We start from the raw sequence: 230,686 nt of genomic DNA on the forward strand, positions 1-230,686 counted from the left end.
GCTCCCACAGGGGCAGGCGCCGGTCAGACTTTTTGTAGGCGCTGGCTTGCCAGCGATTCAGGCAGCGCGGTCAGGGGTGTGGACCGGGTCGATGCCATCGCGGGCAAGCCCGCTCCCACAGGGGCAGGCGCCGGTCAGATTTTTTGTAGGCGCTGGCTTGCCAGCGATTCAGGCAGCGCGGTCAGGGGTGTGGACCGGGTCGATGCCATCGCGGGCAAGCCCGCTCCCACAGGGGCAGGCGCCGGTCAGACTCTTTGTAGGCGCTGGCTTGCCAGCGATTCAGGCAGTGTGGTCAGGGGTGTGGACCTGGGCGATGCCATCGCGGGCAAGCCCGCTCCCACAGGGGCAGGCGCCGGTAAGACATTTTGTGGGAGCTGGCTTGCCAGCGATTCAGGCAGTGTGGTCAGGCATGTGGACCGGTTCGATGCCATTGCGGGCAAGCCCGCTCCCGCAGGGGCAGGCGCCGGTCAGACTTTTTGTAGGAGCTGGCTTGCCAGCGATTCAGGCGGCGTGGTCAGGGGTGTGGACCGGTTCGATGCCATTGCGGGCAAGCCCGCTCCCACAGGGGCAGGCGCCGGTCAGACTTTTTGTGGGTTCGGGTGATCAGGCTTGTGCCCGCCAGGCCACCGGCGGTACGAAACTTTCGAGTTCGTCTTCCACCGCCTGGATGATGTGGCTCACCTGACTGGGGGTCATGGTGGCTGCGCAGGGGATGCCGGCGATGGCGATGAAGGTTTCGCCACTGGCGCGGTCAAACAAGCGCGCGACCATGCTTCCCGGCGCATCCATGGTCGCCTCGAAGCCCATTGGATGAAAATGCCAGCGCATCAGCTGGCAGGCGTTGGGGAAGGTAACCTTGTGTATGTTGCTTGTCTGGTTCATGGAGCACTTCCTTTTGCTCTGGACTGGAACGGCCGGAGGGCATCCTGCGGCCAGGTGTTTTTGCGAGTGTTTCGTGTTTAAACCTATCACCCATATCCCATGCTGCTAAGCAATTTGTTACATACCGATAGACTGTTTAGTCGTGTTTTGATGCAAATCATGCACTGAAGCGTTTTTTCACACCGCTGGTCCCTCACGCCTGGCCATTGATGCCGGCGCGCAAACTCGGCACTCTTTGTTTTTTGCCTTCGAGCGTTCCATGTCAGACCCCGTTGACGGCCCCGAACAGACCCGCGCTACCGGCCAGACTGTGATGCGCTACCACTTGTGCTGGAAGCATCGTGACCTGGACGGGGTGATGGCGCTTTATCACCCGGATGTGTGTTATCACGATTTTTTCCAGAATCGGGTCATGGCCCTCGCCGAACTGCGCGAGTACGTGCAGCAGTCCATGCCAAGAGAGGCGGATGAAGCACTGGAACATAGCGACCGCATTCGTCTGGATGGCGATACCGCGTTCATTCAATACCGCATGACCCTGCGCGGCAGTCAGGGGCTGGTGTCGTTCCGTGCCAGTGAAGCGATCACGGTGCGCGACGGCCTGATCTGGCGGGTCAATGAGTACGCATCGCTGGTCCACGAAACAGCCGTGAACCCTGCGCTACAGCCTTCATTAAGGCCGGCGGTGAGCCGTCTCGGGCTCTCTGCACGGCAATTGAGTTTTATGGCCCGTGACCTGCAAAGCTACTTCGAACGCCAGCAACCCTATCTCGACCCCCACCTCGACCTGCAACAAGTGGCAAAAGCCTGTGGCTATACGCGCAACCAGATGTCGTACTTGCTCAATCAGGTGCTCGGGCAAAGCTTTTATCGATATGTGAATCAGGCCCGGCTGCGGCATGTGCTGGCCGCCATGGATGCTGCGGTTACGCCGGTTAAAGTCGATGAAGTGGCGTTCGCGGCCGGCTTCAATTCGATCTCGGCGTTCTACAGCTGTTTTCGCCAGCACACTGGCCAGTCACCCAAGGCTTACGCCAGGCAAATTTCTTTGCGGGTACGCGCGCAAGACTTTCCCTGACGCCAGAAGGTAGTGTCGACCGATTCTTTGAAGCAGTGTGGAGTCGGTGATGCCAGCATGGCGCTCAATCAGTTTATGGATGGACCAGCTTGGAGACGAGCTTGCTCCGCGGCCGACGCTCGAGCACGACCTGGATGTCGATGTGGCCATCATCGGCGCCGGCTATACGGGGCTGTGGACTGCGTACTACCTCAAGCGCCATGCGCCTGAACTGAGCATTGCCATTGTTGAAGCGCAAACACCCGGCTTTGGCGCGTCCGGTCGCAATGGTGGCTGGCTGATGGGTAACTTGCTCGGTGAGGACCGGATGCTTGCGGGTCTTTCACCCGGGCAGCGTCGAGAGTCCTTCGATTTGCTGCATGGCATCCCCGATGAAGTGAAGAACGTCATTGATCGTGAAGGCATCGACTGCGATTACCGCAAAGGTGGCGCTTTGTATTGCGCGGCCCGTTACCCCGAGCAAGAAGCCAGTTTGCGCAGCTACCTGGCCAGCCTCTACGCCGAAGGTTTGAACGAATCCGACTATCACTGGCTGAGCCCGGATGAACTGGCGCAACAGATCCGTGTTGCCAGGCCTTATGGCGGCATTTTTACGCCGCATGTTGCGACCATTCACCCGGCCAGACTGGTACGCGGCCTGGCCCGCGCCGTTGAGCGCATGGGCGTGCGGATCTTCGAACAAAGCCCGGTCACGCAATGGCAGCCGGGCCAGGTGTCCACCGCCAGGGCCCGGGTGCGCAGCCGTTGGGTGGTGCCTGCGGTCGAAGGCTACGCCAATACCCTGCCAGCCCTGGGGCGCTATCAATTGCCGGTGCAGAGCCTGCTGGTCGCCACTGAGCCTTTGTCGCAATCGGTGTGGGACGAGATCGGGCTCTCCCGGGGGCAGGCTTTCAGCGAGAGCAGCCGCCAGGTCACTTATGGCCAGCGCACAGTCGATGACCGGCTGGTGTTCGGCGCGCGCGGGGGCTATCAGTTCGGCGGGCGCCTGCGAGAGAACTTCGACCTCAGCGAGAGCGAAATAGAACTGCGCCGTTACCTGTTTGGTGAACTGTTCCCGCAGCTTGAAAACGTACGTATCAGCCATGCCTGGGGCGGCAATCTGGGGATGTCGCGGCGGTTTCACCCGCACATGCTCTGTGACCGCCGGCAAGGGATTGCACTGTCCGGCGGATATGGCGGCGAAGGGGTAGGCGCCAGCCATCTGGGGGGACGCACCCTGGCTGACCTGATTTTGCAGCGCGACACCCTTGAGGTTAAACAGCCCTGGGTGTTGACCGAAGGCGGGCTGGGCGCACTCCGGGCCTGGGAACCGGAACCCTGCCGCTGGCTGGGTTACAACGCGATTATCCGCAGCTTCGTCCATGAAGACAAAACCCTGGCCAATCCCCACAGCCCGCCCTGGCGGCGCAAGCTTGCCACGCGGGTGGCCGGGTTTATGGAAGGTTTCATGCAGTAACTCAACCCTTCAACAGGGCTTTGATCAGGAAGCATCCGATGCGTATCACTCAATTCAAAAACACCGCCCGGGTACCGTTGCAAGAGTCCTTCCCGGTGGCCATGCCCGTGGATGCGCCGGACGAAAAGGCCGCTTACAGCTTTATGAACTACTTGCTGCGCCCGGACGTGATGGCCGGCATCAGCAACTACGTGCATTACGCCAATGGCAATGAGCAGGCCGATGCCCTGGTCAGCCCTGAGATCAAGGCTGACACCAAGGTCTATCCAACGGCGGCGATGATGGACAAGCTGTTTGCCCTTCAGGCCATGCCGCTGAATATCGACCGTATCCGTACGCGGCTATGGACCAAAATCAAGGCCGGTGACTGATCAGCGCAGCGCCTGCGGGTTGACCAGATTGGCCGGGCGCTCGCCCGCCAGTGCCGCCAGCAGGTTGTCGACGGCACAGCGGGCCATGGCTTCGCGGGTTTCAACGGTGGCCGAGCCGATGTGCGGGGTGGCCACCACGTTATCCAGTTGCAGGAGTGGCGAGGTCAGCTCCAGCGGTTCGCGCTCGAACACATCCAGCCCGGCCGCGCGAATCTGGCCCTGTTGCAAGGCGTGAATCAGCGCTGCTTCGTCCACCACCTTGCCCCGGGAGATATTGATAAAGATGCTCTCGGGGCGCATCAGGGCAAATTGTTCGGCGCCAATCAAGCCTTCGGTTTGCGCGGTCAGGGGCAAGGTCAGGCAGATAAAGTCGGCTTGTTGCAACAGTTCATCGAGGCTGCGGTACTGCGCATTGAAGCGCTCCTCAACCGCCGGTTTTGGCGAGTTGCTGTGGTAAATCACTGGCATACCGAAGCCAAAGTGGCCGCGCTGGGCCAGGGCTTCGCCGATACGGCCCATGCCGATGATGCCCAGGGTCTTGCCATGCACATCGGTGCCGAAATGTTCGGGGCCGACGTTTTTTTTCCATTGCCCGTTGCGTACCAGATTAGCCAGCTCCACCACGCGTCGGGCGCTGGCCAGAATCAGGGCGAAACCGGTGTCGGCGGTGGTTTCGGTAAGCACGTCCGGCGTATTGGTGAGCAGGACTTTGCGCTCGGTCAGGTAGTTGATGTCGTAGTTATCGACCCCCACCGAAACGCTGGCCACGGCCTCCAGTGCGGGGGCCAGGTCCAGCAGTTGCGCATCCAGCTTGAGGCTGGCGCCCAACAACCCCTGGGCCAGGGGCAGGGCGGCCCGCAGTTGATCCAGGCCCTGGGCATCAAGGCGCTTGATCAGCGTGACGTTGGCCTGCTCTTCAAGGCGTTGCATCAGGGGCGCGGACAGTTCTTTGTACAGCACGACATTCTTTTTCAAGGTAATCACCGGCGTTGAATTCAAGAGTGGGCCATACGCTGCGTAGCCAATTGCTTGGGCGCAGGCGTGTCATTGACCGTAGGTTTGAGCATCAGGGTCAGCAGCACGGAAATCATCAGCGCGCCGCTCATCAGCAGGAATGAGGCGCCCGGTGAACCGGTCTCGCTGTTCAGGTAGCCGACCAGGTACGAGCCGGCAAATGAGCCCAGCGCCCCCATGCTGTTAATCAGCGCCATGGCGCCACCTGCCACGTTGGACGGCAGAATTTCCGGGATGATGGCGAAAAACGGACCATAGGGTGCGTACATGCAGGCGCCGGCAATCACCAACAGGGTGTAGGACCACCAGAAATGCTCTGCGCCCAGGGTGTAGGAGCCGTAAAAGGCGATGGAGGCGATCAGCAGTGGCGGCCAGACGAAGCGTTTACGCTTTTGCAGTTTGTCCGAACCCCACGACACGGCGAGCATCGCAATCACGGCGGCCAGATAAGGCAGGGCCGAGAGCCAGCCGGCCTCGATCATGTCCATCTTCGCACCGTGCTTGAGAATCGACGGCAACCACAGGACAAAGCCGTAAACCCCGATGCTCCAGCAGAAGAATTGCAGCGACAGCAGGATCACTTTCGGAGAGCGGAAGGCTGCGGCGTAATTTTTTACCGGCTTCATCCCCACCTGTTCGGCATCCAGTGCGCTTTGCAGGTCCTGTTTCTCCTGGCTGTTGAGCCACTTGGCTTCGCTTGGACGGTCATCGGCCAGACGCCACCAGATAAATGCCCAGAGAACGGCTGGCAGGCCTTCGACGATAAACATCCAGCGCCAGCTGTAATGCTGCACCAGATAGCCTGACACCACCGACATCCAGAGCATGGTCACCGGGTTGCCGAGAATCAGAAAGGTATTGGCTCGCGAGCGTTCGGCACGGGTGAACCAATGGCACAGGTACACCAGCATGGCGGGCATCACGGCGGCTTCTACCACCCCGAGCATGAACCGGATGGCAATCAGGCTGTAGGCGTTGGACACCACGCCGGTCAGCGTCGCCAGGCCGCCCCAGAGGATCAGACTGACAAATATCAGTTTTTTAACGCTGTTTTTCTGCGCGTAAATCGCCCCGGGTACCTGGAAGAAGAAATACCCGAGGAAGAACAGGGCCCCGAGCAGCGACGACAGCCCCGGAGTGATGTTGAGGTCTTCGGCCATGCCGGAGGCCGCGGCGAACCCGTAGTTCGCGCGGTCCAGATAGGCCAGGCTGTAGGTGATAAATACAATCGGCATGATGTACCACCAACGGCGGGCGGCAAGTTTTAGCGTGTTCATAGCGGTGCTCCTGAGCTTGTTTTTTTTGTCGCAGCAGGTAACGGGTACAACAGGGTTTCAGTGTTTAAGCGCTAGCGGTCAGCGCGCTGTGTTGATTCAGTTCGGCGCGGGTCGGCAGGCCTTCCATGTCGCCACGGCTTTGCACGGCACGGCTGCCAATCCAGTTGCCACGCTGCACGGCTTCGATAAAGCCGAGGTTTTCCAGCAGGGCACTGATGACTCCCACGGCAAAGCCATCACCGGCGCCGACGGTGTCGATCACCTGGGTGACCGCTACGGCGGGTACAAATTGTTCAAGCTCGGCGGTGCGCAAGTAGGCGCCTTTGGCCCCAAGCTTGATGACGACAGCTTCAGCCCCTTGATCGAGATAGAACGCCGCGATGTCGCCCGGATCGTTGTAGCCGGTCAGCAGCCGGCCCTCGCTCAGCCCCGGCAGTACCCAGTCGGCGTGGGAGGCGAGGGCGTTGATGTCACGGATCATTTGCTGTTCGCTGGCCCACAGCGATGGCCGCAGGTTGGGATCGAACGACACGCTGTTGCCGGCTGTGCGCATGGACTTCATCAGCTCGAAAGACAATTCATTGCAGCTGGCCGAAAGGGCAGGCGGGATGCCGGTGGCGTGCAAATGGCGGGCGCTGAGCAATGGTGCGGTGATGGCATCGAGGCCCAGATGACTGGCGGCTGAACCACGACGGAAATACTCCACCTGCGGATCACTGCCGTCATCTACCCGTGACTTGAGTTGAAAACCGGTCGGATGCTGCGGGTCGATGGCCACGTGCTGGCAGTCCAGGCCTTCGGCTTGCAAGGTATTGCGTACGAAACGTCCGAGGGAATCGTCACCTACACGGCTTAGCCACTTCACATTGAAACCCAGGCGTGCCAGACCGATGGCCACGTTGCTGTCGGCCCCGGCAATGCGTTTGTGAAACAGTTCGACCTGAGCCAGATCGCCGGTGTGTTCGGCCACCCACATGGCCATGGTTTCGCCAAATGACAGCACATCAACCTTAGACATGGCTCAGCTCCTGTTGCTGTTGATTCAGTTTGGCCAGCACCGCCACATGTTCGTTGGTCAGCCAGCCGAGGTCGCTGCCCTGCAGTGGATATTCGATGGCCCGGGTCAGCCCGTGGGGCATGTGAGTCATCAGTTGCTGCCACATTTGCAGGTCAGTGTCGGTTGGCGGTATGGCAATCAACTTGCCATCCGGGCGCCGGGCCACGCCTTTGCAATGCAGGTAGGTGACGTACCGGCCCAGCAGGCGCGCAGCAGTGCCCGCTGACTGGTCCTGCCACTGCCAGTTACCAATGTCGAAGGTCATGCTGATCGGTGCCTGCTGTTGCTCGACCTTGTCGAAGAAACGCTGCATCGGCTCGATGCGCCCGCCCTGGGAGGTCTGGTCGTTTTCTACCAGTAACTGCACGGGCTGCTGGTTGAGGCAGGCGGCCAGGTTTGGCAGATCGCAGTGTTCGGTGAAATAACCCAGTGAAACCTTCAGCCATTTCGCACCGAATGCATGGGCCCGTTGCAGGGTGGCGATCAATTGTGGATTGGGTCGCGACTGCCCGGCTTCCCACAGCTCCATCGGGGAAGAGAACACGCATTCCAGACCATGCTGTTGCACGGCCTGGCTGAAGGCGGCCGGGTCTTCACCGGTCAACAGCTCCTCGCGCAGTTCGATGCGTGTTGCTCCGGCGTTGGCCAGTAACTCGATGAAGCTGTGTTGTCCGCGTTGGCGAACCAGGTCGGCGCCGTAGCTCGACAGGCTGATGGATACGGGGAATGTGGTCATGGTGATTAATCTCTGAAACCGGTTTCATTTTATTGTTGGGGAAAGTGCCGCAGATCGGATCAAACAACCAGCGGCCAAAGAACGTCAGGTAGCAGGCCGTTGAGTGGAACCGCGCACGATTAACCGGGCGGCGAAATCCAGGTGCCGGGCGGGAGCCTTGTCGCCCTTCAGGCGTTTGAGCAGGCAGTCAAAGGCACTGGCGCCAATCTGTTGGGTGGGCTGGGCGAGGGCAGTGATGCCGCTGCCGACCAGGGGGAACCATTCCAGATCATCCAGGGCTATCAGGCCGACATCCTCAAACAAATGGCAATTGAGCTCGCGCAAGACGTGGGTACAGGCCAGCGCAGCAACGCCGTTGGCGCAGAACAGTGCCTTGGGGCCGTTACCGGGTGTCTGCAGGAAGGACTGGATGTCGGCGCGCAGTTGCGTGCCGGTTTGCACCACTGTGCCGTGCAGGGCCGGGTGTGTGCTCAGCTGCGAGGTAAAACTGTGAATGCGCTCGACCCGTGAACTGGTGCCATCGACAGGCTCGCTGACCAGCAATAGATCGCGGTAACCCTGCTGTTCAAGGTGTTCTAGGGCCATGCGTACGGCATGCGGGTTATCAAGGCCGACCAGATCGGTGTGCAGTTGCTCGACCTTGCGGTCGATCAGAACGATGGGCATTTCCTGATGCAGCTCTTGCAGGGCATCAGGATCGTGGCCCAGGGTGTTAAGAATCAGGCCTTCGATATTGTAGGAGCGCAGAGCGGCGAGGTGCTGGCGCTCTTGTTCATTGTTGCGGTCGGTGTTGCACACCACCAGGTTGTAACCGTGCTGCCGGCAGGCGGTTTCTACGCCGTGCATCACTGCAATCGAGTAGGGGTTGCGGATATCAGCCACCAGCATGCCGATCAGCCGGGTACGGCCGCGCTTGAGGCCGCGGGCCATTTGATTGGGCCGATAGCCCAGCTCGTTGATTGCCTGCTCGATGCGCTGGCTGATGGCATCGGATAGCAGGGCGCGGTCTTCGCCGATAAAGCGCGACACGCTGGCCTTGGATACACCGGCAAGTCGGGCAACATCAAGCATGGTCACGCGGGTGCGCTGGGCGGCAGAAAAGCTGTTCACGGCCTGAAACCTTTTATTTGAGTTATCGCAGGCGATTTCGCGTTAGGGCGCTGAAACCGGTTTCAGGAAAACTCAAATCACCGGTTCGAGTCAAGTGCCGTTTGTAATTTCAGTGCTCCGGGGGAGGGGGGTAGGAGCGAGCTTGCCTCGCGATACGGCGACGCACGGTACCTGGAGGATCGCGCAGGTGAGTGTGGGGTGCCTGCTGTAGGAGCGAGCTTGCTCGCGAGCTTTTCAACGCAGCAATGAAGAGCTCGCGAGCAAGCTCGCTCCTACAGAGGGCGGCCTAATTTTAGTTAATTAAAAACGATATATAAAGACGAGTGGGCGACACGTTTATTTAAACAAAAAAGGTGTGACCGCTCAGTCATATTGCAAAAGGCCATTATCCGTAAAATCGGTGTTGTTATTGCTGAGTTTAATATGATGACTTTAATGGTTAACGGTTGAAAAAAAGAGTGACCGGCGCCTTCAATGTTTGCTGTTGTTTATGCGGATTTAAGAGTTTGACGCCAAAATAATGCTGGACTAAATATTTAGCTTTGTGGCAGTTTCGGCCGGCCATAAACGGCGAGTGACAGGACGATCTCGCCATGGGGTCGTCGTGGTCTGTCAAAATTTTCTACTGTTAAACAAGGAAGTGTTTACATGTCGAAACTTAAAGAGAAAGCAGTGCTGTCTGTCGGCCAGAACCTGGCTGCAACCAGCAGCAGTTCCGCTTTTACCCAGATTGATAATTTCAGTCACTTTTATGATCGCGGCGATCATCTGGTCAATGGCAAGCCTTCGTTGACCACCGATCAGGTGGCGGATCAACTGACGCGTTCGGGTGCCAGCTGGCATGACCTTAACGGCGACGGTGTGATCAACCTCACCTACACCTTCCTCACAGCGGCGCCCGTGGGCTATGCCACCCGTGGTCTGGGCACCTTCAGCCAGTTCTCGTCGCTGCAAAAGGAGCAGGCCAAGTTGTCCCTGGAGTCCTGGGCCGACGTGGCCAAAGTGACCTTCACAGAAGGGCCGGCGGCCCGTGGCGATGACGGTCATATGACCTTTGCCAATTTCAGTGCCAGCAATGGCGGCGCGGCCTTTGCCTACCTGCCAAACAGCGCCCGCAAAGGTGAGTCGTGGTATCTGATCAACAAGGACTATGCGGTCAACAAGACCCCGGGCGAGGGCAACTACGGCCGTCAGACCCTGACCCATGAAATCGGGCACACCCTGGGCCTGTCGCACCCGGGTGACTACAACGCGGGTAATGGCAACCCCACCTATCGCGATGCGGTCTATGGCGAAGACACCCGTGCCTACAGCGTGATGAGCTACTGGAGTGAAAGCAACACCGGTCAACACTTCACCAACAGCGGTGAAGGTGCTTACGCATCAGCTCCGCAACTCGATGATATTGCGGCCATCCAGAAGCTTTACGGCGCCAATATGCAAACCCGTGCCGAGGATACCGTTTACGGTTTCAACTCCACGGCAGACCGTGATTTCTACAGCGCCACCTCGGCCAGTTCCAAGGTGATTTTCTCGGTGTGGGACGGCGGCGGCAATGACACCCTGGACTTCTCGGGCTTCAACCAGAACCAGAAGATCAACCTGACAGCCGGGTCGTTTTCCGATGTAGGAGGCATGACCGGTAACGTTTCGATTGCCCAGGGCGTAACCATCGAAAACGCGATCGGCGGCGCGGGCAACGACCTGTTGATCGGCAACAGCGCCGATAACGTGCTCAAGGGCGGTGCTGGTAATGACATCATCTACGGCGCCGGTGGTGCTGATACGTTGTGGGGCGGGACAGGAGCCGATGTGTTTGTGTTCGGTGCGGTGTCAGATTCCGCGCCGCAGGCAGCCGATACCATCATGGACTTCCAGTCCGGCATCGACAAAATAGACGTTTCGGCCATCAGCAGTCTTGCCGGCCTGAACTTTGTCGATGCCTTCACCGGCCATGCCGGGGAGGCGATCGTCAGCTACGACCAGGCCAGCAATATGGGGCACTTTGCCGTCGACTTCAGCGGTCACGCTGTGGCCGATTTCCTGGTGAACACCGTGGGCCAAATGGCAACTTACGACATCGTCGCTTAAGTCTGCTGCTGGACGGGCAGCGCGCAAGCGCTGCCTTTTGCCTGGAGTCGCAGCGCTATGAACAAAACGCGTAGAGCATTCGGATTTTTCAGTGCGATGGGCTGTGTTGCCGCATTGCTGACCTTCACCATAGAGAACGCCATGGCCAATTCCTTATTGTTACTGAGCCCCGCGCAACTGGCAGGTGGCTGGACGTTTTACCCTCAGGAAGACACCACCCGCAGCTGCCGGGTTGAGCTGGTTGCCGACAAAACCTTCAGCCCTGAAGTGAAATGCCTTGAGGCCTGGCTCGGGGAGGCGCCCGTGAGCTGGTCGCCGACTCCGGACGGGATGTTTCTGATGGGCAAGGACGGCACGGACCTTGTGCATATGAACCGTATTGAGCCCGGTCTTTATGAAGCGCGACTGGGGGGTGACAAAGTCCTGGTGATGGAACGGCTGCATAAATAGTCATGAAATAAAAGTTTACTTGAAACCGTAAAGTGCTACGCGGACATATCAGTTGCCTGATTAATCTGCGTATCAGCTTGCGTGTTTGCGTAACCCTGATTTATTCATCAAGGAAGATGCATGAAGCGGCTGAAAAACACGCCTGTCGCGCCGTTAATAAATGCGCTGGGTGATTATAAAAGTATTTTGATCAGCGTCGGCTGTTTCACCGCCTTGATCAATATATTGATGCTGGTGCCATCCATTTACATGCTGCAAGTGTATGACCGGGTTTTGTCGTCGCAAAACACCACGACGCTGGCCATGTTGTCATTAATGGTTGTCGGTTTTTTCATCTTTATCGGGATGCTTGAAACGGTCCGCAGTTTTATTGTTATCCGCATTGGCAGCCAACTGGAACGCCGTTTCAACCAGCAGGTGTACCGGGCGGCATTCGAGCGCAACCTGTTCAGCGGTCAGGCCCATGCCGGACAGGCGTTAGGGGATCTGACCCTGATCCGTCAATTTGTCACCGGCCCCGCGCTGTTCGCGTTCTTCGATGCGCCGTGGTTTCCGATTTATCTGTGTGTGATCTATGCGTTCAACATCTGGCTTGGTGTGCTGGCCACGGCCGGTGCCGTGCTGTTGATCGGCCTGGCCTGCGTCAACGAACTCATGACCCGCCAATCCCTGGCTCAAGCCAGTGTCTACTCGCAACAGTCCAGCCAATTGGCCAGCAGCCACCTGCACAACGCCGAGACCATTCAGGCCATGGGCATGCTCAGTGTGCTGCGCAAGCGCTGGTTCAACCTGCATTCGCGGTTTTTGGCCGAGCAGAACAAGGCCAGCGACACCGGCGCCGTGATCGGCTCGGTCAGCAAAACCTTGCGTTTATGCCTGCAATCGCTGGTGCTTGGCCTTGGCGCCTTGCTGGTGATTCAGGGGCAGATGAGCGCTGGCATGATGATCGCCGGTTCCATCTTGATGGGGCGGGTCTTGAGCCCTATCGATCAGTTGATCGGTGTGTGGAAGCAATGGAGTTCAGCCAGGCTGGCCTACCAGCGCCTGGACAGCTTGCTTGGCGAACATCCGGCAGTGCAAGACAGCATGGCATTGCCTGCGCCCAAGGGGCTGGTGAGCTTCGAGCAGGTCAGTGCCGCGCCGCCGGGCAAGCGGCTGGCGACCTTGCACCAGGTCAGTTTCAGCCTCAACCCCGGCGAGGTACTGGGCGTGCTGGGCGCTTCGGGCTCCGGCAAGTCGACGCTGGCCCGTGTGCTGGTGGGGGTATGGCCGACATTGGCCGGCACCGTACGACTGGACGGTGCCGATATCCACCAGTGGAATCGCGACCAGCTCGGGCCCCATCTCGGCTACTTGCCCCAGGACATCGAGCTGTTCAGCGGCAGCATTGCCGAGAACATCGCCCGTTTCCGCGAGGCCGATCCGCAGCAAGTGGTTGAAGCGGCACGTCAGGCCGGGGTTCACGAGATGATTCTGCGTCTGCCTCAAGGTTACGACACGGTACTGGGGGATGAAGGCAGTGGTTTGTCCGGCGGCCAGAAACAGCGCGTGGCGCTGGCCCGGGCCTTGTATGGCAGCCCCTGCCTGGTGGTGCTGGACGAGCCCAACTCCAATCTCGATACGGTCGGCGATGCCGCACTGAGCAGTGCCATTGCCCAACTCAAGGCGCACGGCTGCACGGTGGTGCTGGTTACCCATCGTTCATCATCACTGGCCCAGACCGACAAATTGCTGGTCCTCAATGAGGGCCGGACCCAGGCGTTCGGGCCGACTGCCGAGGTGCTCAAGGCACTGTCCGGCGCCCAGAAACCCACCAGCATTAACCGCCAGAGTGCAGGCGCATGAGCAAGGACGCTCCGATCATGAGTGATAACCGTCAGCCAGCACGGGGTGCAGGCTTTTACGTACGTGTGGGCTGGGTACTGACCATCGTCGGTGCGGGCAGCTTCTTTTTGTGGGCCAGCCTCGCGCCGCTGGATGAGGGCATACCCGTGCAAGGCACGGTGGTGGTGTCGGGCAAGCGCAAAGCCGTGCAGTCATTGGGGGCAGGGGTGGTCAACCAGATCCTGGTCCGTGAAGGGCAAGCGGTGCAGCAGGGGCAGGTGTTGTTCCGGCTGGACCCCACCCAGGTGGAGGCTGATGTGCAGTCGCTGCGTGCGCAATACCGCATGGCCCTGGCCAGCATGGCCCGCTGGCAAAGCGAGCGTGACAACTTGCAGCGGGTGAGCTTCGCCCCCGAGTTGAGTAGCGACCCCGACCCGCGGCTGGCCTTGGTGCTTGAGGGGCAACAACAGTTGTTCAGCAGCCGCCGTGAGGCGTTTGCCCGGGAGCAGGCCGGGCTCAAGGCCAGCATTGAAGGCGCTACACAGCAGCTGTCGGGCATGCGCCGGGCACGGGGAGATCAATTGGCCCAGGCCGACTCTTTGCGTCAGCAGTTAAGCAATCTGCGACCGCTGGCTGAAAACGGCTACATCCCGCGCAACCGCTTGATGGAATACGAACGCCAGCTGTCGCAGATTCAGCAGGATCTGGCGCAGAACACGGGTGAAAGCGGGCGCATCGAGCAGGGCATTCTGGAGTCGCGTCTCAAGCTGGCACAGCACATTGATGAATATCAGAAAGAGGTTCGCAGCCAGTTGGCCGATGCCCGGCTCAAAAGCCTGACCCTGGAACAGCAACTGGCGTCGGCCAGTTTTGATCTGCAACACACTGACATCAGTGCACCGGCAGAGGGCATCGCAGTCAACCTGGGGGTGCACACCGAGGGCGCGGTGGTGCGCGCAGGGGAAACCCTGCTGGAGCTTGTGCCCCAGGACGCCAGGCTCGAGGTGGAAGGGCGGCTGCCGGTCAATCTGGTGGACCGGGTGGGCAGCGCGCTGACGGTGGACATTTTGTTTACGGCCTTCAATCAGAGCAGTACGCCGCGGGTATCGGGCGAAGTGAGTCTGGTGTCAGCCGACCAGATGCTCGATGAGAAAACCGGCATGCCGTACTACGTGCTGCGCAGTACGGTCAGTGAGCAGGCGCTGGAAAAACTCAACGGGCTGGTGATCAAGCCCGGGATGCCGGCCGAGATGTTTGTGCGTACCGGCGAACGCTCGCTGCTCAACTACCTGTTTAAACCGCTGTTGGATCGCGCAGGTTCTGCGTTGACTGAGCGCTAGGATGCTGCGACCTATGAAAACCGTTTTTAAATCGGGCCTGGTGGCTGCGCTGTGGTTAGGCCTGTGTGCCAGTGCACAGGCGATGGGGCCGTTTCAGGTGTACGAAGAGGCACTGCGCAATGATCCGACCTTTCTCGGGGCCATGAAGGAGCGCGACGCGGGGCTGGAAAGCCGCATCATTGGCCGCGCCGGCCTGCTACCCAAGTTGTCGTATAGCTACAACAAGGGGCGTAACAACTCCCAGGCCACCTATTTGAACGACCGTGGCAACAGTCATGAAGACCGTAATTACAACAGCTATGGCTCGACCTTTATGGTGCAGCAGCCGCTGATCGACTACGAGGCGTATGCCAATTACCGCAAAGGCGTGGCTCAGGCACTGTTTGCCGATGAGACTTTTCGCAGCAAGAGTCAGGAGTTGCTGGTGCGTGTGTTGACTCACTACACCCAGGCTCTGTTCGCTCAGGATCAGATCGATATCGCCCGGGCCAAGAAAAAAGCCTACGAACAGCAGTTCCGGCAGAACGAGCATCTGTTTCGTCAGGGCGAGGGCACTCGCACCGACATCCTGGAAGCCGAGTCGCGCTACGAATTGGCTACCGCCGAAGAGATCCAGGCCATCGATGAGCAAGATGCCGCCTTGCGCGAGCTGGGGGCGTTGACGGGAAATGCGTCGGTGAGCATTGAGCAGTTGCAACCGTTGGCTGCGGACTTCAACTCGTTACCGCTGGAACCGGCCAACTTTTCCACCTGGCATGCCATGGCCCTGGCCAATAACCCGGAACTGGCGTCGCAACGCGAGGCACTGGAGGTGGCGCGCTATGAGGTCGAGCGCAACCGCGCTGGCCATCTGCCCAAGCTCAATGCCTATGCCAGCGTGCGCAAGATGGAGTCCGACAGCGGCAACACCTACAACCAGCGCTATGACACCAACACCATCGGCATTGAAGTCAGCCTGGCGCTGTACGCCGGGGGCGGGGTGTCGGCTTCGGTGCGTCAGGCGGGGAGCAATCTGGCCCGGGTCGAATACGAACTCGAAGGTAAAACCCGGGAAACCCTGATCGAGCTGAGGCGCCAGTTCAACGCCTGTCTGTCGGGGGTGAACAAGTTGCGTGCCTATCAAAAAGCCCTGATCTCGGCGCAAGCGCTGGTGGTCTCGACCCGGCAAAGCATTTTGGGGGGCGAACGGGTCAATCTCGATGCCTTGAACGCCGAGCAACAGCTTTACACCACGCGCCGCGATCTGGCGCGAACCCGCTACGACTATTTGTTGGCGTGGACCCGGTTGCACTTTTACGCCGGCACCCTGGGTGAGCAGGATCTGGCACGGGTCGATGAGGCCTTTGTGCGCCCGTTTCATTAACGAGGAGAGTAAAACCATGGCGGTTTTTGACTACAAGGAAGTAGGGTCAAACGTTTCTGCGGCACTGTTTAAAGATGCTTTGGCCATCACGCTTTATAGCTACCACAACCTGGATAACGGCTTTGCCGTTGGCTACCAGAAAAATGGCATGGGCACCGGTTTGCCCGCCACTCTGGTCAAGGCCGTGCTTGGAGGCGTCGACTCTCAGGGGGTGGTGCCGGGCATCCCGTGGAACCCGGACTCGGAAAAACTGGCCCGGGAAGCGGTGGAAAAAGCCGGCTGGAGCCCCATCAGCGCGCAGCAGCTGGGTTATGCAGGCAAGGTCGATCAGCGCGGAACATTTTTCGGCGAAAAACCGGGCTATGAGAGCGCCCAAGTAGAGATCCTCGGCAAATACAACCCGGATGGCCAACTGACCGCCATCGGCATCGGCTTTCGTGGCACCAGCGGGCCACGGGAGTCCTTGATCACTGACTCCATCGGCGATGCCATCAGTGATTTGCTGGCCGCCATCGGGCCTGCCGATTACGCCAAAAATTACACCGGCAATGCCTTTGATGTGCTGTTGGGCAAAGTCGCGGCGTTTGCCGCCGGCCAGGGCCTGGCAGGCAAGGATGTGCTGGTCAGCGGCCATAGTCTGGGCGGGCTCGCCGTCAATAGTCTGGCTGACTTGAGCGGTGATCACTGGTCAGGGTTTTATCGTGACGCCCGCTACATCGCGTTTGCATCGCCGACGCAAAGTGAAACCACCGCCAATGTGCTGAATATCGGCTATGAGAACGATCCGGTGTTCCGGGCCCTCAACGGCTCGGACTTCAGCCTGTCGTCCTTGGGTGTGCATGACGCCCATCAACCGTCTGCCACCAACAATATTGTGAGCTTCAACGATCACTACGCCTCCACGGCGTGGAACCTGATGCCCTTTTCGATTGCCAATGTCTCGACCTGGGTCACCCACCTGCCCAGCGGCTACGAAAGCGGGATGAACCGGATTGTTGATTCGGCCTTCTATGACCTGACGCACAAGGACTCGACCATCGTGGTGGCCAACTTGTCGAACCCGGCGCGGGAAAATACCTGGGTCCAGGACTTGAATCGCAACGCAGAAAAACATACCGGCAGCACCTTGATCATCGGCAGTGACGGTAACGACTTGATCCAGGGCGGGCGCGGCAATGACTTCCTTGAAGGTCGCGACGGCAATGACACTTTTCGCGACAGCGGTGGCTACAACATCATCCTGGGGGGCAAGGGGGTCAATACGCTGGACCTGCAGCAGTCCCTGAACCGGGTGGATGTCGTCAATGACGGGCAGGGCACTTTGTATCTGCGCGACAGCCATGGCGGCATCACCATGGCCCGGGATATCAGCCTGTTGGTCAGTGATGAGCCGGGCTGGCTGGGGCTGAGCAAGTCGGTCAGTCATCGGGTTGCCGATGACGGTCTGTGGGCCGGCACCAGCCGCATTGACTACACCCATTCGGTGAACGCCGGGCCGGGCGACAGCACCCTCAAGGCCGGTGAGCAGGGTCACTGGCTGCTCGGCCAGGGCGGTAACGATCATTTGATCGGGTCGGCGGGTAATGATGTGTTTATCGGGGGCGCCGGTAATGACCTGCTGGAGTCGGTGGGTGGCACCAATACCTTTATCTTCAGCGGACATTTCGGCCATGACACAGTGCTGGGCTACCAGCCCGCCGACAGCCTGGTTTTCCTGGGTGTGGAGGGCGGTCACGAGGCCGATTACCGGGCCCATGCCACTGCATCAGGGCAAGACACCGTGCTGAGCTTTGGCAGTGACTCGGTCACCCTGGTCGGGGTGGGACTGGCCTCGCTGGCGGGGGCCGACATCGTAATTGCTTAGGGCTTTACCTATAGAAACAGGCTCAGCCAGGCTGACATCAACAGCAACAGGGCCATGCAGCGGTTGAAGCGTTGCATGGCCCTTGCGGTTTTGAGCAACCTGGCCGAGCCCGCCCCCAGCAGCGCCCACATCCCCAGGCAAGGCAATGACACCAGGAAAAACACCAGGGCCAGTACCTGAGCCCGGCTTTGTTGTTCGGCGCCCTGACCGGCAAATACGCTGACCACGGCCAGCGCCATCATCCAGCTCTTGGGGTTGACCCATTGCAGGCTGGCGGCGCCCCACAGGCCCAGTCGCGGTTGCTGGCTGTTGGCTTGCAGTGGGGCGGTGACCGGTGCACTGAATATTTTCCAGGCCAGGCAGGTCAGCCATGCGATGCCTGCCCATTGCAGCGTGTGCTTGAACAGTGGCATGGCGCTGATGGACTGGCCCAAGCTGCTTGCGACCACGAGTACCAGGGTGGCGGCACTGGCGCTGGCGCCGAAGATGATCGGCAATGCCGCTTTGATGCCGAAGCGGGTGCTGTTGCTGAGCACCAGTAGGTTGGTGGGGCCGGGTGTGATGGATGCGACGAAGGCAAAGAGTAGAAACGGCAGCAAGGATGAGAACGGCATACACAGGATTCCGCAGGATGATGGACATGGCCCCATCATCGGCAACGGTGCGTCAGGCGTCTGGAACGTTTGAGCAGCGTTTTCGGTACAGCGCCGGAGTGAGCCCGTAGGCGCGGACAAACCAGCGGCCCAAATGGCTCTGGTCGGCAAAACCCAGGGTCATGGCCACCTCGGCGCATGGCTCGCCCCGCGCTAGCAGGCGTCGGGCGCTGGCCAGACGCAGCTGCACCAGATAGGCGTGGGGCGCCAGGCCATAGGCGGCCTTGAAGGCCCGATTGAGCCGGAAGCGGTCAACTCCGGTGACGCTGGCCAGATCATCAACCCCGACGTTGTGATGCATGCGCTCATGCAGGTATTCCCGTGCCAGCCGGGCGACGCCAGGCAGCCGTGGATCGTGCGGGTATTGCTTGCGCCAGTGCAGTTGCGTGGTGAGGGCCTGGAGCAGGGTGTCCAGTGCATGCTGGCGGACGATGCGCAGCTCGGGCTGATGCATGACCTCGAACGCACGTGCCGTGGCCATGGCCAGTCGCGGGTCAGTGGACAGGGTGCTGGCGAAGCTCAGGCAGGTGCTGGCGGGGGCCTCTTCAAACACGGCACTGAGTTCACGTTCGAGCCAGTGTGGATCGAGATAGAGCATGCGGTAAGTAAAGCCGTCGTCTGTCGGAGCATCGCCGTCATGGATCTCGCCCGGCTCCAGCAAAAACACGCTGCCGGGAGTGCTGCGGTGCTGAACGCGTCGGCAATTGAACTGCTGAACCCCTTGCTCGGTGACCCCCACCAGATAGCTGTCGTGCCAGTGCGGGTCATAGGCATGGCCCTGAAAATGGGCACGCAAGGTTTCGATGCCGGTTTCATCGTCCTGAGCCAGATCGATCCAGTTGTGAGCAGTCATGGTGGGTACCCGTACCAATACAGCCCGAGTTTTATCACGTGTGGGGCAGGGCGGGTCTAGAAGGTTTGTGCGCAGACGGGCGAGCCCCGAAAATGTGGCAGCCATTACCCGGGGCTCGTCAGCGACTACGTTCACACCTTGAATTGGCGCAACAACCCATTGAGCTGCACGCTCAGTTCTCTGAGGTGAACGCTGGCCAGGCTCGATTGCTCGGCCGCCTGTGCAGTGCTCTGCGACAGCCCGGCCGCCAGGGTCACGTTGTGGTTGATGTCTTCGACGACGTGCGCCTGTTGCAGGGTCGCGCTGGCAATGGACGCATTGAGGTCATTGAGCTTGCTCAGGGCCTGGCCAATATTGGTCAGGCTGAGCCCGGCCCCGGTGGCCTGTTCGATGGTCTGCGCCGAGGCGCGACTGCTGCTGGCGATGACATTGACTGCCGCTTCGGAGTGTTTGTGCAGGCTTTCAATCATGGTCTGGATCTCAGCCGTTGATTTTTGCGTGCGCTGGGCCAGCAATCGGACCTCGTCCGCCACCACCGCAAATCCACGGCCCTGTTCCCCGGCGCGGGCGGCTTCAATCGCGGCGTTCAGCGCCAGCAGGTTGGTCTGTTCGGCAATCGAGCGGATTACTTCAAGCACACTGCCGATCTCGCTGCTTTGCGTGGCCAATGCCTGTATCACTTCGACCGCCTGATTGATGGTGCCGGACAGCTGCCCGATCTGTTGCAGGCTGCTATCGATGTTCTGCTGGCCAAGCCCGGCCTGCGTCTGGGCACCCCGCATTTCGCCGGCGGCGTGTTCGGCGTTTTTCGCCACCTCTTGTACGGCGTAGGTGACTTCGTTGATGGCAGTCGCCACCTGGTCCATTTGCAGGGCTTGTTGCTGGCTGCGTTGCTGGGCGTTCGTGGCGTCGCTGCCCATTTCAGTGGATGACTTCTCCAGTGCCGTGGCGGTTGCCTGCAGGTGACTGATGACGTTGCGCAGCTTGGCGGTAAAGGCATTGAAGTGCTGTGCCAGTAGCGTGACTTCATCCCGGCCGTGGGTGTCCAGGCTACGGGTCAGGTCGCTTTCACCGCTGGCGATATTGGCCATGGCCTGTACCGCATCCTGCAGCGGGCGCACGATACTGCGGGCAATAAGGGTCACCAGTGCGGCCATGATCAGTGCGATAGCAAGCCCGGCCGAGCCGGCTTTCAAGGCCTGGGTGCGGAATTCGGCCTGCATGTCATCGATATAGACGCCGGAGCCGATCACCCAGCCCCATGGCTCGAACAGTTGCACATAGGACGTTTTTTGCACTGGCGCTTCGGCCCCCGGCTTTGGCCAGCGATAGTTGAGCATGCCCGCGCCTTTGGCTTTGGCGAGGGCGGCCATCTCATTGAAAATCGCAAAACCGTCAGGGTCCTTGATGGTCGACAGATCTTTGCCATCCAGTTTGGGATTGGTGGGATGCATGATCATGAAAGGGCGCAGGTCATTGATCCAGAAATAGTCGTCATGGTCGTAGCGCAACTGGCTGATGGCGCTCAGGGCCTGCTGCTGGGCGGCTTCACGGCTCAGGCTGCCGGCGGTTTCGAGGCCGTGGTAGTAGTTCAGGACACCGCTGGCTGCTTGCACCACATGCCGGGTTTTCTCGGCTTTGCCTTCATACAGATCGTCATGTATCTGCTTTAGCATCAATAAACCCAACGCCAGCAGCATGGCCACGGCCACGATCAAAATCAGCCACAAGCGTCTGCTGATGGACAACCCGCGTAAGGTATTCATGAATGGTTACTCCTGTTTATTCTTGTTTTTTCATCGTTGGACGATATCCGGGCAGGCGCTTTGATGCGCAAGTCACGGGTTCACCCTGGATGTCTTAGCAGCGAAAGTGGGACGTGTCTGATAGGATCTCGGCCGGAATTCGCAAAGCTGAATGTTTATTGATTTCCGACAGTTATTTCACATCACCTTGGTGAAAATGACACACCTGTAACCCACCTCCGCGGCAGCGGTTGCAAACACATCTCAATTTTTGACTAATCCGCCCTGCATGACGCAGGGCTTTATGGGGGAACGATGGATCTTTGGACTGCCGCACAGGCGTTGATACTTGGTGTAGTAGAAGGCCTTACGGAATTCTTGCCGATCTCAAGTACCGGCCACCAAATCATTGTGGCGGACTTGCTGAACTTCGGCGGCGAGCGCGCCATGGCGTTCAACATCATTATTCAGCTGGGTGCGATCCTGGCCGTGGTCTGGGAGTTTCGCCGCAAGATCATCGACGTTGTCGTCGGCTTGCCGACTCAGCCCCAGGCTCGCCGTTTTACCGTCAACCTGATCATTGCGGTGATGCCGGCAGTGGTGCTGGGGGTGATTTTCGCCGACGTGATTCACGAGTACCTGTTCAACCCTATTACTGTTGCCACGGCATTGGTGATCGGTGGTGTGATCATGCTGTGGGCCGAGCGCCGCCAGCATGTGATCCGCGCTGAAACCGTGGACGACATGACCTGGAAAGACGCGGTAAAAATCGGTTTCGCACAATGCCTGGCCATGATCCCCGGGACTTCGCGTTCAGGCTCAACCATTATTGGTGGCCTGTTGTTCGGCTTGTCGCGCAAGGCGGCTACCGAGTTCTCGTTCTTCCTGGCGATGCCGACCATGGTCGGCGCTGCGGTGTACTCGGGTTACAAATACCGTCACTTGTTCCAGCCGGACGATTTGCCGGTGTTCGCGATTGGTTTTGTGACTTCGTTCATCTTCGCCATGATCGCGGTTCGCGCCTTGCTCAAGTTCATTTCGAACCATAGTTATGCCGCGTTCGCGTGGTACCGGATTGCATTCGGTTTGCTGATTCTGGCGACCTGGCAGTTTGGCTGGATCAACTGGTCGGCTGCCGCTGCGTGAGAAAAACGCTAAAAAATCGCCCTGAGCCTGAGAAAAACAGCGCCCCGATTCGTGGTCTGAAGGTCAAGCTGCTGGTGTTTGCACTGCTGTGCGCGCTGCCTCTGGGCGGTTCGGTGAGCCTGTTGCTCACCGGCATCAGCCGCGTACCGTTATTGATCTATGCAGTGGCAAGCGCTCTGGCGTTTGGCCTGTACTGGTACGACAAGCAACAGGCCAAAAGCGGTCAGTGGCGTACTCCGGAGAAGGTCTTGCACGGGGTCGAACTACTGGGCGGCTGGCCCGGCGCACTGGTGGCGCAACAGATGTTTCGCCACAAAACCCGCAAGTTGTCCTATCAGCTGTGGTTCTGGCTGATCGTGGCTGCACATCAGGCGGTGTGGATTGATGTGCTGTTCCTGAAGGTCACTTTTCTGGACCTGTAAGCCATCAGAGGAGCAAGCCGATCTGCCGTATTTTCGGCAGCTTGCCGACCACCAGTTGGTGGGAACGGCGCAGCAGGTCTTGTAACTCTTGTGCGCCCATCGGGTAGGGGGCCTGCATATTGATCCAGTACGCCCGCGCCAGATACGGCGACGGGCGTATTCCCGGGCGATCGACGTAGCCCAGGAACAACTCTTTCTCGACCTTGAACGACAGGCCGTTGCTGTTGAGGTTGAACAGGGCAAACATCTTGCTCTGGTCGATGTAGAACACTTCGACCCCGCCCCATTTCACATCCTCTTTCACTCCGGGCAAGCTGCGGCAGAATTCGGCTACCTGTTGTTTGGTCATTGCTGCGTTCATAGCAGTTTGTCTCCACAGCGGTTGAATGATTCGGCCAGGTGTTCGATCCAGGCCCGTACGGCCGGCATCACCCCGCGTCGATGCGGGTACACGGCATGCAGCCAGCCCCCGGGCAGTGACCACTTGGGCAGCAGCTGTACCAGCTGGCCACTTTGCAGTTCCTGTTCGCAATACATCATGGGCAGCACGGTAAAGCCCAGGCCGGACAGTGCACAGGCTTTGCGTACTACAAAATCATCTATGCCAAGCCGTGCTTCCAGTACCAGGTCGCAGGCTTTGCTCTGTTCATCGAGCATGCGCAGATGCACCATGCGGTCCGCTTCAAGTGCGCCCAGCAGCGGTACGTGTTTCAGGTCGTCAGGGCTGTTGATCGGCCACTGGCGCGCAAACGCCGGGCTGGCAACCATTGCCGTTTGCGCCTGGCGTAAGCGGCGCGTGACCAGCAGCGGGTCTTCATCCCCCAGTTCACGCACACGCAAGGCCACGTCAATGCCTTCGGTGATCAAGTCGACGCGCCGGTTGAGCAGGATTACTTCCAGCTGTACGTGGGGGTAGGCACTCAGAAAGGAGCTGATGACCTCGGGCATGAATTCATGGGCCAGCCCGACCGGGCAGGACACGCGCAAGCGCCCTCGCGGCTCGCTGGACATGCTGGCGACAGCCTCATCGGCCATCTCGGCCTGCAGCAACATGGCCTGGCAATGGCTCAAGTATCGTTCGCCGACGGCGGTCAGCTTCAACTGGCGCGTGGTGCGCTGCAGCAGGCGGGCCCCGAGACGTTCTTCGAGTTCGGCGACACGTCGCGACAGGCGAGATTTCGGGATGCCGAGCAAGCGGCCGGCGGCGGCGAAGCCACCGGCTTCGACAACCTTGGCGAAGTAATACAGGTCGTTAAGATCTTGCATGGCTAGGCTCACTGTCCTGTAGATGGGACAAACTATCGCACAAAGGCTGACTTATCGTCGATTGCTTTCATTGGTAGCATCTACCTCACTTGATCGCCCAGTGGCGGTCCTCACTTGGAGATCACCATGAAACTTTTGCATATCGATTCGAGCATTTTGGGCGACAACTCGGCTTCGCGTCAGTTGAGCCGTGAAGTGGTTAAAGCCTGGCAGGCAGCAGAGCCAGGCGTTGAAGTGAGCTATCGGGACCTGGCCAGTGAAGCCATTGATCATTTCTCGGCAGCAACACTGGTGGCCGCCGGTACACCGGCCGAATTGCGCGATGCTGCGCAAAAACACGAAGCCGAATTGAGCGCTGCCACCCTGGCACAATTTCTGGAAGCGGACGCAGTGGTCATTGCCGCGCCGATGTACAACTTCACCATTCCAACTCAACTCAAGGCCTGGATCGACCGTATCGCGGTAGCCGGCCAGACGTTTCGTTACACCGAAGCCGGTCCGCAGGGCCTGTGCGGCAACAAGAAAGTCATCATTGTTTCGACTTCCGGCGGCATGCACGCCGGGCAAGCGACTGGCGCAGCCCACGAAGACTATCTGAAGGTAATGCTGGGTTTCCTGGGGATCACCGATATTGAATTTGTGCGTGCCCATGGCCTTGCATATGGTGATGAAGTACGCAGCAAAGCCATGAACGATGCCCAGGCCCAAATTAAGCAGGATCTGTTCAGCGCGGCGTAAGTTATCTAAATCGATACACCTACTAAACTCTGTATTCTGGGGCGTTTGAGTTGGCCAGAGTACGGAGTTTTTTGCGTCTGGCCTTATCGATGTGGCTTGGGTTATGCAAAGCGGTCAGTTCTTGGCAGCGCTGGCTATAACCGGGCGCCATTCAAGGTGAGCCTCCATGATGCGTCTATGGGCAGTACTGATTTTTTTGTTGGCAGCTTGCCCCATCCTGGTGCGGGCCGAGCCTGTCAATCACTGGAGTGTGGGTTTTCATCGCCTGAGTTTCCTCGACCCGCTGGATGAGCAGCCGATGGGTGCCATTGCCTTTTATCCGTCCAGTGATGCCGAGGGGATAAGCAAAATCGGCGGTTATGAGATCGAGGCGACCGAAGAGGCAAAAATCGCCATAGGGCATTACCCGCTGTTGCTGTTGTCCCATGGCAACACGGGGACGCCGCTGGCCTTGCACGATCTGGCTACATCGCTGGCGCGCAAGGGGTTTGTGGTGGTGGCGGTATTGCACCCCGGAGACAACTACAAGGACCACAGCCGTTTGGGCACCTTGAGTAATCTTTACGGCCGGCCCATGCAGATTTCGGCGGCAATCAGCGCGACGCTGGCCGATCCTGAACTCTCGGTGTATGTGCATGATGATGAAGTGGGGGTCATCGGCTATTCGGCAGGCGGTGAAACAGCCTTGATTCTGGCCGGTGCCCAGCCCGATCTGGACCGTCTGCGACGTTACTGCCAGGAACGACCGGATGATCATGATGCGTGCACCACGAAGGGCGAGTTGATCGCGGACCGCGATGATCTGGAGCCCGTCGCCGATCCACGGGTGCGTGCATTGTTATTGATGGCACCGTTGAGCCTGATGTTCGGCCGTGAAACCCTGGCGGATGTCCATGTGCCCGTACTGCTCTACAGCGGCCAGGACGACAAACTGGTGTACCCCGATAAAAATGCGGATGCATTGGCGCGCAAGCTGCCGGTAGAACCTGAGTTCAAAGTTATTCCCGGTGCCGGGCATTTCGTGTTTATGGCGCCGTGTACTGATGCACAAAAAGCGGTAATGCCCGGGTTGTGCACGGACCCGCAAGGGGTTGACCGTGAGGACATCCATCGCGATCTGATTTACGAAGCGGGCCGGTTTTTCAGCAAGACCCTGGAGTCTTCGCCGGTGACAAGAACCGCCTCGACAGCTCAGTAACTGTGTCTGACTTTGCGCCGGGATAATCCTAGCGTCAGCATCAAGCCAAGAACACTCAGTACGGCGGCACTGAAAAAGATCCAGGGGTAGCCCATGTTCAAGGCAATGGCCCCCATGATTGGCCCGGCAATGGCCAGGGCCAGATCGAAAAATACGGCATAAGCGCTTAACCCCGCGCCCCGGTTGGACAGCGGGACCTGCTTGACCGCCTCAACCCCAAGGGCCGGGTACACCAGTGACAGACCAAAGCCCGTCAGGCCCGCACCCGCCATGGCGTATCCGGTTGAGGGGGCCAGCCACAGCAACACAAGCCCCACCGTTTCGATAGTCATGCAGGCGATCGCCACGCTGTAGCCGCCGAAACGATTGATGCTGTTGGTGAATAGCAGACGCGCAAGGATAAAGCACACGCCGAACACCGACAGGCAATAGGCTGCACCGAGCCAGCCGCGGTCGATATAAAACAGGGTAATAAAGGTGGTGAGCGTGCCGTAGCCAATGGAGGCCAGTGTCAGGCCGAGGCCATAGGGGGCAATCAGGCCGAACACTGACCAAAAGGGCATGCGTACGCCACGAACCACCGCAATTGAAGGTTTGTTGCGTATCAGCAGCAGCGCCAGCAACGCCAGAAGCAACAAGGCGGCGCCCAGGCTAAGGAAACCCAGTTTTTCGATCATCACCACGCCCAGCGGCGCGCCAATGGCGATAGCGCCGTAGGATGCGATGCCGTTCCAGCCAATGGCCCGGGCGGTGTGTTCGGAGCCGACCCGGGTAATGCTCCACATAATGGTGCCGACACCTATCAGCCCCTGGGCGATCCCCAGGAAGATCCGCCCGATGATCAAGATCCCCAAGCTTAACAATGGCCACTCCTGAAGCATGACTGCCAGGAATGTAAGGGCGCCGCTGATGGAGATTCCAGTCAAGCCTAGAACAATGGCCGGCTTGGTTCCGAGGCTATCGACCAGCCGCCCTGCGCCAGGACGGCTGAGCAGGGTTGCCAGGTATTGCGACGCGATCGTCAGGCCAGCGACGACCGCGCTGAAGCCCAGTTGGTCATGCACATAGCCCGGCAATACGGCAATCGGCAAACCGATGCAGATGAAAGCAACGAAGGTATAAAACACGATGGACAGTATTTGCAGCGTGACCGACAGCGAGCTCGCAGAGGAGGGGTGTTGCGCAGGCATAAGCAGAGTGTCCGGCTTTCAGTCGTAGATCGGCATAATGGCTCGGCTCCGGGACAAAGGAAAGCAGGCTAACGATATTGTTGACCGGTCAGAAACGAAAAACCCCGTCACCAGGACGGGGTTTTCGTTACGACGCTTTACTTAGCGAGGCGCGGTGTCCGATATATCAGAACACAACGCCCTGGCTGCGCAGGTAGTCATCGTAAGTACCGCTGAAGTCGATCACGCCGCTTGGGCTCAGCTCGATAATACGAGTGGCCAGCGAGGATACGAACTCACGGTCATGGCTGACGAAGACCAGAGTGCCGGGGTAGTTCTCGAGCGCCAGGTTCAGTGCTTCGATGGATTCCATGTCCAAGTGGTTGGTCGGTTCGTCCATGATCAGCACGTTCGGCTTTTGCAGGATCAGCTTGCCGAACAGCATGCGACCTTGCTCACCACCGGAGATGACTTTCACCGACTTGAGGATGTCATCGTTGGAGAACAGCATGCGGCCCAGAGTGCCACGTACCATTTGCTCGCCCTGGGTCCACTGGCCCATCCAGTCGAACAGGGTGTAGTCATCTTCGAAGTCGTGAGCGTGATCCTGGGCGTAGTAGCCCAGCTCAGCGGCTTCAGTCCACTTGACCGTACCCGCGTCCGGTGTCAGTTCATTGACCAGGGTGCGCAACAGTGTGGTTTTGCCGATACCGTTCGGGCCAATGATCGCTACGCGCTCGCCGGCTTCAATGGTAAAGCTGAAGTCCTTGAACAGGGTCTTGCCGTCAAAACCCTTGGCCATGTGCTCGACGATGACCGCCTGGCGATGCAGCTTCTTGTTCTGTTCGAAACGAATGAACGGGCTGACACGGCTCGAAGGCTTGACCTCGGCCAGGGTGATCTTGTCGATCTGCTTGGCACGGGAGCTGGCTTGCTTGGATTTCGAGGCGTTGGCCGAGAAGCGGCTGACGAACGATTGCAGCTCGTTGATCTGGGCTTTTTTCTTGGCGTTTTCCGACAGCAGTTGCTCGCGCGACTGGGTCGCAACGGTCATGTACTCGTCATAGTTGCCCGGGAACAGGCGCAGCTCGCCGTAGTCAAGGTCAGCCATGTGCGTACAGACACTGTTCAGGAAGTGCCGGTCGTGGGAGATGATGATCATCAGGCTGTTGCGCTGGGTCAGAATGTTTTCCAGCCAGCGGATAGTGTTGATGTCCAGGTGGTTGGTCGGTTCGTCGAGCAGCAGAACTTCAGGATCGGAAAACAGCGCCTGAGCCAGCAATACGCGCAATTTCCAGCCTGGCGATACTTCGCTCATCGGGCCGTTGTGTTGCTCGATACCGATACCCAGACCCAGCAGCAATTCGCCGGCACGGGATTCAGCGGTGTAGCCGTCCATTTCGGCGAACTCGGTTTCGAGTTCGGCCACGGCCATACCGTCTTCTTCGGTCATTTCCGGCAGCGAATAGATGCGGTCGCGCTCAGCCTTGACCTTCCACAGCTCTTCGTGGCCCATGATCACGGTATCGATCACGGTAAATTCTTCGTAGGCGAACTGGTCCTGACGCAATTTACCCAGACGTACGTTCGGCTCCAGCATGACCTGACCGCCGGACGACTCAAGGTCTCCGCCGAGGATTTTCATGAAGGTGGACTTGCCGCAACCGTTGGCACCGATCAAACCATAACGGTTACCGGCGCTGAATTTTACGGATACGTTCTCGAATAGCGGCTTTGCGCCGAACTGCATCGTGATGTTAGCTGTGGAGATCAATTACTTTACCTATCAATGGGTTGCGGGCCGCGCATTTGGCGCTTTGGCCATTCCTGGGGCATTTTGGAGCTTATCCATCTCTCCCCAGTCGCCGCTTGGTTCAACCAGCGGGCATAAGTCGAGAGCAGCATCTGGACGCTGTGTCCAAGCTGTTGGGCAATAAAGGCGGGATTCATGCCAGACATTGTGCGTATTGTCGCATAAGTATGACGGCAGTTGTACGGCGGGCGATAACGGGTCTTCAGCTTCTCTAGCGCCGGACACCATTGTGCGTGCAGTTAAGAGGTCTGGCGGACAAATCTGCAGGATTCTTGCCGGTGAGTTCTTCGTCCAAAGCGTCATCAGCAATTGTGCTGCGTCTGACCATGGCGTAACGCCTGATACCCGGTGAAGACATGCAGAACACCCGGGCTGGCCGCAGTGCCTGAGCCGTATCTCGCGGGCATGTAGATTGTGCTGCCTGACCTGCTAGAGGCGAGTCATGATCAGGGGGCTGGAGTTGAGCGTTACGCGTAACGTGCTTTGTAAATTTGGGCTGCGCCCTGTGAGGTTTTTTCATAAGGGCAGTGTATGTCGATCACCCGCAAATAATTACTCAGCGCAACCGATTTGCAGAAAGTGAAGAGGGAAAGACTCTGGATTTAGTCGCTCATGTCATTTTTCTAACTGAATAAATAGGGTTTACCAATCTGGGTTTATAGTTGAACGGTGGAGGCTCAAGTTCAGAAAAACAAACGGTGCGGTTACGCCCATGTGCTTTGGCTTGATAAAGCGCAGTATCTGCCTGTGCGAGCAACTGCTCGAGAAAGGTTTCGGTTTCTTTTTCATTTAGCGCCCGGCTTGAAATACCAATACTTACAGTGATGTGTTGGCCGGCCACCTGAACCCGTGAAATATGATCATGCACTCGTTTGGCCGTAAGTTTCGCACCTTCTTTGTCTGAGTTGGGTAACCACACCGCAAACTCCTCGCCGCCATGGCGAATGACGGTGTCTTGAGTGCGAACGCTGTCTAATAGCTGTTGAGCCAACTTACGCAGAGTCTTGTCGCCCTCTGCATGTCCGAAGCGGTCGTTGACCTGTTTAAAAAAATCAATGTCTATAAGCAGCAAGCTCCCTGTTGACTCACCGCTTGCGCAGTGCACCCACTGTTCGATATTTAGCGAAAGTGCACGCCGGTTTCCCAAACTTGTTAACGGATCAGTAAGGCTCAGATGTGCGAACTGGTCTGCTTCTGTTCTTGCCTCTGTCGCATATTGGGAGAGTTGAGCATTGGCATGCTTTAGCTCAGTGTTCACTTCGGCCAGTTTGATTGCTGTCTCTTGAGCATCATGCCGTGCTTTTAACAGTACGGCCTCGAAGCGTTGCCGTTCTTTGGCCACGAAAAAAAGCCAGATCACTATACGTTTGCCCTCGACGTCACTTATCCGCGCGTTAGTCATCACCGGTATCAGTTGCCCGTCGGCGGCCAATAGTTGCATGTAGAGCTCATTAAACTCTCCATTTTTTAGCAGCAAAGGCCAGGCATGGGTCTGAAGAAATATACGGCAGGCGGGAGGAAAGTAGTGGTCCATGTTGTCGCCGTCTTCAGGCTTCACCAGCCGTTTGAAGTCTTGATTGGTGTGCTGCACGTGACCATTACAGGTTGTGATCAGTACGGGGCAGGGCAAGCGTTCAAGGTAGAACACAACGGTTGCTCCTTGACAGGTATTGATAAACGTTCGCGGCCACTAGTTGTGGGTGGCTCATGTGAGCGCAATGTCCCGTGACGTCCATAATCTCCAGGCGACTGTTATTCAGATGACTCTTCAGGTACTCCCCGACATGCAAAGGCACCAGAGCATCTCTGCGATGCTGCAGAATGAGGCTCGGTATTGTGCAACGGCCCAGGTCTTCACGAATGTCGGAGAAGAACGTTGCCTGGGCAAAGCGCCGCGCCATGACCGGGTCAGTTGAACAGAAACTGCCAGTCAGTTGAGAAGTGAGTGGCTGGTCAGAATCTGAACCCGCAACTAGAGGCGCGAAGTAATGCGCCCAGCCAATGTAGTTTTGATCCATTAGTTCCAGCAATGCTTCGAGATCCTCTCGCTCAAAGCCACCACTGTAATTGGGTGGATCATTCAAAAAACAAGGCGAGGGGCCTACCAGAATCATGTGTGAAAAAAGCTCAGGGCGTTGTATTGAAGCCAGGATGCCGATGCTGCAGCTTACTGAATGCCCGACGAAGGTTACGTTATTCGAGAGTTCGAGGGCATCGTAAACTTCGATCAAGTCCTGCGCATATCCCAGGAGTGACCCGTACCGGTCAGGATCAAATGCATGTACATCTGATTTACCGCTACCGACATAGTCGAACACTATTTGCCGGTGACTGGAGGAAAACTCGGGTGTCAGGAGTTGCCACATGTCTTGATTGCAGCCAAACCCATGTGCATACAGCAAGACAGGTGCATGCGGACTCGCGTGCAGTAATTGTTGAACGTTATTGCGCTGGATGACATCCACTTCTACTACACCTCCTGTGAAGAGCTCCGGCGATCAGATATCCAAATTCAGCCACTAAGTCGCGTCGAAACAGGGCGCGAGTATAGCGTTCGTGGCAATTGAAATGGCAGGCACATGGCCAGTATTTGTGGTTTCTAATTGGCAAGCGCCTGCCGGGCTCATCCTGGATGGCCCTGTGGCCCATGAAGGCTATGTTCATGGGAACAGACCAGTGACTACTGCAATCCGTTCCAATTCATAATGGCGTGGTGAGCGAAAACGGAATGCGCAGTTCTTCGACAGGACCTGTATCCCGGCCGCACATTTCGTCGTGCACGCATTGCTGCACCATCACGCAAGGAAAGGCCGGCACGCTCTGCAGCAATTCACGCAGGTGGGAGATCGAACGCAGGTGCATCGGCTTGGCTGCATTATCAAGCAAGGTGAACTGGCCGTGATCCAGACGGATCCGTGCCAGATAAAAACCACCTTCGAGTGACAGCAGCTCCAGCTCGCGTATTTCAGTGTTGGCCGCATGTTCGATGAGGGTATGCAGGTTCATGCTTCACTCCTTGCCTACCAGGGCAGGCGTTCTCCATCGTAGGCAAAGAAATGGCCGCTGTCGGCCGGCGTCAACTGGTCAATCAAGGTCAGTAATTGGGCCGCGGCAATGTCTGCCGGGCGGGCGTTGGTGGCTCCGCGAAAAGGTTGCGACAACCCCGACACAACCGTGCCCGGGTGCAGGCTGAGCAAGCGGCTTTGCGGGCGGGTACGCGCCAGTTCGATGGCGGCGGTCTTGATCAGCATGTTCAGCGCAGCCTTGGAGGCGCGATAGGCGTACCAGCCGCCCAGACGGTTGTCGCCAATGCTCCCGACCTTCGCCGAAAGCATCGCCATCGCTCCCCGAGGTTCGAGCAGCGGCAGAAAGTGGCGTAACACCAATGCCGGCCCCAACGTGTTCACTTGAAACACGGCCTGCAGCGCCTCCGGCTCGATCGCGCTGAAGCTTTTTTCCGGCTTGATCCGGTCGCGATGGAGCAGGCCGGCAGCGTGTACGATCAGTTGATAGGGCGCTTCGGCTGCCAGTTCGGTGGCGGCGTTGGCAATCGTTTCGGGTCGCTCAAGGTCCAGCTCGGGAACGGTATGGCGCCCCAGCGCGCGAACCCCGGCACAGCGCGGATCCTGTTTGAGCAGTTCGCAAAAGGCCGTGCCGAGGGCTCCACTGGCGCCGATCACCAGCGCGCGATAACCGTCGCCGAGCGAGGCCATGGTCAATGTGTGGCTCATTGGTTTGCTCCGACGGCCTGGCGACGGAAGAACAAGGTCACCTGGCCGACCTCTACCCCGAACTTGGACATGCGGGTGCGGTTGATCAGCGTGTCCTCGTCCATCAAGTACATCCAGTCGTCCATGCTCATTTCGTAGCTCGAGTCGCCGACCGGCAGGTTCAGGCGATAACGCCAGTGCAACGTGTTTCCAGCGACTTGGCCCTTGGCGACACCCACCACATCATCCGCGCGACCGCTCCAGCGCCCCTGGCCCTCTGGCGTGAGGGTCCAGACGCGGCGTTGGCGGGTGCCGTCGCTGTACAGGAAGCGCTCGTCGAGAATCAGGTTGTTGCCCTCGCGACGGCTGACGATGTTGACCTCGAAACGCTTGGCAACCTCACCGCTGCGCTTCTGAAACATCCCCCAGGCTTTGACGGGCTGGCTGAAAAAACGCTCCAGGTTCAATGCCGGTTGCTGATCCGCATAACGGGCGACATCCACACTGGAGCAGCTCGCGACGCTGAGTACCAGTGCCACTAACAGCACAAATCGGGTCATTGCCTTACTCCCTGGACTACACCGGTGATGAGGGTCAAGTCTTGAACCATGGGGTTGTACGGTTGGCAGCCCTCTGTACAGGTTTATCGTCGTCCGATGAGCTGCAGGAATTCCTGCCGCGTCGTCGAACTATCGCGGAAGGCGCCCAGCATCACAGAGGAGGTCATGACCGAATTCTGCTTCTCTACCCCGCGCATCATCATGCACATGTGCCTGGCTTCAATGACCACCGCCACACCGGCGGCATCGGTGATCTGCTGGATGGCTTCGGCAATCTGGCGGGTGAGGTTTTCCTGGATCTGCAGGCGACGCGCGAACATGTCAACCACTCGCGCGACCTTTGATAACCCCAGTACCCTGCCGGTAGGGATGTACGCCACATGCGCCTTGCCGATAAAGGGCAGCATGTGGTGCTCGCACAAGGAATAAAGCTCGATGTCGCGCACGATCACCATTTCATCGCTCTGTGACTCGAACAAGGCACCGTTGGTGACGTCTTCCAAGCTCAACGTGTAGCCATTGCACAGGTACTGCATCGCTTTGGCGGCACGCTTGGGCGTGTCTAACAGCCCCTCGCGCTCGGGGTTTTCACCGACGCCGACGAGAATTTCACGGTAATGGCTGGCTAATAGTGGGTTCATTCAAGTTTCTCGCGGCGGTGATAAGCGTGAGTGCCAATCCATAGCCAAAGAGTTGTACGAGGCTAAGTGCTTTGTATAGGTATTGTTCAAGATAGGCTGAAAAAAATCACCTGACAATGAATCGGCAATTTTTTTGTGCAGATGCGAAAACCTCACCTTTCAACCCCGCTGCCGCAGAGCTTGCATCAACTGTTCAACAACGATGGTTTCGACGGCACCTTCACTGGCGCCGGCCGCAAATACAGCGCTACACGCCGATGCATCGCCGTCGCAAACGCGGTAGACAGCAATGACACTGCCGGGCCCGCAACCTGTGTGCCCGCAGAGGGAATATCCGCCGTCAATCGACCCCTGCATCACACCCAGACCATAGCCCGGGGTGATCCATGGGCGCCCGGGAATCGGGCCGCCCAATCTTCGTGCTGTTTGCATTTCCAGGAGCAAGCCCGGGCAGAGCAGGTCTGTGCAGAGGAGTCGATCCAGAAATAGCGCTGCTTGAGATATCGGGCCGATCAACAGACCGTGATAAACCCAGGCGGGGTCATAATTTGAGGAGCTTGCAGAATGGGTCGTTTGTAAGTCTGCTCGCGTTTTGGCAAAGCGAACGTTCGACAGGCCCAGAGGGCAAAGTGCCCGTTGAATCACCGCGTCATCAAGCGTCAGATCAGTTAGCCGTTCAATCAGCCTGGCGATGAACCAGTAGCCCACATTGGAGTAACGCCAACCGGTTCCGGGACTGTATCGAAGTTGAGCACCGTCAAGACGTTGCATCATTTCATTGGCCGGCCAGGCGGGCTCATTGTTCGAAACGGCGGCGTGATACTGCGCAAGCTCGCCGTAATCAGCCAGACCGGCCTCATGGCGCAGTAGCTGGCGTAGCGTGAAGGGCTGATCAAGCACCGGGTCGTCCAACCTGATCAGCCCGTCCCGTACCAACGACAGGGCTGTTGCAGCCAGTACTGTTTTGGTAAAACTCCACCAGGGGACCATCGGCTCTAATCGGTCAGGGGTTTGTAGCAGACCATTTGACACGAGTGAGCTGAGCATTGGCTTCCCTGGCATGTTGAGCGAATCGACAGTTCGACAAGATATCTCATCCACTGTGTGAAATCGTCTGCAGGTGAGCCAGACCCTCGCCGGTACGCCAAGGATAGGTGAACTGCCCAGGTTGTCGGGATGCACTTTTCCAGCTGCTAGAGTGTCCTACCCACAAGCGGCATGATCCCTCCCGCTCGAGCCTTGGAGTCAGTATGCGCTATCTGGATTTCAGTTCCTGGGAGGGCATTCTCTCAACGCTATTGGGGTTAGTCCTGATAACCGTAATCGGTGTCGGTATCCGACTGCTCGCAATGCATACGATCCAGCAACGGCGGGAGCGGGAAAACCGCCAAATCAACGAACGGTTGCGCACGCTCATCGCGGCTTACAAAACCCTGGGTGGTTCATTCACCGGGAACCTTGAAGTCGATCCCACACATCTGCGGGATTTGCGTCGCAGGGCAGATACTGCCGCCGCCAGCCTGGATCCGGCCGCCGACAGCGAGACGTTGCAATCTGTTGTCGGACAAGGCAATGGCGACCGCTCAAGGCGGGTACGCGATGCCGTCGAAGCGGCGCTTTCCGACATTATTTTGCTGGGCACCGAGGAGCAGGTTCGCCTGGCCGCGGTTGCTGCCACTGAGCTTGTGGCTGGCCGCCCCATTCATACAGCCGAACTGGTTACTTCCCTGCGTGACTTCATTCGTGTGGTGCTTAATCTTGACCCTATTCCCGCAGCGCTTTCGATTCCAAGGCAAGGGCCGGTTCGTCCGTCATCTTCGGGTGGCGGCAAAGGCGACAAGGGCGATTCAAAGGGCGGCGCTAAAGGTGGTGGTGGTGGTGGTGGTGCAGGCGGCGACGGTGGCGCAATGGGCACTGCGTCGCAGCTTGAGCCCCGGCAAGACCCGCATCGTTGAAAGCGGGTTGAATCCGGGGCTCGGCGTATTGCATTTTGTGTTCTGCCAGGCCTGAGCGGACATTAATCAGGTGCACCTCAAAGCTGTTACACGCTGATATTTATCAGTATAAAAGCCTGCTGTTTTGGAGTTTTTGACTATTCAAGCGAAAAGGATCCGTCCATGTCCGGCCGTACCGTTTTTTCCCGTCTGCTTGGTGCTTGCGCCCTCAGCCTTGCCATTGGTAATGCCCACGCCAGCCCGTCTGCACCGGCACCTGAATCTCTAAACCTGTTGCTCGCAACCATGAATGAGCGACTGAACATCGCGGACCAGGTCGCCCTCAGCAAATGGGACAGTGGCAAGCCGATCCAGGACAGTGCTCGCGAAGCACAAGTCATCGGCAATGCCCGAATGCTGGCCAAAGCCCGTCAGCTTGACCCGGATGCCGTGGCCGAACTGCTCGCTGCCCAGATCGAGGGCAACAAACTGGTGCAATACGGACTGTTGGCTCAATGGCAGGCCGCCGGCAAAGCTCCGGACGTCCCGCGCTCCGATCTCTCAACGCAGATCCGGGCGCAGCTGGATGAACTGCAAACACGTCTGTTGCAGCAGTACGCGGCTTTTGCCCCGTATCGCAACGACCCGGGCTGTTCACGCTGGGTGGACCAGGCACGCTCAGCCTTGGCCAAGGATCCATTACACAAGCTGGCATTGATCCGTGTGACCGGGGAACTGTGCTCCGGGGGCAAGCCCCGTTAGGACAGGCTGCGTGGCCGGCCCCATGGGTAGCGCCTGGCGCACTGAGGCTTGAGGCCAGACGTAGGGATCAGGGATTTGCCCATTCGCCGAGCGCTCCCGGAAAGCGCGGAAGACTCTCGCTCGGCGCGCAGCGGTTCGAGATTGATAACCGCATCCGGCGATGCAGGCCGCATAAAAAAGCCCGCTCAATCGTAGAGCGGGCCAGTTATGCCTGGGGGCGGCTACGTAAATACGGGGCGCCCGGGTCAATCAGTACTCAGGCGTGCATACATATCGAAGTTGCCTGGTTTTGTGCGCACGATCCTGAATGACCTCAACCTGCCTTCGAACTGAAATCCGCTATTTCTTAGAACCTTGGCCGAGCCAAGGTTGGTTTCAAGCACTGTGCCTTGCACCCGAATGAAGCCGTACTCTAAAAAAGCCCATTGTGTAAATGCCGAGCAAACTGCACTGGCAATGCCTTTGCCCCAAAATTCAGGCGCCAGGTCATAAGCCACTTCCGCACTTTTATTGGCTTCTGATATCGAGTGCAATCCGATGGTTCCAATCATGTTGTCATTGACCCCGTCAATGATTGCCAGCCGTCTTATCGAGGTAAAAAGCGTTGAGTCTATTGCGTCGAACATGGGCAGCAGATCGCGCTCTGAGCTCAAGTTCCAGCTGGTGTGTTGAACCACATGCTGCTTTGAAAGGTACGCGTACCATTGCGGTATATCTGTGCGCTCCAGCTGGCGAAGAGAAATACCCGGATAATCGACTTCTGGTGCTTTTGTAATTCTCATGTGTGCCGGGCCCTGTGCTTGAACACATAATCGCTTCAGTGGGTGAAAGCTAATATCTACAGGATGCGCAGCAATACGGCCACTGCGTCCATGCGGGTGCTTAGGCCTGGACAACACCCGGCGCCTTGGCGGCACCCTCAAAGCCCTTATAAAAATAACTTCAGTATCCAGGTGGGAAGTCATGAATAAAACGTATATGGGATGTCTGATCCTGCTCTCGCTGTCAGTTACCCAGGCCGCGGTCGCCAGAAGCTGGCAGGACATCAAGCAAAGTGCAGAGCTGCGGGTAGGCGTGCCCGGGGATTATGCGCCGCTGGCTTTTCACGACAAGCAAGGCGAACTGGTCGGCTTTGATATTGATATGGCGCGATCATTGGCCAATGAACAGCAACTCAACGTCAGATTCGTGTTGAGTAGCTGGCCAACACTGTCTGCTGACCTGGCAGCAGACAAGTTCGATATCGCAATGGGCGGGATAACTGAGACGCCGGCCAGAAAAAGCCAGTTCGGGCTCTCTGCACCGGTGGTCAAGAATGGCAAGATCGCCATGACCCAATGCGTCAAAACCAGGCAGTTTGAATCATTGGAAGCGATTGATCGCGAGGGCGTGCGGGTCACTGTCAACCCGGGGGGCACTAACCAGGAGTATGTCGATAAGCACATCAGGCAAGCGCAGATTGTCCGTGCTCAGGATAATATTGCCAGCCTGCAGGGGATTCGCAGCGCCAGTGCCGACGTCATGTTCACCGACTTGATTGAAGGCGACTATTACCAGAGCCAAGAGCCGGGTGTTTTCTGTGTGTCGACCCCCAACATCTTGCCCGGAACAGCAAGCGACAAAGTTTATATGATGGACAAGGAGAACCGGTATTTGCTGGAAGCGGTCAATACTTTGTTGTCCGGGGAATCAAAAAGCCGGCTCGCCAGACAATGGAAAATGTCGGAGTAAGCAGTGTGATGCAGGGCAGGCTCAGCAACCTGTCCGCCACATTGTGCAGGTTGCAGATGCCCGCGCAGTGAGCGCTGGCGAAGAGCCCGGCAGCAGTAAAATACCGGGCGAGCCAGCGTGAACCTCTTGAGTGTGTCGCACTCAAAATAACACTGGGTCAGGCTTCGTCTGGCCGGAGGTACTCACATGAAACGAACAACTGTCTGGATCTTTGCATTAACAGCAGCATTGCTACTGGGAGGGTGCTGGCCTTATTGGCACGATGGGCATGATCGTGGACGCGACCATGAAGATCGTGGGCGCGATCACGCAGGCCAGGAATATCACCGTTACTAGCATTGCATTCGCAGCATCATTCCCCTTGCCCTGCCTCTAAGAGGCAGAGTCGGTTTACCACAGAGCCACACCCGCTGCGGCCTGATGCAGGAGAGCATCAGGCCGCATTTTGTGTGAGCCGTAGAAAAATCATTGGCTGACAACCCGGTCACGTTTGAACGCTCTGCAGCCTTCGGATAAATCTGCCGATGTCCGCCTTTCGGGATCTGAGGGCGTGAAGATTATGCTTGTCGCTAGAGGTCGGCTATATAGCGTGCGCCGTGCCATGATGCGCGAGCTCTAGAAAATCTTAAGCGCAAGGAATGTGCTGCAGCCCCGGGCGAACTTTTGTGCTTCGGCGCAAAGCCAGTAAGTGTGTTATCTGCCGATGGGGCGCACCGATTGAAAACTCTACCCGACGCAGACACCGGCTCCTCGCCGCAAACCAATCGCCTAAAGGATTTGCTGGCCGGATTATCCATCGCCGGTTTGCTGCTTCCCGAGGCGGTGGCCTATTCCAGCATTGGCGCGTTGCCTCCCCAGGCGGGTGTCATTGCCTTGTTTGCCGGTTTGGTGTGCTACGGCCTGCTTGGCACCAGTCGTTATGCCATCGTGTCTGCGACATCATCGTCTGCGGCGGTACTGGCAGCCGCTACGGCCAGTCTGGCCGGTGGAGATTCAGCCCTGAGGCTGTCACTGGCGATGGGGCTGGTACTCACCAGTGCAGTGTTTTTCCTGTTGGCCGGGCTATTCAAACTGGGTGGCGTCACCTCTTTTATTGCCAGACCAGTGCTGCGTGGTTTTGCTTTCGGTCTGGCGCTGACGATTATTCTCAAGCAACTGGCCAGCGTGGCCGGGGTGCATCTTGCGGATAACAACCTGATCCGTTTTTTACCCCAGTTACTGGACCAACTGCCCCGGTGGAACTGGCCCGCAATTGCCGTGGCGGGTTGTTCGTTGCTGTTGTTGTGGCTCTGCGCGCGGGTTCGGTCATTGCCGGGCGGGCTGTTGGTGGTGATCTTCGGAATTGGCGCCGGGCAGTGGCTGGATTTGCAGGCCCACGGAGTGGCCTTGATCGGTGTGATCGACCTGCAACTGGAACTGGGCCATTTGCCGCGCTTGCCGTTCGCTGACTGGCTGCGCCTGGGGGAGTTGGCGTTTGCCATGGTCATGATTTTGTACGCAGAGTCGTATGGCTCCATCAGTTCGTTTGCCCTCAAGCATACTGACCATGTGTCCTCCAACCGTGATCTGCTGGCCTTGGGGGCGGCTAATCTGGTGTCCGGGCTGTTGCACGGGATGCCGGTCGGTGCGGGCTATTCGGCGACGTCAGCCAATGAAGCAGCCGGTGCCAGCTCGCGCCTGGCCGGGCTGTTTGCGGCTCTTGTGGTGCTGATTATTGTGCTCACCGTGTTGCCCTTCGTGGCATTGACCCCGGAGCCGGTACTGGCGGCCATTGTCATCTATGCCCTGGGCCGCAGTTTGAGCCTGCAGCCTTTGGCCCGCTACTTCATCTGGAAACGTGACCGGTTACTGGTGGTTGCTGCCGTCACGGCGGTGGTAATACTGGGTGTGCTGGACGGTTTGCTGGTGGCTGTGGCGATCAGTGTGGTGCTGATGCTGCGTCAAATGTCATCTGCGGATACGCAGGTGCTTGGGCGCATGGGGGATGGCCATGACTTTGTCGATCGCCTGCACCATCCCGATGCCCGGGAGATACCGGGCCTGCTGATCATACGACCCGGCCAGGCGCTGTTTTTTGCCAATGCCGAGCGAATTCTCAGGGCCGCTTCAGGCTTGATGCGCAGGGCGACGGTTCCGATACAGACGGTGGTGCTCAGCCTGGAAGAATCACCGGACCTGGATGGCACCAGTATCGAAGCCCTGGCCGGGTTTTTTACTCAGGTGCGGGCTGAGGGCAGGAGGCTGGTGCTGGCCCGTGTGCGGCATGAGGCGCGTGAAGTGTTGCAAGCGTTGCCAGAGGCAGTGTACCCCTATGTGCTGTTAACCGGCTTGAGTGTCGACGACGCGGTGCAACTGGCGCTGCAGGGCGCAGGGGAGCAACGAAACAGCCACAACTAGCGCTATTCAGTTACCCTCGCAGCCACGTGTACGCCTACACGTCGCTCAAGGAAGGTAAAAGGCATTATGGATAGCGGGCATTTTGTACAAGTCATAGCCGTAACCAGCGGTAAGGGGGGCGTTGGCAAGACGGCTGTGGCAGTGAATCTTTCGTTGGCCCTGGCGGAACTCGGCAGGCGGGTAGTGCTGCTTGATGCTGATCTGGGGTTGTCAAATATAGGTGTACTGCTGGGCGTGACCCCGCGGTACACGCTTGCCGATCTGCTGGAAGGTCGCTGCGAGCTGGCCGATGTGATGATGCCAGTGCCCGGTGGGGTTCATATTGTCCCCGCTGCATCGGGTGTCCAGAGCCTGGCACACTTGTCGCCTGCGCAGTACGCAGGCTTGATCCAGGTCTTCAGTGACATCGCTGACACGCTCGATGTGCTGGTGATTGATACCGCGTCGGGGGTGGGCGAATCGGTAGTCAGTTTCGTTCGCGCTGCGCAGCAAGTCTTGTTGGTGGTCTGTGACGAGCCGGCGTCCATTACCGATGCTTACGCCCTGATCAAACTGCTTAATCGTGATTACGGAATAACCCGGTTCCGGATTCTGGCCAACATGCAGCACACCCCAATGGACGGCCAAAGGCTGTTCGCCAAGTTGATCAAGATCACCGACAACTTTCTGGACGTCACGCTGCAGTTTGTGGGCGCGATCCCGTACGACCAGGACATGCGCAAGGCGGTGCTTCAACAGCGAGCCGTGTACCGCAGTTATCCGCGCTCCAAGAGTGCAAAAGCATTCAGGGCCATTGCGCAAAATATCGACACCTGGCCCATGCAGGGCAGCCCGCGCGGGCATATCGAGTTCTTCGTCGAGGGGCTTGTTCAAAATTCGCTAAGGTAATCTCAGCTGGCATCCAGCGCTGCCGGTGGCTGGATGCCCGGCGCTCTACTAGCCTGAAAACGAGCAGCAGGGCGTTGCGCAGTCATGGGCAGCAATGTTTTGCAAGGCGCCCTGGAGTGTAAATAAAACGACAGAAGGTCATCGAATGTTCTCAACATTTGCAGTGCAGAGACTGAGTACCGGCTCGATCTACAAACTGTTTTTTATCGGGCTGGTCACGTCACTCGGGACGGTCGGCCTTGTACTCGGGGTATTGGCCTTTTTCGGTTTCGATACGGTCAGCTGGAATGGACAACAGGTGCATGGGTTTTCGGCGATTCTGGCTGGGATTTTCCTCGGCCTGTTTCTGGCGCTGTTTTTTGGCGTCATTCTGGGCAGCGCTTGCGTAGTGGGTCTTTGGCTGTATTCGAAGTTCCGGCCTCTTTCGTTGACCGGGAAAAACCTCAACCCGTCTTGCAAAGATGTCGCGTCTGCTGCCAGCCCGCCCAACCTTGGATAGTTGTCATTGCCGCCCACCAGTCTGATCAAGGCGCGGCAAAAAACTCTGTCTTCGGCCAGCGCTGTTCCAGGTGGGCAGTCAAGTAATCGAGAAACGCCTTCACCTTGGGGGTCATGGCACTGCGATCCTGGACACAGGCATAGATGTCCAGCGGCTCGGTACTGGACTCTTTTGGCGCATGGCTGTTTTCCAGCAGGGTGACCAGTTGTCCGGACTGGATAAAAGGCGCGGCCACAAATTCTGCCAGTCGGGCAATACCGGCACCATGGGCGGCCATTCGGGCGAGGGCGTCAATATCGTCACTCATGGCGGTCACATTGAGTGGCGCATAGTAATGTTGCCCGTCGCGGATAAAACCCCAGCGCAGGAAGCGCCCATCCAGTGGGTAGCGAAAGCCCAGGCAGGCGTGTTGTTGGAGTTGGTCCGGGGAGTCAGGCCAGCCCGCCCGCTCCAGATAGGAGGGGGCGGCGCAGACGAGGAAGGGGACGGAGACGATCTTGCGCGCGACAATTCCATCTTCCAGTTGCGGCTTGATCCTCAGGCTCAGATCAATCCCTGTTTGAATATGATTGATTTTGCTATCGGTGGTGCATAGTTCGAGTGTCAGGCGCGGGTAGCGTGCGGCAAAGCCTGCAACCAGCGGTGCCAGCACATGGCGCCCGAACGCAGAGGTGGAGGCAATGCACAATCGGCCTTGAAGTTCGGCATCAGGTTCGCTGATGGCAGAGTGGGCCGATTCCAGATCCGCAATGATGTGCTGCACTTTGGCGTAGTAGAGCGCTCCGCTTTCGGTGAGCGCCATGCTGCGCGTGGTGCGTAGCAGAAGGCGGGTGCCCAGGTGTTCCTCGAGGCGATTGAGCGTCTGGCTCACGGCTGCGGCACTGAGCCCCAGGTGTTTCGCCGCTCCCACGATGGAGCCGGTTTCAACCACTTTGATAAAGCTGGCAATGGCCGCGAGTAGATTCATGGCTGATCCTGAAGAAAGGCGATTCGTAAGTTTTCCTTTGTAAAGTAAGCAGAGAGAGCCGTCTAGTTGCTTACTTTTGTTCTTGATAGGGTGTGTCTCTCTCTGGAACTCGAGATTACAAAGGTTGGACATGAACTCAAATACTTCTTCAGGTACCCGTTTTTTCAGTCGGTTAAGGCTCTCTGCACGCATGACCCCCTATGTCTTTGCGTTCTACATGTCGGCCATCATGGCGTTTTTGATGTCGCTGGTGATCACGGCAGCCAACTCGGGAATTGATGCGAATTACCTTAGCAATGCCCTGAGTGCCTATCGCCTGGCAATGCCTGTGGCCTTTCTGTGCATTCTTGTGGTTCGTCCTGTTGTGGTCAGGCTAGTGTCTGTCACTGTCCTGCCGCACCCCTAGGGTCTGCAGATCTTTGGGCTCGCACACAAACAGTGCGTGCGGGTCCAGAACCGGGCAAAAAAGTAACAAGTAACACCCATCAAGGCATGCCCGTGCCCATCGCAACTGTCATAGATCCCTTATAAACCGGCGTTTTCAGTCACTGCGCAGAGTCTGGCACAGGCTTTGCTTTGTCTGATATTCATCTGATATATCAGATGAATATCAGGAGTGAAAATGCCTAAATCCATTGATGTTTCCAGCCATCTCCAGTCCGCGCCGCCGCTGATCAAAAGCGCCGCCCAACTGCGAGAGCTCGCGTATGCGCAAATAAAGCAGCGGATCATCAGCTGCGAGTTTCGTCCTGGGGACGCCATCAACGAGGCACAACTGGCTGCACTGCTGGGGCTTGGCCGAACGCCGATCCACCAGGCGCTGCACCGCCTTGAGGTGGAAGGCATGGTCACGATCATGCCGCGCAAAGGGGTGATGGTGACCGCGCTGTCGCTCAATGATGTGCTGGATATGATCGAAGTCCGTGTTTCCAACGAACAGCTGTGCATCAAGCTGGCCGTGGAACGTGCCCACGACACTGACATTAAAGCGATGCGCGACATTCTTGAGCGCACCCCACAGCTGCTGGCCAACCACGACGTGACCGGGCTCATGTCGCTGGACCTGCAATTCCATATGTCGATTTCAGCCGCCGCGCACAATCGCGTCCTGGCTGAACTGTTGCGCAACCTTCACGAAAAACAGGCGCGTTTCTGGTACCTGACGCTGTCGGAAAACCACCACAGCCAGCGCATTTACGACGAGCACATGCACATTCTCGAGGCGGTGGAGCAGCGTGACGGCGATGCCGCTGTCGCTGCGATCCATCACCACATCGACGATTTCCGTCGCGCCATCATGCGCACCCTTTAACCATCGATCCGGAGCACTCTCTCATGACTCAATTGACTTTTAACGTCGTCGGCCAAGGTGAGCACCACGCCAGCATCAAGCATTTGATCATTGCCGGCTGGGCAGGGCGTAACAGTGAAGCTGTGGAGCACCACATTGCAGAACTGGAAGCGCTGGGTGTGCGCCGCCCTACGCAGATCCCGTGTTTCTACCGGGTATCGGCCAGCCTGCTGAACACCGGGGAGTGCATCCAGGTGCCGGGCAAGGACTCTTCCGGCGAGACCGAGTTTGTGTTGATTCCAAGCGAACAAGGGCTGCTGATCGGTCTGGGCTCGGATCACACGGATCGCAAGGTTGAAAGCTATGACGTCACGGTGTCCAAACAGATGTGCGACAAGCCGATTGCGCAGCAAGTGTGGCGCTATAGCGAAGTTCAGGAACATTGGGACCAACTGGTGATGCGTACCTGGCGTGTTCGTGATGGCGAACGGGCGCTTTATCAGCAAGGTCCGGTAACCAATTTGCTGGCGCCGCAAACCTTGCTGGGCAAACTCAACAGTGCTGCGTCGTTGCCTGCCGACACCGCGATGTTCTGCGGCACGCAATCGGTGATTGGCGAGCTGGGTTATGGCGAAGCCTTTGAAATGGAACTGTTCGATCCCGTACTGAACCGCAGCCTGCGTCACCAGTACGGTGTCGAGTCGCTGCCTGTGGCGGAGTGAACAGACAATGAAAGATATTGCACAGCTCGCCCGGGACCTGGCTGATGGTCGCACCACCAGCGAGGCTCTGGTTACACAGGCATTGGTCCGCATCGAGGAACACCGCGCGGCGGGCGGGGTTGCCTATATAAGCGTCGATGCTCAAGGCGCCTTGCTGGCAGCCCGTGCCAGCGATCTGGCGCGGGCCTCGGGCTATGTGCCGTCGCCCCTGGCCGGGCTGCCGGTCTCGATCAAGGACCTGTTTGATGTGGCCGGGCAGGTCACCGCCAGCGGTTCCAGTTTGCTGGCCGATGCACCGCAGGCCAGCGACGATGCAGTGGTCGTGCAGCGGCTCCGAGCGGCGGGGGCGATTCTGCTGGGCCGTACCAACATGAGTGAGTTTGCGTTTTCCGGCCTGGGGTTGAACCCTCACTACGGTACGCCGCTGACCCCTTGCGCAACCCAGCGCATCGCCGGGGGTTCCAGCTCCGGCGCCGCGGTCAGCGTGGCGCTCGACATGGCAGTCGCAGGGTTGGGGACCGATACCGGTGGCTCGATCAGGATTCCGGCAGCGTTCTGCAACCTGACCGGGTTCAAACCCAGTGCTTCACGGGTACCGCAAACCGGTACTTTCCCCTTGGCTCCTAGCCTGGACTCCATTGGTGCTCTGACGCGCAGTGTCGCCGATAGCATCCTGCTGGACCGGGTTCTATCGGGCGAGCAACTGGATACCCGCAAACCGCCTTTGGCTGGGTTGCGTCTGGCGGTGACCCGCGATTTTGTCCTCGATCAGCTGGATGCGTGCGTGGCAGGTGCTTTCGAGCGCAGCCTGGGCCTGCTCGCCGCGGCGGGTGCCAGCATCCGCTGGTTTGACTTCCCCGAGCTGCACGAGTTGCCCCGGATCAATGCCGCTGGCGGGCTGACGGCCGCCGAAGCCTGGCAGGGGCATCGCCACTGGCTGGAAGGCGACGATGCGCACAAATATGACGCGCGGGTAGCCCAGCGAATTCGTCGTGGTGCGGCCATTGGGGCTGCTGACTATCTGGACACACAAGCCGAACGCCAGCGCCTGATTAGCGTTGCCCGCGAGCGTCTGGGCGATGCAGATGCCTGGCTGATGCCCAGTGTTGCTGTGGTACCGCCAACGCTGGCGGACCTTGCCGATGACGAAAGCTTCTTCGCCACCAATGGCCTCGTGCTACGCAATACCAGCGTGATTAATTTTCTCGACGGTTGCGCCTTGAGTTTGCCGTGCCAGCTCGCCGAAGAGTTGCCTGTGGGGCTATCTATCGCGGGGCTGCACGGGCAAGACGCGCGCGTCCTGCAAGTGTCCCGTGCGGTAGAGGCATTGTTGCGAGGAAACGCCTGATGCGTTGCCTTTAACTAGAGGGCAGGCGCTGCCTGCCTGATTTTTCCTTACTGCTTTCATCCCTGAACGCCACGGCGAACCACCGTGCGCCGGCGCTCGCCTGAAAATCGGCTGGCGGGGTTCACAGCGCAACGTATTGACGAGATGACTTATGAACCGAAGCAACCCAAGTACAACAATGGATTCAGAGCTCGACTTCGACCCCGTAGCGGCCGAAGTCAGTGCCGTCTATCGAAAGATCGCCTGGCGCCTGTTGCCGTTTTTAGTATTTCTTTTCGTACTGGCCTGGATTGACCGGGTGAATGTCGGCTTCGCCAAACTGTCCATGTTGCAGGACTTGGGTTTCAGCGAAGCGGTCTATGGTTTGGGAGCGGGAATATTCTTTATCGGTTACTTCTTTTTCGAAGTGCCAAGCAATTTGCTTCTGGAAAAAATCGGTGCCCGTCGCACCCTGGCGCGCATCACCATCATGTGGGGCCTGACTTCCATCGCCATGGCCTATGTTGAAAGCGCCTGGTCATTTTATGTATTGCGGTTTCTGCTCGGGGCCTTTGAGGCGGGTTTCTTTCCGGGTGTGGTGCTGTATCTCACTTACTGGTTTCCAGCGGCTCAGCGCGCCAAGATCAACGGCATGTTCATGACCTCTTTCGCGATTGCCGGCGTAGTCGGCGGGCCACTGGCCGGTTTCATCATGAGTCGCATGGTGGGGGTCGGCAGTCTGGCCAACTGGCAATGGCTGTTTATCCTTGAAGGTATTCCCTCGGTGATCGCCGGGTTTCTGGTGTTGCGCTATCTGCCGGAGAAACCGGCCAATGCCAAATGGCTGACCGCGGTACAGCGCAAAATGGTTTCCGACACTATTGCCCGTGAAGACAGTGCGCCGGGTAAACACAGCGACCTGCGCACATTGTTGCGTTACCCCAAGTTGTGGCTGTGTGCATTGGTGTACTTCTGCCTGGTGAGCGGCAACGCCACCATCGCGTTCTGGACCCCCTCGGTGATCAAATCCCTGGGCGTGGATGACACCATGCACATCGGGCTGCTGTCCTCTATCCCTTTTATCCTCGGGACCGTGGCGATGCTGTGGAACGGATTTCATTCTGACAAGAGCGCTGAGCGCCGGGTGCATTGCGCCATGGCAGCCATCCTCGCGGGGCTGGGATTAATCTGCACCGGCCTGTTTATCGGTAACGCAGTCCTGGCACTCATCGCCTTGACCGTTGCGGCCATGGGCATTCTTGCGGCCTTCCCGGTGTTCTGGTCAATTCCGGGTGCATTTCTGGCAGGCACTGCGGCAGCAGGGGGCATTGCCCTGATCAACTGCATCGGCAATCTGGCGGGCTTCGTGGCGCCTTATATGATCGGCTGGCTTAAAACCCAGACCGGTAGCCTGGCGGCCGGTCTATATATGGTGGCCGGTTTTGAAATACTGGCGGGGGTATTACTGTTGCTGTTTTTCAAAGGTATAAAAGTCAGTAAAGTTTAACGTTATTTAATGGCAACGCTGGCCATGGAGCATGGCGGTGAATAATTAAAAACGGCCACCGAGTATTAAACCCCTGGTGCCACTGCAGATACTTTTATTTATCGAAGTCGCGGCGCGCCTGAATAATATTATCCGGGCGAGGCACCAATGTTCAGTTAATGGGGCAAGGTGGGTGCCTGATACCGGCGGTGCTCCGATACTGCTAGGCTGCCGGGGTTCAGGCACGGCATGGAGCCGTTTCAAGGAGTGAATATGCAGATCAAGAACACGTGTCACTTTGCACTCATCAGTATCGTTTTCGCCGCCGCTACGCTGACGGGCTGCGCCCATAGTCCACCGTTCAGCGGCCAGTCGGTCACTGACCCCGTTCTGCGCAAGGATGTGCTGGTTAATGTGCAGGGCCTGTTCTCGGCCATGACCAACTGCAGGTCCATCAGCAATGTGGACACCACGATTGCCAGTATTGAGCAATCGCCCACCGGGTCGATCAGCAAAGCGGTTGAAACCTGGCAGGTTTCCGGCTGTGGCACCCGCAAGACTTACAAGGTTGAACTCAAATCCGACGCCAGAGGCGAAACCGACTTTTCGGTGTCATCCAAAGGCTAGGGGCGATAGGCCGGCCGCTGTAACAGTGGACTTTATGACCTGCGGCAAGAGCGTATAGACGAAAGGCTGCTTAACTGCATCGAACGACTTTGGGGTTGGCGCTTGAGTGACATCAGCGCCAACGCTGCTGTTTTTTGATCTGACTAAGGAAAGCCACCATGAAAGCGCTCACCTATCAGGGACCTGGTGCCAAAGCCTGGTCTGACATCGCCAAGCCGGTCATCGACAAGCCCACCGACGCCATTGTCCGTATTTTGCACACCACTATCTGTGGCACCGATTTGCACATCCTCAAGGGCGACGTACCCGAGGTCACCAAAGGCACGGTGCTGGGCCACGAAGGGGTAGGGGTGGTCGAGGCGGTGGGCCCGGCGATTCGCAACTTCAAGCCCGGTGATCATGTCCTGATTTCATGCATTACCTCCTGCGGCAGCTGCCCTAACTGCCGACGCCAGATGTACTCCCATTGCGCTGACGGCGGCTGGATTCTGGGCCATACGATTGACGGCACCCAGGCCGAATATGTGCGTATTCCCCATGCCGATAACAGTCTGTACCCGGTACCCGCCGGCGCGGATGAAGAAGCGCTGGTGATGCTCAGTGACATTTTGCCAACCGGCTTCGAGATCGGCGTACTCGCCGGCAAGGTCAAGCCCGGTGACAGTGTGGTGATAGTCGGGGCGGGCCCTGTGGGTATGGCCGCCTTGCTGACGGCGCAGTTTTACTCGCCCGCCTTGCTGATCATGGTCGATGGCGATACCAACCGTCTGGAAGTCGCGCAGCGTTTTGGCGCTACCCATGTGATTGATATCAACACGCAGAATGCAGTTGAACGCATCTTCGAGCTGACCCAGGGGGTCGGGGTGGATGTGGCGATTGAAGCGGTGGGCATTCCAGCGTCCTTCGATACCTGTCAGTCGGTCGTGGCCCCTGGAGGAAGCATTGCCAACGTGGGGGTGCATGGCAAAAGTGTCGAGTTGCATCTGGAAAAGCTCTGGATCCAGAACGTCACCATTTCGACCGGGCTGGTCAATACCAACACCACGCCCATGCTCATGAAGACCGTGCAGTCCGGGAAGGTTGATGCCAGCAAGCTGATTACCCACCGGTTCGCACTCAACGACATTCTTCAGGCGTATGAGGTGTTCGGCAATGCGGCAAAGGAGAAGGCGATGAAGGTCATTCTTTCTCAATAAACGGCCCGGCATACCCAATGCAGCAGGCATCCTGACCGAGTGTCGGGATCCTGCGAAACTTGGGGCTTAGTTAATAAAGGTGCTGAACGGATAATGTGATTTCTGTTCGGGTTTAGTGTGTCTTTTAAATAAAAACTCATAGTGTTTCAGGCGCTGAAAGAATAAATAAGTTGTAGTGATTTTTTGACAGCTAATGCATTCACTACTATGTTCTTGGCGGCAGGAAGAAATACATCGACTCTTTTTGATAATAGGGAAATATTCATATGAAGAAGCACATTCTGCTGTTGAGCGCTGTCAGTCTTGTAGCACTGTCGGGCTTGGCACAAGCTGATGCCAAGCAGCCTGTTGCGAAATGGACGTGCGCGGATTTTCTGGCAGTTGATGAAAGCTATCAACCCACTGCTATCGGTCTGGGTGAAGCAGTGAACAAGAAAGGCCAGGTTGAGGATGCAGTACTGGACGTGGACGGCATTGCCAAAATCACCCCGCTGGTAATCACTGCCTGCAAGGAAACGCCGACCGAATCCTTCGTGCAAAAAATCAAGTCCGAGTGGGCCAAAGTCAAAAAAGACGTGTAATGCACTAGCCTGTACTTCACGAGAGTACAGGCTAATCCCCCCCTCCCGGCCCTGACCCGTGCGCCGCAAAAAAACCTCATCTGTCCTTGTGAATTTCTCGCCCCGTCTACCCTCTACATCAAGAACAGACCTGCCTTGGCGGTCTGAAGGCCGTAGTAGACTACGTCCGCTTTATGTCTATTTGTCAGAGGGAACCCTATGTTAATCAGGTCATTGGCTGAGCTTGATCGCATTCGTGACGAATGCAAGTCCATGGTCACCAAGCGCTCGGCCGTGTCGGCGGGTGCTGCTGCCATTCCGATCCCGGGCCTGGATATCGGCACCGATGTGGCGCTGCTGGTGGAAATGTTGCCGGCCATCAACAGCAAGTTCGGATTGACCCCGCAGCAAATCGAGAGGCTGGACTCGCGGTCCAGGCGCCTGATTGTGGTTGCGGTTTCCGGCATTGGCAGTGAAGTCATCGGTAAATTCATCAGTCGAACGCTGGTCATGTCGCTGGTACGCAAGATGGGCACCAAGGTGGCGACCAAGTCGGTGATTCGCTTTGTCCCTTTTGTGGGGCAGGCGGTCGCAGCAACAATCAGCTTTGGCGTGATGAAAATGGTCGGCAACGGTCATATCGAAGACTGTTATCAGGTCTGTCGTCAGGCGCTTTTAGAGGAGGCGCGGGAGTCAGTGGTCATAGAGATCGGCCCTGAAGATTGAACCTGTCAGTGAGCGGCCCCTCAAAGGATCAATGGGATGAACAAACCACGGGGGCGATGATGAACATGATCCGGTCCAGCTATTTATGCCTGCTCTTGGGATCTGTACTTGCCACCCAGGCGCTGGCCGATACCTCTTCCCAAGCCGGGTGGGTGGCTCAAAATACCCTGAGCCCCAATTCTGCTCCCGCAGACAATACAATCCGGCGCATCAACCCCAACAGCCGACAGGGCACGATCCCCGCCACCCCGGCGACAAGAGGCCCGTCGACAGCTCCGGTGGTGCGCCAGCCGTCTATCGAAAACGGGCAAATCGGTAATGGTTACCCGCGCAGCCAGACACCGCCGCCGACCATCAAGCCAACTGCTCCATCGCTACAGCCGCGAGACAATCGTTAATCGACCAAGGAAGAGCCGATGTTGAGAAAAACTCTGGCCACGTTATGCGCCACCTCGTTACTCAGTGTGGCTTTCACGGCCCATGCCGATGCGCCGCGCACCTTTGCCTCCGAGACTGGAACAATTACTGCTACGCCTGTTGTGGAAGGCCTTCAACACCCCTGGGCGCTGGCTTTTCTGCCGGACCAGCAAGGTATCCTGATCACCGAGCGCCCCGGTAACCTGCGTGTCGTAAGCCCGGCCGGCAAACTCTCTGCGCCTCTTTCCGGTGTTCCCCAGGTATGGGCCAAAGGGCAGGGCGGCCTGCTGGATGTAGTGCTGTCCCCCAGCTTTGCCGAGGATCGTCTGGTGTACGTGTCCTATGCCGAAGGCGGTGGTGAAGACGGTAAAGCGGGAACCACTGTTGGTCGGGGCCGGTTATCCGATGATTTGACCCGGCTGAGCAACTTTGAGGTGATCTTTGGCCAGGAACCCAAACTCTCCACTGGCAACCACTTCGGTTCACGCCTGGTTTTCGATCGTGACGGCTACCTGTTTATTGCCCTTGGCGAAAATAATCAGCGGCCTACTTCCCAGGATCTCGACAAGCTGCAAGGCAAAGTTGTGCGGATCTACCCTGACGGACGAGTCCCCGCCGACAATCCGTTTGTGGGCCAGGACGGGGTACGCCCGGAAATCTGGTCATATGGGCACCGCAATCAGCAGGGGGCGACCTTGAACCCCTGGACCGGGACGCTTTGGAGCCATGAGCACGGGCCCAAAGGAGGCGACGAAATCAACCTGATCGAGCGTGGCAAGAACTATGGCTGGCCGCTGGCGACCCATGGCATCGATTACTCATCGCAACCCATCTCTGAAGCCCGGGGCAAAACGGCAGAAGGGACAACAGGGCCTCACCATGTGTGGGAGAAGTCTCCCGGCATCAGCGGGATGGCGTTCTACGATGCGCAGCGCTTCAAACCCTGGCAGCACAACCTGTTTATCGGTGCGCTGGCCGATAAAGACCTGATTCGGCTACAGCTTGATGGCGACAAGGTGGTGCATGAAGAGCGCCTGCTGGGCGGTCTGAACGCGCGAATCCGTGACGTGCGCCAGGGCCCGGATGGTTATTTGTATGTATTGACCGATGAAAGCAAAGGCGCGTTGTATCGCATCGGCTTGCAATAGCCACCAGAGCCCGTAGTCGCTGACAAGGAACGAAGGCTGCGATCGAGCCCGCAGGGGGCGCGCCGTTAAAGATGCCTTATCGCAGCCTTCGCTCCTTGTCAGCGACTACGGGTTATTCATGGGTGTTTATTCGCTGACAGCCTGTTTGATCTGCTTGGATGCCGACCAGATCCGGTAGCGCACTTCGATGTCCTTGGGCACATAGACCACAATGGGTAACTTGCTGTTGTAGCGCAGCATGAAGCCATCACCGACCACCGGTACGAACTCAGGATGTGCCTTGCCCTCGGGGCAGGCCATCATTGTGCTCATGGGGCCGCTGACCTTGTTCAGGCGATACATCGGATAGCCCCAGCCCTTGAGGGTTTTTTCTTCCAGCTTGCCGCCCAGACGCTGCTGATTGCAGTCAACCTGCAGGGTCTTGCCCGCAATGATCTGGACTTTGTAATCGTCTTCGTTTTTTTGCTTGGGCAGGTGAATGACTTGTCGGCTGTAGCCCGCTTCGGCTTTTGGCCAGGGTGCCAGGCCCTCCGGTTTGGCTGCGTTGGCGACGCCGCACAGCGTACTCAGCGAAAGTACCAGGGCCGCGCTGATCACGAGTGGTTTCATGCTGCTTCCTTATTTCAGAACATTAAAAATGTGGATCAAGTGAATCTATGGGCTGTATCAGACAACTAAAAGGCTATTTAAGTGCAAAACTGATGCGCTTGCAGGGATAGATTGCTTCGCGCCAATGTCGAACTGCCAGTAAACTGCTTTTTTTCCTCCGAATCATTTATTTCCCGAGGTTTTGCATGACTCTCAGTCCTCTTGCGGGCAAACCGGCTCCAGCTCAATTGCTGGTCGATATTCCGCGACTGGTGACCGCTTATTACACCGGTCAACCTGATGCAGCGATCGCCACCCAGCGTGTCGCCTTTGGTACTTCCGGTCACCGCGGCAGTTCGTTTGAGCTGAGTTTCAATGAGTGGCATGTATTGGCCATCAGCCAGGCCATTTGCCTATACCGGCAGATGAAAGGCATCAACGGTCCGCTGTTTGTCGGCATCGACACCCATGCATTATCGACGCCTGCAGGTGCCAGTGCGCTCGAAGTGTTTGCCGCTAATGGCGTCGAAACCATGATCGCCGCAGGTGACGAATACACCCCGACCCCGGCCATCTCCCACGCAATCATTTGCTACAACCGTGGCCGCACTTCGGGCCTGGCCGATGGCGTAGTCATTACTCCCTCGCACAACCCGCCTGAAAGTGGCGGTTTCAAGTACAACCCGCCTAACGGCGGCCCGGCCGATACCGATGTCACCAAGTGGATCGAGGCCAAGGCCAATGAGTTGCTGGCAGCCAGGCTGGCAGGTGTCAAACGCATCAGCTACGAGCAAGCCCTGAAGGCCGGTACCACCCATCGTCACGACTACCTGAACACCTATGTCGCCGATCTCAAGAACGTGATCGACATGGATACCCTGCGCGGCGCCAATCTGCGCCTGGGCGTGGATCCATTGGGGGGCGCGGGTGTGAACTACTGGTCGGCAATCGGCGAGCATTACGGCCTGAATCTGGAAGTGGTGAATACCTCGGTAGATCCGACCTTCCGCTTCATGTGTGTGGACTGGGACGGGCGCATCCGCATGGACCCGTCCTCCAGCTACGCGATGCAGGGCCTGATTGGCCTTAAGGAGCGTTTCGACGTGGCCTTTGCCTGCGACCCGGACCACGACCGTCACGGGATTGTTACCCCTTCAGGCGGTCTTTTGGCCCCCAACAACTACCTGGCGGTGTCCATCGACTATCTGTTCCAGAATCGCCCGCAATGGCGTGCAGATGCAGCCGTCGGCAAGACTGTCGTCAGCAGCGGCCTGATTGATCGGGTTGCGGCCCGTCTGGGGCGCCGCCTGTACGAAGTGCCGGTGGGGTTCAAGTGGTTTGCTGATGGCCTGTTTGATGGCTCGCTGGGCTTTGGTGGTGAGGAAAGCGCCGGGGCCTCGTTCCTGCGTCTGGACGGCAGTGTCTGGTCGACCGACAAGGATGGCCTGATTCCTTCGCTGCTGGCCGCAGAAATGACGGCCCGTACCGGTCGTGACCCTTCGCAGCTGTACCAGAAAATGACCGAAGATCTGGGCCTGCCGTTCTCGACCCGGGTCGATGCCAAGGCCACGCCGCAGCAGAAGGCCCTGCTTGGCAAGTTGTCGCCGGAGCAAGTCAAATCCACAAGTCTGGCAGGCGAAGCCATTACCCAAATTCTCAGTCATGCGCCGGGTAACGACCAGCCGATTGGCGGGCTTAAGGTGATGACCGAAAACGGCTGGTTTGCGGCACGTCCTTCGGGCACCGAAGACATCTACAAAATCTACGCCGAGAGCTTTATCGGTGACGAACATCTGAACCGTCTGGTAGAGGAAGCTCAGGTGTTGGTGGATACCGCGATCGCCTGATAGCGGAGTCAATAAAAAGCCTGGCCCCCGCAAGAGGGCCAGGCTTTTTTGTAGCCGTTTGATTAACTATGCCGCGGTTTGCAGTTTCACCACTTGCTGCATCTGATCGTTGCAGTTTCTGGCGGCCTTGAGCATCGCGTCGAAAGGGCCGCTCATGATGTCGTCATGGCTCAACCAGCGTTGTTTTTGTGTCAGGCGGTACTGGTAACGGTATTGGCCCTCGACCTGTTTGCCGTTCAGGTCCATGTCGAACCAGGGCGAGCGAACGGTGCAGCTCTTAATGTTCTGTGCAACCTTTAGCCCTGACAGGGTGATCTCGTAGTCCATGGTTTCAGGATCTTCAAGATACAAGTCGGCCTTTTGCCCGGTGCGGCGGTAATTGGCCAGATCATCCCAGCGTTCAGTCATGAAGGCGGGTTGGTACACGCTCTGGCCCGAAAGCGTCTTCAATGGGCGCAGATCTGTGAGTTCGGCCTTGACCTGATACTTGTGCGGTACCACAAAACCGGTTGCCGGGCGTGTGATTGTGCAGTCGGTCTGCTCCTTGCTGAAGCGGTCGCAAAGGTCCTGGTCGGTACCTGAAACACCCGACTGGGTATCGGCCACACTCAATCTCATCAGGCGCATCTGGCTCATTTCGATGTCGGCGCTGGTGCGTGCGGTGCCATCAGGGTTGAAGTGTTCCTGTTTTCGCACCAGGGTGCTGACAACAGGTTGTTCTTGCGGGATATGCTCCTGGCGCACCGTGCCTTGTGGATCAATCACCAGCGCCCAGCGATCTTGAATATCCGGCATGGAGCGCCCCGGCGAGAACACCGGGTTGGTCGGGTCAAGCCACCAGATTTTACCGTTGACCCGGGCACGCACGATGGCGTGGTTGGGCGAAGAGGTGCCTGGCAACAGCAGCCCGAGGCTCATGTTGCCACGGCTGACCCAAGTGGTCTGCGCGTCGATGCCGCTTGCATTGAGCATGGCGGTGAGCAGTACCGCCAGGTCTTTGCAGTCGCCATAGCCACGGTCTTCGATTTCAGCGAGGGTAAAAGGAACGTAGCCCCGATCACTGGCTCGCCAGTCGCCCAGATAACGATAGTTGTCGTGGATATGCTGCATCAGGCCCGAGACCCGCTGCTCCGGTGGCAAACCTTTGAGGCCGGCCACTGCCCTGGCACTGATGGCTGGTAGTCTGGCTCCGGTAATTTCGGTGTAGCGCCGGGCAAAATCGCCGAAGTAATCCTGCAGGCGGGTCGAACTGCCCAGTTCAACCCTTGGCAGGTTGCGACTGTAGGCGTTGCCGGCTTCGTTGACGTAATTCACGAAGCGCGGTGCCTTTTGCTCAATGACCAGGCTTTTGTTGTCGGCCGACGGCGTAAAGCTGAAGTCATCCATTAGTTCGCTGCGCCACACGATTGGTTTTTCGGCGCTGAAACTGCTTTTAAAACGGTCCATACGCACCGCATTGGGTGGGAGCACCCACACATAGTGGAACTCATGATTCAGCGGCTTGGCCGCTGTGTGTTCGCGCAGGGTATAGCTCACCATTGTGCCGATTCGCAGGTTGGGGAAGGCGATCGAGGTTTGCTTTAAGCGTAAAAATCCCTGGTCCGGGTTCGGTGCCATCCGGGTGTCGATTTGTGTGTCAGCCAGTGGCACCGGTTTGGCGCCCGGTTGGGTCGATTCGGCCTTGATGACTTCCAGGCGGTCAGACTCCGGGAAGCTGAAGTCGATACGCGAAAGCATTTCGCGACCGTTATTGGTGAGGATGGTGTAGCGATAGGTCGAGGTGCAGTCGTAACTGGTGTCCGCGTTGAAGTGGCAGGATCTGTCCGATTCACCGGCCAGGGCGGCTTCGGATACGGGTTGAAAGGCCGCTAAAGCGGGCAGGGTGAAAATCCCCAGGGTGGTGCAAATCAAGGATTTGCTGAAAGAAAAGCGGTGCATGGGCGCCTCAAATTAGTCCTTTAAAAAGCACCCGGCCACGCATTTGTTGGTTTATTGAAGTCGAGGCAGGGTGCATGCGAAGTAGATAATGATAATCGATAGCATCCACAATTTCCATATGCACAGCAGTCCTGCACCTCTGTAATGCGCGTAATAGAGCGGTTTATACGGCCTCTGCAGTTTGGCTGGCCTGGCAGACATCGACCCACTGGGCATTGACCAGTTCGGCCATTCGGTCTGGGCTGATACGCACGGCGGTGTGGGTAGCGCCGGCTGCAGGCATCACTTCAGTGAACGCTTTAAGGGATATGTCGCAATACACCGCCAGATCGGTCGCCAGCCCGAACGGGCAAACGCCACCCACCGGGTGACTGGTCAGGGCCACGACAGTATCGGCATCAAGCATCTTGGCTTTGCTGCCCAGGGCATTCTTGATTTTTTTGTTATCGATACGCGCATCGCCACGTGCAACCAGCAGCACATTGCGTTCACCGACACGAAAGGCCAGGGTCTTGGCGATTTGGCCAGGCTCAACGCCATGGGCCTCGGCAGCCAGGGCTACGGTGGCGGTGCTGGTGGCCAGTTCAATGATGTGCAGGTCGGGGGCTTTGGCGAGGAAAAATGCGCGGACAGATTCAAGACTCATCAGGCTTAGCTCTCTGGGTAAATGCCTGAATCTAGAGAAGCCGGTGACGCACTGTCAATGCGCCACCGGTGATGCGGTGTCAGATGTCCAGCACGATCTTGCCAAAATGCTGGTTGGTCTCCTGATACTTGAATGCTTCAACAATATCGCTCAGCGGGAAATGACGATCGATGACCGGTTGCATGCCGCTGGCATTGATCGCCCGAACCATGTCTTGCTGCTGGCTACGGCTGCCCACCAGCACGCCTTGCAGGCGCACTTGCTTGATCAGCGCAGGGACAAAATTCATCTCACCGCTGACGCCGCTCAAAATACCGATAATCGAGATATGCCCGGCCACGCGAATGGCGATCATCGACTGTTCGAGGGTTGCCGGGCCGCCGACTTCGATGATGTGATCAACCCCGCGGCCACCGGTCAGCGCACGGGCTGTCTGGCCCCAGTCAGGGTCTTTGCGGTAGTTGATGACATGATCTGCGCCCAGCGCTTTGAGGCGTTCTAGTTTTTCATCGCTGGAAGAGGTTGCGATCACGGTGGCGCCAGCCATTTTGGCAAATTGCAGGGCAAAGATCGAAACCCCGCCGGTGCCTTGTACCAACACCGTGTCCCCGGGTTTGAGCGAGTCATCGGCCATCAGGGCGCGCCATGCGGTCAGGCCCGCCGTGGTCAGGGTCGAGGCTTGTGCATGGCTGTAGCCGGCCGGTGCGAGGGTGAATGCATTAACGCTGGCAGTCACTTGCTCACGGGCATAACCGTCGATGCCATCACCGGGCACGGTGACAAAGCCTTCAACCTGCGGGGTGCCGCCGATCCACTCAGGGAAGAAGGTGCTGACTACCGAATCACCAACTTTGAACTCGCTGACATCTTTGCCGACGGCAATGACTTCACCCGCGCCATCGGCCATGGGGATACGCTTTTCACTCGGCCCCCACATACCGCTGACCACAGCAAAATCATGATAATTCAGAGAGTTGGCGTGCAAACGTACAGTGATTTCTCCACTGGCAGGGGCGCGTGCTTCGCTGCTTCCGACGACCACATTGTGATAACCGCCGCCGGGTTGAACGAAGATAGTTTTAATACTCACGGGATATCCTCAAGTTAACATTACGTAAAATAACGAAATGATTGGGTAAAATTACAGCTCGATTTTCAGCCTAGACGCAAAGTCGTCAATCGCCTGCTCATTGCGCCGGTAATACGTCCACTTGCCGATGCGGGTGGTCAGGACGAAGCCTGCACGCTGCAGGATCGCCAGGTGCGCCGAAGCAGTAGAGGCAGAAAGTCCGGCTTTGTACTGCAAATGGGTCACGCACACACCGATTGCAGGATCGCCATGATCCTGGGGCGGGAAATTACTGAGCGGGTCTTTGAGCCACTCCATCATTTGCATGCGAGTGTCATTGCCCAGGGCTTTGAGCTGTTCAAGAATCATGGTCGGCGATGTTACGCTTTTTTACGAAATGTTCAACCGAACCCTATGTGCCAAGGTTACCGCCACTTCATGCGACAACAGGCCGCAGGTCGGCCGGATGTTTTGCAATTGCAGGGTCAATCCTGTATTTGTTGCGCCATTGAGCCTTGGCCAAGGCTCGTCTGTTTTACGAACTTGCCCCTCAGGAACCATGATGCCTAACCAGTTCCCCGCTGTCCGTCCCCGCCGTCTGCGCCGCTCCCAAACCCTGCGAGACATGTTTCAGGAAACCGAATTCAGCCTGAAGGACCTGGTGCTGCCCATTTTCGTTGAAGAAGAAATCGACGACTTTGTGCCGATCACCAGCATGCCGGGTGTGATGCGTATTCCCGAGTCGAAGCTGGCCGGTGAAATCGAACGCTATGCCCGCGCAGGGATCACGTCAGTGATGGCGTTTGGCGTGTCGCACCACCTGGATGCCACGGGCAGCGACTCATGGCGCGAAGATGGTCTGGTGTCGCGTATGGCCCGTATCTGCAAGGATACGGCGCCAGAAATGATCGTGATGAGTGACACCTGCTTCTGCGAGTACACCTCCCACGGCCACTGCGGTGTGATGCACGACCATGGCGTGGACAATGACGCGACCCTGATCAATCTGGGCAAGCAGGCGGTTGCTGCGGCTGCTGCAGGCGCAGACTTCATCTCGCCTTCCGCCGCCATGGACGGTCAGGTCCAGGCCATCCGCAGTGCTCTGGATGCGGCCGGGTTCATTGATACTTCGATCATGGCGTACTCCACCAAGTTTGCTTCGGCACTCTACGGTCCTTTCCGCGAGGCGGGAGGCAGCGCGTTGAAGGGCGATCGCAAGTCATACCAGATGAACCCGATGAACCGCCGCGAAGCGATTCGCGAGTCGCTGCTGGACGAGCAAGAGGGCGCAGACGTGTTGATGGTCAAGCCGGCCGGTGCGTATCTGGACATCATTCGTGACGTTCGCGAAGCCTCGCGCCTGCCTCTGGCTGCGTATCAGGTCAGCGGCGAGTACGCGATGATCAAGTTCGGCGCCCTGGCCGGAGCCATCGACGAAGCGCGCGTAGTCCGTGAAAGCCTGGGCTCGATCAAACGTGCCGGTGCGGACATGATTTTGACCTACTTTGCGATGGACCTGGCATTACAGGGCATCTAGGCCTTACGCGACAAGTTACGCGGCTCACTACCTAGCGTTGACTTGTCGCTGTATGCGACTCCCCGAAAAAAGGAATTCAGGCATGGCGGGCGCTCGACTGGAACGTATTCTGATTACCAATGACGACGGGATTGACGCCCCGGGTCTTGAGGCACTTGAAGCGGTGGCCAGGGAACTGGCCGATGAAGTCTGGGTGGTAGCGCCGGACCACGATCAGAGCGGTATTTCAACGGCCATCAGCATCCATCACCCGTTGCGCGTGACTGCCCGCGGCGAGCGGCGTTTTTCTGTGTCCGGCACACCCGCCGATTGTGTTGCGATGGCCTTGCAGCAGTTGATGGCCAGCCCCCCGCAATTGTTGCTGTCCGGCATCAACAAAGGCGCCAACCTGGGGGTCGAAACGCTGTATTCGGGCACGGTGGGGGCCGCGATGACCGGCCTGTTGATGGGCATTCCTTCCATCGCTCTGAGCCAGTATTTCACCCGGCGCGATGCTGTGCGCTGGGACACTGCCCGCACTCTGGCACCCGGAGTGATTCGCCAGTTGCTTGGCAAGGGCTGGGAGCAATCGGCGTGTCTGAACATCAATTTTCCGGACGTTCCGGCCGGGCAGGCCGGGCCGGTACAGATCACTCGCCAGGGCCAGGGGCGCATGGACGGCGTTAACGTCAACGAGCGCACCGACTTTCGCGAGGCCAGCTATTACTGGCTCAATATCACCCGTCACCAGCGGCCTGAAGCGGCTGACACCGAAACCGAGGTTGTTACACAGGGCGGTATATCGGTGACGCCGTTGCAGTTCGATCGCAGCGCACTGGCTTTACGCGAGCAACTGCAGCAAGCCATTGGATCGTTGTGAACCTGTGGCTATGCCCAATGCTCCGGGTCATCAACGATGGCCTGGTGTTTATCAAGCACCTTGGGGATTTCCTGCTTGAGAAATTCAACCCAGGTTTTGACCTTGGCATCCAGAAAGCGGCGTGAGGGGTAAAGCGCGTAGATGCTTTTTTCATGCAGCCGATACTGAGGCAGCAGGCGTACCAAAGCGCCGCGCTGATAAGAGCCGACCGCCACGTAATCCGGTAGCAGACAGACGCCCAGTCCTGCTTCGGCGGCTTGCGCCATGGCCTCGGCCACGTTGACCTGAAACACGCTGCCGGGGCGAATCGACTGTTCACCCTGGCCATCGCGAAAGGTCCAGCTATCGGTGAACAGGGGGTCAACCAGATGCAGGCAGCGGTGCTGGTTCAGGTCTTCGGGGGTTTTTGGCGTGCCGTGACTTTCAAGGTAGGAGGGCGCTGCGCTGATGACGCTGAAGATGCTCCCCAGTTGCTGGCCAATCATTTCCGAGTCGGGCAGGTTGGCCGATAGCGTGATCACCACGTCATGGCCTTCTTCCAGCAGGTCAGGCTGACGCTGGGACAGTGTCAAGTCAACGTCGACCTGCGGGTATAGCTCGGCATAACGGGCCGCCAGAGGTGCCAGCAGCTGGATGCCAATCCCTGTGGTGGACTGCACGCGTAAATGTCCGCGCGGGATCAGGTGAGCGCCTCCGGCCTCGGCATTGGCATCTTCGATCTCACCCAGAATCAATCGGCAGCGCTCCAGATAACGGGCGCCTACTTCAGTCAGTGCCAGCCGCCGAGTGCTGCGCTGCAGCAGCCTGGCCTGCAATGAAGATTCAAGCTCAGACAGCAGTCGCGAGGTTTGCGCGGTGGAATAGCCCAACGCCTGCGCCGCGGCGGTGAAGCTACCGGTCTCGACCACGCGGACAAACACCCGCATCGCCTGATAAATATCCATGCTGATTATTACCTCACACGTAATCGTGCTTTTTTGTGGCGGCAATAATTACACAGACCGCCGAAATATTCCGCCATCAAGTCATCCAGGCAAGACACGCACGCAGGGAGGAATGGATCAGCGACTGGGCCCACTTAGAGCATGATATTAAGGCGTAGGAAAATTCTGAAAGTTAGCGAGATTTTTCTACCAGAAGTGTGAGGCAGTAATTCAATCGAAAAAAAAGCAAAGGCGTTTTTTCGATTAAACTTGATTTCATTCAGGTATGTGATTGATTCTTAACCGGACGGATCTTTTCTCGTAAGTAACGGTCTTATGATACGCAAAGATTACCTAGCGTAGTTAGGCGTGAATAGTCAAGAGGTGAACTCGCCAGGGAGTTCAATTTACAAGGCGTATATTTTGAAAAAAACTGAGCATCAGCAGACCGGTAGTTCAAGCACAGAGATCGACCTGCTTGATCTGTTTCACTCCTTCTGGCAGCAGAAAGCCTTGATCGCAGGAACTGTGGTGGTAGCCGGTGCTATTGCTGTTGGTTACGTTCTGCTTGCACAACCCGTCTATCAAGCCAGCACTGTATTGCGCCCGGCAGCGATTAATGAGCTGGATGCACTTAACCGCTCCGAGGTCTACAAACTCCCTCCCCAGGAGGCCTTGCTTAAAGTCGGCTCGGCGCTTGACTCATACGAGACGCGTCTCAGTTACTTCCGTGACCATCAGGATTTGTTCAAGCCTCTGGAGAAGAAAGGTATTTCTCTGGAGCAAAGTTTCGAGCTTTTTAATCGGGACGCGATCAACCTGGTTCTGCCTGATCCCAAGAGAGCGGATTCATTAAGCCCGTTTATCAAACTTGAGCTGACATACCCCGACACCATCAACGGGGTCGAAATTCTCAACGGTTTTGTTGAATACGCGATTGATAGCCAGCGTGAGCAAATCGGTGCCGACCTTAAGGTCATCATCAATAACCGGTTGCGAGAACTGGATGAAAAGATCACCGCTGCGCGTTCGGCCTATCGTTCTGACAAGCAGGCAAAGATTGCCGGTTTAACGGAAACGGATACGGTACAGGTCGCCAAGTTGAAGGATGAGTTGCAGGCATTGCGCCAGCAGCTCAAAACCGAGCGCGAGTCACGTATTGCTCAGCTTAATGAAGCCATATCGATTGCGACCTCGTTGGGCATTACCAACCCCACCACGCCTTCTGCCATGGCGGATGCGGCTGCGGGTTCTTCCTCTCGGCTCATGCGTACCGAAATCACTTCGCAAACCCTTCCGCTCTACTTTATGGGGACCAAGGCGCTGCAAGCCGAACGCGCAGCATTGCTCAAGCGCACCTCTGACGATTTTACCGACAAGCGAGTTTCGGACATTGGCCGGGAGCTGAATTTGCTTGAGGTCAACCGCCAGGTTGAAATGCTCGGCAAGCGCATGAATGAAGACCTGTTCCTGAAAAACATTGAACCCTTGCGCGCAGAAGTGGCACGTCTGGGTAATTTGAAAACCGACATGAGTCATCTGGGGCTGGTCAGTATTGATCGCAAGGCGCAAACCCCGATGTACCCGATCAAACCCAAGAAAGTGCTGATAGTCGGGTTCGCCCTGGTGTTGGGGCTGCTGTTAGGGCTTGGTCTTGCAACCGCGCGCTATTTCACCACACGACGTCAAAAAGCCCTCTGAGCTCAGGCCAGTACTGCCACCGATTTAACCTGTATCCACAGCGTTTGCCCTGGATGCAGGTTTAACTGGTCACGGGAGTAGCGGGTGATGCGAGCCAGCATTGCGCTGCCATCGACATCCAGCCGGACCAGCACATGGGCCTGATTTTCAGCCCCGGTTTCGCTGATCACCGTGGCCTGCAGGCTGTTGAGAATACTGCTGTGCCCGCTGCGCTCCAGGGTCAGGCTGATGTCCCGAGCCTGCACCTTGATCCGTAACGTATGGCCGATGGCCAGTGGCGCATGGGCAACTCTCAGATGCTGAGTGCTGCGCGGCAGTTGCAGGGTGAGTAACTGGTAGTGCGCGTCGTAATCGGCAACCTTGCCTTCGATCACCACTCCGGCATCGTCATCCCGGGCAAGGGGCAGATCAAGCCTGGCCAGGGTTTCGCCGATCGGGCCGCTGGCAAGCGCCTTGCCCTCACTGAGCAGCACAATATGGTCAGCCAGGCGCGCGACTTCGTCCTGGGAGTGGCTTACATACAGCACCGGGATATCCAGCTCTGCGTGCAGGCGCTCCAGATACGGCAGGATTTCACGCTTGCGCTGGCTGTCCAGCGCTGCCAGTGGTTCGTCCATCAGCAATAGCCTGGGGCTGGTCAGTAGTGCTCGGGCAATACCGACCCGCTGGCGTTCGCCGCCGGACAAATGACCGGGCGCACGCTCAAGCAGGTGAGTGATGCCCAGCAACTCGGTGGCATGGGTCAGATCGACCCGGCGCTCCTGTCGCGCAATGCGTCGCAGGCCGAATTCCAGGTTGGCCCGTACAGTCAGGTGCGGGAACAGGCTGGCTTCCTGAAATATGTAACCCAGTGCGCGTTTATGGACCGGGACAAACAGCTTGTTCTGGCTGTCCTGCCAGACCTCATCATTGATCTGCACAAATGCCTGGCTGGCACGCTCCAGCCCGGCGATGCAGCGCAAGCAAGTGGTTTTCCCCGAGCCGGAATGTCCATACAGCGCGGTCACGCCTTTACCGGGCAATTGCACATCCAGGTCCAGGGAAAAACCGGCGTAATCGAGTTGCAGTCGAACGCTTATCTGCGAAGCCATGTTCAACTCCAGCTGTATCGGGGGTTGCGGCTCGAGTACAACGCCAGTAACACCAGGAACGAAAACACCAGCATTGCGCCGGCCAGCCAGTGCGCCTGTGCATACTCCAGTGCTTCAACGTGATCATAGATCTGCACGGAAACCACGCGTGTTTTTTCGGGAATGTTGCCGCCAATCATCAACACCACCCCAAATTCTCCGACCGTGTGGGCAAAGCCCAGGATCGCGGCGGTGATAAAACCCGGTCGTGCGAGCGGCAAGACCACGGTAAAAAAGGTATCCCATGGACTGGCACGCAAGGTAGCCGCTACCTCCAGTGGCCTGGGGCCGATGGCAGTAAATGCGTTTTGCAGGGGTTGCACCACAAACGGCATGGAATAGATGACTGAGCCGATCACCAGGCCGGCGAAGCTGAAGGTCAATGTACCGAGGCCGATCGCTTGAGTGAACTGGCCCACGTAACCATGGGGCCCCATCGCCAGCAGTAAATAGAAACCGATCACGGTGGGGGGCAATACCAGGGGCAGGGCAACGATTGCCCCGATCGGCCCGCGTAACCGCGATCGGGTATGGGCCAGCCATAGCGCGATGGGAGTGCCGACCAACAGCAATATGAGCGTGGTCAGTGACGCCAGTTTCAGGGTCAGCCAGATGGCGGCGAAGTCAGAACTCGAGAGTGTCATTTACAATTGATAACCGTAGGATTTGATAATGGCAGCCGCTTTTGGTCCCTTGAGGTAGTCAGCCAGGGCCTTGGCGGCGGGGTTGTTCACCCCCTTCTTGAGAATCACCGCGTCCTGCTTGATCGGATCATGCATGGCCTCGGGGATGATCCATGCGGAGCCGCTGCTGACCTTGCCGTCTTTGTAGATTTGCGACAGGGCGACAAAACCCAGTTCGGCATTACCGGTGGAGACAAACTGATAAGCCTGGGTGATGTTCTGGCCTTCAACAATCTTGTCTCTGACCTTGTCGCTAAGGCCCATTTTAGCCAGCACTTGCGTGGCTGCCAGGCCGTAAGGTGCGGCTTTCGGGTTGGCAATGGACAAGTGCTTGAAGGTGTTTTCTTCCAGTACCTTGCCGGCGTCATCGACATAACCGTCTTTGGCCGACCACAGGGCCAGAGTGCCAATGGCATAGGTGAAGCGCGAGCCCGGAACGATTTCGCCTTCTTTCTCGAGTTTCTCGGGGGTGCTGTCATCGGCAGCCAGAAAAACTTCAAAAGGCGCGCCATTTTTGATCTGCGTATAAAACTGTCCGGTGGCGCCATATGCGGCAATCAACTTGTGCCCGGTGTCTTTTTCAAAATCGCTGGCAATCGCCTGAATCGGCGCTGTGAAGTTGGCTGCCACGGCAACTTGTACTTCATCGGCTTGAGCGCCGCTGACGGCGAAACACCCGATCAGTGCAGCGAGCGCGGTGGGGGCAAAGGATCGAACGCGAACATTCATGAAGAAACTCCGTGGGAGGCGAGGGTAGCCCGTCTTTATTGAGTTGTATCGGGCGGTAGGAAGATAAACGGTATATAAAAAAAGATATAGCGTTTTGCTGGCTTGCGCCGTATCTCCTGACTCAGCCTGCCTTGCGCAGGGTGATATTTATTCGCTGCTCACCCAATACCGGATGATGTCCTGGCTGGATTGGCAGCACCCCGTGGTAGCGCAAGCGATCCACGCCTCCCCAGACCACAATGTCGCCATGGAATAAAGAAATACGTTGTGTCGGGTCGCTACGCTCAAAGCCGCCAAACTGAAAAACAGCCGGCAACCCTAACGAGATCGAGACGATGGGCGCTTCAAAGGAGCGCTCATTTTTGTCCTGATGCAGGGCCATTCTGGCGCCCGGGCTGTAGGTGTTGATCAGGCAGGCATCGGGTACAAAATGGTCGAAGCCTGCGGCGCCGGCGGCTGCTTGGGCCAGCGCCAGAAAGGCAGCAGGCATGGCAGGCCAGGGCTGATTGCGCAACGGGTCGACAGGGCTGTAGCGGTAACCGTTGCGGTCGCTGGTCCAGCCCAGTTCGCCACAACTGCTCAAGCGTGCCGACATGGTGAATCCGCCGGGCGTTTGCATGGCTCGAAACGGCGACTGGGTCAAGACTCCGGCCAGGGCCTGCATGAGTGAATCGGCCCATGGCAAGGCAAACCCGCGAAGCACAAAACCCTGCACGCCAATGGTTTCGAGTCGCGAAGGCTGCTGCAAGTCCTCTTCAGCAAACAGGTCAAGAGTCATGCTTAAAGCGGCTTGCTCGCTTTGACATCGGTGATCTTGTCGTCTGAACCGGCATGAATGATTTCAAGGGCTGCGCGGGCTTCTTCATCAGAGCCGGTCGGGAGCTGTGCAAACTCAAAGCGACGCTCGCCGTTGAGTTTGTATTTGATGACGTATTTAGTGGTGCTGCGAATAGTGTCCACAATATTTCCTGTCTTGAAGGCCGGGGGTGTCAGGCTTAGCGGAGTTTGGAGCTGGAGCGGCGCACGATCTTGATCGTAGGCTGGAAGCTAGGCTTGCGGGTCACGCTGATTGCCCGGCTGGTCACGGTATCAATGGTGATGTTCCAGAAGCCGGTGCTGGGTGCAGTGATTCTGGCCGGGAAATCCTTGAACGCGCCACCGTGGTAGGAGTGACGGCCGCCATTTTTGAAACTGCGAAAGTGTGCGTCGCTCATCAGGCGGATATTGCAGGGTTGGGAGCACTCGATGACGACAATGTCGTCTTCGTTCAGGTGCTCGCGCTGGTGAATAAACTTCATGGGGGCTCCAAAAGGGGGGCTTTAGCTGAAAAATCAGCACGATAGCATGTGCTTTAGTCCAAACAGGAAGCTAAAGGCGCTTATTATGCCGCGATGCAGGCAAGTCTGACGTAAAACGCGGATAATTCGCCACAATTGAATATTTATTCCCTGTGACCGGGGAGAAAACTTATAGATCTGCTGTCGTAGGGTCTTTAACGGAGGAATTGTATGAAGCGGGGTGTTTTGCTGGCAATGCTGGTTTTGGGTGGCTGTGCAACAGTCACGGATATAGAGCAGACGCTGCCCACAATGAGTGTGATTTCAGGCAAGAAGCCTGATGCGTACGCTCAGTGCCTGGTGCAACAGCTGTCCAGCACTCGGAGGGCGCCACAAATTGAGCCGCACAAAGAGGGTTTACGCATCATCGTTCCGCAAAAGCTGACGTCGAATCCGACAGCGGTGATTGATATTGAGGAGCGTTCTGGCGGCAGCAGCATCAAGGTCTATGAAAGCATGTCCAACGTACCTGTACGTCCAGGAGATATTCGCAAGGCCGCCACACATTGTATTTCCGGTTGATCGATCGAGATTCGATCCCGTCGCACCCTCTAAAAACCTGACGACTGCAGCAAGCGGTGTCAGGTTTTTTTATGCCTGGTGCTTCACATGCCCCGGCGTTCGAGTTCCCTTGAACGGGACTGCCACCTATGCTCCAGCGGCAGCTCTTCAGGCGGGCAATGCACTCTCATCCCTGATGTCTGCCTGCATGAGGCTATTACTTGCACATCACCACAATGTTTCGGCTGTTGAAATTGCCCACATCAACACCCAGGGTTTTATCGCTTTCCGGCACAACGGGTGAGCCATCGGTTCCTACAATGCTGTAACCCGTCCCGGCGCAGGAAGCGTCAGCCTTTTCGTAGCACTTGGCCCACGACATGGCCTCGCCAGAACAGTCTATGCTCAGACCTTGTTTGCCATTAACCAAATAGGTACTGGAAGCAGTGGCGCAGCCACCAAGAGCCAAAAGTGCAAGAAGTGTCAGGGGCTTATTCATCAGGGTAGTCTTCGAGAAATAAAGAATCAGGATTTACTGTTGCGCCGGCGGGCGGCAGGTGTCGGCTGGTCCTGCAGTACAGAGGCAACCTCTATGGCTGCTTGTTCTGACTCGAACGGGCCGGCCACTTTTTCTTCGGAAGAGTCGCTAATCCACCATTCATTTGGGCTGACATTTTTTATCAGATAACCGTTGATACTGTTTGTGGCGGACATGATGCGCTGGCCTTGTTGGCAGGGGAGTGGGCGCAATAATAACGCCAATTCAGTGCTTATAGTTCGGGTTATGGCTGCTTTATCCAGACAACTCACAAAATCTCGGGGCATAGTCGCAGGTTGCGCCGGGCAGTTGCGGATATGAAAAATAAGCAATAAGTGAACTAACTTGCGCAAATTTTCTCTATGTTGGCATCAGTTTGCTCTCGGGAGGCATTGTAACGTCGATGCCGCCTGATTAGACTGCGCCAAAATTCGAACGTACAGCCCTTTTAAGGACTCATATGATCAAGAAATGCTTGTTCCCAGCAGCCGGTTACGGCACTCGCTTTTTGCCAGCGACCAAAGCCATGCCTAAAGAAATGCTGCCGGTGGTGAACAAGCCACTGATCCAGTACGGGGTTGAAGAAGCACTGGACGCTGGCTTGACCGAAATTTCCATCGTGACAGGACGTGGCAAACGCGCACTGGAAGACCACTTCGATATCAGCTACGAGCTGGAAAACCAGATCAAGGGCACCGATAAAGAGAAGTACCTGGTTGGTATCCGTCGCCTGCTGAGCGAATGTTCGTTCTCTTACACCCGTCAAACCGAAATGAAAGGCCTGGGTCATGCAATTCTGACCGGCCGCCCGTTGATCGGCGACGAACCCTTTGCCGTAGTTCTGGCGGACGACTTGTGCGTCAACCTGGAAGGCGACGGCGTTCTGACGCAAATGGTCAAGCTGTACAACCAGTACCGCTGCACCATCATTGCGATTCAGGAAGTTGATCCACAGGAAACCAACAAGTACGGCGTGATCGCTGGCGAAATGATCGGCGATGATCTGTACCGCGTGCGCAACATGGTTGAAAAACCGGCACCGGAAGATGCACCTTCGAACCTGGCCATTATCGGCCGTTACATCCTGACGCCGGATATCTTCGACCTGATCAAACAGACCGAGCCGGGTAAAGGTGGCGAAATCCAGATCACCGACGCCTTGATGAAACAGGCACAAAACGGTTGCGTAATCGCCTACAAGTTCAAAGGTCAGCGCTTTGACTGCGGTGGTGCTGAAGGCTACATCGAAGCCACCAACTTCTGCTTCGAGAACTTCTACAAAACTGGCAAGGCTTACTAATAGCCCCAGTCTGTAAAGTTTCAAGATAAAGCCACCTGCGGGTGGCTTTTTCGTTTTTTCACATTCGGCTACACCGGTGCTGGTCAATCGCGTTTAACTGATTATGCTGATGGCCTGCCCAGGAGATAGAAATGGCCTACGAATTTGATTTGTTTGTAATTGGTGCGGGATCCGGCGGTGTGCGTGCGGCCCGTTTTGCTGCAGGTTTCGGCGCGAAAGTTGCGGTCGCCGAAAGCCGCTATTTGGGCGGGACGTGCGTTAACGTCGGCTGTGTACCCAAAAAATTGCTGGTCTACGGTGCACATTTTGCCGACGACTTCGAACAGGCCTCAGGGTTTGGCTGGAGTCTGGGGGAAGCGAACTTTGACTGGCCAACCCTGATCGCCAACAAGGACCGTGAAATTCATCGTCTCAATGGCATCTACCGCAACTTGCTGGTCAACAGTGGCGTCACCTTGATGGAAGGTCACGCCAAACTGACCGGTGCCAACGAAGTGGAGGTCAATGGCCAGCGCTACACGGCCAAACACATATTGATCGCTACCGGCGGCTGGCCGCAGATTCCTGAGATCCCGGGCCACGAACACGCGATCAGCTCCAACGAGGCGTTCTTTCTTAAAGAGCTGCCAAAGCGCGTGCTGGTGGTAGGGGGTGGTTACATTGCGGTGGAGTTCGCCGGGATTTTCCACGGGCTTGGCGCCGAGACTTCATTGTTGTATCGCGGTGAGATGTTCTTGCGCGGCTTCGACGGGGCGGTGCGCAAGCACCTGCACGAAGAGTTGCTCAAGCGCGGGATGGACGTGCAATTCAACGCCGATATTGCGCGTATCGACAAGCAGGCCGATGGCAGCTTGAAAGCCACCCTCAAGGATGGGCGCGAGCTGATCACCGATTGCGTGTTCTACGCCACCGGACGTCGTCCGATGCTGGATAACCTGGGGCTGGAGAACACCGCGGTCAAACTCGACACACGCGGCTTCGTTGAGGTCGACGACCTTTATCAAAGCGCCGAACCGTCGATTCTGGCGATTGGCGACGTGATTGGCCGGGTACAACTGACGCCGGTTGCGCTGGCTGAAGGCATGGCCGTTGCCCGTCGCCTGTTCAAGCCTGAGCAGTACCGTGCGGTGGACTACAAGATGATCCCGACGGCGGTATTCAGCTTGCCGAATATCGGCACAGTGGGACTGAGCGAAGAGCAAGCCATCGAAGAAGGGCATAAGGTACAAATCTTCGAGAGCAGCTTCCGGCCGATGAAACTGACCCTCACCGAGTGTCAGGAGCGCACGTTGATGAAGCTTGTGGTAGATGCCGATACTGACAAAGTGCTGGGCTGTCACATGGTCGGACCTGAGGCCGGGGAAATTGTGCAGGGGCTGGCGATTGCCTTGAAAGCGGGAGCGACCAAGCAGCATTTCGACGAAACCATCGGTGTGCACCCGACGGCTGCCGAAGAGTTCGTGACCATGCGTACACCGGTCAAGGGTTAACAGCCGGGTTCAACTCCCAACCTGCAGGAGCGAGCTTGCTCGCGATGATATCGACCCGGTGCTCCAGAATGATCGGGGCCAAAGCATCGCCGGCAAGCCGGCTCCCACAAGGCCAGCATGCCCACCACGACCCCTGTGGGAGCGAGCTTGCTCGCGATGATGTCGACCCGGTGATCCAGAACGACCGGGCGCACAGCATCGCCGGCAAGCCGGCTCCCACAAGGCCAGCATGCCCACCACGCCCCCTGTGGGAGCGAGCTTGCTCGCGATGATATCGACCCGGTACTCCAGAATGACCGGGGCCACAGCATTGCCGGCAAGCCGGCTCCCACAGGATCAGGGCAAAGCCTGCTACGGCTACCTGAAGTCCGCGTACGGAATCAACGGTTGTACCGGCATCGGCAGGTTGCCTTGCCAGGTATCAAACGTATACCGCAGGTAGAGCATCGCCCGGCTTGGCGCGTAGCCTTCACTGTGTTGATAGAGCAAGCCACCGCCCAGCACCAGATTGTCCGTCAGCCTGCGTTCTACCAGCCCTTGCAGGCGAATGCCGATGCCATTGCTGTTGCCCCCCGACGTCTGCCCCAGCCCTTCCGACAGCTCGTAGCCAGCCTGATCGACCGCGTGCAGAATCTTGTCGTTCAGCCCGCTCAGAGGGTAGAGGTCGTTGGACTTGGTTTGTGCGTACGACCAACCCACCGAGCTTTCCAGGGATACCGACCAATTTGGCGTACGAAAGGCGTAGTTGAGTGGTACGCCAATGGAGAAGTATTGCTGGGGACTGTAATACCCGCCCTGGCCCAGGGTGTATTCGCTCAGGTCTTTGTCGTAGCTCCAGTACATTACGGTCAGGCCGGTGCGCATGCGTTCATCGGCGCGCTCGACCAGGCGATAGTAGTAGCCCGCCATGGCGGTGTTCTTGTGGTTGTCCTCGACATTTTTGCCCACCAGCCAGTGCTGCCCAAGACTCGCCCAAACACCGTCCACACCGCCTTCGTCGTGGCTCAGGCTCAGGGTCACGCCGTTGGAGGTCACACCCCCCCAGGTAACGCCCGTATTCGGGTCGGTTGCACCGGAATACGACAGGATCGAGTTGCTCAAAGGCCGACGCGATCCGGTCAGAGTCCAGCCCACTGAGCCGATCTTGCTGCTGTATGCCACGCCGCCCAGCCAGTTAGGCACTTTGAACGTATCTGGCGTGCGGCCGATATCAACGTTCCACGTCTCGTTCTTCCAGCCGGCCGCCATCATCGTGCCGTTGGCCGATTGCGAGCGGTCCTCACAGCCCGAGAAGTCCGGCCCGGTCGTACCCTTGCGTCTTACGGCAACCCCGCAGGTGCCGTAATTCTCACGCACGAGACCGTCCGGATCGGCTTTGAAAGCCCCTGCATCCATGTTGATTTGCTCGGCCCGCATAAAGCCGGTGCCATCGGCGACCGGCAAATCCAGTTGCAGGATGGTGGTCCGGGTATCGGTGTCAGAGGTGCCCTGCGAGGCGTTATCCGAGCGCCAGCCATAATCGGTGTACAGATGCAGCGTCGGGTTTTGCCGCTGGTACAGTTCATCCACATCACTGCGCAGGCTGCGCGCCAGCCATTGGTCATCGTCTTTTTCACGACTGGCCATGGTCATGGCGCGATCGTCCCGCGGGCTGGCCTGTTCTGGTGCCAGCAGCCCGGCCCCGGCCATGCTTTTGGCGTAGTAGTCCAGGGCTTGCTGAGGTTCGGTAGCGGAGATCAAGCGTGCCGCATCGCGGTACATCAGCGGGTCGGCCTGGGGCGTCTTGAGCAGTTCGGCATACATGGCTCTGGCCTTGTCGGGTTCCCCCACGTCGGTCCAGGCATTGGCCACCCGCCGTTGTTGCGCCGGGGTCAGAACCACGCCCGGAGCCGGCTTGAACTGTGCCAACAGCTGGCGTGCCGCTGGCAGTTGCTTGCTGGCAATCAGGGTTTCGATTTGCCCCAACCGGGCGTTGGTGTTGTCAGGCTCTTTTGTCAGCACCTGAGCGTACAGGGTTTGCGCCCTGGCAAAGTCACCGCGCTCCTGGGCCCATCTGGCAACGGTCATCAAGTCATCGCTGTCGGGGTTTTGCATCAGCAAGGCAACTGCCTGGGGCTCTTGTCCGGCCGCACGCAGGCTGTCGGCCCGGGCGACCAGCACGTTGCGTTGCAAGCGTGCATCGAGTTCGCGCATGGCATCAGTCCATTGCGCCCTGGGCAACTGTTCCAGAGTGCTCAGGGCACTGGCATCCCGGTCGGTACTCGAGAGGTAAAGCGCATACGCGTACAGCGCCTCCGGATTTTTGCCCTGGCGTTGCATGAGCTGTTTGAAGCTGTCGTCGGCTGCGCCCGGTTGATTGATTTCGCGCTGGGCATTGGCCAGGCGATAGGTCAGCCAGGGCTCGTCGGGGGTCAAACTGCGAATCTTGCTCAGCAGTGCAACCACCTGTGGCCAGTCCTTGTGCGCGCTGGCGGCATCGGCCTGACGGTTGAGCTCGTCCAGCTCCATGCTTTGGCGCAACCCGGCATATTCCTTTTGACTGGCAGGGGGCAGGCTATTGAGGAAGGCTTTGGCCTTGTCCGGTGATTGCGCGGTGTACAGGCGCACCAGACCGCGCACGGCGCCACCATTGCCCGGCTCCAGCCGGCGGGCCTGCAACAGCAAGGCTTCAGCCTGGATATCGTCGTGCTCACCGCGGGCAACGCCTGCAAGCCCTATCAGCGGGTCGGCGTCCCCGGGTTTGGCTTTGCGTGCTTGCTGGTAGGCATTGCGTGCCACGGCAAAATTGTTTTGCTCCAGCGCCTTGTCGCCCTGGCTGAGCAGCATCCGATAGCGGCTGGCATCCATCAGGTCTTGCCATTTACTGATATTGGAAGTGTCTTGATCCTTGGTCCGGGCGGTGGCGAAATTGGCGCTGGACTCTTGGTAGCGGCCTTGACGAAACAGGGCCATGCCCAGTGCTCCGTAAAGGGTCGGGTCATCGGGGTATTGCTTGAGCGCACGGCGCAACAGACCTTCAGCCGCCACAGGGTTGCGCGACTGATCAATCATCTGCTTGCCCTGGGCGCCGGCCAGCCATGCCGGATCACCGAGCAAGTGCTGTTGGGTCTGCAGATTTTTGTTGGCTTCGCCAAGCAGTGGCGAGGTCGGGTAGCGGCCCACAAAAGCCTGCCAGGCCTGGGCAGTGGAGCGATCAACAGGCAGGGTGTTGAGGTACTGGTATTCGCGTTCGGCCGCTGCGTTGCTGGCCAGCGGGTCTGTTGACAGCTGATGCAGCACCACCAGCGCTTCGGGGGCCCGTTTCTCCCTGAACAGCAAATCAGCCAGGGTCTGGCGCAAGCCGACGTTACCCGGGTACTGGCTGTCCAGCGCCCGCAGTTGCTCGATCACCTTGGGCCGCTGGCCGACGATGTTGCTGCGAATGCGCAGGTATTCAAGAGATGTGTTGAAATCCGGAGGGTCATTGCCGAACAGTTGCTCGAAAATCGCGGCGGCTTCGTCCGGTCTGCCTGCGGCGGCAAACAGGCGGGCCTGCTGCAGGGCCTTCTGGCTTTGCGGGTCTTGCAGTTTCATCAGGCTTTGGGCCTGGCGCAGTGCTGCAGAATCGGGAGCGACGGCTTGTAATTGCGCGAGGCGCTGGTTTGCCAGCCCCGGATTTTTGTCCAGCAACGCCTGGCGGATCGAGGCGACGAGCGCCTGCGGATTGTTCGGAGCGATCAGGCTCAGGCGCGCCAGTGAGTCGCGTACCAGATCTTCGCGGTACAAGGCTTCACCGATACGTACTTGCTCCAGCAACCACTGCTGCTGGTCCTGCACGTTGACCGGTTGGGCCATGGCCACTGTGGACAAGCCGCCGAGCAAAAATGCCAATGTCGTTAATTTTTGCATGTGTTCGCCCACGCTGGACTGAGCCGACCATCCTTGTCAAAGCGATAGCGTTGTTGATCCCAGCCCTGGCCGAACAGCAGCAACGACTGGTTGTAATAAGCATCCGCCGCGGGCGGTTCCTGTTGCACGCGTGCCTGCTGGACCGCCAGCGCCGGGGAGTCGGCGCTGGCGAGCAGCGGCAGCAGGGCGCCAGAGAAGCCCACAGGGCCGGTACCGGTGTAGGTGCCGGTTAGGGCATCTACGCTCTCTGGCGGATAACCCAGGGTTTGGGTCAGATTGACCATGGGTGCAAAGTGCTGTTGCAGGGTTTGGCGATTGGCCGCGTCCTGAGCCAGCATGCCGACCCACAGGTAGACGCGGATCGCATCGTAGTCACCCGCGCTGCCCTCCTTGGTGTCCGCAGCCCAGCCGCCATCGGTTTTCCACAGCAGCCAGTCCGGGGCAAAACCTTTGGGCGAACCTTCGAGCAGCAGGCGTTGCTGATTGCTCGCAAGCTCGGCCCACACCGGTGAGATTTGTGCAAAGCGGGCCAGCAGTTGCGGCGGCATATAACTGGGGTTCAGGCGCCAGCCCTGAGCACTGTCAAACCCGGCATCTCCGGGCAACAGCATCACGCCCAGCCGGGGCAACTTGCGCAGGCTTTGTGCGGCGCTGCGCCAGAGCATGTTTTGCCCTTGCGCGACATAAGCCGGCCACTGCCACAGCCTGCCGGCTTCCAGCAGGCTGTAGGCGATCCACAGGTCAGCATCACTCGCGTTGTTGCTATCGAGTATTTGCCAGTTACCGGCCTTGGAGCGCCCCCACTGCCAGGCGGGCAGGTGCATATCAAGATCACCCCCGGCCAGATTGTTGCGCGTCCAGGCCAGTATCTTCGCAAAGCTGTTCGGGTCATTACCGACCAGGGCAAAAAACAGCCCGTAGCTTTGCCCTTCCGAGGTGGTAATCATCTGCGCCGACGAGCGATCGATAATGCGCCCGTCGGGACTCATCATGGCCTTCTTGTAACTGTCCCAGGCGGGCCAGTTACAGGCTGCAGCGCTCGCTACCTGGGGCAAAGACCCCAGGGTCACGGACAGTGCAAGTGCTGCAACACGTCGCATGGCTTTAGTCATCCTTGTGCAGACGACGGTTGGCCGCCCAGCTCAGGGCACGCCACAGCAAGAAAGCGGTGAGCAGTACGCTGATGACCGCCAGGACCGCCAGCAACACCGGATGCTCCGACAGTTGATACCACAGCAGCAGGAACCACGGCAGGTTGCCTACGTAGTACTGGTCACCCACCAGCTGGCTATAGACCCCACTGCTGCGAATCAGGGCAACAGAGCCTGACACGGCATCCATTTTGCCGCTATCGCTAATGGCTTCACGCAGCAGGTTGTAGTCGGCGTCGTCATTACCCAGCAACGCGACGATGCTGCGCTGGTTATGGTGAGGTGACTGCATGCCCAAAATGGCGGCAATCGGCGCCTGGGCCGTGACCTCGGTGCGGTTTGCCGGCGTGCTGCGCTCATTAGTCGAAGGGCCGCGGCGATTATTGGCATCAAGCGCCGTGTTGCCGTAAGGCTGTACCAGCATGTCGCGCTGGCGTTGCAGCAGAAGACTCAGGTCGGGGTTATCGCGCATGTCCGGAGCCATTTGCCCCAGTAATAGCAAGTCTGCGTCTTCTTTGGAGGCTGCCTGCCAGTCATTCGTCAGGCGTAAACCAAAGGCCGGATAGCCGGAGCGGGCAGAAATCCCGGCTACGGCTTCCAGCAGTGTGCTGATTTGGGTCGGCGAGGTTGTGTCCGGAACCACCACGATCGACTCCGACATGTCGGCCATGCGGCTGAACGGGAAGCCGCTGCGGGCGAAGGCCTTGAGGTCAGGCATGCTGATGTAGTGGTGATAACCGGACAGATCGATGGTTGAGTCTTCATCGATGATGGCCTGGGTATTGGCCGGCAGGATGGTCTGGCAACGATCACGCTGGGCGCTGCCCACGGTACTGGCGAAGTTGAAGTCGAAGCGCAGGCGGTTGCGGTCACCGATTTTAAGCGACGGTACAACCAACTTGTCGTTGGCATTGGCCGTGTCGTTGGACAGCACCGCCAGGCGCAGTTCTTCAAGGCTGCTGGTGTCTTTGCGCAGCAACGGCAAACTGGTGATGAACTGTTCGTTGAGGCTGATGTTCAGGCGCGAATCATCGTTGGCCGAAGGTGCGGTGTAACGGTATTGGGTGCGCAGCGGAATGCCCTGGTTGCGCCACACAAACAGATCGGGCGGCAGGTTCACATCCAGGGTGATCGGGCGCGGTTGCAGCCCGCTGACTTGTAGCTGCTGAGGGTAGGTAATCAGCTCGGCAAAGCGCACCGGGCGGTCCGTACGCATCCAGGCCGGGGCATCGTAGGGTTTGCGTGGCTGCAGTTCTTCGACCTTGTCGATGGTCACGCGCGATCCACGCAGCAGGTTGCCGCCCAGGGCGAGCGCCTTGGCTGCGACGGCCAGGTCTTCTTCGTTTCGACCCATGACCAGCAGGATTTTGCTGTAAGGCGCATCCGGGTGGTCGATCAATTCGACCACAGGGGCCGTCACGGCCGGGAATTTTTCCAGGTCGCTCATGAACGCAGGGCGGTGGTCATTAGTGGCGAACACTACCGAGGGTTGCGTGGCTTCCTTGTTCTGCACGCTTGGCAGGGCATCGTAGAGCACCGGGAAACTCGCCCCGCGCCAGTTGGACTGGCTACCGAAATACGACGCCAGGATAGCGGCGGCTTTTTGTTCGCCCAGGGTCGGGTTGGCAGCGAACACAAACGGCAGTTCGAGTTTGCCGCTGTTGCGCGGATCAAAGAACGGCAGCGGGAAAAACGCCAGGTCGTTGGTCAGGCTCAGCGCCTGCTCTTGCAGAGTGATACTGCTGGAGCGGCTGATATTGACCCACAGGGTATTGTTGGCCGGGTCTTCGCAGATATCGGTGTAGTGGCCGACAAACTCCAGGCGGACCCGGTTGAAGTCCGAAATCAGTCGCGGATCTAGGGCCATCTTCTGAGTGGTTTTGCGCCCCAGCTGATCTTTATCAATGGGCAATACCCCCATCAGCACGTCATTGAGGTACACCCGAATATGCGAAATGGTCGGGATCAGCGATGGCGAAGGCGTGTATTCCAGTTGCAGGCTTGCATCGCTGGCTATCCGGTCGCGGCGCAGGGTGAACTCCACTTGCTCCGAGCTGTTGATGCCCAGCAGCAGAGTGTCGGTGGCACGTCCCAGTTGCTCAAACGTGCGGGTCACCGGCCAGCTTGGCAGTGGCTGGCTGGGGTCCACCACGGGCGGCTTGGGCATTGGCGCAGGCGAGCTGCCCGGTAATGGCAGCGGTGCTGACATCAGCTGTGAAGCAAAGGTCATTAGCGCAAGGCTTGTGAAAAAAGCTTTTTTGGAAAATCGACTCATGATCTGCTCACCGGCCGGGAGATAAGAGGGGTGGACGCTTTGGGCATGCGCGGCAAAAAGCTGCCCAGCCACTGAAGAACTCGCATGAACGGACGCGCAATCGTGCGCACCCAGGCAGGCAGGTATTGGTAAAGGCGGTAATAGCCTTTGGCGCCCAGAGCGAGAATCTCTCTGAGGCTCTGGATCGGCTTGTCGGCTTCGAATCCGCTGTTGTGATCGAGCCAGGCATCGGCCCGGCCGAAGGTGCACTGCACGAACTCGATTTTTTGTTCAGGCGCCAACCGGGCGAAACTCAAGCCCATGAACATGTCGTTGGAGCGCGTCAGGCTGCCGGGGAATACAAACTCGCGTTTGCCGCGCTGCAGAATCAGCGACACCTGGGTGCCGACCGGCAATGGCAGGGGTTGACTGAGTTGCAGCCCGACCCCGCCGTCGGAGTAGTCCACCAGTTCGCAGGGGTAGCTGTGCCCGTCGCTCAGTTTGATCGCCCCCGGCAAGCGGGTCTGTACGCGGTGAGTGTGGCGCACCTGGCGTACTTCTGCGGCCACCGCCACGGCAGCACCGATGATCAGCAGGTTGTAAATCACCCACAGCACACTGACGAAAATAGTGAAGATTTCGTCCTTGGGTCCGTAGAACAGGCGCCATACGGCAAAGCCCAGGCCGACCACGTTGAGCAGCGACAGCACCAGATACGGTTTGGCGGTCTGCCAGTCGAACTGGTTCTCCTCCATCATGCCGCCCTTGGCGGTGACGTTGAACTTGCCGCGGGACGGGCTGAACAGGGCGACGGTAGTAGGCCGCGCGATGTACCAGGCCAGCACGGTCTCGTACACCTCGCCCCAGAATGTCTGGCGATAGGCGCCTTGCATCCGCGAGTTGGTCAGGCTGGCATGGATCATGTGTGGCAATACGTAGAGCAGAATCATCAGCGCCGGGGCGTAAATGATGTAGGCGTGCAGCAATAGAAAGGCCAGCGGCGCCGTGAGGAACACGATCCGCGGTAGCCCAACCAGAAAGTGCATCATGGCGTTGGTGTAGCAAATACGCTGGAAGATCGTCAGGCCTTTACCGAACAGCGGGTTGTCCGTGCGGAAAATCTGCACCATGCCACGTGCCCAGCGGATCCGCTGGCCGATGTGCGCCGACAGGCTTTCTGTGGCCAGGCCCGCCGCTTGCGGGATACTCAAATAGGCCGAGTTCCAGCCGTTGCGATGCAGGCGCAGAGCGGTGTGTGCATCTTCGGTCACGGTTTCGACCGCGAACCCACCGATCGAGTCGATCGCGCTACGCCGGACAATGGCGCAAGAGCCGCAGAAAAACGCGGCGTTCCACATATCGTTACCGTCCTGGATCAAGCCGTAAAACAGCTCGCCTTCGTTGGGGCGGTTGCGGAATGTGCCGAGGTTACGCTCGAACGGGTCCGGCGACAGAAAGTGGTGCGGTGTCTGCACCAGCGCCAGCTTGGGGTCATGCAGGAACCAGCCCACGGTCAATTGCAGGAAGGAGCGGGCGGGCATGTGGTCGCAGTCAAAAATCGCCACCAGTTCACCGTCAATCTGAGTCAGGGCATGGTTCAGGTTGCCGGCCTTGGCGTGGCGGTTGTCGGTTCGGGCGATGTAGTTGATGCCCACTTCTTCGGCGAACGATTTGAAGCTCGGGCGGTTGCCGTCATCGAGCAAATGAATACGCAGTTTGTCCTTGGGCCAGTCGATGCCCAGTGCCGCATACACGGTGCCGCGGGTAACCGAGAGCTCTTCGTTGTAAGTGGGGATCAACAGGTCGACCGTGGGCCATTGGCTGGTATCGCGCGGCAATTGCGCCGGTTTACGATTGAGCGGCCAAGAGGTCTGGACGTAACCCAGGATCAGCACCAGCCAGGAATAAGTTTCTGCCAGCAGCAGAATAAGACCGCACACCAGGTCCAGCGAATCGTTCCAGTTCAGGGTCGAGGTGTAGCGCCACCACAGGTAACGGCACGAAATGATGACTGACAGGGCAATCATCAACAGGGTAGGGAAGCGCCCCGGGATACGCCGCACGAGCATGGCAATGCCCCACAGCAATACAACGAACACCAGTTGTGCCAGATAACCGAAGGGTTCGGTTACGCAGATCACAATCAGCACAGTCGCCAGCAAGCCAATGGCTATGTAAAGGGCCTTGCGCAGGGGCCAGCCCATGGTGTTCCACCAGCGTGAGCTTTTATTCACTTGCGGGCTGATTGTCGTGGGTAACCGCTCAAACGCATTGGACAGCAGGTTCCATGGCTGCTGCACAATGCGCAGCAGAGATTGCAGCACAGAGCCTATACCCTTGCTCAGACTGTTCTGGCGCAGGCTGCGGTTATGCTCGCCGGGACGAACCAGCAGCAACCACAGGCTCTGGATCGCATAACGCAGCGGGTCGCCAATGGTCGCAGGCTTGTCGGCCAGGTGCGGGTACAAACGCCGACGTTGCTCACGCAACGCTTTCCAGCCTGGCGATTCGAGGCGCAGGAAGATCCAGCCGAGTGCTTGAATCATGGCCATGACAAAGGCCGTGATACGGGTGCAGTTCTGTTCGCGGCGCAATCGGGCGTAAGGAAACCAGTGCTCGATCATTCAAGCCTCCGGCCGCGCAACAGGCACCAACTGGCCAGGCTGAGAATATCCTGGGATATCAGGCTGCCCGGCGCATAACGGCCTGCCGGTTCGCGCCGGGCCAGAGCCTCGCCTACGGCCTCATCGGAATGCAGGCTGATGGGCAGCAGGAAGCGCGCATAACGATGTTGCCAGATCAGCACCAGGTCTCGTTGTAACTGACTGGCTGCGTCGTATCGGTTGACCAGAAAGATGGGGCTGTTGTCTAGCTGCGGCTGCAACAGCACATGGCAACCGGCATCGGCATTGAGCACTGTGATCACCACCTCGCAGTGCGGGTTTGCGCTATGCCCCGGCAAGCGTTGGGGCAGATCGAACAGTATCCAGTCGAATGCTTCGGCCAAAGACGCCTGACGCTGCCTCCAGAGCTCGGGGCTTTGCAGCAGCAAGGCATCGAGTTGCGCGCTTTCGCCAGCGTCCAGTTGACCATAGGGCAGTACACATAAGCCGGGTTCGATGGCCCATGCCTGTTCGTGCCAGGGTTGCTGGTCCAGAGTTGCACGAGCCCAGCCCTCGCGATGGCCCAGGTTCAGGTTGAAGTGCAACCCGAGGGTGTTTTCCGGGCACATGTCGACCACCAGGACTTTCTGCCCCAACTGATGCAACGCATAACCCAGGGCCGCCAGGGTCGAACTGGTACCGACTCCGCCGCGCACGCCACGCAGGCTCACACAGATCATGGACGTTGCTCCGTGGACTTGCTCAGGTCCAGAGGTTGCGCTCTTTGCTGTTCTTCCACATGTGCCAGCAGCGGCCACCGTTCAAAGGCTTGCAGCAGCTCCATTTGTGCCGAGACGTCGACATAATTGAGCGACGGCAAGTCGATCATTGATTTAAGACGGGTGATGTCATCAGCCCGCTCTTTGCGCGAAAGGATATCGGCGCTTATTTGAGCTTCTGTGGGTAGGGTAGCCATCCACCGTTCTCCTTGATTCGCACATAAGGCTTGCCGTTGTAGTCGAGTACGACAGTTCCTGAGTTTTCCGATACTTTCGCGGTCTGAGGCAGGTCGGTCAGCAATTTTGACCAGTCCACTGTCTGGCCAGTGCTCAATTCAGGGTCTGCGTACAGGCGGGCAATGATTTCGGCAACCGCCAGATAGCTGCTTGGCTCCGTGACATGGACCGGCACGGTTTGCCCGTTGTCGCCCATATTGATCAGCTTGATGCCGACCGGAACGTGGGTGATGGAGTCACTCGGGATTTCACGCATGCCGGAGATCTGCATCCGGTCGCCATGCAGCGCGGCACCGTGCTCGGGCACGATGGCTACAACCACCCGCCGTCCACTTTTCTGCAGTTCTTTGAGGAACGAGTTCAAGTCGTCCAGCAAGACCTGGGCCCGGCTGCTGTAGTCGGCAGGTTGGGTGCCGCCATCGGACTGCACCTGACGGTTACCGTCGTGCAGGGTGGTGGTGTTATAGAACAGCGCCATATTGGGCTGGTTCTCGCTCAGGCGGTGTTGCCACCACTTGCTCAACACATCACGGTCGCGCCAGATCGGCGAACCATCAAAGCCGACATAGGTACGTGGCAAACCCGCCGGAATAACCCCGAGCGCAGGCGCTGGCAACTCACCTTGCTCGCGGACTTCCTGAAGAAAGCCGTCGAACTCGCCGGTGTGGTTGAGCATCAATTCGTCCGAGAAACCCAGTTTGCGCAAGTCATCAAACAACAGGCACTGATCGGCGGGCGGCTTGTACAGCTGAGCGTGGGATGTCTGGCCGCAACTGGCGCGTAACAAGCGGATTGCTGCCGGGCCACTGTAAGCGGTGGCTGAGTTGAAGTTGTCGAAAATCACATCCATCTGGCTGAACAACGAATTGTCACGCAAGCCCACGGCATCCAGATCGTCCCAGGCCATGGAGCAAATATTGATCACCAGCAGGTCAAACGGCGGCGGTTTGACCGCAGGTTCCTTGAACTCGACCTTGCGGGTTGATTCTGCAAGATAGAACTTGTCCAGATAGCCATTAAGCGTCGCATCGTCGGGTTCACCGCCGCTGCTCGGGGCAGTGCTCTGGCCGGGTTGGGTGTTGGCCATTGGCTGATCTGCGGCAGGTGGCATCAGCAATTGCAGGGTGCCCATGCCTACCCAGGCAAAACCAAGGAGGGTCAGGGTCGTCAGGCGTAGCCACTGGTTGAGAAATAGATAACCGACAACCAACAGCAGCAGCAGGGCGCAGACTTGCCAGTCGATAAAACGACCCAGCAATTCAACGATGTAGTCGAAAGAAAAATCCAGCACCCCGGGTTGCGCCAGCAGGCGGGCGAACGGAGGGAACCAGGTGTCCTGATACAACAGCGCAACAGCCACGGGAATTGCAATCAGGGTTCGGGCGCGGCGCAGCATTGGGTGGCCGATAGGGATCAGCAACACCAAGGCGAAGATCAGATTAGGCAATACCTGGAAGTTCAGGTGACCGGTCCAGGTCAGCAGGAATTTGCCCAGGAAATAAACGTTCCAGGCCCCCAGCCCCCGCCAGGTGCCGGCAATTTTTTGCGCCGGGGTGGCAGGCTTATACAGACTCATCGGGCGCTCTCAAAGAAGGACTGGCGGGCGCACGACGTCGAACGCCGCGCGATTTCAGATAACGGGGTGACAGGTACTGTTCAAAATGACTTTTCAAGAAGGCACGGATGCGCTGCGCGAACAGTGTCAGCAGCACGGTCACCACGCAGGTCAGGACAATGACATCAATCAGCTCAAGGAACGTCATGGTTGTAACTCACGAATAGGCAAAATGGTGCGTTGCGCAGTTAACGGCATACGGCTACCGGCCGCAGGTGTCGCCATTACGGTGTTTTCAAACGGAATGTTCAGATGTGCAGGTATTGATTCGGCCTGCAGGAACGCTTCCCGAGGTAAATCGTCGATCCCGGCCAGCACCTGACGCTGGAGAAACAGATCGCGCCATGGCAGCCGGCAAATATTCCCCAACGCCGGGTCCAGTCCGTCGGCGCGGCAGGCAAACAGAAACAAGTACAGGTCGCCACCCAGCAAACATGCAAAATCCCCGAAGCGGCGCAGGCACATCTGGTTCAGGAACAGTTCGTCATCCAGCCCGGGAACCGGCTGGAACCTGACCAGTTGATGGGTCACTTCACCTGAGTTGTCGTTATAGATCTGCTCGATGGCCTCAAAGAATTTTCGTGGGCTCACCAGGCCGCGAATGTCTGGCGGCCGCTGGCGCTCAAGCAAGGTCGCAAAGTCACTGTTCTGGCTGTACTGCCAGCGCTGGCCCTGAACGCTTTCGATCATGCTCAAGAAACGCGAGAGCAGCGTGCCGTCCGGAACAATCAGGTTGGCCCCGCAGGCCAGCAGCAAGCGTTCGTCGCGGTAACGAACGGCAGGTTCCATTTCGCGCACAACGATCTTCAGGTCCGGGCCGCATTGTTCGCGCAAATCGTGCAGCTGTTGGGCCAGGTCTAGCAATTGATGGCTGTTGTCGATCCCGACGATAACCGTGGCCTGCCTGGCAGTCCGGGCTTCGTTGAGCAATGCCTCACGGGTTTCAAACAAATACCAGTGTTTGGACAGTGATGAGTGCCTTCGAGTACGGCGCGTTCGGCGAGGTATAGGTGCTGGTCGTCAGCGACCCGTGGCTGCAAATCGATAGCGGTGTCCGGGATCAGCGTCAGGGCATTGCCCTGTATCGCGAGTTTGAACTCCTGGCCTGCCGTGACCCCCATGTCATTGTGCCAAAAGTGCAGCTGGTAACGGATCACACCGTTATAGCGGTACAGGCGCCCCAGACCGGACAAAGTCTCGTTGAGTTCTACCAGCTCAGCTTGCAGAAGCGCGGCTTCGCCGTGGGTGATCACCAACAAGGTTGCATTTCGTGCCTGCAACCACTGGTGCAGGCGCTGACACCAGTGCTTCAAATGTTTTGCAGTGGTGGTTTCTGCCCAGCAACTTGCAGGCAGCACTAAAGTGACCTGGCTGTTGGCGGCGATACCTACGCGGCCCATGTCCCGGGTCAACGTGGCGAGCCCTTGCTCGGCTTTGGACTGGGGGATTTCAAACAGCCGCAGTTTGTCCGGGCCCAGATCGGCAGCCATCTCATTGGTGATGCTTTGTACATCGCCTGCACAACAAATCAGGGTCGCAGGTACGAGTTCGGGTATCGCTTCAAGAAATTGTCGGGCCAACAGCCTTGCATCAGCCGGTTGATCCACGGTCACCCAATACACGCCACCTGCACGCACTACAATTTGTTGATCAAGCAATCCACGGATAGCCAAACTGATTTGAACCAAGCGTAACGTCCCCCCAAGGATATCGGGCTTCAATATGTTCCATGTTATGGAGGTATTGTCCCGTTTCTGCAAAGCGATCGAGTGTTGCCCTGCAGTGGTGATTTCTTATTGGTGTCGATTAAATGCGGATCGACATTTTAAAAAGCTGTGCCCGGCCAGATTTTTTCCGTTTTCTGTGTTTGTTCTACAAATCCTTCTGGAGAGTAGTACTACAGCGCGCAATGCGTAGGATTTTGAGCATCCTATCACCGGAAAATCGCCTTAGCCTATGATTTCAGACAACTTTCGTCAAAAAAATACCGCCATAAATACATGCGTCATTTAATTGGCGCTATGTGTTGTCGTATTTAAAACAGTTGTTTTTTGGCCCTGGCTTAAAGTTGTATCGGTTAAAAATCATAAAGCTGTAGGGTGAGGATTAAACCTAAGTGCACGGCTGGCTTTCTCGGTGGTCTGTTGCGTGCTATTGCTTAGGTGAGGTTGTTGGTTTGAATCTTTTGAGTGGGCTCGCTTTCAGAGTCCGCAACCGTCACCGAAACGTCTAAGAGGTGCAGATATGCCAGTCAAACACGATTTGTTGCAAGACTTGGGGCTCACTAAAGAGGCTGTCAGCAAGTGCCGTAGCGAAAACGCTCATCTCAACCAGTTGTTTATCCAATACAACGAGAAGGATGCCGAGGTCGTTGAAGCCGAGGCCCAGGAGGCCATTGGCGTATCGGATGAAGTATTGAAGAAACTCAAGGAGCAAAGGCTCCTGATCAAAGATAAAATCGCGAAGCTACTGAACGTTTAAGTCACCGCAACCTGCAGGAATCGGATATGTCCAAAATTATCAAAATTGTTGCCACCCTTCGTGCCAAGCCAGGTCATGGCTCAACGGTTGAGCAGGCGCTGAGTGCATGTGTGGCCGGATCACGGGCTGAAGCCGGTTGCCTTTTCTATGACCTGCATGTGGATCGCTCCAACCCCGAGTGCTTTGTATTCATCGAAGGCTGGAAGGACATGGCAGCCATTGAGCACCACAAAACCACGCCGCATTACCTGGCGATGGGCAAGGCGGTTGCTGATCTGATCGAGCATCGTGAAGTATTACTGCTCGACGAGCTGAGTATCTGAGTCGCGGCTCAATACAGCTGTACCCTGCGGCGGCCCTGAACAGGCCGCCGTTTTTATGCCTGGCTGGAAGCGTGTAGTGCCCGTCTGCGTCTATAAGGCCTTGGCCATGTCTCGCAGCAGGTACTTCTGGACTTTACCGGTCGAGGTCTTGGGCAGCAGGGTAAACACTACGGTGCGCGGCACCTTGAATCCGGCCAGGTGCTCGCGGCAGAAGGCAATGATTTCAACCTCAAGCACCTGTTGGTGATCTGCCTTCAGGGTGATAAAGGCACAGGGCGTTTCGCCCCACTTTTCATCCGGGCGGGCGACCACTGCCGCTTCCATCACCCCCGGGTGTCGATAGAGCACGCCTTCAACCTCAATGGTCGAGATGTTCTCGCCACCCGAGATGATGATGTCTTTGAGCCGGTCACGAATCTCCACGTAGCCATCCGGGTGGCACACGGCCAAATCCCCGGTATGGAACCAGCCACCCTCAAAGGCCTCGGCTGTGGCGCTCGGGTTCTTCAGGTAACCCTTCATCACCGTGTTGCCACGCATGAATATCTCACCCATGGTCTCGCCGTCACGCGGGGTCGGCACCAGGGTTTTCGGGTCGGCGACCATTACCCCTTCCAGGGTCGGATAACGAACGCCCTGACGGGATTTAATTTGCGCACGCTCGGCCAGCGGCTGCGCATCCCACTTGTCGTGCCAGGCGCAAATGGTCACCGGGCCATAGACTTCGGTCAGGCCGTAGACGTGGGTGACCTTGATGCCCATTTCTTCCACCGCACCAATCACTCTGGCCGGTGGCGCCGCGCCCGCCACCATCGCATTGACCGGGTGGTCGATAGCAGTCCTGGTCGATTGCGGCAGGTTGACCAGCGCATTGAGCACAATGGGCGCGCTGCACATATGCGTGACCTGATGCTCATTGATCAGGCTCAGGATTGTCTGCGGGTCAACCCGGCGCAGGAACACATGCACCCCGGCCAGGGCCGTGATGATCCACGGGTAGCACCAGCCGTTGCAGTGGAACATCGGCAGCGTCCACAGGTACACCGGGTGATTACCGATGGCCCACACCATCTGATTGCCCAGTGAGTTGAGATACGCGCCGCGGTGGTGATAGACCACGCCTTTGGGGTTGCCCGTGGTACCGGAGGTGTAGTTGAGGGTAATTGCCTGCCATTCATCTGCCGGCCATTGCCAGTCGTACTCGGGGTCGCCCTCGGCCAGTAGTGCTTCGTAATCCAGTGCACTGACAGGCTGGCCTGCGCCGTATTCGGGATCATCGAGGTCGATAATCAGCGGCGGGTGGTCAAGCATGGCAATGGCTGCGTGAATCACGTCATGGAATTCACGGTCGGCAATCAATACCTTCGCCTCGCCGTGGGCCAGCATGAAGGCAATGGCTTCGGCGTCGAGGCGTACATTCAGGGCATTGAGCACGGCGCCGATCATGGGTACCGCAAAATGGACTTCGAGCATGGCCGGGATATTGGGCAGCATGACCGCTACGGTATCGCCTGTTCCAATCCCGCGCCCTGCCAGGGCACTCGCCAGACGTCGGCAGCGCTGGTAAGTCTGCAGCCAGGTGCGCCGGATCGAGCCGTGAATCACAGCGGGGTAGTCGGGATAGACACTGGCGGTGCGTTCGATGAAGCTCAGCGGCGACAGGGCTATATGATTGACAGCACGGGGCTCAAGGCCCTGCTCAAAAATCGACATGAGGTTCATTCCGGTGGCTGATTGTTAGCTCTAGGCTGCCCGTTCGCTTTCAGTGAACGGGGCAGTTTTATGTCCGGCCTGACTTATAGCTCACTCTGTGTTTGATAGGGAAGCCGTCGCCCCGCACGGTGTGAGGCCGCAGCACGGGCTAATCCAGCAGCGCTTCAACGGCGGCCATCACTTTGGGGTTGTCGGTGTGGGCCACGTTAAAGCGCATGCAGTGGCGCAGTACGGGGTCGAAACCGAACAGGATGCCCGGCGCAAGCACCAGGTCTTGTGCCAGGCCTTGCCGGGCCAGGGTTTCGGCGTCCAGGGCGGCCGGCAGCGTGGCCCAGATATACAGGCCCCCGGTGTAGGGCGCGCTCAAGGTAAACCCAAGGGTCTGCAGCCAGCGGGCCACTCGCGCGCCACTGGCCAGCAGGCCTTGGGTCACGCGTTTGCGGTGTTTGTGGTAGGTGCCGTCATTGAGCATTGAACAGAGGATCTGTTCGAACATTTCCGAGGTAATACCGCCACACATCAGTTTCAAATGGGTCAGGTTGGCGGCCACTTGCGGCGAAGTCACCACATAGCTCACCCGCAGATTGGCACTCAGGGTTTTGGAAAAGCCGCTGAGGTAGGTCACCTGTTCGACGCCGGCCAAAGCTGCGAGCCGTGGGGGCGGGTCGGGGTGCCAGTCGCCGTAAAGGTCGTCTTCAATGATGTGGCAGTCATAACGCTTGGCCAGCTCCAGCAAACCATAGGCCTGGGCCGCAGAATAGGAATGGCCGGTAGGGTTGTGCAGCAGGCCGGTGGTCAGATACAGGCTCGGCCGGTGCTGCTCAAACAATTCTTGCAGGGCGCTGAGGTCAAGCCCCTGGGGAGTGCGCTCAAGGGTCATGACCCTCGCCCCGTGCAAGGCCAGATTGGCGTGGAAATTGAAGTAACAGGGCATGTCCAGCAGCACTGTATCGCCGGGACGCACCCGCAAGCGCAGCAGCATGTCCAGCGCCTGGACAGTATTGGCAGTGGTGATGATCTGCTCGACGGCGACGTCCTGGCCTTGCCCCAGCAGCTTTTGCTGTAATGCCAGGCGCAGGGGTAAATAGCCCGCCGGATCGCCATACCCGGTAAGGCGCAGGTCTGGCGAACGGCTTAGCTGGCGCAAGTGATTGCGCATGGCGCTGGGCTCCAGCCAGCTTTCAGGCAAATGGCCGCTGCCCGGACGCATGGCACCACTGGCACCGGTCAATGAACGGCGCAAGACGCTGGTCAGATCTTGCGGTAACAGATCAAGCGCGGCTGCTCGCTGCGCAACAGGCCCTCTGGTAGCGACAAAGTAGCCAAGGCCTTGGCTGGACGTGATCCGGTCTTGTCCGCGCAAGCGATCAAGGGCCTCAATCAGGGTGAACTTGCTCACGCCCCATGCCTCGGTCATTTCCCTGGCTGAGGGCAGCTTGGCCCCCGGGCTTAACCGGCCTTGATCAATGGCCTGGTTAAGGGCTTCGACAATCTGCTGGACCTTGGACGTGCCAGTCTGGAACTCAATCGTGGGGATGGGCATCAATCACCTCGTACTTTACCGGTCATGCTACCAGTAAAGTACGGTCAAGTTGGCCCCGGGTTGATCTGCCCCTGCAAGCGCGCGCTACCTAAACTGTGGCACCGCTCGCAGGTGTTCGAGCATTGGTTCGGGGATGTAATAAACGTAATGGCCACACAATTGACGCTCGCTTCCTTCCTCTACTTTCTGCTGTTCTGCGCCACCATGACCTTTAGCCCCGGCCCCATGACGTTACTGTTGATGGGGTTCGGCATGCAGGAGGGCCTAAAGCGTTCAATGCCGGTGCAGCTCGGCGCCAGCGCCGCATACCTGGTGTCGATTCTGGTATTTGCCGTCGGGTTTGCCGAGCTGATGAAGGGCAATCCGCTGCTCAGTCGCGGGATTCAATTTATCGGCGTGGCTTATTTGCTGTATCTGGCGTATCGGCAATGGAACAGCCGCGCACTGTTGCTGGATCGTCCGGGCACTGTCCTGGACAGCAGCTTCAGGGGGCGGTTCGGCAAGGGGCTGCTTACCGGGTTTTCCAACCCCAAAACCATTGTCATGTTCAGTGCGGTGTTTCCGCAGTTTGCCGGGCAGGGCAGTGAAACCCGGGCTATGGATCTGGCCGTGCTGGGGCTGGCGTTTCTGCTGTTGCAGTTCACCAGCGGCTGTCTGTATTGCTACTTCGGCCAGCGTGTTCGGCGGGTGCTGCAAAGCCCGTCGCGACAGGTGCTGTTGCAACGGGCGACAGCCCTCATGTTGTTGGCCGTGGCAATGCTGCTGGCGCGAGGGTTTTAGAGGCTGGCGCGCTGCGCTGAAGCGGCTTAGCTGTCGAGCGTAAGCACATGAATGCCGGCCGCCCTGGCCTGGAGTATCAACTCCCGGGTGTCATCACCACCGGGCAGTGCAATCACCACATCCGGGCGGCTGTCCTTGAGCATGAATTGATTGCGCTGGCGTTCGGCCTGTTTACCGTGTTTTTTCCAGTTCGGCGGGTAGCGCACGACATCAATTTCATGCTCCCGGGCCCAGTCTTCGAGGACGTTGCCCAGAAACTGGCTGGCGCCGTGAATCAGCACCTGCACGCACTTGATTTCCCGGTACGCGTCCAGTACTCGCTCACACATCAGGGTGTCGGCGTAATGGCGTCCCGCGCAGATCAGGAGGCGCATTTGCCAGTGTCCCTGGATTCATGGGCGGCGAAGCCGTTGTGTTCAGCACAGCGTTCCAGCACCGGGTAGCCCAGCGCCGCAATATGGTGATGAACCCGCCGGTAGTCGCGCAGTACACGTTGGAAAATATCCCCGGACTCGGCCCAGGCGGTTTTGTCGTTCTGCAATTTTCGAAAGTGCTCGCGGCTGGCGCTGGCCTCAAGCTTGCGCACGGTTTCCTTGTGGCTGACCAAGGTGTTGGCCGCCAGCAGGTCTTCTCCCATAAACGCGCTGATCGCCAGGTTCAGGCTGTCCAGCAAGGCCCGGTGCATGGCCTGGATATGCCGCAGTTCAAAGCCGGAAAATTGCTCGCCACGCCGGGTTCGGCGAATAGCCAGTTGTGCCAGGTTGTTGAGGATATCGCCGGCATGCTCAAGATTGATCACGAACATCAGTATTTCCTGGGCACGATCAGCGTCGGCATCGCTCAAGCCGTCGTGGCCAATATCGGCCAGATAGGCGCGAATGGCAGCGCTTAACAGGTCCACAGAGTGATCCAGTTGCCGGACCCTGGCGAAAGCGCTTTGATCAGGCTTCTCGAACAGTTGCAGTACCTGGTTGAGCATCAGCGTGGCCATGTCCGCCAGGCGCAAGGCTTCTCGTACGGCGTTGGACAGCCCGATGTTGGCGACTTCCAGCCCGGCCTCATCGAGATACTTGGGCATGCCGGGATCGGCCGGGGCCTCTTGCTCGGGGAATAGCTGGCTCAGCAGGCGGGCCAAAGGCCCGGTCAGGCCGATAAACAGCACTGCCAGCATCAGGCTGAACGCGGTATGCAGGTACACCACGCTGTGTGCCAGGCCGATATCGGCCCGGGCCAGTTGCCCGGAAATCAATGGCAGGCACGGCAGCAATACCAGCGCGCCGAACAAACGAATCAGCAAGTTGCCCACCGGCAAGCGCCGGGCCACGCTGGAGCCGGCGCTCATCACGGAGGGCAAGGCACCGCCAATGTTGGCTCCGAGCATCAAGGCCAGTGCGGTCACCGGGGTCATCATGCCGGCACCTGCCATAGAGGCAATCAGTAACACCACCGCCACGCTGGAGTGGCAGATCCAGGTCAGCAGGACCGCGGCGAGCACCGCAATGATCAGGTCACCTTCAAGGCTTTGCATGACTGCGCGAAACACCTGGGTGGCTTCCATGTGGTCGAGGCTGGCGCTGAGCAGACCCAGGGCCAGGAGCATCAGCCCCAGTCCGATCAGCGCGCAGCCGATGCTTTCAAAGCGTGAGTCATCGCGCAGGCGAAACACGACAACGCCCACCAGCAGCATCACCGGCATGGCCAGTGAAGTGTCGAAGCTCAGCAACTGCACCACCAGGGTCGAGCCGATATTGGCCCCCAGCATCACAGCCAGGGCTGGCGCCAGGCTCAGGGTGCCGGCTGCGGTAAATGAGGTGGCCATCAGGCTGACTGCCGTACTGCTCTGCAGCACGCCAGTAATACCGATTCCGGAAATCAGCGCCATCCAGCGATTATTCAGGTTGCGCCCCATCCAGTTGCGCAATTGGGTACCGAACCCGCGCAGCAGCGCTGTTGAAATCATATGGGTGCCCCACAGCAATAGTGCAATGGCCCCCGCGAGGTTGAGTAACAGAGTGGTTCCCGACATAAGGAATCTCCACAGACAAACATTCATTGTTCTGTGGGCGCCAGGCCGGCGCCCACAGTTTCAGATCAGAACCACTGCTTGAAACGGCGGATGTAGAGCGTCTTCATCAGTTGCGCAACGCAGCAGTAGCTGAACAGGGTGGCCACCAGCCAAGGGAAGTACGACAGGGGCAGCGGCTCAAGGCCCACCATCGTGCCCAGCGGCGAGAACGGCACGTAGATGCCCAGCACAATGACAATCAGGGTCATCATGATCACCGGCCACGCGGCAGTGCTCTGGATGAACGGGATCTTGCGGGTGCGCAACATGTGTACGACCAGGGTTTGCGACAGCAGCCCCTCAATGAACCAGCCGGACTGGAACAGGGTCTGCATCTCTACACTGTTGGCCGAGAACACGTACCACATCAGGGCAAAGGTGGTGATGTCAAAGATCGACGAGGTCGGCCCGATCCAGATCATGAAGCGGCCGATGTTTTTGGCGTCCCACTTGCGCGGCTTTTGCAGGTATTCCTTGTCCATCTTGTCCCACGGCAACGCGAGCTGGGAGATGTCGTACATCAGGTTTTGCAGCAACAGGTGGATCGACAGCATCGGCAGGAAGGGGATGAAGGCGCTGGCCACCAGTACCGAGAACACGTTGCCGAAATTGGAGCTGGCGGTCATGTTCAGGTACTTCATGATATTGCCGAAGGTTTCGCGGCCCTTGAGCACACCTTCTTCCAGCACCATCAGGCTCTTTTCCAGGAGGATGATGTCGGCCGACTCTTTGGCGATATCGGTACCGGTGTCCACTGAGATACCGACGTCCGCATCACGCAGGGCCGGGGCATCGTTAATCCCGTCGCCGAGAAAGCCCACAGTGTGTCCATTGGCTTGCAGCGCCTTGAGCACCCGGGATTTCTGCAGCGGGGTGAGCTTGGCAAATACCGTGCGCTGTTCGACTTCCAAGTGCAGGGCGGCGTCGTCCATAGCCTCAATTTCAGGCCCCAGCAACGGCGTACCCGGGTCCAGCCCGACCTGGCGGCAGACCTTGGCGGTGACTGTGGCGTTGTCGCCCGTCAGGACTTTTACCGCAACCCCGATGTCCTGCAGGGCGGCAATCGCCGGGCCAGCGGTTTCCTTGGGTGGATCAAGGAAGGTAAGCATGCCCCGGATCACCAGATCCCGCTCGTCGCCGGTGGTGTATTGCTTTTGTGACTGCGCCTTGGGTATTTCGCGGGTGGCTACCACCAGCACGCGGAAACCATCCTCGTTGTACTCGGTGGCCAGGGCCAGCAACTGCTGGCGGCGTGCCGGGTCAAGCGCAACGCAGGTGTCGCCTTCCATCACATGGGTGCTGATGGCGAGCATTTCCTCCACGGCGCCCTTGCACACCAGCAGATGGTCGCCACGGTTGTCCTTGACCACAATCGACAGGCGTCGGCGGATAAAGTCGAAAGGCAGTTCGTCGACCTTGCTGTAGGCCAATGGCACCTTGAACTTGTGGTCCTGTTCCGAGAACCGCACCACCGCCTGATCCATCAGGTTGCGTACGCCGCTCTGGTGATGGCTATTGAGCCAGGCCAGCGCGAGGACCGATTCGTCGCGCTGGCCGGTGCAGTCGACATGATGCTCGAGGATGATGTGATCCTGGGTCAGGGTGCCGGTCTTGTCGGTGCACAGTACATCCATCGACCCCAGGTTCTGGATGGCATTCAGGCGCTTGACCACTACTTTGCGCCTGGCCATGGCGGTAGCGCCCTTGGCCAGGTTGGCACTGACAATCATTGGCAGCATTTCAGGAGTCAGGCCTACCGCCACGGCCAGGGCAAACATGAAGGCATCAGCCCAATCACCTTTGGAGAACCCGTTGAGGAAAAACACAATGGGCACCATGACCAGCATGAAGCGGATCAGCAGCCAGCTGACACTGTTGACCCCCCGGTCGAATGCCGTTTGTGAGCGCGAGCCGACGATGGCCTTGGCCAGAGAGCCAAAGTAGGTGCGCGGCCCGGTGGCCACGACTACGGCACGGGCTGTACCGCTGACCACGTTGGTGCCCATGAAGCAGATGTTGGGCAGGTCCAGCAGGTTGCTTTGATCGGCCGCCATGCCGGAAGCGGACTTTTGCGTCACATCACCCAGGGTGTCGTATTTCTCCACGGGCAAGGCTTCACCCGTGAGTACGGCCTGGCTGATAAACAGGTCCCGGGATTCAATCAGGCGAATATCCGCGGGGATCATGTCCCCGGCGGACAGTTGCACGATATCGCCGGCGACCAGTTCACGCATCGGGATCTCAAGCACCCGGGGCAGGGCTGCGGCTTTTTCACGGCGCAGTACGGTCGCTGTAGTGCGGACCATCGCCTTGAGGGCTTCGGCGGACTTGGCCGAGCGATGTTCCTGCCAGAACCGCAGCAAGCTGCTCAGGCCCACCATCAGACCGATGATGATGACTTTGGTCAGGTCGCTTTCTTCGCCGTCGCGCTCAGGGATCCAGTAGTCGGTGAAAAAGCTGATCACGGCCAGGGTCAGCAGCACATAGATAAAGGGGTTATGCAGTGCGAGCATGAACTGCACGATGGCGTGGGGCGGCTTGTCGTGAGCCACTTCGTTGTATCCCTCGCGCTGCAAACGGTGCGAGGCTTCGCCCTCAGTCAGGCCGTCGGTGCTTGAGCGGACATTGGCCAGGGTTGCCGAGAGTCCGTTTTGTGCTTCACGTGCGGCCCGCATGGACAATTTTGCACTGTCGCTGGCGCTATTTTTATCTTGTGTCTTTGGGCTTTTCAGTGCGCTCATGGGAGGGAACTCCTGTCACCTGTTTTCGACCGGACACAGCGGCAGCTTGCCTGTATGAAAGGCGAGCAACAGTTGGCCGGCGCGCAAACTTTGCGATCGGTTTAAATAAGTTTTTAAGTGCGGTTTTATTGTTCGCTACAGCGGCGCCATTAATTAGCGCGCAAAGAGAAACCTCTGGCTTCGTTCATAAAGAACTCCAGTTTTTAACGATAGGGATATAGCCGAAAGTTAATCGATGGCAGAACTTTCAGTAGAGGAAAGTTCTGCGCTCAATTACCCGATGTTTATTCGGCGCGAGCGGTTGCGTAGAGACTCAACAACCGGCTGGCGCGGCTTGAAAAGCCTCGACTCTGAGGGTCTTGGGTTTCGGTGGTGCTCCAGCGCTGCTCCAGTTGACCTGTGGCAGGGCTGACGCGCCAGTGCACCTGGCGGTGCGCAGGTTTTACGTCGGCAACGGGGGTAGAGAAGGGTGCGCGCCCAGCAAAAGCTGGCTCGCGGGACAGCTTGACGCGCATGCTGGAGCTGAAGGCACGAACGCCGGGTAGAACAAAAGTTTTAAAGGTCATAACACACCTCGCGACCGGACTGATGCCGGGGAGGCCGTTACGTTGGAGCGTCAAGCTCTAGCGCAATTGACCCCGCCGTGCAGGCGAGTCCTGTCAATGTCTTGGTTTATTGCCCGGAGCGCCGCATTCACGGTGACCGGACAGCGTCTAGATACTGTGTCCATTGGCTTCTTTTGTGAGGTTTAAAAAAGACCGAAGTATTCGGCCTGCGCAATCTACTCATGGAGCCTGTGTATGTCAAGGTTAAACAGTCTCAAGTTACAGTGGTACAGGCGGCGTTCAGAGAGCGCGAAGTGCGAATGAAGTTATTAAAACTGTCGAATGGTTAAATATGACAATAATAAGACAGGGTGACTCTGGAGTGGGTCACCCTGCGGTGCAGTTTAATCCTGCACATTGCGCCAGGCCTCTAGAGCATCGGCTTGCCACCCGTTACACCGATGCGTGAACCCGAAATAAAGCTGGACTCATCCGAAGCCAGCATCACGTAGACAGGCGCCACTTCCACTGGCTGCCCCGGACGTCCCAAAGGGGTCTGGCCGCCAAAGTCCCTGACTTCGTCATCGGGCATGGTCGAAACGATCAAGGGTGTCCAGATGGGCCCAGGCGCCACGCAATTCACTCGAATGCCTTTGGGCCCGAGCATTTGTGCCAGGCCGCCAGTGAAGTTGGCGATTGCACCTTTGGTGGTGGCATAGGCCAGAAGGGTAGGCTTGGGCATGTCCGAGTTGATCGAGCTGGTATTGATAATCGAACTGCCCCGCTGCAGGTGCGGCAAGGCGGCCTTGCAGATGCGGAAAATCGCGGTGATGTTCAGGTCGAAAGTTTTTACCCATTCTTCATCGCTGATGTCTTCAAGCTCGAAGTGAGTCATTTGAAAGGCGGCGTTATTGACCAGCACATCAATCCGGCCAAACTGCCCGACTGTTTCAGCAACAATATTTTCGCAGTGCTGCTTTTGGGTCAGGTCCCCCGGCAAGAGCAGGCATCGGCTCCCGGCCGCTTCTACCCAGCGCGCTGTTTCCTGGGCGTCTTCATGCTCATCCAGATATGAAATAGCCACATCGGCACCTTCGCGGGCAAAGGCAATGGCGACCGCACGACCGATACCGCTATCGGCTCCGGTGATCAGTGCCACTTTGTTGGTGAGACGGCCGGATCCGGTGTAGCTCTGCTCGCCGCAATCGGGATAAGGCTCCATTTTGCGCTGTGAACCGGGTACCGATTGCGCTTGGGGAGCGAATGGGGGCGTTGGGTAGTGCTTCATGGCGTGGCTCCTGATTAACGTCAGTGGATGCCTAAGCTGTGAAGCCCCGGTGCGGCAAAAAGTTTAAAAAATTTGAGGTAATGACGCCTTGCGCTGTTTCTCGGCTTCATCACGCAAACGCTATAACTGCACGGACAATCTATAGGTTTGGGTTATATTACGAGCTGTTTCAGCCCCGTATCGAGATTGGTTTTGTCCACTATTGACCCCGCAGCAACGCAGGTATCAGCCGTAGAGCTCACTCAGGTTCAAGCGCCAGTCGCGCTTTATCTTGAGCGTCTTGCGCCATCGAGCCGTCAGACCATGCGTTATGTATTGCAGGACGCGGCAGATCGACTTGGGGTTGAGGATGTCGCCATCGATGAGTTCCCGTGGCATCAACTGCAACCGGGGCATATCACGGCTCTGGTGGCAGCATTGCGCGCAGACGGCTATGCACCCAACACGTCCTCGCTGTACGTCAATGCCATTCGCGGAGTGATGAACCAGGCCTGGCAGCAAAGCCTGATCACCCAGGATCATTTGCTGAAGATACGTGCAGTAAAGGCGGGCGGCGGTTCACGCCTGACCAAGGGGCGTAATTTGCGCCGTACCCTGATTCGCGAGTTGATGGATGTGTGTGCGGCAGATCCGAGGCCACAGGGCCTCAGGGATGCGGCGATCATTGCGATTTTGTATGGCTCGGGGATGCGCAAGTCCGAGTCGGTGAACATGGACTTGTGGCAGGTCAATGTTCAGGAGCGCAGCTTGCGGGTATTGGGTAAAGGCAACAAGGAACTGATCAAGTTCGCCCCGGCCTGGGCCTTTGAAAAGCTGGAAGAGTGGCTGGCGTTTAGACGGGCCAACCTGCCGGACGGTGCCGATGACGACGACTTCCTGTTCAACCGGATTCGGCGCGGGAACCACATCACCCGCGAACGGATCACTAAGCATGCGATTTACTACATCGCCAAGCAGCGGGGCAAGCAGGTCGGGGTCGACATCATGCCCCATGACTTTCGCCGTTCATTCATTACCCGTGTGATCGAGGAGTACGACGTTTCCATTGCGCAAAAACTCGCCCACCACGCCAACATTGCAACCACCGTCAGCTATGACGTGCGCGACGACAATGAGCGGCGCAATGTGACCGACCGCTTTATGTTGTAACGGGCATTGTTGCGGTCTGCAGCCCTGAAAAAAGAATGAACCCTCGCGGCATCGCCCGACCTAAAGCTTTACAACCTGGGAGGTGATGCATGCAAATCGAGCAAATCTGGGTCGTACTGGCCATTATCCTGCTGCTGTTTGAGTTCTGGACCATCAGCCGCGTGCTTAAAAGCGCAGCCCCTGCAAGCAGCCGGCTGATGTGGATCGCGATCATTATCTTCGTGCCATTGTTTGGCATGCTGGCGTGGCTGGTTGCCGGGTCCAAAAAACACAGAAGGGACCCGTCTTCGGTCTCGAGGTGAGTCGCAGGATCTTTATGAACGTATGCAACCTGTAGGAGCGAGCTTGCTCGCGAGCTATTTGTATTTAAAAGCTCGCGAGCAAGCTCGCTCCTACAGAGGCTTTGTGCCCCGAAGATATGGGCCAGGCACGGACGTGTGGACTCAGGTATTGGTCTTCAACTTGGTCCACAGGCGCGTGCTGAGGCGCGCAATTTTGGCCGGCAGGTCCTCAACCGTGAACAGCGTATCTACCACCTCTTTTGACGGATAGATGGCCGGGTCCTGCTTCACGTCAGGCGTGAGGTAATCGTGCGCTGCAAGGTTGGGGTTGGCGTAGTGGATGCTGTTGCTGATGTGGGCGATCACCTGAGGCGTCAGCAGGTAGTTCATGTAGGTGTAAGCGTTCTTTTCATGGGGTGCGCTTTTGGGCATGACCACCATGTCCAGCCACAGCGTTGAGCCTTCCTTGGGGATCGAGTAAGCGATGTTGATCCCGTTACCGGCTTCTTTGGCGCTGGCCGCGGCCTGAACCACATCACCGTTAAAGCCAATCACTGCACAGATATTGCCGTTGGCCAGATCGCTGATGTACTTCGATGCGTGAAAGTACTGAACATAAGGTCGGATTTTCAGCAGGGCCTGCTCGGCTTTCTTGTAATCCTCAGGTTCATGGCTGTGGTGTGGCAGGCCCAAATAGTTAAGGGTGATCGGCAGTACCTGGGTCGGATTGTCGATGATCGCGACACCGCACTGGCTCAGTTTCTTGATGTTGTTTTCATCAAAAAACAGGCTCCATGACTGAGTGACATCGGTGGTGCCGAAGATCTGCTTGATCTTGTCCACGTTGTAGCCGATGCCTGCGGTACCCCACATGTAGGGGAAGCCGTACTGATTGCCGGGATCGTTCACCTCAAGCTTTTTCATCAGCACCGGGTCGAGGTTTTTCCAGTTGGGCAACTGGCTGCGATCGAGCTTTTGGATGGCCCCTGCCTTGATCAGCCGCGACAGGAAATGGTTCGACGGGCTGACCACGTCATAACCGGTGTTGCCGGTCATCAACTTGGACTCCAGCACTTCATTGCTGTCATGGATATCGTAAGTCGGCTTGATCCCCGTTTCTTTGGTGAACGTGACCAGGGTGTCATCGGCGATATAGCCGTTCCAGTTGGAGATGTTGACACTCTCTTCTGCATGACTGGTAGCCGAAAACGCCGCAAGCAGGACCGCCAGGGAAACCGTATTGATGTGCATGTTCAATCACCTTTTCGAGGAGCTTTTGTTTTTTTTGCCGCGGTGGGTTCAGATTTCGGTTTTGGCCCTGACCGCTTCGATGCGCATACGAAGTACCGCGCCGATGTCAAAGAATGGGCGCGGTGGCAGCCAGCCCGGTCGGGCCCGGTCCATCACTGACTGCAACAGGGGAGAGTTGGCGCCGCAAGCCATCTCGGCCAGCAAACGGCCCCACAGGGTGCCGCGTGCCACCCCGGAACCATTGCACCCGGCCACGGCATACACGCCGTCCTGGACCTTGGCAAAGTAAGGCTGGCCGCTGCGTGTAGCGCTCAAGTGGCCGGTCCAGGTGTAGTGGATATCGTGCTCGCTCAGCCCCGGGAAGCGGCGTTGCAAACCCAAGGCATGGTGTTTGCGTCGCTGCAGCAGATCGCTGTCCGACAAATCTTTGGTGCGGTATTCAGCGGTGTTGCGGATCATCACCCGGCGATCCGGGGTCAGCCTTACGGTCGCGCCAAGCGGGCGGGTAGACAGGACGCCCCAGGGCTCGACACTGCCGATGGCGGCATATTCCTGATCAGTCAGCGGGCGTGTCAGGCTCGCGCTGAGCTCCATGGGGAAGGTCGCGCTGTTGTCGATCCCAGCGCGAGGAATGAAGGCATTCAGGCACACCAGAACCTGTTTCGCTTCGATGCTGCCCTGCGTGCCATTGGCACGAATGCCGCCACCTTTCACTTGCTCCAGACCGGTGATCTCGGTGTTCTCAAAGACCGTGACATTGGCGGGCAGTGCATCCAGCAGGCCTTTGACATACTTCGCCGGCTGCAGCAGGGCGTTGCCATTGCCGCACCAGATGGCCGCCCGGTAGTGCCGGGTACCGAGCGTGCGGGCGAGTTGCTCGCCTTCCAGAAACTGCGCCGAGGCGCCCACCGCAGTCAGGGTTTTGAGCTTGGCTTCGACATGGTTCAGTTTGGCCGGATCATTGACCGCGAAGTAGTAGCCCGAGTCGCGGTATTCGCACTCAATGCCATGACGGCTAATGCGCTTGCGCACTTCTTCACCGGCGGCGCGACCAATTGCCGAGTCGACTTCAAAACCCGCGAAGCCGCTATGCCCGATCAGTTCGTCATCTCCAGGGTTTTCGTGAGTCACCGCGTAGCCGGAATTGCGTGCAGAGGCGCCCTGGGCGGCGCGCTGGCGGTCAACAATGACAATCCTTGCTTCAGGGTGCATTTCAGCCAGTGAGTGTGCGGCACTCAGCCCGGTGATGCCGGCGCCAATAATCAACCAGTCAGCCTTTTCCGAGGCCTTGAGGTGATCGCGGCCCGGGGAAGTTCCAGCCAGGGCAATCCAGCCACATTGATTTTTCACGCTTCACCTCATTTGACGGTTGCGGCGCCTCAGGTCAATGCATGCGCTAATGGCATGGTTGTTAGCAGCGGGCGCCCTCTATAGCTGGAATTTATGACGAACACGGTGATATAACCAACGTTATAAATTCATTGATCGATTCTGAAAACGCATGGATACAATTAGCCACGTACCTTCTTTACAGGGCCTGCAGGCGTTGGTTGCGGTCGCTGATTCGGGCAGTTTCACGCTCGCGGCGCAGGCACTGTGTCTGACCCAAAGTGCGGTCAGTCGAAAGATCCAGCAACTGGAAGGCCACTTCGGTGTACCGCTGTTTGCCAGAAACAGCCGCAACGTACGCTTGACCGCTGAAGGCGAGCAGGTGCTGGGCAGCGCGCGCACTATCCTTGAGCAATTGCGTGCGCTGCAAGACCGGCTCTCACCTCAAAAGCGTCCGTTCCGCATCCGAATGCACGTCTCGCTCGCCGTGCGCTGGTTGTTGCCCAAGCTCAGTGATTTCTACTTGCAACACCCGGACGTTGCCCTGTCGATCGAAACCGTTGCCACCGAGATAGTGGAGCCGGCCAGCGACAGCGATGCCTTTATCCTTTATCTGCCAGAGCCCTCCAGCGACCCAGCCTGCCTGGTCCTGTTCGATGAAGCGCTGGTACCGGTTTGTGCCCCGGGGGTGGGGCCGTTGACGTCAGTGGAAGACCTTGGCCGTTTTACATTGCTGCACCGTTCCGCCGACAAACAGGCATGGATCTACTGGTTATCAGCCAATGGCGGCAAGCCTCTGGAGACCTATCGTCACATCCCGTTCAACCTTGATGAGCTGGCACTTGATGCTGCGGCCCGCGGGCTGGGGGTTGCAGTGACGGACATGACCCTGGCCGAAGAATCGATCCAGCGCGGGGTGCTGGTCATCCCGTTTGGCGAGGCGTTGAAAACCGGCGGTAATTACTCCTTGTGCCCGCAACCACTGGCTGCGGCACACCCGGCATGTTCGCGGGTCATGCAATGGTTTGCAGAGCAGGCACAACGAGCTATGGCGTCAGGTGCTTGAGCATGATGACGGTGCGTTCGGCGCCGTGGAATTCGTCGCGTACTTTTTGAAAACCAAGGAGGGCGTAAAAACCCTCGGCGGTGATCGAAGAGGGCACCCTTAACTCTTTCAGGCCGTGAGTGGCGGCAACGGACTCGATCCTGGCCATGAGCAGCCTGCCAATTCCCTTGCCCTGCTGCTGCGGTGCGACGAACACACTGCGAATCACCTGCTGGTCCAGGCTTGCAGTGCCGACCACAACCTGATCATGGATTGCCACATAGACTTGACGCTGGCTCATTAACGCCAAAACCTGCGGCGCAGCAAAGTTTTGCGCCACCTGCGCGATGACTTCGGGCGGGTAGTCCAGGGCATTTGACTCGCGAAGTGCCGCGATAATCACCTTGCTGATGGCAGCGGCATCTTCGGCGCGGGCAGCTCGTACCAGGACGTTCATAAGTGGTGTATCCGTTGTGAACCCATTGACGAACTACTCTAGACCTTGCTGGCCAAGTAGGCCGTACCTGATTACTCAGTTAAATTTTGTAATAAGTCTGTTAGTCAGAAACACTGATTGCGCTGTAGGATTGCGTCCCCAATTTGCCAAAGGTTTATATGAACACCCTTATGGAGCCTCCCAGTTGCTGCGTTCTGGCAGCGACCCGTTTTTTTTCAGCCTCTGTTGCTGAGTGTTTGCCCCATCTCTCCAGTGTTTCCAGCCTGACCGGCATAGCCCGTGTCTTGCGTCTGTCTGCCTGCCCGATAATCCCTGTGGCCCCTGTCCGCCAGGTGATTGACGTGCGCGCAGCTTTCCCGTTATCCCCGACCCTTCAAGAGCGCGAGTAAGCATTATGGAATGGATTGCTGATCCTACGGCCTGGCTAGGCCTGCTGACCTTGATTGTGCTGGAGTTGGTGCTGGGCATCGACAACCTGGTGTTCATTGCCATCCTGGCGGACAAACTGCCCCCCGAGCAGCGCGACCGTGCCCGGGTTATCGGTCTGACCCTGGCGCTATTAATGCGACTGGGCCTGCTGGCAAGTATCTCGTGGATGGTGACGCTGACCGAGCCTCTGTTCGAGGTGTTTGAAAAATCCTTTTCGGGCCGCGACCTGATCATGCTGTTTGGTGGTCTGTTCCTGCTGTTCAAGGCCACCATGGAACTGCACGAACGGCTTGAGGGGCATGTGGCAGAACGCGCATCCAACGCGGTCTATGCCATGTTCTGGCCAATCGTTGCGCAAATTGTGGTGTTGGACGCGGTGTTCTCGCTGGATGCGGTGATTACTGCAGTGGGCATGGTCGAGCATTTGTCCGTGATGATGATCGCGGTGGTGATCTCCATTGGCCTGATGATCATTGCCAGCAAGCCGCTGACCCGTTTCGTCAACAGTCACCCCACCGTGATCATGCTGTGCCTGGGCTTTTTGATGATGATCGGTTTCAGCCTTACCGCTGAAGGCCTTGGCTTCCACATTCCAAAAGGCTACCTGTACGCCGCCATCGGTTTCTCGATTTTGATCGAGGTGTTCAACCAGATTGCCCGTGCACGACGCAAACGCAGCCTGCAAGGTCTGCGTCCGATGCGTGAGCGGACCGCCCATGCCGTGATGCGATTGCTGGGTGGGCGCACGTTGAGTGCTGATGAAGTCGGCGAGGAAATCGCTGACATGCTCGAAGGCGGTGCCAGTGAAGAGGTGTTCCATCGTCGCGAACGCATCATGATCAGTGGCGTTCTGCAACTGGCCGAGCGGCCGATTCGTACAGTCATGACCCCGCGCACCGAGATTGACTACATCGATCTCACGGACTCAGCCGAGAGTATTCGCACGAAGCTGATGCACTCGTCGTACTCCCGAATGCCGGTGATCAGGGCAGGGCGTATTGATGAACCGTTGGGCTTTGTGCACAAGAAAGAGCTGTTGAAAGAGTTGCTGGCCGGGCATCAGCCTGACCTTGAGGCCATGGCCCGCAATACCATCAACTTGCTGGACAGTTTTTCGATCCTCAATGCACTGGAACAGATGCGCAAAGAGTCCACCCACATCGCTTTTGTGATCAACGAGTTCGGTGACTTCATGGGGCTTCTGACCATGACCGATATTCTGGAGTCGATTGCGGGTGAGTTACCGGACGCCAGCGAAATCGAAGGCCCGAACATTGTGGCCCAGGAGGACGGTTATCTGGTCAGCGGTGCCTTGAATCTGAGTCAGATAGCTTTGCACACCGGTTTCCCTGCCCGGGCTACGGATGACTATCAGACACTGGCCGGAATGGTCATGAGCCTGCTGGATCGTCTGCCGGTGATTGGCGACAGCCTGACGTGGGAAGGGTGGAACCTGACAGTAGTAGAAGTTGAAGATCGACGGGTGAAAAGAGTGCTGCTTAGCAAGGCTTAATCTGTAGGAGCGAGCTTGCTCGCGAGCTCCTCGCTGCTGCGAAAGGCTCGCGAGCAAGCTCGCTCCTACAGGGCTTTTTTACTCTTTGTCAGGCAGCGCGTAGGCGATTACGTAGTCACCGCGGTCGGCTGACTGGCGAGCACCGCTGGCGGTGATCACGACGTACTGCTTGCCGGTTCTCGGCGAGACGAAAGTCATCGGGCCACCCTGGCTGCCGACTGGCAAGCGGGCTTTCCAGGCTTCTTCACCATTGGCCGAATTGAACGCACGCAGGTAATAGTCCTGAGTGCCGGCGATGAAAATCAGACCGCCTTGGGTGGACAGCGTACCGCCCAGGGTCGGCATGCCAATTGGCAGTGGCAGGTGCATCTTGACACCCAGCGGACCGGTGTCCTGAACCGTACCGACCGGTACTTGCCAGGCTATTTTCTGGGTCTTCATGTCGATGGCAGTCAGGGTGCCGAAAGGCGGAGCCTGGCACGGGATACCGGCTATGGACAGGAAGCGGTTCTTGTTCACGGCATACGGCGTGCCTTTGAGCGGTACTGCGCCCATGCCGGTGTTCAGTGCTTCACCGCCGGCGTTGGCAACCGCTTCTTTTGGCTGGGGCACCATCTGGATCCACAGCCCCAGACGCATGTCGTTGACGAAGATAAAGCCGTGCACCGGGTCAGTCGACAGACCACCCCAGTTCATGCCGCCCAGTGATCCCGGAAAGCTCAGCGATACATCGGTGCCGGGTGCGGTAAACAGGCCGTCGTAGCGCATTTTCTTGAACGAGATACGGCACAGCATCTGATCGAACGGGGTTGCGCCCCACATGTCCGACTCAGTCAGTTTTTGCGCGCCAATCTGTGGCATGCCCACCGATTTTGGCTGGGTCAGCGAATAAGGTTCGTTCGGAATGTTGGAAGCCTTGACCGGCACTTCTTCAACTTTGGTCAGCGGCTGGCCAGTATGGCGGTCCAGGACAAAAATCTGCCCGGCCTTGGTGCCGATCACCAGCGCCGGGACCTTGCTGCCGTCAGGCTTGGCAAAGTCGATCAGGCTTGGCTGCATTGGCAGGTCAAAGTCCCACAGGTCGTTGTGAACGGTCTGGTAGACCCACTTTTCATCGCCAGTAGTAGCGTTCAGAGCCAGCACCGAAGCGCCGTACTTGTGATTCAGTGCCGTACGCTCCACACCATAGATATCGGTGGACGAGCTGCCCATTGGCAAGAAGATGGTGTTCATCAGCGGGTCATAAGACATGGGCGCCCAGCTGTTGGGCGTGCTGCGAACGTAGGTCTGACCGTCTGCCGGAGCTTGTTTGTCTTGCGGGTTGCCGGGGTCGAACGCCCAGCGCATGGCGCCGGTTACCACGTCAAAACCACGGATCACACCGCCAGGCATGTCGGTCTGCACGTTATCGGCTACCCGGCCGCCAACCACGACTGTGGTGCCCGCCATCAATGGCGCCGACGACAGCTGATAAAAGGAGTCGGGCACATTGCCCAGGCCGGCTTTGAGATCAACCTGGCCATTGGTACCGAAGTCTTGGCAGAGCTTGCCGGTGTCAGCATCCACAGCAATCAGGCGCGCATCGATGGTGTTGGTCAGCAGACGACGCTGGCAGGCAGCGCCGGGGGCAACGGTCACGGGCATGGCAGGGGTGCTGCCATCAGTTGGCAGGGCAACCGGGGCGCTGGCATCAAAGTAAGCCAGGCCACGGCAACGCTGCCAGACAGCCGACTTGGCATTGATGTTGTTCTTCCACAGCTCTTTGCCGGTGTCAGCATCCAGAGCGATGAGGTTGTTGTGCGGGGTGCAGATAAACACCTTGTCGCCCACTTGCAGCGGGGTCATCTGGTCTTCTGCGCCATTGCCGTCGCTGATCGCAACGTCGCCAGTGTGGTAAGTCCAGGCAGGCACCAGCTTGGAAACGTTGCTGCGGTTGATCTGATCCAGTGCGGCAAAGCGGCTGCCACCTTCGTCATTCCCGTAGTGTGCCCAGTCTTTCTGCGCGTTGGCCGGATCGACCTTGGTCAGGCCCGGTCCGTCACCGGTTGGGGACACCGAGGCGTGTGGCAGGAACATCCCCCAGAAACCGCCAGCGATGGCCACTGCCAGTACCGCGCCCAGTGCATAACCACCGTTACCGCCAAGGCCGTTGGCTTTGCGCAGTGAAGGATAAGCCAGCGCCACCACCAGGCTCAGCACGGCCAGGGCAAACAGTCGCGAAACCAGTGGCCAGAACACCCATCCTGCATCCAGCAGAGCCCAGACGATCGACGCAACCATCACGGCGGCGAACAGCCATGCACCCCAAAGGCGTTGTTTGAACATTAATACCGACGCGGCAATCATTCCGAGACCGGCCAGCAGGAAGTACAGGCTGCCGCCAAGGGTAGCGAGATAGCCGCCGCCAGCTACAAAAAACAATCCGAAAACCAGCACGCCAAGTGCTGCGACCCAAACGGGCCAGCGGCTTGCGGGAGCCGAAGGTTGAGAGTTAATCATGGTGCATGACCCTACTGATGCATGAACGTGTGTGGGGGAGGGCAAACAGCCTATATAGGTATAGCTGTTTGCGTTACAGAGTGGCGGGGAAGCCTTTGCAGCGCCAAGTGCCTGAAGGACCCGGGCGAGGCAACCGGCAGAAGCCATAAAAATCTATGTACTAAACGGTTAGTTCTGCAACTTTAACAAAAAAGTACGCCCTGCGACAAATTGTCAGTTTGCCAATGGTCGAGATACAGGCTGGGCAAGGGCTGGCAAGCGCGTTGAAGGGCCATTGAGATGGGGATACGGGCGAAGGTGTTTGATCCGGATTCATGGCTGCTTTGCGTGGCGCAGTGTTCTTCGGTCAGTCTCTGATGTGCGCAAAGGTTAGATGTGACTGTTTGCGAAGCGGGGGGTTGAATGACGGATAGGACTCATTAAGGGGATTATTATAACTATACTAAATAGTTCTTTAGTTTAGTTATAATTAAATAGCATATAAATACAGGCGAGGGCGTTCCTTAATTCTTGCCGGTTACTATCTTGAAATTCAGGATGATTGTTGCCGTAATCAGGTCATATTTGCAGTGCCGAGTATGAATAATGCTTTAAGCGTACATAACCAGATCACAGCGTTTCAGGGGTGTCCATGTCACTCACAGCCGCTATAGCGCAGTGTGTCGCTATCGCTCTGGACATCCCGGCCTGCATAGATCAGCACCCTTCAAAATCATGGCTTTGGCTGCGTCCAGGGGTGCCCAGTTCCTGATCTTTCCCGAGTGGTCGCTACCAGCTATGGCTGGAAGCAGCCGTGCATCTGGCCATGAGTCCCGAAGATCCACGGCTGACATGTTTGCAAGAATCAGCCCATGGCACCGGGATGAAAACCATCGCAGATGCGCCACTGAGGCTGGCTGCCAGCGCGGGTTTAATGATTGGTGGATTGGCTTTCAATGCTGATGGTTATCAGTGTTGGAAATGACGGCGAACGTTTAACTATTGAGTCCCGGAAAATAGCTTTGACAATCTGTGCTGACGAAATGCAATCCAGCCATAGAATTTCAGAGACGGGATATACAGCGCTAAGCCGGGAACTTCAGATTACGCGGCGACACATCAGATGATGGTGTTGCTTGCGAACCATGGCGGCAAATCGGGTGGATGGAAATGCGCTGGATGCAGCGCGAACTGGTCCAACAGTTGCGGACTGATTGTTGCCGCTGATGGCCAAGGTCAGTGCCTGGTGATTGCACAACAAAATGCATACGAGCACTGGAATGGAAAATCCATCAATGCGGCTATTGAAATCTGACCTCCACTGACCCTGAATCCCTAATACGTAGATTCGCATAATGTATATTATGTTAAACCAGATGCCATGTTAGAAATGTTCATGAGGTTCATAAGGTACTGATTCGACAAACTCGCTTCTGACGTCCAATCTCTCAACGGGCCATGTACTTTGTGTTCATGGTGAGTCATTGAATGAGGTGGCTGCCAATGAAGCTGATTCAGTGTCGTTTCTCGTCAGGTCAGCGCGTGCCACTGCTTGTGCAGGATGGTCTGGCGGCGCCATTGCCCAAGCTAGTGCCATTCATCTACGTCCAGCTCAAGCTCAGACATCGTGCATACAACACTGCCTCAGCGCACCTGCGTGCGATCCAGGCTTTCTACACCTATGCTAAAAGCCGGGAGCTGGATATCGATGAGGCCATCCTGGCCTGCCACTTTGAAGCGATTCTGGCATTACTGGACGGTTACGCCATCTGGCTCCAAAGCGGCCGTCAGGCCGATAATCTGGTCGCCCGAATCGGCATAGCTAAAATGCTTTTGGTTGCATATCCCGTGCTAGCATCCAATCTGATGCACAGTTCGAAGGCCATAACGATGAATCAACACTCCCAGTCGGCAAGTAGTCTCGCTGAAATTATGGACGGTAAGCAGAAACGCCCCGATGCGTTAATGCTTGCTGTTAGCCTCGCCTCACCGTTCGAACTTGAAGGGCCTGCCCAGCGCCTAAAAGAGGCGCTGCAAAAGCCAGACATTGAACACCACCGTCAACGCATTCCCCCTCCAGCGTTTGCCCGATAATCTATGCTGAGTGCCTCCTGGACGGCCTTTGCCCGTCTGGTTGCTTATCTATGAGCGAGGAAGGCGTCAGCATCGCTCTGGACGGTCCGCCTTGTCTGGGCAAAAAACCGGAACAGGCCCTGCAACAGCTGCACGACCTGCTAGGTCAATTGGGTGCCACGCAGTACTACGCCACGACCATCAAACTGGATGCGCCGCAGGCGTACTTCACCCCTAACTTGCAACTCAAAACCTTGTATATAGGATCAACGCATATGATCCCTAATAATAACTGTTAACACCATTTAGGCGATCGAATAGATCATAGAGCCTCTATGACTTCAACTGGGGATAACACCTTGGTCCGCACCCCTAGAAACTCATAAGCAGCTTTGCATTTCTCGCGAGACTTTTCATCTTCTATCACGTACAAATCAAAGTAAGACGCATAAACCGCATGGCTAATATCGTGCATCTCCGAACGGTATTTTTTTACGGGATCTGGATAATACCTTTCCCGAATCAAACATTTTATAACTGACTCTATCATTGCTTGAACGGCGTCATGATTACTTTTCAAAAGTTCGATACAATCCTTGGGGTCGAAAACATCAACAAATGGTGACTGCTTTAAAACTCCTGTCACTCTTTCTGCATAAGCACGACCATTATGAAATATCCCAGAATACTCAGAGAGGATGCTTCGCTTTACAGTGTCTTGTTGTAAGATTTGTTGGGGGTTGTAACGATTTACGGTACCAGGCACCCGACCATTCGCTTCTTGATTAGCGTTAGTTGAAAATGATTTTTGCCCACTTTCGGCAATGTTATTAAGTAATTCATAATCCTTCGTAACTCTTTTGTAGCACTGCCTAGGATTTTCTTTATATATAAAGACGCCAAACCTACCTTCAGAGTGTATTTCACGTAAACCTTTTCGAGAGTTTGGAAGTATTTCGAAATTTTTCGTAAGTTGAGATAGTGCCCTCATCTCTTCCATAACAATCTTTTCAGGAAGAGCACTCCTTTGCACAGGAACGGCTAACTCTTCAATATGAGCAGGGCTGTATACCGGTTGACGACCAGTGTCCAATAGTCTTTTAATTGCAGCGGTAGCTGTGGGTTTTTTTTCAACCATTCGACTATCAATCCGTGATCGCAGTAAATAAAATTCATCTATTCCCCCTCCAAAAAAATCATTAGCTATCCAAGGTACGATTAAGTCTCTCGAAACCAAAATCAAAAAAAGAGTCGCAAGATAGATCTATTCATTGAGAGCTCAAGAAATTTCAGAGCGATGTGACACGATTACATACGCAAATCTAAATTTCCTTGAATCTAGCTCGAAACCGTATGTTTCTAATCATCTATCTGTATTCATGCCGCTATTTGTCTTCACTTAGCTTAATCGGCCACATTCAGAATAATAGCACAATGCTATCACGCAGCGTCGCCACGTAATACTCTTTTTCCGCGTTACGCGAAAAACCTCTATAAAGCTCCAGAAGCATAAGAGAACTACCATTTACGATGCGCTTCGGGACAATTCCGGTTTCTGCGGTTCGACTGGGCGACCACTCTCCTGCGCAGACGTGGTCGACTACAATTGTTGAATGATAGTATTTCTATTGACTGAATATTATAGCGCTCTTCTTGAAGCTTGCGGCGCGTCGCTGTTTAGTTACTATCAAATTTATCCAAAGATTTATTTTTTTCGACAAAGGCCGCGTACGCAAGCCAGACCTCCCTCCCTGTGAATACGTTCCTTTTCCAGAATTTTAGATCAATCAAGACTTTAGAACTAAAGAACCAATACTTTAGCTGCCCTAATTTCCCTGCCGTGTACGCATAGCGGTTGGCAGCATCCATAGTCGCCTCCTGTTTGACTGTATGAATGAATTCTAAATTGTAGATTTCGCCCCACTTTTCGACGTCACCTTGCGCCCGCCCTATCAAAGGTAACAGATTATCCATCGGGGTAAATTTCTGACCTGTTATGGGAAGTGATGGAAGCGGCGCCCCATCAGCCCTCTCAGCGTGAAGTATTCTTACTTGGTAATTATTATAAGGCCGGCGAACACTACGACCATCATCTGCCCACTTCAAATCTCGAAGAGGAATGCTCGGTAGCGCGGTTTGAACCATGACGTCGCCTACATCATACAGAGTTACAACATCCTGATACCGCGTAGTATTAGCGAACGCTGTTACACACAACACAATTTTGTTGAATTCGGCACCATCATACGAGGATACTCTTAACGCAGGGCTTGTAAGCTTTCGTCTTAAGAAATAGGTTTGCCAAATCACATCGCAATTAATCCCGCATGAGAATTTCTCAGGTTTTTCTACCTTTAGCATTCGATAGATGTGGTGCTCGGTTGAAGCCTTATACGCCTCTTCAAAAAGAATTCTCTCGGCGAGCTCAAGTGCAGGCTTAAAGACCCGAACCACTACGGACTTGACAGCACCTGATAAAATAGAAACTACTTCCATGACACAGCCTGCCTAATAATAAAATAAAAGCTATCGTATCAGCGATACTAATCTACAGTGCAATCAAAAGAGAAAGCGAATAACCTCTAACGTCACCTTATCGCAATGCAGCACGCTCCATAAGGGCTAAGCGATTGCATAAAACGTCATGCATCAGATCCGTCATAGTTCCGCGTAGACCGGCTGATAAATCAGAAGCTACTCTTACGTCCACTTCATTTTCAAGCTCATTCTGAAAGCGACTGAATACACGACCAAGAGAACCTGCGGCGTCGATAAGCACATCATCTATAGTGTTTTCTAGTTTCGTCGCAATGCACTCCATACTGTGTCGGCATCGTTCCATCATGTTAGTTACAAATTCGAGCTCTTTGGCATTCATGTCACGTCCTGATTCTGCGCAAGCTGCCGACATAGCACTGATGGCATCCAGTGCATCATCATAGAGTCTCAAATCATCATCAACTATCGGAGGGTACGGTAAGCTATCTTTCCAATTGTCAGCGAACGTAGCATCAGGAAATAACGAAAGTATGAAGGTCATGCCCATAGGAGATAAGCATCCATTGATTACCGCTCCATAGCTAATCGTTGCGTGGTGCGGCAGTGCAGCTGCCATTGCGGAGAAAGACTCTTCCGTGGTTAACCAATCAAGAAGCGCCTCTACCTTCAAGAGAACAGCAAACTCAGCATCAGGCCATTGAGCTCCACTGCTTTTAGGCTGTCTACGCGAATACACTTCGACGTCAAACCCTTTGTCCGCCATAGCGAGCCGCATCTGTTCTCGGCGAGCGGATGTCAATGAATCAGCCCTTTGAAACGCATCTTCCGCAGCGCGACGTAGAACTGAGTGGCGACGACTCATCGTACGGAAGCGGCTTGCAGAAACAAGGCGCTGATCCGGATTCATAGCAGCGTCGGCAAGTACCGCGCGTATCTGCCGAAGCGTCTCGGCTATTTGAACCAACATTTCTAGGGGAGGCTCGCTGGTCATGCGCCATAACTCTGGGCGAAGTAATAACTCCGCATCGCGCACTAAGCTAGCTGTCCGGGCAGCCATAAGGTTCGGCTTTTCCGAAACTCCGTCAGTGAGTTCGGTCATCAGTCGCTGCAAACCGGTAACAAAGTCATGAAGTTTGTCACTATCACTCGACTTACCTGGTGATAGAGGTCCAGCGATTGATTCACTAACACTCGGAGGTTGAATGAACGTTGTTAGCCAGTCTCGAATCTGCAGAAACATTTTCCACTTCGCTCCCGGGGTTTCCATCCGACAGTAGAAATCCCCCGCCTCCCTCAGCTTGACTCCAAGTTCATTGATAGCAACAGCTAACTCCGTTGTGCGCTGGGTCTCGGTGGGCGCAGCTACCAATCGGTTGATCGCTCGAATTTGAGCCTGGTTCCAGGCAATTCGTTTCGGGGCTATGACTGCATGGCGAGGCATCCGTTTGGTGTTATGAGAGTGCGCACCATACCCTACGGGATGGCCGTCGCAGAAAATCGCGTCTGAAATAAGGAGCTCGGCATCAGGCACCACAGCGCTCATGGCCGTGCATAAACGTACGACCTCCTCATTCAGATCTGACTGAACCTCAGAATGAACGAAACGAACGTACCCAGTCACACTGAGCTTGCCATCAAACTCCCCGATTTCAGGGCAAGTTACCCAAGGTGTCTCACTGTACAAGCGATTTATTAGAGCGGACGTGCCTCCGCACATCTCAATTACAGCTCGTGCAGCATCTAAATCTACTTCTCTTAAAGTGATTAGAAGAGCTAGAAGCTCTTCCAAGGAGGTATTAGTCAAGTCTCCACTTGGAATGCACTTGATAGACGGCGGTGATTTGCAACCGACAATTGGTAATAAAGTCGCTGCCAGCTCGGCTGCCTCGCTAACACTTAATTGGGCAGGCCAAGCGCTTGCTGCCATTTTGATCAAAGTATTACGAAGATCTACGACATCGACTTTCGAGAAGGAGTCATGCGCTATCTTCGGTTTGGCGAACAACGGTTCGTCGCCGAAATCCACGCTCGCGAGAGTGAACATAAAAGTGAACCCGCTTAAGCGGTCATCAATATCTACTGAACGAGAAATTTCCAACCATTTTTCTGCAACTCGATCCGCGGTTGCGAGTCCGAGGCCATGAAGAACTGGCGTCCAGCACCGCCCGTCTTCTGTCTTTAGCCGAGCGACGAGCCCCTCCAAAATGGCTTTTTCCTCTTCAGGCCATCGTCGCAGCACCCGAACGATGAACGCCGCGAAAGTATCGCTCGCAAGGGTTTCAGCTGCCGCTGTGACTGCCCGACTTCTAGCTTCACCGAGAAGCTCACGGATGGCTACGTCAAGATATGTCGAGCGGATCTCGTGCAGCCCCATGAGTGCCCCATCAGGCCTGGCACGCACCGCATGCTCATCGACCAGTCGCTGAAGCAACTTTGCAAAGCGAGGCTCATCCATTCCAGAAAGTATTCGAAGCCGAACTGGGTCTACAGCTGCCCCTTGAGCAGCAGCGAAGGAGATGGTCCTTAGAATCATCAGCTCATCGCCCCGGTCTTCAGCAAGACGACGACGCACCTGCTCACGAATCGTCTCCTCTAGCCGCTCCCCGGCAGTTAGTAAGTGGGTGTACTCGAGAAGCAAACCGTTACTTAGCTCAAATGGCTCTTGCCAGTGACTGAAAACCACTGAGCCGGACGTTTGCAGAGCTTTCCATATTCCGAATGCCAGACTCTCATCCAGCTTGGGCCGGATCGTCGGAGTACGAGCCGCGGATGACAAAAGAAAGATGTCCTCCTCTCTCACCGTTCCAATGGCAAGCAGACCTGCCTGAGCCTCTACCTCCCGAACGAGCGAGTCCCAACCCGACGTCTCCTGCCGGCCCACATCGTCAACAACGAAGCCTACGGGGCGCGCAGGACTCGCTTCTAATAGTTTGGCGAGCTGAATGAGTTTTGCTACGTCGGAAACCTGCAACTCCCGAATGCGGTACCAACGCACTGCATGCCGCGTATGGTGAGCGGACAACCAGGCAAGAGCTGATTTTCCCGCACCAGAAGGTCCCGCGATCAAAGCAAATCGCTTTGCCTCAAGGCCGGTTAAAATGTCTGCCATCAACTCCGGTCTAGCGAATACTAGACCAGCACCAACGTGCCCCGGAACTACGTTGACACCTCGATAGAAGGCACCAGATGGCATCGGTTCGCTGAAGTTTGCAATCTCAGCTAGGCCAGCAGTCAAAGCAACGTAGCCGATAGGATCAATAATCCCTTGAACTCCATCGATACGCATCTGTACATCGCTGCGACCCAACGTATCTGGCTTGTCGCTCGATGCTAAGTAGTTGGAATCAGATGCTTTCCCAGCCTGTTCGCGAAGTTGTTGGAGAACCAGCCGCACACCCGCAGGCGTTAGTGATGTACTGGAGAGAGCAGTGCAGCCACGATCTAGCGGGTCGGGCTCAATCACCAAGTGGGTGCGCGCTAGTAAAGCCTCGACGATACCACTCTCGGGTTGCCCTAATGCCTCTGCCAAAAGCTTTTCGAATTTCGTCAGAACTTGGCCACTTTCCGCAAGCGTTACGATCCAACCTGTAGGTTGAATACCCTCAAGCGGTCGTTCTAGCACCAGTGCTAGTCTCACCCGATTGGATTCACGCCAGTCGAGCGGGAGATCCTTAGCGCTTTTGGCAAGGTGTTTTGCCGTCTCAGATTGGGAGAAGACACCCTGAGGATCATGCCTGGCCTTGAGCTGGGCTCTAAACTCAAGCTCAGGTCCGTGCAAGGTAAGGTCGTCGACACCTTCCGGAATGAGCCGCGTCCAAGAGGCTTCGCCACTCCACGCCAATGAGGCAAGCCAAGCAGTTACTGCGTCTTGATACCGAAAACCTCGACCAGCCCGTGCACCTGATCGAGTCATACTCCAAAGCTCAGGGTCAATTAGCAACTGCCGAGTTAACCCAGGAAATTCCATTTTTTGGCGTCTCTTTCAATTTTGCTGCTGAGCTTAATTGAGTTTGCTTCAAAGGTGAAAAACAGATCTCCGGCTTGATTGGATCGCTCAATGTGTAACAAATTATTTGCAACAGGGTGCGGACTAAGACGAGCAACATCGATTTTTCATTCGAGGCGACGAATTAAACTCACAGGCCTAAGAAAAGCGGGTGTCAAAGGTATGAACTGAAACGCAACACACAGCGAAACGACCTGCTCTGTTAAATCGCGTAATAAGACAGATAGGTTCATAAGCTGTTCATTGCCACTAGTTCGCGGTCGCGCTTCCATAAAAGACCGTTTCCCATGAAATCAGCTCCTTGCTCTCCCATCCTCACACTTTTCTGACCAGCATCAGTGAGCATCAATACGTGGGGCGACTATAGTTCGGCTCAGCGAACGGTCGTTGTCCGCGCATTACTGGAAAAGCTATCAAGAACACAATTGCTTTCAATCACCTTGCAAGCAAATGAAACCACTGCTTGATTCAAAGGAGACAACCTATGACTTTGCCCGATGATGCTGTCGAAGACTCACGCCCCGCAGGCGCCAACGTAAAGATGCGGCGCATTGACGTGCACGCTCACTACCTGCCCGATCGTTATCGCAAGGAAGCTATTGAAGCTGGACACTCGAAGCCTGACGGTATGCCTGCGCTACCTGACTGGAGCGTGTCGAAGGCGCTGGATACAATGGATCGTTGCGGCATTGCCACAGCAATGTTGTCAATCTCATCACCCGGCGTGCATTTTGGCGATGATGCTAAAGCACGTTCGCTGTGCAGAGCCGTCAACGAAGAAGGCGCGCAGGTGGTACGCGATCATCCAGCCAGATTCGGATTGTTCGCCTCGCTGCCGTTACCGGATATCGACGGTGCGCTGCGTGAGCTCGAATACGCCATGGACGTTCTGAACGCAGACGGTATCGTCATCGAGAGCAATCTGCATGGTATATATCCAGGTGACGAACGCCTCGATCCGATCTTCGCCGAACTCAACCGTCGCAAAGCGGTGCTGTTTATCCATCCGACTTCGCCGAACTGCCCCTGCTGTCATAGCCTGACCATGGGTTATCCCGCGCCGATGATCGAATTCATGTTCGAGACCAGCCGAGCGGTCACCAATATGATTCTCAAAGGCACACTGGATAAATTTCCCAACATCCGCCTGATCATCCCGCACGCCGGCGCCACAATGCCGCTGTTGATCGACCGAATCATTGAAGCCTCGCCGGTGATCGGTTTGCCAGAGCCGCTGGATTCCGAGCATGTGTTCGGGCTGCTGCGCAAGCTGCATTTCGACCTGGCAGGTTTCCCTGTACCGCGTCAGTTGGAATTGCTGTTGCAAATCGCCGATCCGGCCAGGTTGCTTTACGGCAGCGATTGGCCCTTTACGCCGGAAGCAGCCGTGTTGAAACTCGCCGAAACACTCGACAACACACCGCTGCTCAAGCCTGCCCTGCGGCAAAGAATCCTGCATGACAATGCGCTCGCACTGTTTCCACGATTGTCCTGACAGAAACTCAGTGGCTGCTTAGCGTTGCCTACCTAAACTGAGAAATGGAGTGATGCGCCCGCTTTACGCCATGAGACCTGCATACGCTCATCGACACATGACTCCTAGGAGGAAGGATGGACGCCCGCAGGGCCGAGATACGGCGAGACATGGGCGCTCGGTTCACGACAACCTGACCGCACACAGCGGCTCCCCTACTTTCTCATGATGTGAGCGACTTCAATATGCCCTCTTCATCGGCAACCATGGAGTCATGCGTATACTGCGCATCTTCTCAATTGCTTAAGCTTTCCAATGAAAAAACTGCTTTGCGTAGTAGCGCTGACCCTCTCAGTAATCACCCCCGCCTTCTCAAGCCCTCCATCGTCCTTTTCCGAAGCTAAGGTCATCGCAAAACAGAAAATCTACCTCGACCAGGCGAACAGCTCCATGGGCGAGCTGTATTGTGGCTGCAAATGGACATGGGTAGGTAAGTCGGGTGGCCGGATTGATGCTGAGTCCTGCGGCTATCAAACCAGGAAACAACAGAGCCGCGCGCAACGGACTGAATGGGAACACATAGTGCCGGCCTGGACATTCGGTAACCAACGTCAATGTTGGCAGAAGGGAGGTCGAGAGCATTGCGTCGATGATGATCCGGTATTCCGAGCCATGGAAGCTGATCTGTTCAACCTATACCCATCAGTTGGTGAGGTGAATGGCGACCGCAGCAATTTCAATTACGGGATGGCTTCCGGGGTAGCGCCGCAGTATGGGCAATGCAAGACGCGTGTCGATTTCACTCAACGCGCCGCGGAGCCGCGTGACGAGGTCAAAGGGCTGGTCGCGAGGACAACCTTTTATATGTTCGACAGATACAAACTGAGCATGTCACGTCAGCAACAACAGTTACTGATGGCTTGGGACAAGCAGTACCCGGTTTCGTCTTGGGAGAAAGAGCGCGATCGACGCATTGCAGCAATCATGGGGCACTCCAATCCATTTGTAACTGGCGAGCGTCGATGGTTGCAAGGGTATAAGGCGGTCGGTGATGGGGTAGTTAGCGCCATTCCTGTTAATCCTCCGCCAGTAGCAACCCTGCCAAACTTGGCAAGCGCGACCGGACTCGGCCCGATCATTGGCAACCGAAAGAGTCAGGTCTATCACCTCTCTATGGGGTGCCCTAGTTATAGTCAGGTGTCCGAAAAGAATCAGGTTTCCTTCACGTCAGAATCTGAAGCGCAGGCGGCGGGATATCGCAAGGCCGGCAACTGTAAATGAAACCCTGTCTGCCCTGCCCCGACCAAAGCTTCATTGCAGCCTTCTTCAGCCAATGGCTGTGCGCTCAAAATCTCGTCAGCTCGTCGTTTCCAGAGCGCCTCGTAGTCGTAGGACGATGTCGTTGCCTAAGGTGAGCTTACCTCTGGTATCAAAATCCCTTATACGGGACAGGTTTGCTGACAGCAGAAAAACACTGACGTTACCCCTCAAACGGGCTAACAATTACCTGTGCAATACTATTTATGTGTATAGGTTTTGTTGCTCGATTTCGAAATCACTGGACTCTGTTGATGAACATGACCCGCCGGCTACTCCTCGTCCTGGGTGACCAGCTATCTTTCAATCTCGCCTCATTGCATGGACTGGATCCCCAAAGCGATACGGTGCTGTTGGCCGAGGTGATGGAGGAAGCCAGCCATGTCCCTCACCATCCGCAAAAAATCACCCTGATTTTTAGCGCAATGCGCCATTTCGCAGAGGCTCTGCAGCAGCGTGGAATTCGTGTGCAATACGTCAGGCTCGATGATCCAGAAAATACTGGATCGTTGCCGAGCGAGTTACGGCGTTGGCAGGCACTCATGCAACCAGATGAAATACACATCACAGAGTGCGGAGACTGGCGCCTGGAGCAGTCACTCAAGGACTGTGGCCTAGCGATCCAGTGGCATTGCGATAGTCGTTTTCTCTGCACACGCACAGAGTTCTCCAGCTGGGCGAAAGGCAAGAAGCAGCTGCGCATGGAGTTCTTTTACCGTGAGATGCGTCGCAAGAGCCGATTACTACTTAATGGTGACGGCAGCCCCGTAGGAGGCGCTTGGAACTTTGATGCGGAAAATCGCAAAGCCCTGCCCAAGGGCGTGAGGCCCCCGGCCCCCGCCCGATTTACGCCAGACGCCATAACCCAGGATGTCCTTGCGTTGGTTGCCAAACACTTCACCAGCCACTATGGCGCCCTCGACACATTCGACTACCCGGTGACCCACTCAGACGCCCGGGCCCTGTGGGAATACTTCCTCGACTGGGGCCTTGCGGCGTTCGGTGACTACCAAGACGCAATGGCCAGCGAAGAGCCTTTTCTGTTTCATGCAAGGATCAGCGCCGCGCTCAATATTGGCCTCCTGGACCTTCGTCAGCTTTGCAGCGATGTGGAGTCAGCCTACTGGTCTGGCAGCGTTGCACTGAACGCGGCCGAAGGCTTCATTCGTCAACTGATCGGCTGGCGAGAATACGTCCGAGGCGTCTACTGGCTGAAGATGCCTGAATATGCCGACGGAAATGAATTCAGCAACACAAGGTCGCTTCCAGAGTTCTACTGGACAGGCGAAACGAAGATGAACTGCATGCGCCAGGCCATCAACCAAAGCCTTAAGCACGCCTACGCCCATCACATCCAACGGCTAATGGTTACCGGCAATTTCGCTCTGCTCGCAGGTATCGCACCGAGTCTAATATGTGAGTGGTACCTGGCCATCTACATGGACGCGTTCGACTGGGTGGAGTTGCCCAACACACTTGGTATGGTCATGCATGCAGACGGCGGCTACATGGGGTCCAAGCCTTACTGTGCGAGCGGCCAGTACATCAAACGCATGTCCGATTATTGTCGTGGCTGCGCGTACAAGGTGAGCGAAAGCACCACAGATGACGCCTGCCCTTTCAACGCTCTGTATTGGCACTTCCTGATACGTCACAGCGAGCGCCTGCGCAGCAATCACCGTATGGGCATGCTGTATAAAAACCTCGACCGAATGCCTGAATCAAAGCAGCAAGCGCTCTGGCAACGTGGTCAATTGTTGCTCGCTAAATTAGATAACGGTGAGTCATTTTGAAAAAGAGTGAACTCCCGGTCAAAACTTGCATGACCTGCGGCCTTCCCTTCCTATGGAGGAAGAAATGGGCGCGCAGCTGGGAGGAAGTCCGTTATTGTTCCGAGCGCTGCCGGCGTAGCAAACCTGCCAAGTGCTGAGCCAGAAAAGGGCTATTTACTTAGTCCGGGCTCGCGATTGGCTTCCTGCAGATAAAGTGGAGAGAACGGCTAATGTACAAGAAAGTGAATTGGCCGCTGACGCTGTATTTTGACGGTGAATGCCCTCTGTGTGCGCGCGAAATCAAGTTCCTGCAAGGGCGGGCCGCAAAGGAACGACTGCTGTTTGTGGACATCAGCAGCGGTGCATTCGACGCCGGGGCACTCGGGTTGACGTTCGAGCAGATGCAGTTCTCGCTGCACGCCCGTTTCGCTGATGGGCGCTGGTTAACCGGCCTGGATGCCACCCTGTGGAGCTGGCGTGCCGCCGGCCTGGGTTTCTGGGCTACGCCATTGACGTGGAGGGTGTTGCGCCCGCCGCTTGAATTCGGTTATCGCCTTTTCTGCCGCTTACGTCCCCATTTGGCGTGGTTACCTCACCCAGAGGGTGCCCGTCGCTGTTTCGATAACCGTTGTGAGGTCCCCGCAGTCCACGTTGAAAAGCTGACAGTGGAAACCGGATCCCCTGCCCCGTTCCTGAAATCGGGCGACACAGCAGTGCTCTTCGACGGCACCTGCAAGCTCTGCAACGGCTGGGCGCGATTCATTATCCACTATGACCATGCTTGTCGAATTCAGCTCGCTGCGGTTCAGTCGCCGGAAGGCCAAGAGCTGTTGAAGTGGAGCGGGCTACCTCTGGACGAGTTCAACACCATTGTTCTTATCTCAAACAATAAGGTGTCCATACGTTCTGAGGCGATGTTCGAGATTTTGAGTCGCCTGGATGCACCCTGGCGCTGGCTGAAAGCTGCTCGAGTCGTCCCGGCAGGAATGCGAGACTGGATGTACAACAAAATTGCCCTGAATCGTTACCGGCTTTTCGGACGATATGACTCCGTCCAGCTTCCGAGCGCCGATCATGACCGCCGCTTTTTGAAAGCAAATCGGTAAACATGGGCTCTGAATACTCCACCAGGCTCAGGTCGTCACACCTCTTTTTTATTGAGATCCTGATCCGTTTGAATATCGAAAACAGGGCAAGTCTCTGCGTCAGGAAAAATTCGCAAGTGGCAGTCGGGACGTATCAGGTCTGGCAAAGAGGTATCCCTGCATAAGATCAACCCCTAAACCGAGCAGTGCATCACGCTCCTCAGAAGTCTCAATGCCTTCGGCCACAATCGTTATATCCAAACGTTTTGCGAGTAACACGATGCCTTCAACAATTGCCGTTCTAACCGGATCTCTATCGATATTTCTGGTAAGTGCCATATCAATTTTCAGTACGTGCGGTTGAAACATTGCCAATAAATTCAGCCCTGAGTAACCCGAGCCGAAATCGTCGATAGAGGTAGTAAACCCTTGGCGCTCATACTCTTCGAAAATCCTCTTTAGATGCATAGGGTCATCGACACGCTCACCTTCGGTCACTTCAAACATTAGTTTCTCTGGAGGAAAGCCAAATAGCCTGGCCGCCTCTAGAGTGGCTCGAATGCAGGTCTCGGCTCGATACACAGCATTTGGCAAAAAATTGATGCTGAGCTTGCAGTCTGCAATGGTCAGTAGACCTAATTGCGTCGCTCTCTCGATGGCCTTGACTCGGCATGCTTGATCAAAGCGGTATCGGTTTTCATCATTGACCTGATCCAGAATGCTTGCCGCCGACTCCCCGTTCACTCCGCGTACAAGGGCTTCGTAGGCAAAGGTAGTGTGCGTTCTTACGTTAACGATTGGCTGGAACGCCATTATGAAATCGAACCCCAGCCCATCCAGATTTCGGCACTCTGCGCAGCCGACTGATACGAACGTTGAGCGTGCGATATTACGGGGCATGGCGGATCCTCCAGTTTTCAAGCAAGCGTAAAACTACAATCTTCGAGATTTCAGTGTGTTATCGGCACGGTTCCAGGTTTGCTGAAGGCACATGTTTATACCGTGCAAGGCAGTACTCAAACGCACCGCGCCCTATGTTTGCTCGCCAAAAGGCGTTTGAACGTACGCGCAAAGATGAATAGCGAGTCAGCTCCATCTGGTGCCTTGCAAGGCACTATAGATCTCGGAAACCACCTGCATCGTTGCGTCTTCGATCGCGCCTTCATTACGGCATAAAACCCAGCCGTGATCTGCAACCGCTTGCTCGAACGCCCGGCTACATGCGTCATGTTCTGCCAGGCTATGGATCACCGTACTGCCCAACCCGCGCGTGCGTGCCGCTGCCCTTGCCCATGAAACCTCAGGATCCGTAACCACCCCAACATGCAGGTCTGGCACTCGCACGTTTCGGTCAAGGTTCCACTGTAAAATCTCTGCAAACGGTACCAGCCGGCGAAACGCGGCATCAGACGGGTACCAGCGGTCGATCAGGATGATGCTGTCCGGTGGCTGTTTAGTCAGCACGTGCCGGGAGATCCAGCTTCGGCTATCCGCAAGGCGCTCACAAATCCGCAACTCCAGATCCCGGCCAGGATCTCTGGCGAACTGGTTAACCAGAGTCATTGTTTCGCCCCTGAAGGGATCGCTTTTTTTCTCGCAAAGCCGGATTACTTTTTTGTTGCCAGCCCTCAGTACTTTGGTAACGGCCTCCAACAATGTGGTCTTGCCGGTACCCTTGGGCCCATCCAGAGAAATAAACAACGGACAACTCACTCTTCAAATTCAGGGGTATAGCCGTTTACGAACGACTGCTCGGGTATCGTCGATGAACGGCAATCGTTTACACACGGCAGGCCATGTACCGACCACGCCCGGCTTTTTTGGCTTGGTACAAAACCCGATCAGCCGCTAAAAGAAGCTCATCCGAAGAGCTGTCCCCGCCGCCGAGGGCAATCCCGATCGAAACGCCCACCACACAAACTTCTCCTGCAATAAAAAAAGGAGCACTTAGTGCGTCAATGCATTTGGCCGCTATTGTGTGTGCGGTATCTTCTGCGTTATCGCCAAGCTCAGTTGCCACCACGATAAATTCATCGCCACCGATCCGCGCCAATGTATCGCTTTGCCGAATGATGCTGGAAAAACGCTTCGTGACCTGGCGCAAAACCTCGTCGCCGGCTTCATGCCCCAAGGTGTCATTTATATATTTAAAGCCGTCCAGATCCATGAATAACAACGCCACAACCGTGTGTTGTCTTTTTGCCAGCGCCAACACTTGTCGCAGCCGTGCAGCAAGATAGGCTCTATTGGGTAAGCCTGTGAGCGGGTCATGAAGAGCAATTCTTTTTAGTTCGGCCTGATTCTCATCCAGTTTGAGCAGCAAGCGATTGAATGCCGCAATCAAATGTCCAATTTCATCATTGTAAACAACAGGTATTGGCGCCAGCGGTATTTCATCCCGTGCCATGCGGTCAGCCTGGGCGACGGCATGAAACAGATGACGAAAGACAATATACAGCCCGGCCGATGACAGGATCGCGAATAAGAAAATTGCCGCCACTGCACCCTTAATCAAAAAGATCTGAACCCGACCTACTAATGAAAACGCTTCTTTGCTTGGTAAACTGGCGACAACAAACCAGCCCGTACTCGGTACAGATGCCATGGCCGATACGACTTCAACGCCTTCTGAGTTAATCGTCAGCCCCGCACCACGAAAGCCCGCGATGGCTCTGTCATACAGGGCGTTGATACCCGGGGCGGGTGTTGATTTAAGTGTCAGGCCAAGCGCTGAAAACGTGACCAGTACTTTATCTTTCGGTAAGACTATTTTTACCCAGCCCACGGGATTATCGACGTTTTTTTTAAGCAACAATTCCATAAAACCAGGCGCAGCCAGCGCGGTAAAGCCGACTAAAACAGCCTGCACTTTACCGGCCTCGTCAAGAATCGGTACCGATATGGGTAACGTCGGTTCCTGGGGGACACCACTCATTTCGGGACGCCCGACAAGCGAATGTCCCGCACGCCCTGCCTGAAAATAATCACGATCAGAATAATCAGCAATTGCCTGTCCCTGGTGGACGGGATAACCCGCGAGCAACTGCCCGTTCGGGCGGATGATGAATAATCCTGCAGAAAACAAGACCTGGTACTCGTAATGCTCTTTGAGCCAAGCATGCAACTTCGAAGGCTGGGCGATGAGATCAATGGGCAACGAAACGCCAAGATGCTGAATTAACGTCTGACGCTGGGTGATTTTTCTATCAACATCATGAGCGACATAAGTGGCAAGCGCTAACTGTTGCTTTTCCACAATTGCGCTCAATTCTTCATGCAGAAACTTGGTCAGCGCATACTCGCGCACGACAGCACCCAATATGACAATACACAACGCCACTAAAAGCAGTCGTGTGACAATGCTATTCAATATTTTTGAAGGTTTTAACGGCAAATAATATTTTTTAGGCATTTTGCCAGTGTAGCCGGGTGAACTGCGCCAGGAGACGTTTCGGGCGCATGCCTGGCGCCTTTATTTTCAGGTGCTGGCTGGCGTATCCATGTGTGGACAAGGCCGTATTCGAGGTTTCGTCGTCTTTCGCTTGCTGGTACATGAAAAGCCCCCTTCAAATGACCAGGACTGTACACCAGACAGATTCGTGTTGATTCGCATGCTAAGTCTTGGGTGGCGTGATTGCCACTGCCCGATTCAAAGACGCGTGGGGTAACTCCACCTGTGCGATGAGTCCACCGCCAATACGGTTTCGTAACAGTAGCTCTCCGCCGTGCTGGCGCGCCATTGCCCGGGCCGAGGACAGACCAAGCCCTACCCCACCGGAGTCTCGATTGCGCGAGGGCTCAAGCCGGAAGAACGGAACGAACACGTTCTCCAACTCAGAATCAGGAATCCCCGGTCCCTCATCGCTCACCTCGATGCAGATCGAACACTTGCCATTGATCAATTCGATGCGTGGATGGCGGGCATACTTCACTGCGTTTTCCAGTAAGTTGGTGGTCATTCGCTTGATGCCCACCGGTCGGCCGAAGTACACCAGGTGGGGAGGCCCTGAAAAATCGACGGCGATTCCCTGATCGCTGTAGTCATCGATCACCGTCTGCAGCAGTTCGCTGAGGTCAAATGTTGTGGCTTGCTCGCGCAGACTTTCGTCGCGAAAAAAGCCCAGGGCGCAGTTGATCATCGATTGCATTTCATCGGTGTCGCGGATCAGTTTTCGTTGCTGGTCAATATCTTCAATGAACTCACACCGCAACCGTATGCGGGTCAAGGGCGCACGCAAGTCGTGGGAGATTGACGCCAGCATGAGCGTGCGTTCGGCAATGAACTGCTGGATCTTGGCCTGCATGGTGTTGTAGGCAATGATCGCCTGGCGTATTTCACGGGGGCCTTCGATTTCAATGGCGGGGGCATTAAGGTCGGTACCGAAGCGTTGCACGGCACTGGTAAATCGTTGCAGCGGATCGGCCAGTTGGCGAGTGGCAAACCGGGCGACCAGCCAGGCTGCAACCAGCCCCAGGGCAACAACAACGGCAAAACGCAATGCCGCGCTCATCCCCCAACTCCGTTGCGACGGGGTAAATGACAACCAGCTACCGTCGTTCAGTTGCATCAACAAGACATAACGCGCTTGCGAGCTTTCGGCAGGCCAATTGGCGGGCTGGAAGACCTCTATCTTGTGTTCGGCCTCGCCCAGCAATTGATGCAGAACCGGCGATTTGTCCAGGTCGATCGAGGTCCCGTTAGTTGGCAGTTCGAAACTGCTCCGGTGTTCGCTCCAGAGCACCCCGAGGGCTGGATTGCTCGCCGCAGCAGACAACTGCTCACGCAGTTGTGGCGGGGCCGCCTGGATGATGCGCGTGGTCGCCGCGATCTGATCCAGCAAGCCGATTTGATCGACTGGCGGTTTGGCCCAGACCCCGGCCACCTGTACAAACAGGGCGTAGAGCACTAGCGAGGCGAGCATCGCCGCGACAATGGTCAAGGCTATCCGGCGTCTGAGCGTGTCAACGTGCGCAATCAGCCCTCTCACGTGCGCGTCACCTTTGCATTGAACAGGTATCCGCCATTACGCACGGTACGAATCAGGTCCGGACGCTTGCTGTCAGGCTCTATTTTTCGTCTCAGGCGGCTCACCTGCACGTCAATGCTGCGGTCAAAGGCTTCGTGATTGCTCCCGCGCGTCAGGTCGATCAATTGTTCGCGCGAGAGGATGCGTTCAGGGTGTTCAAGAAAGACCACCAGTAAATCGAACTCACCGCCCGAGAGAGGAATCATCACATCGGCTGACGAGCGCAGCTCGCGGCGCGTAACGTCCAGGTGCCAGCCTGCAAAGCTGATAACCAGTCGTGTGTCTTCGTTACGCGCTCTTACCGGATCACTGGCGCGACGTAGAACTGCCCGCAGGCGGGCCAGTAACTCGCGAGGATCAAAAGGCTTGGTCAGGTAATCATCGGCACCCAGTTCCAGGCCAACAATACGGTCACTCAACTCGCCCATGGCGGTCAGCATCACAATCGGAATACCGGTGTTAAGGCGTAATTTCTGGCAGAGGCTGAGCCCGCCCTCACCGGGAAGCATCAGATCGAGAATGATGAGATCCGGCCGCTGGCGCCCGATTGCCGCCCACATGGCTTCGCCGTGGGTGGCCAGTTCCACTTCATAAGCATGCAAAAGAAAGAACTTCTCCAGCAGTAATAGGATTTCCACATCGTCGTCGACGATCAGTAACCTGCTCACATTCAGCGATCCATAGGTGAAAAAGGAGGGTATCTAAAACCATTCCTGCGCCAGGGTCATATATTTCAATCGAGAAACATTGCGGCTGAGCCCGCATAAACCAGACATCTCCCGGCAAAACCCCTCAGGCACACTGCGCGCAATTCATTCCAGGATGCCCTCGATGCCGACCTTGAGCAGTAAGGCCCACAGCGCCAACGCTTTGATTCTGAGCCAGCGCACCCGCAAAGTCTGGCGCACCGACCCGGTGCTTTTCCAGGAGTCTCGCCTGGCGCTGTCCAGCGACCAGAAATGTCTCCTCCTGATCCGCTATATCGAGACCTATAGCCCGCAATGCAGCCAGTGGGTGGAGTACTCCCACTCAGTATCTGTCGCCGAGCTTACCCAATGGGTCATGGCTCATGGCGAACTGCATATAAAGGGTTGCGAAAGCGACACAGACGCTTGAGCAACACCACCCATCAAAACATTCGTCTCAGGAACACCGATCAAATGCCTAGACGCATCTCGCTGCCGCTACTGGTAACCCTGTGCCTGTCACTCACCGCATGCGCGGGCAAAACCCTCTCTCCAGGGGAATATTCGGGTTTTTTTACAGGACTACAGTCAGCTGACAGAAAAAAAGCTCCCCGACGGACAACGCGTACTGTCCTGGGTAAACCCGCAGATCACGCATTACACCCGCGTGTATATCGAACCGAGCCAGTTCTATTTACCCCTGCTGCCGAGCGAGCGACGCTCAGAAGCAATGCTGACCGAGGTAAGCCACTACTACGATGCCGCGCTCAAACAGGAGCTGGGCAAGGTCATGACCGTTGTCGCGACTCCGGGCCCGGGCACACTGATCGTCAGGCCTGCCATCACCTCCGTGTCGGCCACAACCCAGGGCTTGCGGTTTTATGAATGGCTACCCGTGACCTTGCTTGCCGCCGGCGTGAGTACAGCGATCGGCATCCGTGACCAGGACACGCAAATCACTACTGAAGTCGCGGTTGTGGATGCCTGCAATCAGGCTGTTGTGGCGCAGGTGATCCGCAAAAGCGCCGGCCTGACCCTGAAAAATGACAAGCAGGCCATGACAGTCGATGATTTCAAACCGGTACTCGACGATTGGGCCTTAGCTATGCGTCAGGCCTATTTATCCGCAGGCAATCAAGCCCACGCCCACGACTTTGCCTCATCGCCTGTAAACCCCTGCGTGTACTGATGAACAGCCAGCAAGATAGCCCCAAGCCGCTCGCGATACTGTCCAATAAAGATTCCCTCTATTGGCGGTTCCCACACTCTTCAATTAACGTTAATTCACCTGATTAACCTCACAACTGCTGTACTCCCCGCGCCCGTTTAAAAGGCCGGCCAGAAGCACCGGCGCTCATTGCTCGACCAAGAAACTATCCTGCTGATTCATCAGAGGGAATATGAAAGTGCAGCCTCGCCAGCGTGCAGCGGGCCCGCAGCCGTTGGCGCATCTCTGCGGTCTTTTACGACACCTCATGGCTGCGCTGAGTCTGCTGTGTATTGCCCTGGCCGGCTGTACGGTAGGCCCCGACTTCGTCCCCCCCGATCTGGCCGCCAATGCCGGATACTCACGGGACAAGCTGACAACCACTGCCCGGGCCGACATCGATGCCGGCGGCGGCCCACAGCGGCTGATCGACGGGATGGATATTCCCGGGCAATGGTGGACGCTGTTTCGTTCCCCGGCACTCAACGCGCTGGTCGAAGAGGCCTTGCACGCCAACCCGGATGTCAGCGCAGCACAGGCAGCGTTGCGCCAGGCCAATGAACTGGTGTTTGCCGACCAGGCGTCACTGTTCCCCTCGGTCAACGGCAACCTGTCGAAAACCCGGGAGAAAGTATCCGGGGCGACGACGGGTGCTGCGTCTTCCCCCATCCTCACGGTGAGTTCGGCGTCGCTGAGTGTGTCCTATGCCCCGGACGTGTTCGGCGGTACTCGCCGGCAAATCGAGTCTTCCACGGCACAAGCCGAGTACGAACGCTTTCAGCTGGAGGCGACGTACCTCACATTGACCTCCAATGTGGTCAATACCGCGGTGAGCCTGGCGTCGGTGCGCGATCAGATTGGCGCCACCGAGCAAATCATCCGGCTGCAGAGCGACCAGCTGGACCTGCTGAACGCTCAGCGGCGGCTGGGCGCCATCGCCGATACGGATGTACTGACCCAGCAAACTGCGCTGGCACAAACCCGTGCCACGTTGCCGCCCCTGCAAAAGCAGCTGGCTCAGACCCGCAATCAGTTGATGGCTTATCTGGGCCGGTTTCCCAATCAGGATCGGGACGAGCGCTTCGACCTCGCCTCCCTGCACCTGCCGCATGAACTGCCGGTCAGCCTGCCCTCGGCCATCGTCGGTCAGCGGCCGGATGTGCGCTCGGCCCAGGCTCAACTGCATGAGGCCAGCGCCAACATTGGCGTGGCCGTGGCCAATCAATTGCCGCAGTTCAGCATTACCGGCTCTTTGGGCTCCACAGTGGCCAGCGGCACCCGGCTGTTTTCGGCGGGCAGCGGGGTCTGGAGTCTGGCCGGGTCTATCGCGCAACCGATATTCGATGCCGGTGCACTCGAACATCGCAAACGTGCAGCCGTGGCTGCCTATGACCAATCAGCGGCGGTTTATCGGGGCACCGTGCTGACCGCGTTCCAGGATGTGGCCAACGCGCTGCGGGCTCTGGAGGCCGATGCCGAGGCGCTCAACCAGCAGGTTGCCGCTGAGCGCTCGGCACAAGCCAGCCTGGACTTGGTGCAGGCTCAGTTCCGGCTCGGGGCGGTGGCATACATCAACCTGCTGACGGCCCAGCAGACCTACCAGAACACCGTGCTGGCACGGGTCAAGGCTCAGGCTGCCCGCTACAGCGATACCACGGCCCTGTTCCAGGCACTGGGCGGTGGCTGGTGGAACCGCAGCGACGTAGACCCCGCCACGGCGGGCAAGCCTGATCGCTTCGGCCTGCCGTCGTGGCAAGAAATCATGCCGACGCACAAAAAGCCTGCGCCCGGCGACACGACGCGGTTCAACTGAATTGCATCATTGAAACAGTGAGAACACCCATGGCTGACGTCAAGACTGCCTCACCCCTGCCATCAGAGCCTGGCGCCCCGCGCAAACGTCGGCTGTGGCGGCCGATGCTCATCATGATCGCGGTGGTGCTGGTGATTGTCGCGATCATCGCCGGGGTCAAATTCGTGCAGATTTCGGCACTGATCGCCCAGTCTAAAGCCCCCTTGCCCGCCTCCGTGGTGACGGCCATGCATGTGCCCTACGCTGAGTGGCAACCCGGCGTCACAGCCGTGGGGTCGATCAAGGCGGTCAGAGGGGTTGATGTGACCACGGAAGTGGGCGGCATCGTCCGCAGCATCGGTTTCAAGCCCGGGCAACAGGTGGCAGACCAGGCGTTGCTGGTGCAGTTGAATGCCGACTCGGACATCGCCCAGTTGCACTCGCTTGAAGCCACGGCGGACCTGGCGGTGATCGTCCTCAAACGCGATAAGGCGCAACTGGCGGTCAACGCCGTGTCGCAAGCACAGGTGGACACAGACAGCGCCGACCTGAAGGCCAAGCTTGCCGCCGCCGAGCAGCAGCGGGCGTTGGTGGCGAAAAAATCCATTCGCGCCCCTTTTGCCGGGCGTATCGGGATTACCGCCGTCAACCCGGGTCAATACCTGAACCCCGGTGACAAAATCGCTACGCTGCAAACTTTCGATCCCATTTACATCGACTTCACCGTTCCGCAGACCCAGCTGGAGCAAATCGCCATTGGCCAGAAAGTCGCGGTGACAGCCGACGGGCTTGCCGATCAGACCTTTTCCGGCCGGGTCAGCACCATCGACACCCAGTTTGACCCGACGACGCGCAACGTCACCGTGGAGGCCACCGTTGCCAACCCTCAACAAAGCCTGGTGCCGGGGATGTTTGCCCGGGCCATCGTTGACTCCGGCAAACCGCAGCGCTACCTCACCGTTGCGCAGTCGTCCGTCACCTACAACCCCTACGGCACCACGGTGTTCATCGCCACATCGAGCAAGAACGACAAGGGTGAAGAGGTACTGACCGCGCAGCAAAGTTTCATCAAGACCGGGCCGACCCGCGGTGATCAGGTGGCCATCCTCGAGGGCGTCAAGGAAGGCGATCTGTTGATCACCAGTGGCCAGATGAAGCTCAAAAACGGTTCGCCGGTGCAGATCGACAACAGCGCCGCGCCGCTGAACGACCCTGCTCCGACTCCCCAAGAACACTAGGTGTCCCATGAAATTTACCGATACCTTTATTCAGCGACCGGTGTGGGCCGTGGTCGTGTCGCTGTTCATCCTGATCCTGGGGCTGCGCTCGATCTTCGAACTGCCGGTGAACCAGTGGCCACGCACCGAGAATACGGTGGTCACCATCACCACCGCTTACTACGGTGCCGATGCCTCCACGGTCGCCGGCTTTATTACCCAGCCGTTAGAGTCGGCGATCGCCCAGGCCCAGGGCATCGACTACCTCTCCTCGTCGAGCATTACCGGTGTCTCGACCATTACCGCAACGCTGCGCCTGAACTACGACGCCAGCAAGGCGCTGACCGAGATCAATACCCAGGTCAACTCGGTCAAGAACCAGCTACCGGCCCAGGCACAGGAACCGGTGCTGTCGGTGGCCGTCGGGCAGACCACGGACGCCATGTACCTGGGCTTCTACAGCGACACACTGCCCACCAATAACATCACCGATTACCTGGTGCGGGTGGTCAAGCCCAAGCTCGATTCGATCCAGGGCGTACAAACCGCAGAAATCCTGGGCGGCCGCCAGTTCGCCCTGCGTGCCTGGCTCGACCCGGACAAACTGGCGGCGCATAACGTCACCGCACAGGACGTGTCCACCGCCCTGGCAAACAACAATTACCTGTCTGCCGTCGGTTCGACCCGAGGGCAAACGGTGACAGTCGATCTGACTGCCGGGACCGATTTGCACACGGTGGACGAATTCAAGCAGTTGGTGATCAAGCAAAAAGGCGATGCTCTGGTGCACCTGGAAGATGTGGCGCTCGTAACCCTGGGCGCAGAAAGCTACGACAGCAGCGTGGCGTTTTCCGGCAAGCGCTCGGTGTTCATCGGCATCAAGGCGGCGCCCACAGCCAACATCCTGACGGTGGCCAGCAGCGTGCGCAGCGCGTTCCCCGAGCTGCAAGGGCAATTGCCCGCAGGCGTGCGCGGCAACATCGTTTATGACTCAACCGAGTTCATCAATACCTCGATTGTTGAGGTGGTGAAGACCCTGGCCGAAGCCATGATCATTGTCTCGGTGGTGATCTACCTGTTTCTCGGCTCGTTCCGGGCGGTGATTGTGCCGTTGGTGGCCATCCCGCTGTCGCTGGTGGGGACGTTCTTCGTCATGTACCTGCTGGGTTACTCCATCAACCTGCTGACCCTGCTCGCCCTGGTACTGGCGATTGGTCTGGTGGTCGATGACGCAATCATCGTGGTGGAAAACGTCGACCGGCATATCAAGGAAGAAGGTCAAGGCGTGCTGCAAGCCGCGCTGATCGCGGCCCGGGAACTGGGTGGCCCGATTGTCGCGATGACCGTGGTGCTGATTGCCGCGTACGTACCCATCGGCCTGCGCAGCGGCCTCACGGGTGCCCTGTTCAAGGAGTTCTGTTTCTCGCTGGCGGGGGCAGTCACGGTGTCGGCCGTGGTGGCGTTGACGCTGTCGCCGATGATGACCTCGCGGCTGTTCAAGTCCGGGCAGCAAGAGGGTCGCTTTGCACGTCGCCTCGATCAGTATTTCGACTGGCTGCGGGGGCGTTACCGCCGGGTACTGGCTGGTGGCCTGAACATCTGGCCGGTGCTGGTGGCGTTTGGTTTCATTCTGTTCGTGCTGGTTGCTGCCAGTGGCATGACCGCCAAAAGTGAGCTCTCGCCCACCGAGGACCAGGGGCTGGTCTTCATGCTGATCAAAGGCCCGCCTACGGCCTCGCCCCAGCAGATGGAGCGCTTTGCCGACCAGGCCTTCCAGATTGCCAGCAAAGAGCCGGAATACGCGCAAATGTTCCAGCTGACCGGGCTGCCCGCACTCAACCAGGGCCTGGGCGGGGTGCTGCTCAAGTCCTGGGGCGACAGGACGCGTTCCCAGGCCGACGTGATCAAAGACCTGCAGCACAAGTGGAACCAGGTGCAGGGGGCAACCATTGCCGCCTTCCCGCTGCCATCGTTGCCGGGCGCCCAGGGCTTGCCGGTGCAATTTGTGATCACCACCACCGACTCGGTGGAAAACCTCAATGAAGTCGCACAAGCGGTGATGACCGAGGCGCAGAAGCAACAGCTGTTCTGGTTCGCCGACATGGATTTGAAACTGGACAAGCCGCAAGCCAGGCTGGTAGTGGACCGGGAAAAAATTGCCGCACTGGGCATGACCCAGGCCGACGTCGGTGCTGCACTTTCAGCCGCACTGGGCGGCAATTACGTGAACTACTTCTCGACTGCCGGGCGCTCGTACAAAGTCATTCCCCAGGTGTTGCAGGTCAACCGGCTCAACCCGGAGCAAATACTCGATTACTACATTCGTACGCCTTCCGGGTCCATGATCCCGGCGCGCACGGTGGCGCATATCGAGACCTCAACCGAGCCGGAATCCATTAACCACTTCCAGCAACTCAACTCGGCGACCCTGTCCGGCGTCAGTGGCGTGGCCCAGGGTGAACTGCTGGCCAAACTGAACACGATTCTGAGTAACGTTGCCCCCTCGGGTTACACCTCTGACTTCTCGGGCGAGTCGCGTCAGTTCATCCAGGAGTCCGGCGGCTTCTTCGGCTTGCTGATGTTCTCGATTCTCATCGTCTACCTGGCCCTGGCCTTTCAGTTCGAGAGCTTCCGCGACCCGGTGGTGATCCTGTTTTCGGTACCCCCTGCCCTGTTCGGCGCGCTGGCATTCATCACCATGGGCTTTGCCTCGATCAACGTGTACACCCAGGTGGGCCTGGTGACGCTGCTGGGGTTGATCACCAAACACGGGATTCTGATCGTGCAGTTTGCCAACCAGTTGCAGCGCGCAGGGCACAGCAAACGCGAGGCGATTGAAGAGGCGGCGGCCGTTCGACTGCGGCCTATCCTGATGACCACCGCGGCCATGGTGCTGGGCGTGGTGCCTCTGGTCTGGGCCAGCGGCGCCGGGGCTGCGGGGCGGCATGACATGGGGCTGGTGATCTTCGCCGGGTTGTCGATCGGCACCCTGCTCACACTGTTCATGGTGCCGGCGATGTACATGTTCATTGGCGCCACGCACCAACAGGACGTGGTACGGCCGCAAGCGCTGCAATAGAAAGATCCTCTGGCGCGAGGCGTGTGGAACTCCTGTGGGAGCTGGCTTGCCTGCGATGGCCGCACCGCGTTTACAGGATACTCCGCGGTGCTTGCATCGCGAGCAAGCTCGCTCCTACAGGGGGGGATGGCCGTGGATCAGTTGCCTAACCCCGGTCGAATCGAAACGACGCGCCATATGCACTGGCCGGCAAGTGACTGGCGCCGTCTGCCCGCAGTCGCGAACGCAAGGTGCCGCGCTGGGGCTCGGTGCGATACAGGCCACGCTTTTGCAATTCGGGAATCACCAGTTCGACAAAGTCTTCAAGGCTGCCGGGGCTGATCAGCGGGTTGAGCATGTAACCCGTGGTCCCGGAAATCCGGGCGTGCTCTTCAATCCGCTCGGCGACCTGTTGCGGGGTGCCCACCAGAATCAAGTCGCTGCCGCGGGTGACGTTGGCAAAACGCTGTTTAACGTCACCCGCGGTTAACGGTTTGCCGCTGCCATCCGCTCGCATCACATAGGACGTCATGCCTTCGGTGTGGGTGGACAGGGCATCACCGTCGGCGTAGCGGCTAATGTCGATACCGGTATCACCGGCGTAACTGACCAGTTGTGCCTGCAAGTGGTAATTGCTTTGCAGCTGGTCATATTTGCGCTGAGCTTCGATTTCTGTTTTGGCCGTGACAATGCGCAGCACGGTCAGTGACTTCACGTCTTCGGCCGGACGACCGAGCGCCCGGGCCTGGGCCCAGATCTCTTCCAGCCCCTGACGGATCTCATGGGGGTTGGACTTGGCGATGAAGATCAGCTCGGCATGCTTGGCCGCGAAGGCCCTGCCCCGCCCTGACCAGCCGGCCTGGATCAGCAGGGGCGTACGCTGCGGCGATGGCGAGGTTAAATGCGGCCCGGCCACCCGATAGTGTTCGCCGGCATGGTTGATCGGGCGCACGCGATCACCCCGGGCATACAGCTGGCGCGCCTTATCGGCCACCACAGCATCATCGGCCCAACTGCCCTCCCAAAGCTTGTAGGCCACGTCCATGAACTCTTCAGCACGCTCATAGCGGTCATCGTGTTTGATCATCTGCTCCAGACCGAAATTGCGCGCGGCACTGGACAGGTAAGAGGTGACGATGTTCCAGCCGATACGGCCGTTGGTCATGTGGTCCAGGGTGCTGAAGCGCCGGGCATGGGTAAAGGGATGCTCGTAACTGGTGGTCACCGTGACCCCGAAAGCCAGGTTTTCGGTGACGGCAGCCAGTGCCGGAATGATCATCAACGGATCATTGGCCGGTGCTTCCACCGCCCATTTCATGGCGGCGTCGGCATTGCCGGCAAACACATCGTAGAAACCCAGAACATCGCCGAAAAACAGCATGTCCAGGTGTGCCTGATCGGCAATCCGTGCCAGTTTCGACCAATAGCCCAGAGAGTTGATGCTCAGTCGCTCGTCAGCCGGGTGCGTCCACAGGCTCGGCGCCCCACCACAGCCGACGCTCGCTTGCTCGTAAAGGGCAAACAACAGAGGTTTTGGATCGGACATCATGATTCTCGAAAAAATGAATTAAAGGCGCTGATTCAGCGCTGGTTTTTGAACCCTTTGCCGTAATGACGCTCGAGACGGTGCTGGACCAGTTCGAGGCCGATCGACATCAGCCAATAGATCACGGCTGCGGTGGTGAGCATTTCGATATAGCGATAGGACGAGCGCCCATAGGACTGCGCCAGGAACATCACTTCCCAGACCCCCATCACCGAAATCAGCGATGAGTCCTTGAGCATGGAAATGAACTGGCTGGTTGTCGGCGGGATGATCGTGCGCATGGCCTGGGGCAGGATGATGTGCACGAATGTCGCGCTCGGCGATAGCCCCAGCGCCATGGCCGCTTCGCGCTGGCCGGGCGCTACGGCCATGATGCCGGCGCGAAAAATCTCGCTCAGGTAGGCGCCGTAATTCAGCGACAGCGCAATGATGCCGGCACTGATGGCACCTGGAACAATGCCTATCTGCGGCAGACCCAGATAGATCAACAGGATCTGGATCAGCAGCGGAGTGCCACGAAAGAACGAGGCGTAAAAACTCGCAATGCCAAAGGCCACGGCGCTGCGTGACAGACGTGCGAGCGCGGTCACAAACCCCAGCAGCAGCGACAGCCAGATCGAACAGAAACACAGAAACAAGGTGAGCGCTGCGCCTTGCAAAAAGCCGTTGGGCCCCAGATGCAGCCCCACCAGGTTGGGCAATTTATCAACGATGATCGAGAACTTCAGGTCGAAGCTCATGAAGAACATGACGCACAAACCGAGCAAAGCCGCCCAGGTCAGGTAGAGCCGCGTTCGAAAGCTAAACACCTGGCTCAGGCGACGCGTTCCGGTTTCGGGTGTGACACGCGTCTTGGCGGGATGTGGGTTGTGGGCTGTCATTGGCTGATATCGGCACCGATCCACTTCTGCGAAATCTTGCTCAGTGTGCCGTCGGCCTTGAGTTGATCAATGACCTCAGTGACCCTGGCACTCCACTGCGGGTCGCCCTTTTCAATCGCTACCACGTTGGGTTCGGCATACAGCGTGTTGCCGGCAATCTTGAAGCGCGGGTCCTGGGCTATGCGTTCACGGGCGGTGATCAGGTTGGTGACCATTGCATCCAGACGCACGCCGCTGCCCAGCGCCAGGTCCTGAAACGCTACCGTTTCATTGTCGTAAGGCGCCACCTGGACGTTGTCGAACGGGTATTTCAAAGGTGCCCCTTCAATCACCAGATCCTTGTTCAAGTAGGCTTCATAGGTGGACGCGCTGATGACCCCGACTTTCTTCCCGGACAAGTCCTTGCCTGAAGCGATAGCCGTATCTTTGGCATTGACCACGATCACTGCGGGCGACTGGTAATACTCGACCGGAAAATCGAACACTTGCGCGCGGGCTTCACTCGGGGTCATTGAACAGACGCAGATGTCATAGCGCCCGCTCCAGCGGCCGGCGGCGATCACATCCCAGGAAGGTGTTTCCAGCTTGAGTTTTACCCCCAGGCGCTGCGCCACTGCTTTGGCGACATCAACGTCAAAGCCGTCCAGCTGGTTCTGTTCGTTGAGAAAGGAGAACGGCGGATAGCTCTCCATCAGAACGCCTGTCATCTGCCCTTTTTCAGTCACGCGATCCAGGGTCTGGCCCGCAAAAGCGGTTGCACAGCTAGCGAGTAATGCGAGGCTCAAGGGTAAGAGCGCCATTGTTTTCAAAGACCAATACTCCAATCTGTTCAGAATTATCTGAATAGATTAAAACGCACTATAAAATCCGTTTGTACGTGTTTTATGGAATAAGGGACTCGTTTCAAGCTATATGCAATGTGGGGTCAAAGTAGACTTTTTCGGGCCTGGCCGTACAGCCATGCCCTTGCTCAAATACTGCGGTCAGTCTCTTCAGCCTCGGGCCTCCCCCCCCTCCAATTGCCCGGCAAGAAAGTGCAAGCGTCACAATCGCCCGTACCGCAGGCTCCTTGTTTAGCGAGTGCCTATGTATAAATAATCATAAGATCAAGCATGTATTTCTAAACGCTTTACAGGTACTTTCGGCGCTGATGAAAATCGCCTACCTATTTGGAATAAGTTAGAATTTCACTGCGGAAACATTTTATCATGCTTGATAACTTGTTCGTTTTTCTTACAGAAAAGTAATATTGCCCCCGACAAATAATTGTCCTGTATTGGCAGCATCTTTCTTGCTGTCAGGCATTTATTTAATATTTGGAAAAGATTATGAACGGCCACAATCTGACTTTTAAGAATGATCCGATATGGTTTATTGCTCAGCGAGCGATTAACAATGTGTCGTGGTTCATGAAAGATCAGGCAAGCAACATAAATCAACAACGAAACCGGATCCTCAACAGCACCAAATCCGGTGCATTTGACCTACAGGGGGAAGGACAGGACAGACAAGTCACGCTGGCACCGACCGGTAACCCGCCGCACAGTGATCCACTGATTACCGCTTACTGGTGCCCCTTCGTGCAAGGCAATGTACTGCCTGGCTTTGTCGATATACCCATGCATAATCCCGAGCATCACTATGTATTTACCGCCGCAATGAATGGCTGTGCACTGGTCACTACCTCTTCGCCGCTTGGCAGCAATATGCTCAGGGTTTACCACCACCAACATCCAGACAGTGCCCATATCAATAACCTTATAAAGGCCCAAGGGCAGACTGTTATTTCGAGTATTAGTGCCAGTGACTATTGCCATAATGATCAGAAGATCCCAGCCCCTAATGCGTTTAACTTTCTATTTTATAAAGAGGGCAAGTGGAAATATGCCGTGCAACCGCAAACCTTCAATATGCTGACCCATGACGTGGCCTTGAACCCAGGCATGCCAGCCAAGGTTGTGAATGTTTGAATATCGGGCTAGACCGATACACTGATTTTTAATCGGGGTACGTACAGCACCAAAAAACGTCTGCCAGCGTTCTGGACGTGCCTGTCGCACGAACTTTTTTGAGTGGGGTTCATGCGACAGGTCTCGCCGGAACACTCTCTGATATCCGCAGTGCTCGGCATGAACCTGTTGGCGGGTAGCACCAGATCATCATACGGCGGCCTGAGCATTGCCTTTCGCTCCCTTGCCAGTGATTACCTGCGCATGATCAAAGCCACCGGCATCAGCCCGGATCTGCTTCACCGGGTTGCCGCAACCAGCATGGCAAGCAGACCGCCCGCACCACAAAGGCACTCTGTAGGAGCGAGCTTGCTCGCGAGCTTTTGCGCGTGGCAACCAAGAGCTCGCGAGCAAGCTCGCTCCTACAGTTTGATGATTAGCGTGCCTTCCAGTCCCGCAACCATTGCAGGCCCGTCGAGGTGTCGCCTTTGGGGCGGTATTCGCAGCCCACCCAGCCGTCGTAACCCAGATGGTCCATCAGTTCGAACAGGTAGGGATAGTTGACTTCCCCCTGGTCCGGCTCATGCCGATCCGGCACGCCGGCAATCTGTATATGGCCGATGCGGTCAAAGTCGCGGCGAAATGTGGTGGCCAGATCCCCCTCAACGATCTGGCAGTGATAACAGTCAAACTGCACTTTCAGGTTAGTGGCGCCAACCTCTTTGCAGATGGCCTGCGCCTGGTCCTGACGGTTGAGGAAAAAACCGGGCATGTCCCGGGTATTGATCGGTTCCAGCAACACCGTGATCCCGGCCTTGCCCGCCTGGTCTGCGGCGTAGGCAAGGTTTTGCAGATATACACCGTGGTGACGGAGGCGGTCACTTTCCGCTGCCAGTAAACCGGCCATGACATGGACACGCGTGTTGCCGAGCACCGCGGCGTATTCCAGGGCGCGGTCGAAGCCTGAGCGAAATTCATCTTCACGCCCTGGCAAGGTCGCAATCCCCCGCTCCCCGGCTGCCCAGTCTCCCGGCGGCGCGTTGAACAGGGCCTGGACCAGGCCGTTGTCGCTCAATCGCTGCTTGAGTTCGGTGGCGCTGTAGTCGTAGGGAAACAGAAATTCCACCGCTTCAAACCCGTCGGCCGCCGCCGCCGCGAATCGATCAAGAAATTCATGTTGCGGGTAAAGCATGCTGAGGTTGGCAGCAAAGCGTGGCATGTTAACTCCTTGGGAAACGGGTCAGACAAAAGGCCAGGTCAACAGCGTGATGCAAAAACCGGGGGTTGCGAGCAAAGTGATCTGCCACGTTCAGTCCCGCAAGCTTGGTGAAGACTTAAACGTCATAATCCTCGGTTTTCTTGCGTGATAGTCTTGTCGGACTATGAACAGGGGCATTGATCGTATTTTGACAATGGCCAGAACCAGGAAAGAACATGTCCAAAATTTCTCACTCAGATCTTCGTCGCAATTTTCGTGAACTGCTTGCCACGCCAATGTGCGTCGAAACGGCTTCTGTTTTCGACCCCATGTCCGCCCGCATCGCTGCCGATCTCGGTTTTGAGGTCGGCATTCTGGGCGGCTCGGTAGCGTCGCTGCAGGTACTGGCAGCACCCGATTTTGCGTTGATCACGCTGAGTGAGTTCGTTGAACAGGCAACCCGGATCGGCCGTGTCGCCCAGTTGCCGTTCATCGCGGATGCTGACCATGGCTATGGCAATGCCCTGAATGTGATGCGCACCGTCGAAGAACTTGAGCGTGCCGGGGTTGCGGCGCTGACCATTGAAGACACCCTGCTGCCCGCTCAATTTGCGCGAAAATCCACCGATCTGATTTCCGTTGAGGAAGGCATTGGCAAGGTCAAGGCTGCCCTTGAAGCCCGTGTTGATCCCGGCCTCTCAATCATTGCCCGGACCAATGCCGGGGTGTTGCCAACCCAGGCCATCATCGAGCGCACCCTGGCTTACGAAAAAGCCGGCGCCGATGGTATCTGCATCGTCGGTATCAAGGATTTCGAGCACCTGGAGCAGATCTCTGAAAAGCTCAGCGTGCCATTGATGCTGGTGACCTACGGCAACCCGCAACTCAGTGACAGCCAGCGTCTGGCAAGTCTGGGCGTACGTGTGGTGGTTGCTGGCCACGCAGCCTACTTTGCCGCGATCAAGGCCACTTACGACAGCCTGCGGGCCCAGCGCAAGCTGACCCAAAGCACTTCCAACCTCAGCGCCACCGAGTTGACCCACACCTACACACTGCCTGAAGAGTACGTGGCCTGGGCCAAAGAGTTCATGGACGTTAAAGAATGATCGCGGCACATTCGCAGCCAGACTGATGCAGTATCCGCAATCGACGCGCCGGTCAGTCCTGAGTGAACCGTGGCATTGCCACCTCAGCCGGATCGACGCCGCACATGGCGGCCAGGGTCTGCACCACCAGGATGTGATCGTCACGCTGCGGCAGCCCGGAAACCGTGACCACACCGATACAGCCCATCCCCGTGACCTTCAGCGGGAAGCTGCCGCCGTGGCTGGCATAATCGCGGGTCGGCAGCCCCATCAATACGTCTCGCGCCACACCCTCTGCCTCGGCTGACAAACCGGCACCGTACGAACTGCGGTCCATCATTTCGACGATGTTGCGCTTGCGTCGTGCCCAGTCGGCATTTTCGGCGGCGGTACCCGGCATGGCATAGAAAAATACGGTTTCGCGGCCAAGCCGGATTTCGATGGCCGTGGCAACACCTGCCTGCTCGCAGGCTGATTTCAAACGCTGCCCCAGTTCCCACGCCGTGCTCTTGTCGAAGGTTGCGAACTGCAGAACCTGCTCCTGGTACGCGATACGTTGAAGGTCTTGTTGGTGTCTGGTGTTCATCTGCCGATCGCCTTTTGAGAGTGACTGATCAAGGTGGCCCATGATCATACGTGACCAGCCCCGGGATTTAGAACAGGTCATTACCCCGCTGCATTGCGGCCCTGTAGCCGCTGACGAGTAATACGAGGCTGCGTCAGGCAAACCGTGCACGCAGCATTACGATCGCTTCGCAATCGGACGTAGCCTTCGGCAACTGCTACGTAAAGGGGGTTAACGAGCAGTGCACCCTGGGTCAACAATCAGTGCACCGGGCGCCAAGCCAGTCGCGGTGTGGTGCGCGTAGTTTTGTGCCGTGGGTTAGACGTTCGTCCTGACCTCCACCTGAATAACAACAAGATTTCTGGTGACCCATGAGCACAGTAGATCCGATCACCCTGGCAGTCGTGCGTGGCGCGCTCGAAACCGCGCAGCGCGAAATGACCATAACCCTCGAAAAAACCGGGCGCTCAAGCGTTTTCAATCTGGCTCACGATTATTCCAATGCGCTCTTTGACCACCTTCCGGAAATGATCCTGCAAGGCCAGGACATCCCTATTCATCTCGGTTCGCTGATTCCGGCGATGAAGTGCGTGGCCGGATTCTTCGGTGATGACATCCAGGAAGGCGATGTGATCTACCACAATGACCCGGCCTATAAAGGCAGCCATATTCTTGACTGCTGTATGTACAAACCGGTGTTCTACCAGGGCGAACTGGTGTTCTGGGCCGTCTGCAAAGGCCACCTGACCGATATCGGCGGCCCGGTACCCGCCGGCTATAACCCCGACGCCAAGGAGATTTACGCCGAAGGTTTGCGTATCCCTCCGGTCAAGCTCTGGTCCCAGGGCAAGCGCCGCGAGGATGTGATCAATCTGCTGCTGACCAACATGCGGGCCCGCGCCTATCAGGAAGGCGATCTGAACGCTCAATACGGCGCCTGCAACGTCGGTGAGCGGCACTTGCTCGAACTGCTGGAGCGCTATGGCGTGGAACAGGTACGCGCGTGCATCGCCGAGTTGAAAGACATGGCTGACCGGCACATGCGTGCCCTGCTGCGTGAGGTGCCCGACGGTTTTTACAGCGGCACTGCGGTGCTTGAAGACTCGGGGCACGGGCTGGGCGAACTGGCGATCACCGCTCAGGTGGAGATTCGCGGTGACGAGGCGCACATTTTGATCGAGAGCCCGCCGCAAGTGCCCTACTTCATCAACTCCTACGCCGGCAACTCGGTGTCCGGGGTGTATCTGGGGCTGATGATGTTTGCCCAGGTACCACCGCCGTACAACGAGGGGCTGTACCGCTGCGTATCCGTCGACCTCGGCCCGCCGGGCACCTTGTGCAACGCCAAAGAACCCGCTCCGCACGTCAACAGCACCACCACGCCGATGGAGACCCTGGCCGATGCCGTGCGCCAGGCACTGGAGCAGGCAGCGCCGGATCGCGTCACGGCCTCGTGGGGCCACGCCAGCGGTATCAATATCGCCGGGCATGACCCGCGCAATGGCAACGACGAGTACGTAACCATGGTGCTCGCATCAATCATCTCCGGGGCCGGGGCGAACAAGGCCATGGACGGCTGGCCGGCCTGCGGTCCGCTGTGTTGCTTCGGGGCGCTGATGTCTGGCGATATCGAACTGCTGGAGCACTCCTACCCGATCCTCATCCACCGCTACAGCCTGATGACCGACAGCGGTGGCGCCGGTGAGTTTCGCGGTGGCTCGGGGACCCGCATTGAAATCGAACCGCTCAATCACGCGATGACCGTGGTCGGCTTTGGTGAGGGCCGGCAACTGCCAACGTCGGGGGCGGCAGGCGCGAACAACGTGATGCTCGAGCCCAAGCTCGGGCGGTTGATTCACCGCCACAGCGACGGGGAAGAAGAGCACTTCATCTACAACGCGCAACTCACGGCCCGGCCCGGCGAACGGGTGATCAACGTGAACCCCGGTGGTGGTGGTTATGGCAACCCTTTGCGCCGCCCCGTGGCCAGTGTGTTGAACGACGTGCGCAATGGCCTGGTGTCCCGTGAAGGCGCCCGCCTGGAATATGGCGTGGTGATTGACAGCGACGGCCAGGTCGATGACGCCGCGACCGACGCCTTGCGTACCGCGCATTGATCGCCCCTGCCCCTTTGAGCAACCTGGAATCCCTGATCATGACCAAACAACAATATCGTCTGGGCATCGACGCCGGCGGCACCTTCACCGATTTCATCCTGGCGGATCACAACGGCAACGTGCAGTTGTTCAAGGCACCGTCGACCCCGCAGGACGGCACCCTGGCCATCCGCAACGGCCTGGCACAAATGGCCGATGCCCTGGGTCGCACCCCTGCGCAGATCATTGGCGACTGCGACCTGTGCATCAACGGCACCACCGTGGCCCTCAACGCACTGATCGAGAAAACCGGGGTCAAGGTCGGCCTGCTGTGTACCGAGGGCCATGAAGACAGCCTGGAAATCCGCCTCGGTCACAAGGAAGACGGGCATCGCTACGATGCCAGTTACCCGCCAGCCTATATGCTGGTACCGCGCCATCTGCGGCGGCCGATCGGTGGGCGGATCATCAGTGACGGCAGCGAATACGCCGCCCTGGACGAACGGGCGATTGCCGAAGCGATCGAGTATTTCCGTGAACAGGAGGTCAAGTCGGTGGCCATTTCGTTCGTCTGGTCGGTGCGTAATCCGGGCCACGAGCAGCGCGCTGCCGAGATGGTGCGGGCGGCCCTGCCGGGGGTGTTCGTTTGCACCGGCAATGAAGTGTTCCCGCAAATCCGTGAGTACACCCGTACCTCAACCACCGTGGTCAACGCCTACCTGAGCCCGGTGATGGGCCGTTACATCGAAAAGATCGACGCCTTGTTCGAAGAACTCGGGGCGCAGCAACCCACCCGCTACTTTCAATCCAACGGCGGGCTGGCACCCGGGGTGGTGATGCGCGAGCGTGCGGTGAATGCCATTAACTCCGGTCCGGCGTCCGCACCACAAGCCGGGTTGTGCGTGGCCCAACCTTTCGGTATCGACAATGTGATCACCGTGGACATGGGCGGCACCTCATTCGATATCACCCTGAGCAAAGCCGGGCGTACCAACTTCAGCAAAGACACCGACTTTCTGCGCTATCGCATCGGTGTGCCGATGATTCAGGTGGAAACCCTGGGTGCCGGGGGCGGGTCGATTGCCTTCCTCGATGACTTCGGCATGCTCCAGGTCGGCCCGCGCAGTGCCGGGGCCAACCCCGGGCCGGTGTGCTATGGCAAGGGCGGTACCGAGCCTACCGTCACCGACGCCAACCTGGCCCTCGGTTACCTGGCCGACGGCGCACTGCTGGGCGGCAGCATCCGCCTGAACCGCACATCAGCCATCGAGGCGATCCGGCGTAAAATCGCCGAGCCCTTGAACATCAGCGTTGAGCGCGCCGCAATTGGCATCATCACCCTGGTTAACCTGAACATGGTCAGCGGTATCCGTCGGGTATCGATCGAGCGCGGCTATGACCCGCGGGACTTCGCCCTGATTGGTGCGGGCGGTGCTGCGGGCATGCATGTCATGCGCCTGGCCGAAGAAATCGGCAGCCAGGTGGTGCTGATCCCCAAAGTGGCTTCCGGGCTGTGTGCCTACGGACAGATCCTTTCGGATATCCGTTACGACCAGTTGACGACCCTGCCCATGCGCCTGGACGATGAGCTGGTCGACCTGACATTGCTCAACCAGACCTTGGGTGACCTGCGCGAACGTGGCATGCATAACTTGCGCGACGACGGTTACGGCGCCGGCAATAACGTCGAATGCCTGTACAACCTGGAGATCCGTTACCTGGGGCAGATTCACGAATGCAGCGTTGAACTGAGCCACGGGCAACTGGATCAGGCGGGGCTGGTGGCCTTGCGCGAGGCGTTCCATACCCGCCACAAGGCTCTGTTTTCCTACAGCGAGCCTGAAAGCCCGGTGGAGTTGGTGAATCTCGAATGCTCGGTGATTGCACGTCTGCAACGCCCGCCCATGCCGGAACTGGCGCAACCTGCCGAGGCTGTCGCGGCGCAAGCCTGCGGTTATCGGCCGATGCTGTTCAGCGTTCAGTCAGACTGGCAACAAACCCCGGTCTACAACGGTGAGCAGCTACAGTGCGGACAAACCGTGCAGGGCCCTTGCGTGATAGAGGAGTCGACCACCAACATCGTCGTGCCTCCTGGCTGGCAGGCAGTGTTAGCCCCGTCTGCCACCTACCGGCTGACACCTTGTGATTGACCGTCCGTAAGCATTGGCAAATGATGGCGAACCAGCGGTGTCGACGCTTCTACGGGTCGGCACCGTCCTCATAATAAAAATCATACGAGGGCAGCCATGGCGCACAAACTATCCACCCGTTCCTGGCCCGACAGTCAACGCCAGCCGCTATGGGCGGACGCGATCGCCAGTGCCTATTTTCCGCTTTCGCTGGAGTTTTCACCCAGCTCAACGTTCAGCGGCAGCCTGCAAATCTGGGAAACCGCCAGCACCGCGCTGACCCTCTCGCGCTTGCGCTCCAGCCAGCTTGGCTATTCGCGCAGCAAGTCCCAGGTCAGTGAAGACCAGGAAGCCTGCTACCTGGTCACCGTACCGCGCCGTAGCGAAGTGCACTTCGAGCAGGACGGCCGTGCACTGCATTGCCGCCCCGGCGGGTTCATTTTCGAGCGTGGCGATGCGCCCTACCGTTTTCACTATGCCTGCGATAACGATCTGTGGGTGTTCAAACTCCCCGAACGCGCACTGCATGGCCAGTTGCGCGGCGCCGAGCGCTATACGCGTTTGTGCTTTGATGCCAAGCGTGGCCTGGGGCGTATCTTTGTCGATCAACTGGCCATGTGTGCCGCACGCTTCGATGAGTGTGAGGAAGCCGTGCGCCACATGCTGCTGGAACAAGCGCTTGCCACGTTATTGATGGCCCTGCGTGATGACGAACGGGTGCTCAGCAGCGAAAGCTCGAATCTGGCGGCCATGCATTTGCAACGCATCGAGCACTACGTCGAACAGCAACTGGGCAATCCCGACCTGGCGCCGCCGATGATCGCCAGTGCCTGCGGACTGTCGGTGCGCTATGTGCACAAGCTGTTCAGCAGTACGCCCTACAGTCTCGGGGAGTGGATTCGCCTGCAGCGTCTTGAGGCGGTCAACAGAGGCCTGAATGACCCCGGTTGCCGGCTGTCGATCGGTGAGCTGGCCATGCGCTGGGGCTTCAGTGACCAGGCGCAATTCACCCGCAGCTTCCGGCAACACTACGGTTGCACGGCCAGCTCGGTGCGTACTACAAACACGGATCGCCCCTGTAGTCGCTGACGAGTGAAACGAGGCTGCGAGGGGGTTACCGGGGGCCGCCAGGCAAGGTCCTGCGGACCTTATCGCAGCCTCGTGCCTCGTCAGCGACTACGAAACGTTTTCGTGAGTTTATCGCTCCAATAAATAAGGCTTTATTCCGTTTGATACAGCCTGCTTATAAATAACGAAGTTCAATAGTTTGACTGGCCTCTATGTTCAGAGTTGAACTCATATCCAGTGTATTGACGGGGGCGATCGTCGGGGTCAGAACAAGTTCGCCGCCATAAGTTTGAAAGGCCGCGGGGATGTTCGGTCCACCCACAACACCATAACCAATCATTCCGGTCTTGAGGATCTGGCCGGTTATTGAGAAATCCCAGCCAATGCCATCGGTACTGGTCAGGGATTTGGCCGATGAGCTGACACCGCCACTTACCGGTATGGTCGGGCCATGGGTGATGCGCAAGTTACCAATAGGGGTTCCAGCTGCATCCTGGCCCAGGCTGAATGTCGCTGCACTGGGCTGGTAGGCCCCTTCAGCCTCATGGTTATCAGTCCAGGAAGTGGCAATGATCGCCGGCCTCAGACAGGTGATATTAAAAGGAACACGTACCGCCGCAAGTCGGGTGGCGGCGTCAGGGTCGGGATTAAGGTCAGCAGCCGATATCGTACGAAGATTGACCGCTGCGCCGCCATTGAGTGTCACTTCACAACCGCCCGGCAAGATTCTGCCGGTCGCTCTCAGGTCGGCAGTTGTCGCGGCAACTGCACTGAACGAAACAGCAAGTAAAGAAGCGAAGAGTAACGTTTTTTTAAGATGCATAATTATATTGCCCGTACCATTGTCACGCCCTGCAAGAGCGCATTTATTTAAATTTCAACATTTGAAAGTTTCATCGAACAAAAAAACAAAGTGCCACTTTTGATCAGGCCGCCTGCCACCAGTTACAGATAAATAATTTCAACAGTGGCACTGCCGTCCAGCTGGATCACCCGCGTACGGTCCAGGCTGTCGAGCGGCGCGATGCGGGTGGTCAACGACAACTGCCCGGAGTAGCTGGCGAATGCCCCGACCAGAGCGGTACCGGGCGCGGCAAATGCCAGCACGAAGCGGTGATCGACGATGCCATCGAGATTGGCTATCCAGTAATCACTCCCCAGTGGCCTGGAGATGGCGGCTACGGTGTGCCCGTCAGCGACCGTAGCATCACCATAGAACAGCTCCATGCTGCCAATCGGCGCTCCCCGGGCATCCTTGCCCATGCTGAAGTAATGGGTGCCGTGGGGGTGGCTGCCATAGGCCTGGTGGTTATCGGTCCATTGCAAGGCGATGGGCACCGCGTACCCGCAATTGATCTGCCAGCCGATGGTCCTGGGCGGTAGCAGCGTTTCACGGCTGCTGTCGGGGTTGAGGTCGCCATGTTGCAAGGTGCCATAGTCCACCTTGCCACCGTTATCCAGGCGGATGTCACAGGCCGCGGGGTGAGTCGTGGCGCTGATGCTCAGGTCAACGCTGGCGGCGCCCAGGGCATTGCCGGCGAGCAGCATCAGGCAGCCCAGGGTCAAGCTTTTCGAGGGATGCATAGAGTCACGTGCTCCAGAATTTTTATGATTGAAAGGCACACCACTTGCGTGGCTCATGACCCGTTGACGTCGATGCGCAATTGCCCCTCGTGAACTTTGGCATCCCGTGAGCGCATATCGCTGAGCGGCAGTTGCGGAACGATTTCAAGGCTGAGCACCAGGGCCTTGCCGCGCGCCGGGCGACCAGCTTCAACGGGCACGATGACGTCACCCGGCGCGGCAGCAAGGCTCTCGACCCCGGCACCCGTAGCGCCAAGGTCACCTGGTTTGGCCAGGCCAACGGGCCGACCATCCAGTTGCGCCCTGCTCAGGCGAATGCTGACCTGCCCTTGATCGCTGAATTTCATCTGGTTGGCATGTAACGCACCGTGCAGAGTCAACTCGATGGCCGAATCGTCCCGGCAACTGGCGTTCAGGCGGATCTCGCGGCTGTCCAGCCGGTGATTGCCCTGTAGCGCTACGGCACCCGAAGGATGCTGTTGCACGCCGTAATCGAGATGGGTGTTGCTCAGCGTGATCTCGCATTCGCTGGCCAGCAACAGCGGGCTGCACACCAGTACGGGGGCCATCAGCAATGTGCGGATGATGTCGTAAAAGGTCATTTACCGGGTGCTCCCGTTGACTGCCATCAGGCTTTCGGCATCTGCGGCACAGTTGGCATTAAGGGTCTCGAAATAGCTTTCCAGGTCCTGTTCATCGGGCACCTCGAAGCTCAATTGGCAGTACTGATCGTCGCTGTGTTGAATGCGCAGCGGCCCTGCATGTTCCAGATTGTTCAGGTAGACCTGGCCGTCATCGATGACACTGGTGATGAACCCGCCATTGGCATCCAGCACACTGGCACCCTTGGCCGGAACCCCGCCGTTGCTGTCAGTGATGTGCAACAGCACGCGGCGGCTCTTGAGCACTTCGAAATCCATCTGATGCACCGAGCCACGGCTCGCAGAGAGCATTTGGTGGCCGTTTTGAATATCGATGTTGCGCGGCAAACCCTTGGTTTCCACTTGCACCCCGGTCGAGCGATAGGGGTTCAGACTGGCCACCACCGCGCGCCCGGCACTATCGGTCCACACCGGACCACTCGGGGTCTGGAGCTTGATTCCCGGCACATCGCCTACCGAGGCAATCGCAAAGCTGTCCTGTACCTGATACGGCGACAGCGTCAGGCCTTGGCCGTGTAACACCATCGCGCCGCTGGCCCGGGCGTTGAAGCTGTTGCTGGTGTCACTGCGCGAAGCCCCGAATGACGTCTGGGCGTAGGGGGTCAGCAGGCTGGCGTTGGCGGACAACTGCTGGCTGGCGTCTTCCACTTCTCGTTCAACCGCCACGTTGTAATTGAGCCGTTCAAAGCTGCTGTCATTGAAACTGGCGCCGTAACGGGTGCGATCCGAGCGCTTATTGGCGTAGGTCCGGGTACTGCGCCCGCCCCCCAAGGGCACGCTGAGTGACAGGTACATGGCGGTTTGCGGCTGGTCTTTGCGCGTGCGCCGGGGCTGGGAGTTGCGATTGAGATTGCGGCTGGTCTTTTCAACACTGGCATTGAGGTTGAAGTGTGTGAACGACTTGCTCCAGCTGGCGCTGAGGTAGTCGGTGGCATGCCCGGCAAACGACCGGGATGTCGAATAGTTGCTATTGAAACTGCCCAGCAGCGGGTCGGACCAGGTTGCCGAAACGCCGTACTGCTCCCGGCTCAGGCCACCGGGGTCGTAATCGGTATGGCGGTTGGTGGTATCCAGCAGGTCACGGTAGTCACGGTTCTGGTGGGTGGTGTTGACACTGAGGCTGATTTTTTCGCTGACCCGGGTACTCAGGCTGGCACTGGCCTGGGTGCCCGTCCCCTTGACCCGGGGAGCCCGGGAAACAACGCTGCGCAGGGTCAGTGCCGTGGCCGGGCTGAGCACCGAGTCCAGTTCCAGCGCAGCGGCCTGATAGTCGTTGTCGGCCAGCATGGCACCGGCTGAGATCTTGTTGCTGGCACCCAGCAGCCAGCCATCGCTGGCGGTGGCGATCAATGGTTTGACCCCTTGGTAACTGTCGAAGGTGCGCAATTTGCCGACGGAGAACGACGCGCCCGGCGTCGACAGGCTGGTGCGTACCAAAGACGCCGCCGCCACCGTGAAGCGCTGTTCCTGGCCATCGGCTTCAATGACCCGGACCTCAAGATCGGTATTGCTGTTGAGCGGCCGGATGTCCGACAGGCTGAAGGGGCCTGCGGGCACCACGGTGTTGTAGATCAATGCACCGGCCTGACGCACTTCGACCCGGGCCTGGGTTTGCGCGATACCGTTAACCGTCGCCCCGCCCTGGCTGCTGCCTTGCAGGGCGGCTTCAGGCACCAGTTGCAAGCCGGTGATCGGTACGCCCGAGAGTACCGAGTCGCTGATATTAATCTCGCCGACCTGCAGGGTCCGGGCCTGGTCGACAAAGGTGGTCTGGCCGTAGGTGTACAGGGTCTGGAAGTCATTGCCGTTGTCATTGGCGGTAAATGACTGGCGACTGCGCACGATCCAGTCGCCGAGATTGAAACCGATCTCGGTGTTGGCCGAATGATAATTGCTCGAGTAACTGCCCGATTTCGAGGTGTAGGTCTGCAACTCGTAATTGATCAGCCCCCCGCTGCCTCCGCCCTGATAGACCCCCCGATCCTCGGCCACCGGGCGCAAGGCATCCTGGCTCACCACCAGCCGCACTTGCTGACTGTTGGGCAGCAACTCGACTTCGGTTTGCGGGTAGGCGCCAGCAAAGTCGTAGCAAATCGCCTGAATTTCGGGGCTTTGCCCGGGATTCTTCTGCCACTGCGCCTTAGGGATTTGCAGCGCGCCCTGATCCAGTAATGCACGGTTGAAGCACAACTGGCCCTGATCATCGAACCGGGCTTCGACCTGGCCCCTGGCATTACCGTTGACCCACAAGTCGACCCGTCGATTACCGGAACCGAAGCGCGGTGCGGCCGCGAAATACTGCGCCACCCCGGGGTCGATGCCCCGGTGTTTGAGCATCTGTATATCGAATTGCGCCAGGCTGTCAGCGGGCTGACCCGTGGAGGCCGTTGCCGTCTGGGCTAAGACCTCGCCACTCAGGGAAAATAACAAACTAGACAGCAGGCTCGAACAGCTCAGGTTGCTAAACAGCGCGGTACAACCACGCGCTGCCCATGGCTTAAGAATCATCCGGGGCATCCTAAATCGACAGTGATAAGAGGGACGATCAGTTCAGCGGTGCGCTAAACGCGTTAACGGCAAAGCCGTAGAGGCTTGCGGGGGTGAACTGCACCGACTCCACCGAGGCCGGTGTGTTGTCGGGAAGTTTCACTGACAGGGATTGCCCGGCCAGGATGTAATTGTTTGGCAACTCGGCCGCCGTCTTGCCCGGAAGCAGGGTCAGTTGCTTGGTCAAACGCACCACGTAAGGGCTGTCGTTGCTCACGTTCAGGGTGTTGCCGGTACGCGTCCATTTGAGCAGCACCCAGGGATCGTTTTTCAACGCCAGGCCCTCGGGATGAATGATCACTGGCAAGTTCTGCCGCACGTTCATGGTGACGGTGGATTTACCGTCGTTGTTTTTTTGCGGGATACCGTCGAAGGTCACCCGTTTCAGACGCTGGGTCGTGATGGGCGTACGCGCCTGAACAATGAAGCGCACCAGCTGCTTTTGTCCGGGCTCGACGCGCATGATGGGTGGCGTAACCACCAGCAGGGTTTCCTTGTCTTCAGTAATGTTGGCCAGAGAGGTATATAACAATGCGGCACTGGGATGAGTATTGGTGATATTGATACTGCCTTCGCCATCCGCCACTTTTACCAGAACAATAGTGGTATCCGGCGTCATGCCGGAGGCGTGTACCGACTGGAATACAAACGCCATTAACAGCAAAACAGCGCCCCGCAAAACCTTTGAGTACTGCTTGTATGTGCAAAGCATAATCAAGACCTTTATTTAACTTGCGATGCCCGACATTATTTATGTCGCGCGCACTACTGCGCCGCCCCAATAGTCATAGGGTGAGGCAGTGACAAACATACGCAGGCGTGATGATATCTGTATAAAAGCAAATACAGCGCCGGATATCCCCGGCACTGTATTAAAGGCGCACTTACAAGTAAGTAAGTTCCATGGTTGCGTTGGCATCAATTGTCAGCGCAGTGTTCAGGTCCAGTGTATTGACCGGAGCGATCTGGGGTTTGAGAACAAAATTGCCGCTATAGGTGGTGTAAGCCGCCGGAGTGGTTTCACCCACTGGAGCAAAGGAGTTCACCCAGGTTTTGCTGGCCTGGCCATAAACTGCGTCACTCCAGTCAACGCCATTGAGGCTCATGATTACATTCGCATGGGTCTCTGCACCATTGCCCGTTACGGCTACGCTTGCGCCACCGCCATGCTGGAACCACAAGTGACCAATGGGTGCGTCAGCAGCATCTTTACCCAGGCTGAAGTGGTTATGACTGCCGGGTAGCGGGTGTGTACCGGCGCCTTCATTATTGTCAACCCAGCTGGTGCTGAGAGCTACCGGGCCGGTGCAGGTAACGTTATAAGCAACAGTCCTGTTACGCAGCGGGGTGGGTTGGTCATGATCCGGGTTGAGATCTGCAACATTGATATCGCCCAAATCCAGAGGTGCACCATTTCCGATAGTCACATCGCAGCCGGCAGGAACGATCTTGCCGGTGACCAGCAAGTCGGCCGTGGTGGCAGCCATAGCACTGCCCGAAACAGCCAGCAGACAGGTCACGAGCAAGGTTTTTTTCAAAGACATACAGTAACTTCCATATAAGTGCTCCGCTCCGGGAGCTTGATTGGTTGAGTGCAGCGGCGGCGATCTTACTCAATCATTTTGTTAAATTAAACAGGCGTTACGTCCAGCCTATTAATCCGTTCAAGATAGATTAATAATCGACGTTGCAACAAATAAGAGCATTCTTATTTATTGTGATGAGCTCCTAAATACCACCCGTCATCAAGTCGCAAGCCGACAGTATTCGCCATGTCCAATTCATTGAGCTTGCGGCCAAAATATTGAACTGCTTAAGTTCGGTTAGGGCCGCAATATAAAACCAGTGCCGCAAGGTGTTTAGGAATGTGTTACTGCAACTAGGAGTGTTTTAAAAGTACAACTAAATATTACGCCGAAGGTATCAGGGGACGCGCCGACCTCATTCACAAAACCGCTCGCCAAGCTGCTCGCCGATCAAGCTGTCAAACATCGCCTGGGCTGCCGCCGACAATTCATGGCCGGGTTTGGTCAGTATGCCCATTGCCCGTTCGACCACCGGTTCATGCAAGGTGATGCAGCGGGCACCGAGTTCGCGCATCTGTTCGGCACACAGCGCCGGAACTGCGCTGACCCCCAGCCCGCTGGCTACCATGCGCCCCACCGTAGCCAGCTGATGGCTTTCAAACTCCACCGGCAATTTCATCTGCCGCGCCTGTAGATGTTCTTCGAGCATCACCCGTACCGCCGAGGGGCGCTGCAAGGTGATAAAGGGCTGCTCAAGCAGGGTTTGCCAGTCGATCAGCAAGCGCCCGGCCCACTCCGAGTCACTGGGCACTACCGCGACAAACCGGTCCATATACAGCGGGGTAAAGGTCAGCGATGACCCCGGGCCCGGTTCGAAAGCCACCCCCAGTTCCACTTGGCGGTCACGGACCATCTCCAGCACTTGTTCGTTGATCACGTCGTTGACCGTGACGTTGACCTTGGGGTGACGGGTGCGAAAATTCTTGAGGATGCGCGGCAGCAAATTGCCGGAGAACGAGGGGATTGCCGCCAGGGTCACGCGCCCGCGCTGCAGGGTGAAACGTTGGCGCATCTCGTCCTCGGCGTTGTCCCACTCTGCAATCAGGCGCCTGGCCAGCGGCAATAGCGATTCGCCCTCGGGGGTCAGCGCCACATTGCGCGTGGTGCGGCTGAACAGCCGTCCGCCGAGCCCCTCCTCCAGCGCCTTGATCGTCAGACTCAACGCCGACTGCGACAGGTGCAGCCTTTCGCAGGCCACCGCAAAGCTCAGGCCCTGGGCTACAGCGAGGAAGGCACGCATCTGTTTCACGGTCATGGGTGGGTCCTTTTGATTGATTGTTTTACTTTACCAATTAATCGACCTTAAAAATCAATTTAACAAATCAATCCCCCGGAGTAACACTCGCTGCCATTGGCACAATCAACAATAAAAGAGGTGCATATGGCAGGTTTCGACAAGCGTGTGGCGTCCTACGAGGAAGCCCTGGCCGGTCTCGAGGACGGCATGACCGTGATTGCCGGCGGCTTCGGTCTGTGCGGAATCCCGGAAAATCTGATCAGCGAGATCAAGCGCAAAGGTACCCGTGACCTGACCGTGGTTTCGAATAACTGCGGGGTCGACGGTTTCGGCCTCGGGGTGCTGCTGGAAGATCGCCAGGTGCGCAAAGTGATTGCCTCCTACGTGGGCGAGAACGCACTGTTTGAGCGGCAATTGCTGAGTGGCGAAATCGAAGTCGAGCTGACCCCCCAGGGCACCCTTGCCGAGAAAATGCGCGCAGGTGGTGCCGGGATCCCAGCCTTCTTCACCGCTACTGGAGTCGGCACCCCAGTGGCCGACGGCAAGGAAATCCGTGAATTCAAGGGCCGGCCCTACCTGATGGAAGAGTCGATCACCGGCGACTTCGCCATAGTCAAAGGGTGGAAGGCTGACCATTTTGGCAACGTGATCTACCGCCACACGGCGCAAAACTTCAATCCGCTGGCCGCCACCGCGGGCAAGATCACCGTGGTCGAGGTTGAAGAAATCGTCGAGCCCGGCGAGCTGGACCCGACCCAGATCCATACCCCTGGCATCTACGTCGACCGGATCATTTGCGGCACGTTCGAGAAACGCATCGAACAGCTCACCGAGCGCTCCTGATCCCTGCCCCCAGCCTTAAGCTCTGGATCACAGAGCACGGAGAACAACAATGGCTCTTACCCGCGAACAAATGGCTCAGCGCGTCGCCCGCGAAATGCAAGACGGCTTCTACGTGAACCTGGGCATCGGCATTCCCACCCTGGTTGCCAACTACATCCCCGAAGGCATGGAAGTGATGCTGCAATCGGAAAACGGCCTGCTGGGCATGGGCGCATTCCCGCAAAAAGGCCAAGCCGACGCCGACATGATCAATGCCGGCAAGCAAACCGTTACCGCCCGCACCGGGGCATCGATCTTCTCCTCGGCTGAATCCTTCGCGATGATTCGCGGCGGCCACATCGACCTGACCGTGCTCGGCGCTTTCGAAGTCGACGTGCAGGGCAACATCGCCTCCTGGATGATCCCCGGCAAAATGGTCAAGGGCATGGGCGGCGCGATGGACCTGGTGGCGGGTGCGGACAATATCATCGTCACCATGACCCATGCGTCCAAGGACGGAGAGTCGAAACTGCTGTCGCGTTGCAGCCTGCCGCTGACCGGCGCCGGGTGCATCAAGCGGGTACTGACTGACCTTGCCTACCTGGAAATCGATAACGGCGCGTTCATCCTCAAGGAGCGTGCTCCCGGGGTCAGCGTCGAGGAAATCGTGCGCAAGACCGCTGGCAAATTGATCGTCCCCGAGCATGTGCCGCAAATGCAGTTCGCCTGATTCGTGCAAAAACTGTAGGAGCGAGCTTGTCTCGCGAGCCTCTTCGCTGAAAGGCTCGCGAGCAAGCTCGCTCCTACAGGGATCTTTACGTTAACGTAAGGGCATCTGGCAGACACTTTTTAAGGACGCATAGGGTATGACTCAGCACACTTGTTCCCTGCAAGACACTGCTGCGCCGGATGGCGTGTGTTACGGCTGCGGCAGCAGTAACCCCCACGGGCTGCACATCAAGAGTTTCTGGCATGAGGACGGCGTGCATGTGATTGCCGAGTACTTGCCGGATGCCAAATATTGCGGCTGGCCCGATCTGGTTTATGGCGGTTTGATTGCGATGCTGGTGGACTGCCATTCGAACTGGACGGCGATGGCCTGTCACTATCGTGCAGAACAGCGTGAGGTCGACAGCCTGCCGCGCATCAATTGCGTCACGGGCAATTTGGGGATCAAGTTCATCAAACCGACCCCGATGGGCGTGCCCCTGACCCTGCGGGCAAAAGTCGAAGGTGAAGTGGGGCGTAAAAGCCGGGTTATCTGCGAGGTGTTTGCGGGCGATGAGCTGACGGCTGTCGGTGACTCGGTGTTTGTGCGCGCAGACACCGGGCAATTGGCTTCTCGGGCACAAGGCCGGGGGTAAAAAACCCGGTAAAACCGTTCCCCGGCGATGCTATCGCTGTCAAACCGCTCCCATCCCTGTAGGAGCGAGCTTGTCTCGCGAGCTTCTTCGTTGAAAAGCTCGCTCCTACAGGGTGAGGGGTTACTTGGACAGTTTCCTGATCATTGCCACGCTCAGGTACAGCCGCGGCGCTACGCTATTCAGTTCGATGTATTCATCTTCGGCATGCAGCCCTGCCCCCACGACCCCCATGGTTTCCAGGACCGCCGGCTTGGCACTGCCCGGCACATAGGCATATCCCGCATCCGTCCCGAAACGCATGGCGATGGGCTCAACCTTCAGGCCGATATCGCCATACAACGCTTGGGCCGTCTTGGCCAGGGATTCGGAGCCGTCATTTTTGGCCAGCGGCGGTCTGCCCTTGTGGAGGGTGATCACGGTTTCGGTCTCAGGGATCAGTTTGTTCTGGGCAATGCGTTTGGCGTCAGCCAGTACCCGGTCGCTCTCGGTCACGTCCGAGTAACGCATGTCGGCTTGGGCGGTCGCCAGATCGGGGATGATGTTGGCCTTCTCGCCAGCCTTGGCCATGGTCCAGTTCACCGTGGTGCCTTTGGCCGGGTCACCCAGGTCTTTGAGTTGCACGATCTGATGCGCCAGTTCAGTCAGGGCATTGCGACCATTTTCCGGGGCGGAGCCCGCATGGGAGGACTTGCCCTTGACCTCCAGGCCGAGCTGGTTGATGCCATTGGTGGCCACGGTCACCGCGTCCTTGTCAGGCGGCTCGTAGGAGAAGACGTAGTCATGCTTGCGCGCCAGGTCGGCAATGATTTTTTTCGACCCGGCCGACCCCATCTCTTCGTCCGGGTTAAACAGCACGGTCAGGGTGCCGTAGTCCTTGAACTGTTGGTCCTGTAGCAGCTTGACCGCATGCAGGATCATCGCCACGCCGCCTTTGGCATCGGCAACACCCGGGCCATAGGCGCGCTCACCCTCGGTGCGAAATGGCCTTTTGGCCACAGTTCCGGGTCCGAATACGGTGTCGTAGTGCACCATCAGCAGGAAGTCCTTATCACCGGTGCCCTTGAAGGTGCCGACGATATTGTCCCCGGCCGAAGGGGTTGCCGGGCGGGTCTCGACGCTAGCGCCAAGGTCCTGCAAGCGCTTGACCAACAGCGCACTGACCTGGTCCAGGCCCGGCTTGGTGCCGGTTCCGGTATCCACCGAGACCAGGGTTTTCAGGGTGTCCAGGTAAGCGGGTTGTTCGGCCCGGGCCTGGGCCAGCAACGCTTGAGGGGTAATGTCGGCGGCGTTGACGGTCGCGCTGACAACCAGCGCCAGAACGGTGGCTGCGGTGAAGGGAAAGCGGGACAACTGCATAGGTGAGACCTCGATCCGTGACGGGTAATTATTGTTAGGGGTTCATTTGTAACCCATGTAGCACTGCAGATGTCAGGTTCCGGCCGTTTAAACATCTCGCCGGCCAATGCCATTGGAGACGCGCAAGATATCGGCCATCACGGCGAGAGCTATTTCAGCCGGGGTCTTGCTCCCCAGACGCAGGCCGATCGGCGCATGAATGCGGGCCAGTGCCCGGGCATCAAGGCCGCCAATGCGCGCCAGGCGCTCGATCCGCTTGTCACTGGTGCGCTGCGAGCCCATGGCGCCAATGTAAAAGGCTTCGGTTCTTACCGCCTCCATCAGTGTCAGGTCATCCAGCCGGGGATCATGGGTCAGGGCCACCACCGCAGTAGCCGCGTGACAGCCACCCTCCTCGATGAAGACCGAGGGCAAGCGCGGGTGGACATGCACGCCCGGCAGTGCAAAGCCTTCAAGCACTTGGGGGCGTGGATCACAGACCACCACTTCGTAACCCAACGCCAGGGCAAAACTGGCGCAAAACTCGGCCACCGGGGACAGGCCGGCCAGTAGAAGACGCACCACGGGCCCCACCCGGATCAATATTTCATGCGCTGCCACTTGCACCCGCGGGCCATTCACCGTGCCCGGTAAAACACGTCGGGACAGGCCGCCCGGCGTAACGCCCCGGGTCGTTACACACTGCCCGGTCAATGCCTGTCTGAGTATTTCCAGATGCTCAAGTGTCTGTGGTTCGGGCGCCAGGTATTCGATCAATACTTCCAGCACGCCGCCGCACGGTAACTCAAGGGTGGGCGCCAGGCCTCCGTCGCCATAACGCACCACCTGATTGACCGGGGCAAACTGCCCGGTGCACAGGCGCTCCATGAAGTCTTCTTCGACGCAGCCTCCTGACAGCGACCCGCGATGTTCACCACTGGCCATGGCCACCAGCATCGCCCCCGGTCCTCGCGGGGCGGAACCGAAGGTTGAGAGTACGGTGCACAGCCACACCGGTTGGCCCGCGGTCACCCAGTGCTGAGCCTGCTGGATGACCTGCAAGTCAAGGGAGTCCATGCATCAACTTTTCCTTGGTGATCGGCAGCCCGCGGATGCGTTTGCCGGTCGCGTGGTACACCGCGTTGGCGATGGCGGCGGCGAGCCCGGTGATACCGATTTCACCAATGCCGCGGGCACCGAACTCGCTCAGGTTGAGGTCCGGGTAATCCAGCAGCGTGATATCGATCACGGGTTGATCGGCGTGCACCGGGACCACGTATTCGGCCAGGTTGTTATTGACCGGCAGCCCGCTGAGCGGATCAAACTCGCCCGCTTCGAACAGCGTCATGCCGATGCCCATCACAATCGCCCCCTCAACCTGATTGCTGGCCGCCAGCGGGTTGACCACCTTGCCCACATCAATGGCGCTGACCACCCTCGCCACCCGCAATCTGGAGATGCCGGGGTCCCAGCGGACTTCGACGAAATGGGCGCCAAAGGAGCGGTATGACCAGGTGCCGGTCTTCGCTGCGCCACTCTTGAAGGCGCCCTCGGCATGTGACAGGCGCTGCGTGTTCAGTACCTCGCAGAACGATACCCGCTGCTTGCCGCTGACCAGTTGCCCCGCCTCCACCTTGAGGGTTTCAGGTTTTTTACCGGCGAACTGACCGGCGCTCAACACCGCATACTCGCGCAGTTTGTCCAACGCCTGGCGCGTCGCGCCCGCGATGGCCGGCATCACACTTGAGGTGGCCCATGAACCACCGGACATGGCGCCCGGCGGGTACGCCGAGCTGCCCAGCTGAACCTCAATGCGATCCAGCGCCAACCCGGTCAACTGGCTGACGGTTTGCGCAACGATGGTATAGGTGCCGGTGCCAATATCCTGCAGGCCGCACTGGGCCAGCGCCGTGCCGTCGGCACGCAGGATCACCCGCGCATCGGTTGGCACCTGGGACGCCTCCCAGTTACAGGCACCCATGCCATAGCCAATGATTTCGTCGCCGTCACGCATCGATCCAATGGCAGGGTTGCGCTGCTGCCAGCCAATTTTTTGCGCGGCGACTTCGATGGCTTCTTGCAAGTGGTTGCTGGACCACGGCAGGCCGACGCTTTCGTCCATGGACGCCATGTTCAGCAGGCGAAAATCCATGGGGTCGATCCCTGCCGCCTCGGCCATTTCATCAATCGCCGATTCCAGGGCAAACAGCCCCGGCGCCGCACCGGGGGCACGCATGGAGGTGGGCGTGCCACGGTTGACCGGCACATTTTTGTGGCTGACCAGTACATTCGGGCAGGAATACAGGCTTTTGCTTACAGAACCGCAAGGCTCGGTGTAGGCGTCGGTGGTGGAGGTGCTGTTGTGCGATTCGTGGCGCAGCGATACCAGTTTGCCGCTGCTGTCGGTGGCCAGCCGCATGCGCTGCGAAGTCTCTGCCCGGTGCCCCGAAGTGGTGAACATCTGCTGGCGTGGCAGCATTAGCTGGACCGGCCGGCCGCTGACTTTCGCCGCGGCGCAGGCGGCGATGGAATGCGGCCATGGCCAGAGTTTGCTGCCGAATCCAGAGCCAATAAACGGCGCCCGCACTTCAACCCGGTCCGGCGGCAAATCGAACACGTTGGCCAGCACATTGCGGTGATTGACCACGCCCTGAGTGCTTTCATACACAAACAGGCGGCCATCCTCCCACCATGCGGTGGTGGCGTGCATCTCCATCGGGTTGTGGTTTTCCACGGGGGTGGTGTAGGTCACGTCAATGGATCTGGCAGCCGAGGCATACGCCGCTTGCGGGTCGCCCCGGGTATGGCCTGCCCCGCCATCCTTGCCCTGATGGGTGGCCATGGCTTCGGCCAGGCTCCTGACCGGTTCGCCAACCTCGTACTCGACAGTGACCCTATAGGCTGCGGCTCTGGCCTGCTCAAAACTCTCGGCCAGCACCAGCGCCACAAACTGGCCCGGATAAGACACCCGGTCATCTTCAAAGGGTGTACGAAACTCATCGACCTTGCTGGCACTGAGGATCTGCGCCATGTCCATGGCCGCCGCAGGCGTACGATAGAGCTTGGGGCAGTTGCCATGATGCAGCACGCTGATCACCCCCGGCATCGCGGCCGCCTGCCGGTCATCGATGTTGCAAATACGGCCGTGGGCAATGGTGCTGTAGACCCCATAGGCATACAGCATGCCTGGCTGGGGGTGCTCGGCTGCGTAGCGTGCCGCGCCGCTGACCTTGAGCCGGCCATCAATCCTGCGTTGAGCAATACCGATAATTGGCTGGTTCATAGTGACTCCTGGGTGGTGAGGTCACGAAGATTGCGCACAATCACCTGTTGCCCGAGCGGGATCTTGAACCCGTTATGTTCATAAGGCCGCGCGTCTTGCATGGCCAGCGCGGCGACCCGGGCAAAGGTATCCGCTGACACCTTTTGCCCGGTCAGACTGTTTTCGGCCTCAACCGCACGCCAGGGTTTGGTGCCTACGCCGCCCAGGGCAATCCGGGCCTGAGTGATCAGCTGTCCTTGCTGCACAACGATGATGGCGCTGGAGGCCAGGGCAAACTGGTAGGAGCTGCGGTCGCGCAGTTTCAGATATGAGGAGCGGCTGCCGGGCAGCGGTGCGTCCAGCGTCACATGGGTAATCAGTTCGTGCTCAGCCATGGCGTGCTCAAGCCACGGGGTTTCGCCGGGCAATAAATGAAACTCGCCGAAATCGACATCCCGGGTACTGCCATCGCGACTTTGCAAGGTGACTTGCGCGCCAATGGCGGTCATGGCCACACACATGTCCGAAGGGTGGGTTGCGATGCAGTGATCACTGGTGCCCAGCACGGCATGCACACTGCGATTCAGACCGCTGATGGCAGCACAACCGGAGCCGGGTTCGCGCTTGTTACAAGCCGAGACGCCATCGCGAAAGTAGTTGCAGCGCACCCGCTGCATTACATTGCCGCCGGTGCTGGCTTTGTTGCGTAACTGCGTGGACGCGCCGGCGAGAATGGCCTGGGCCAGCACCGGGTAACGCTCACGCACCAATGGATGGCACGCCAGTTCGGTGTTGCTGACCAGGGTGCCGATACGCAAGCGACCGTCCGGTAATGCCTCGACTTGCTTGAGCGCCAGCTGCTTGAGGTCGACCAGATGATCAGCCGGCATCACATCCAGCTTCACCAGGTCCAGCAGCGTGGTGCCACCGGCCAGATAAAAACTGTGGGGTTGAGTAGACGCATGCTCGATGGCTTGGTCAGGAGAACCGGGACGTACATAGTCAAAGGTGCGCATCAGACGTCCCTGCCTATTTTGGTCCGCGCCGACTGCACGGCCGCCAGAATATTTTTGTAGGCGCCGCAGCGGCAGATATTGCCGCTCATGGCCTCCCTCACGCTGGCGTCATCGGCCGCAATATTCGGGTCATTGAGAAGGGCGACGGCACTCATGATCTGCCCCGGGGTGCAGTAACCGCACTGAAACGCGTCATGCTCCCAGAAGGCTTCCTGCACCGGGTGCAGCCGGTCCCCTTCGGCCAGGCCTTCGATGGTGGTAATGCTGTCGCCCTCATGCTGCACCGCCAGCGACAGGCAAGAATTGATCGCTTCACCATTGACCAGCACGGTACAGGCACCGCACTGGCCATGATCACAGCCTTTTTTGGTTCCATACAGGTGCAAGCGGTCGCGCAGCACGTCCAGCAAAATCGCGTTGGCCGGTGCCACGAGGGTATGTGATTGACCGTTGACCTGCAGGATGACGGGTTGCTCGCCGCGTGGTGCAAGTGCGTTCGGGTTTGTCATCAGGATCACCTTGAGCGTGGGGGGCTGCGCATGCAGAACCTATTTGGTCAGGACCTTGGCGTCCTTGCTGCGTATCTCCTTGATCACCGAGTTGACCCGGTTGACCAGGACGTAATGCCTGCTGATTTCAACCCATTGCTCGGTATCGGTGGGTTGCGGCAGCCCCTTGGCTTTCCAGTTTTTTATCGCGGCCGTGTCGCGGGTGTATTGATCCGGTGCCTTGTCGCCTTTGCCATAGCAACTGCTCAGGTCCATGGACTCGGCCAGGATCTGGCCCGGTTTGCAGTCACTGGCCTTGTCATCGTCAGCCTGTGCTGCGAAAGGCACTGCACACAAAAGACCGGCCAATATTGATGCAGAAATAATGCTGCGCATGTTCACCTCGTTGTGGTTACCGGCCAGACACCGGTTTGGGGTATAGAAACGGTGGACCCGTGCAGCACGGCTAACGTTCCCTTTACCTGAATCAGGCTTTCCCTGGCGTTTGCTTTGCCGGTCGCGGTTTGAGGGTGCGACCACTGATTACGGATTCCGGCCGCTGGGTGAGCACATCAAAATCGGACTCCGCTCTGGCGGCATCGTCCTGGTGCTTGATCAAAAACCAGAGTTGCTTCTTGCCCTCTTGCTGTGAACGCACCAGGCTCCAGACGCCTTGCAGCTTGTGGCCCTCGAGTTCGAACTGCAGCCTGCCTTTTTTGAACGACTGGACCGGGTCGCCAACGGGCTTCCACACCCCGCGATCCCAGACAATCACATCCCCTGCCCCATAGTGGCCTTCAGGGATATGACCTTCGAACGAGGCGTAATCCAGTGGATGGTCCTCCACTTGCACCGCCAGACGCTTGACCTGAGGGTCCAGGCTTGGTCCTTTAGGCACCGCCCAGCTCTTGAGCGTGCCTTCTAGTTCAAGGCGAAAATCGTAGTGCAGGTGGCTTGCATCATGCTTCTGGATACAGAACCCATGGCGTTGCGAAGCCTTTTCAGCTGCGCCGCCAGGTTGCGGCGTGGCTGAAAAAACGGGTTTTTTTTGGTTTTCATCCCGCGTGTCGTTCATGACGGATCCTCTTTGTTCGCTGCCAAAATCCTGGTCCGTGATTGCCCCTGATTCCTACGCCTGGATCACGATTGCTGCGCAACCGGACGTAGCCTTCGGCAACTGCTACGCATATCAGGTTCGTCCTGGAGCAGGAGTTCCTTCTATTTCTCGACCGGGGCGGCTTCGAGCATCTTTTCGAGGAACATCGCCAGGCCGACTTCTTCTGCCTTGAGACCCTTGCGCACCCTGGGCCGGGGCAATTGGGCCAGGTCTCCCGCTACAAACCCTTCAAGTACGGCCGGGTGGATGTAGCACTTGCGGCAGACGGCCGGTGTGTTACCCAAATGCCTGGCCACGCTTTTGACCATGTCCACTACATGCCGTCTGGCCTCGGCCTGGGGTTGCCATTGCAGTTCGCGCAACACCGATAACGCCATGGCGCTACCGGCCCAGGTGCGGTAGTCCTTGGCCGTGAAGTCAGCGCCGGTGAGGCTGTGCAGGCAGGCATTGATGTCGGAAGAACTGACAGTGTGGCGCTCGCCATTTTCGTCTAGGTACTGAAACAGGTTTTGCCCCGGAAGCTCCAGGCAGCGCTTGATGATCCGCGCCACACGCCGGTCCCTGACTGAAATGTTGTGCTCTACCCCGCTTTTGCCGCGGAAGCGGAACTTGATGGTGCTGCCGCTGACCTCGACATGCCGGCTGCGCAGTGTGGTCAGGCCATAGGATCGGTTGTCCCTGGCGTACTGGCTGTTGCCGACCCGGATCAGCGTCGCATCGAGCAAGGTAATCACCGTGGCCATGACCTTGTCGCGGCTGAAACCGGGGGCCGCCAGCAGGCTGTCCAGCTGCCGGCGCAGCTTGGGCAAGGCCAGGCCAAAATCCCGCAGCCGGGAATATTTATCGGCGTCGCGCACTTCCCGCCAGCGGGCGTGATAGCGGTATTGCTTGCGGTTGCGGGCATCGCGCCCGGTGGCTTGCAAATGGCCGCGCGGGTCAGCGCAGATCCAGACCTCTGTATAGGCCGGAGGAACGGCCAGGGCATTGATCCGTTCAATTTCCACGGGATCGGTAATGCGCTGCCCGGCCGAGTCAAAGTAGGCGAACTTGCCGCGCAGTTTCTTGCGCGTGATACCTAGCTGCGTGTCATCGACATAGTGCAGATCAGGGGGCAACACGTCGGACATGGCGCTCATCCTGTTCAGGAATTAATGGACCCTTAACACCATGGACCACAGCGGCTGGCGGACGTGCCGAGGATTTTGCCGGAGGTTTTTCTACGGTTGCGGCTGACGCACCCGGCCTTACAGGATCTCGTTCAACAGGTTGAACACCGTCAACTTCACCGCGCTGTTCAAGTCCACCCACGCCAGGCCGGTGGTTGCACGATAGCTGCCCAGGTCCAGCGGCCGGGAGATGACATTGGCGGGTAAGGCACGTCCGGCATTGGCCGGGAGCAGGCCAATGCCGAGCCCGGCAGAGACCAGTGCCAGCATGGTGGTGAACTCCCCCAGTTCCGAGGCCAGTTGCAGCTGTACGCCCTGGCTGTTGAGCGATTGCATCAGTTCATCGTAGAAACCCGGTGCGTAGCGCCTGGCCAGAATAAACACCGGCACTTGGGCAAGTGCGCTGGCAGGTACCGAGTCATAGGCGGCCAACGGGTGCTCGCCCGGCAGCGCAAGGATGAAGGTCTCCTGCAGCACTTCGCGGGTTTGAATGCCGGGGATGACGGCAGGCAAGCGCATCAGCCCGAAATCCAGCTGGCCGTTTTTCAGTGCAGTGGCCTGGTCCGGCCCCGGCATGTCCTTGAGTTCCAGCTCAACCCGCGGCAACCGCGTGTGCAATGCCCGCACCAGGGCGGGCAAAAGGTGCGGTAACACTGAGGACACAAAACCAAAGCGCACCCGGCCGATCTCGCCGCGCCCCGAAGCTCTGGCCACATCCGCGGCATGGGCGGCTTGATGCAGGGTGGCCCGGGCTTCAGGCAGAAATACCGCCCCCACTTGCGTGAGCATCACCGAGTGCCGGTTGCGCTCGAACAGGCGTACGCCCAGCTCTTCTTCGAGGAGTTTTATTTGCGTGCTCAGGGCCGGTTGCACGATGGACAGCCGTTGTGCAGCGCGGCCGAAATGAAGCTCTTCGGCCAGGGTCACAAATGATTTCAGATGTTTGATTTCCAACGATTTGCTCCGCTTTGCCAGCCTCTGAATGTGGTGATCAAAGTATTTGATCACCACATCAACAATTACGATTGGACGCTGTTCGCGGCCTGGGGTGAAGTACCGTCCGGGCCTACGAACATAATAAACGGCCCGGGAGAACAGCATGTCATTCAATATCACGAGCTTCCAGCTCAATGGGCGCAGGGCTTTGATCACCGGTTCCGGAAAAGGCATTGGCCTTGAGCTGGCCAGGGGCCTGGGCGCCGCCGGTGCAACGGTGGTGATCAATGATCGCAATATCGACAAAGCCAGCCGGGTGGCCAGCCAATTACGCGACGAAGGTATCAGCGCAGAGTTCGCGGTGTTCGACGTCACCGATCGCGAACAGCTATTTGCCGCCATCAACACCTTTGAGGCCGAGACCGGGGCCATCGATATCCTGATCAACAACGCCGGGATCCAGCGCCGCGCGCCCCTTGAGGAGTACGACGCCAATGACTGGCATGACCTGATGCGGGTCAATCTGGATGGTGTGTTCCATGTGTCCCAGGCGGTTGCCCGGCACATGATTGCCCGTGGCCGCGGCAAGATCATCAACATCTGTTCAGTACAAAGCGAACTGGCCCGGCCAACTATCGCGCCTTATGCCGCGTCCAAGGGCGCGGTGAAAATGCTCACCAAAGGCATGTGTGCCGAATGGGCGCGCCACGGGATTCAGGCCAATGGCCTGGCACCGGGGTACTTTGCCACCGAGATGAACCGCGCCCTGGTGGATAACCAAGAGTTCAGCGAGTGGCTGTGCAAACGCACACCCGCAGGACGTTGGGGCCAGGTCGAGGAGTTGTGCGGCGCGGCGGTATTTCTGGCCTCCCCTGCCTCGGACTTTATTAACGGTCAAACCCTGTTTGTGGATGGCGGCCTGACCAGCGTTGTATGAACCCGCAGCTGAAAAAAACAATAACAGGGGACACCCATGAGCACCTTTGAACAAGCGCCACTGGCGCGCGATGCCATCACCCAGGGCAAGGGTTTTGCACCCAGGCGCTGGCTGTATCTGATTCCGCTGATTTTCATCACCTATAGCCTCGCTTACCTGGACCGGGCCAACTACGGCTTTGCCAGTGCTGCCGGGATCGAGCAGGACCTGGGCATCACCAAGGGCATGTCATCGCTGATCGGCGCCCTGTTCTTCCTCGGGTACTTTTTCTTCCAGGTACCCGGAGCGATCTACGCGCAGAAATACAGTGTGCGCAAACTGGTGTTCTGGAGCCTGATCCTGTGGGGGTTGTGCGCCATGGCCACGGGGCTGGTTACCAATATCCCGATGCTGATGATCATTCGGGTATCGCTGGGCATTGTCGAAGCGGCCGTGATGCCGGCGATGCTGATTTTTATCAGCAACTGGTTTACCCGCAAGGAGCGTTCCCGGGCCAATACCTTTCTGGTACTGGGCAACCCGGTGACCGTGCTGTGGATGTCGGTGGTGTCCGGGTACCTGATCCAGGCCTGGGGCTGGCGCGAGATGTTTGTGATCGAGGGCGCGCCTGCCGTGCTGTGGGCGTTTGTCTGGTGGCGCATGGCCCGGGACAAGCCCGAGCAGGTCAGCTGGCTGACCCGGGACGAAAAGACCCAACTGGCCGCGACCCTTGCAGATGAACAAAAAGGCTTGCAACAGGTGCGTAATTACCGTCAGGCCTTTACCAGCCCGATCGTGATTCAGCTCTGCTGTGTACACGCGCTTTGGAGTATCGGTGTGTACGGCTTCATCATGTGGCTGCCGACCATTATCAAACAGGCTGCGGCAGCCGACATTGTGACGGTGGGCTGGCTGAGCGCAGTGCCTTACGTGGCCGCCGTTGCAACCATGCTGGCCGTGTCTTGGGCCTCGGACAAAACCCAGCAACGCAAACACTTTATCTGGCCGCTACTGGCGCTGGGGGCCCTGGCGTTTTTCTGCTCCTACCTGCTGGGCTCTTCGCACTTCTGGCTGTCGTTTGTTTTGCTGTGCATTGCCGGTGCGGCGCTTTACGCCCCTTACGGGCCGTTCTTTGCACTGATCCCGGAACTGCTGCCGGCCAACGTGTTCGGCGGCGCCATCGGCCTGATCAATGCCTGCGGGGCGCTGGGTGCCTTTGTCGGTTCATGGATCGTGGGCTATCTGATCGGTCTGACCGGCAACCCGGGTGGCGCTTATATCTTCATGACGGCCGGGGTTCTGTCTTCTGCATTGCTGATGGCATGGATCAAAGTACGGCGTTAAGTCTGTAGAGGCTGCCCTGTAGGAGCGAGCTTGCCTCGCGAGCTTTTCCTCGCCGCGCTGAAGAGCTCGCGAGGCAAGCTCGCTCCTACACAGGCAGGCTCGCTCCTGCATAGGTTCGTCGGGGATGACATCCCAGCTAGAAACGTTATAAGGTAACGACAACTTATACATTCATTGTCTGTGACCCCCCTTCATGCCAACCGTACCCCAAGCCCCACCCTCAGCTCAGCGCCTGCCGTCCATTGATGCCCTTCGGGGTCTGGTTATCCTGTTTATGCTGCTGGACCACGTGCGCGAGACTTTCTTCCTGCACCGTCAAGTGGCTGACCCCATGAGCATCGACAGCACCGAGCCGCTGCTGTTTCTCAGCCGTACCCTCGCTCACCTGTGTGCCCCGGTGTTTGTGTTGCTTACCGGACTGTCGGCGTATCTGTACGGCGAAAAATATCAGGGCAAGCGTGACGTCTCGGCATTCCTGTTCAAGCGCGGCCTGTTTCTGGTGGTGCTGGAGTTAACCCTGGTGAATTTCGCCTGGACCTTCCAGCTCCCGCCGTCGGTCATCTATCTGCAGGTGATCTGGGCCATCGGGTTAAGCATGATCGCCCTGGCCGCGCTGGTGTGGCTGCCACGGCCGGTCCTGTTATTGCTCGCCATTGGCATCATCGCCGGGCATAACCTGCTCGACACGCTGCACTTTGCTGCAGGCTCGGCGCTGCATGTGCCTTGGGCGATTTTGCATGACCGGGGCTGGATCGAGTTTTCCGACAGCCTGCGCCTGCGCACTTCCTACCCGGTATTGCCGTGGATCGGCGTGATTGCCCTGGGCTACTGCATCGGGCCCTGGTTCGCCCGTTGTGCTTCGGCGGCCGTGCGTCAGCGTTATCTGTTGCTCGCGGGTGCTGGCGCGCTGCTGGGGTTTGTCGCGCTGCGTTTGCTTAACGGTTACGGCGAGGCGCAGTGGGTGGCGCATGACCATCCGGTGCAGACGCTGATGAGTTTTTTCAACATCACCAAATACCCGCCTTCGCTGCTGTTCCTGACCCTGACCCTGGGTGTCGGCCTGTTGCTGTTACTGGCCTTTGAGCGGGTCCGACAGGGCAAATGGATCGCCGTGCTGGCCGTGTTTGGCGCCGCGCCGATGTTCTTCTATCTGCTGCACTTGTATGTGCTCAAAGTGCTGTATCTGCTGAGCGTGGCGCTGTTTGGTCTGAATCAGGGCAGCTACTTCGGGTTCGAGGGTATGGGGCCGGTGTGGCTGACGGCGGTTTTGCTGGCAGCTGCGCTTTACCTGCCAGTGCGCTGGTTTGCCGGGCTTAAAGCCCGGCGCAGAGATATTTCCTGGTTGAAATATCTCTGATACGAGCAGCGATTTCTGGCGGTTCAACTAACATGCGCCCGTCAATCCCCTTTACTCCGTTACAGGTTCCGTAATGACAGCTGTCCATACTCGCTCGGCGATCCTTCTGGCTCTCGCAAGCCCCCTGGCCCTGGCCGACTCCGCGCAATCACAGTCCGCCGGCTTGATCGGTGACAGCACCTGGAGCCTGGTCAACCGCACGGTTTACGACAGCCGCGAGTATCGCCACGGCGCCCGCAACAGCGGAGCTCGCAATGCCTATAAACCGCGCGCGGAACGCAATGGCTATGCCGAGGAATGGGCCTACGGGTTGATGGGCACGTTGCAATCAGGTTTTACCCAGGGCCTGATCGGGGTCGGGGTGGATGCCCACGCCTACCTTGGCGTCAAACTGGACAGTGGTGGTGGCCGCGCTGGCAAGGCGCGCCTGCTGGGTCTGGATAACGACGGCTACCCCAAGGACAACTTCGGCCGTGGCGGTGCGGCGATAAAACTGCGCATGTCGGACACCGTGCTGTCCTGGGGCGAACAACGGGTCAAAACCCCGGTGTTCAGCTCATCCGACAGCCGCCTGCTGCCGGAAACCGCCACTGGAGTGTTTTTGACCAGCAATGAATTCAATGCCCTGAAGATGGTCGGCGGGCATTTCACCGGGAGCACCGACCGTAACGCCAGCAGTCACGACCAAGGCTTTGTGGTCAATTACTCCAACGGCCCCAAAGGTGATGCCTTCGACCTGGCCGGGGTGGTCTATACGCCGAGTAAAAATCTCAGTGCCAGCCTTTACAGCTCGCGCTACGAGGACACCTGGAACCAGCAGTATCTGGGCGCCCTGTACAGCCAGGCGATTGATGAGAACCGCTCGCTGACGTTCAACTTCAACCTGTATCGCACTACCGATGAAGGCAAGGCGCTGTCAGGCAATATCGACAACACCACCTGGAGCCTGATGAGCACCTACGCTCAGGGCCCCCACAGTTTCAGCCTGGGTTATCAGAAGGTGCATGGCGATACGCCGTTCGACTATGTAACGCGGGGAGCGATTTTTCTCACCAATGCCGTACAGCTGTCTGACTTCAACGCGCCAAACGAACAATCGTGGCAGGCCCGTTACGACCTGGGGATGACGCCGTGGGGCATGCCCGGCCTGGTGTTCAGCGCTGCGTATGTGCGGGGCAGCCAGATCGACGGCAGTCATGTTGACCCCCGTGGCGGCTATGCGTATCTGGGGTATGGCAAGGGCGGGAAACACTGGGAGCGGGACCTGGAAGCACGCTATGTGATTCAGAGCGGTACCGCGAAGGGCACCATCCTGTCACTGCGTCATAACGTGCATCGGGGCAATACAGCCCAGGCCGAACTGGATACCGATCAGATCCGGCTGGCCGTTGAATACCCGCTGACCGGACGTTTTTAACGGCCGGGCGACTGACTCCTGTAGGAGCGAGCTTTTCAACGCAGCATTTAAGAGCTCGCGAGCAAGCTCGCTCCTACGGGGGGATCAGTGATGCATGGCGCCGTGGTCATGCATGTTCATCTGCATGCTGTTCAGGGCGCGGGCCTTGGCCGTGACTTCAATGGCTTCTTTGACCCCTTTGCTGTCTTCGACGATCAGGGTCAGCGGTACGGTGTCACCCTCTTTGATCTGCCCCGTCAGGTCCATCAGCATCACGTGGTAGCCCTCTGGATCAATGGCGACGGTCTTGCCGGCCGGCAATGCCACCGAGGGTACTGCGTGCATGCTCATGACGTCATTTTTCATCGTCGACTCATGGATCTGCACCGTTTTGGCAACCGGGGATTTGACTTCGACCAGCTTGCTGTCGGAACTGGCGGTGATGTGCATGAAGGCACCGCTCGAAGGCTGGCCGGCAACAGTCGCGCGGACCCAGGCATCATCGACCACGGTTTGCGCCGAAACATGCAGGCTCATGCCCAGCAGGGACAGCAACAGATACTTGACGGGTTTCATAGGAATGGCTCATTCAAAGGTGCGTTAAATCAGCAGACTGACATGACGGTGAGCAGGTCTTCGGTGCACTGCTTGGCCGACAGCGAAGGTGACAGGCCCATGCGCAGCACGCCACGGGAATCGAAGACGAAACTGGTGGCGGTGTGCGACAGGGTATAGGAGTCGCCGGTAGGGATTTTCTCGTAAAAAACCTTGAATTCCTTGGCCGTGGCCGCTGTTTCTTCCAGGGTGCCGGACAGCGCGATAAACGTCGGATCGAAGGCTTTTACATAGGCATCGAGCATGGCGGGCTTGTCACGTTCGGGATCGAGGGTGATAAACACCACCTGCAACCGGTCACCGTCGGGGCCCATCATTTTCTTGGCCTGGGCAGCACGGGCCAGCGCAGTCGGGCATACGGCCGGGCACTGGGTAAAGCCGAAGAAAATCATCGGCATCATGCCGCGGAAACTGCCCAGCATCATTTCGTTGCCATCGACGTCCCGCAGCTTGAACTTGCGCCCCAGGATTTCATTGCTCAGGTCTTTTGCGTACTTGTATGACAAACCGCTGCCCATGTCGCAGCCGGCAAGCAAACCGAGACCGAGCACGCCAAGTCCTGCAACCACATGGCGGCGAGTCAGTAATTCATTCATGTATGAGGTTCCTTTAAGCGGCTTTTATTACCAATAAAAGCCTTCACCCGGCGCAGTACGCGGCAGGTGTGTGCGTTGCCCGGGCATTAGGCTCAAGTACGCACGATTGCTGTGGGGTAGACGCGTTTCATGGGCGCCAAATTTAACACTCTCACCTGCGGCCCGCACGGCCGGACTGCCCCGCGGTAGTGCACATGGTCGCTCGCAGCCAGCCAAACCGGGCGATAACGGGGCGACCTGCGACATATCGCCTCAGGTCAGTTTTTTCGGCCCGCAACAGGCTGAATGCCCTGCCCGCCTGGCGAGTCGCGATAAAGAGCAGAGGTCAAGCCTGCCGGGGCTGTCAGTGCACACGAATACGTATCAACTTGTAAGCAAGATCATGATCGGGAACACAAATCCCGGCATATTTTTCACATCTACTTCACCTCGCCGCCACCTGTCGCCCTCTAATGTGCCCGCCATAAATCACGCCCATCAGGGGTTCGCAGGTGCAAGCATGGTAGCTGTCGTTGCTCAACATCCCTCATCCGGTCATCTTCAGCGCTGGGCCGTGCCTGCGCTGCTGCTGGCCTTTTTCCTGTTTTATCTGCTGCCATTAATGACCCACGGGTTATGGACGCCTGACGAAACCCGCTATGCCCAGGTCAGCCAGGGCATGCTCCACAGCGGCAATTGGGTCGCGCCGCATTTTATGGGCCTGCGCTACTTCGAAAAGCCGGTTGCCGGCTACTGGATGATCGCCGTCGGGCAAGCAGTGTTCGGCGAAAACCTGTTTGGCGTGCGGATCGCCTCTGCGCTGGCGAGCGGCCTGAGTGTCTGGCTGGTATGGCTGATGGCCCGGCGACTGTGGAATGACCCGCGCAAAACCTTTGCCAGCGCCCTGCTCTACATGAGTTTCGGCCTGGTTGCCGGTCAGGCCGGTTATGCCGATCTGGACCCGCAATTCACCTTTTGGGTCAACCTCAGCCTCGTGGCGTTATGGTTCGCCCTGGACAGCCACAGCCGCCGTGGGCGCTTGTGTGCCTGGGCCATGCTGGGCATTGCCTGTGGCATGGGCTTTATGACCAAAGGCTTTCTGGCCTTGCTGTTACCGGTTTTGATAGGCATACCCTATGCCCTGTGGCAGCGGCGGTTTAAGGATTTATTGATCTACGGCCCACTGGCGATTTTGCTCGCGGTGGCACTGTGCTTGCCCTGGGCATTGGCAATACAGCATCAGGAACCGGATTTCTGGCAGTTTTTTTTCTGGAACGAACACGTTCGCCGCTTCAGCGCCATCAATGCCCAGCATACGCAGCCCTGGTGGTTCTATCTGCCGCTGCTGTTCGCTGCCTGCCTGCCATGGGCCGCTTTGCTGCCCTCAGCCCTGATCGATGCCTGGAAGCACAAACACCGGCCCGCCTTTGGATTTTTGTTGCTATGGCTGCTGCTGCCTCTGGGTGTGCTCAGTGTGAGCAAGGGCAAATTGCCAACTTACATCCTGCCTTGCCTGCTGCCACTGGCGCTGTTGATGGGCCATGGGCTGATCTCGTGGCTGAACCAGGGCCGCGGGCGGCTGATCCGGATCAACGGCCTGCTCAACGTGCTGCTGGGCGTGGCAGGACTGGGGGGACTGATTTATTTGCAGGCCTACCGCCCGGTTTATGACAGCAGCGAAATGTTCAGCCTGTCACTGGGTTTTATCGTGCTCACTGGCTGGATCCTGGCCAATGCCTTGCAAGCCCTGCGGCCGTTGAAGCTATGGGCCGCTGCGGCGCTGGGCATCGGGCTGCTGGTGGCCTTGTTACCGGCAGCGATGCCGAATGACATCATCAACAGCAAAATGCCGGACCAGTTCATTGCCGAACATCTGCAAGAGCTGGCCGGGGCCGACACCTTGCTCAGTAATGATCTGGGCGCTGCTTCAGCCCTGGCCTGGCGTCTGGGCCGACCCGAGGTAAACCTCTACAACACCACCGGCGAGCTTAAATACGGGCTGGATTATCCTGATTCAGCAGCGCGTCAGGTTGATATCGATAGCATCGCCGGCTGGATGAAAACGGCGCGCCAGCGCGGTTCTGTCGGTGTGGTGATGCGCATCCATTCGGCACTTGAAGTGCACGAAGTCGAACTGCTGCCCCTGGGTGGCAAACGCTACGAGCGCGGCAACCTGGCGATTTACATCTTCCCTAAGGATAAGCCTGAATAATGATGGCGATTAATCGTTGGAGCCCGGAGCGCCGGGCCTTGCTGATGTTGTTGGCGGGCTCGGCATTGATTCTGTTGCTGGGGTTGGGCTCGCGGGAGCTTTGGGGGCCAGAAACCCGCTGGGCCAACATCGCCCTGCAGATGCTGCAGAGCGGTGATTATCTGGACCCGTACCTCAAAGGCTCGCCTTACTACGACAAGCCTTTGCCATCGTACTGGCTGATTACCGCGACTGCAGGACTGATGGGGGGGCTGAATCACTGGTCACTGCGTCTGTCTTCGGTTATTGCGGCGTGGCTGAGTATCTGGCTGGTCTATCTGATCGGCGAGCGCCTGTTTCGCAAAGGTACCGGCCTGATAGCGGGCTGGATGCTGGCCACGACCTTTTACTTTGTGTTTTGGGCACGGGTGGCGACGGCCGACATTTTAACCGTGTGCGGCCTGCTGGCCGCCGTCTGGTGGTATTGGCGCGGCCCGCAGGACACCCGTTTCAGCCGCTATTGCGTGTTTTTCCTGTTGCTGGCCCTGACGTCCCTGCTCAAAGGCTTGATCGGTTTTATCTTGCCTGGCCTGGTGCTGCTCCCCCATCTATTGAGCGAGCAGCGCTGGAAGCGTCATCTCAATCTGCGGCTGGTCATGGCCCTGATCGTTGCGTCAACTGTTTACATGCTGCCCTTTGTTCTGTCGCACTTGTATGGCGCCCAGACCTATGGCGAAAGCGGCCTGAGCCTGGTGCTGCGGGAAAACGTGGTGCGCTTCTTTCAGCCCTTCGACCATATGGGGCCAATTTACACCTACCTGCTGTATCTCCCGGCGTACACCCTGCCCTGGGCGCCGTTCTGGATGATCGGCCTGTGGGTTGCCATTCGCCGCTGGCGTCACATCGAACCCAATACCCGTTGGCTGGTATGGGGGCTGGGGCTGTTGTTTGTATTCTTCACCGCCAGCGGCAGCCGGCGCAGTTACTACGTGTTGCCGCTCGTACCGTTTGCCCAGCTGTTGGCGGCCTGGTGGGTGAGCGAACGTATCGCCCAACGCAAGAGCACGGGCCGGCGCTGGAACATCGGTTTTGGGCTCGGCGCCCTGGTCGTGTTGCTGGTGCTCGGGGTGTTTTACCCCTGGTCCAATGGCGGCGGCGGTGTCATTCAGTTCGGCCAGGACGTCAAGGCCCGTGCCAGTGAACAGGCGCCCTGGGATGAGTGGCGGATGGTGATGATCGATGTCGACAACAAACTGCCCATGTATGTACAGAATCAGGGCCAGCCGTTCTATTTTGTCGACTCGGGCCAGGACTTCCCCAGGGAAGGCGACAGCGCGGGGTTGATGGCATGGCTGGATAAAACCAGCGGCGAGCATTTCAATCCACAGCGCACGTTGATTTTTGCTCAGTACCGCAATGGAGACGCCCTGCCCCTGGGGTATCTGAGCGTCGATCATCAGACGGTTACCAGTCAGCCTGCCAACGGCGAGCGTTTGCTGCATCGACGGGAAGAAGGCAGCGTGGCGTACATTCCGGGTACCCCTTGATCAGTGCTGGCGGGCAGGCCTGCCCGCCAGCAATCAGAGAATCCTGTACAGCAACCGTTCGATCCGTACCCGGCTGACCCGGCGCAGAAATTTGGCCACGGCTGGCGGGTAATCAGGCAGTGTTTCAAGGTTCTTGAAGCTGTCTATGCGCCGGGTGTTGGCAAAAATCGCCGCCAGTTCCTTGCTGCGCGGCTCCAGCAGTTCGCGGCGCGGATCATCGATCAACAAGCCGTTTTCCAGATCCAGACGGAACGCACGCGGGTTCAGATTGTTGCCGGTCAGCAAGGTGTAGCGGTCATCGACCCACATGCCCTTGAGGTGGAAGGTGTTGTCGGCGTCGCGCCACAGGTGCAGGTTCAACAAACCGCTATCGATCATGCGCTGATGGCTTTTGGCAAACCGGCGCAAGCTTAGCTCGTACAGGTAAGGCAATGCCGCGATGACCTTGAACGGCTCGCTCGGCGGGATATAGAAGTCGTTGGCGGTCTTGTCTCCGACCACGATATCGATCTTTACCCCGCGCTCCAGGGCCCGGTTGATTTCGCGGGTCACGGGTAGCGGCAAGTTGAAATACGGTGTGCAAATAGTCAGTTGTTGCTGACTGTTGGCAATCAGTTCGCAAATCACCCGGCTCAGCGCGTTGTTCTTGCCGACCCCCAGCAGCGGGCTGACCGACAGGCCGAAGTGCCCGGTGGTCCCGGCGCTGGTGTCGTAGGCGGCTTTTTTCAGCTGGCTGCGTAAATCGCCAATGGCACTGCGCAAGCTGCGTGTAGAAGGCAATGCCGGCAGATCGAGGCGATGCACGGCCTTGGCCTGGATCAGGTCCTGCTCGATAAAGCGCTGCATGGAATCTGCCAGCGGCTTGTTGTACAGCAGGTGGTAGCGGTCGAAACGGTACTTGTCGAATTTGTGCAAGTAGACGTTGTTCAGGCTGGCACCGCTGTAAATCACGCAATCGTCAACGATAAAACCCTTGAGGTGCAGGACCCCGAACAGTTCCCGGGTTTGTACCGGCACGCCGTAAATCGGTACGTGGCTGCTGTGGGCCGCGGTTTGCGCCTGATACCAGGCGGCATTGCCGGGCTGTTTGCCGGCACCGATCAGCCCCCGCTGGGCGCGCAGCCAATCCACCAGGACCACGATTTCAAGCTCGGGACGGGCGGCTTTGGCTGCGTGCAGGGCGTCGAGGATTTCCTGTCCGGCTTCGTCCTGTTGCAGGTACAAAGCCACCAGCGTGATGCGCTGTCGGGCACCCGCGATCTGCTCCAGCAGGCAGCGACGAAAATCAGCTGCGCCGGGCAATATCCTGAAAGCATCGGCGGACAGGGGGAAGCTGCGTAGTTTAGGCAGCAAGGAGCGTTTGAAGAGCGACGGCATAGGGCTCGCTAAGGGTCGAATGCGAAGAGCCACAAAGCTTACACGATCGGGCTTCGAAGCCATACCGGCCATAGCAAACCGCCAGGCTGCCCGTAGTCGCTGACGAAGCACGAAGGCTGCGAGAAGGTCCCCAGGACCTTGTTTGACGGTGTCACAGAAAACCCGTGGCGGTATCACATCCAAACAGCTCGCAGCCTCGTGCCTCGTCAGCGACTACGGTTCAATCGATACGGGGAGCCGGTTAATACGGGCGCGGTTTCAGGCTCAACAAGCGGGCTATGTCCCGCGCGCGGTCGGTGAGCAAGTGCGCTGCCCCGGTACAGGCGTCTTCCAGGCTCATCGGGCCACTGGTAATGGCAAATGCGGCATTGACCCCGTGCTCGTACATGGTCTGGTAGCCCTCGCCGAGGGTGCCGGCCAGTACAATCACCGGTACATCCTGGGCCCGGGCGATGCGCGCGACACCAAACGGGGTTTTGCCGCGTAAGGTTTGCGCATCGAAACGACCTTCACCGGTTATCACCAGATCCGCACCTTTCACGGCCTCGGCCAGGCCCACCAGTTCGGCCACCACTTCGACACCGGCGCGAAACTGTGCAGCGAAAAATGCCTTGGCCGCAAACCCCAGCCCGCCTGCGGCACCCGAGCCTGGCTCATGGCGAACATCTGCGGGCAAAACCCTGGCGCAGTGATCGGCAAAATGCCCCAGCGCTTTGTCCAGTAACTGGACCTGCTCGGGAGATGCGCCTTTTTGCGGGCCGAAAACGGCGGATGCGCCGTGTTCGCCGCACAGGGGGTTATTGACGTCTGCGGCAATCTCGAAGCGCACCTGCGCCAGGCGCGGATCGAGTCCTGCCAGCTCAACCCGTGCCACCCTGGCCAGGGCCAGCCCGCCACGGGCCAGAGGCTGGTCCTGGTCGTCGAACAGGCCCAGGCCCAATGCCTGCAGCGCACCGGCGCCGGCATCATTGGTGGCGCTGCCGCCAATGGCGAGGATGATGCGCCGGGCTCCTGCATCGAGTGCCGCTCCGATCAATTGCCCTGTGCCGAAGGTGCTGCTGATGCACGCGTCGCGATGGGCCGTGGCAACCAGCTGCAAGCCGCTGGCTTCAGCCATTTCAATGATTGCCGTATGGCTGTCCGGCAGCCAGCCCCAATGGGCATCGACCACTGCGCCCAGCGGGCCTTGAACCTGGTTGCGGCGCAACTGGCCATTGCCTGCGGCCACGATCGCTTCCACCGTGCCCTCGCCGCCATCCGCCATCGGGCACTTGACCAACTGAGCGTGCGGCAATACCTCAGCCAGACCGGCCGCAATGGCATCGGCGACTTTTTCGGCACTCAGGCTGTCTTTGAACGAGTCGGGGGCAATCACGATTTTCATGGGGCGCATCTCCAGTTCTTATGGCATCCATGCTGCCAGCAACTGACGCCAAACACGCCAGTCTGGTGCACAAGCATTCCCGGCCTTTGTTGTTCATTTTGACAAGTAAGTGTCTACAGGCTCTGGGGCAACAGTTGCACGCCCAGATACAGGGCCAGCATGCCATTGAGGCTCAGCGGGTCGACACCGCTCAGTTCGGCGATGCGCTCCATGCGATAGCGCAAGCTGTTGCGGTGAATGCCCAGGGCATCGGCGCAGGCCTGGCTCTGGCCATCGTGATCACACCAACTGCGCAAGGTGGCAATCAGTTGGCCGTTGCTGTCTTTGGCCACCACTTTGTGCAGCGGGCCAAGCAACTCCTCAAGGGCATCATCGTTGCGGTGACGCCACAGCATGACTGGCAAGCGATAGCGATTGAGGCTTAGCAGTCGCGTCTGCGGTAATACATCGCGACCGTAAGCCAGCAAGTCAGCGACCCGCCGGTAGCAACGGCGCAGGCCATTTAGCGCATCGGCCTGCCCTCCCGCGGCAATACGCAGAATGTTCCAGCCCTGGGCGTCGAGCTTTTCCAGCAGGCGCAAATCATCCAGTGCCGCGGTTGCCGGGCGACACCACAGCAATGAACCGGTGGCAGGGGTCACGCACCAGCTGTCCGGGAAGCGCGACTGCAGCCAGGCGCTCAAGGCCTCGGCACTTTGCCCGTTGCCGAGTTCAAACAGATACGGGATCCGCGACAACTGTGGCTTTAGCCCCAGTTGCCGGGCTTCGTCGACCAAACGCGCAGAGTCGCCAGCGTCACTGAGCAGCAAAGCCACCAGGTCATCACAGCGCTGGCGCCGCCACTGTTGTTCCGCTTGCTGAAAGCGCTGAGCCACCAGCATCTCTGCGGTCATGCGCACCAGCTCGGCATAGGTACGCAATAATTGCGGCTCGCCAGTGAGGCCCAGTACCCCGATCAGGCGCTGGTCGAGCAGCAGCGGCAAGTTGATCCCCGGCTGCACGCCCTTGAGGCACTTGGCGGTTTGCTCGTCGATCTCCACCACCCGTCCATTGGCCAGCACCAACTGCGCCCCTTCGTGCCGCGTATTGATACGCTCAGGCTCGCCACTGCCCAGGATCAGGCCCTGGCTGTCCATGACATTTACGTTGTACGGCAAGATGGCCATCGCACGATCCACGATGTCCTGCGCCAAATCATGATCCAGTTCAAACATAGGGTGGCAATCCTTGAAGGCATTTGTTCGCGGGCACAGATGGCTCGGAGAAATCCTGTGCAGGAGCACAAAGACAGCGGCGTTGGGGTGGCCGAGACTCAACGCGCGATCAACGTTAACCTCCGATCGTGAAAAATCATAATAAAGAGAGACATAAGATGTCACAGAGCGCCCCCGCATCGCTGATCAGCGATGACGATAAAAACGCCATTTACAAGCGTATCACCCTGCGTTTGATTCCCTTTATCTTTATTTGCTATCTGTTTAACTACCTGGACCGGGTAAACGTTGGCTTCGCCAAACTACAGATGCTCGATGCGCTGAAATTCAGCGAGACGGTATACGGCCTTGGCGCCGGGATTTTCTTCATCGGCTACGTGCTGTGCGGCGTGCCGAGCAACCTGGCCCTCACCCGCTTTGGTCCGCGACGCTGGATCGCCGTGATGATGATCGGTTGGGGCCTGCTCTCGACCTGCCTGATGTTTGTGACCACCCCGACCGGGTTCTATACCCTGCGCTTTTTCACCGGTGCGGCTGAAGCCGGCTTCTTTCCGGGTGTGGTGCTGTATCTGTCGCAATGGTTCCCGACCTTTCGCCGTGGCCGGATCATGGCGTTGTTCATGTGTGCCATTCCTGTCTCCGGCCTGATTGGCGGTCCTTTTTCCGGCTGGATTCTCAGTCACTTTGCGGCAGGCCAGGGTGGCCTTGCCGGCTGGCAGTGGATGTTCCTGCTGCAAGGGGTGCCGACCGTTGCGCTGGGCGGGCTGGCGATTTTCCTGCTGAGCGACAGTTTTGCCAACGCCAAATGGCTCGGGGCCAAAGAACGTGCGGTGCTGGAAGCTGACCACGCCCTGGATGCACTGAACAAGCCTGCAACCACCTCCGATTCATTGCTTGCGGTGTTTAAAAACCCGGCCATCTGGGCGTTTGGCCTGATTTATTTCTGCATCCAGAGCGGCGTGTACGCGATCAACTTCTGGCTGCCGTCGATTATCAAAAACATGGGCTTCAGCGATACCCTGGTGATCGGCTGGATCAGCGCAATCCCCTACTTGCTGGCGGCCGTGTTCATGTTGCTGGTGGGACGCTCTGCGGACTTGCACAAAGAGCGCCGCTGGCATCTGGTGGTGCCGATGTTGATGGGTGCATTGGGGCTGGTGATTGCAGTGAATTTTGCCGCCCAGCCGGTCATTGCCATTGTGGGCCTGACTCTCGCCACCATGGGCGCCCTGACCGGTTTGCCGATGTTCTGGCCGGTGCCGACCGCCATGCTCAGCGCCGGTGCCGCCGCGGGTGGTCTGGCTCTGATCAACTCGATGGGGCAAATGGCCGGCTTCCTCAGCCCTTATCTGGTGGGTTTTGTTAAAGACGCTACGGGGTCAACCGATATTGCCCTGTATGTGTTGGCCGCCGTGATTGTGGGCGGCAGCCTGTTGGCGCTGCGCATGACGCGCGGGATGACCCACGCTTAAACCGTTTGGCCTCCTGCGCCTGGTATTTGGCATTTTGCATTTGTAGGAGCGAGCTTGCTTGCGAGCCTTAAAAGCTCGCGAGCAAGCTCGCTCCTACAAGGGGTAATGTGAAGTCATGTTGCAAGCAATTTGCCCTTCGGCCCGCTGAGCCTCAAGCTACGCATCTCCTAATAATCAGAATATGCGTTTCAACGAGGCTGTTGTGTCCAAAGGTATTGTCTTATCGGTTCTGGCATCGAGCCTGTTCGGTGTCATGTATTACTTCACATCCCTGCTCTGGCCCTTGAGCGGCGCCGAAATTTTCGGCTGGCGAATGCTTCTTACCCTGCCCTGCATGACCCTGTTCATGTGCTTCTCCGGTGACTGGCGGCTGGTCCCGGTGATTGTCTCGCGGCTGCGTCGCCAACCCCGGCTGTGGGCGGTACTGGTCGCGTCCAGCGCGCTGGTGGGGGTGCAACTGTGGCTGTTTTTGTGGGCGCCGCTCAATGGTCACAGCCTTGACGTCTCACTGGGGTATTTCCTGTTGCCCCTGACCATGCTTCTTACAGGGCGTGTGGTCTATGGCGAGCAGCTCTCGCATTTACAAAAAATCGCTGCGGTTCTGGCCACGCTCGGGGTCGCCAACGAGGTGTACCGGGTTGGCGGATTTTCCTGGACCACCCTGGTGGTTGCTATCGGCTACCCCTTGTATTTTGTACTTCGCAAACGCGCAGCGACTGACAACCTTGGCGGCCTGTGGGTCGACATGCTGTTGTTGCTGCCGATTGCCTGGTGGTTTGTACAAAGCGGTGAGCAAGGGTTTGATGTGGTGAACCAGCGTCAGGCGCTGTACGTGCTGATTCCGCTGCTGGGGGGGATCAGCGCTCTGGCATTGATCAGTTACATTCTGGCCAGTCGGATGCTGGCATTCAGCCTGTTCGGCTTGCTCAGCTATGTGGAGCCGGTATTGCTGGTGATTGTTGCGCTGCTGCTGGGGGAAAGCATCAGTGCCGGTCAATGGCTGACCTATCTGCCTATCTGGCTGGCAGTACTGGTGCTGATGTTTGAAGGTTTTAAACATCTGGTACGCCATCGTCGTTCGGTGTGAGGTCTGGGCGGGGGTGCTGAGAAAGAGCTCGCAGCCTCGTGCCTCGTCAGCGACTACCTGCCTTGTGCTTGCTCAGCGGCAGTTTCTGGGGGGGCGGGCATTTATATCGACCGCTTATCTTTTTTTTCAAAAACACGAACGCTCGTTTAAAACGACTTTGGCCCAGTAATTGCTTGGTGTTTAATCTCTTGAGTGCTTCTAACAAGAATCAGTCCCAAGTATCTGGTTTAAAAGACATTTGCCAATGACACCCAACAGCCTCAATCTACATGCCCACTCAAACGAGTAACGTTGTAGATTCATTGAGGTTGTTGTGTCTAAAGGCATTGTTTTATCGATTTTGGCTTCCTGCTTGTTCGGCGTCCTGTACTACTTCACTTCCCTTCTTTGGCCCCTGGATGGCCAGGAAATCTTCGGCTGGCGAATACTCATATCGCTGCCATTCATGACACTCTTTATCTGTCTGTCCGGCGACTGGAAATGGGTCCCCATCATTTTCAAGCGCTTAAGCGATAAACCTCTACTGATTCCTTGCGTATTGCTCACCAGTTTCCTGGTCGGCCTGCAGCTGTGGATGTTCATGTGGGGTCCGCTCAACGGGCACGGGCTGGATGTGTCACTGGGATATTTCCTGCTGCCCTTGACGATGATTCTCACCGGTCGCATCGTCTACGGCGAACACCTGTCACATCTGCAAAAAATCGCTACGGCCCTGGCCGTAATCGGCGTTGCCAACGAGCTGTACCGCACTGGCGGTTTCTCCTGGACGACACTGGTGGTCGCCATCGGCTACCCGATGTACTTCGTACTGCGCAAGAAAATCGGTATCGATAACCTCGGCGGTCTGTGGCTGGACATGCTGTTGATGGTCCCGGTTGCGCTTTGGTTTGTGATGGCCGGCGCGCACGTTGATCTAGGCGCCCAGCGCCAGGCCTTGTATGCACTCGTACCGCTGATGGGCATCATCAGTGCTGCCGCAGGCTTTGCTTACATCTTGGCCAGTCGCCTGTTGCCCTTCAGCCTGTTTGGCCTGCTCAGCTATGTCGAGCCGGTGTTGCTGGTTGCGGTCGCCCTGTTGCTCGGTGACAGCCTTGAAGACGGTCAATGGCTGACCTATGGTCCGATCTGGCTTGCGGTCGTGGTGCTGATCATCGAAGGCCTCAAGCATGTGAGCCGCCAGCGCCGCTCTATCTGAGCCGCGCCGCACCGCCCCGCTTCAAGTGGGTAACCACAATTTGAAGCGGGCACCGCCCAAGGGTGATTGCTCCACGCTCAAACTGCCGCCCTGGGCTTCCAGGGCGCGTCGACTGATTGCCAGACCCAGTCCAAAGCCTCCCGTTGCACGATCCCGACTGCGATCCAGACGATAGAACGGTTCAAAAATCCGTTCGCGCTCGGGCTCCGGTATGCCGATGCCATCGTCGTCTACCCACAACTCGCAACCCAGCGCACTCACGTTGACCCCCACTTGTATCCGTCGCTCGCAATAACGCATGGCATTGCGCAACAGGTTCTGCAGGGCACGGGCCGTCAGGCGCGGGTCAAGGGCAAAGCGCTGCTGAGCCCCGTGCAAGCGCACATCGAGCACGATGTCGGGGGTTTCCAGCTCTTCATCGAAACTGCCGAGGATGCTGTCGATGAACTCGTCCAGCGAGACTTCTACCCGCTCCGGAGCCAGCCTTGGATTCTGCAGGCGACTGAAGGACAGCAGTTCCAGCACCAGTTCATCCAGCTCCCGAATATGCCCGACCAGTAATTGCAGGCGTTCGCGACTGGCCTCGGGCAAGTCGTCGCACAGCACCAGGGCCAAACCGAAATCCAGTCGCGTCAGGGGGGTGCGCAACTCGTGTGAAACTGCATTGAGCAGGTCGCGCTGTTGATTGAGCAGGGTTTCGACGTCCTGAGCCATGGTGTCGAACACCGTGGCCAGGGCATAAATGTTTGAGCGCGGTGAAATCTGCGTGCGCTCGCTCAGTTGCCCTTGGCCAATGCGCTCAGCTGTGTGTTTGAGGCGTTCCAGGTCGCGCCAGTGCGGGCGCATCCAGAGCAGCAAAGCGCCGAGCAAGGCCGCACCGATCAAGACGTTGATGCTCCAGTACAACAGATTCATTTCGAGCGGATCGGGGGGCATGACCCACTCAATGGCCTGCTCGCGGTTCAACGGCGAGACCACCAGCGTCCGCCAGCCCCAGTCGCCAATGCGCAGCACACCCTGCCCTTGCTGCAACTGGTGTTGCTCCTGAGGCGTGAACTTGGGGTCGTTGACGGGCAGCAGGTTGACCCGCATGGGTTTGAACTGGGCGTCGAGATCCCGGGCAAGGTCCGGCCATTGTTCGGCGGGCAGTTGTTGAAACTGTTTGACCAGCAGGGTCTGCATGCCCCGCGACATGTCGGCGTTGTAATTGACGAAACGCTCATGGAACAGCGTCACCACCAGTTCAGGAACGGCATAGATGGCAGCAGCAAAGGTGACCATCGTCACCAGATACAAACGAAGCAGGAGCTTGAACATGGGTTCAGCATTCCCATTCGGAGCGGCTGAACAAGTAGCCCTTGCCCCATACGGTCTTGATCTTGCGCGCTTCGCCGGCGCAATCGTCGAACTTGCGCCGCAACTTGGAAATGGCTACATCCACCGAGCGGTCGGTGCCATTGAATTCGATACCGCGCAAACGCTGGAGGATTTGATCGCGACTCAACACTTCACCGGCATGACGGGCCAGCACCACCAGCAGGTTGTATTCACCGCTGGACAGTTCAACGACTTGCTCGCGCCATGTAACGGTGCGCTCCGACAGGTCGATGCACAGGTTGCCGATAAGGATCCGGTCACTGGCCACGTGGGGCTCGGTCAGGCTGCTGCGCCGCAACAAAGTGCGAACCCGGGCCAGCAGCACACGGGGATCGCAAGGTTTTGTCACATAATCATCGGCACCCATCTCTAGCCCCAGAACCTGATCGTGGCTATCGTCGCGCGCTGTCAACATCAGGATCGGCAGGCTCGCCGAGTCGGCTCGCAATAAACGGCAGACTTGCAGGCCATCAAGCCCGGGCAACATCAAGTCAAGAATAACCAGGTCCGGCGGGTTGCTTCTTGCGCGCTCACGGACCTGATCACCTCGTGCAATCACGCTGACCTGGTAGCCGTTGCGTTCCAGATAGCTGGCAATCAGCTCCGAAAGGGCAGCGTCGTCTTCAACCAGCAAAATAGTGGGCATAATAAATGCTTACAACCAGGGGGAAACCCGAAGGATATACAACCTCACATGGATAGGAGCATTACCTTCACACTTTTTCACACACCACCTACACAGCTTCACAACGCCCTTTGCGTGCTGCCCTTAGCATGCCAGAGCATTTACAGAAATATCCCGCATATATAAGAAGGCACGATCGTTGAAAAAGCTCTTCGCCCCGCTCTGCCTCTCGGCACTGGCCCTGGCCCTCAGTGCCTGTGATAAAAGCCCGGCAGCCGAGACCAAGGCCCCTTTGGCCAAAGTACGCACCGAAGTCATTGCCACTGTGCCCCTGTCGATCAATAACGAACTCAGTGGCCGGGTGGTCGCCCCGCGCGTGGCGCAAGTCAGTGCCAGGGTCGCGGGCGTGGTGTTGAAACGGGTGTATACCGAAGGCACTGAAGTCAAACAGGGGGACGTGTTGTTCCTGATTGACCCGGCCCCGTTCAAGGCCGATCTGGACAGCGCGCAGGCAGCACTGCGCAAATCCAGGGCACTTTCGATGCAGGCAAAACTTCAGGATCAGCGCTACACCGAGCTGGTTGAAAGCAACGCCATCAGTCGTCAGGACTATGACAATGCCCGCGCCCTGGCTTTGCAGGCCGATGCCGATGTCGCCGCCAATCAGGCCGCCGTGCGGCGCGCCGAGCTGAACCTGGGTTACGCCACGGTTACCGCGCCCATCTCCGGGCGCATCGGTCGGGCGCTGGTGACCGAAGGCGCTTTGGTCGGTCAGGGTGAAGTCACGGCAATGGCCCGTATTCAGCAATTGAACCCGATCCATGTCGATCTGACGCAGTCCACCCGCGACCTCGACAATCTGCGTGAGTCATTCCGTGCCGGCGAGCTGCAACAGGTGGGCAAAAACCAGGCCCGGGCCACGCTGATTCGTGACAACGGCAGCCTTTATCCGCTGCCCGGCAAGCTGCTGTTCACTGACGTGAGTGTTGATCCAAGTACCGGCCAGATCATTCTGCGCAGCGAGTTCCCTAATCCGGACTACGACTTGTTGCCCGGCAGCTTTGTGCGCGTACGTCTGGAGCAGGCGGTCAATAAAGAAGCCATCAGCGTGCCGCAGCGGGCGATCTTGCGTGACGGCGCCGGGGTTGCCCAGGTGTTGTTGCTCGATGGTGAAAACCGCGTCAGGCAGCAGCCCGTGCAACTGGGCAGCGTTCAAAACGATCGCTGGATCGTCAATGCCGGCCTCAAGCCTGGCGACCGCATTGTGATTGAAGGTTTGCAGCACGCCCGAGCGGGTGATCAAGTGCAGATCGACGATCCGAAACTCCCTCTCGCACACTCGACGGATCAGTGAGCATGCCGCAGTTCTTTATCGACCGCCCGGTCTTTGCCTGGGTCGTTGCGTTGTTTATCGTGCTGGCGGGGGCTTTGGCCATACCGCAGTTGCCGGTTGCCAAATACCCGGTGGTAGCCCCGCCGCAGGTGGAAGTGTATGCGGTGTACCCCGGTGCATCGGCACAAACCCTGGACGAAAGTGTCGTCAGCCTGATCGAGCAAGAGCTCAACGGCACTGACGGGCTGCTGTATTTCGAATCCCAGAGCAGTCTTGGCAGCGCCAGTATTACCGCCACCTTCAAGCCCGGGACCGATCCGGAGATGGCACAGGTCAATGTGCAGAACCGTCTCAAGACGGTCGAGTCGCGCCTGCCCCAGGCCGTGATTCAGCAAGGGTTGCAGGTCGAGAAAATCTCCTCGGGCTTTCTGATGCTGGTGACTTTGACGGCAGACAAGGACAGCAACCTCGACGAAGTAGCGCTCAGCGATTACCTGGCGCGCAACGTCATGAACGAAATCAAACGCGTCGAGGGTGTCGGCAAGGCCCAGCTCTACGGCGCCGAGCGGGCGATGCGGATCTGGATCAACCCGCAAAAGCTGATCGGTTTCAATCTCACTACCGCCGACGTTAACGAGGCCATTGCCAGCCAGAATGCCCAGGTTGCCGCAGGCAGCATCGGCGATTTGCCGGGCAGCCCGACCCAGGAGATCACCGCGACGGTGCTGGTCAAAGGTCAGTTATCGACCCCGCAAGAATTTGCTGACATTGTCCTGCGCGCCAATCCGGACGGTTCTACGGTGCGGATCGGCGATGTGGCACGGGTCGAAATCGGTAGCCAGGAGTATCAGTACGGCACCCGCCTCAACGGCAAGTCGGCCAGTGCTTTCAGTGTGAAGCTGGCACCCGAGGCGAACGCCTTGAGTACAGGCAACCTGATCCGCGCCAAGATGGACGAGTTGAGCCGCTACTTCCCGACGGGCGTTGAATACTCCATCCCGTATGACACAACACCCTTTGTAAAAGTCTCGATTACCAAAGTGATCTACACCCTGGTTGAGGCCATGGTCCTGGTGTTTGCGGTGATGTATCTGTTTTTGCAGAACATGCGCTACACCCTGATTCCGACCCTGGTGGTGCCGGTGGCCTTGATGGGCACCTTTGCCACCATGCTGGTGATGGGGTTCTCGATCAACGTACTGACCATGTTCGGCATGGTACTGGCCATCGGGATCCTGGTGGACGATGCGATTGTAGTGGTCGAAAACGTCGAACGGATCATGGTCAGTGAGGGCCTTTCGCCACGCGATGCAACCCGCAAGGCCATGACCCAGATCAGTGGCGCCATTATCGGCATCACCCTGGTGCTGGTAGCGGTGTTTATTCCGATGGCCTTTATGCCGGGTTCGGTGGGCATCATTTACCAGCAGTTCTCGGTGTCGATGGCCACATCGATTCTGTTCTCGGCATTTTTGGCCCTGTCACTGACCCCGGCACTGTGCGCAACCCTGCTCAAGCCGATCGCCAAAGGCGAGCACCATGCCAAGGGCGGTTTTTTTGGCTGGTTCAACCGCAAGTTCGAGCACCTCTCAGACGGCTATGAGCACTGGGTAGTCCATCTGATCAAGCGCAGTGGCCGCTATCTATTGCTGTACGGCGCATTGCTGGTAGTGCTGGTGGTGTTTTTCGCACGCCTGCCCTCCTCTTTTTTACCGGTTGAGGACCAGGGCTACATCATCACTGATATCCAGCTGCCGCCAGGTGCCAGCCAGAACCGCACGATCAAGGTGGCCGAGCAGATCGAGGCGCACAACGCCAGCGAGCCCGGCATAGGCAATACCACGATGATTCTGGGTTTCAGTTTTTCCGGTAACGGGCAGAACGCGGCATTGGCCTTTACCACCCTCAAGGACTGGTCTGAACGCGGCGCCAAGGACACGGCTTCTGCCATCGCCGGGCGTGCCAATGCTGTCTTTGGCGAGCTAAAGGATGCGATAGCCTTCGCCATCCTGCCGCCGCCAGTCAGTGGCCTGGGCACCTCCAGCGGTTTTGAATTTCGCCTGCAGGACCGTGGCAGCGTCGGTTATGACGCGCTGATGCAAGCCCGCACCGAGTTGCTGGAGCTGGCTGAAAAGAGCCCGGTACTGGCCAACGTGCGCGAAAGTGCACTGGCTGAAAGCCCGCAAGTGCAACTTGAGGTCGACCGTAAACGGGCCAATGCCCTGGGGGTTTCATTCGCCGACATTGGTAACGTGCTGTCGACCGCCGTGGGTTCGGCCTACGTCAATGACTTCCCGAACCAGGGGCGCATGCAGCGGGTTGTGGTACAGGCAGAGGGTGATCAGCGCAGCCAGGTTGAGGACTTGCTGAAAATCAATGTGCGCAACAACCTCGGCAAAATGGTTCCGCTCTCGGCCTTTGTCGAGGCCCGCTGGATCCAGGGCCCTGCGCAACTGACGCGATACAACGGCTACCCGGCCATCAGTATCTCTGGCGAGTCTGCCCCCGGGCGCAGTACTGGCGAGGCGATGATCGAAATTCAGCGCCTGGTTGATCAGCTGCCTGCCGGGCTTGGGCTTGAGTGGACTGGCTTGTCCCTGCAAGAGCAATTGTCCGGTGCTCAGGCACCCATTTTGCTGAGCCTGTCGCTGCTGTTCGTGTTTTTGTGCCTGGCGGCACTGTACGAAAGCTGGTCGATCCCGACGGCAGTATTGCTGGTCGTGCCTTTGGGCGTACTCGGGGCCGTACTCGCGGTGACGTTGCGCGGCATGCCCAATGACGTGTTCTTCAAGGTTGGCCTGATCACTATCATCGGCCTGTCCGCGAAAAATGCCATTCTGATTATCGAGTTTGCCAAAACCCTCTATGACGAAGGGCACGACCTGGTGGACGCTACGGTGCAGGCCGCACGCCTGCGTCTGCGCCCGATTGTGATGACGTCACTGGCATTCATTCTTGGGGTGGTGCCTCTGGCGATTGCTACCGGGGCCAGTTCGGCCAGTCAGCAGGCCATCGGTACAGGGGTGATTGGCGGCATGATTGTCGCCACTCTGGCCGTGGTGTTTGTGCCGGTGTTCTTTGTGGTGGTGATGAAACTGGTGCGAAGCAAGCCGCGCCAGCTTTAAGCAAGTACCGCCCGTGGTAAGGTGCAGCATCACTCTGTAACAGGGATTGTACTGTCGATGCCGCACCTTGCCCGCACTCATCCTCGCCTGACCGTTGCCACCTTGCTTGGGGTAGCGGTTGGCATCTTTGCTCCCGCTGCAACGCTGACAACCAAGTTCCTGTTGGGCTGGAATGCCGGGGTCTGGCTGTATCTGGCGCTGACCCTGTGGCTGGTGATTCGCTCTAAAGCCTGCGACGTGAAACGTACGGCTGAAATCGAAGATGAAAATGCCAGCATGGTGTTGTTCACCGTATGCTTCGCCGCAATCGCCAGTCTGGCCGCCATAACCCTTGAACTCTCAGGCAACAGCAAGCTCAGTCAAACCGAGCAACTGATGCATTACGGTTTTACCGGGCTGACGGTGGTGGGCTCGTGGTTGATGATCGGGGTGATTTTCAGCCTGCACTATGCGCGACTGTTTTATAACAACGAGGGGCCGGAACCTGCTTTGCGCTTTCCGGAGGGGGAACTTAATCCCGACTACTGGGATTTTATGTATTTCTCTTTCACCCTTAGTGTGGCGGTACAAACTTCGGATGTTTGCATCGCTACCCGCGAGATGCGCAAGGCGGTGCTGGGGCATTCGCTGTTAGGGTTTTTATTCAATACTGCGGTGCTGGGCTTCTCGATCAATATTGCGGCCGGATTGTTTTAAATTGCCGCAACAGATGCTGGAACAACTGCGGGAGCCGGTTTGCCGGCTCCCGCAAGTTCCATTCAGGTTTAATCAGCGGTCAATACACCACGGCGCACTTGATCGCGTTCGATGGATTCAAACAACGCCTTGAAGTTGCCTTCGCCGAACCCGTCATCCCCCTTGCGCTGGATAAACTCGAAGAACACCGGGCCCATCAGGGTTTGCGAGAAGATTTGCAGCAGCAGGCGCTTGTCACCCGGCTCGGAAGAACCATCCAGCAGAATGCCCCGCGACTGCAGCTGATCCACCGGTTCGCCGTGATCAGGCAGACGGCCTTCGAGCATTTCATAGTAGGTGTCGGGCGGCGCGGTCATGAAGCGCATGCCTATGCCCTTCAGTGCATCCCAGGTCTTGATCAGGTCATCACACAGGAAGGCCACATGCTGGATGCCTTCCCCGTTGAACTGCATCAGGAACTCTTCGATCTGCCCTGCGCCTTTGGAGGACTCTTCGTTCAGCGGAATGCGGATCATGCCATCGGGAGCGGTCATCGCCTTGGAGGTCAGGCCGGTGTATTCACCCTTGATGTCGAAGTAGCGAATTTCACGGAAGTTGAACAGCTTCTCGTAGAAGTTGGCCCAATACGCCATGCGGCCGCGATAGACGTTATGGGTAAGGTGGTCGATGATTTTCAGACCGGCGCCCACCGGGTGGCGGTCAACACCTTCAATGAACACGAAGTCGATGTCGTAGATCGAGCTGCCTTCGCCGTAACGATCAATCAAATACAGCGGAGCGCCGCCGATACCCTTGATCGCAGGCAGGTTCAGTTCCATGGGGCCGGTCGGGATTTCGATCGGCTGTGCACCCAGCTCCAGCGCCCGGGAGTACGCCTGTTGCGCATTACGCACGCGAAAGGCCATGCCGCAGACCGAAGGCCCATGCTCTGCTGCGAAATAAGAAGCTACGCTGTGGGGCTCATTGTTGAGGATCAGATTGATTTCGCCCTGACGATACAGGTGCACATCTTTGGAGCGGTGGCTGGCCACCTTGGTGAAGCCCATGATTTGAAAAATGGGTTCGAGGGTGTTGGGTACCGGGGACGCGAATTCGATGAATTCAAAGCCCATCAGGCCCATTGGGTTTTCGTATAGATCGGCCATTTTGGCGCCTCATCATGGTCATTTTTAGAATTAACAGAAGGTTATTTGCTAAGAATGCTGAGGCAGGCAGGAGGCGCACAGGAGATCCCGCGTACACTGCGCGCCAGGAAATCACCGTAGATCAATTGGAACCCGAATATCTTCATTTCGACCCATCTCTTACGCGGAGGGGCTTCTGCTGGCAGAAGTCATTATTCTTGTATGCGTAAGCCGATTCTACATGGCGTAATCCGGTTTGTCCTACGTCATATTAAATAGCCGTGGGCAATGCTAGGCTTCGCCCCACATCAACCCTCCTGAGCGCAGGATATGGAATGCCACTAACGCTGAAGTCGACCCGCAAATGGACTGATCGCTATGCGTTGGTCATGCTCAGTGGATTACTGCCAGTGGTATTGGGCCTGTTTATTATTTTCTGGCAGGCCAATCGGTCACTGCAGTTTGAAGCGACCCAAACTGCAGCAGAAGCTGTTCGACAATTTGATTTGATGCTCGACAATGCTGCACTGGCAGCGGATGTGGTGTTGCCACTGGCTGGCCAGGATTGCGTTCAGGTAGAACTGCCGTTGCGAGAACAGGTCACACGTCGCCCTTTCGTACGCTCCGTTAACCTGATGTGGAATAACCAGATTTATTGCAGTTCTTTATTTGGCCCCTTCAAGGAGGGCGTAGACCCTGCAGACTATGCCAGCGGTGAACTCCGATTGATGGCCGGCAACCCGGTAACTCCCAATGAGCCGCTACTGGTCTACAGGCGCGCCAAAGGCCAGGCCGGAGTGCTCGTCAGCCTGTATGGCTCTCATCTGGTCAATGTGCTGGGCTTGATCAATCAATACACGCAATTGTTGATACAAGTAGGGGGTAATTCCATCGACAAGTATGGACAGGTGCGCAATACACCGCCTGTACCTTATCCCGTGGCACAAGTAACAGTTTCTTCCAGTCAATACCCCTACCAAGTGGTTGCCGGATTCCGGGCCGGAACGGTATGGCGTTTTATTCGGGCGCAATACCCCGGATTAATGGGGTTGTTTGTTTTTCTGGGGGTAGTTTCGGCGCTCACTGTGCGCTGGCTTAAAAAACGCTCATCATCGCCGACCCACGAACTGCAGCGGGGGCTGGACGCAGCGGAGTTTATTCCTTACTTCCAGGCGGTCGTGCGCAGCGATACCAAACAATGGGCAGGTGCTGAGGTGCTGATGCGCTGGCAGCACCCAAGAGAAGGACTGGTACGCCCTGACCTGTTTATCCCGTTCGCCGAGCACTCGGGCCTGATTGTGCCGATGACGCGTTCCTTGATGCAGCAAACCGCCCGCTTGCTCGCACCCCACGCCAGCAGCATGGAACCCGGCTTCCACTTGGGTTTCAATATCACCGCTCGTCATTGTCAAACCCTTGAACTAATAGATGACTGCCGTGAGTTTCTAAGCGCTTTCCCTGCTGGCCGGATTGCGCTTGTGCTGGAGCTCACCGAACGTGAGTTGATTGTGCCAAGTGCAATAACCCATGAGTTGTTCGCTGCGCTTCACGGTCTGGGCGTGATGATAGCCCTTGATGACTTTGGTACCGGGCATTCAAGCTTGAGCTATTTGCATGAGTTCAACATCGACTACCTGAAAATCGACAAGAGTTTTGTTGCAATGATCGGGGTAGATGCACTGTCCAGGCACATTCTCGACAGCATTATTGAGCTCAGTGTAAAACTCGATCTGGGGATTGTTGCCGAGGGCATTGAAACAGAAGAGCAAAGCGAGTATCTGGCATCTAAAGGCGTCGTTTTTTTACAAGGTTATCTCTTTGCCCGCCCGTTGCCCGCGACGGACTTCATCAAGACTTTAGTGGCGCGCCACACCCCGCCACAATAAATAGTTGAGGGGTGTGCCCCGTTTCATGGGAGGCATACTCTTTTTTTAATTGGATGAGCTAGCGACTTGGCAACATGACAATTAACAACTACAATTTTTTCGATTGTTTAACGTTTTTAAATTAGTTTAAAAGGACATGGCCGTTCGGGGTGCTGACGTTTGAGGCCAGCCCTGTCCCTTGCACTTCAATCATCATAAATATGGCCGGTTCACGATTGCCGGACCTGTGAATGGAGTAATGACTTTGTCCAGACTCGCTGAATTCCGTGCTGCCGAGAAAGCACTTAAAGAGCAAATGGCTCAGCTCGAAGCATTGAAGAACAATGCCGGACTAAAAAAGGAAATCGAGTTCGAAAAAAAACTGCATGACTTGATGAAGTTCTATGGCAAGAACCTTCGAGATATCATTACCATCCTTGATCCCGGCCCGGCCGCCCCAAGAGCCGGCAGTGCGCCCAAACAGCGCAAGGCGCGAGTACTCAAGGTTTATCAGAACCCGCACACCGGCGAACTGATCGAAACCAAGGGCGGCAATCATCGCGGTTTGAAGGCGTGGAAAGAACAATACGGTGCCAGCACCGTGGATTCCTGGTTACGCCATTAAGGCTTGCTCACTTGAAAAGCCCTGCCTGTGCAGGGCTTTTTTATTGGTCGCTGTATCCATTCAAGGCACTGCACCTACCAGTGCTCGGGCCTTCTTTATAGCGGCAGCCAGAGCCAGCGGAGTTACTGTGCAGGCACTCAAGGGGCAAATGCTTCGGCGCAGACAGACAGCATGGAAATCACTGGTTCTTTCACAGATTTTTCACACGAATGGTCACAGGATGGAGGCTGCTAAAGGACTAGCGCCCCATGCCCGCTTCGGCGGGCTTCTTTTTGCCTGCGATTTGTCAAAACCCGCTGCGTTCATGGCTAAACATGCGCAAAACAGGTTTGGCGCATGGCGTCACATTCCGTATCATTCGCCCATCACGCTCACTGTAGCGACCGATCATCACGTATCACTTTCGGAGGGTTCATGAGCCTGCAAGACCTGAACAATATCCCTGGCGTAACTGGCGAGCCGGATAGCGCTACCCAGAATTTCGTATTCAACCACACCATGCTCCGCGTAAAAGACATTCAGAAGTCTCTGGATTTCTATACCCGGGTCCTGGGTTTTTCGCTGGTGGAAAAACGCGACTTCCCGGAGGCTGAATTCAGCCTGTACTTCCTGGCGCTGGTTGATAAGGCACAAATCCCGGCTGACGATGCGGCCCGCACTCTGTGGATGAAGTCGATCCCCGGCATCCTTGAGCTGACCCACAACCACGGCTCGGAAACCGACGACAGCGTTGTCTATCACAATGGCAACACTGACCCGCGTGGTTTTGGCCACATTTGCATATCGGTGCCTGACATCGTTGCCGCCTGCGAGCGCTTCGAGGCACTGGGTGTCGACTTCCAGAAGCGCCTGACTGATGGCCGCATGAAATCTCTGGCATTCATTAAAGACCCGGACGGCTACTGGGTAGAAATCATCCAACCGCAACCGATGTAAAAACCGACGCAAAAAAAAACCCATGATCGCTCATGGGTTTTTTTATTCGGGGCTGTTATTCGGAGCGGATCAGGTGATCGAACGCGCTCAGTGAAGCTTTGGCACCCTCGCCTACTGCAATCACGATCTGCTTGTAAGGCACGGTGGTCACGTCGCCGGCAGCAAAAATCCCGGGAATGGATGTTTCGCCGCGTGCATCAACCACGATCTCGCCACGAGGCGAAAGCTCGATGGTTCCTTTGAGCCAGTCAGTGTTTGGCAGCAAACCAATCTGCACAAAAATCCCTTCCAGTTCGACGTGGTGCAGCTCGTCTGTAGCGCGATCCTTGTAACGCAGGCCATTTACCTTCTGACCGTCACCTGTGACCTCGGTGGTCTGGGCATTGGTAATCACAGTCACGTTCGACAAGCTGTTGAGCTTGCGCTGCAACACCGCATCGGCCCGCAGCTTGGTATCGAACTCAAGCAGGGTCACGTGAGAGACGATACCCGCCAGGTCGATTGCCGCTTCAACGCCCGAGTTGCCACCGCCGATAACTGCAACGCGCTTGCCTTTGAACAGCGGGCCATCGCAGTGAGGGCAGTAAGCTACGCCACGGCTGCGGTATTCCTGCTCGCCAGGCACATTCATCTCTCTCCAGCGCGCACCGGTAGCCAGAATCACGGTCTTGGCTTTAAGCGAGGCGCCGCTGGCGAACTTCACTTCATGCAACTCGCCCGCCTTGCCCGGCAGCAGCTTGTCGGCACGCTGCAGGTTCATGATGTCGACGTCGTATTGCTTGACGTGCTCTTCAAGCGCGGTGGCCAGTTTTGGACCTTCCGTTTCCTGTACCGAGATGAAGTTCTCGATCGCCATGGTGTCCAGCACCTGGCCGCCAAAGCGTTCAGCCGCGACACCGGTACGAATGCCTTTACGTGCCGCATAAATGGCAGCGGCTGCGCCGGCAGGACCGCCGCCAATGACCAGCACATCAAATGCATCTTTGGCGCTGATTTTTTCGGCCTGACGCTCAATGGCGCCGGTGTCCAGCTTGCCGAGAATTTCTTCCAGCCCCATTCGGCCCTGGCCAAAGTTGACGCCGTTCAAGTAAACGCTGGGAACTGCCATCACCTGACGTTCGGTGACTTCGTCCTGGAACAGCGCACCGTCAATCGCCACGTGGCGAATGTTCGGGTTCAATACAGCCATCAGGTTCAGCGCCTGCACTACATCCGGGCAGTTCTGGCATGACAGCGAGAAATAAGTCTCGAAGTTGAACTCACCCTTGAGCGAGCGAATCTGTTCAATCACTTCGGCACTGGCTTTCGATGGGTGGCCGCCGACTTGCAGCAAGGCCAGCACCAGCGAAGTAAATTCGTGGCCCATCGGGATACCTGCAAAACGCAGGCTGATATCGCCGCCCGGGCGGTTCAACGAAAACGACGGCTTGCGCGCATCAGTACCGTTGTCCAGCAAAGTAATCATGCTGGAGAGGCTGGCGATTTCTTTTAATAAGTCATGCATTTCACGGGATTTCGCACCGTCGTCGAGGGAAGCAACGATCTCGATCGGCTGGGTAACCCGCTCCAGGTATGACTTCAACTGTGCTTTTAGATTGGCGTCCAACATACGGGCGATCTCCTTTAAGGTTTAAGACTGTGTAAAAAAAACGCCCGAGCGAATGTCGCCCGGGCGTTTTGAGGGCGATGCTGCGTGCAACTCAGGTGCGGGTCACCGCCCTTGGCTGGCTCACAGGCTTAGATCTTGCCGACCAGGTCAAGCGATGGAGCGAGGGTGGATTCACCTTCTTTCCATTTGGCAGGGCAAACTTCACCCGGGTGAGCAGCAACATACTGGGCTGCCTTGATTTTGCGCAGCAACTCGGAAGCGTCACGGCCAACACCGCCATCGTTCAGCTCGACGATTTTGATCTGACCTTCAGGGTTGATCACGAAAGTACCGCGGTCAGCCAGACCTGCTTCTTCGATCAGTACGTCGAAGTTGCGGGAGATGGTCAGCGTAGGGTCGCCGATCATGGTGTACTGGATTTTGCCGATGGCTGGCGAAGTGTTGTGCCAGGCAGCGTGAGCAAAGTGGGTATCAGTCGATACGCTGTAGATTTCCACGCCGAGTTTTTTGAACTCTTCGTAGTTGTCAGCCAGGTCTTCCAGTTCGGTTGGGCAAACGAAAGTGAAATCTGCAGGGTAGAAGAACACGACAGACCACTTGCCTTTCAGGTCAGCGTCCGACACTTCCACGAAGCTGCCGTTTTTGTATGCAGTAGCTTTGAACGGTTTTACATGGCTGTTGATGATAGGCATCGTTGTCTCTCCGTCAGGGTTGAAAAGTTGATGGGGTGAATCCTAACAACTCATTTCGTATCTGGCTCATTGGTAAAGCTGATGCTGACGATTGGTTTTAGCTATCAGGTGAGCCTATAGATAGCTAAAAACCAAATAGGGATCGGCGTGCGCCTTTTCAACCTCCGTCAGACACCTATTACTTTTTGCGCGGTAATGCTCATCCCCGTAAACGGGGTCGCTTCAACATAGCGCATGGCGGACTTTACGTCCTTCCAGCCGACGTAATTCATCAGCGACTTCAGATCCCAGCCACTTTGATGCGCCCATGTTGCAAAACCGCGACGTAGCGAGTGACTGGTGTATTGCTCTGCAGGTATGCCGGCACGCTCCAGCGCCTGGCGCAGCAATGGAATCACGCTATTGGCATGCAGCCCCTCCTCCCCCAGATTGCCCCAGCGATCAATTCCCCGAAACACCGGGCCCCGAACCAGTGCCGAGGCATTGAGCCACTCAATGTAGGCGCGCACCGGGCATAGCCTCAGCAATGCCGGAGTCTGAAAGGTCTTGCCCAGGTTATCGCGGTCACTCTTGCTGCGCGGCAGATACAGGGTAATGCCAGAGCCTGCAGCCGCTTGCACATGTTCGATCTGCAAGCGGCACAGCTCGTCGCTGCGAAATCCGCGCCAGAACCCCAGCAGTATCAAGGCCGCATCCCGACGCGCACGCAGCAGCCCGGGGTGATCGGCATTCGCTTGCGCAGCCTGCGCCTCGCTTTCCAGCCAATCGACCACTTTTTCCAGGTGTTGCAATTGCAGGGGCTCGGCCTGCTTTTCTTGAGCGGGGTGCAGCGCCCTGATGCCCTTGAACACTTTGCGCACTACCGGCGCCTTGGTCGGATCGGCAAAACCCTGGCTGTTATGCCACTGGGCAATGGCCGATAGGCGCAACTTGAGGGTGTTGATCGAGAGCTGGCCGGCGTGCGCCACCAGATAGCGGGCGACGCTGTCGCTGGTTGCAGGCAAGAACCCGCCCCAGGTGACTTCAAAGTGTTCGATGGCAGCCTGATAACTGCGGCGGGTGTTATCGCGGGTCGCGGCGTTGAGATAGCGATCCAGCTCGCTCATGGGCAGTTCTCTTGTCTGGCGTACTGAAAACGGGCCTTAAAAGCAGTTTTGAGGCTCTAGCACGGGATAATACCAGTATATCCCGCCTGTTAAATCTTAATTAAAGACAAAAATAATCTGGCAATATAGTATGTAATTACATGATACATACCACAGTACATAATCGTAGGAGAAGACCATGGCCCGTGGCGGCGTAAACAAGGCAGTGGTGCAAATTGCACGCACGGCAATCCTGGCCCGCGGTGAACACCCGAGCATTGATGCAGTACGTATCGAGATGGGGAATACCGGGTCGAAAACTACAATTCACCGGTACTTGAAAGAGCTGGACGAGGTCGATTCACGCCGCGGCGCGCCGCAAGAACAGATCGGTGACGAGTTGACGGAGCTGGTCGCCCGCCTCGCCCGGCGCCTGCAAGAGCAGGCCCAGGAACCGATCGATCGAGCCCGGGCGCACTACGAGCAACTCCAGGTCGCACTGCAGGAGCAGCTCAATGAAGCGCAGCAGGCCCAGGCTCAGCTGCAGCAGCAACTTGAAATCCAGAGCAATGCATTGAGCCAGGAAACGGTAAACCTGGAGTCCACACGCTCCATGCTGCAGACCGAGCAAACCCGCAATGCCGCACTCAACCAGGCGTGCAGCGACTTTGAGCTGCGCCTCAAGGACCGCGATGAGCAAATCCGCTCGCTGGAAGAAAAACACCTGCATGCCCGCGACGCCCTTGAGCACTATCGCAGCGCCGTCAAAGAGCAGCGCGAGCAGGAACAGCGCCGCCACGAAGGTCAGGTTCAGCAGATTCAGATGGAACTGCGCCAGGCACAACAAAGTGCACTGGTACGTCAGGATGAGATCACCCAGCTGCATCGAGACAACGAGCGCGTATTGAGCGAGAGCCGCGCATTGAACAAGGAACTGAATCAGTCCAGCGACCAGCAACACAAGCTGAGCAATCTCAATGCTCAGCTCAGCAGCCAGCTGGGCCAGCTGCAAAGCGAGCGCACCTTGCTTGAGGAGCGCTTGCGAGTGGCGACCCTCGAGAGCGATGAGCTGAAACAGATGCACGGCCAGCAGCAAGAGGCAAGCGCAGCACTAACACTGCGCGCACTAAAAGCCGAAGCGGCGCTTGAGAACCTGAAAGCACAGAAGGACGACACCCCCGAGCAAACAGCCGACGCCCCGTAGTCGCTGAGGAGGAACGAGGTTGCGATGAGGTCTGCAGGACCTTGCGTGACGCCCGATAGCCGTACACAGGCCTTCGCAGCGCCTCTCCTCGACAGCGATTACAGGACAAGTCTTCGTTCAGCTAACGTTCAGCAAATGCAATCGATTCTTGTTTGGCAATACGTATCAATATGTTACAAATTAGCACTCTGACTAATTTGCGATGCGGTGCTTGCCCATGCTGGTTCCATTTCTGATCATGCTGCGCGAAGGCATCGAGGCCGCTCTTATCGTCGGCATCATTGCCAGTTACCTCAAGCAAACCGGACGCGGACAATGGATGCCCGCCGTATGGATCGGTGTCTTCCTGGCTGCTGCTCTGTCACTGCTGGTCGGCGGCGGCCTGGAGCTGATGAGTGCAGAGTTTCCGCAAAAGCAGCAGGAACTCTTCGAAGGTATCGTCGGCCTGATCGCCGTCGGCATTCTCAGCTCGATGGTGTTCTGGATGCGCAAAGTGGCGCGTTCTATCAAACACTCCCTGCACACCTCCCTTGATCACGCCCTCACCGCCTCAAACCATCAAGTCATGGCACTGATTGCCATGGTGTTCTTTGCGGTTGCCCGTGAAGGGCTCGAAACCGTGTTCTTTTTGCTGGCGGTGTTTCAGCAGAGCGAAGGGCCGGCCGCGCCACTGGGCGCCCTGCTCGGCCTGATCCTCGCCATTTTTGTAGGCTTTGCGATTTACAGCGGCAGCTTGCGCCTGAATCTGAGCCTGTTCTTCCGCTGGACCGGCCTGTTCATTCTGGTGGTCGCCGCAGGGATTTTGGCCAACTCGGTACAGGCTCTGCACGAGGCCGGGCTGTGGAATCACCTGCAAGGCGTGGTGTTTGATATCAGCAGCGCACTGCCAATGGACGGACCGGCAGGCTCAGTACTGGCCGGCATGTTTGGCTATCAGGATGCGCCCACCGTGAGCGTGCTCGGCGCCTATGTGATTTACCTGCTGGTCACGCTGGCGATGTTCTTTCGACCTCCTGCGCCCCCAAAAAGCGTGTCTATTCCCTCAGTGACGAACCCATAAGGTCCTGCATGTCTACCCCTGCAAGCGGTACACCCCCAAGCGCCTTGCGCTGGGCGGTGGCCGGCTCGGTGATCGTGATGATCGCGGCCGGCGGGCTGTTTTATTACGCCTCGCAACTGGCTGCGGCCAAGCGCAAGGTTCACAGCAACGAAATCACTGTGACCATCCACCCCCGCAGTTGCGAGCCCAATGCACTGTCTGTGCCTGCAGGCTTCAATAGCTTTCGCATCGTCAATGCCTCTGAACGAGCTGTGGAATGGGAGATTCTGGATGGCGTTCTGGTGGTCGAAGAGCGTGAAAACATTGCCCCCGGCCTCAGCCAGGTAATCAATGCCACGCTGGCACCAGGCGATTACGCCATTACCTGCGGCTTGCTCAGCAATCCTCGCGGCACACTGCACGTCACGCCGACCGCAGAATCCGAAGCCAGCGCCAAGGCAAGACCGTCCATGGTGGCGTTTATCGGGCCATTATCTGAGTTTCGCGTCTATTTGAGCAGTCAAGGCAATGCGCTGATCAAAGCAGTGGATGCCTTGTCGCAAGCCATTGCCGCAGGTGATCTCGAACAGGCCCAGGCGCTTTATGTGCCTGCACGTGAGGCTTATCAACGGCTGGCCCCTGCCGCACAGCGTCTGGCCGAACTGGACAACACTATCAATGCCCGCGCCGACTACTTTGAAAAGCGCGAGCAGGACCCTGGCTTCATTGGGTTTCACCGCCTCGAATATGGTCTTTTTGACCAGCGCAGCACTCAGGGCCTGACTGTGTTTGCCCAGCAACTGCAAGCCAATGCCGTGCTGCTCAAGCAACAACTGCTTGCCCAGTCGCTGCCCCCCGAACAATTGATCAGTACTGTCGCCCGCACCTTGCACAATCTGGCCGATACCCGTGCCGCTAGCGGTGAAGAAGAGCGTTACAGCCATATCGATGCGAATGGGTTTGCCGCGAACCTGCAGACCACACGCAAGGTAGTCGACCTGCTGCGCCCTTTGCTGGCCAAGAACAGTGCCGGGCTCCTGGAACGTATCGATACCGCCAGCACCGCGCTCGAGTCCGAACTCAATGGTCTGAAAACACCTCAGGGCTACATCACTTACGACACGGTAAGCGCCCCCCAGCGTCAAGCAATCAGTAACAAGGCCAAGGCTGTGGCCGATGCACTCGATGGAATCGATCCCGCCCTCGGCCTTTCCGGCCTGTAAATGCAAACGAGATGCACATGAGCGACTCAGAAAACAGTCTTGACCCATTCAACCTTCAGCGCCGTCGCGTGCTGCTGGGCATGGGGGTCGCCGGAGCGGCCCTGGCAGGTGGCGCACTGAGCTGCCCGGCAATGGCTGCCAGTGGCGGAGCAAGCGCACAGGTTACTCAAGCACCGAGCAGCGATAAAACCCGGGACCATCACCAGTTTTACGGTCAGCACCAGAACGGCATTATTACCCCGCGTCCGGCCGCCGGCATGCTGGTGGCTTTTGATGTGCTGGCCAGCGACAGGCAAGACCTGGAGCGCCTGTTCCGCACCCTGAATGAACGCATTGCGTTCCTGATGAAAGGCGGCGCGGTGCCTCAGATTGACCCCAGGCTTCCGCCTCCGGACTCCGGAATTCTTGGTCCGGTGGTAACGCCGGACAACCTGACAGTAACGGTTTCGGTGGGCGACTCATTGTTCGATGAGCGCTTTGGGCTGGCCGGCGCCAAGCCTAAACGCCTGAGCCGCATGCAAGGTTTCCCCAACGACGCACTGGAACCTGCGCAATGCCACGGCGACTTGAGCCTGCAGTTTTGTGCCAACACCGCTGACACCAATATCCACGCCCTGCGTGACATCGTAAAAAACCTGCCAGACCTGTTGTTGGTGCGCTGGAAGCAAGAAGGTACCGTGCCGCCGCAAGCGCCGACCAAACCGGGGGAGCCCGCTCAAAGCGCGCGTAACTTTTTGGGCTTTCGCGATGGCTCCGCCAATCCGGATTCCAATGACAATAACCTGATGAACGACATCGTCTGGGTTCAGCCCGGAACTGACGAGCCAGATTGGGCGACCCACGGCAGCTATCAAGCGGTGCGCATCATCCGCAACTTCGTAGAGCGCTGGGACCGTACGCCACTGCAAGAACAACAAAGTATTTTCGGCCGCCACAAATCCAGCGGCGCGCCTATGGACGGCACCCATGAAACTGATACCCCGAATTACAGCAACGACCCCGACGGCAAAGTCACCAGGCTTGATGCACACATCCGCCTGGCCAACCCGCGCACGGCACAAACCCGCGACAGCCTGATCCTGCGTCGACCGTTCAACTACTCCAACGGGGTTAACAAAAACGGCCAGCTGGACATGGGGCTTCTGTTCATCTGTTACCAGCGCGATCTGGAAAAAGGCTTTATCGCCGTGCAAACCCGGCTCAATGGCGAGCCGCTGGAGGAATACCTCAAGCCGGTTGGCGGCGGTTACTTTTTCACCTTGCCGGGTGTGCGAGACGCTCAGGATTACGTTGGGCGATCCCTGCTCAATGCCGCAGCACCTTTAACCAACGCCTAACCCCCCTGACTCCAATCGGAAAAGTCCCATGAAGAAGACGCCGCTCGCACTCCTGCTCACGCTTGGCTTGCTCCACACTCCTCTCTCGGCACTGGCTGCGACTGCGCCACTGGACCTGGTGGGGCCGATCTCGGACTACAAGATTTACGTCACCGAGCAGCTGGATGAACTGGCCAGCAATACACAGCAATTCACCGACGCAGTGAAAAAAGGGGATTTGGCCACCGCCAAAAAACTTTATGCCCCGACCCGGGTGTACTACGAGTCAATTGAGCCGATTGCCGAGCTGTTCAGTGACCTTGATGCATCCATCGACTCCCGGGTCGACGATCATGAGCAGGGCGTTAAAGCCCCGGACTTCACAGGTTTTCATCGCATCGAATACAGCCTGTTTTCTGAAAACAGCACCCAGGGCCTTAACGACCTGGCAGACGGCCTGAACAAAGACGTCAAAGATCTGCAAAACCGCGTCGCCGGGCTGACCTTCCCGCCCGAGAAAGTAGTCGGTGGCGCAGCCGCACTGATGGAAGAAGTCGCCGCTACCAAGATATCCGGTGAAGAGGACCGCTACAGCCACACCGATCTCTACGACTTCCAGGGTAACGTTGACGGCGCGAAAAAAATCTTTGATCTGTTTCGCACCCAGATCGAACAGAGTGACAAGGCCTTTGCAACCAAAGTGGACAAGAACTTCGCGACGGTTAACAAAATCCTGGCCAAATACCGTACTAAAGACGGTGGTTTTGAAACCTACGACAAGGTCAAAGACAACGATCGCAAGGCTTTGATCGGCCCCGTCAATACCCTGGCCGAAGACTTGTCGACCCTGCGTGGCAAGCTCGGCCTGAACTAAAGCCTGTGTAACAGCGCCAGTCGATGTGATGGGCATCACATACCCGCAGGCTGGCGCAGTTTTGAACGTGTTTTTTGCACTCTTTACCGACCTGCATCACTGTTCAGTTTCGGTAATAAACGCTAAAACTATCGCTTGTTTTGAACCTGTTATCGTCGAAACGCAGGGTGTTTCTGCCCGGCAAATGCTTTCCTGAATAACACCTGTCTAGTGTTTAGAAAGCATGCCATGTTGATCGAACTTTCATAGGTTTTTCACAACTGTGCGTTTAACGTATGCCCCTTCTTCCGGGGGAAGCACCGAAGAGTCTGCAAGAAAATCATGTAGATAAGGTAGTCCGATGACTTTACCTTTATAAGTAATAGTCTTTACTCCACGTGCAAACAGGTCTTGGCTTGCCCGTGAGCAGGTCGACTTTTACACGAGTCATCTTGTGCCATTGAAACTGACTGGAACGAATAATTTGAAACCCTACCCTATCCAGTGTGTGTCGATCGTCATTCCGGTCTACAACGAAGAACAGAGTCTGCCCGAGCTATTGCGCCGCACTGAAGCCGCTTGCGCGCAGCTGACACAAGCTTATGAGATCGTTCTGGTCGATGACGGCAGCCGGGATCAATCGGCGCAAATCCTGCAAGATGCCGCCGAGCGCGAAGGCAGCCCGGTAGTTGCGGTGATCCTCAATCGTAACTATGGCCAACATGCTGCGATCATGGCCGGCTTCGAGCATTCCAAAGGCGATGTAGTCATTACGCTGGACGCCGACCTGCAAAACCCTCCTGAAGAAATTCCGCGCCTGGTCGCCCAGGCTGCACTGGGTTACGACGTGGTCGGCACAGTGCGTAACAATCGCCAGGACTCTGCTTGGCGCCGCTGGCCGTCACGGCTGATCAACATGGCAGTACAACGCTCCACCGGCGTTGCCATGAGCGATTACGGCTGCATGCTGCGCGCCTATCGCCGTTCCATCGTCGACGCCATGCTCGCCTGCCGCGAACGCAGCACGTTCATCCCGATTCTCGCCAACAGCTTTGCCCGCCACACCACTGAAGTGCTGGTCGAGCACGCAGAGCGCGAACACGGTGACTCCAAATACAGCCCCATGCGCCTGATCAACCTGATGTTCGACCTGATCACCTGCATGACCACTACCCCATTGCGCCTGTTAAGCATCATCGGTTTCAGCATGGCGGTCTTGGGCGTGCTCTTCGCCGTTGCGTTGATCATGCTGCGCCTGATCTTCGGCGCATCCTGGGCCGGACACGGCACTTTTGTGCTGTTTGCAGTTTTGTTCGTGTTTACCGGCGGCCAATTTATCGGCATGGGGCTTCTGGGTGAATACCTGGGCCGCATGTACAGCGATGTACGGGCCAGGCCGCGATTTTTCATTGAAAAAATTGTTCGTGCCGAACCTGTAACTTCCACCGTTTCAACTAGTACCCCGACTTCTTCTACTTCGACACAGGTTCAATCATGAGTTTGAAAGCCGTTGTTTTCGCCTATCACGATATTGGCTGCACAGGCATCGAAGCCTTGCTCAATGCAGGCTACGAAATTGCTGCTGTATTCACCCATGCCGATGACCCGAAAGAAAATAATTTCTATGGCTCGGTTGCCCAGCTGTGTGCCCGTAAAGGCATCCCTGTGCACGCACCGGAAGACGCCAACCATCCGCTGTGGATCGAGCGCATCCGCAAGCTGAATGCCGATTACATCTTCTCGTTCTACTACCGCAACCTGCTGGGCGAAGAATTGCTGGCCAGTGTCAGTAAAGGCGGGTTCAACCTGCACGGCTCATTGCTGCCACGCTACCGTGGTCGCGCTCCCGCGAACTGGGTACTGGTCAATGGCGAAACCGAGACAGGCGTAACCCTGCACCGCATGGTCAAACGTGCTGACGCGGGCAACATTCTGGCGCAACAGCGCATCAGCATCGAGCGCACTGATACCGCTCTGACCCTGCACGGCAAGTTGCGCGAAACTGCTGCCCAGCTACTGGCTGAAGCCCTGCCGCTGCTGCCGCAAGGCAAACTCCAGGAAACTGCACAAGACGAATCTAAAGCCACCTACTTCGGCCGTCGCACACCGGCTGATGGCTTGCTGCAGTGGACGCGTCCGGCAGAAGAACTGTTCAATCTGGTGCGCGCTGTTACTCAACCTTACCCGGGCGCCTTCTGCGCTGTGGGCGAGCACAAACTGATTGTCTGGGGCGCTGAAGTGGTTGCTGGCAACCAGGGCCACGCACCGGGCCAAGTGATCAGCTGCGATCCGCTGCGTATCGCCTGCGGTCAGGACTCGTTGGTAGTGACTGCCGGTCAGCGCAACGAAAATGGCCTCTACCTGAGCGGCCCGCAACTGGCCCGCGAACTGGGTCTGGTTGAAGGCTCGCGTCTGCGTGGTAGCGAATCCGGTCGCAAGGCCCGTCGCACCCGCGTCCTGATCCTGGGCGTTAACGGCTTTATCGGTAACCACTTGTCCGAGCGTCTGCTGCAGGACGATCAGTATGAAGTGTATGGCCTGGACATCGGCTCCGACGCTATTGAGCGTCTTCGCAGCCATCCGAACTTCCACTTTGTTGAAGGTGATATCAGCATCCACACCGAGTGGATCGAGTACCACATCAAGAAGTGCGACGTGGTCCTGCCGCTGGTGGCCATTGCCACCCCTATCGAATACACCCGTAATCCGTTGCGCGTGTTCGAACTGGACTTCGAGGAAAACCTCAAGCTGGTGCGCTACTGCGTCAAATACAACAAGCGTGTGATCTTCCCGTCCACGTCCGAAGTGTATGGCATGTGCCAGGACAAGAACTTCGACGAAGACACTTCCAACCTGGTTGTTGGCCCGATCAACAAACAGCGCTGGATCTACTCGGTTTCCAAGCAATTGCTGGACCGCGTGATTTGGGCCTATGGCCAGAAAGGCCTGAAATTCACCCTGTTCCGTCCATTCAACTGGATGGGGCCACGTCTCGATCGTCTGGACTCGGCACGTGTTGGCAGCTCGCGCGCCATCACTCAGCTGATCCTGCACCTGGTGGAAGGTACTCCGATTCGTCTGGTAGACGGCGGCGAACAAAAACGCTGCTTCACTGATGTTGCCGATGGTATCGAAGCTCTGGCCCGCATCATTGATAACAAAGGTGGCAAGTGCGACGGCCAGATCATCAACATTGGCAATCCGGAAAACGAAGCCAGTATTCGTGAGCTAGGCGAAGAATTGCTGCGTCAGTTCGAAGCGCACCCCCTGCGTGACAACTTCCCGCCGTTTGCCGGTTTCCGCGATGTTGAAAGCCAGTCGTTCTACGGCACCGGCTATCAGGACGTGAGCCACCGCAAACCAAGCGTTGAGAACGCCCGTCGCCTGATCGATTGGACCCCGACGACCGAACTGAGCGAAACCATCGGCAAGACCCTGGATTTCTTCCTGCGCGAAGCCATGGTTGAAATCGCGGAAAAACGCTGATGCAAGCTGGACTACGCATAGATGTCGACACCTACCGTGGAACCCGTGAGGGGGTTCCGCGGTTGCTCGAACTGCTCGATGAAGCTCAGATCAAGGCCACGTTTTTCTTCAGCGTGGGGCCTGACAACATGGGCCGCCATTTATGGCGGCTGATCAAGCCCCAGTTTTTCTGGAAGATGATGCGTTCCAAGGCCGCCAGCCTCTATGGCTGGGATATTTTGCTGGCCGGCACTGCCTGGCCAGGCAAACCGATCGGCAAGGATCTGGGGCATTTAATGCGCCAGACCCTTGCTGCGGGCCATGAAGTCGGCTTGCATGCATGGGATCACCATGGCTGGCAAGCCAACACAGGGCGCTGGAGCGATGCGCAACTGATCGAGCAAATCCGGCGTGGCGTCGACACCTTGAGCGACATCACCGGGCAGGCGGTTGAGTGTTCGGCGGCCGCCGGCTGGCGCGCAGATGAACGCGTAGTCCAGGCCAAAGAAACCTTTGGCTTTCGTTACAACAGTGATTGCCGCGGGCACAGTCTATTTCGGCCAAGGTTGGCCGACGGTAGCCTGGGCGCGCCGCAAATCCCTGTGGATCTACCCACTTTCGATGAGGTAGTCGGGCCCGAGCTGAATGCCGCCGACTTCAACTCATACATTCTTGATCGTTTCAGCCCGCAAAAGCTGAATGCGTACACCATCCATGCAGAAGTAGAAGGGATTCTAATGGCTAACGACTTTCGTCAATTGCTGGCGCAGGCCCGTGCTCGCGATATTAACTTCCACCCCTTGCGGGACTTGCTCCCCACTGATCTGAACAGCGTCCCGGCCGGACAATTGAGCCGTGGCCAGCTGGACGGACGTGAAGGCTGGCTGGGAGTGCAGAAGCCATGACTCAACGCTGGACAATACCGCTGCTGGTTCTGGCTTTTATCGCGTTTTATCTGTTGCCGCTGGGCACCCACGGTTTGTGGATTCCGGACGAAACACGCTACGCGCAAATCGGCCAGCAAATACTGGTCGACGGTAACTGGATCACCCCGCACTTCATGGATTTGCGCTACTTCGAGAAGCCGATTGCCGGCTACTGGATGATAGCCATCGGCCAGGCCATTTTTGGCGAAAACTTGTTTGGTGTGCGTATTGCGTCAGCAATCGCCACCGGCCTCAGCGTGTTTCTGGCCTATGCCGTAGCCCGACGCCTGTGGAATGACCCGCGCAAGAGCTTTGCCTGTGCCCTGGTCTACATGACGTTTGGCCTTATCGCTGGTCAGGCGGGCTACTCAAACCTCGATCCCCAGTTCACTCTGTGGGTCAACTTGAGCCTCGCTGCCTTGTGGTTTGCAGTTGACAGCAGCAGCCGGCGCGATCGCCTGATCAGCTGGGCAGTACTGGGTTTTGCCTGCGGCATGGGGTTTATGACCAAAGGCTTTCTGGCCTTGCTGCTGCCGGTGCTGATCGCCCTGCCCTACATGATCTGGCAAAAACGCTTTGTCGAGCTGGTCAAGTATGGACTGGTGGCCATGCTGGTCGCCGCCATCGTATCGCTGCCATGGGTGCTGGCGGTTCACGCCCAGGAGCCTGACTACTGGCGCTTCTTCTTTTGGCACGAACACATCCGCCGTTTTGCCGGCGACGATGCACAGCACGGGCGCCCGTGGTGGTTCTATCTGCCGCTGCTGGTAGTTTCAAGCTTGCCCTGGGCAGCCCTGTTGCCAGCCACCTTCAAGGACGCATGGCAAAACAAGCGCCATGCCAGTGTGGTTTTCGTGTTGCTGTGGATGCTGCTGCCACTGGGCTTGTTCAGTCTGAGCAAAGGTAAATTACCGACCTACATCATGCCGTGTATGTTGCCGCTGGCCCTGTTGCTGGGCCACGCGATGATTCAGCGTGTAGAGCAGGCCAAAACCGGCGCCTTGCGCCTTAACGGTCTGGTCAACTTGCTGGTTGGCGCCGTGGCGTTGGCAGCCCTGATCTATTTTCAGATCAAAAAACCGTTTTATGACAATGAGCCACAACATATGGCGCTGCTGGTTGGCGTGTTGCTGACCTGGATCGTCACCGGCCTGCTGACACTCTCCCGGCCACTGAAGATGTGGGCGGCGCCTGCCGTTGCAATGGGGGTTCTGGTACTTGCGTTGCCAGCCAGCATGCCCAGTAGCGTAGTGCACAACAAAATGCCCGATCAGTTCATTCTTGAGCATATTCAGGAGCTGTCCCAGGCCAAAACCTTGCTCAGCAACGATCTGGGTGCGGCTTCTGCCCTGTCCTGGCGCCTGCGCCGCCCCGATGTGACGCTTTACAACACTCAGGGCGAAGTCAAATACGGCCTGACCTATGACGATGCCAAAGGCAAAAGCATCCCTCTGGCCGACATTGCCCAGTGGATGACTGAAGCGCGCCGCCAAGGCCCGGTAGGTGTGGTGATGCGGGTCAAGAACAGCGATGAAAGCCATGAAATGGACATGCTGCCCAAAGATGGCCAGCGTTATGACGATGGCAACATGGTGATTCTGATCTTCCCGCAGAGTCCCCAATGACATTTGCACTTCTGTTACTGGCCTGCCTGCTGACCTGCGCAGGCCAGATTGCCCAGAAATACGCCGTTGAAAGCTGGCGCGGCCCCGAGTCGGGGTTCGCGCAAAAGCTGCGTTCGCCCTGGCTTTGGCTAGCGTTGTTGTGCCTGGGTTTCGGTTTGCTGGTATGGCTGCTGGTACTGCAACGGCTTGAAGTCGGGGTCGCCTACCCGATGCTCAGTCTCAATTTTGTCCTGATCACACTGGTAGCCCGATATTTGTTTAAAGAACACATCGATCGACGTCACTGGTTGGGTGTGGGGCTGGTGATTGCCGGCGTAGTCCTGTTGGGGCAGCACACATGAGCCTGCGCCGTGGATTTGCCTTTGCTAGTGCCAGCGTGTTGCTGGTCAGTACGGCCCAGCTGGGCATGCGCTGGAGCATGACCCGCCTGCCGGAACCGGCTCAATGGCTGAGCGCAATCAACCAGGGCGAGGTGTCATTGCCAGCGTTGGGCGTAGTGTCTGCTGCAATCATGGCCTACGCCCTGTCCATGCTGTGCTGGCTGCTGGCTCTGCGGGACTTGCCGCTGGGCCGCGCCTATTCGCTGTTAAGCATCAGTTACGCATTGGTGTACCTGCTGGCTGCCAGCCTGCCGGTATTCCATGAAAGCTTCACTCTTTCGAAAACCCTTGGTGTGACCTTGGTCATCCTGGGGGTGCTAACGATCAACTCTCGACGTACCCCAAGTTCCAGGAACTGCGCATGAAAATCAGTGTATTTGGTAGTGGTTATGTAGGCCTGGTGCAGGCGACGGTATTGGCGGAAGTCGGCCACGATGTGATCTGCATGGATATCGACCAGAATAAGGTCCAATTGCTGCAACAAGGTCATGTCAGCATTTTTGAACCGGGACTCTCCAGCCTGGTGCGAGAGAACCTCGAAAGTAAGCGCCTGCGCTTTACCAGCGATGAAAAGCTTGCTGTTGAACACGGTCAGGTCCTGTTTATCGCCGTTGGCACTCCGCCCAGCGAAGACGGTTCTGCAGACCTGAGCGCGGTGTTCTCCGTCGGTGACGCGGTCGCCCGCCATCGCACCGAGCCATTGATTCTGGTCGAAAAATCTACCGTTCCAGTAGGCACCGGGGATGCACTGACCGCGCACATCAATAAAGCCCTGGGCCAAACCGGCCGTTCGTTGACGTTCGATGTCGTGTCCAACCCTGAATTCCTCAAGGAAGGTTCGGCGGTAACCGACTGCCGCCGTCCGGATCGCATCATTATTGGCTGCGCCCGTGAAGAAGTGCGCGAAGTGATGCGCGATCTGTACGCCCCGTTCAACCGCAACCATGACCGAATTATTTTCATGGACCTGCGCAGCGCTGAGCTGACCAAGTACGCCGCCAACTGCATGCTTGCAACCAAGATCAGCTTTATCAACCAGATTGCCGAGCTGGCAGAACACCTGGGAGCCGACATCGAAGCGGTACGCCTTGGTATCGGTGCCGATACCCGTATTGGCTACCACTTTATTTACCCGGGCTGCGGCTATGGCGGTTCGTGCTTCCCCAAAGACATGCGAGCGTTGATCCACAGCGCCCAGCAAGTCAATTGCTCCAGCGACCTGTTGCAGGCGGTTGAAGCCATCAATGAACGCCAGAAGCACAAGCTGTTCGATCGCATCAATGCGTTCTTCAAAGGTGATCTGAAAGGTAAAACCTTTGCACTGTGGGGCCTGGCGTTTAAACCCAATACCGACGACATGCGCGACGCACCGAGCCGTGTACTGATGCAGGCACTGTGGGATGCAGGCGCTGACGTTCGCGCATTCGACCCTGAAGCCATGCAGGAAACCCAGCGCTTGTACGGTGACGAACCGCGCCTGAGCCTGATGGGGACTCCGGAATCGACGCTCAATGGGGCCGACGCGTTGATCGTGTGCACCGAGTGGCAGCAATTCAAGGCGCCGGACTTTGACCTGATCAAGGCACGCCTCAAAACCCCGGTGATCTTCGACGGACGCAACCTGTATGACGGCGAGCGTCTGGCCCGAACAGGTCTGCAGTACTACCCGATGGGCCGTGGCGAGTCCTGCAACTTGCCAGTATCCCAAGGTTCAACGGCCGTTTGATGGAATGACAGCGCCGCCATTGGCAACAATGGCGGCGCTTTTTTTTGTACTGTTTGAGGCAAGGAAACTCGAGATGCAGGCCAATTATTCTTCCAGCAGTGTACGCGTACTGCACAGGCAGTCCCTGATCCTGGGCGCACTGGCACTGATTTTGTTCATCGTGGGTGAACCTCAACTGGCTGCGATCGGTTTTGACTCGCGCTTTGTAATGTTTGCCAAGGAAATGCTGCGCCATGGCCCGGGCTTTTTCCCGACCACCTATGGCGAACCCTATGCTGATTACAGCGCAACCTCGACCCTGTTTACCTGGTTGCTGTCCTTGCCGTTTGGTGAGGTCACCAGTTTCACGGCGTGGCTGCCCACGGCCTTTGCCGGGGCGGTAATTGTCAGCCTGATGTATCGCCTGGTCGCGCCACAGTCCAGGACCTGGGCGCTGGTCAGCGTGGCGCTGTTGCTCCTGAGCATGACCTTTGTCACCGAAACCCGTGCCGTATCCCTGGATCAAATGCTTGCAGCCGTCAGCCTGGCAGCGTTTTACCTGGCCTATGCACACGATCATTTTTGCGCACCGCGCCGGCATTACTGGCTACTGCTTCTGCTGGTACTGGGGTTTGCCATACGCGGCCCGATTGGCCTGGTTATCCCCACCGGCATGCTCTGCAGTTACTACCTGCTCAGCGGTCAATGGCGCCGGCTGATCAGCGTTGGCCTGCAAGCGCTGGTACTGCTGGTTCTGTGCATAGGTACCCTGCTGTTGCTGGCCTGGATCAGCGGCGGCGAAGCTTTCGTCCACGAAGTGATCCGCATGCAAGTCACCGGCCGCATGGACGGGACAGAAGGTGCCAGCAGCACGCTGTATTACTTCACCAGTTCCATGGGCAACTACGCACTGGCATACCCGCTGGCAGTACTTGTGCTGGCAGCGACCCTGATTGCCGGGCGCAAGCAATCGGGCCCGGGCCTGCAGTTAGTCAAACATTGCGTGGGGGCGGGTTTGATCGTAATGATCGGCCTGTCGATCCCGCAGGCTAAAAAAGCCCGTTACTTGCTGCCCATGCTGCCAATGGCGGCAATCATTGCCGGCTACCCGTTTCAAGGGATGCGCGGCCGGGTCTATGCCGGTTTGCGTGGCCTTATCCAGGGGGTATTCCTGCTATTGCCCGGCTTGTTGATCGTCGGCCTGATCATTGCGCGCAAACGCTTTGACGAACAACTGCCGTCGCTGACTACGATTTTTATTGTCTTGAGTGTGCTGCAAGCAGCGGCCCTGGGCCTGCTGTTCAAGGCCCGGTGGCGAACCGGCGGGCTGGCTGCATGTGCCGTACTGGCACTGTGGGCGAGCTTCATCATGGTGTTCGAGCCGGTAGAGCGCGACCTCTATGACACCCGCAGCTTTACTGAAAACGCCATGCACATGATCGACCGCGAACCTGCCCCCTTGGTACTTCACGGCATGGGCAAAGATGCCAAGGCAATCAAATTCATGGTCAATCTGAATCGTGACTTGTTGCCACTGTTCACCCAGTCCGCAGTCGAACTGCAGGCGCTTCCCGCTCCGGTATGGATCGTCATGGACCGCAAGGATTATCAGGGGCTGCAAGGCACAGCCTTGGGCAATGTAGTGCCGGCGTTGAGTGGTCGCTTCGACAAGAATGACTACGTGCTGCTGCATATCCCTTGAACCTGTAGTCACTAACGAGGCACTAAGGCTGCGACAGGGTTTCGCTTATTAAAAAGCGCGAACCCTTCGGGTTCGATCGCAGCCTTCGGCCCTCGTCAGCGACTACGTGAATCCTGCTAGAGCTACCACCTGCCTGCAGGTACAATCCCCGCCCTTCTCTCTCCCCCAGGAATGCCAATGTCAGGGCTCGAACTGTTTGCCGCCGCGCTTGGTGTCATCTCCGTATGGTTAACAGTCAAACAAAACCCCTGGTGCTGGCCGATCGGCCTGGTCATGGTGCTGCTGTACAGCTGGATCTTCTTCGGGATGAAGCTGTATTCCGGCATGCTCCTGCAGGTCTTCTTTGCCGTGCTCCAAGTGTATGGCTGGTGGCAGTGGACCCGCGCCGGGACGCAGCACGAGGGCCGTGTCGTGACTCGATTAAGCACCCTGCAAGTACTCGGTGGCCTGGTCGCCGGTGCCGTGGGCAGTCTGGCCCTGGGTGCTGCAATGGCGAACTGGACTGACTCCAGTGTGCCTTGGCAAGACGCAGCGCTGACCGCTTTCAGCCTGGTCGCACAACTCTGGATGGCGCAAAAACGCCTGCAATGCTGGGCCCTGTGGTTTGTGATCGATGTGCTCTACATCGCGTTTTTTGCCTGGCAGGAGCTTTACCTGACAGCGGGCCTGTATGCACTGTTCACGGTCATTGCCATTCAAGGCTGGCGTGACTGGCGCCGCGATCCGGCGCTGCGCACATGAAGGTGGTGGTACTGGCCGGGCCGGAGTCGAGTGGTAAAAGCTGGCTGTCGGCACTCTTGCAACAGCGTTTTGGCGGCGTCCTGGTGGGCGAATACGTACGTTACTTTATCGAGCAAAACCCGCGTGACACCTGCCTGGCAGATATTCCGGTCATTGGCGCAGGTCAACTGCAATGGGAAGATCAAGCCCGTGCTCAACAGCCTGAACTGCTGATTCTGGACACCCATTTGTTGAGCAACATCCTGTGGAGCCAGACCCTGTTTGGCGACTGCCCGGCCTGGCTTGAACCTGAACTCCTGAGCCGGCACTACGACCTGCACTTGCTGCTGTCACCCGATGATGTGGAGTGGATACCCGACGGCCAGCGCTGCCAGCCTTCTCTGGCTGAACGTCAGGCGTTCTTCACAGCAAGCCGCCAGTGGCTGGAACAACACCGGCAACCTCTGCAAATCATTACCGGCGGCTGGCAAGCACGTCAGCAACAGGCTTGTTCCGCAGTTGAGCGATTACTGAAGTAAAAATAATTTAGGAAAAATCCTAGCAAAATCAGAGCTTTCCTAAATCAAACAGCATTTTGAAGCTTTACCTTGAGCCGCTCGTCAAATATTTGGCGAGAAAGGCATTACAACCTCAAGGTAAAACAATGAAATCAACATCCTTTGCCTCTGGCACCCTCAGTGCTATCTCGCTGGTTTTCGCGGCCAGCGCCTTTGCTCAAGCAGACATCCCCACCGCACCGTTGGCGAACAGCAGCAAATGTTCACCAAGCAACCCGACTGGCCCTGGCTGCCCGGGTTTTGGTGATATTGGTGGTGAATGCTGCCCGTTCAGCGATGAAAGCCTGAAAACCAAAGTAGTACCGCTGAAATCGGCGACCGAGCATTTGTTGAAAATCCAGGGCGTCTCGTTCGAGTGGAAAAATGGCGGTCGCAAGGACATCGGTGTTGTCGCCCAGGAAGTTGCCAAGGTTTACCCCGAGCTGACGCGCACCAAGGATGGTCTGATGCAGGTCGACTACGACAAGCTGGTGGCTCCGCTGATCGAATCGATCCGCGAGTTGAACCAGCGTATTCAAACCCTAGAAAAGGCCCAGGCCAAGTAAATACCTGGGTGCATGACCGTTGCCTCCCCCCCTTCTGGTCGGCGGTCTGCACCCTGACATGGCTTCCATGTATACGAAAGTTCATAAAGAGCGGCCTTGCGTCTGAATCAAATTAAAGATGCGCAGCACACGATATCGGCTTGTTCGGGCACCTGTTGATTGCCTGCCTGCTTTTTCCTCGATTAAAAATTCTCTAAGCCAAGGCAACTTACTCAGCAATCTCCAGTCTGTTAATCAGCAGGCATGAAGTTTTCACTGCGCGCTGGCAAAGTTAGCGCATTAAGCAGCCAATATGTCCATTCATGAAACAGTGACCCCGCCTGCAAGCCGCTGATTAACGATACTCTCTGATATTTCTAATAAGTGTAACGTTTTTGAAACAGCCCCCTCTTTTATCAAGTACAACGTCTACCGCCCCGTTATTTTCCGCAATATTCGCCCCGCGCCGTCTCAGGTTTGAAACAGCAACGCTTTGCGCGAATTAATAAAATGCTGTGACCGCTTGTTTTTAAACACTTAATTTAAAGTGGCACAAGTACTGCTCTTTCCTTCATAGCGCTGACTAGGGCCAGCGCCAATAAAGAAGGAACACGGTCATGGGGTATTTATATCGCGGCAAACATCTTCTGATCACAGCCTGCAGCCTGACTGTTCTGTTCGGTATCTGCAGCACTGCTCAAGCGGGTGGTGATGGCGTGATTGTACTGACCCGCGATGTTCAACCTTTTGCAGTCGGCAACCCGCCCATGCATCCGGACCCTAACCCCACAACTGTAAACGCCAATCCCGCAGTGCGTATCACCAGTGCTACGCGTGAGCTCAGTGATGGCGACTTTGCCAGTGTCAGCAGCGGTACTTCGATTGCCCGTTCAATCATTCCTAATGGCAACTCTCTACCAGGCCTGAATACAACCAATGGCCTGCCAGGTATGACCGGCGGTCATGGCGGCGGGAGCGGCGGCACGGTCAGCAACACCATCAGTCGCAGCATTGAACAGGGTATGAGCCCACTCACTGCACTGAGTCAGGGGAAATAACATCATGACTTTCGCCCTGCCCTTATTGGCCGTTGCGCTGCTCGCCAGTACCCAGGTACTTGCAGCATCCGATAACAACGCCGAGATCAACAATTCCGGCGTCAACTACCGCGGCAACATTACGGTCAACCAGGCTGCGGGCGACCAACAGCAGCAGGTCAACAGTCGGGCAATCGCTATTGGTACACAAGGCAGTGCTTCCACCCGGATCAGCCAGAAACTCGACACAGCGGCCGACCCTTCGCTCAATGCCAAGGCAGCGATTCAGGGCAACTCATTCAGCAATGGCAACGGCGTGATAGGTGTCAACCAATCTGCCGGAGCCAACAATCAAATGATCAATGCAGTGCGGATCGGCATTAGTGCCCAGCCACAAGGCATCGATGACAGCGCCTTGTCACAGCAAAACGTGGCGCTGTTACCAGGCTCGGGAACTGTAGCCCCCGTAAGCGGCAGCCGCCAGGTCGTTACCAGCGATCAGGCCTTCACCGGCAGCCGCGGGGTCGTGCAGTTAAACCAGAGTGCAGGGGTGGGGAACCGCATGGCTAACACCCTGAATATCCGGGTTGCTGACTGACCCGACTACCAAGCAGTGCAATTAGAAAGTCCCAACACTTAACTCACTAATAATGCACGGAGAATCACCATGAAACCTGTAATGGCTCTTAAACCGCTGGTCTTCGCTCTTGCCGCACTCATGGCTGTTGCTGCCCAGGCGGGCGGTGGCAATAACGGCGGCGGTGGTGGTGGCGGAAACGGTGGTAACAACGATCAGTTGCTGACCCAACTGCAATTGAGCGCAGGCGCTGCGGCTTCGGTTCAGGATGGCCAGACCAGTGCTCACAACAATGTGCTCAACCAGGGCACACGCAACAGCGCCAAGGTTGACGGTTCGATCAACAACTCCAGCGGCAACATGGGCGCTAACGTAGCCTCCGGTGACGGCAACCAACAAGATAATGCCGCTGCTCTGGCAACTGCCGACCAAAGCTTCATCTTTGGCAGCGCACTCGCCGTAACTTCGGCCGATCAAGGCAATTACGGCAATACGGTCAAGAACCACTCGACAATTAACACCGCGACCCTAAATAACTCCGCCAACAATGGCTCCGGTAATGTGGGGGTCAACGTAACGTCCGGTGATTTCAACCAACAGAAAAACAACCTGGCCATCGCAGTCTCCGGCGGTCGTGTCGCTGTAGCAGCCGCGGCGGCGGATCAAACCTCAACCAGCTTGAACGTCACCAACAAAGCTGACCGCACTTACGACACCAAAGACCTCACAAGCTCTATCAACCTCTATGGCAGCTATCAAGGCAATGGCCAAGGCACAGTGGGTGGCAACAGCGGTGGTGGTGGCGGCGGTGGCAACAACTACTCCAGCAACAATGGCAATGGCAATGGCAATGGCAACGGTAATGGCGGTGGCAACAACGGTACTCAACCGCTCAACTTCCATGAAGAAGGCAGCTTCTCCCTTAGTGGCGTAGCGACTTATCAAGTACTCACACCAAGCGGTTGGAAAAACCCGACTACCAACACTGCAAACATGACCAACTCAATGAACGGCTTCTCGGGTAACGGTGGTGCCAACGTGTCCTCGGGCTCAGGCAACCAACAAAGCAACTCACTGTCGATCGCAGCTGGCTGCCGCGCCTGCCTGTAGTCTGACCGTCACAAGGGCCTCGATTACGGGGCCCTTTTTCTTCATTCAAGGTGTGACCATCATGCGTACGCTTGCGCTCTGCTTGTTGTTCTGTATGGCCGGTGTCACTCAGGCCGCACAGATGCCAGTCGCCGCCATGCCTGGCGGCATTCTGGTTTACAAGCACGTACAAAGTATTCGTGAGCGGCGCTTTGCGAACATTGTGGAACAAAAAACCGATTTCAGTTGTGGTGCGGCGGCTCTGGCTACCGTGCTGCGTCAGGCCTATTGGCTGGACGTCAATGAAGATCAAATCATCAAAGGCATGCTGATCAACGCAGACCAGAACCTGGTTCGTACCCAGGGGTTTTCAATGCTCGACATGAAGCGTTATCTGGAAAGCATCGGCATGCGGGCGCGGGGTTACAGGATCCCGACCGAAAGCCTGGAAAGTGTCAGCATTCCCGTGGTTGTCCTACTGGATATACGGGGTTACAAGCACTTTGTCGTCATGCAGCGTGCACAAAAAGACTGGGTGTATATCGCCGATCCGGTACTTGGGCATAAACGATTCTCCCATGAAGACTTTGCCAAAGGCTGGAATGGCATCGTCTTTGCCATCATCGGCCCCGGTTATGACAAGACCAATACGCTGCTGAACCCCTCTGCTCCGCTGACAGTCAAGAACAAGCTCGACATGTTCAGCCCGGTCAAGGATGCAGAGCTGATGGATTTCGGATTTATCCAGAGCGATTTCTTTTAGGCGTGCCAATGATGACCGCGGAGCCCCTGGCTCCTGGAGCAGCACATGAACATTCCCTATTGGCTGATTGCCGCGTGTATTGCAGTCAGCCTGCCGGCCCAGGCAGCATCAACCTTCAAACCGGTCGAACTCAAAGACAATGAAATGGCTGATTTGCGTGGACGCTTTGTCATGCCGGGTCGAATCATCAGCTTTGGTATTGTAATGAGCAGCTCCTGGACCAGCCGCAATGGCGATTTGGTCGGCGCAAGCACCTCCATGCAAATACAAAGCAACACCGTTAAACCGCAGTTTTATGTATCGACCTACAGTTCGGCCGGCAACGGTGCACCCGTCACCCAAGGTTCAGGCACAGTAACAGGAGGCGCAGGGTTGACTTCTGGGCAAGGCGTGACTCAAAGCGTGCGCGCGGCGGGTGATAACAACAGCGCATATAATAATGTCGATATTAATATGAGTGAGGCGAATCAAGCGCCAGCGGTTAATCAGCAAGGCGTGGTATTAAGCGCCAATAATCCGGTGTCCATTTCCAGCGGCGCAGGTAATTTAACAGTTTCAGCGTCCGGTGGCGGCATTCAATTGGCGGTTCAGGCCAATAATAATCAAGGCAGTTCATTGCAGCAAATAGCTCAGGGCGGAGTGTTACAAAACACCACCTTATTGGGCGCAGGTAACATGGTTAACAATATGACCCAATTAAATGTGGTCTTACGCAACAACCTGCCAACTACGGGTGCATTGGACTGCAATCTTACTCAATTAAAAGGTCTACGCAACCTGGGTTATTGAACTAGTATCCAGCGCTTCATATAGATATAAAACTGGACGGTTTATTTCATGCACCGATTGATTACCATTCGCGCCGTTATCTGTATGAGCACTCTTTTTCCATCAGCCCTGCTTTATGCAGCCCCTGAGGATATAGAGCAATTAAAACAAGAACTGTTGGAATTGCGTCAGCGTTATGACCAACAGCAAAAAGCACTGGCAGTACTGGAACAGCGTGTACACCAAGTAGAAGAGCAACCGGCAACTCCTGTCCCCAGGCGTCTGGCGAAATCACCGGCCGACATGGTTACCAACAAGAATGTCGCCACAGCCAGTGGCGGCGCTGCAGGAGGTACAGGCAGCAGTTCTTACGGGGAGTCACTCAAAGATGACTCCGCCCCGGCCAAAAGTGTGGTCAACCTGTACGACGAGGCCAGTGGTTTTTTCGGCGGTGGCAAGTTCAGTTTCGAATCCGGACTCACCTACTCCCATTACGACACGCGCCAGTTGATTCTTAACGGCTTTCTGGCTCTTGACTCTATCTTTCTCGGCAACCTCAACCTGGATCGCATCAAGGCTGATACATGGACAATGGACCTGACCGGCCGCTACAACCTGGATAACCGCTGGCAGTTCGACGTAAACGTTCCTGTGATTTATCGCGAGTCGGCTTACCAGTCCGGAGGTGCCAATGGTGGCGATGCACAAGCCGCCTCGGAGCAAACTGTGACCCGCGACCCGACGATTGGGGACGTCAACTTTGGTGTGGCTTACAAGTTCCTCGACGAGTCGGAAAACACCCCGGATGCGGTCTTTACCATGCGTGTCAAAGCGCCTACAGGCAAAGATCCATTCGGCATCAAACTGATTCAGTCCGGGTCCAACACCAATATTTTCACCCCCGAAGACTTGCCCACCGGCAATGGTGTGTGGTCGATCAGCCCCGGCATCTCCCTGGTTAAAACCTTCGACCCTGCCGTGCTGTTCGGAACGCTGTCGTACACCCACAACTTGGAAGGCTCGTTTGATGACATCAGCTCAACAGTAGGTCTGACTCAGCCAGGCAAGGTCAAACTGGGCGACAGCTTCCAGCTGGGTGCCGGTGTGGCATTTGCCTTGAACGAGAAAATGAGTATGTCGTTCTCCGTCTCTGACCTGATCCAGAAAAAGAGCAAACTCAAACAGGATGGCGGCGACTGGCAAACCGTTACCACCAGCGATGCCAACGCAGGCTACTTCAACGTCGGTATGACCATTGCAGCAACCGACAAGCTGACGATAGTGCCCAATCTGTCCATAGGTCTGACAGAGGATGCACCTGACTTCACCTTCAGCCTGAAATTCCCGTACTACTTCTAGGCGCCCTGCGGGCCAGCCCGCAAAAAAAAGGCCCGCAGCGGATAAATGCTGCGGGCCTTTTCTTTTTAAACTGCCTTAACGGATTTGATGCTTGTGCAGTAACCGGTAGAACGTGGGACGCGAAACGCCCAGCACCTTGGCTGCAATGCTCAAGTTGTCACTGTGCCGGTGCAAGACGTCGCGCAATGCCTGACGTTCGGCACGGCTTATGTAGTCCTCCAGCGTGCCTGATACCTCTATGACCGGCAAACACGACTCCAGCCCTAGATCAGGCGCCCCGATCTGACGCCCTTCAGCCAATACCAGGCCACGTCGCACACGGTTGGCCAGCTCGCGAATATTGCCAGGCCAGGAATGAATGCTCATGGCAAACAATGCATCCTCACTGAAGGTTCGCGGGCGACGCCCGGTCTCCAGGCTATAAAGATGGGAAAAGTGATTGGCCAGCAATGCCAGATCACCCGGGCGATCCCGTAAAGGGGCGGTGACGACCTGTAATACGTTAAGCCTGTAGTACAGATCTTCACGAAACCTGCCGTCGACAATGGCTGCTTCCAGATCGACGTGGGTTGCTGCAAGTACCCGAACATCAACGGGGATCGGCTGGCTTCCCCCTACCCGTTCGATGTGTTTTTCCTGCAAAAAACGTAACAGGTTGGCTTGCAACTCCAATGGCAGGTCACCGATTTCATCCAGAAACAGGGTGCCTCCATTGGCCGTTTCGATACGCCCGATCTTGCGCTGATGCGCACCGGTAAAAGCGCCCTTCTCGTGGCCAAAGAGTTCTGACTGAATCAAGTGTTCAGGGATCGCGCCGCAATTGATTGCCACAAAGGGTTTACCGTTGCGCTGGGATTCACGATGCAAGGTACGGGCTACCAGTTCCTTTCCCGTGCCGCTCTCGCCACGGATCAATATGGGCGATTCGGTAGGCGCCAACTTTCCCAGCAATTTACGCAAGTCATGAATGACCCGGCTTTGGCCCAGCAATTCATGCCCGGTATTTTTAGCCGTGGTGGTGGCATGACCACGTAAACGGGCCATGCCGAATGCACGGCCAAGCGTGACCTGGACCCGGGAAACATCAAAGGGAAGTGTATGAAAGTCAAAAAACCACTCGCAAACAAAATCGCCCACGTTTCTGAGCTTCAAAACGTCTGCATTGAGTACGGCAATCCATTCGGTGCCGCTGCGACTGATCATGTCTTTGACGGCTTCAGGGTGCTCAAGATGAAAAGGCTGGAGCCTGAACAACCCGACATCACATGTGTGGTTGCTGACGGACTCCAGGCTGCAGCTATCGACCGCCCAACCAATGGTGCGCAAGCCCGGAAGTATCCTGTGACAATCATCACAGGGATCAACCACTAGAAGACGTCGCGGGGTGGACATCACAAGCATGACTGTTCCTTGGCGCCAAAAACAAAAATGGGGATTAGAACAGGCCGTAATTAAAGCTACGTGTAACGTAGGACAAAACCGAGACGGCTACTTGGATCAATTCTCTATAAGCCACATAGCCAAATACTCACATCAAGTCACGGATGCGCTCGTAGAGATAAAATCTCTGCAGGGGGGGGAAGTGAGGCGGTTAAAAATTGATGTGGATCAGGTTTGAAAAAAATACTTTAAAAAATCAAAAAAACGATGTGACCTGAGTCGGGGCTGAGGTCATCAGTACATGTAACCAACCGAACGGTACGCCCAGCCGACGGTTAATCACTTGATGGGCACACTAGAGAGACAACCCTATGAACGCCCCGCTCCGTTTCAACGAAGCCCTTTTGATTGCCGGCCACGCCTTTGAACCTTTTCAATGCGTTGCCTGGGCTGCACAAGACGGTCACGGCGAATTGAGCCTGACAGTCATTGACCGCACCAACACCCGCATCGGTCGCAAACAAATCCCGCGCAGCGCTTGCGCTGACGCCGCCCAACTCGCAAGCCTGCTGGCACAAGCCCGTGCCGAACTGAGCAGCGAAGGCTACACCTTGCAACCCTGGGTAATGCCGGCCTGATCCAAAACCTGTAGGAGCGAGCTTGCTCGCGAGCAACTCGCTCCTACAGTTGCTTCAAATCATCGATATGTGTGTATTCAAGCGCCAGATCAGCCGCCATCCGGCGTGACTTTCCAAGTCGAATCGGGCCGCGCTCAACATCAATCAACAGACCCGGACATTCAATGGCGGGTAGAGCCGGACCGTCTTTGAGACGACCGTCAGTGAGCAATAAAAAACGCTGCTGTTCTTCAGGAAACTGCTTGCGACGGGTTTTCAGCCACTTCGCGACTTGCGCCAAGGCCTCGAGCAAGGGCGTCCCCCCTCCCGCCCCCAGCGTGACCAACCACTGATTCAAGGCCGCAGATGCCTTGGAACCGCAAACTTGCCACTGCGCTGCGTTGCCACTGGCTGTCATCACTGCCACCCGCACCCGTTGCCGATACGCATCCTCAAACACCTGGGCCAATAAACCCTTGGCATCACCCAGCGCCTGGTGTCGACGTGTCGAAGCCGAGGCATCCACCACCACCAGCCACAGCTCTTGCACTGCACTGTATCGGCTCTTGTAGACCAGATCTTCAGGCTGCCGGGGCCGCCCGCCCAGCAAGGTCTGCACCCAGTCGACCTTACCGCTGACGGCACTGCGACTGGCGCCCTGGCTGCCCTGACTGAGTTGCCCTGCCCCCGGTTTGGCATCCGCCCCCGCACTGGATCGAGGGCGAATGCCTAAGGCTTTTTTGGCCAGCTCGGCACTTCGCGCCGCACACCCATGGCCTGAGGTTGCGCGGGCAGTTCACCCCATTGCCCCTGGCCCGAACTGGTCGGGGTACTGGCGGATTGAGGTTGTGCTTGCGACGGGTCCGGCGTCGGTGCCTTGCCGGCTTGCTCACGACGTCGATGACGCAAGGCAAACTCGGCCACCGCATCAATATCCTGCGCACTGATTGCTTCTGCCCCGCGCCAGGCGGCATGGGCCCGTGCTGCGCGCAGCCATACAAGATCAGCGCGCATGCCGTCGACGGCGGCCGCAAAGCAACGCTCGGTGATCACGGCCAGTGACTGATCGTCCAGCTCAATGCCGTGCAGTCGTTCGCGAGCCTGCTGGCAACGCTCACGCAACGCATCCTGTTCAGCGGCCCACTGCTCACAAAACCCTTGGGGATCGAGGTCGAACCTTAAGCGCCGCCGAATGATTTCGCCGCGCTCGGCAGGCTGCGGCTGACTGTTCATGGCGACATTAAGGCCAAAGCGGTCAAGCAATTGCGGGCGCAGCTCACCCTCTTCCGGATTCATGGTGCCGATCAGGACAAAACGCGCGGCGTGCCGATGGGAAATGCCGTCGCGCTCGACCACATTGGTGCCACTGGCAGCCACATCCAGCAGCACATCCACCAGATGATCGGCCAGCAGGTTCACCTCATCGACATACAGCACGCCACCATCGGCCCGGGCCAGGACGCCTGGCGAGAATTGCGCCTTGCCCTGCCCCAGCGCAGCGTCCAGGTCGAGAGTGCCCACCAGCCGCTCTTCGGTCGCGCCCAATGGCAAGGTGACGAACTGGCCGCTTGCCAGCAAATCGGCAAGGCCCCGGGCCAGGGTGGATTTGGCCATGCCTCGCGGGCCTTCGATCAGCACCCCGCCAATTTTCGGGTCGATAGCCGTCAAACACAGCGCAAGCTTCAATGAGTCCGCGCCGACCACCGCCGATAACGGGAAATGCGGGGTGTCAGTCATGTATCCAAATCCTTGCGTAAAGTCTGTAGGAGCGAGCTTGCTCGCGATGCAGGCGACAGGGTCGTGCCTGGAGCACTGCAATCGAGCCAAGCTCAATCTTCTTCGATATCCAGCAACAGGTTTTCCAGCGCCTCGCGGTATTCCCCGGGCGCCTCCCACAACCCGCGCTGCTGGGCTTCGAGCAGGCGCTCGGTCATATCGCGCAAGGCATGGGGGTTGTGCTGTTGAACAAATTCACGGGTATCGGGGTCGAGCAAATAGGCATCTGCCAGCAACGCGTACTGGTGGTCATCGATCAGATGCGTGGTTGCGTCAAAGGCAAACAGGTTATCCAGGGTCGCGGCCATTTCGAACGCGCCTTTGTAGCCATGACGCTTGACCCCGTCGATCCATTTTGGATTGGCGGCACGGGAGCGGATCACCCGGTTCAGCTCTTCCTTGAGGGTGCGGATTTTCGGCAGGTCCGGCTGACTGTGGTCGCCGTGATAACTGGCGGTCTTTTCACCGCTCAAAGTCTCTGCGGCTGCGAGCATGCCGCCCTGGAACTGGTAGTAGTCGTTGGAGTCGAGCAAATCGTGTTCACGGTTGTCCTGGTTTTGCACCACAGCCTGCACCTGGCTCAAGCGCCGGGCGAACTGGTCCCGGGCCTGTGTGCCTTCATCACCGGCACCATAGGCGTAACCCCCCCAGTTCAGGTACACCTGCGCCAGATCATCGCGGCTCTGCCACAAACGACCGTCAATGGCGTTTTGCACACCGGCTCCATAAGCCCCGGGCTTGGCGCCGAAGATCCGCCAGCCCGCTTGCCGCGCCGCCAGTTCAGGGGCCAGCCCTTGATGCTCCAGCTGTTGGCGTTCAGTGCGGACTCTGGCGGCCAGCGGGTTGAGATCATCCGGCTCGTCCAGTGCGGCCACGGCTTGCACAGCCGCATCGAACAGGCGAATCAGATTGGCAAAGGCATCGCGAAAGAACCCTGACACGCGCAAGGTCACGTCGACCCGCGGCCGGTCCAGCAGGCTGACCGGCAGAATTTCGAAATCATCCACCCGCTGACTGCCGGTGGCCCACACCGGGCGCACGCCCATCAGGGCCATGGCCTGGGCGATATCGTCACCGCCGGTACGCATGGTTGCGGTCCCCCAGACGGACAGCCCCAACTGGCGCAAGTGATCGCCGTGGTCCTGCAAGTGACGCTCAAGAATCAGGCTGGCCGACTGAAAACCAATCCGCCACGCTGTGGTGGTCGGCAGATTACGCACATCCACAGAAAAGAAATTGCGCCCGGTCGGCAACACATCAAGCCGCCCCCGGCTCGGTGCGCCGCTGGGCCCAGCCGGTACAAAACGGCCACTGAGGGCATCCAGCAACCCTTGCATCTCGGCCGGGCCGCAGGCATCCAGCCGCGGCGCCACCACTTCCAGCAAAGCCTGGAAAATATCGCGTACTTCCTGCCATTGCGCGGTTTCGGGCAATTGCACAGTGCCCGCCAATGTCTGCTCAATCAGCTGCGCTGCGTACAACTCAAGGCGCTCGCGGGTATCCCCCGCGGTTCGCCACAGAGCATCACTGACTGCCCGCAAAGCTGCTGGCTGGCGTGCCGTCCAGGGTTCGGCCAGCGCGCAGTCCAGCGGGTCAAATGCCAACTCAAAGGCTTTGGCCAGCGCCCGCAGCACACTGGATTGCGCCCCGCGCCCGTCGCCACGGGGGATGCGCAGCAAGGCCAGCAGCGTGTCGATACGCAAACGGCCAGCGGGCGACTCACCGAAGATATGCAAACCGTCGCGGATCTGTGACTCCTTGAGATCGCACAGATAGGTATCCAGGCGTGGCAACCAGATAGCCGCATCGGCATCGCTGTCGAGCTGTTCGTCCAGCTGCAACTCGCGGTCGATCCGGGTATCGCGTACCAGCTTGAGAATGTCGCGCTGTAATTCACGGGCCCGACGCGGGTCAAGCAGCTGCGCTTCGTAGTACTCGTCGGCCAGCAGTTCCAGGTCGCGCAACGGTCCATAGGTTTCAGCGCGGGTCAGCGGCGGCATCAAGTGATCGATGATCACCGCCTGGGTCCGGCGCTTGGCCTGGGCGCCTTCGCCCGGATCATTGACGATAAACGGGTAGACGTTGGGCATCGGGCCAAGAATTGCGTCTGGCCAGCATTGCTCCGACAGGCCCACGCCCTTGCCCGGCAACCACTCCAGGTTGCCATGCTTGCCCACATGCACCACCGCATGGGCGCCATAGGTGTTACGCAGCCAGAAGTAGAACGCCAGATAGCCGTGGGGCGGTACCAGATCGGGGTCGTGATACACCGCGCTGGCATCCACCTGATAGCCGCGGGCCGGTTGAATCCCGACAAACGTCAGGCCAAAACGCAGACCCGCGACCATCAGCCGCCCACTACGGAACATTGGATCGGTCTCTGGCATGCCCCAACGCTCAATCACTGCCTGGCGATTGGCCTCGGGCAAGCGATTGAACATCGTCCAGTACTCATCCAGTGCCAGGCTTTGCATGCAGGGGCGCAGGTCCAGACTGTCGAGGTCATTGCTGACCCCGCCGAGCAAGTCCTGAATCAGCGCAGTGCCGCTCTCGGGCAACCGGCAATCGAGCGGATAACCCCGGGCCTGCAAAGCCCGCAGGATATTCAGCGCGGCGGCCGGCGTATCCAGCCCCACGCCATTGCCGATGCGACCGTCGCGAGTCGGATAGTTGGCCAGAATCAGCGCTATGCGCTTTTGCGGGTTCGGCACCCGAGCCAGCTCGACCCAGCGCCGCGCCAGTTGCGCGACAAAGTCCATCCGTTCCGGTTGCGCCCGATAACACACCACGTCCGACTGGCTGCGCTCACTGCGCCAGGCCAGGTCTTTAAAACTGATCGGGCGACTGATAATCCGCCCGTCCAGTTCCGGCAAGGCAATGTGCATCGCCAGATCTCGCGGGCCAAGGCCCTGTTCGCTGTCGCGCCAGCCGGGCTCGTTGTCCTGGGCGCAAATGGCCTGAATGACCGGGATATTGCGCCGAAACGGTCGCAGGTGCGGCGCTTCGGGGCTCGACTGAGCAAAACCGGTGGTGTTGAGAATGACTGCGGCATCGACCTCATCCAGCCAGTCCTCAACGTTCGCCAGGCACCCCGGCTCCTTGAGGCTGGCCACGGCAATCGGCAAGGGATTGAGACCCGCAGCCTGCATACGCTGGCAAAACACATCGACGAACGCGGTATTGGCTGCCTGCAAGTGCGAGCGGTAGAACAGCAGCGCCGCTACCGGATAACCGGGTTGCCAGTCGGCCTGCCAGTCCTTGAGTTCAGGGCTGGCGTGCGCCGGGTGATAGATGGCGGTGCGGGGCAAGGTTCGCGGCGGCTCCCACGTGTAATCGCGGCCCAGCCACTGGGCGGCCAGGCAACGATAGAGCTGCAACGCGTTATGCAACCCGCCCTGGCGCAGAAAATGCCACAGACGCTCACCCTCACTGGCAGCCACTGTGCTCAGCGCGCTGAGTTCAGGGTCGGGGCGATCATCGCCCGGCACCAGAATCAGGGTGACGCCACGTTCGGCCAGTTGCATCAAGCGTTCAATGCCGTAGCGCCAGTAACCGATCCCGCCGTGCAATGACAGCAGGATCACTTTGGCATGTTGCAGCACTTGATCGAAATACAGGTCGACCGAGCCGTGGTTCTGTACCTGCATCGGGTTTGCCAGACGCAGGCCAGGATAATTTTCAGGCAACTGCTGCGCGGCTTGCGCCAGCAGTGCCAGGCTTGAATCACCGCTGCACAGGATCACCAGCTCGGCGGGGGTCTGGCCAAGGTCGGCAATGTTGTCGTCCGATACAAAGCCACCAGGCTGGGTCCTGAGCAAATGCATGGTTTAAGCGCTCAACGCTGTACGCAGAGTGGATTCGAGCAGTGCCGCGTCCAGATCCTGGCCAATCAGCACCAGCCGGGTGCTGCGAGTTTCATCGCGGCCCCAGGCACGGTCGAAGTGCTTGTCAAAACGTGTACCCACGCCCTGAATCAGCAAGCGCATCGGCTTGCCCGGGATAGCCGCAAAGCCTTTGACCCGCAGAATGCCGTGCTGGACCACCAGTTGAGTCAGGGCTTCCATCAATACGCGTTCATCGCCTTCAGGCAGCTCGATGGAAATCGAATCGAAGGCATCGTGGTCATGATCATCGTGGTCATCATCACCGTCGTGGTGGTGATCGTGGTGGCTGTGACGGCCATCAATATGATCCTCGGAGCCGGCACCCAGGCCCAGCAACACATCCAGAGGCAAGCGGCCGCTGCTGGCTTCGATGACTTTCACCGCAGGTGGCAACTCTTCAGCGACTTCGGCACGCACCCGGGCCAGATCTTCAGGGCTGATCAGGTCGGCCTTGTTGAGGATCACCAGATCGGCGCTGGCCAACTGGTCAGCAAACAGCTCGTGCAGAGGCGACTCGTGGTCCAGATTCGGGTCGAGTTTGCGCTGGGCGTCGACCTGATCCGGGAACGCAGCAAAGGTACCGGCAGCCACAGCCGGGCTGTCGACTACGGTAATCACTGCATCAACCGTGCAGGCGCTGCGGATTTCCGGCCACTGGAATGCTTGCACCAGAGGTTTTGGCAGGGCCAGGCCCGAGGTTTCAATCAGGATATGGTCGATATCGCCGCGACGGGCGACCAGTTCGCGCATCACCGGGAAGAATTCTTCCTGCACGGTGCAGCACAGGCAGCCATTGGCCAGTTCATAAACGCGGCCGTTGGCTTCTTCTTCGGTACACCCGATGGTGCACTGCTTGAGGATTTCGCCGTCGATACCCAGTTCGCCGAACTCATTGACGATTACCGCAATACGGCGGCCCTGAGCGTTATCCAGCATGTGCCGCAGCAGCGTGGTTTTGCCCGAACCGAGAAAGCCGGTAACGATCGTGACAGGGATTTTGGCCAGTGTTTTCATCGGATGCCCTTTGGCAAGCGGCGGGCATACGGGACGACGACCGCAGGCTGTGCGCGGTCAGTCTTCGCCACCGGATCACCCCGCCCGGTTGAAGTAAGAATCTGTCACGAGGCAGGTCTCCTGGCTTACGGCGGGGTGCCAGCCTGAGCTGACGCCGACCCTGCGCCTTCCCGCTTGTCCAGCAGTGGCATTGCAAGGTCATTGACCGTTTACAGTTGCGGGGGCAGCCGCGGCATACCGCGTTCCCTTCTTAGCTTCGCGTAGCGAAGAACCTCGAACGCGCAAGGCT

At 57.6% G+C, this 230,686-nt stretch carries 199 protein-coding genes, 7 pseudogenes and 1 riboswitch (1 of these 207 cut by a window edge); of the genes and pseudogenes, 104 read left to right on the plus strand and 102 right to left on the minus strand.

Features of this window, described 5'->3' with window-relative positions; all coding sequences use genetic code 11:
• Positions 1 to 603: 603 nt before the first annotated feature.
• On the minus strand, positions 604 to 882 hold the full coding sequence (locus tag ACP7BO_RS09545) for a DUF1652 domain-containing protein (RefSeq protein ID WP_060692732.1): 279 nt from the start codon (positions 880 to 882) through the stop codon (positions 604 to 606).
• A 259-nt stretch (positions 883 to 1,141) separates the two neighbouring features.
• Here ACP7BO_RS09545 and ACP7BO_RS09550 point away from each other — a divergent pair, with 259 nt between their 5' ends.
• The 3 genes and pseudogenes from ACP7BO_RS09550 to ACP7BO_RS09560 form a co-directional block, all read left to right on the plus strand.
• Complete coding sequence (locus tag ACP7BO_RS09550) at positions 1,142 to 1,960, plus strand: helix-turn-helix domain-containing protein (protein WP_426209892.1); 819 nt, start codon at positions 1,142 to 1,144, stop codon at positions 1,958 to 1,960.
• 49 nt (positions 1,961 to 2,009) lie between these two features.
• Complete coding sequence (locus ACP7BO_RS09555; RefSeq protein ID WP_426209894.1) at positions 2,010 to 3,416, plus strand: NAD(P)/FAD-dependent oxidoreductase; 1,407 nt, start codon at positions 2,010 to 2,012, stop codon at positions 3,414 to 3,416.
• A 95-nt stretch (positions 3,417 to 3,511) separates the two neighbouring features.
• Positions 3,512 to 3,787, plus strand: a pseudogene (locus ACP7BO_RS09560) (spermidine/putrescine ABC transporter substrate-binding protein PotF); the annotation flags it as partial.
• On the opposite strand, the gene ACP7BO_RS09565 reads toward ACP7BO_RS09560, so the two are convergent.
• From ACP7BO_RS09565 to ACP7BO_RS09585, 5 genes are all read right to left on the minus strand, one after another.
• On the minus strand, positions 3,788 to 4,762 hold the full coding sequence (locus tag ACP7BO_RS09565) for a 2-hydroxyacid dehydrogenase (protein WP_426209896.1): 975 nt from the start codon (positions 4,760 to 4,762) through the stop codon (positions 3,788 to 3,790).
• 20 nt (positions 4,763 to 4,782) lie between these two features.
• Positions 4,783 to 6,078, minus strand: coding sequence for an MFS transporter (locus ACP7BO_RS09570; RefSeq protein WP_397456889.1), 1,296 nt, complete (start codon positions 6,076 to 6,078; stop codon positions 4,783 to 4,785).
• A gap of 64 nt (positions 6,079 to 6,142) precedes the next feature.
• A complete protein-coding gene (locus ACP7BO_RS09575) occupies positions 6,143 to 7,096 on the minus strand; it encodes a sugar kinase (protein ID WP_060692724.1) in 954 nt (317 codons plus the stop codon).
• Positions 7,089 to 7,871 carry a sugar phosphate isomerase/epimerase family protein gene (locus ACP7BO_RS09580; protein ID WP_073510222.1) on the minus strand — a complete coding sequence of 261 codons (783 nt, stop codon included), beginning with the start codon at positions 7,869 to 7,871 and terminating at the stop codon, positions 7,089 to 7,091. Before ACP7BO_RS09580 ends, ACP7BO_RS09575 begins: the two co-directional genes overlap by 8 nt.
• A gap of 84 nt (positions 7,872 to 7,955) precedes the next feature.
• Complete coding sequence (locus ACP7BO_RS09585) at positions 7,956 to 8,981, minus strand: LacI family DNA-binding transcriptional regulator (RefSeq protein ID WP_397456888.1); 1,026 nt, start codon at positions 8,979 to 8,981, stop codon at positions 7,956 to 7,958.
• Positions 8,982 to 9,629: 648 nt separating this feature from the next.
• Between ACP7BO_RS09585 and ACP7BO_RS09590 the strand changes: the two genes are divergently transcribed.
• The 6 genes from ACP7BO_RS09590 (at position 9,630) to ACP7BO_RS09615 (ending at position 17,913) form a co-directional block, all read left to right on the plus strand.
• The gene (locus tag ACP7BO_RS09590; RefSeq protein ID WP_397456887.1) at positions 9,630 to 11,072 is read left to right on the plus strand and encodes a serralysin family metalloprotease; all 1,443 of its coding nucleotides are present in this window, start codon (positions 9,630 to 9,632) and stop codon (positions 11,070 to 11,072) included.
• 57 nt (positions 11,073 to 11,129) lie between these two features.
• Positions 11,130 to 11,522, plus strand: a complete 393-nt coding sequence (locus ACP7BO_RS09595) for an AprI/Inh family metalloprotease inhibitor (RefSeq protein WP_397456885.1) — start codon at positions 11,130 to 11,132, stop codon at positions 11,520 to 11,522.
• A gap of 120 nt (positions 11,523 to 11,642) precedes the next feature.
• Positions 11,643 to 13,367 carry a type I secretion system permease/ATPase gene (locus ACP7BO_RS09600; protein ID WP_426209900.1) on the plus strand — a complete coding sequence of 575 codons (1,725 nt, stop codon included), beginning with the start codon at positions 11,643 to 11,645 and terminating at the stop codon, positions 13,365 to 13,367.
• Entirely contained in the window at positions 13,364 to 14,686 is a 1,323-nt protein-coding gene (locus ACP7BO_RS09605; RefSeq protein WP_426209902.1) for an HlyD family type I secretion periplasmic adaptor subunit, read from the plus strand. The genes ACP7BO_RS09600 and ACP7BO_RS09605 overlap by 4 nt, the downstream gene beginning before the upstream one ends.
• Positions 14,687 to 14,699: 13 nt before the next feature.
• Entirely contained in the window at positions 14,700 to 16,049 is a 1,350-nt protein-coding gene (locus ACP7BO_RS09610) for a TolC family outer membrane protein (protein ID WP_125863049.1), read from the plus strand.
• Between the two features lie 16 nt (positions 16,050 to 16,065).
• Entirely contained in the window at positions 16,066 to 17,913 is a 1,848-nt protein-coding gene (locus tag ACP7BO_RS09615; protein WP_426209905.1) for a polyurethane esterase, read from the plus strand.
• Between the two features lie 8 nt (positions 17,914 to 17,921).
• On the opposite strand, the gene ACP7BO_RS09620 is transcribed toward ACP7BO_RS09615, so the two are convergent.
• The 3 genes from ACP7BO_RS09620 to ACP7BO_RS09630 all read right to left on the minus strand — a co-directional run bounded on the left by ACP7BO_RS09620 (position 17,922) and on the right by ACP7BO_RS09630 (position 21,185).
• A complete protein-coding gene (locus ACP7BO_RS09620) occupies positions 17,922 to 18,527 on the minus strand; it encodes a LysE family translocator (protein WP_426209907.1) in 606 nt (201 codons plus the stop codon).
• Positions 18,528 to 18,579: 52 nt separating this feature from the next.
• Positions 18,580 to 19,419, minus strand: a complete 840-nt coding sequence (locus tag ACP7BO_RS09625; protein WP_426209909.1) for an AraC family transcriptional regulator — start codon at positions 19,417 to 19,419, stop codon at positions 18,580 to 18,582.
• Positions 19,420 to 19,550: 131 nt separating this feature from the next.
• On the minus strand, positions 19,551 to 21,185 hold the full coding sequence (locus ACP7BO_RS09630) for a methyl-accepting chemotaxis protein (RefSeq protein ID WP_426209912.1): 1,635 nt from the start codon (positions 21,183 to 21,185) through the stop codon (positions 19,551 to 19,553).
• A 294-nt stretch (positions 21,186 to 21,479) separates the two neighbouring features.
• Between ACP7BO_RS09630 and ACP7BO_RS09635 the strand changes: the two genes are divergently transcribed.
• Complete coding sequence (locus tag ACP7BO_RS09635; RefSeq protein WP_060692705.1) at positions 21,480 to 22,310, plus strand: undecaprenyl-diphosphate phosphatase; 831 nt, start codon at positions 21,480 to 21,482, stop codon at positions 22,308 to 22,310.
• Complete coding sequence (locus tag ACP7BO_RS09640) at positions 22,307 to 22,732, plus strand: DUF1294 domain-containing protein (protein ID WP_426209914.1); 426 nt, start codon at positions 22,307 to 22,309, stop codon at positions 22,730 to 22,732. Before ACP7BO_RS09635 ends, ACP7BO_RS09640 begins: the two co-directional genes overlap by 4 nt.
• A 4-nt stretch (positions 22,733 to 22,736) precedes the next feature.
• Here ACP7BO_RS09640 and ACP7BO_RS09645 read toward each other — a convergent pair whose 3' ends face one another.
• Positions 22,737 to 23,081, minus strand: coding sequence for an MmcQ/YjbR family DNA-binding protein (locus ACP7BO_RS09645; protein ID WP_397456877.1), 345 nt, complete (start codon positions 23,079 to 23,081; stop codon positions 22,737 to 22,739).
• A gap of 8 nt (positions 23,082 to 23,089) precedes the next feature.
• Entirely contained in the window at positions 23,090 to 23,998 is a 909-nt protein-coding gene (locus ACP7BO_RS09650) for a LysR substrate-binding domain-containing protein (protein WP_397456876.1), read from the minus strand.
• 126 nt (positions 23,999 to 24,124) lie between these two features.
• Between ACP7BO_RS09650 and ACP7BO_RS09655 the strand changes: the two genes are divergently transcribed.
• Positions 24,125 to 24,736 (plus strand): FMN-dependent NADH-azoreductase, encoded by a 612-nt coding sequence (locus ACP7BO_RS09655; RefSeq protein ID WP_426209917.1) that lies wholly within the window; start codon positions 24,125 to 24,127, stop codon positions 24,734 to 24,736.
• A gap of 166 nt (positions 24,737 to 24,902) precedes the next feature.
• On the plus strand, positions 24,903 to 25,934 hold the full coding sequence (locus ACP7BO_RS09660) for an alpha/beta hydrolase family protein (protein WP_426209919.1): 1,032 nt from the start codon (positions 24,903 to 24,905) through the stop codon (positions 25,932 to 25,934).
• Here ACP7BO_RS09660 and ACP7BO_RS09665 read toward each other — a convergent pair.
• The 10 genes and pseudogenes from ACP7BO_RS09665 to ACP7BO_RS09710 form a co-directional block, all read right to left on the minus strand.
• A complete protein-coding gene (locus tag ACP7BO_RS09665; RefSeq protein ID WP_426209921.1) occupies positions 25,928 to 27,124 on the minus strand; it encodes an MFS transporter in 1,197 nt (398 codons plus the stop codon). The two genes, ACP7BO_RS09660 and ACP7BO_RS09665, sit on opposite strands and share 7 nt — an antisense overlap.
• A 166-nt stretch (positions 27,125 to 27,290) precedes the next feature.
• Complete coding sequence (locus tag ACP7BO_RS09670) at positions 27,291 to 28,877, minus strand: ABC-F family ATPase (protein ID WP_073510215.1); 1,587 nt, start codon at positions 28,875 to 28,877, stop codon at positions 27,291 to 27,293.
• 12 nt (positions 28,878 to 28,889) lie between these two features.
• A pseudogene (locus ACP7BO_RS09675) lies at positions 28,890 to 29,176 on the minus strand (site-specific integrase); the annotation flags it as partial.
• 350 nt (positions 29,177 to 29,526) lie between these two features.
• A complete protein-coding gene (locus ACP7BO_RS09680; RefSeq protein WP_397456871.1) occupies positions 29,527 to 30,564 on the minus strand; it encodes a GGDEF domain-containing protein in 1,038 nt (345 codons plus the stop codon).
• On the minus strand, positions 30,551 to 31,381 hold the full coding sequence (locus ACP7BO_RS09685) for an alpha/beta fold hydrolase (protein ID WP_397456870.1): 831 nt from the start codon (positions 31,379 to 31,381) through the stop codon (positions 30,551 to 30,553). Before ACP7BO_RS09685 ends, ACP7BO_RS09680 begins: the two co-directional genes overlap by 14 nt.
• Positions 31,382 to 31,616: 235 nt before the next feature.
• Positions 31,617 to 31,922 (minus strand): DUF6482 family protein, encoded by a 306-nt coding sequence (locus ACP7BO_RS09690; RefSeq protein WP_397456868.1) that lies wholly within the window; start codon positions 31,920 to 31,922, stop codon positions 31,617 to 31,619.
• Between the two features lie 14 nt (positions 31,923 to 31,936).
• A complete protein-coding gene (locus ACP7BO_RS09695) occupies positions 31,937 to 32,647 on the minus strand; it encodes an SDR family oxidoreductase (RefSeq protein WP_426209924.1) in 711 nt (236 codons plus the stop codon).
• Positions 32,644 to 33,186: a DUF3833 domain-containing protein gene (locus ACP7BO_RS09700; RefSeq protein WP_426209926.1), complete on the minus strand. Its 543-nt coding sequence runs from the start codon at positions 33,184 to 33,186 to the stop codon at positions 32,644 to 32,646. Before ACP7BO_RS09700 ends, ACP7BO_RS09695 begins: the two co-directional genes overlap by 4 nt.
• An 83-nt stretch (positions 33,187 to 33,269) precedes the next feature.
• A complete protein-coding gene (gene folE / locus ACP7BO_RS09705; protein ID WP_426209928.1) occupies positions 33,270 to 33,827 on the minus strand; it encodes a GTP cyclohydrolase I FolE in 558 nt (185 codons plus the stop codon).
• 159 nt (positions 33,828 to 33,986) lie between these two features.
• On the minus strand, positions 33,987 to 34,874 hold the full coding sequence (locus ACP7BO_RS09710; protein ID WP_426209930.1) for a serine hydrolase domain-containing protein: 888 nt from the start codon (positions 34,872 to 34,874) through the stop codon (positions 33,987 to 33,989).
• 203 nt (positions 34,875 to 35,077) lie between these two features.
• On the opposite strand from ACP7BO_RS09710, the gene ACP7BO_RS09715 reads away from it, so the two are divergent.
• Positions 35,078 to 35,782: a hypothetical protein gene (locus tag ACP7BO_RS09715; protein WP_426209932.1), complete on the plus strand. Its 705-nt coding sequence runs from the start codon at positions 35,078 to 35,080 to the stop codon at positions 35,780 to 35,782.
• Positions 35,783 to 35,944: 162 nt separating this feature from the next.
• Positions 35,945 to 36,523: a chorismate mutase gene (locus ACP7BO_RS09720; protein WP_397456863.1), complete on the plus strand. Its 579-nt coding sequence runs from the start codon at positions 35,945 to 35,947 to the stop codon at positions 36,521 to 36,523.
• Positions 36,524 to 36,768: 245 nt separating this feature from the next.
• On the opposite strand, the gene ACP7BO_RS09725 is transcribed toward ACP7BO_RS09720, so the two are convergent.
• Entirely contained in the window at positions 36,769 to 37,305 is a 537-nt protein-coding gene (locus tag ACP7BO_RS09725; protein WP_426209934.1) for a GNAT family N-acetyltransferase, read from the minus strand.
• Between the two features lie 181 nt (positions 37,306 to 37,486).
• Here ACP7BO_RS09725 and ACP7BO_RS09730 point away from each other — a divergent pair, with 181 nt between their 5' ends.
• The 4 genes from ACP7BO_RS09730 (at position 37,487) to ACP7BO_RS09745 (ending at position 42,038) form a co-directional block, all read left to right on the plus strand.
• Positions 37,487 to 38,254 carry a transporter substrate-binding domain-containing protein gene (locus ACP7BO_RS09730; protein ID WP_426209936.1) on the plus strand — a complete coding sequence of 256 codons (768 nt, stop codon included), beginning with the start codon at positions 37,487 to 37,489 and terminating at the stop codon, positions 38,252 to 38,254.
• A 717-nt stretch (positions 38,255 to 38,971) separates the two neighbouring features.
• On the plus strand, positions 38,972 to 40,651 hold the full coding sequence (locus tag ACP7BO_RS09735; RefSeq protein ID WP_426209938.1) for a SulP family inorganic anion transporter: 1,680 nt from the start codon (positions 38,972 to 38,974) through the stop codon (positions 40,649 to 40,651).
• Between the two features lie 66 nt (positions 40,652 to 40,717).
• Positions 40,718 to 41,539, plus strand: a complete 822-nt coding sequence (locus ACP7BO_RS09740) for a MinD/ParA family protein (protein WP_397456856.1) — start codon at positions 40,718 to 40,720, stop codon at positions 41,537 to 41,539.
• A gap of 145 nt (positions 41,540 to 41,684) precedes the next feature.
• A complete protein-coding gene (locus ACP7BO_RS09745) occupies positions 41,685 to 42,038 on the plus strand; it encodes a hypothetical protein (protein WP_426209940.1) in 354 nt (117 codons plus the stop codon).
• 25 nt (positions 42,039 to 42,063) lie between these two features.
• Here the strand turns inward: ACP7BO_RS09745 and ACP7BO_RS09750 are convergent, their stop codons facing one another.
• Complete coding sequence (locus tag ACP7BO_RS09750) at positions 42,064 to 43,005, minus strand: LysR family transcriptional regulator (protein ID WP_426209942.1); 942 nt, start codon at positions 43,003 to 43,005, stop codon at positions 42,064 to 42,066.
• Positions 43,006 to 43,135: 130 nt separating this feature from the next.
• Between ACP7BO_RS09750 and ACP7BO_RS09755 the strand changes: the two genes are divergently transcribed.
• From ACP7BO_RS09755 to ACP7BO_RS09805, 11 genes are all read left to right on the plus strand, one after another.
• The gene (locus ACP7BO_RS09755; protein WP_426209944.1) at positions 43,136 to 43,411 is read left to right on the plus strand and encodes a DUF2798 domain-containing protein; all 276 of its coding nucleotides are present in this window, start codon (positions 43,136 to 43,138) and stop codon (positions 43,409 to 43,411) included.
• A 216-nt stretch (positions 43,412 to 43,627) separates the two neighbouring features.
• Positions 43,628 to 44,317, plus strand: a complete 690-nt coding sequence (locus tag ACP7BO_RS09760) for a GntR family transcriptional regulator (protein WP_060692658.1) — start codon at positions 43,628 to 43,630, stop codon at positions 44,315 to 44,317.
• Positions 44,318 to 44,340: 23 nt separating this feature from the next.
• Positions 44,341 to 45,018 (plus strand): DUF2848 domain-containing protein, encoded by a 678-nt coding sequence (locus ACP7BO_RS09765; protein ID WP_060692656.1) that lies wholly within the window; start codon positions 44,341 to 44,343, stop codon positions 45,016 to 45,018.
• A gap of 7 nt (positions 45,019 to 45,025) precedes the next feature.
• The gene (locus tag ACP7BO_RS09770) at positions 45,026 to 46,366 is read left to right on the plus strand and encodes an amidase (protein ID WP_426209947.1); all 1,341 of its coding nucleotides are present in this window, start codon (positions 45,026 to 45,028) and stop codon (positions 46,364 to 46,366) included.
• Between the two features lie 178 nt (positions 46,367 to 46,544).
• Complete coding sequence (locus ACP7BO_RS09775; RefSeq protein WP_397456850.1) at positions 46,545 to 47,852, plus strand: MFS transporter; 1,308 nt, start codon at positions 46,545 to 46,547, stop codon at positions 47,850 to 47,852.
• A 252-nt stretch (positions 47,853 to 48,104) separates the two neighbouring features.
• Positions 48,105 to 48,458: a hypothetical protein gene (locus ACP7BO_RS09780; RefSeq protein WP_426209949.1), complete on the plus strand. Its 354-nt coding sequence runs from the start codon at positions 48,105 to 48,107 to the stop codon at positions 48,456 to 48,458.
• A 158-nt stretch (positions 48,459 to 48,616) separates the two neighbouring features.
• Positions 48,617 to 49,654 (plus strand): zinc-dependent alcohol dehydrogenase family protein, encoded by a 1,038-nt coding sequence (locus ACP7BO_RS09785; RefSeq protein ID WP_426209951.1) that lies wholly within the window; start codon positions 48,617 to 48,619, stop codon positions 49,652 to 49,654.
• 266 nt (positions 49,655 to 49,920) lie between these two features.
• Positions 49,921 to 50,235, plus strand: coding sequence for an acid-activated periplasmic chaperone HdeA (gene hdeA / locus ACP7BO_RS09790; protein ID WP_060692646.1), 315 nt, complete (start codon positions 49,921 to 49,923; stop codon positions 50,233 to 50,235).
• Between the two features lie 198 nt (positions 50,236 to 50,433).
• The gene (locus ACP7BO_RS09795; RefSeq protein WP_003445772.1) at positions 50,434 to 50,940 is read left to right on the plus strand and encodes a hypothetical protein; all 507 of its coding nucleotides are present in this window, start codon (positions 50,434 to 50,436) and stop codon (positions 50,938 to 50,940) included.
• Between the two features lie 8 nt (positions 50,941 to 50,948).
• Complete coding sequence (locus ACP7BO_RS09800) at positions 50,949 to 51,338, plus strand: hypothetical protein (protein ID WP_426209953.1); 390 nt, start codon at positions 50,949 to 50,951, stop codon at positions 51,336 to 51,338.
• Positions 51,339 to 51,356: 18 nt separating this feature from the next.
• A complete protein-coding gene (locus ACP7BO_RS09805) occupies positions 51,357 to 52,505 on the plus strand; it encodes a PQQ-dependent sugar dehydrogenase (protein ID WP_426209955.1) in 1,149 nt (382 codons plus the stop codon).
• A 126-nt stretch (positions 52,506 to 52,631) separates the two neighbouring features.
• Here ACP7BO_RS09805 and eco read toward each other — a convergent pair whose 3' ends face one another.
• Positions 52,632 to 53,114 (minus strand): serine protease inhibitor ecotin, encoded by a 483-nt coding sequence (gene eco / locus ACP7BO_RS09810; protein WP_397456845.1) that lies wholly within the window; start codon positions 53,112 to 53,114, stop codon positions 52,632 to 52,634.
• A 185-nt stretch (positions 53,115 to 53,299) separates the two neighbouring features.
• On the opposite strand from eco, the gene pgm reads away from it, so the two are divergent.
• Entirely contained in the window at positions 53,300 to 54,940 is a 1,641-nt protein-coding gene (gene pgm, locus ACP7BO_RS09815; protein ID WP_397456844.1) for a phosphoglucomutase (alpha-D-glucose-1,6-bisphosphate-dependent), read from the plus strand.
• Positions 54,941 to 55,006: 66 nt separating this feature from the next.
• Here the strand turns inward: pgm and ACP7BO_RS09820 are convergent, their stop codons facing one another.
• The 4 genes from ACP7BO_RS09820 to ACP7BO_RS09835 all read right to left on the minus strand — a co-directional run bounded on the left by ACP7BO_RS09820 (position 55,007) and on the right by ACP7BO_RS09835 (position 58,962).
• Entirely contained in the window at positions 55,007 to 56,878 is a 1,872-nt protein-coding gene (locus ACP7BO_RS09820) for a DUF3857 domain-containing transglutaminase family protein (protein WP_426209957.1), read from the minus strand.
• 163 nt (positions 56,879 to 57,041) lie between these two features.
• Complete coding sequence (locus ACP7BO_RS09825) at positions 57,042 to 57,524, minus strand: YbaK/EbsC family protein (RefSeq protein ID WP_060692636.1); 483 nt, start codon at positions 57,522 to 57,524, stop codon at positions 57,042 to 57,044.
• Positions 57,525 to 57,603: 79 nt separating this feature from the next.
• Entirely contained in the window at positions 57,604 to 58,614 is a 1,011-nt protein-coding gene (locus ACP7BO_RS09830) for an NAD(P)-dependent alcohol dehydrogenase (RefSeq protein WP_397456841.1), read from the minus strand.
• Between the two features lie 51 nt (positions 58,615 to 58,665).
• Entirely contained in the window at positions 58,666 to 58,962 is a 297-nt protein-coding gene (locus ACP7BO_RS09835) for an ArsR/SmtB family transcription factor (RefSeq protein WP_060692633.1), read from the minus strand.
• A 193-nt stretch (positions 58,963 to 59,155) separates the two neighbouring features.
• Between ACP7BO_RS09835 and hemB the strand changes: the two genes are divergently transcribed.
• Together hemB and surE are read left to right on the plus strand one after the other, a co-directional pair.
• The gene (hemB, locus tag ACP7BO_RS09840; protein WP_073510196.1) at positions 59,156 to 60,130 is read left to right on the plus strand and encodes a porphobilinogen synthase; all 975 of its coding nucleotides are present in this window, start codon (positions 59,156 to 59,158) and stop codon (positions 60,128 to 60,130) included.
• Between the two features lie 82 nt (positions 60,131 to 60,212).
• Positions 60,213 to 60,989: a 5'/3'-nucleotidase SurE gene (gene surE / locus ACP7BO_RS09845; protein WP_426209960.1), complete on the plus strand. Its 777-nt coding sequence runs from the start codon at positions 60,213 to 60,215 to the stop codon at positions 60,987 to 60,989.
• An 8-nt stretch (positions 60,990 to 60,997) separates the two neighbouring features.
• Here surE and ACP7BO_RS09850 read toward each other — a convergent pair whose 3' ends face one another.
• Positions 60,998 to 61,933, minus strand: a complete 936-nt coding sequence (locus ACP7BO_RS09850) for a LysR family transcriptional regulator (RefSeq protein ID WP_060692628.1) — start codon at positions 61,931 to 61,933, stop codon at positions 60,998 to 61,000.
• 402 nt (positions 61,934 to 62,335) lie between these two features.
• On the opposite strand from ACP7BO_RS09850, the gene ACP7BO_RS09855 reads away from it, so the two are divergent.
• Positions 62,336 to 63,613, plus strand: a complete 1,278-nt coding sequence (locus ACP7BO_RS09855) for a Wzz/FepE/Etk N-terminal domain-containing protein (RefSeq protein ID WP_426209963.1) — start codon at positions 62,336 to 62,338, stop codon at positions 63,611 to 63,613.
• Between the two features lie 2 nt (positions 63,614 to 63,615).
• Here the strand turns inward: ACP7BO_RS09855 and modC are convergent, their stop codons facing one another.
• From modC to ACP7BO_RS09885, 6 genes are all read right to left on the minus strand, one after another.
• Positions 63,616 to 64,704 carry a molybdenum ABC transporter ATP-binding protein gene (gene modC, locus ACP7BO_RS09860; RefSeq protein WP_426209965.1) on the minus strand — a complete coding sequence of 363 codons (1,089 nt, stop codon included), beginning with the start codon at positions 64,702 to 64,704 and terminating at the stop codon, positions 63,616 to 63,618.
• A gap of 2 nt (positions 64,705 to 64,706) precedes the next feature.
• Complete coding sequence (gene modB / locus ACP7BO_RS09865; RefSeq protein WP_426209967.1) at positions 64,707 to 65,387, minus strand: molybdate ABC transporter permease subunit; 681 nt, start codon at positions 65,385 to 65,387, stop codon at positions 64,707 to 64,709.
• A complete protein-coding gene (gene modA, locus ACP7BO_RS09870; RefSeq protein WP_426209969.1) occupies positions 65,388 to 66,155 on the minus strand; it encodes a molybdate ABC transporter substrate-binding protein in 768 nt (255 codons plus the stop codon).
• A gap of 121 nt (positions 66,156 to 66,276) precedes the next feature.
• Positions 66,277 to 66,933: a DNA oxidative demethylase AlkB gene (gene alkB, locus ACP7BO_RS09875; RefSeq protein WP_426209971.1), complete on the minus strand. Its 657-nt coding sequence runs from the start codon at positions 66,931 to 66,933 to the stop codon at positions 66,277 to 66,279.
• A 2-nt stretch (positions 66,934 to 66,935) separates the two neighbouring features.
• On the minus strand, positions 66,936 to 67,115 hold the full coding sequence (locus ACP7BO_RS09880) for a hypothetical protein (RefSeq protein ID WP_060692616.1): 180 nt from the start codon (positions 67,113 to 67,115) through the stop codon (positions 66,936 to 66,938).
• Positions 67,116 to 67,150: 35 nt separating this feature from the next.
• Positions 67,151 to 67,453, minus strand: a complete 303-nt coding sequence (locus tag ACP7BO_RS09885) for a DUF1883 domain-containing protein (RefSeq protein ID WP_003445729.1) — start codon at positions 67,451 to 67,453, stop codon at positions 67,151 to 67,153.
• Between the two features lie 210 nt (positions 67,454 to 67,663).
• On the opposite strand from ACP7BO_RS09885, the gene ACP7BO_RS09890 reads away from it, so the two are divergent.
• Positions 67,664 to 68,014, plus strand: coding sequence for a hypothetical protein (locus tag ACP7BO_RS09890; protein ID WP_060692614.1), 351 nt, complete (start codon positions 67,664 to 67,666; stop codon positions 68,012 to 68,014).
• Between the two features lie 196 nt (positions 68,015 to 68,210).
• Here ACP7BO_RS09890 and ACP7BO_RS09895 read toward each other — a convergent pair whose 3' ends face one another.
• Together ACP7BO_RS09895 and ACP7BO_RS09900 are read right to left on the minus strand one after the other, a co-directional pair.
• Entirely contained in the window at positions 68,211 to 68,492 is a 282-nt protein-coding gene (locus tag ACP7BO_RS09895) for a hypothetical protein (protein ID WP_060692612.1), read from the minus strand.
• Between the two features lie 26 nt (positions 68,493 to 68,518).
• Complete coding sequence (locus ACP7BO_RS09900) at positions 68,519 to 68,707, minus strand: hypothetical protein (protein WP_060692610.1); 189 nt, start codon at positions 68,705 to 68,707, stop codon at positions 68,519 to 68,521.
• Between the two features lie 284 nt (positions 68,708 to 68,991).
• Between ACP7BO_RS09900 and galU the strand changes: the two genes are divergently transcribed.
• The gene (gene galU / locus ACP7BO_RS09905) at positions 68,992 to 69,831 is read left to right on the plus strand and encodes a UTP--glucose-1-phosphate uridylyltransferase GalU (protein WP_060692608.1); all 840 of its coding nucleotides are present in this window, start codon (positions 68,992 to 68,994) and stop codon (positions 69,829 to 69,831) included.
• A 131-nt stretch (positions 69,832 to 69,962) separates the two neighbouring features.
• Entirely contained in the window at positions 69,963 to 71,321 is a 1,359-nt protein-coding gene (gene gorA, locus ACP7BO_RS09910; protein WP_426209974.1) for a glutathione-disulfide reductase, read from the plus strand.
• A 357-nt stretch (positions 71,322 to 71,678) separates the two neighbouring features.
• Here gorA and bcsC read toward each other — a convergent pair whose 3' ends face one another.
• The 9 genes and pseudogenes from bcsC to bcsE all read right to left on the minus strand — a co-directional run bounded on the left by bcsC (position 71,679) and on the right by bcsE (position 85,485).
• Positions 71,679 to 75,209 carry a cellulose synthase complex outer membrane protein BcsC gene (gene bcsC / locus ACP7BO_RS09915; protein ID WP_397456832.1) on the minus strand — a complete coding sequence of 1,177 codons (3,531 nt, stop codon included), beginning with the start codon at positions 75,207 to 75,209 and terminating at the stop codon, positions 71,679 to 71,681.
• Positions 75,197 to 76,309, minus strand: a complete 1,113-nt coding sequence (gene bcsZ / locus ACP7BO_RS09920) for a cellulose synthase complex periplasmic endoglucanase BcsZ (protein ID WP_397456830.1) — start codon at positions 76,307 to 76,309, stop codon at positions 75,197 to 75,199. Before bcsZ ends, bcsC begins: the two co-directional genes overlap by 13 nt.
• A 4-nt stretch (positions 76,310 to 76,313) precedes the next feature.
• Complete coding sequence (gene bcsB / locus ACP7BO_RS09925; RefSeq protein ID WP_426209977.1) at positions 76,314 to 78,635, minus strand: cellulose biosynthesis cyclic di-GMP-binding regulatory protein BcsB; 2,322 nt, start codon at positions 78,633 to 78,635, stop codon at positions 76,314 to 76,316.
• A complete protein-coding gene (gene bcsA / locus ACP7BO_RS09930; protein ID WP_397456827.1) occupies positions 78,632 to 81,238 on the minus strand; it encodes a UDP-forming cellulose synthase catalytic subunit in 2,607 nt (868 codons plus the stop codon). Before bcsA ends, bcsB begins: the two co-directional genes overlap by 4 nt.
• Complete coding sequence (bcsQ, locus tag ACP7BO_RS09935) at positions 81,235 to 81,957, minus strand: cellulose biosynthesis protein BcsQ (RefSeq protein WP_426209979.1); 723 nt, start codon at positions 81,955 to 81,957, stop codon at positions 81,235 to 81,237. The genes bcsA and bcsQ overlap by 4 nt, the downstream gene beginning before the upstream one ends.
• Complete coding sequence (bcsR, locus tag ACP7BO_RS09940) at positions 81,954 to 82,193, minus strand: cellulose biosynthesis protein BcsR (protein ID WP_060692593.1); 240 nt, start codon at positions 82,191 to 82,193, stop codon at positions 81,954 to 81,956. The genes bcsQ and bcsR overlap by 4 nt, the downstream gene beginning before the upstream one ends.
• Positions 82,163 to 83,809 carry a cellulose biosynthesis protein BcsG gene (bcsG, locus tag ACP7BO_RS09945; RefSeq protein ID WP_426209981.1) on the minus strand — a complete coding sequence of 549 codons (1,647 nt, stop codon included), beginning with the start codon at positions 83,807 to 83,809 and terminating at the stop codon, positions 82,163 to 82,165. The genes bcsR and bcsG overlap by 31 nt, the downstream gene beginning before the upstream one ends.
• The gene (gene bcsF / locus ACP7BO_RS09950; protein WP_426209983.1) at positions 83,796 to 83,996 is read right to left on the minus strand and encodes a cellulose biosynthesis protein BcsF; all 201 of its coding nucleotides are present in this window, start codon (positions 83,994 to 83,996) and stop codon (positions 83,796 to 83,798) included. Before bcsF ends, bcsG begins: the two co-directional genes overlap by 14 nt.
• A pseudogene (bcsE, locus tag ACP7BO_RS09955) lies at positions 83,993 to 85,485 on the minus strand (cellulose biosynthesis protein BcsE). The gene bcsF and the pseudogene bcsE overlap by 4 nt, the downstream one beginning before the upstream one ends.
• Positions 85,486 to 86,092: 607 nt before the next feature.
• On the opposite strand from bcsE, the gene ACP7BO_RS09960 reads away from it, so the two are divergent.
• Both ACP7BO_RS09960 and ACP7BO_RS09965 read left to right on the plus strand, forming a co-directional pair.
• A complete protein-coding gene (locus ACP7BO_RS09960) occupies positions 86,093 to 86,329 on the plus strand; it encodes a YdcH family protein (protein ID WP_060692585.1) in 237 nt (78 codons plus the stop codon).
• Between the two features lie 26 nt (positions 86,330 to 86,355).
• The gene (locus ACP7BO_RS09965) at positions 86,356 to 86,652 is read left to right on the plus strand and encodes a putative quinol monooxygenase (RefSeq protein WP_060692583.1); all 297 of its coding nucleotides are present in this window, start codon (positions 86,356 to 86,358) and stop codon (positions 86,650 to 86,652) included.
• Between the two features lie 90 nt (positions 86,653 to 86,742).
• Here the strand turns inward: ACP7BO_RS09965 and ACP7BO_RS09970 are convergent, their stop codons facing one another.
• Together ACP7BO_RS09970 and ACP7BO_RS09975 are read right to left on the minus strand one after the other, a co-directional pair.
• Positions 86,743 to 88,365, minus strand: a complete 1,623-nt coding sequence (locus ACP7BO_RS09970; protein ID WP_426209985.1) for an acyl-CoA synthetase — start codon at positions 88,363 to 88,365, stop codon at positions 86,743 to 86,745.
• A 148-nt stretch (positions 88,366 to 88,513) separates the two neighbouring features.
• Positions 88,514 to 89,908, minus strand: a complete 1,395-nt coding sequence (locus tag ACP7BO_RS09975) for a PLP-dependent aminotransferase family protein (RefSeq protein ID WP_426209987.1) — start codon at positions 89,906 to 89,908, stop codon at positions 88,514 to 88,516.
• 147 nt (positions 89,909 to 90,055) lie between these two features.
• On the opposite strand from ACP7BO_RS09975, the gene ACP7BO_RS09980 reads away from it, so the two are divergent.
• Positions 90,056 to 90,688: a LysE family translocator gene (locus tag ACP7BO_RS09980; protein WP_426209989.1), complete on the plus strand. Its 633-nt coding sequence runs from the start codon at positions 90,056 to 90,058 to the stop codon at positions 90,686 to 90,688.
• A 26-nt stretch (positions 90,689 to 90,714) separates the two neighbouring features.
• On the opposite strand, the gene ACP7BO_RS09985 is transcribed toward ACP7BO_RS09980, so the two are convergent.
• The 5 genes from ACP7BO_RS09985 to ACP7BO_RS10005 all read right to left on the minus strand — a co-directional run bounded on the left by ACP7BO_RS09985 (position 90,715) and on the right by ACP7BO_RS10005 (position 97,327).
• Positions 90,715 to 91,062 carry an SLOG family protein gene (locus ACP7BO_RS09985; RefSeq protein WP_426209991.1) on the minus strand — a complete coding sequence of 116 codons (348 nt, stop codon included), beginning with the start codon at positions 91,060 to 91,062 and terminating at the stop codon, positions 90,715 to 90,717.
• Positions 91,050 to 92,714: a Na/Pi cotransporter family protein gene (locus ACP7BO_RS09990; protein WP_426209993.1), complete on the minus strand. Its 1,665-nt coding sequence runs from the start codon at positions 92,712 to 92,714 to the stop codon at positions 91,050 to 91,052. Before ACP7BO_RS09990 ends, ACP7BO_RS09985 begins: the two co-directional genes overlap by 13 nt.
• A gap of 65 nt (positions 92,715 to 92,779) precedes the next feature.
• Positions 92,780 to 95,494, minus strand: a complete 2,715-nt coding sequence (gene mgtA, locus ACP7BO_RS09995) for a magnesium-translocating P-type ATPase (protein ID WP_426209995.1) — start codon at positions 95,492 to 95,494, stop codon at positions 92,780 to 92,782.
• 284 nt (positions 95,495 to 95,778) lie between these two features.
• Positions 95,779 to 96,060 (minus strand): hypothetical protein, encoded by a 282-nt coding sequence (locus tag ACP7BO_RS10000; protein WP_426209997.1) that lies wholly within the window; start codon positions 96,058 to 96,060, stop codon positions 95,779 to 95,781.
• 409 nt (positions 96,061 to 96,469) lie between these two features.
• Positions 96,470 to 97,327: an SDR family oxidoreductase gene (locus ACP7BO_RS10005; RefSeq protein ID WP_060692570.1), complete on the minus strand. Its 858-nt coding sequence runs from the start codon at positions 97,325 to 97,327 to the stop codon at positions 96,470 to 96,472.
• A gap of 303 nt (positions 97,328 to 97,630) precedes the next feature.
• Here ACP7BO_RS10005 and ACP7BO_RS10010 point away from each other — a divergent pair, with 303 nt between their 5' ends.
• Positions 97,631 to 98,476, plus strand: a complete 846-nt coding sequence (locus ACP7BO_RS10010) for a site-specific integrase (protein ID WP_060692568.1) — start codon at positions 97,631 to 97,633, stop codon at positions 98,474 to 98,476.
• 89 nt (positions 98,477 to 98,565) lie between these two features.
• The gene (locus ACP7BO_RS10015; RefSeq protein WP_060692566.1) at positions 98,566 to 98,778 is read left to right on the plus strand and encodes a PLD nuclease N-terminal domain-containing protein; all 213 of its coding nucleotides are present in this window, start codon (positions 98,566 to 98,568) and stop codon (positions 98,776 to 98,778) included.
• A 141-nt stretch (positions 98,779 to 98,919) separates the two neighbouring features.
• On the opposite strand, the gene ACP7BO_RS10020 is transcribed toward ACP7BO_RS10015, so the two are convergent.
• Together ACP7BO_RS10020 and ACP7BO_RS10025 are read right to left on the minus strand one after the other, a co-directional pair.
• Positions 98,920 to 100,008, minus strand: a complete 1,089-nt coding sequence (locus ACP7BO_RS10020) for a polyamine ABC transporter substrate-binding protein (RefSeq protein ID WP_426210000.1) — start codon at positions 100,006 to 100,008, stop codon at positions 98,920 to 98,922.
• A 48-nt stretch (positions 100,009 to 100,056) separates the two neighbouring features.
• Positions 100,057 to 101,358, minus strand: coding sequence for an NAD(P)/FAD-dependent oxidoreductase (locus ACP7BO_RS10025; RefSeq protein WP_426210002.1), 1,302 nt, complete (start codon positions 101,356 to 101,358; stop codon positions 100,057 to 100,059).
• 151 nt (positions 101,359 to 101,509) lie between these two features.
• Between ACP7BO_RS10025 and ACP7BO_RS10030 the strand changes: the two genes are divergently transcribed.
• A complete protein-coding gene (locus ACP7BO_RS10030) occupies positions 101,510 to 102,403 on the plus strand; it encodes a LysR substrate-binding domain-containing protein (protein ID WP_426210004.1) in 894 nt (297 codons plus the stop codon).
• Here ACP7BO_RS10030 and ACP7BO_RS10035 read toward each other — a convergent pair.
• On the minus strand, positions 102,384 to 102,839 hold the full coding sequence (locus tag ACP7BO_RS10035; RefSeq protein ID WP_426210006.1) for a GNAT family N-acetyltransferase: 456 nt from the start codon (positions 102,837 to 102,839) through the stop codon (positions 102,384 to 102,386). The two genes, ACP7BO_RS10030 and ACP7BO_RS10035, sit on opposite strands and share 20 nt — an antisense overlap.
• Positions 102,840 to 103,233: 394 nt before the next feature.
• Here ACP7BO_RS10035 and ACP7BO_RS10040 point away from each other — a divergent pair, with 394 nt between their 5' ends.
• Positions 103,234 to 104,781, plus strand: coding sequence for a TerC family protein (locus ACP7BO_RS10040; RefSeq protein ID WP_397456813.1), 1,548 nt, complete (start codon positions 103,234 to 103,236; stop codon positions 104,779 to 104,781).
• Between the two features lie 78 nt (positions 104,782 to 104,859).
• Here the strand turns inward: ACP7BO_RS10040 and ACP7BO_RS10045 are convergent, their stop codons facing one another.
• Positions 104,860 to 107,280: a glucose/quinate/shikimate family membrane-bound PQQ-dependent dehydrogenase gene (locus ACP7BO_RS10045; RefSeq protein WP_426210008.1), complete on the minus strand. Its 2,421-nt coding sequence runs from the start codon at positions 107,278 to 107,280 to the stop codon at positions 104,860 to 104,862.
• Between the two features lie 1,102 nt (positions 107,281 to 108,382).
• Here ACP7BO_RS10045 and ACP7BO_RS10050 point away from each other — a divergent pair.
• From ACP7BO_RS10050 to ACP7BO_RS10060, 3 genes and pseudogenes are all read left to right on the plus strand, one after another.
• A complete protein-coding gene (locus ACP7BO_RS10050) occupies positions 108,383 to 108,574 on the plus strand; it encodes a hypothetical protein (RefSeq protein ID WP_426210010.1) in 192 nt (63 codons plus the stop codon).
• A gap of 188 nt (positions 108,575 to 108,762) precedes the next feature.
• A pseudogene (locus ACP7BO_RS10055) lies at positions 108,763 to 109,095 on the plus strand (site-specific integrase); the annotation flags it as partial.
• Positions 109,096 to 109,406: 311 nt separating this feature from the next.
• Positions 109,407 to 109,589, plus strand: a pseudogene (locus ACP7BO_RS10060) (hypothetical protein); the annotation flags it as partial.
• A gap of 65 nt (positions 109,590 to 109,654) precedes the next feature.
• On the opposite strand, the gene ACP7BO_RS10065 reads toward ACP7BO_RS10060, so the two are convergent.
• The 3 genes from ACP7BO_RS10065 to ACP7BO_RS10075 form a co-directional block, all read right to left on the minus strand.
• On the minus strand, positions 109,655 to 110,470 hold the full coding sequence (locus tag ACP7BO_RS10065) for a hypothetical protein (RefSeq protein ID WP_426210012.1): 816 nt from the start codon (positions 110,468 to 110,470) through the stop codon (positions 109,655 to 109,657).
• A gap of 539 nt (positions 110,471 to 111,009) precedes the next feature.
• Positions 111,010 to 111,828 carry a hypothetical protein gene (locus ACP7BO_RS10070; RefSeq protein ID WP_426210014.1) on the minus strand — a complete coding sequence of 273 codons (819 nt, stop codon included), beginning with the start codon at positions 111,826 to 111,828 and terminating at the stop codon, positions 111,010 to 111,012.
• Between the two features lie 97 nt (positions 111,829 to 111,925).
• Positions 111,926 to 115,609, minus strand: a complete 3,684-nt coding sequence (locus ACP7BO_RS10075; protein WP_426210016.1) for a hypothetical protein — start codon at positions 115,607 to 115,609, stop codon at positions 111,926 to 111,928.
• Positions 115,610 to 116,321: 712 nt separating this feature from the next.
• Between ACP7BO_RS10075 and ACP7BO_RS10080 the strand changes: the two genes are divergently transcribed.
• The 6 genes and pseudogenes from ACP7BO_RS10080 to ACP7BO_RS10105 all read left to right on the plus strand — a co-directional run bounded on the left by ACP7BO_RS10080 (position 116,322) and on the right by ACP7BO_RS10105 (position 121,506).
• Positions 116,322 to 117,332, plus strand: coding sequence for an amidohydrolase family protein (locus ACP7BO_RS10080; RefSeq protein WP_426210018.1), 1,011 nt, complete (start codon positions 116,322 to 116,324; stop codon positions 117,330 to 117,332).
• Between the two features lie 294 nt (positions 117,333 to 117,626).
• Positions 117,627 to 118,592 (plus strand): endonuclease, encoded by a 966-nt coding sequence (locus ACP7BO_RS10085; protein WP_426210020.1) that lies wholly within the window; start codon positions 117,627 to 117,629, stop codon positions 118,590 to 118,592.
• Between the two features lie 290 nt (positions 118,593 to 118,882).
• On the plus strand, positions 118,883 to 120,421 hold the full coding sequence (locus tag ACP7BO_RS10090; RefSeq protein WP_426210022.1) for a cryptochrome/photolyase family protein: 1,539 nt from the start codon (positions 118,883 to 118,885) through the stop codon (positions 120,419 to 120,421).
• Positions 120,418 to 120,558 carry a DUF2256 domain-containing protein gene (locus ACP7BO_RS10095; protein WP_073510173.1) on the plus strand — a complete coding sequence of 47 codons (141 nt, stop codon included), beginning with the start codon at positions 120,418 to 120,420 and terminating at the stop codon, positions 120,556 to 120,558. Before ACP7BO_RS10090 ends, ACP7BO_RS10095 begins: the two co-directional genes overlap by 4 nt.
• Before the next feature lie 72 nt (positions 120,559 to 120,630).
• Positions 120,631 to 121,038 (plus strand): annotated as a pseudogene (locus ACP7BO_RS10100) (thiol-disulfide oxidoreductase DCC family protein); the annotation flags it as partial.
• Positions 121,039 to 121,059: 21 nt separating this feature from the next.
• Positions 121,060 to 121,506 carry a thiol-disulfide oxidoreductase DCC family protein gene (locus ACP7BO_RS10105; protein WP_426210364.1) on the plus strand — a complete coding sequence of 149 codons (447 nt, stop codon included), beginning with the start codon at positions 121,060 to 121,062 and terminating at the stop codon, positions 121,504 to 121,506.
• Between the two features lie 99 nt (positions 121,507 to 121,605).
• On the opposite strand, the gene ACP7BO_RS10110 is transcribed toward ACP7BO_RS10105, so the two are convergent.
• The 5 genes from ACP7BO_RS10110 to ACP7BO_RS10130 all read right to left on the minus strand — a co-directional run bounded on the left by ACP7BO_RS10110 (position 121,606) and on the right by ACP7BO_RS10130 (position 127,180).
• Positions 121,606 to 122,385, minus strand: coding sequence for an EAL domain-containing protein (locus ACP7BO_RS10110; protein WP_426210024.1), 780 nt, complete (start codon positions 122,383 to 122,385; stop codon positions 121,606 to 121,608).
• Between the two features lie 186 nt (positions 122,386 to 122,571).
• Positions 122,572 to 123,198, minus strand: a complete 627-nt coding sequence (locus ACP7BO_RS10115; RefSeq protein WP_426210026.1) for a dTMP kinase — start codon at positions 123,196 to 123,198, stop codon at positions 122,572 to 122,574.
• A gap of 67 nt (positions 123,199 to 123,265) precedes the next feature.
• Positions 123,266 to 124,897 (minus strand): diguanylate cyclase domain-containing protein, encoded by a 1,632-nt coding sequence (locus ACP7BO_RS10120; protein WP_426210028.1) that lies wholly within the window; start codon positions 124,895 to 124,897, stop codon positions 123,266 to 123,268.
• A gap of 202 nt (positions 124,898 to 125,099) precedes the next feature.
• Positions 125,100 to 126,473 (minus strand): ATP-binding protein, encoded by a 1,374-nt coding sequence (locus ACP7BO_RS10125; protein WP_426210030.1) that lies wholly within the window; start codon positions 126,471 to 126,473, stop codon positions 125,100 to 125,102.
• Positions 126,470 to 127,180 carry a response regulator gene (locus ACP7BO_RS10130; protein ID WP_426210032.1) on the minus strand — a complete coding sequence of 237 codons (711 nt, stop codon included), beginning with the start codon at positions 127,178 to 127,180 and terminating at the stop codon, positions 126,470 to 126,472. Before ACP7BO_RS10130 ends, ACP7BO_RS10125 begins: the two co-directional genes overlap by 4 nt.
• A gap of 163 nt (positions 127,181 to 127,343) precedes the next feature.
• Between ACP7BO_RS10130 and ACP7BO_RS10135 the strand changes: the two genes are divergently transcribed.
• The 5 genes from ACP7BO_RS10135 (at position 127,344) to ACP7BO_RS10155 (ending at position 134,493) form a co-directional block, all read left to right on the plus strand.
• Positions 127,344 to 127,628: a hypothetical protein gene (locus ACP7BO_RS10135; protein ID WP_426210034.1), complete on the plus strand. Its 285-nt coding sequence runs from the start codon at positions 127,344 to 127,346 to the stop codon at positions 127,626 to 127,628.
• Between the two features lie 198 nt (positions 127,629 to 127,826).
• Positions 127,827 to 128,387, plus strand: a complete 561-nt coding sequence (locus tag ACP7BO_RS10140; RefSeq protein ID WP_426210366.1) for a DUF3313 domain-containing protein — start codon at positions 127,827 to 127,829, stop codon at positions 128,385 to 128,387.
• Positions 128,388 to 128,673: 286 nt separating this feature from the next.
• On the plus strand, positions 128,674 to 130,218 hold the full coding sequence (locus ACP7BO_RS10145; RefSeq protein ID WP_426210036.1) for an efflux transporter outer membrane subunit: 1,545 nt from the start codon (positions 128,674 to 128,676) through the stop codon (positions 130,216 to 130,218).
• Between the two features lie 29 nt (positions 130,219 to 130,247).
• Positions 130,248 to 131,435, plus strand: a complete 1,188-nt coding sequence (locus ACP7BO_RS10150; RefSeq protein ID WP_426210038.1) for an efflux RND transporter periplasmic adaptor subunit — start codon at positions 130,248 to 130,250, stop codon at positions 131,433 to 131,435.
• Positions 131,436 to 131,442: 7 nt separating this feature from the next.
• Positions 131,443 to 134,493: an efflux RND transporter permease subunit gene (locus ACP7BO_RS10155; RefSeq protein ID WP_426210039.1), complete on the plus strand. Its 3,051-nt coding sequence runs from the start codon at positions 131,443 to 131,445 to the stop codon at positions 134,491 to 134,493.
• 145 nt (positions 134,494 to 134,638) lie between these two features.
• On the opposite strand, the gene ACP7BO_RS10160 is transcribed toward ACP7BO_RS10155, so the two are convergent.
• The 3 genes from ACP7BO_RS10160 to ACP7BO_RS10170 are packed head-to-tail and all read right to left on the minus strand — an operon-like array spanning position 134,639 to position 137,708.
• Positions 134,639 to 136,018, minus strand: coding sequence for an LLM class flavin-dependent oxidoreductase (locus tag ACP7BO_RS10160; protein ID WP_426210041.1), 1,380 nt, complete (start codon positions 136,016 to 136,018; stop codon positions 134,639 to 134,641).
• 35 nt (positions 136,019 to 136,053) lie between these two features.
• Positions 136,054 to 136,899 (minus strand): amino acid ABC transporter permease, encoded by an 846-nt coding sequence (locus ACP7BO_RS10165; protein WP_426210043.1) that lies wholly within the window; start codon positions 136,897 to 136,899, stop codon positions 136,054 to 136,056.
• Positions 136,896 to 137,708 carry an ABC transporter substrate-binding protein gene (locus tag ACP7BO_RS10170; protein WP_426210045.1) on the minus strand — a complete coding sequence of 271 codons (813 nt, stop codon included), beginning with the start codon at positions 137,706 to 137,708 and terminating at the stop codon, positions 136,896 to 136,898. Before ACP7BO_RS10170 ends, ACP7BO_RS10165 begins: the two co-directional genes overlap by 4 nt.
• 519 nt (positions 137,709 to 138,227) lie before the next feature.
• Here ACP7BO_RS10170 and ACP7BO_RS10175 point away from each other — a divergent pair.
• A complete protein-coding gene (locus ACP7BO_RS10175) occupies positions 138,228 to 138,869 on the plus strand; it encodes a hypothetical protein (RefSeq protein WP_060692521.1) in 642 nt (213 codons plus the stop codon).
• Positions 138,870 to 139,284: 415 nt separating this feature from the next.
• Here the strand turns inward: ACP7BO_RS10175 and otnI are convergent, their stop codons facing one another.
• The gene (gene otnI, locus ACP7BO_RS10180) at positions 139,285 to 140,067 is read right to left on the minus strand and encodes a 2-oxo-tetronate isomerase (protein ID WP_426210047.1); all 783 of its coding nucleotides are present in this window, start codon (positions 140,065 to 140,067) and stop codon (positions 139,285 to 139,287) included.
• Between the two features lie 215 nt (positions 140,068 to 140,282).
• Here otnI and ACP7BO_RS10185 point away from each other — a divergent pair, with 215 nt between their 5' ends.
• Complete coding sequence (locus tag ACP7BO_RS10185) at positions 140,283 to 141,152, plus strand: isocitrate lyase/PEP mutase family protein (RefSeq protein WP_426210049.1); 870 nt, start codon at positions 140,283 to 140,285, stop codon at positions 141,150 to 141,152.
• Between the two features lie 52 nt (positions 141,153 to 141,204).
• Here the strand turns inward: ACP7BO_RS10185 and ACP7BO_RS10190 are convergent, their stop codons facing one another.
• On the minus strand, positions 141,205 to 141,717 hold the full coding sequence (locus ACP7BO_RS10190) for a heme-degrading domain-containing protein (RefSeq protein ID WP_397456796.1): 513 nt from the start codon (positions 141,715 to 141,717) through the stop codon (positions 141,205 to 141,207).
• A gap of 350 nt (positions 141,718 to 142,067) precedes the next feature.
• Between ACP7BO_RS10190 and ACP7BO_RS10195 the strand changes: the two genes are divergently transcribed.
• The 3 genes from ACP7BO_RS10195 to ACP7BO_RS10205 all read left to right on the plus strand — a co-directional run bounded on the left by ACP7BO_RS10195 (position 142,068) and on the right by ACP7BO_RS10205 (position 147,010).
• The gene (locus tag ACP7BO_RS10195; protein WP_426210051.1) at positions 142,068 to 143,813 is read left to right on the plus strand and encodes a hydantoinase B/oxoprolinase family protein; all 1,746 of its coding nucleotides are present in this window, start codon (positions 142,068 to 142,070) and stop codon (positions 143,811 to 143,813) included.
• A gap of 38 nt (positions 143,814 to 143,851) precedes the next feature.
• Positions 143,852 to 145,942, plus strand: coding sequence for a hydantoinase/oxoprolinase family protein (locus ACP7BO_RS10200; RefSeq protein WP_426210053.1), 2,091 nt, complete (start codon positions 143,852 to 143,854; stop codon positions 145,940 to 145,942).
• 96 nt (positions 145,943 to 146,038) lie between these two features.
• Complete coding sequence (locus ACP7BO_RS10205) at positions 146,039 to 147,010, plus strand: helix-turn-helix domain-containing protein (RefSeq protein WP_426210055.1); 972 nt, start codon at positions 146,039 to 146,041, stop codon at positions 147,008 to 147,010.
• A gap of 154 nt (positions 147,011 to 147,164) precedes the next feature.
• On the opposite strand, the gene ACP7BO_RS10210 is transcribed toward ACP7BO_RS10205, so the two are convergent.
• The 7 genes from ACP7BO_RS10210 to ACP7BO_RS10240 form a co-directional block, all read right to left on the minus strand.
• Positions 147,165 to 147,812: a DUF1120 domain-containing protein gene (locus ACP7BO_RS10210; protein ID WP_426210057.1), complete on the minus strand. Its 648-nt coding sequence runs from the start codon at positions 147,810 to 147,812 to the stop codon at positions 147,165 to 147,167.
• Between the two features lie 122 nt (positions 147,813 to 147,934).
• On the minus strand, positions 147,935 to 148,573 hold the full coding sequence (locus ACP7BO_RS10215) for a DUF1120 domain-containing protein (protein WP_397456791.1): 639 nt from the start codon (positions 148,571 to 148,573) through the stop codon (positions 147,935 to 147,937).
• Positions 148,574 to 148,626: 53 nt separating this feature from the next.
• On the minus strand, positions 148,627 to 149,175 hold the full coding sequence (locus ACP7BO_RS10220; RefSeq protein ID WP_426210059.1) for a hypothetical protein: 549 nt from the start codon (positions 149,173 to 149,175) through the stop codon (positions 148,627 to 148,629).
• Positions 149,176 to 151,743 carry a fimbria/pilus outer membrane usher protein gene (locus ACP7BO_RS10225; protein ID WP_426210061.1) on the minus strand — a complete coding sequence of 856 codons (2,568 nt, stop codon included), beginning with the start codon at positions 151,741 to 151,743 and terminating at the stop codon, positions 149,176 to 149,178. It lies immediately after the preceding gene.
• Between the two features lie 37 nt (positions 151,744 to 151,780).
• Complete coding sequence (locus ACP7BO_RS10230; protein ID WP_426210063.1) at positions 151,781 to 152,494, minus strand: fimbria/pilus chaperone family protein; 714 nt, start codon at positions 152,492 to 152,494, stop codon at positions 151,781 to 151,783.
• Positions 152,495 to 152,666: 172 nt separating this feature from the next.
• Positions 152,667 to 153,326 carry a DUF1120 domain-containing protein gene (locus ACP7BO_RS10235; RefSeq protein WP_426210065.1) on the minus strand — a complete coding sequence of 220 codons (660 nt, stop codon included), beginning with the start codon at positions 153,324 to 153,326 and terminating at the stop codon, positions 152,667 to 152,669.
• A gap of 397 nt (positions 153,327 to 153,723) precedes the next feature.
• A complete protein-coding gene (locus tag ACP7BO_RS10240) occupies positions 153,724 to 154,623 on the minus strand; it encodes a LysR substrate-binding domain-containing protein (protein ID WP_426210067.1) in 900 nt (299 codons plus the stop codon).
• 126 nt (positions 154,624 to 154,749) lie between these two features.
• Between ACP7BO_RS10240 and ACP7BO_RS10245 the strand changes: the two genes are divergently transcribed.
• The 3 genes from ACP7BO_RS10245 (at position 154,750) to ACP7BO_RS10255 (ending at position 156,791) form a co-directional block, all read left to right on the plus strand.
• Entirely contained in the window at positions 154,750 to 155,448 is a 699-nt protein-coding gene (locus ACP7BO_RS10245; protein WP_426210069.1) for a CoA transferase subunit A, read from the plus strand.
• A 49-nt stretch (positions 155,449 to 155,497) separates the two neighbouring features.
• Positions 155,498 to 156,157, plus strand: coding sequence for a CoA transferase subunit B (locus ACP7BO_RS10250; RefSeq protein WP_397456788.1), 660 nt, complete (start codon positions 155,498 to 155,500; stop codon positions 156,155 to 156,157).
• Between the two features lie 136 nt (positions 156,158 to 156,293).
• The gene (locus tag ACP7BO_RS10255; protein ID WP_426210071.1) at positions 156,294 to 156,791 is read left to right on the plus strand and encodes a PaaI family thioesterase; all 498 of its coding nucleotides are present in this window, start codon (positions 156,294 to 156,296) and stop codon (positions 156,789 to 156,791) included.
• Between the two features lie 120 nt (positions 156,792 to 156,911).
• Here the strand turns inward: ACP7BO_RS10255 and ACP7BO_RS10260 are convergent, their stop codons facing one another.
• The 9 genes and pseudogenes from ACP7BO_RS10260 to ACP7BO_RS10300 all read right to left on the minus strand — a co-directional run bounded on the left by ACP7BO_RS10260 (position 156,912) and on the right by ACP7BO_RS10300 (position 166,129).
• Entirely contained in the window at positions 156,912 to 158,147 is a 1,236-nt protein-coding gene (locus ACP7BO_RS10260) for a M20/M25/M40 family metallo-hydrolase (protein ID WP_426210073.1), read from the minus strand.
• Positions 158,148 to 158,234: 87 nt separating this feature from the next.
• Positions 158,235 to 159,203 carry an XdhC family protein gene (locus tag ACP7BO_RS10265; protein ID WP_426210075.1) on the minus strand — a complete coding sequence of 323 codons (969 nt, stop codon included), beginning with the start codon at positions 159,201 to 159,203 and terminating at the stop codon, positions 158,235 to 158,237.
• The gene (locus tag ACP7BO_RS10270; protein WP_426210077.1) at positions 159,190 to 161,409 is read right to left on the minus strand and encodes a xanthine dehydrogenase family protein molybdopterin-binding subunit; all 2,220 of its coding nucleotides are present in this window, start codon (positions 161,407 to 161,409) and stop codon (positions 159,190 to 159,192) included. The genes ACP7BO_RS10265 and ACP7BO_RS10270 overlap by 14 nt, the downstream gene beginning before the upstream one ends.
• The gene (locus ACP7BO_RS10275; protein ID WP_426210079.1) at positions 161,406 to 162,404 is read right to left on the minus strand and encodes an FAD binding domain-containing protein; all 999 of its coding nucleotides are present in this window, start codon (positions 162,402 to 162,404) and stop codon (positions 161,406 to 161,408) included. The genes ACP7BO_RS10270 and ACP7BO_RS10275 overlap by 4 nt, the downstream gene beginning before the upstream one ends.
• On the minus strand, positions 162,404 to 162,913 hold the full coding sequence (locus ACP7BO_RS10280; RefSeq protein ID WP_426210081.1) for a (2Fe-2S)-binding protein: 510 nt from the start codon (positions 162,911 to 162,913) through the stop codon (positions 162,404 to 162,406). The genes ACP7BO_RS10275 and ACP7BO_RS10280 overlap by 1 nt, the downstream gene beginning before the upstream one ends.
• Positions 162,914 to 162,952: 39 nt before the next feature.
• The gene (locus tag ACP7BO_RS10285; RefSeq protein ID WP_426210083.1) at positions 162,953 to 163,288 is read right to left on the minus strand and encodes an RcnB family protein; all 336 of its coding nucleotides are present in this window, start codon (positions 163,286 to 163,288) and stop codon (positions 162,953 to 162,955) included.
• 121 nt (positions 163,289 to 163,409) lie between these two features.
• A pseudogene (locus ACP7BO_RS10290) lies at positions 163,410 to 163,967 on the minus strand (DNA polymerase ligase N-terminal domain-containing protein); the annotation flags it as partial.
• A 143-nt stretch (positions 163,968 to 164,110) separates the two neighbouring features.
• Positions 164,111 to 165,136, minus strand: coding sequence for a DNA topoisomerase IB (locus ACP7BO_RS10295; RefSeq protein ID WP_426210085.1), 1,026 nt, complete (start codon positions 165,134 to 165,136; stop codon positions 164,111 to 164,113).
• 117 nt (positions 165,137 to 165,253) lie between these two features.
• Positions 165,254 to 166,129 carry a LysR family transcriptional regulator gene (locus ACP7BO_RS10300; RefSeq protein WP_426210087.1) on the minus strand — a complete coding sequence of 292 codons (876 nt, stop codon included), beginning with the start codon at positions 166,127 to 166,129 and terminating at the stop codon, positions 165,254 to 165,256.
• 145 nt (positions 166,130 to 166,274) lie between these two features.
• On the opposite strand from ACP7BO_RS10300, the gene ACP7BO_RS10305 reads away from it, so the two are divergent.
• The 4 genes from ACP7BO_RS10305 (at position 166,275) to ACP7BO_RS10320 (ending at position 171,145) form a co-directional block, all read left to right on the plus strand.
• Positions 166,275 to 167,048 (plus strand): SDR family NAD(P)-dependent oxidoreductase, encoded by a 774-nt coding sequence (locus ACP7BO_RS10305; RefSeq protein ID WP_397456781.1) that lies wholly within the window; start codon positions 166,275 to 166,277, stop codon positions 167,046 to 167,048.
• Between the two features lie 36 nt (positions 167,049 to 167,084).
• Positions 167,085 to 168,371 (plus strand): MFS transporter, encoded by a 1,287-nt coding sequence (locus ACP7BO_RS10310; protein ID WP_426210090.1) that lies wholly within the window; start codon positions 167,085 to 167,087, stop codon positions 168,369 to 168,371.
• 193 nt (positions 168,372 to 168,564) lie between these two features.
• Positions 168,565 to 169,728: a DUF1624 domain-containing protein gene (locus ACP7BO_RS10315; RefSeq protein ID WP_426210092.1), complete on the plus strand. Its 1,164-nt coding sequence runs from the start codon at positions 168,565 to 168,567 to the stop codon at positions 169,726 to 169,728.
• 73 nt (positions 169,729 to 169,801) lie between these two features.
• The gene (locus tag ACP7BO_RS10320; RefSeq protein ID WP_426210094.1) at positions 169,802 to 171,145 is read left to right on the plus strand and encodes an OprD family porin; all 1,344 of its coding nucleotides are present in this window, start codon (positions 169,802 to 169,804) and stop codon (positions 171,143 to 171,145) included.
• Positions 171,146 to 171,229: 84 nt separating this feature from the next.
• Here ACP7BO_RS10320 and ACP7BO_RS10325 read toward each other — a convergent pair whose 3' ends face one another.
• Positions 171,230 to 171,700 (minus strand): copper chaperone PCu(A)C, encoded by a 471-nt coding sequence (locus ACP7BO_RS10325; protein WP_426210096.1) that lies wholly within the window; start codon positions 171,698 to 171,700, stop codon positions 171,230 to 171,232.
• A 29-nt stretch (positions 171,701 to 171,729) separates the two neighbouring features.
• Positions 171,730 to 172,335: an SCO family protein gene (locus ACP7BO_RS10330; protein ID WP_060692463.1), complete on the minus strand. Its 606-nt coding sequence runs from the start codon at positions 172,333 to 172,335 to the stop codon at positions 171,730 to 171,732.
• A gap of 499 nt (positions 172,336 to 172,834) precedes the next feature.
• On the opposite strand from ACP7BO_RS10330, the gene arnT (ACP7BO_RS10335) reads away from it, so the two are divergent.
• Positions 172,835 to 174,526 carry a lipid IV(A) 4-amino-4-deoxy-L-arabinosyltransferase gene (gene arnT, locus ACP7BO_RS10335; RefSeq protein ID WP_426210099.1) on the plus strand — a complete coding sequence of 564 codons (1,692 nt, stop codon included), beginning with the start codon at positions 172,835 to 172,837 and terminating at the stop codon, positions 174,524 to 174,526.
• A complete protein-coding gene (locus ACP7BO_RS10340; protein ID WP_426210101.1) occupies positions 174,526 to 176,052 on the plus strand; it encodes an ArnT family glycosyltransferase in 1,527 nt (508 codons plus the stop codon). Before arnT (ACP7BO_RS10335) ends, ACP7BO_RS10340 begins: the two co-directional genes overlap by 1 nt.
• A gap of 33 nt (positions 176,053 to 176,085) precedes the next feature.
• On the opposite strand, the gene pssA is transcribed toward ACP7BO_RS10340, so the two are convergent.
• From pssA to ACP7BO_RS10355, 3 genes are all read right to left on the minus strand, one after another.
• Positions 176,086 to 177,429, minus strand: a complete 1,344-nt coding sequence (gene pssA, locus ACP7BO_RS10345) for a CDP-diacylglycerol--serine O-phosphatidyltransferase (RefSeq protein WP_060692458.1) — start codon at positions 177,427 to 177,429, stop codon at positions 176,086 to 176,088.
• Positions 177,430 to 177,670: 241 nt separating this feature from the next.
• The gene (locus ACP7BO_RS10350) at positions 177,671 to 178,813 is read right to left on the minus strand and encodes a glycerate kinase (protein ID WP_426210103.1); all 1,143 of its coding nucleotides are present in this window, start codon (positions 178,811 to 178,813) and stop codon (positions 177,671 to 177,673) included.
• A gap of 113 nt (positions 178,814 to 178,926) precedes the next feature.
• The gene (locus ACP7BO_RS10355; RefSeq protein WP_397456768.1) at positions 178,927 to 180,027 is read right to left on the minus strand and encodes a sugar diacid recognition domain-containing protein; all 1,101 of its coding nucleotides are present in this window, start codon (positions 180,025 to 180,027) and stop codon (positions 178,927 to 178,929) included.
• A gap of 158 nt (positions 180,028 to 180,185) precedes the next feature.
• Between ACP7BO_RS10355 and ACP7BO_RS10360 the strand changes: the two genes are divergently transcribed.
• The 3 genes from ACP7BO_RS10360 to rarD (ACP7BO_RS10370) all read left to right on the plus strand — a co-directional run bounded on the left by ACP7BO_RS10360 (position 180,186) and on the right by rarD (ACP7BO_RS10370) (position 183,781).
• A complete protein-coding gene (locus ACP7BO_RS10360) occupies positions 180,186 to 181,499 on the plus strand; it encodes an MFS transporter (RefSeq protein WP_397456766.1) in 1,314 nt (437 codons plus the stop codon).
• A 202-nt stretch (positions 181,500 to 181,701) separates the two neighbouring features.
• Positions 181,702 to 182,586, plus strand: a complete 885-nt coding sequence (gene rarD, locus ACP7BO_RS10365) for an EamA family transporter RarD (RefSeq protein ID WP_397456765.1) — start codon at positions 181,702 to 181,704, stop codon at positions 182,584 to 182,586.
• 313 nt (positions 182,587 to 182,899) lie between these two features.
• The gene (gene rarD / locus ACP7BO_RS10370; protein WP_397456764.1) at positions 182,900 to 183,781 is read left to right on the plus strand and encodes an EamA family transporter RarD; all 882 of its coding nucleotides are present in this window, start codon (positions 182,900 to 182,902) and stop codon (positions 183,779 to 183,781) included.
• Positions 183,782 to 183,802: 21 nt separating this feature from the next.
• Here the strand turns inward: rarD (ACP7BO_RS10370) and ACP7BO_RS10375 are convergent, their stop codons facing one another.
• Complete coding sequence (locus ACP7BO_RS10375; RefSeq protein WP_426210106.1) at positions 183,803 to 185,098, minus strand: ATP-binding protein; 1,296 nt, start codon at positions 185,096 to 185,098, stop codon at positions 183,803 to 183,805.
• A gap of 4 nt (positions 185,099 to 185,102) precedes the next feature.
• Positions 185,103 to 185,804, minus strand: coding sequence for a response regulator transcription factor (locus ACP7BO_RS10380; RefSeq protein ID WP_060692447.1), 702 nt, complete (start codon positions 185,802 to 185,804; stop codon positions 185,103 to 185,105).
• A gap of 178 nt (positions 185,805 to 185,982) precedes the next feature.
• On the opposite strand from ACP7BO_RS10380, the gene ACP7BO_RS10385 reads away from it, so the two are divergent.
• Genes ACP7BO_RS10385 through ACP7BO_RS10395 form a run of 3 tightly spaced genes read left to right on the plus strand, consistent with a single transcriptional unit; the run spans position 185,983 to position 190,937 of the window.
• Positions 185,983 to 187,137 (plus strand): efflux RND transporter periplasmic adaptor subunit, encoded by a 1,155-nt coding sequence (locus ACP7BO_RS10385; protein WP_397456763.1) that lies wholly within the window; start codon positions 185,983 to 185,985, stop codon positions 187,135 to 187,137.
• A gap of 2 nt (positions 187,138 to 187,139) precedes the next feature.
• Positions 187,140 to 190,241, plus strand: a complete 3,102-nt coding sequence (locus tag ACP7BO_RS10390; RefSeq protein WP_426210109.1) for a multidrug efflux RND transporter permease subunit — start codon at positions 187,140 to 187,142, stop codon at positions 190,239 to 190,241.
• Between the two features lie 57 nt (positions 190,242 to 190,298).
• Entirely contained in the window at positions 190,299 to 190,937 is a 639-nt protein-coding gene (locus ACP7BO_RS10395; RefSeq protein ID WP_397456761.1) for a DUF1345 domain-containing protein, read from the plus strand.
• Between the two features lie 68 nt (positions 190,938 to 191,005).
• On the opposite strand, the gene hppD is transcribed toward ACP7BO_RS10395, so the two are convergent.
• A complete protein-coding gene (gene hppD, locus ACP7BO_RS10400; RefSeq protein WP_060692439.1) occupies positions 191,006 to 192,082 on the minus strand; it encodes a 4-hydroxyphenylpyruvate dioxygenase in 1,077 nt (358 codons plus the stop codon).
• A gap of 314 nt (positions 192,083 to 192,396) precedes the next feature.
• Between hppD and ACP7BO_RS10405 the strand changes: the two genes are divergently transcribed.
• From ACP7BO_RS10405 to gloA, 3 genes are all read left to right on the plus strand, one after another.
• Entirely contained in the window at positions 192,397 to 193,947 is a 1,551-nt protein-coding gene (locus tag ACP7BO_RS10405) for an EAL domain-containing protein (RefSeq protein ID WP_426210368.1), read from the plus strand.
• A gap of 244 nt (positions 193,948 to 194,191) precedes the next feature.
• Positions 194,192 to 194,551 (plus strand): histone-like nucleoid-structuring protein, MvaT/MvaU family, encoded by a 360-nt coding sequence (locus tag ACP7BO_RS10410; RefSeq protein ID WP_060696907.1) that lies wholly within the window; start codon positions 194,192 to 194,194, stop codon positions 194,549 to 194,551.
• A 414-nt stretch (positions 194,552 to 194,965) separates the two neighbouring features.
• Positions 194,966 to 195,487, plus strand: coding sequence for a lactoylglutathione lyase (gene gloA / locus ACP7BO_RS10415; protein WP_060692435.1), 522 nt, complete (start codon positions 194,966 to 194,968; stop codon positions 195,485 to 195,487).
• A 55-nt stretch (positions 195,488 to 195,542) separates the two neighbouring features.
• Here gloA and ahpF read toward each other — a convergent pair whose 3' ends face one another.
• The 3 genes from ahpF to ACP7BO_RS10430 form a co-directional block, all read right to left on the minus strand.
• Positions 195,543 to 197,096 (minus strand): alkyl hydroperoxide reductase subunit F, encoded by a 1,554-nt coding sequence (ahpF, locus tag ACP7BO_RS10420; RefSeq protein ID WP_397456758.1) that lies wholly within the window; start codon positions 197,094 to 197,096, stop codon positions 195,543 to 195,545.
• Positions 197,097 to 197,224: 128 nt separating this feature from the next.
• Positions 197,225 to 197,788, minus strand: a complete 564-nt coding sequence (gene ahpC, locus ACP7BO_RS10425; RefSeq protein WP_003445433.1) for an alkyl hydroperoxide reductase subunit C — start codon at positions 197,786 to 197,788, stop codon at positions 197,225 to 197,227.
• A 167-nt stretch (positions 197,789 to 197,955) separates the two neighbouring features.
• Complete coding sequence (locus ACP7BO_RS10430; protein ID WP_397456757.1) at positions 197,956 to 198,894, minus strand: site-specific integrase; 939 nt, start codon at positions 198,892 to 198,894, stop codon at positions 197,956 to 197,958.
• A 178-nt stretch (positions 198,895 to 199,072) separates the two neighbouring features.
• Here ACP7BO_RS10430 and ACP7BO_RS10435 point away from each other — a divergent pair, with 178 nt between their 5' ends.
• The 22 genes from ACP7BO_RS10435 to ACP7BO_RS10540 all read left to right on the plus strand — a co-directional run bounded on the left by ACP7BO_RS10435 (position 199,073) and on the right by ACP7BO_RS10540 (position 221,726).
• Complete coding sequence (locus ACP7BO_RS10435) at positions 199,073 to 200,077, plus strand: DNA-binding protein (RefSeq protein WP_426210113.1); 1,005 nt, start codon at positions 199,073 to 199,075, stop codon at positions 200,075 to 200,077.
• Between the two features lie 217 nt (positions 200,078 to 200,294).
• Positions 200,295 to 201,137 carry an iron uptake transporter permease EfeU gene (efeU, locus tag ACP7BO_RS10440; RefSeq protein WP_397456755.1) on the plus strand — a complete coding sequence of 281 codons (843 nt, stop codon included), beginning with the start codon at positions 200,295 to 200,297 and terminating at the stop codon, positions 201,135 to 201,137.
• Positions 201,138 to 201,145: 8 nt separating this feature from the next.
• On the plus strand, positions 201,146 to 202,339 hold the full coding sequence (gene efeO, locus ACP7BO_RS10445; RefSeq protein ID WP_426210115.1) for an iron uptake system protein EfeO: 1,194 nt from the start codon (positions 201,146 to 201,148) through the stop codon (positions 202,337 to 202,339).
• 17 nt (positions 202,340 to 202,356) lie between these two features.
• A complete protein-coding gene (efeB, locus tag ACP7BO_RS10450; protein ID WP_426210117.1) occupies positions 202,357 to 203,676 on the plus strand; it encodes an iron uptake transporter deferrochelatase/peroxidase subunit in 1,320 nt (439 codons plus the stop codon).
• 28 nt (positions 203,677 to 203,704) lie between these two features.
• Positions 203,705 to 204,529: an iron uptake system protein EfeO gene (efeO, locus tag ACP7BO_RS10455; protein ID WP_426210119.1), complete on the plus strand. Its 825-nt coding sequence runs from the start codon at positions 203,705 to 203,707 to the stop codon at positions 204,527 to 204,529.
• A gap of 463 nt (positions 204,530 to 204,992) precedes the next feature.
• Positions 204,993 to 206,006: an undecaprenyl-phosphate 4-deoxy-4-formamido-L-arabinose transferase gene (gene arnC, locus ACP7BO_RS10460; protein ID WP_060692423.1), complete on the plus strand. Its 1,014-nt coding sequence runs from the start codon at positions 204,993 to 204,995 to the stop codon at positions 206,004 to 206,006.
• Positions 206,003 to 207,994: a bifunctional UDP-4-amino-4-deoxy-L-arabinose formyltransferase/UDP-glucuronic acid oxidase ArnA gene (arnA, locus tag ACP7BO_RS10465; protein ID WP_426210121.1), complete on the plus strand. Its 1,992-nt coding sequence runs from the start codon at positions 206,003 to 206,005 to the stop codon at positions 207,992 to 207,994. The genes arnC and arnA overlap by 4 nt, the downstream gene beginning before the upstream one ends.
• On the plus strand, positions 207,994 to 208,878 hold the full coding sequence (arnD, locus tag ACP7BO_RS10470; protein ID WP_426210123.1) for a 4-deoxy-4-formamido-L-arabinose-phosphoundecaprenol deformylase: 885 nt from the start codon (positions 207,994 to 207,996) through the stop codon (positions 208,876 to 208,878). The genes arnA and arnD overlap by 1 nt, the downstream gene beginning before the upstream one ends.
• Entirely contained in the window at positions 208,875 to 210,524 is a 1,650-nt protein-coding gene (arnT, locus tag ACP7BO_RS10475; RefSeq protein WP_426210125.1) for a lipid IV(A) 4-amino-4-deoxy-L-arabinosyltransferase, read from the plus strand. The genes arnD and arnT (ACP7BO_RS10475) overlap by 4 nt, the downstream gene beginning before the upstream one ends.
• Positions 210,521 to 210,865, plus strand: a complete 345-nt coding sequence (arnE, locus tag ACP7BO_RS10480; protein WP_397456748.1) for a 4-amino-4-deoxy-L-arabinose-phosphoundecaprenol flippase subunit ArnE — start codon at positions 210,521 to 210,523, stop codon at positions 210,863 to 210,865. The genes arnT (ACP7BO_RS10475) and arnE overlap by 4 nt, the downstream gene beginning before the upstream one ends.
• Complete coding sequence (arnF, locus tag ACP7BO_RS10485; RefSeq protein WP_397456747.1) at positions 210,862 to 211,269, plus strand: 4-amino-4-deoxy-L-arabinose-phosphoundecaprenol flippase subunit ArnF; 408 nt, start codon at positions 210,862 to 210,864, stop codon at positions 211,267 to 211,269. The genes arnE and arnF overlap by 4 nt, the downstream gene beginning before the upstream one ends.
• Positions 211,266 to 212,630 carry a UDP-glucose dehydrogenase family protein gene (locus ACP7BO_RS10490; RefSeq protein WP_397456746.1) on the plus strand — a complete coding sequence of 455 codons (1,365 nt, stop codon included), beginning with the start codon at positions 211,266 to 211,268 and terminating at the stop codon, positions 212,628 to 212,630. The genes arnF and ACP7BO_RS10490 overlap by 4 nt, the downstream gene beginning before the upstream one ends.
• Before the next feature lie 73 nt (positions 212,631 to 212,703).
• Positions 212,704 to 214,311 (plus strand): ArnT family glycosyltransferase, encoded by a 1,608-nt coding sequence (locus ACP7BO_RS10495; RefSeq protein WP_426210128.1) that lies wholly within the window; start codon positions 212,704 to 212,706, stop codon positions 214,309 to 214,311.
• A gap of 177 nt (positions 214,312 to 214,488) precedes the next feature.
• Positions 214,489 to 215,052: a nicotinamide riboside transporter PnuC gene (gene pnuC / locus ACP7BO_RS10500; protein WP_426210130.1), complete on the plus strand. Its 564-nt coding sequence runs from the start codon at positions 214,489 to 214,491 to the stop codon at positions 215,050 to 215,052.
• Positions 215,049 to 215,570 carry an AAA family ATPase gene (locus ACP7BO_RS10505; RefSeq protein ID WP_426210132.1) on the plus strand — a complete coding sequence of 174 codons (522 nt, stop codon included), beginning with the start codon at positions 215,049 to 215,051 and terminating at the stop codon, positions 215,568 to 215,570. Before pnuC ends, ACP7BO_RS10505 begins: the two co-directional genes overlap by 4 nt.
• A gap of 125 nt (positions 215,571 to 215,695) precedes the next feature.
• Entirely contained in the window at positions 215,696 to 216,154 is a 459-nt protein-coding gene (locus ACP7BO_RS10510; protein ID WP_426210134.1) for a tail fiber domain-containing protein, read from the plus strand.
• Between the two features lie 596 nt (positions 216,155 to 216,750).
• On the plus strand, positions 216,751 to 217,191 hold the full coding sequence (locus ACP7BO_RS10515) for a hypothetical protein (RefSeq protein ID WP_426210136.1): 441 nt from the start codon (positions 216,751 to 216,753) through the stop codon (positions 217,189 to 217,191).
• Positions 217,192 to 217,195: 4 nt separating this feature from the next.
• A complete protein-coding gene (locus tag ACP7BO_RS10520; protein ID WP_060692399.1) occupies positions 217,196 to 217,768 on the plus strand; it encodes a hypothetical protein in 573 nt (190 codons plus the stop codon).
• 69 nt (positions 217,769 to 217,837) lie between these two features.
• Complete coding sequence (locus tag ACP7BO_RS10525) at positions 217,838 to 218,857, plus strand: heme utilization protein (protein WP_426210138.1); 1,020 nt, start codon at positions 217,838 to 217,840, stop codon at positions 218,855 to 218,857.
• Between the two features lie 61 nt (positions 218,858 to 218,918).
• Complete coding sequence (locus tag ACP7BO_RS10530) at positions 218,919 to 219,599, plus strand: C39 family peptidase (protein WP_060692394.1); 681 nt, start codon at positions 218,919 to 218,921, stop codon at positions 219,597 to 219,599.
• A 45-nt stretch (positions 219,600 to 219,644) separates the two neighbouring features.
• Positions 219,645 to 220,388 (plus strand): hypothetical protein, encoded by a 744-nt coding sequence (locus ACP7BO_RS10535; protein ID WP_426210140.1) that lies wholly within the window; start codon positions 219,645 to 219,647, stop codon positions 220,386 to 220,388.
• Positions 220,389 to 220,436: 48 nt separating this feature from the next.
• Positions 220,437 to 221,726: a hypothetical protein gene (locus ACP7BO_RS10540; protein ID WP_426210142.1), complete on the plus strand. Its 1,290-nt coding sequence runs from the start codon at positions 220,437 to 220,439 to the stop codon at positions 221,724 to 221,726.
• Between the two features lie 75 nt (positions 221,727 to 221,801).
• Here the strand turns inward: ACP7BO_RS10540 and ACP7BO_RS10545 are convergent, their stop codons facing one another.
• Positions 221,802 to 223,127: a sigma 54-interacting transcriptional regulator gene (locus tag ACP7BO_RS10545; RefSeq protein WP_426210144.1), complete on the minus strand. Its 1,326-nt coding sequence runs from the start codon at positions 223,125 to 223,127 to the stop codon at positions 221,802 to 221,804.
• 350 nt (positions 223,128 to 223,477) lie between these two features.
• Between ACP7BO_RS10545 and ACP7BO_RS10550 the strand changes: the two genes are divergently transcribed.
• Positions 223,478 to 223,744 carry a hypothetical protein gene (locus tag ACP7BO_RS10550; protein ID WP_003445381.1) on the plus strand — a complete coding sequence of 89 codons (267 nt, stop codon included), beginning with the start codon at positions 223,478 to 223,480 and terminating at the stop codon, positions 223,742 to 223,744.
• A 43-nt stretch (positions 223,745 to 223,787) separates the two neighbouring features.
• On the opposite strand, the gene ACP7BO_RS10555 is transcribed toward ACP7BO_RS10550, so the two are convergent.
• The 4 genes from ACP7BO_RS10555 to cobW all read right to left on the minus strand — a co-directional run bounded on the left by ACP7BO_RS10555 (position 223,788) and on the right by cobW (position 230,397).
• Positions 223,788 to 224,342, minus strand: coding sequence for a vWA domain-containing protein (locus ACP7BO_RS10555; RefSeq protein WP_426210147.1), 555 nt, complete (start codon positions 224,340 to 224,342; stop codon positions 223,788 to 223,790).
• 110 nt (positions 224,343 to 224,452) lie between these two features.
• Positions 224,453 to 225,460: an ATP-binding protein gene (locus ACP7BO_RS10560; RefSeq protein WP_397456733.1), complete on the minus strand. Its 1,008-nt coding sequence runs from the start codon at positions 225,458 to 225,460 to the stop codon at positions 224,453 to 224,455.
• 92 nt (positions 225,461 to 225,552) lie between these two features.
• Positions 225,553 to 229,323, minus strand: coding sequence for a cobaltochelatase subunit CobN (gene cobN / locus ACP7BO_RS10565; RefSeq protein WP_426210149.1), 3,771 nt, complete (start codon positions 229,321 to 229,323; stop codon positions 225,553 to 225,555).
• Between the two features lie 3 nt (positions 229,324 to 229,326).
• On the minus strand, positions 229,327 to 230,397 hold the full coding sequence (gene cobW / locus ACP7BO_RS10570; protein WP_397456730.1) for a cobalamin biosynthesis protein CobW: 1,071 nt from the start codon (positions 230,395 to 230,397) through the stop codon (positions 229,327 to 229,329).
• A gap of 93 nt (positions 230,398 to 230,490) precedes the next feature.
• A riboswitch (cobalamin riboswitch) is annotated at positions 230,491 to 230,686 on the minus strand; it runs 2 nt beyond the window's last position.

The sequence above is a fragment of the Pseudomonas sp. TWR2-1-1 genome, from assembly GCF_049897045.1.
Taxonomy (GTDB): domain Bacteria; phylum Pseudomonadota; class Gammaproteobacteria; order Pseudomonadales; family Pseudomonadaceae; genus Aquipseudomonas; species Aquipseudomonas versuta.

Bases quoted from the DNA above. Each gene is read 5' to 3' on its own strand.
- ACP7BO_RS09545 (WP_060692732.1), bottom strand. From the start codon at position 882: ATGAACCAGACAAGCAACATACACAAGGTTACCTTCCCCAACGCCTGC.
- ACP7BO_RS09550 (WP_426209892.1), top strand. From the start codon at position 1,142: ATGTCAGACCCCGTTGACGGCCCCGAACAGACCCGCGCTACCGGCCAG.
- ACP7BO_RS09555 (WP_426209894.1), top strand. From the start codon at position 2,010: ATGCCAGCATGGCGCTCAATCAGTTTATGGATGGACCAGCTTGGAGAC.
- ACP7BO_RS09570 (WP_397456889.1), bottom strand. From the start codon at position 6,078: ATGAACACGCTAAAACTTGCCGCCCGCCGTTGGTGGTACATCATGCCG.
- ACP7BO_RS09575 (WP_060692724.1), bottom strand. From the start codon at position 7,096: ATGTCTAAGGTTGATGTGCTGTCATTTGGCGAAACCATGGCCATGTGG.
- ACP7BO_RS09580 (WP_073510222.1), bottom strand. From the start codon at position 7,871: ATGACCACATTCCCCGTATCCATCAGCCTGTCGAGCTACGGCGCCGAC.
- ACP7BO_RS09590 (WP_397456887.1), top strand. From the start codon at position 9,630: ATGTCGAAACTTAAAGAGAAAGCAGTGCTGTCTGTCGGCCAGAACCTG.
- ACP7BO_RS09595 (WP_397456885.1), top strand. From the start codon at position 11,130: ATGAACAAAACGCGTAGAGCATTCGGATTTTTCAGTGCGATGGGCTGT.
- ACP7BO_RS09600 (WP_426209900.1), top strand. From the start codon at position 11,643: ATGAAGCGGCTGAAAAACACGCCTGTCGCGCCGTTAATAAATGCGCTG.
- ACP7BO_RS09605 (WP_426209902.1), top strand. From the start codon at position 13,364: ATGAGCAAGGACGCTCCGATCATGAGTGATAACCGTCAGCCAGCACGG.
- ACP7BO_RS09610 (WP_125863049.1), top strand. From the start codon at position 14,700: ATGAAAACCGTTTTTAAATCGGGCCTGGTGGCTGCGCTGTGGTTAGGC.
- ACP7BO_RS09615 (WP_426209905.1), top strand. From the start codon at position 16,066: ATGGCGGTTTTTGACTACAAGGAAGTAGGGTCAAACGTTTCTGCGGCA.
- ACP7BO_RS09620 (WP_426209907.1), bottom strand. From the start codon at position 18,527: ATGCCGTTCTCATCCTTGCTGCCGTTTCTACTCTTTGCCTTCGTCGCA.
- ACP7BO_RS09625 (WP_426209909.1), bottom strand. From the start codon at position 19,419: ATGACTGCTCACAACTGGATCGATCTGGCTCAGGACGATGAAACCGGC.
- ACP7BO_RS09630 (WP_426209912.1), bottom strand. From the start codon at position 21,185: ATGAATACCTTACGCGGGTTGTCCATCAGCAGACGCTTGTGGCTGATT.
- ACP7BO_RS09635 (WP_060692705.1), top strand. From the start codon at position 21,480: ATGGATCTTTGGACTGCCGCACAGGCGTTGATACTTGGTGTAGTAGAA.
- ACP7BO_RS09645 (WP_397456877.1), bottom strand. From the start codon at position 23,081: ATGACCAAACAACAGGTAGCCGAATTCTGCCGCAGCTTGCCCGGAGTG.
- ACP7BO_RS09650 (WP_397456876.1), bottom strand. From the start codon at position 23,998: ATGCAAGATCTTAACGACCTGTATTACTTCGCCAAGGTTGTCGAAGCC.
- ACP7BO_RS09655 (WP_426209917.1), top strand. From the start codon at position 24,125: ATGAAACTTTTGCATATCGATTCGAGCATTTTGGGCGACAACTCGGCT.
- ACP7BO_RS09660 (WP_426209919.1), top strand. From the start codon at position 24,903: ATGATGCGTCTATGGGCAGTACTGATTTTTTTGTTGGCAGCTTGCCCC.
- ACP7BO_RS09665 (WP_426209921.1), bottom strand. From the start codon at position 27,124: ATGCCTGCGCAACACCCCTCCTCTGCGAGCTCGCTGTCGGTCACGCTG.
- ACP7BO_RS09690 (WP_397456868.1), bottom strand. From the start codon at position 31,922: ATGAACCTGCATACCCTCATCGAACATGCGGCCAACACTGAAATACGC.
- ACP7BO_RS09695 (WP_426209924.1), bottom strand. From the start codon at position 32,647: ATGAGCCACACATTGACCATGGCCTCGCTCGGCGACGGTTATCGCGCG.
- ACP7BO_RS09700 (WP_426209926.1), bottom strand. From the start codon at position 33,186: ATGACCCGATTTGTGCTGTTAGTGGCACTGGTACTCAGCGTCGCGAGC.
- folE (WP_426209928.1), bottom strand. From the start codon at position 33,827: ATGAACCCACTATTAGCCAGCCATTACCGTGAAATTCTCGTCGGCGTC.
- ACP7BO_RS09710 (WP_426209930.1), bottom strand. From the start codon at position 34,874: ATGCTCAGCTCACTCGTGTCAAATGGTCTGCTACAAACCCCTGACCGA.
- ACP7BO_RS09715 (WP_426209932.1), top strand. From the start codon at position 35,078: ATGCGCTATCTGGATTTCAGTTCCTGGGAGGGCATTCTCTCAACGCTA.
- ACP7BO_RS09720 (WP_397456863.1), top strand. From the start codon at position 35,945: ATGTCCGGCCGTACCGTTTTTTCCCGTCTGCTTGGTGCTTGCGCCCTC.
- ACP7BO_RS09725 (WP_426209934.1), bottom strand. From the start codon at position 37,305: ATGAGAATTACAAAAGCACCAGAAGTCGATTATCCGGGTATTTCTCTT.
- ACP7BO_RS09730 (WP_426209936.1), top strand. From the start codon at position 37,487: ATGAATAAAACGTATATGGGATGTCTGATCCTGCTCTCGCTGTCAGTT.
- ACP7BO_RS09740 (WP_397456856.1), top strand. From the start codon at position 40,718: ATGGATAGCGGGCATTTTGTACAAGTCATAGCCGTAACCAGCGGTAAG.
- ACP7BO_RS09745 (WP_426209940.1), top strand. From the start codon at position 41,685: ATGTTCTCAACATTTGCAGTGCAGAGACTGAGTACCGGCTCGATCTAC.
- ACP7BO_RS09750 (WP_426209942.1), bottom strand. From the start codon at position 43,005: ATGAATCTACTCGCGGCCATTGCCAGCTTTATCAAAGTGGTTGAAACC.
- ACP7BO_RS09755 (WP_426209944.1), top strand. From the start codon at position 43,136: ATGAACTCAAATACTTCTTCAGGTACCCGTTTTTTCAGTCGGTTAAGG.
- ACP7BO_RS09760 (WP_060692658.1), top strand. From the start codon at position 43,628: ATGCCTAAATCCATTGATGTTTCCAGCCATCTCCAGTCCGCGCCGCCG.
- ACP7BO_RS09765 (WP_060692656.1), top strand. From the start codon at position 44,341: ATGACTCAATTGACTTTTAACGTCGTCGGCCAAGGTGAGCACCACGCC.
- ACP7BO_RS09770 (WP_426209947.1), top strand. From the start codon at position 45,026: ATGAAAGATATTGCACAGCTCGCCCGGGACCTGGCTGATGGTCGCACC.
- ACP7BO_RS09775 (WP_397456850.1), top strand. From the start codon at position 46,545: ATGGATTCAGAGCTCGACTTCGACCCCGTAGCGGCCGAAGTCAGTGCC.
- ACP7BO_RS09780 (WP_426209949.1), top strand. From the start codon at position 48,105: ATGCAGATCAAGAACACGTGTCACTTTGCACTCATCAGTATCGTTTTC.
- ACP7BO_RS09785 (WP_426209951.1), top strand. From the start codon at position 48,617: ATGAAAGCGCTCACCTATCAGGGACCTGGTGCCAAAGCCTGGTCTGAC.
- hdeA (WP_060692646.1), top strand. From the start codon at position 49,921: ATGAAGAAGCACATTCTGCTGTTGAGCGCTGTCAGTCTTGTAGCACTG.
- ACP7BO_RS09795 (WP_003445772.1), top strand. From the start codon at position 50,434: ATGTTAATCAGGTCATTGGCTGAGCTTGATCGCATTCGTGACGAATGC.
- ACP7BO_RS09805 (WP_426209955.1), top strand. From the start codon at position 51,357: ATGTTGAGAAAAACTCTGGCCACGTTATGCGCCACCTCGTTACTCAGT.
- eco (WP_397456845.1), bottom strand. From the start codon at position 53,114: ATGAAACCACTCGTGATCAGCGCGGCCCTGGTACTTTCGCTGAGTACG.
- pgm (WP_397456844.1), top strand. From the start codon at position 53,300: ATGACTCTCAGTCCTCTTGCGGGCAAACCGGCTCCAGCTCAATTGCTG.
- ACP7BO_RS09820 (WP_426209957.1), bottom strand. From the start codon at position 56,878: ATGCACCGCTTTTCTTTCAGCAAATCCTTGATTTGCACCACCCTGGGG.
- ACP7BO_RS09825 (WP_060692636.1), bottom strand. From the start codon at position 57,524: ATGAGTCTTGAATCTGTCCGCGCATTTTTCCTCGCCAAAGCCCCCGAC.
- ACP7BO_RS09835 (WP_060692633.1), bottom strand. From the start codon at position 58,962: ATGATTCTTGAACAGCTCAAAGCCCTGGGCAATGACACTCGCATGCAA.
- hemB (WP_073510196.1), top strand. From the start codon at position 59,156: ATGCCTAACCAGTTCCCCGCTGTCCGTCCCCGCCGTCTGCGCCGCTCC.
- surE (WP_426209960.1), top strand. From the start codon at position 60,213: ATGGCGGGCGCTCGACTGGAACGTATTCTGATTACCAATGACGACGGG.
- ACP7BO_RS09850 (WP_060692628.1), bottom strand. From the start codon at position 61,933: ATGGATATTTATCAGGCGATGCGGGTGTTTGTCCGCGTGGTCGAGACC.
- modC (WP_426209965.1), bottom strand. From the start codon at position 64,704: ATGGCTTCGCAGATAAGCGTTCGACTGCAACTCGATTACGCCGGTTTT.
- modB (WP_426209967.1), bottom strand. From the start codon at position 65,387: ATGACACTCTCGAGTTCTGACTTCGCCGCCATCTGGCTGACCCTGAAA.
- modA (WP_426209969.1), bottom strand. From the start codon at position 66,155: ATGAATGTTCGCGTTCGATCCTTTGCCCCCACCGCGCTCGCTGCACTG.
- alkB (WP_426209971.1), bottom strand. From the start codon at position 66,933: ATGACTCTTGACCTGTTTGCTGAAGAGGACTTGCAGCAGCCTTCGCGA.
- ACP7BO_RS09885 (WP_003445729.1), bottom strand. From the start codon at position 67,453: ATGAAGTTTATTCACCAGCGCGAGCACCTGAACGAAGACGACATTGTC.
- ACP7BO_RS09890 (WP_060692614.1), top strand. From the start codon at position 67,664: ATGAAGCGGGGTGTTTTGCTGGCAATGCTGGTTTTGGGTGGCTGTGCA.
- ACP7BO_RS09895 (WP_060692612.1), bottom strand. From the start codon at position 68,492: ATGAATAAGCCCCTGACACTTCTTGCACTTTTGGCTCTTGGTGGCTGC.
- ACP7BO_RS09900 (WP_060692610.1), bottom strand. From the start codon at position 68,707: ATGTCCGCCACAAACAGTATCAACGGTTATCTGATAAAAAATGTCAGC.
- galU (WP_060692608.1), top strand. From the start codon at position 68,992: ATGATCAAGAAATGCTTGTTCCCAGCAGCCGGTTACGGCACTCGCTTT.
- gorA (WP_426209974.1), top strand. From the start codon at position 69,963: ATGGCCTACGAATTTGATTTGTTTGTAATTGGTGCGGGATCCGGCGGT.
- bcsC (WP_397456832.1), bottom strand. From the start codon at position 75,209: ATGCAAAAATTAACGACATTGGCATTTTTGCTCGGCGGCTTGTCCACA.
- bcsZ (WP_397456830.1), bottom strand. From the start codon at position 76,309: ATGCGACGTGTTGCAGCACTTGCACTGTCCGTGACCCTGGGGTCTTTG.
- bcsB (WP_426209977.1), bottom strand. From the start codon at position 78,635: ATGAGTCGATTTTCCAAAAAAGCTTTTTTCACAAGCCTTGCGCTAATG.
- bcsA (WP_397456827.1), bottom strand. From the start codon at position 81,238: ATGATCGAGCACTGGTTTCCTTACGCCCGATTGCGCCGCGAACAGAAC.
- bcsQ (WP_426209979.1), bottom strand. From the start codon at position 81,957: ATGATCTGTGTGAGCCTGCGTGGCGTGCGCGGCGGAGTCGGTACCAGT.
- bcsR (WP_060692593.1), bottom strand. From the start codon at position 82,193: ATGGCTACCCTACCCACAGAAGCTCAAATAAGCGCCGATATCCTTTCG.
- bcsG (WP_426209981.1), bottom strand. From the start codon at position 83,809: ATGAGTCTGTATAAGCCTGCCACCCCGGCGCAAAAAATTGCCGGCACC.
- bcsF (WP_426209983.1), bottom strand. From the start codon at position 83,996: ATGACGTTCCTTGAGCTGATTGATGTCATTGTCCTGACCTGCGTGGTG.
- ACP7BO_RS09960 (WP_060692585.1), top strand. From the start codon at position 86,093: ATGCCAGTCAAACACGATTTGTTGCAAGACTTGGGGCTCACTAAAGAG.
- ACP7BO_RS09965 (WP_060692583.1), top strand. From the start codon at position 86,356: ATGTCCAAAATTATCAAAATTGTTGCCACCCTTCGTGCCAAGCCAGGT.
- ACP7BO_RS09970 (WP_426209985.1), bottom strand. From the start codon at position 88,365: ATGTCGATTTTTGAGCAGGGCCTTGAGCCCCGTGCTGTCAATCATATA.
- ACP7BO_RS09975 (WP_426209987.1), bottom strand. From the start codon at position 89,908: ATGCCCATCCCCACGATTGAGTTCCAGACTGGCACGTCCAAGGTCCAG.
- ACP7BO_RS09980 (WP_426209989.1), top strand. From the start codon at position 90,056: ATGGCCACACAATTGACGCTCGCTTCCTTCCTCTACTTTCTGCTGTTC.
- ACP7BO_RS09985 (WP_426209991.1), bottom strand. From the start codon at position 91,062: ATGCGCCTCCTGATCTGCGCGGGACGCCATTACGCCGACACCCTGATG.
- ACP7BO_RS09990 (WP_426209993.1), bottom strand. From the start codon at position 92,714: ATGTCGGGAACCACTCTGTTACTCAACCTCGCGGGGGCCATTGCACTA.
- mgtA (WP_426209995.1), bottom strand. From the start codon at position 95,494: ATGAGCGCACTGAAAAGCCCAAAGACACAAGATAAAAATAGCGCCAGC.
- ACP7BO_RS10000 (WP_426209997.1), bottom strand. From the start codon at position 96,060: ATGACCTTTAAAACTTTTGTTCTACCCGGCGTTCGTGCCTTCAGCTCC.
- ACP7BO_RS10005 (WP_060692570.1), bottom strand. From the start codon at position 97,327: ATGAAGCACTACCCAACGCCCCCATTCGCTCCCCAAGCGCAATCGGTA.
- ACP7BO_RS10010 (WP_060692568.1), top strand. From the start codon at position 97,631: ATGCGTTATGTATTGCAGGACGCGGCAGATCGACTTGGGGTTGAGGAT.
- ACP7BO_RS10015 (WP_060692566.1), top strand. From the start codon at position 98,566: ATGCAAATCGAGCAAATCTGGGTCGTACTGGCCATTATCCTGCTGCTG.
- ACP7BO_RS10020 (WP_426210000.1), bottom strand. From the start codon at position 100,008: ATGCACATCAATACGGTTTCCCTGGCGGTCCTGCTTGCGGCGTTTTCG.
- ACP7BO_RS10030 (WP_426210004.1), top strand. From the start codon at position 101,510: ATGGATACAATTAGCCACGTACCTTCTTTACAGGGCCTGCAGGCGTTG.
- ACP7BO_RS10035 (WP_426210006.1), bottom strand. From the start codon at position 102,839: ATGAACGTCCTGGTACGAGCTGCCCGCGCCGAAGATGCCGCTGCCATC.
- ACP7BO_RS10040 (WP_397456813.1), top strand. From the start codon at position 103,234: ATGGAATGGATTGCTGATCCTACGGCCTGGCTAGGCCTGCTGACCTTG.
- ACP7BO_RS10045 (WP_426210008.1), bottom strand. From the start codon at position 107,280: ATGATTAACTCTCAACCTTCGGCTCCCGCAAGCCGCTGGCCCGTTTGG.
- ACP7BO_RS10050 (WP_426210010.1), top strand. From the start codon at position 108,383: ATGATGGTGTTGCTTGCGAACCATGGCGGCAAATCGGGTGGATGGAAA.
- ACP7BO_RS10065 (WP_426210012.1), bottom strand. From the start codon at position 110,470: ATGGTTGAAAAAAAACCCACAGCTACCGCTGCAATTAAAAGACTATTG.
- ACP7BO_RS10070 (WP_426210014.1), bottom strand. From the start codon at position 111,828: ATGGAAGTAGTTTCTATTTTATCAGGTGCTGTCAAGTCCGTAGTGGTT.
- ACP7BO_RS10080 (WP_426210018.1), top strand. From the start codon at position 116,322: ATGACTTTGCCCGATGATGCTGTCGAAGACTCACGCCCCGCAGGCGCC.
- ACP7BO_RS10085 (WP_426210020.1), top strand. From the start codon at position 117,627: ATGAAAAAACTGCTTTGCGTAGTAGCGCTGACCCTCTCAGTAATCACC.
- ACP7BO_RS10090 (WP_426210022.1), top strand. From the start codon at position 118,883: ATGAACATGACCCGCCGGCTACTCCTCGTCCTGGGTGACCAGCTATCT.
- ACP7BO_RS10110 (WP_426210024.1), bottom strand. From the start codon at position 122,385: ATGCCCCGTAATATCGCACGCTCAACGTTCGTATCAGTCGGCTGCGCA.
- ACP7BO_RS10120 (WP_426210028.1), bottom strand. From the start codon at position 124,897: ATGCCTAAAAAATATTATTTGCCGTTAAAACCTTCAAAAATATTGAAT.
- ACP7BO_RS10135 (WP_426210034.1), top strand. From the start codon at position 127,344: ATGCCGACCTTGAGCAGTAAGGCCCACAGCGCCAACGCTTTGATTCTG.
- ACP7BO_RS10145 (WP_426210036.1), top strand. From the start codon at position 128,674: ATGGCTGCGCTGAGTCTGCTGTGTATTGCCCTGGCCGGCTGTACGGTA.
- ACP7BO_RS10150 (WP_426210038.1), top strand. From the start codon at position 130,248: ATGGCTGACGTCAAGACTGCCTCACCCCTGCCATCAGAGCCTGGCGCC.
- ACP7BO_RS10155 (WP_426210039.1), top strand. From the start codon at position 131,443: ATGAAATTTACCGATACCTTTATTCAGCGACCGGTGTGGGCCGTGGTC.
- ACP7BO_RS10160 (WP_426210041.1), bottom strand. From the start codon at position 136,018: ATGTCCGATCCAAAACCTCTGTTGTTTGCCCTTTACGAGCAAGCGAGC.
- ACP7BO_RS10165 (WP_426210043.1), bottom strand. From the start codon at position 136,899: ATGACAGCCCACAACCCACATCCCGCCAAGACGCGTGTCACACCCGAA.
- ACP7BO_RS10175 (WP_060692521.1), top strand. From the start codon at position 138,228: ATGAACGGCCACAATCTGACTTTTAAGAATGATCCGATATGGTTTATT.
- otnI (WP_426210047.1), bottom strand. From the start codon at position 140,067: ATGCCACGCTTTGCTGCCAACCTCAGCATGCTTTACCCGCAACATGAA.
- ACP7BO_RS10185 (WP_426210049.1), top strand. From the start codon at position 140,283: ATGTCCAAAATTTCTCACTCAGATCTTCGTCGCAATTTTCGTGAACTG.
- ACP7BO_RS10190 (WP_397456796.1), bottom strand. From the start codon at position 141,717: ATGAACACCAGACACCAACAAGACCTTCAACGTATCGCGTACCAGGAG.
- ACP7BO_RS10195 (WP_426210051.1), top strand. From the start codon at position 142,068: ATGAGCACAGTAGATCCGATCACCCTGGCAGTCGTGCGTGGCGCGCTC.
- ACP7BO_RS10200 (WP_426210053.1), top strand. From the start codon at position 143,852: ATGACCAAACAACAATATCGTCTGGGCATCGACGCCGGCGGCACCTTC.
- ACP7BO_RS10205 (WP_426210055.1), top strand. From the start codon at position 146,039: ATGGCGCACAAACTATCCACCCGTTCCTGGCCCGACAGTCAACGCCAG.
- ACP7BO_RS10210 (WP_426210057.1), bottom strand. From the start codon at position 147,812: ATGCATCTTAAAAAAACGTTACTCTTCGCTTCTTTACTTGCTGTTTCG.
- ACP7BO_RS10215 (WP_397456791.1), bottom strand. From the start codon at position 148,573: ATGCATCCCTCGAAAAGCTTGACCCTGGGCTGCCTGATGCTGCTCGCC.
- ACP7BO_RS10220 (WP_426210059.1), bottom strand. From the start codon at position 149,175: ATGACCTTTTACGACATCATCCGCACATTGCTGATGGCCCCCGTACTG.
- ACP7BO_RS10225 (WP_426210061.1), bottom strand. From the start codon at position 151,743: ATGATTCTTAAGCCATGGGCAGCGCGTGGTTGTACCGCGCTGTTTAGC.
- ACP7BO_RS10230 (WP_426210063.1), bottom strand. From the start codon at position 152,494: ATGCTTTGCACATACAAGCAGTACTCAAAGGTTTTGCGGGGCGCTGTT.
- ACP7BO_RS10235 (WP_426210065.1), bottom strand. From the start codon at position 153,326: ATGTCTTTGAAAAAAACCTTGCTCGTGACCTGTCTGCTGGCTGTTTCG.
- ACP7BO_RS10240 (WP_426210067.1), bottom strand. From the start codon at position 154,623: ATGACCGTGAAACAGATGCGTGCCTTCCTCGCTGTAGCCCAGGGCCTG.
- ACP7BO_RS10245 (WP_426210069.1), top strand. From the start codon at position 154,750: ATGGCAGGTTTCGACAAGCGTGTGGCGTCCTACGAGGAAGCCCTGGCC.
- ACP7BO_RS10250 (WP_397456788.1), top strand. From the start codon at position 155,498: ATGGCTCTTACCCGCGAACAAATGGCTCAGCGCGTCGCCCGCGAAATG.
- ACP7BO_RS10255 (WP_426210071.1), top strand. From the start codon at position 156,294: ATGACTCAGCACACTTGTTCCCTGCAAGACACTGCTGCGCCGGATGGC.
- ACP7BO_RS10260 (WP_426210073.1), bottom strand. From the start codon at position 158,147: ATGCAGTTGTCCCGCTTTCCCTTCACCGCAGCCACCGTTCTGGCGCTG.
- ACP7BO_RS10265 (WP_426210075.1), bottom strand. From the start codon at position 159,203: ATGGACTCCCTTGACTTGCAGGTCATCCAGCAGGCTCAGCACTGGGTG.
- ACP7BO_RS10270 (WP_426210077.1), bottom strand. From the start codon at position 161,409: ATGAACCAGCCAATTATCGGTATTGCTCAACGCAGGATTGATGGCCGG.
- ACP7BO_RS10275 (WP_426210079.1), bottom strand. From the start codon at position 162,404: ATGCGCACCTTTGACTATGTACGTCCCGGTTCTCCTGACCAAGCCATC.
- ACP7BO_RS10280 (WP_426210081.1), bottom strand. From the start codon at position 162,913: ATGACAAACCCGAACGCACTTGCACCACGCGGCGAGCAACCCGTCATC.
- ACP7BO_RS10285 (WP_426210083.1), bottom strand. From the start codon at position 163,288: ATGCGCAGCATTATTTCTGCATCAATATTGGCCGGTCTTTTGTGTGCA.
- ACP7BO_RS10295 (WP_426210085.1), bottom strand. From the start codon at position 165,136: ATGTCCGACGTGTTGCCCCCTGATCTGCACTATGTCGATGACACGCAG.
- ACP7BO_RS10305 (WP_397456781.1), top strand. From the start codon at position 166,275: ATGTCATTCAATATCACGAGCTTCCAGCTCAATGGGCGCAGGGCTTTG.
- ACP7BO_RS10310 (WP_426210090.1), top strand. From the start codon at position 167,085: ATGAGCACCTTTGAACAAGCGCCACTGGCGCGCGATGCCATCACCCAG.
- ACP7BO_RS10315 (WP_426210092.1), top strand. From the start codon at position 168,565: ATGCCAACCGTACCCCAAGCCCCACCCTCAGCTCAGCGCCTGCCGTCC.
- ACP7BO_RS10320 (WP_426210094.1), top strand. From the start codon at position 169,802: ATGACAGCTGTCCATACTCGCTCGGCGATCCTTCTGGCTCTCGCAAGC.
- ACP7BO_RS10325 (WP_426210096.1), bottom strand. From the start codon at position 171,700: ATGAAACCCGTCAAGTATCTGTTGCTGTCCCTGCTGGGCATGAGCCTG.
- ACP7BO_RS10330 (WP_060692463.1), bottom strand. From the start codon at position 172,335: ATGAATGAATTACTGACTCGCCGCCATGTGGTTGCAGGACTTGGCGTG.
- arnT (WP_426210099.1), top strand. From the start codon at position 172,835: ATGGTAGCTGTCGTTGCTCAACATCCCTCATCCGGTCATCTTCAGCGC.
- ACP7BO_RS10340 (WP_426210101.1), top strand. From the start codon at position 174,526: ATGATGGCGATTAATCGTTGGAGCCCGGAGCGCCGGGCCTTGCTGATG.
- pssA (WP_060692458.1), bottom strand. From the start codon at position 177,429: ATGCCGTCGCTCTTCAAACGCTCCTTGCTGCCTAAACTACGCAGCTTC.
- ACP7BO_RS10350 (WP_426210103.1), bottom strand. From the start codon at position 178,813: ATGAAAATCGTGATTGCCCCCGACTCGTTCAAAGACAGCCTGAGTGCC.
- ACP7BO_RS10355 (WP_397456768.1), bottom strand. From the start codon at position 180,027: ATGTTTGAACTGGATCATGATTTGGCGCAGGACATCGTGGATCGTGCG.
- ACP7BO_RS10360 (WP_397456766.1), top strand. From the start codon at position 180,186: ATGTCACAGAGCGCCCCCGCATCGCTGATCAGCGATGACGATAAAAAC.
- ACP7BO_RS10375 (WP_426210106.1), bottom strand. From the start codon at position 185,098: ATGTTCAAGCTCCTGCTTCGTTTGTATCTGGTGACGATGGTCACCTTT.
- ACP7BO_RS10380 (WP_060692447.1), bottom strand. From the start codon at position 185,804: ATGCCCACTATTTTGCTGGTTGAAGACGACGCTGCCCTTTCGGAGCTG.
- ACP7BO_RS10390 (WP_426210109.1), top strand. From the start codon at position 187,140: ATGCCGCAGTTCTTTATCGACCGCCCGGTCTTTGCCTGGGTCGTTGCG.
- ACP7BO_RS10395 (WP_397456761.1), top strand. From the start codon at position 190,299: ATGCCGCACCTTGCCCGCACTCATCCTCGCCTGACCGTTGCCACCTTG.
- hppD (WP_060692439.1), bottom strand. From the start codon at position 192,082: ATGGCCGATCTATACGAAAACCCAATGGGCCTGATGGGCTTTGAATTC.
- ACP7BO_RS10405 (WP_426210368.1), top strand. From the start codon at position 192,397: ATGCCACTAACGCTGAAGTCGACCCGCAAATGGACTGATCGCTATGCG.
- gloA (WP_060692435.1), top strand. From the start codon at position 194,966: ATGAGCCTGCAAGACCTGAACAATATCCCTGGCGTAACTGGCGAGCCG.
- ahpF (WP_397456758.1), bottom strand. From the start codon at position 197,096: ATGTTGGACGCCAATCTAAAAGCACAGTTGAAGTCATACCTGGAGCGG.
- ahpC (WP_003445433.1), bottom strand. From the start codon at position 197,788: ATGCCTATCATCAACAGCCATGTAAAACCGTTCAAAGCTACTGCATAC.
- ACP7BO_RS10430 (WP_397456757.1), bottom strand. From the start codon at position 198,894: ATGAGCGAGCTGGATCGCTATCTCAACGCCGCGACCCGCGATAACACC.
- ACP7BO_RS10435 (WP_426210113.1), top strand. From the start codon at position 199,073: ATGGCCCGTGGCGGCGTAAACAAGGCAGTGGTGCAAATTGCACGCACG.
- efeU (WP_397456755.1), top strand. From the start codon at position 200,295: ATGCTGGTTCCATTTCTGATCATGCTGCGCGAAGGCATCGAGGCCGCT.
- efeO (WP_426210115.1), top strand. From the start codon at position 201,146: ATGTCTACCCCTGCAAGCGGTACACCCCCAAGCGCCTTGCGCTGGGCG.
- efeB (WP_426210117.1), top strand. From the start codon at position 202,357: ATGAGCGACTCAGAAAACAGTCTTGACCCATTCAACCTTCAGCGCCGT.
- efeO (WP_426210119.1), top strand. From the start codon at position 203,705: ATGAAGAAGACGCCGCTCGCACTCCTGCTCACGCTTGGCTTGCTCCAC.
- arnA (WP_426210121.1), top strand. From the start codon at position 206,003: ATGAGTTTGAAAGCCGTTGTTTTCGCCTATCACGATATTGGCTGCACA.
- arnD (WP_426210123.1), top strand. From the start codon at position 207,994: ATGCAAGCTGGACTACGCATAGATGTCGACACCTACCGTGGAACCCGT.
- arnT (WP_426210125.1), top strand. From the start codon at position 208,875: ATGACTCAACGCTGGACAATACCGCTGCTGGTTCTGGCTTTTATCGCG.
- arnE (WP_397456748.1), top strand. From the start codon at position 210,521: ATGACATTTGCACTTCTGTTACTGGCCTGCCTGCTGACCTGCGCAGGC.
- arnF (WP_397456747.1), top strand. From the start codon at position 210,862: ATGAGCCTGCGCCGTGGATTTGCCTTTGCTAGTGCCAGCGTGTTGCTG.
- ACP7BO_RS10490 (WP_397456746.1), top strand. From the start codon at position 211,266: ATGAAAATCAGTGTATTTGGTAGTGGTTATGTAGGCCTGGTGCAGGCG.
- ACP7BO_RS10495 (WP_426210128.1), top strand. From the start codon at position 212,704: ATGCAGGCCAATTATTCTTCCAGCAGTGTACGCGTACTGCACAGGCAG.
- pnuC (WP_426210130.1), top strand. From the start codon at position 214,489: ATGTCAGGGCTCGAACTGTTTGCCGCCGCGCTTGGTGTCATCTCCGTA.
- ACP7BO_RS10505 (WP_426210132.1), top strand. From the start codon at position 215,049: ATGAAGGTGGTGGTACTGGCCGGGCCGGAGTCGAGTGGTAAAAGCTGG.
- ACP7BO_RS10510 (WP_426210134.1), top strand. From the start codon at position 215,696: ATGAAATCAACATCCTTTGCCTCTGGCACCCTCAGTGCTATCTCGCTG.
- ACP7BO_RS10515 (WP_426210136.1), top strand. From the start codon at position 216,751: ATGGGGTATTTATATCGCGGCAAACATCTTCTGATCACAGCCTGCAGC.
- ACP7BO_RS10520 (WP_060692399.1), top strand. From the start codon at position 217,196: ATGACTTTCGCCCTGCCCTTATTGGCCGTTGCGCTGCTCGCCAGTACC.
- ACP7BO_RS10525 (WP_426210138.1), top strand. From the start codon at position 217,838: ATGAAACCTGTAATGGCTCTTAAACCGCTGGTCTTCGCTCTTGCCGCA.
- ACP7BO_RS10530 (WP_060692394.1), top strand. From the start codon at position 218,919: ATGCGTACGCTTGCGCTCTGCTTGTTGTTCTGTATGGCCGGTGTCACT.
- ACP7BO_RS10535 (WP_426210140.1), top strand. From the start codon at position 219,645: ATGAACATTCCCTATTGGCTGATTGCCGCGTGTATTGCAGTCAGCCTG.
- ACP7BO_RS10540 (WP_426210142.1), top strand. From the start codon at position 220,437: ATGCACCGATTGATTACCATTCGCGCCGTTATCTGTATGAGCACTCTT.
- ACP7BO_RS10545 (WP_426210144.1), bottom strand. From the start codon at position 223,127: ATGCTTGTGATGTCCACCCCGCGACGTCTTCTAGTGGTTGATCCCTGT.
- ACP7BO_RS10550 (WP_003445381.1), top strand. From the start codon at position 223,478: ATGAACGCCCCGCTCCGTTTCAACGAAGCCCTTTTGATTGCCGGCCAC.
- ACP7BO_RS10560 (WP_397456733.1), bottom strand. From the start codon at position 225,460: ATGACTGACACCCCGCATTTCCCGTTATCGGCGGTGGTCGGCGCGGAC.
- cobN (WP_426210149.1), bottom strand. From the start codon at position 229,323: ATGCATTTGCTCAGGACCCAGCCTGGTGGCTTTGTATCGGACGACAAC.
- cobW (WP_397456730.1), bottom strand. From the start codon at position 230,397: ATGAAAACACTGGCCAAAATCCCTGTCACGATCGTTACCGGCTTTCTC.